Here is a 230,686-nt window from a genome sequence, read left to right on the forward strand (position 1 = left end):
TAGAGCTTCTGGCACGTTTGAGTCATGGTCTAACCCTTGCAACTTCTCCTGTGGATGCACTAAAACTAGCCTCTATTGTTAAGCGTATTGAAGATGACACTATTAGCGGCAAAGCAGCAAAAGAGGTACTTGATTATTTAATGCAAAACAGTACCAATGTCGATGATGCCATTGAAAAGCTTGGACTGAAACAAGTGAGTGATGATGGTGCAATTTTGGCGATTATTGATGCCATTATCAGTGCCAATGCGGATAAGGTAGCAGAGTATAGAAGTGGTAAAGATAAACTTTTTGGTTTCTTTGTGGGGCAAACAATGAAAGAGAGCAAAGGGACTGCAAATCCTACAAAAGTGAATGAACTTTTAAAATCTAGACTTGATGTATAAGCAGGTGTTGGCGTGAGCATAGCAGTTATTGGAGCCGGGAAATGGGGACAAGCACTTCAGTTTGCTCTCTCTCGCAATTTTACATGTAAGATTACTTCACGTCAACACAAAACTATTGAAAATTTTGTAAGCCTTGAAGAAGCACTTGCCTGTCAATATCTTATTTTTGCACTTCCTGCACAAGTAGTTCGAGGTTGGTTGGAAACGCATTTTAATTTTAATGGTCAAAAGATTTTGGTTGCAGCTAAAGGAATTGAGCAGGGAAGCGGGGCATTTTTAAATGAAATTTTTGCTAATTTTGTTCCTGAAAATCATCTCAGCTTCCTCTCAGGTCCTTCCTTCGCAAGCGAAGTGATGCAAGGGCTTCCTACCGCTCTTGTCATCAACTCTACTCATGAAATACTGGCTAAAGAGTTCGCTTCATTTTTTCCTTCATTTATCAAAACTTATACTTCGAAAGACGTTATTGGTGCAGAAGTGTGTGGTGCGTATAAAAATGTTCTTGCCATTGCCAGCGGTATTTGTGACGGATTGAAGTTGGGTAACAACGCAAGGGCTAGCTTAATCGCACGAGGACTTGTCGAAATGCGCCGTTTTGGTAAGTATTTTGGAGCACAGGATGAAACTTTTTTAGGTTTAAGTGGAGCAGGGGATTTGTTTTTAACAGCCTCCAGTACACTCTCTCGTAATTACCGTGTGGGTCTTTTTTTAGCGGAAGGTAAAAAACTTGAAGATATTTTGATCGCTCTTGGAGAAGTTGCCGAGGGTGTTTTCACATCGGAAGCCATTTTTGAGCTCTCCTCAAAACATACTATTTATACACCCATTGCACATGAAATAGCATTGATCCTCAAAGGCAAAGAACCTCGTATCAGTGTTAAAGATTTATTGGCTGATTGATGATGTTTAAGCTTCTCCTCTCCTGCTTTTTCCTTTCGACACTCATGTACGCAAAAGCACCTTCGTTAGAAGAGATGATTGCTCAGATGATTGTGATTGGTTTTGAAGGCACTAAAGAAGGCGATAAATGGGTGGATCAGATTGCAAAAGATATTAAACGCGAAAAAATTGGCGGTATTCTTTTAACCGATAAAAATATCCAAAATCCATCACAACTTAAAAAACTCAATGATTATTTGAAAGCGGAAGCACCCAAAGGGTTGCCACTGATTGTTGCTGTCGAGCAAGAGGGCGGCGAAAGCAGTGTTTTAAGTACGAAAAAAGGATTTAATGAAATTCCTTCTGCTGCTAAGCTCTTCAAAACAAAAGATATCGCAGAAGCAGAAGAACTCTATAAAAAACTGAGCAGTGATCTTTCAAAAGCGGGTATCAATGTAGACTTTGCACCGGTTTTAGATCTTCAGTCCAAACGTGATAATCTTGATAGCCCTAAGGTACAACGTAGCTACTCTAGTTATGAGGAAATTGTGACAACCTATGCAATGCTTTTAATTAATGCTCTCCATACTGATGGTGTGACGCCTGTTGTCAAGTATTTTCCTACGGCGGGTGCTAATCTTTGGAATAATTTTTCCAGCGAAGAAGATATAACGAATACATGGCGCTTCGAGCAGTTAAAACCTTATTATGATCTGATTGCTTTTGGGAAAATGGATGCTGTTTTGATGTCCCATGTGTTACAAAAAGAGATTGATCCTAAAAACCCTGTACTTTTTTCAAAATCTGCTATTCAAGGGTTACTGAGAGATAAAATGCACTTTGAGGGAGTCGTATTCGCTGATAATTTCCGCACAAGCTCTATTTCCAACAGTATTGATTTTAAACAGCGTATTATTCGCAGTATTGATGCAGGCGTTGATATTTTAGTTATTCCTAACTATTTTTCTGAAAATGCGAGTACTCCTTTGACGATTCAAAAAATTATTACAGATGCTATTAAAAGTGGTGAGTTAAGCGAAGAGCGTATAGCGCTTTCCTATGAGCGTATTAATCATTTCAAACAAAAACTATTAAAGAGAGGAAGCCATGTTAATTAAAAATGCTTTAGTACACACGAATGAGGGACTTATTCCTAAAGATGTACTGATTAAAGAAGGTAAAATTGTTTCAATAGCACAGAATCTTGCCACTTCTTTAGATGATGAAGTCATTGATGCAAATGGGCTTTACTTACTTCCAGGACTCATTGATCTTAATGTACGTTTTGCAAACAGTACTCTTAATAAAGAACATATTGATAAACTCTCTTTTAGTTGCCTTAAAGGCGGTGTTACAACCGCAGTGGTCATGTCTGATTTTACACCACGGCTTGATAGTGCCACGCTTTTAGAATTAGTTAAATTTAAAATTGACCAAGCCAAAATAAATCTTCATATGAGTGCTCCTTTGGCAGATGAAAATGAAGACCAGCTACATAATATAGCAACGCTTCTCAATAACGGTGCCGCAGCCATTTTGGCAGATTCACATCGTAATGCTAACCTTTTACGACGTGGTATGCAATATGCCATTATGAAAAAAAGACCTCTTTTTGTGCAATGCTATGAACCAAATCTTGATGATAATGGTTTAATGAATGATGGCTTTAGTGCTTCAAAAATGGGGCTTTCAGGTATTTCAAAAATCTCTGAAACTGCTGAAGTGGCTAAAGTTTCAGAAATGGCACATTCTTACGGTGCTAAAGTGGTGTTAAAATCACTTTCAACCAAACGTTCCTTAGAGATCGCCAAAGCGCATAAAGCACTTAAATCAGACCTTTATGCAGAGGTTTCAATTCATCATCTTGCCAAAAATGATACCAGTTGTGATGGCTTTAACACCTATGCTAAATTGATGCCACCCCTTCGCGAAGAAGAGGAGCGCAAAGCTTTAGTGGGCGCGTTGAAAGAGGGAATGGTTGATATTTTAACATCAGCACACTCTCCCAAATCAATTCTCTATAAAGATGTAGCGTTTGAAGATGCGGCCTTTGGTATTGGTTCCATTGAAGAGTTCTTAACACTGGTATACACCTTTCTCGTTAAAAATGAAGTAATTGATTTAGGTGAGCTCATTCGTATTTGTTGTGTGAATCCTGCTCACGTGTTAGGCTTAGAGCATAAGGGTTCGATTCAAGAGGGGTTTGACGCTGATTTAGTGCTGTTTGATCCTAAAGAGAGCTACGAGGTGACCAATAAACACTCACTCTATTTGGGTGATACGCTCTATGGAAAAGTGAAAAAAGTAATTGTCGGTGGAACATTACTGTTAAACCAGTAAATTCTATATTATGACTCAATCAGTAAAATACCTTTGAAAGATAGAGCCCACACGCTGGAATCAGTGTTGTGGACACTTTCATTTTCCGTTCTCGTTGGGCTATCACATCGTCTAATAAGAGTTCCTGCGTACACACTTTGAGTAAACTACCGCACATCATTCGTACTTGTGAACGCAAAAAAGCATCTCCTAAAAAATAGATAATAATCAAATTTTTATACCGATAAGCACCTGCTTTAAAGATCGTACGTTCGTCTTTGGTTGTACCGCCACCCAGTCTTTTAAAGTATTCGAAGTTATGAAATCCCACAAAAACTTGTGCATATTCATTGAGTTTTATCACATCAAGAGCTTTTACATGTAAAGCATAATTGGCTAAAAATGGCTGATACGTACCATCGTAAAGTACGTAACGATAGAGTCTTTTTTTCGCATTAAAGCGGGCATGAAAGGACGTGTCAACGGGAGTGATACTTTGAATAAAAATATACGGAGCTAAAAAACCATTCAGATGCGATTGAAGTTTTTCAAGATCAGTCCAAAAAGCTGGAAGGTCTATATGCAGAACTTGATGTGTTGCATGCACACCCGTATCGGTACGCCCACTTCCAACAACCGTGGCATTAATATTGACACGTCGAAGCGCACGGGTAATTGCTCCTGCAACGCTTTGGCATGCCTTGGTCTCATTCTTTTGAATTTGAAAGCCAACAAAAGCGCTTCCATCATAGCTGAGAGTGATTTTAACACGCATAAGAGTTTAAAAGATGGCACGAATGCGTTTTTGATATATGATGTAAGCAATGAAAAAAGTAAATACAAAAACAATAATCGGTGAAAATTGTGGTTGCCATGTTGAGACTAATGTTGTTAACAGAAGATATGTTGAGATTGTGACAAACATAGCAATGTAAATACCGCTTTTATTATAACGATAGGTCACAATACCAATGCTCAGTGCAATCAATGTTGAAGCAACAGGGAAGAGGGCTATGAGGAGGAAAAACGCAAGGTCATACGCACGTCTTTGGTCAACAAAAACACCACTCCAATACTCTTCAATACTCTGAATTGCTCCAACAGGTGTTTTTGGATTAGAATTAAGATGCATCTCTTCAAAATTGATTTGTTGAATGGTGTCTTTTGAAAATTCAAAAACCTTACCTTTATCAAGATTCAGTCTCAAAATGCCTTTTTCATTATCGATCGCTGCTGTGGTAGCAACGATTAGTTTTTCATTTTCATTTTCCATAGGTGCTTGGTAGAGTGTAACCCCACTGTAGAGTTTAGTGTCATCACTGTGTTCAATGTAAACGAGCCAATCAGCGAATTTTTGACCAAATTCATTGGCTTTGATATTAAATTTAGCTTCTGCTTTTTTGTATTCAATAAAATTGTTATTCAGTTGCTTTGAAATAGGAATCAGCACAAAAATATCCAGTAAAAGCACCAAGGAGAGCCCTGATGCAAGTGCTAAAAAGAGTTGCGCTATTTTTTTAGGATTGTAGCCAAGGGTAAAGAGTACAATGGTTTCATTCTCTTTTGAGAGATTAAAAAGGGTAATACACAGTGCGATAAAAAAAGTGATGGGAAGTGTGTAAACCATCGTTCTTGGTAAAAGGTAAATATAAAGCGTGCCAAGTTCCAAAAAATTCATCTTAATAATCGCAGTAAGCGCTGCAATCTTAATAAAGAAGACGACGGAAGTGATAAAAAATAGAATAAAAAATAGAGAGCTAAAGAGCTCACTGAAGTGTTTTAAAAGATAACGACTGACTCTATTCATAGATAAATTCCATTACATGTAAAATTGGTAGATCAAAAAACCACGTGATTAAAAGTCCTAAAGAAAGAAAAGGGATAAAAGGCAATTCATACCCACGTTTACGTACGATAACAAAAGCGACAAGAGCAATTACGGCAGCTAGATAAATTGCCACAAGCCCAAGCTTAATACCAAGAAGTGCTCCTATGATACCCGCGATAATACTATCTGCTTCACCCATGGCCTCTTTTTTTGTGAGGGCAGAAACGAGAAAGCGTAGAAGTGTAAATGCTCCCATCAATAAAAGTCCATTTTGAAATGATTGCAACGGTATTGCGGTACAAAAGGCAATCAAAAGTGCTGGTAAACTTAAGCTATCAGGAACGGCTTTATAGCGAAGATCAATAATACTAAGCGCAAGTAAAAGTGCAAAGACAGAACCCACCAAAAGGGTTTGTGTAAGATTTCCTAAATGAACATAACAGAGTGCATACATTAGCGCTGAACCAAGCTCAACGAGGGGATATTGCATAGAAATTGAACTTTTGCAAAAAGCACATTTTCCCCGTAGTGCGAACCATGAAGCAAGGGGGATGTTGTGATACCATTTAAGCGGATGCAAACAGTGCGGACAGTGTGATGCAGGAAGTGAAATGCTCTCCCCTTTGGGCAAACGCAAAATGGCAACGTTAAGAAACGATCCAATGCAGAGTCCAAAAAGTGTGATTAAAATAACTTCCATGCCTTACTAGCCCTTTAAATCTAATACTATATCACTCAGATCAAAAAGAGGTGAAATCTCTTCTTGCAGAGTAATGTGTGTAATCATACCCAATTTAGGGCTCTCTTTTTGCAAATAATGGAAACTTTTTTCATACATGGTAGCTATATGAAGCTCTGTTGGGCTTAAAACTCCCCGTAAGGGTCCAAGATGATCCAATGCCATGTAAAACAAAAGTGTTCCATCGCCTTGAACTTGGAATTGCAACAAGACTTTTCTACCATCATGAGACAAAGGAAGATGAATCGTAGCTTTTGAAAGGGCGAGTAGCATATAGCTTAACGTTTTAAACAGTGTTTTAGAGATGGAATCATCGCTCAGTTGCTTGAGTAAAAATGCTTTAAAATCACTGTACGAAAATGTTTTTGAGTCAAAAAAATGCTTATAATCAAGTGGTAAAAAATACTCATCCTTTTCAAACAGTTGAGGCTGTTTATAAAGCGCTGAGATGGTAAGAATACCCCCTTGTTTTTCTGAGAAGTTTGCCCAATATTTTTGTCCCTCTTTGAGGTTTTTACTGCTTTTTGTTGTCAGCTCTTTTCGTCCAAGTTTTAGACGATAACGTGTGGAATCGATCTGTTTCATCACTTCAATACTGACAGGTAAATTGGCATTAAAATTAATACTTGAACTACTGGTATGACCGATGTCTGAGCCAAGACCCGCTAATTTTTGAAGTGTAGAGATCATAGATGGCTACAGTGCTCCACAATCTGTTCAGCAATTTCAAATTTACCGGCAAGTGAAAATTTTTGGACATGAGAGGGCGTAATAAAACTGATCTCATTCTTAGTGCTTCCAAAGTTATTTTGATCTTTTAAAACATTGAGACATACAGCATCCAACCCTTTTTTCTCTAGCATTTTTCCTGCATTTTCAAGTGCTTTGCTTTCGTCTACTTCTGCTTTAAAGCCAATAACTTTAAAATCGCGTTTGGGAAGAGTAGAGAGGATATCGACATTGCGTTTAAGCTCTAGGCTGTAAATTTCACCGAGTTCCTCTTTTTTGAGCTTACCTTCATGTACGTTAATGGGAACATAATCACTGACAGCTGCCGCCATCAGCAAATAAGGTGTTTTATCGTTTTTAGTGACATATTGCATTTGGGAGAGGAGGGCACTTTGAAGCTCGGCGGTACTCTTTACATGTAAAGTATTGATAGCATTAATTTGCGGTGTTTCCCCACTGCTAATCAGTGTTACATTAGCCCCTCTGAGGTAAAAAGCAAGGGCGAGCGCTGAAGCTTGTTTTCCACTGGAAAAGTTGGTGAGGCATCTAACATCATCGATCTTTTCCATCGTGCCACCACCGGTGATAATGACTTCCCTTTCGCTCCAAAAGGCCTCTTTTAGTAGCAGCTTTGCACAGTGATAGAAAATTTGTTCAATGTCCGCTAATGCACCCACTCCTTCATCATTGCATGCCAACAGTTTGGACTGAGGCGCAACCATTTCGTATCCAAGTGAGGTGAGCTTTAGAAGGCTCTCTTGTGTGATGGGGTTGAGCATCATATTGGTGTTCGCAGAAGGGGCTAGGACGATGGTTTTGGTAAAGGCAATCGCCGTTTGTGTGAGAAGATTGTCCGCAATACCGTGTGCTAGTTTATTGATGGTATTCACGGAAGCGGGAGCTATGACAAAAAGATCGGCCCATTTGCCCGTATGAATGTGGCTCAGCCCCTCACTCCAGCTCTCTGTCTCTACATGTAAAACCTTGTTTTGACTGATAGTCTCAAAGGTAAGAGGAGCAATAAAACGTTTGGCATCTTCACTCATCAGCACCTTAACCTCAGCACCCGCTTTAATAAAGAGGCGAATCAGCTCTAAAGCTTTGTATATGGCAATGCTTCCCGTAACGCCTAAAAGGATTTTTTTCCCTGCAAGTTGGTTATTTCGCATCTTTTTTCCCGAAAAATTTGTAGAAGAATCCCTCAACAATTTTAAGGGGTTCACGGTTGATCGCAAGAGCACCTTTGGGGATGTTTTTCGTCACAGTGGTACCTGAAGCAATGAGCACATCATCTTCGATCGTCACAGGTGCCACCAGTTGGCTATCACTACCCACAAAGACGTTTTTACCGATGATCGTTTGGTATTTGCTTTTACCATCGTAATTACATGTAATGGTTCCACACCCAATGTTGGTTCCCTCACCAATGATCGCATCGCCTAGGTAGCTTAGATGTCCTGCTTTAACGCCTTTGAGCGTTGATTTCTTGACTTCAACAAAGTTTCCGATGTGTGTATTTTCGATATGTGAGTCAGGTCGAACACGCGCCATCGGTCCAATGTCAGAGTTTTTGATAACACTTTTTTCAATGACCGAATGTGCTTTGATGTGCGCATTTTCAAGCACGGTGCCTTTAAGTAAAGTCACACCGTTTTCAAGTTTGCATTCTCCGCTCATCTGCACATCTGTTTCAATGTAGATGGTGTGAGGTAAGCGCATACTCACCCCTTGCTCCATAAAACGGCGTTTAATGCGCTCTTGCATGAGCTCTTCCGCTTGGGAGAGATGGTACTTGGAGTTGACACCCATAAAGGTTGCTTCATCGACGAACAGCGCTTTAACACTTTTTTTCTCGGCATTGGCTAAAGCAATAAGGTCGGTGATGTAATACTCTTTTTGGCTGTTGTGATTGGAAAGCTTTGGAAGATTTTCGTTTAAAAAGTTGGTTTTAAAAAGATAAACGCCTGCATTGACCGCCGTTACTTTTTTCTCTTCCGCACTAGCGTCTTTCTCTTCAACGATCTTTTGCACGTTTAAAGACTCATCCATGATGACACGCCCATAACCAAAAGGTTCTTTACATGTAAACGCACTCATTACAACGTCCGCATCCAAATATGTAAAATTTTGCATATTTTGAGCTTCCAAAAGTGGCATATCGCCATTGAGTACGAGTAAATGCTCATATTTTGGTTTTACGCCACGAATTGCACCGCCCGTACCTGGGAAGTTTTGATGGTCTTGTATGCTATAGTGGATATTGGAAAAGTAACGATTCATTTTTTCTTGGACAAGGTCTGCTTGGTGGTATAAAATGACATGAATGTCGTCACTGACCTTTTGAGATTCTTTGATGATGTGATACAGCATTTCAAAACCGCTGATCTCATGAAGGACTTTAGGTAAGCTTGATTTCATCCGTGTTCCAAGCCCAGCAGCCATAATTGCAATCGAAATATTCATAAAGTGTGTTCCTAACAATCAGATGAAATCTATTTTAACGAAAAGTTGTTTAAAGATTAAAACGTTTTTAACGCAAAACCAACTAAAATCATAAATCTACTACGAGGAATCTATTTGAAGAATATGAAGAGAATTTTACTTTTACTATTGATCTGTATGACACCGATGGCTTTTGGCGCCGATACAATCCCTACAGTCAATCTCTCTTTAAGCGCACCTAATTCGCCACAACAGTTAGTTACAAGTCTTAACCTTCTTGTTGTTCTTACCATTTTAGTTCTCGCACCTTCACTTATTTTTATGATGACCAGTTTCTTACGCCTTTTGATCGTCTTTTCTTTCTTGCGTCAAGCACTGGGAACACAGCAAATGCCACCTTCTCAAGTGATGGTCTCTCTAGCGATGATTTTGACGTTTTTCATTATGGAACCGGTGATGAATGAGTCCTATGAGAACGCAATTAAGCCTTATTTGGCGGAGAAGATGAGCTATCAAGAGGCCTTTGAAAAAGGCTCTGCTCCTTTTAAAGCCTTTATGATTCGCAATACACGTGAAAAAGATTTGGCGCTTTTCTTTCGTATTCGTAACCTTGAAAATCCCAAAAATATTGAAGATGTCCCCTTAACCGTTGCCATGCCTGCGTTTATGATCAGTGAGCTTAAAACCGCTTTTGAGATCGGCTTTTTACTCTATTTGCCATTCCTCGTCATCGACATGGTTGTCAGTTCCGTTTTGATGAGTATGGGTATGATGATGTTACCGCCTGTTATGATCTCCTTACCGTTTAAATTGCTTATTTTTGTCCTCGTTGATGGTTGGAATTTGCTGGTGCAAAAACTCGTGGAGAGCTTCCATTAACACGCAATACCTGACAACCACAGCGTTGGGGTTTGAACTTCACCATCCTTTGTTTGATGCGACTATTTTAAAACAAGGTGCGCAACTGATCCATTTTCAGCCTAAAGAGGGCGAACCACTCTTTTGGTGTGCCGATCTTTCTACCTTTGAAAAAGGCAAGGCTTTTCGTGGTGGCGTTCCTCTGTGTTGGCCATGGTTTGGAAAAGCAGGTATTCCCTCTCATGGATTTGCACGTATTGTTGAATGGACATTACTCTCGTATGTCGAAAAAGAAGAGGGTATCAAGCTCGTGTTTGAACTGTGTGATACAGCGTTTACACGTACTATTTGGCCTTACGCGTTTAACACACACCTTACGATGGTATTAGGAGAAGAGGTTGAACTCTCTTTACATGTAAAGGCAGATAAAGAGAGCACCGCAGCACTTCATTCTTATTTTACATGTAAAGATATTAACGATGTCAATGTGAGGGGACTCGGTCTCACCTACATTGACGCTTTGCTCGGTGGAAAGCCGTGTGAAGAAGACAATACACCTTTACATGTAAATTATGCGATTGATCGTATCTATACCCATCCTGATGCCAAAACGACTCTCCAAGAAAAAGAGCGGACGATCACCATTACGCATAAAAATCACAGTGATGTGGTTGTGTGGAATCCATGGCTGGAAGGTAGTGCAAAACTTTCTGATATGAATGAAAATGACTATACGAAAATGCTCTGCATTGAGAGTGCTCGAATCACAAAACCTTTAATGTGCGATGATCACTTACATGTAACGATACAGGTTGAGCGTTTTTCCTAATCTCCAATGCAAATATTTTACAATACTTACCTAAAGTATTGTAAAGATAAATTAAGTATATTACGTCTATAATATTCCTCAATAAACAACAAAAAAAAGGAAATGCGATGAAAAATGTACTGATCATCAACGGTCATCAATACTATGAACATGTAGCAGAGGGAAAACTCACACAGTTTTACATCGATACGGCGACAGAATTCTTTCACAAAGAGGGCTATGCCATCAAGCACAGTGTTGTCGAGAGTGACTATAGCGTTAAAGAAGAAGTCGAAAAGTTTGCATGGGCCGATATTATCCTTTTTCAATTTCCAACGTATTGGATGGGCGTGCCTTGGATGACAAAAAAATATATCGATGAGATTTTTTCAGCAGGGCAAGGAACGGTGACGTATGAGAGTGATGGCAGAACCAGAAGTGATGCAACAAAACGTTATGGAAGTGGCGGTTTGATGCAAGGTAAAACGTATATGCTCTCCATCACCTATAACTGTCCAACGAGTGAATTTAGCAATAAAGAGGGCTTTTTTGAAGGGCTTAGCCTTGATGAAGCCAATGTTGCCACGCACAAAACCTTTCAATTTTGTGGCGCAGAACCTTTAAAAACTTTCTCAGTTCATGACATTTTCAAAGGTGATTTGGATTTAGCAAAAGAAAAAGTACGTTTTCACGCGCATTTAGAAAAAACCTTCAAATAACGCTTAGGGTGGCGTGATTTCATGCCACCATCTTCTTTACATGTAAAGATCAAACCCCTGTTGCTGCTTTAAAATACGATCAAACAATTTTTGTGCTTTTTGGAGCATTTTTTCGTTTTGATTGTGCGATTGTTCTAAAATTTTGTCCAACGATTTAAGTAGACTATCATTGAGGTAATTTTGGGTATTGAGATCTTTTGTTTTCGGTAAGATCGTGTTAATATCAAAAGCGGTATTGGTGGTGGTTGCATCTTCTGAAGAGGAAGATTGAACTGTTTTAAAGTATTCGTCCAGTTTAGGTTGAATGGTTTTCATCGCAGCATCAATCTCTTTTTGATCGTTAGCATCAATGCCATTTCCTTTGTAATGAAACTGATAGCCATAGGCATGAGAAAGTGACAGAATCGTCGTTTGCGTGGTATCACTCTGTTCTTGGGAAACACTCATTGAGCGATCATCATACAAACTAAGGTCAATGACATCACCACTGCTGGTTTGAAATGAAAAACCAAAATGGTTTGAACTGTTGTAATTATTTGCCCCTATGGTTTGCATAAGTTGCCCCCTTATTTAAACGTAATAGCAAATCGGCATAATGAAAATTTTTTAAATGGTAATAAGACAGTCGAGTTTATTCTGTACGGATTCAATTTTTTGGTGCATACCATCTTCTCGGTTGGGTCTTATGTCAAATTTCAAACAGGCATACACGCGTCCACAGGCTTCTAAGAGCGCATAAGCCTCTTCAATCAGTTTAAGCGCTTCACGCATTGTTGGTGTCTCAACCACCGTACTCATCGGTGTAAGCTTGTAACTATAACCACTTTCATGAACCATTTTGACGATGCGTGCGACATCACCACTTTTACTGCCTTCTCCCTCTAGAGGGAACATACTAAATTCCATTAAAACGGACATATTTTTTCCTTTACATGTAAACTACAATACTGCATAATAAACACCACAAAATGTACCAATCGTCAGCACGAGATAGCCCGCAACATAAGAGGCAATACTCCTCGTACCCAATAGAAAAACAATCAGACTTTTAAGCAATGAATTCGCAATGATCGCAAGTGTGATGGCGTTTAACGCGGTTGTGCCATTGAGCCCATTTTGGGACAAAGATGCAAGTGAAAGTGCTATGGCATCAGTGTCGGTTAAGCCTGAAATAAACGAGATAATATAAACGCCTAATTCGCCAAAGGAGGTATCTGCAAATTTGACAAGAGCGATGACAACACCAAACAAAAGTCCTAAAATAAGTGCTTCAGAGAGTTGAAAGGGATTTTTAAACACGGTCTCTTGAATGATGGTTTCTTTTGCAGTGATCATATAGAGAACGCCAAGATAGAGATACCCAACACCAGAAGCGATCAAAACAGGGTATAAAATCTCGTGTGCTAACACGGCATTGATGATAAAAAGCTCTATGTAAATACGAAAAAGCATAATGGAGCAGGCAAGCCCTATACCAATCGCTAGATTTTTGGAAAGGGAAGGATTCTCTTTTGAGCGTCTTGCAAGACTAAGAGCAACAGCGGTGGAAGAGACAATACCGCCTAGTAAACCTGCTAAACCAATACCATGTTTGACGCCCACAAGACGTACAGCGATATAACCTAAAAAAGAGATGCCTGCAACCAAAACAACCATCAGCCAAATTTTGTAAAGATTGAAATAACCCCAAGGATCAAGCGGTTCATCGGGGAAAAGCGGCAAAATAACAAAGCTCATCATTAAAAAAAGAATCATAGCGCTCAGATCTTGCTTCTTAATCACTTTTTCATAGGTTTGGATCTTCTCTTTAAGATTGAGGATAAAAAGGACACTCATGGCGACAAACACAGCCAGCGTTATTTTCTCATAAGCAAGCAGAACCCCTAAGAAAAAAACCACCAGTGCTGAAAATTCTGTGGTCATGCCATTTTCAGTGGGTGTTCGATTGAGCATATACGCACCCATCAACAGAGCCCCTAAAACGCAGACAGAAGCAATGAGGACATAAGGAACAGACGCATTCAGCCACGCAGAGAGATACCCTATGAGCGAGATGAGTGCAAACGTGCGTGCTCCTCCAAAATCCTTCTTGCGGTTGGCATACAAAAGATTCATTTCACGCTGTAAACCAATGAGTAGTCCAAGAACAATAGCGATAATAATGTTTTGAAAAACAAGCGTATCCATTGTTGACCTCTTTGGCGTTATTTTACCTCAATTTGGTTACATCAACTGTCAAGTCCACTGCGAAATTTATGCTCTTTTGCCACCACAATCTCTTTTTGTTTCTCTTTTTTGAGAGTATCTTTTTCGACAAAAAGCGGTTGGCGTGTTTTAAAATGAAGTCCTGTGTAATACATAAGCGTAGAGTACGTCGAAGGGGTTGGCGTAAAGACTTGCGCTTGCTCAGGATTGATTTTGAGTACGTTGCTCGCAAACTGTTTTAAGGAGTGCATATGTTTCTCTTCACAACCGGGGTGTGCGGCAATAAGATAGTAAGTCAAAAACTGTTTTTTGCCTGACTCATGTGTCAGCCTGTCAAAGAGCGTTTTAAATTCAACCAAAGCTTCTTTGCCCGGTTTGCCCATTAACCCCAAAATTTCATCATCAATATGTTCCGGTGCAATCTTCATCTGTCCACTGATATGATATTCCACAATCTCTTTAAGATACTCGTAGCCATACGCTTTATCTTCACTAATAAGATCATAGCGAATGCCTGAAGCCACAAATGCTTTTTTAATCCCTGGAAGCGCTCTTACTTTTCGCAGCAAATCCAGCTGTCTTTTATGCGTAGGTCTAAGCGCCTTACAGAGTTTAGGGAACATACAGCTTTTATCTTCACACGCACCTTTGGCAAGTTTTTTAGCACATTCATAACCGTACATATTGGCCGTTGGTCCTCCAAGGTCGGAGATAATGCCTTTGAAATCTTTATACGTCGTAAAGTGTTTTGCCTCGTTGAGAATAGAACTCTCACTACGACTTCGAATTGTTTTGCCTTGATGGACTGTAATGGCGCAGAAGTTGCACTCACCATAACAGCCTTGATGCGTAGAAATGGAAAATTTGATGGTCTCCAGTGCTTTAACCGCACCCTCTTTTTTGTGATAAGGATGGACATCGCGCATAAAAGGTAAACGACTCACTTCATCCATCTCTTCTGTGGTAAGGTAAAGTGCAGGTGGGTTTTGGATGAGGTAACGATCATCTACTTTTTGGCAGAGTCCTTTGGCTGAAATTGGATCATTATTATGGTAAAACAGGTCGAACATATCCATAAATTTAAGTTTATCAGCAACTGTTTCAGCATGGCTTGGAAGGGCGATATACTCAGCCTTTGGCTCTTTGGAAATGTACGAAAGTCCTTTTACATGTAAAGGCTGGGTACCTTCTTTAAGCGCATCGGCAAATTCAACAATGCTCTTGTCGGACATACCGTACAAAAGGTAGTCCGCCTTGGCATCAAACAAAATGGGTTTACGAAGTTTATTACTCCAAAAATCATAATGCGTGACACGTCTTAGGCTGGCTTCAATGCCACCAAGCATAATAGGCACGGTATTTTTAAAATATTGGCGGATGAGGTTGGTATAGACCAAACTGGCGCGATCAGGTCGTTTGTTGTTGATGCCACCTGGTGTATAATCATCACTATTTCGAAACTTCTTTGTCGCCGTATAGTTGGAGACCATAGAGTCCACACTTCCACCACTCACGCCCCAAAAGAGTTTGGGCTCACCCAGACGGGTAATGTCAACATCACTTTTGACATCCGGCTGACCGATAATACCCACCTTATAGCCCGCATGTTCGAGCACACGCCCTACAACCGATACACCCATATAAGGGCTATCTATATAGGCATCGGAGGTGATAAGAATGATATCGAGTTGCTTCCATCCTCTTTGGTACATCTCTTCACGTGTTGTAGGTAAAAACATAACGCTCCCATCGGCTTTTTTTAGTCTTATTACTATAACAAAATCTCCATTTTGTTTGGCTTTCTTTAAGATTCTTCGTAGTAATATCACACCAATTATCATTTGGAGGATACGTTTGAAAAATTCACTCTATTTTAACATTAAAGTAGAAGAGGGCATCTTTGAAAAAATCATAGCCGAACAAAATACTATTGGCTACTATGCACTGCCCGATCAAGAGATCAGTTATCTCGAAGACTACTTAGCAGATTTTAAATCTAAAAATGATTACGATGCGATTAAAGATATCGCAATTATCGGTATTGGTGGAAGTTCCTTGGGACCAAAAGCAATTTTTAGAGCGTTACAAGGTATTCGTGATTTTGACAAACGCTTGCATTTGTTTGAGAGTACCGATCCTGCATCCATTCGCTCTACGCTCAACAAATTAGATATCAAAAATACGCATTTTTTTGTCATTAGCAAATCCGGTACAACCATTGAAACAGTTTCTGTTTATAAGTATGTTCTTTCTTTGTTAAAAGCTAAAGACATTTCTCTCGATTATCGCTTTACATTTGTGACCGATGATGGCTCAAAACTGGAAGCACATGCCAAAACATTTAACTCGTTTGTTCTGCATATTCCTCTTAATGTCGGTGGACGTTTTTCTGTTTTAAGTGCAGCAGGACTTGCACCATTACTTTTGGTTGGTGTCGATATTCAACGATTACTCGATGGTGCTAAAGCGATTAAGAAAAGCTTTTTTGAAGATGGTTATATCAAAGAGACGATTCTCAAAAAAGCAACCTATTACGCTAAAAACTCCATGCACTACAACATCAATACCCTTTTTGCTTATTCTGAAAGTTTAGACAGTTTTACCGATTGGTATGTACAACTTTGGGGTGAGAGTTTGGGTAAAAAACAGAAACAAAGTAGTATCAACGTTGGTCTTACACCGGTTGGTTTGATTGGCCCCAAAGATCAACACTCTTTCTTACAGCTTATCGTTGAGGGACTTCGTGATAAAAGTGTTACGGTGCTTAAAATCGAAAATTTTGACGATAAAATCAAAATCCCTGCAATAACGCTTAAAGAGTTAGAGGGGTTAGATTTGATGAATGGAATTGCATTTTGTGACCTCATTAACTTGCAAGCCGATTCAACGATTGAAGCGCTTTTAGATAAAAAAGACATTCCTATTGACACGATTACCCTTCAACATATTGATGAAGAGAACATTGGTAAATTGATTTTTTATTATGAACTTTTGACCTCACTGGTAGGACAAATGATGAATGTAAATACGTATGATCAACCCGGTGTTGAGAGTGGTAAAAAGATTCTTGAGGGTAAATTAATCGAAGAGAAAAAAACCTTTCCTAAAAAAGGTAAATAAAAAAGAGGTTGGGATTTCCCCAACCTTTCTAAACGGCTGTAAAGACAAGTGCTTGTTCATACAAGGCTGAACCCATTTTCCCCCACATTGAAAAAAGATTGATTTCTTGTTCTGTAAGATTGAAATGTTGTGCAATTTTATCGATGACTCTGTTTTCATTAATACCAAATTTATCATCTACATGGACTAATACCATCAACGCGAGTAAGATAATTCTTTGACTTTGGGATGATCTAAAAATTGTTAAAGTATCCTCTAACACAAAATGCTTTAAATCAATTTCTATATTTTCAATGCCCATTTCAGTGCAGTATTCTTCAACAATCTCGCGTTCTTTAGGACCATACTCGCCATCGAGATTGGCAACATACTGAGAAAGCTGTAAAAAAGCAAATTTTTCTTCAGATTTGAGTTTCATAAGTAACAATTTGTACTCCTTTGGTAATGGATCAATGAAATTATAGTAAAACATTTTAAATAAATATTAATAAACATGATAGAATTAAAAAAATCCATTTTGAAGGATTTATCCCGTGGATAAAAAAATTCGAAAAAGTGAAAAAATTTTGGATGCAGCATTACTGCTCTTTTCAACACGAGGTTTTTACGCCACTACAATTCCTGATATTGCAAAAGCTATGGGGATGAGTGTTGGAAATCTCTACAATTATTTTTCTTCCAAAGAGATTCTTGCTAAGGAAATCATTAAATACTCTTCCGATATTTTGGGTGCTGCAATACGTACCGTCAATGAAGAAGAAGGGAGTGCGAAAGAAAAAATACGTAAAATCGTTGCGATTTATTTTGAAATGGCAACCTCTAAACCACAGCATATTAATTACTTTCTACGTGTCTATCTTGCGAATAAAGAGGTTTTTAAAGATGGTTGCGAAGGGATGCTCTGTGTCTCTTCTTTTGTGACAGAACTGATGATTTTTTTTGAAGAGGGCGTTGCCTCTGGTGAGCTTCGAAACCAAGATTTTTTCTCAGCATTTGGACTGTTTATGGGCTATCTTGGTGGATTTGTTTTTCTCAATGGTGAAGGCGTCTTGGAAAAAGATCTTAATTATTACGTCGATGATATTGCGTTGAATATTTATAACGCACTCAAAAAGAATCAATGAAACACAAATCAACCATTGTTTGGCTTCAAGGTCTTACATGTAATGGTAACAGTCACTCTTTTTTGAATTACCCTCAGATGCCAAGTTTTGCCTCTTCTTTTGAGATGATCTATCATCCATTAATCTGTGGTGCACAGAGTTTTAGTACAGTACTCGAGAGTAATGAGCACTTTGATTTTTTGATTATAGAAGGTGCTTTAAGCCATGATGAGCGTTTACTTCAACGTTTTGGTATCCCTTTTTATGAGATTCTTGATAATTTTGCGAAAAGAGCCAAGCATATTATTTGTGCAGGTAGCTGTGCGAGCTTTGGTGGTATTTTTAGGCTTCGCGATCCTGAAAAAATTACGGGAGCATTATTTAGCGGTAAAGAGAAAGGTGGTTATTGGTTAGAAAAGAGCAATGTTGTTAATATTCCAGGTTGTCCACTGCATCCAAGATGGCTTGTTGAAACACTGTTCGCGTTACGAGATAGAGACACACTCCTTTTAGATGAATTTTTGCGTCCTAAAGAGGTCTTTGCGTATCTTGCGCATCATGGTTGTTTACGTAATGAATATTTTGAATGGAAAGTGGATAGCAAACAGTTAGGCGAAAAAGAGGGGTGTTTGTTCTACGAACATGGTTGCCAAGGACCGATGAGCCATGCTAATTGCAATAAAATTCTTTGGAATGGGGTTAGTTCTAAAACGAGGGCAGGTTCACCTTGTCTTGGATGTACAGAATTTGACTTTCCTCGTCGCGCTCTGTTTGAGACACAAAAAAATATGTCATTACCTCAAACGCCTTTTGGTATCAGCAAACGTGCTTATTATACAGTAGCAGGTGTTGCTAAAAGTTTTAAGATAGAGAGACTTGAAAAGAAGCTGATAGATGAAAATCACTAAAGAGATTATCGAACGAATAGAGGGTGAAGCTACCTTAGAACTTGAATGGGACAACGAACAGGTCACCTTTGCCAAAATCAAATTTTTTAATTACCGTGGAATTGAAGAGATTTTGAAAAAGCGACCTTTGCTCGATGCATTGGCTTTGACACCACGCGTATGCGGTATCTGCTCGCATTCTCATGCTATTGCCTCTGTATTAGCGATCGAATCTATTTTTGAAAATCAAGGTGAATCTTTACATGTAAGCCAAAAAGCCAATGATATTCGTGAAATCGCACTGAATGCTGAGAAGATTCACAATCATATCAAATGGTATTTTTTCTCCATTTTGCCAGAACTTAAACGAGTTGCCGATCCAACGTATCACGGCAATGCTTATAAAGAGAAGCAGTGGTTTCAAGCGCAAAATGCCATTATGGAAAGTCTAAAAATGGGGGCACATTTTACGGGACAATGGCCGCATGGCTCTTTTGTAATGGCAGGTGGCGTGACATGCGATCCGCTCCAAAGTGATGTTGTAAGCGCGATTGGATGTTTAGATTCTGTGATTTCATTTTGTGAAGAGCATTTTTATGGCATGCCTTTAGAAGAATTTTTGAGTTTTGATTCAGCTCTTCAAATCATGTCAGTACCTTCTGCACTCTCTTATGGCATTGATGAGATGCTCAAACAGGGATTTGATCGTTTAGGCAGAAGTTATGACCGCTTTTTAGCTTTGGGAAAATCTTATATGTACGAAGGAAGCCTTAAAGCTTCCAAAACAGCTGTTCTAGGGGCAGATGTCAAATATGTACAGGAAAGTTTAGAACACACCTTCTTTGAAGACAAGCACAAAGGGTATACGTATTCAAAAAGTGCTCAATACAAAAAAAGCTATTGTGAAGTAGGACCATTGGCGCGCTTAATGGTAGCAAAAGAGCCACTCATGCGTGATTTTCATAGACGCTTTAAAGATGCAGCGCTCACGCGAGTGGTGGCTCGTGCGGTAGAATGTGCCCATTTGATTGCGCGTACCAAGCAACTTCTCTCTAAGCTTAATCTAAAAGAGCCCTCTTTTTATCCTCCCAAAAAAGATATTCATAGTTTAAGTGGAGAGGGTGTAGGGATTATTGAAGCACCAAGAGGAACGCTCATTCATCAGGTGGATGTTCGCAACGGAGTCATTGAGTTATACAATATCATCACACCAACCGTTTGGAACCTTGGAAATGGTAATCGTGAAAATCCTTCCACCGCACAAAAGGCAATTATTGGTCTAAATTCATTTACCAAAGCCGATTTTATCCTGAAAAGTTTTGATGTATGTTCGGTTTGTACGACCCAATAATCAGGTCATTATCGGTGTGACAATTTAGCCATTTTTAATATAATACACTTTTTATCTTCTTTCTTTGTTACATTTTTACTCTATTACTTTAAATTGCACTTAATATTGTTTGTTTTCTGCTGATTGTGAAACGTTTTTTGATTTAATTCTAAGTGAATAGTCATTCAGGTAAATAACTATTGTCTATTTACTGAATAATGCCTTAACTTTTTGATCTTGGAAAATTTACACAGGAGAGATTTATGGAACATGCTAAACTGTACGAAAGGCTTGCTGAGCGACTTAGCAATCTTGAGAAGTTCCCCCGAATTAAGGAGGACAAATCTATTGCGGCACTAATGGAAGAACATGGAATTAGCCGTAGAGATTTTATGAAGTGGGCAGCAGGTGTTACTGCAATGTTGTCTTTACCTTCAGAATTTACACCACTTATGGCGCAAGCTGCTGAACTTACAGATCGTTTGCCTGTTATTTGGTTGCATATGGCTGAATGTACAGGTTGTAGTGAGAGTTTGCTACGAACAGACGCTCCAACAATCGATAGTTTGATTTTTGATCATATTTCATTAGAGTATCATGAAACTTTAATGGTTGCTTGCGGTTGGCAGGCTGAGCACAATTTAGAGAGTGCTATTGAAAAATATAAAGGTAAATATATCTTAATGGTTGAAGGTGGTATTCCTGCAGGTAGCAGTGAATTCTTCTTAACCGTTGGACCACATGGACAAACAGGTCAAAAAAGTGCACAAAAAGCAGCAGATTCAGCAGCAGCTATTTTTGCTATTGGCTCTTGTTCAAGTTTTGGTGGTATTCAAGCAGCTCATCCAAATCCTACCAATGCACAACCTCTTAGTAAAGTGACAAACAAACCTGTTATTAATGTTCCAGGCTGTCCTCCTAGCGAGAAAAACATTGTCGGTAACGTACTTCACTATATTCTTTTTGGCACACTTCCAGCACTTGATGCATACAATCGTCCAAAATGGGCTTATGGTTTCAGAATTCATGACCTTTGCGAAAGACGTGGTCACTTTGATGCGGGCGAGTTCGTACAAGAATTTGGCGATGCTGGTGCAAAAAAAGGTTTCTGTCTTTATAAAGTAGGTTGTAAAGGTCCTTATACCTTTAATAACTGTTCACGTGAGAGATTTAACCAACATACTTCTTGGCCAGTTCAAGCAGGTCACGGTTGTATTGGCTGTTCAGAACCAGGTTTTTGGGACAATATGGGACCATTTGAAGAGCCATTAGGTGATAGACTTTATAAGACAGTTTATGGCGATGGTGCTGATAAAACTGCTGATAAAGTTGGTGTTGCGCTTCTCACTGCAACTGCGGTAGGTATTGCGGCTCATGCGGCAATTGCTGCGGTTAAGGGCAGTGGAAAAACTGAAGAATAAGAGAAGGATAAGTAAATGAGTAAAAGAATCGTAGTAGATCCAATCACCAGAATTGAAGGACACTTAAGAGTTGAAGTTATTGTAGATGATAACAACGTTGTTACAGAAGCATACTCTTCTTCAACCCTTTGGAGAGGTATTGAAACTATCCTTAAAGGCAGAGATCCTAGAGATGCTGGTTTTATGGTACAAAGAATTTGTGGTGTTTGTACATACTCTCACTATAAAGCAGGTATTATGGCAGTTGAGAATGCTCTAGGAATTGAGCCTCCTTTGAATGCAAAACTCACACGTACATTGATGAACAATGCGCTTTTCTTGCATGATCACGTTGTACACTTTTATCATCTTCATGGACTTGACTGGGTTGATGTTGTTTCAGCTCTTAAAGCAGATCCTCGTAAAGCTGCGGAAGAGGCATTTAAATACACAGATTCTCCTGTTGCGTGTGGTGCAGACATTCTTATGGCAACTCAAAAAAGAGTAGCGGAATTTGTTAAAAAAGGAAATCTTGGACCATTCGCAAATGCGTATTGGGGACATGCAACCTATAAATTGACACCAGAACAAAACTTGATCGCAGTTTCTCACTACCTTAAAGCACTTGAACTTCAAAGAACAGCTGCTCAAATGATGGCTATTTTTGGTGCAAAACAACCGCATCCTCAAAGTTTAACCGTCGGTGGTGTAACGTGCGTTATGGACCTTCAAGATCCAGCTCGTTTGGGTGAATATATGACGAAATTTAAAGAGATGGCAGACTTTGTAAATCATGCTTACTATCCTGATGTTGTTATGGCTGGACTTGCGTATGCAAAAGAGCCAAGTGTCACAGGTGGTTTAGGTGTTGCAAATCTCTTTACCGAAAAAGAGTTCCAAATTAACGCTAAAGACTTTTTATTCGAAAGTGGTGTTATGATGGGCGAAGACGTGGTGAATTTGATCACTGGCAAACCATTTAAAGTCCAAACATTGGATGAGAGTAAAATTACGGAAGAGGCAACGCGTTCTTGGTACAAAGATAATGCTGCATATCATCCATATGAGGGTCGCCAAGAACCTAACTATACTGGCTTTAAAGATGCGCAAACTGTCAATGATAAAGGTGAGCTTGCTGCAACAAAAGTTATTGATGAAAATGGTAAATATACATGGGTTAAAGCGCCTCGCTATGATGGTAAACCACTTCAAGTTGGACCATTAGCAAACATCGTTATTAACTATGCACTTGGCAACAAACGTGTTAAAGTCGTCGTTGATAAATTCTTAAAAGATACAGGTCTTCCTATTACTGCAGTTGCTTCTACTCTTGGACGTACAGCATGTCGTATGATTGAAGCAAAAGTTGTAGCTGACAATGGTATGGAAGCATTTACTTCATTGATTCAAAACCTTAAAGTTGATGATGCTACCTGTGCAAGTTATAAAATTGACAAAAACAAAGAGTACAAAGGTCGCTATATTGGACATGTTCCTCGTGGTGTCCTTAGTCACTGGGTTAAAATCAAAAATGGCGTAATTGAAAACTACCAAGCAGTTGTTCCAACAACTTGGAATGCAAGTCCAAAAGACGCTAAAGGTGTTAGAGGATCTTATGAAGAGTCTTTAATTGGTTTAAAGATCACTGATCTTTCTCAACCGCTTGAAATTGTAAGAATCATCCACTCTTATGATCCATGTCTTGCATGTGCTGTACATGTAATGGATACAAAAGGTAATGAGATGAGCAGTTATAAGGTCAATGTTAACGGCGCGTCTTGCTAAAAGCGAAAGGGAGTCTAACAATGAAAAGAGATATAGAATTTGAGTTCTCAGCAGGGCTTCGTTGGACGCACTGGCTAAGAGCGATTGCTATTTTTGTATTAACGGTGACAGGGTTTTATTTGGCCTATGTATTCATCGCTCCTGAATCATCAGATGAGCCTATCCTCTTCTTGAATGCAAAGTTCAGAATGTGGCATGAAATTGCAGGGTTTTTATTGATTGCAATTACACTTTACAAAACGTACCTTTTTTGCCTTGATGGTATCAGTTCAAAAGAGAGAGTATCGTTTGTAGATTTTGTAAGTCCAAAAGTATGGTTTCAACAGCTTAAATATTACCTTTTTATGGGTGAACACCCTCATTTAAAAGGTGTCTATAATCCGTTGCAATTTATCGCTTATGTAGGACTTTATGCAATGATTTTTATCATCAGCTTAACAGGTCTCATTTTGTATGTCAATTGTTATCAAGGTGGCGGTATTGGTCTATTCTTATATGACTATATGCGTCCAATCGAAGCAATGATGGGTGGACTTGCAATGGTAAGAGAAATCCACCACATTGTAATGTGGGGTATTTTGATCTTCTTACCAATTCACATCTATATGGCAATCTTTAACTCAATCATGGGTAAAGAGGGTTCACTAGATGCGATTTTCAGTGGTTATAAGTTTCTTAAACACGATCCAAAACACTAAGAGAGTTTTTACTTGAAAGTGTTGATTTTAGGCATTGGCAATGTGATGTTCTCCGACGAAGGCGTCGGAGTTCATCTTTGCCGTCTTGTTGAACAAAAATATGCGTTTTCTTCTCCCGAACATACCCTTACCTTTATTGATGGTGGTACACTAGCGGAGCGTTTAATTCCCATTATAGCTGAGTATGACTATGTCATTGTATTGGATTGTGTTGACACAAGAGATGGCGAAATTGGAGATGTTTATTTCTTCGATTTTGAAAATGTTCCCAATACGATCACATGGCAAGGAAGTGTTCATGAAGTCGAAATGCTTCAAACACTGAATATGATGGATATGGTAGGAGATCGTCCTCCTACGAAAATTATTGGTATAATTCCAGAAGTTATTGAAGATACAACGCTACAGCTTACAGATGCTATCATAAAAGGCAGTGGTATTATGGAAAATGTTTTACTAAAACATTTGAGTGAACTTGGATTTACGTATCAGCAAATCAGTGATATTGACATCCAAAGTGTGGCAAATACGTCCTGTTTGGGGGATCGATGATTTTAGCATTTGAATTTAATTATATATCACATAACGGTATTTTAGAAAATTTATTGAAAGAGATTGCAAATGATTTTGGTATCGTGCATAAAATTATTCGTAAAGAATCTATTGTAACACTCTTTGTAGAAGCAGATGAAGTTCGTTTAGGCACTTTTGCGGACACTCTTTCTTCTTCACTGCCTCTGTCTATCTTTTTTAAGTCTTCCAGTGTTGAAGTTTTGGAAAGCATGCCCGATGATGAGGAAACAGTGCCATCCATGGCGTATACCGTTGAATTTACACCTAAAATTTTAGCTTCAGTGGATACACTAAATTCTCCTCAGTATCTCTCTCCTTTTGTCATTGCACCAAAAGATACGTCCATTCATCTTTTTCATGAGGGGAAAAATCTTTTACATGTAAACACGGCAGAAGGCTATGAATCGCTTTATGAAAAAGTTTCTGAACTTATTGCCACAGGTGAAAATGTAGCCATTCAAACGAAAAATGGTCACTTTGTTTTTGGTAAAATTGAAAACATCTCTGCATGTTCTCATATTGTATTGCCTGAAGTGATTGCAACGGATTTGTCGGTTGTTGAGCGTATGGTTGTGAGTAGAGAAAATGAGATCAAAGCGCTTGCTTCTTTAGAGCGCCCTTCTATTCGTTTTAAAGTGAATGCGCTGTTTGCGCAAAAAGAGATTTTGAAAGAATCTCGCGTGATGTTAAGGCTTGCAGATGATCTTTTCTTGTATCAACTCTCTAAGCGACTTTTTGCAAAAGGTGTTCATTTCCTTTTTAAAGCTTCACTTAAAGAGTGTCAAAGCCTATACAGTGTCGATTTTGAACAACCTTTAAAAGCACTAGAGCCACTCGTGGTAAGTGTTCTGGAAAATGGTACTATTTTAATTGTTCAGGGTACAAGTTATGCTTCTGATGCACTCAAAGGAAGTTTGAAAAAATTTGATGAACCTTCTCATGCCGCATTCGCTTCTATTTTGCAAGAACATAAGCTTTTTGATACAGCATTGAGCTGTTTTTATTTTAGTCGAAGCCATAATGATCGTGTCATGCATTATTCTAAAGAAAATGGCATGCTCAATCTTGTGGAGATTTTATTGCCACGTTCATTTGCTGAACTTTTTGCCGAAATTGAGAGAAGTAGTCCTAGTGCTGAGCGTTTGGTCGCGAGTTATAAAGAGCAGTTTCCTGAGTTGTATGAAAAAGCGATTCATACGGCTATTCCAGACACATTACCTAAGAGTATTTATTCCCTTTGGAAAATTGTCGCAATCGTACTGGGAATTAGCGACGATTTTGATCGTGCTGCTGAACAACTCATTGAAAATGCCGAAGATTTTGGTGGTCAAAAAGGTCCACGTATTGACTACTATTTGGAAAAAGAGGATGCACTCAGTTCTGATTTGAATTATGTTAGATTACTTCGCAGTGGTATGAGTTACAAACTCGCTGGAACGGACACGATAACATTGAGTTTTGGTTGTATGGAAAGCCTCTCTTTTTTCCTCTCAGATATGGCTGATTCTCACAAAGATAATCTGACTTCAAATAAAATAGCCTTTTGTGGTTCCCTTTTTGGCTATAAACGTTTTACAGAAATGCTTTCTAAAAACATCAAGCCAAATCATACGATCTGCTTGAATAAAGAATTGCCGATTGATCAGTAAATCTCGTCTGATTTATCATATCGAAGGTATTGTCCAAGGGGTTGGTTTTCGCCCCTTTGTCTATACACTGGCTATACGTTTTCATTTACAAGGGTTTGTGCTCAACAATTCTAAAGGTGTCATCATTGAGGTAGAAGGATTTCAAGAGAGCCTTGAAGCGTTTGAATTGGCTTTGTTTAAAGAACTTCCTCCTCTTGCTCGCGTTGATTTTTGGCAAAAAAAGATGATTACATGTAAAGATGATACACACTTTGAAATTCGCCAAAGCGATGAAGTAAGTACGAAATCTTCTCTTGTGTTACCTGATATGTCTATTTGTGACGATTGCCTGAAAGAGCTGCATGATCCAAACAACAGACGCTACCACTATTTTTTCATTAACTGTACACATTGTGGACCTCGCTATTCCATCATTAAAACCGTTCCGTATGATCGTCCTTATACGTCAATGCAGCCTTTTCCTATGTGCGAAGCATGCCAAAGTGAATATACAAATCCCCTTGATCGTCGTTATCATGCTCAACCCATTAGCTGTTCAAAATGCGGACCAACTCTTTTTTTACGTAACATTGATGGAGAACTTTTAGCAACAAATGAAGAGGCGATTGTAAAATTAGCGAATTTGATTAATGCTGGGTACATCGTAGCACTCAAAGGTATGGGTGGTTTTCATCTCATCTGTGATGCCACAAATGACACGGTGGTAGCAAGCTTGAGAGAGCTTAAACATCGACCTTCGAAACCGTTTGCTGTTATGTTTAAAACTATAGAAGCGATCAAAGAAGAGTGTAGGATAAGTGCTCAAGAAGAAGAGGGTATTTGCTCTCTGCTTCGCCCGATTGTTCTAGTAAAGCGCAATGCAAAGGTTTCTAAAATTAGCTCACTGATAGCACCTCGTATAGATCGCCTTGGCGTTTTCTTACCTTATACACCTTTACATGTAATGCTTTTTGAATACCTTAAAAACCCTATTGTGGCAACCAGTGCCAATCGCTCGGGTGAGCCGATTATCAGTGATGCAACTGTTTTACAGCAAAAGCTCAACGATGTTGTTGAGTATTATCTGGATTACAACCGTGCAATCGTCAATTCCAGTGATGATAGTGTTTTACAGTACCTTGGCGATAAAACGCTTTTGATGCGTTCTTCGCGTGGTATTGCTCCAAAGAGCTTTCGTGTTGATTCAACGGATGAGCGAAAAATCTTAGCCGTAGGAGCACACCAAAAAAATGCCATTGCGATTTATCTCAACCATCAAATTATTATCAGTCCTTACATTGGTGATTTGGATAATATCGCCTCGAATGAACTGTTTGAAAAGATGATAGAGAGTTTTTCACGATTTTACGATTTTACGCCCGATCTTATCGTTGGCGATCTACACCCCAATTATGTTTCAACACAGTGGGCGAAAAAGCAAAACATCCCTTTTGTTCAGATACAACACCACTATGCGCATATTCTCTCTGCTATGTGCGAGCATAAACTCAATGAAAAAGTATTGGGCATCGCTTGGGATGGTACGGGGTATGGAGATGATGGAACCATCTGGGGTGGTGAGTTTTTAGTGTGTGATCAAAGTGGTTATGAACGTGTTGCTTCGTTCGAACCATTTGCTCTTTTAGGTGGAGATGCGAGCATTAAGGAAATTAAACGTATTTTAGCCTCGCTTCTATGGGATGTATTGGGTGATGAGGCTGATGCGTTGTTATTAGATTATTTTGATGAAAAGTCACTCAAACGTCTCCAACAAATTTACACCAAAAAAATTCATTCACCTTTATGTTCATCAGTGGGAAGACTCTTTGATGCTGTCGCAGTTTTATGTGGAATGGAAGGGAACGTAAGTTATGATGGAGAAAGTGGCTTGCTTATCGAAGCGCTGTATGATCCTTCAATTACGCAGAGCTATACATTTGAAATAGACGATAAAATCATTCGTTATAAACCTATGTTTGTTCAAATGCTTCAAGATCATGAACCACGCCTGATTGCTTCCAAATTTATCAATACATTGGTCGAAATGGCTCTTACGATAAGTCATCGTTACACTTATCCAATCGTACTTGGAGGAGGAGTGTTTCAAAATCGCACACTCATGGAACAAATACTTCAAAATGTCACACAACCTCTCTATTTTCCGTTACAATTAGCAATCAATGATGGCGGAATTTGTGCTGGACAGATCTACAAATCACTTCAAAAGTAATATTAATATTTTTATCTTCAAATAAATAAAGAATAGTATGATTAAAATGTAGTCGAAGTATATAAAAAGGATACACCATGGATAAAATTATTCGTTTTAGTGTTTCACTTCCAGAAAAACTTTTAGAAGAGCTTGACAAAAAAGTCGATGCTCAAGGCTATGCTTCACGTAGTGAATTTACCAGAGACTTAATTCGCGAGAAAATCGTAAAAGATGATTGGCAAGATGATAACAGCGATGTTATAGGTGTTTTGACAATGATCTATACGCATCATCAAAATGAGCTCGTGCAGAAGATTTTGGAAATTCAACATGATGCAAAAATACATATTATGTGTAATACCCACGTACATGTAAGCCATGAAAATTGCCTCGAAACCATTATGGTGACGGGAAAAGTTTCTGAAGTGAAAGACTTTGCACAAAAGATTGCAGGGCTTAAAGGGGTTAAATTCTCCAAACTTGTTGAGGCCTCAATTCCCGCTTCATAATCTTTACATGTAAAGATTTTTCTTCCATAGCGTCTCTAAAATGAGACGCTGTTCTTCTTGTGTATAATTAAATTTAAATTCCGCTTCTTTAAGATAATAGATAAAATTCTCTTTACTCACGCCTTTAAAGTGATCCAGCCAGCTCTCTAAAAATTTCCAAAAGCGTGTTAAGGCGTTGTCAAAACTCTCGTAATGTGCTACTTTATGCTGGTTAAGATAGCGCGCATAGGTCTCTTTTTCGATGGAATTTTCATCTAAATTTTTCAGGTGTGCAAATTGATCTGGCAGTAAAAGAGTGTGAATGGAGTCGCCATACACCATACCTAAAATACCGATACCATCGAAAAGATATCTATTTTTTCTTCTTTTACACGTTGGAAGGTAATAGTATTCATCGTATTGTGAAAACGTCTGTGTTTGTCCTGCATAAAGAGCTTCACTATGACTTATCAGTAAAAGGCGCAATTTTTGATATTTTTTTGCGATGGTAAGATAGTTCAATCCTAAAAGTGTAGCACATTCATACGCACTGTTATTATCGATCAAACACTCCAAAATAGCCATTTCTTGTGCATACTTTACATAGCTAAATGTTCGTTTACATGTAACGCATCGGCATTGCGTTTTAGAGACGAAGTAAAGCGCTTTGTTCCCGCAAAAAATGCACTGCTTTTGATCTGTTTTCATGAGTGTATTTTTCCTAAAAATAACTAAGAAACATCTTTTTTTATCTCTTGTTTAAAGACTTCTACTATAATAGAGAAAAAATAGAGACAAGGACTTAAAAATGTGTAAAGATTGCGGTTGTTCAATTACTCCTACTCAATGGTCAGCAGCGCATGCGCATGAACACGATCATGATGGTCACACACATAGTCATTCGCATGATCATGACGACCATACCCATCACGATCATCCTCACGCACATGATCATGATCACCATGAACACAAAAATCATGATGAAATTCATGCTAATCCACAGTTAAATGATAAAAAAACCATTGCTGTCATTACGAAGATTTTGGATGCGAACGACACGCAAGCATCGCACAATAGAGCGCATTTTGAAGAGCATGGTGTTTTGGCGATCAATCTAATGAGCAGTCCAGGAAGTGGAAAAACGACACTTTTGGAAGCGACGATCGATACCAAACAGATCAAACTAGCAGTTATTGAAGGCGATCTTGAAACCAATCAAGATGCTGATCGTATCACCGCAAAAGGGGCATTAGCGCATCAAATCACCACAGGACAAGCATGTCATTTGGATGCGTTTATGGTGCACGAAGGGCTTCATCATTTACCGATTGATGGGCTTGATGTTGTCTTTATTGAAAACGTGGGCAATCTCGTCTGCCCTGCCAGTTACGATGTGGGAAGTCACCTGAATGTCGTGCTTCTCTCCGTACCAGAAGGCGATGATAAACCGGCTAAATACCCCGTCATGTTTCGCAGTGCCGATCTATTTTTAATCACGAAGTGCGATTTGTTACCACATTTTGATTTTAGTGTTGAAAAAGCGATTCGTGAAGCACGCAAACTAAATCCAAAAGTTGATGTCATCGAGATAGACAGCAAGTCTGGCAAAGGAATTGATCAGTGGATCAACTACCTTAAAATGAAAAAAGCATTGAGGTAATTATGTGTTTATCCATACCTTCTAAAGTCATCGAAATTGACGAAAATAATTATGCAACCGTTGATACTATGGGTGTTAAGCGTAAAGTAACGCTTGATTTGATTAGTGAGCCTGTGAATATTGGCGATTATGTCCTTATTCACGTGGGATTTGCTATGAACAAGATCAGTAAAGAACATGCAGAAGATAGCATCGCCGCTTACAATGAGATTGCAGAAGCGATGCGAGAAGGCGAGATCAGTGATGAAGAAGGAAATAGCAACTATGTTTGAAGTGGATCTCATTGAAGGATTTCGTGACCCTGAACATATGAAAGCTTTGGCGGCACTGATTAAAAAAGAGTGCAAATCCAAAATCAACATTATGGAAGTGTGTGGCGGTCATACGCATACGATTATGAAGTTTGGACTTCCACAAATTTTACCAGAGCTCATCGAATTTGTTCATGGTCCTGGGTGTCCTGTATGTATTATGCCAAAAGAACGGATTGATCATGCGATTGCATTAGCCAGTATGCCCAATACGATTTTAGCAACACTAGGCGATATGATAAGGGTTCCAGGCAGTAAAACCTCTTTGCAAAAACTGCGAGCAGAGGGTAAAGACATTCGCTCGTTGTATTCGCCATTGGATGTCATTAAAATTGCGCAGGAAAATCCTGATAAAAATGTGGTCTTTTTTGCGATTGGCTTTGAAACCACCACACCGATGAGTGCGGTTTTGATGCAACAAGCTATAGCACATAAACTGACCAATGTCTTTTTTCACATCAACCATGTCACCGTGCCTGAAGCGGTAGAGGCGATTATGGGCGATGGCAATGCACTCATTGATGCGTTTCTTGGACCTTCCCATGTGAGTGTCATTACGGGCTATAAAATCTATGAACCGATTGCAGAGAAATACCATACACCGATTGTCGTTGCTGGGTTTGAACCCACCGATGTGATGGAGTCTGTTTTACGCATTGTACGTCAAATCAATGAGGGTAAAAGCGTTGTTGAAAATGAATATGCCAGAGCCGTTTCACGCGAAGGCAATCTCAAAGCGCAGGAACTTATCAATACCTATTTTGAAAAACGTGATCACTTTAGATGGCGCGGTATTGGTGATATCCCCAAAAGTGCACTGAAACTAAGAGCTGAATATGCTGCTTATGATGCCGAGATTGTGTTTGATGCCATATTGCCTAAAACAGAACTGAATGACCATAAAATGTGCATTTGCGGTGACATTCTCAAAGGACGTGCCAAACCCTTTGACTGTAAAGTATTTGGTAAGGCGTGCACCCCAACGAACCCGATGGGCTCGTGTATGGTTTCAAGCGAAGGGGCATGTTCTGCCTACTTCAAATATGGAAAACTCAATCTCAAAGGAGCTAGAGCGTGAGTAAAAAGATACTTCTCTCTCATGGAGGTGGCGGTGAAGAGACCCAAAACCTCATTAAAGAGCTATTTTTTAAACATTTTGATAATGAAATTTTACTGCGTATGGAAGATGCTGCAAGCCTTGTGATGAACGACCGTAAAATTGCTTTTACAACGGATTCGTTTGTCGTTTCACCGCTTTTTTTTAAAGGTGGAAACATTGGTAAGCTTGCCATTGCGGGAACAGTCAATGATCTTTCGATGATGGGTGCGAAGCCTCGTTATATGACCTGTTCGTTTATGATCGAAGAGGGGTTTTTATATTCTCATCTTGAAGAGATTGTTATCGCGATGCGTGATGAGATGGCTAAAAGCGGCGTTAAAATTGTTGCAGGCGATACTAAGGTTGTACCAAAAGGTGGGGTTGATGGACTTTTCATTAACACGGCGGGTATTGGTGAAATCATGTATGAAAATATTTCGGCGCATAACTTAGAAGAGGGTGATTGCATCATCGTTTCCAATGAAATTGGTAATCACGGTGCCTGTATTTTGGCAACCCGTGAAGAGATAGAGCTGGAGAGCAATCTTCAAACAGACTGTGCAAGTTTATGGAAACCTGTTGAAGCACTCATTGATGCAGGTGTAAAGATTCATGCTCTAAGAGATGCCACCAGAGGAGGACTTAGTGCGGTTTTAAATGAATGGGCTGAGACTTCAAAAGTGTGCATTGAAGTCGATGAAGCAAAAATTCCTGTGGCGCAAGAGGTCAAAGGTATTTGTGAACTTCTTGGTTTCGAGCCTTATGAATTTGCCAATGAGGGAACCATGGTCATTTGTTTGCCTCAAAGTGAAGCGCAAAAAGCACTAGAGGTGCTTCAAAATTTCCCTGAAACCACCAAATGTGCCGTGATAGGAAAGGTAAGCAATGCCTTTACATGTAAAGTAGTTTTACATACTCCTTGGGGGTCGGAGCGCTTTTTAGAACCGCCTAAAGGTGAGTTACTTCCGAGGATTTGCTAATGCATGAGTTTTCCATCGTCAATGCTCTTTTAGAGATGTGCGACAAAAATGCAAAAGAGCACAATGCAACAAAAATTACGAAAGTTGAAATTAAAATTGGAAAACTTAGTGGTGTAGAACCTCATTTATTGCAAACGGCTTTTGATACCTTTAAAGAGGAGACCATCTGTGCTGAGGCAGAATTTATTGTGCATCTGCAAGAGATTGTTATTCATTGTGAAAATTGTCACAATGAAGCAACTCTCACACACAATGAGTTTGTTTGCCCCACTTGTAGCAGTACTGATTTACGTGTCATCGATGGCGAAGAGATGTACCTCATGCATCTTGAAATGGAGTAAAGAGAGGCTAAGAGTGCATAATGTATAATCAATGATACTATATTATGTTTCTACACGAGAACTTTACTAAGGATTCCAATGCTAAATGAGTTACGACATGCAACCCTTGAAGACTTGCCTGAGATCATTAAGATCTATAATGAGGCAATCAAAGATGGTATTTCTACTGCGGATAGCAAAACGGTAAGCGTAGAAGACAAAATAGAGTGGTTTAAGGCTCATGATGCATTACACCCGATCTTAGTTAAAGAGTACCATGGTCGTATCATCGCGTGGATCAGTTTGCAACCTTTTTATGCCAACTTGTTGGCCTATGCTCACAGTGCTCGCATCAATATCTATATTGATAAAAACTTTCAAGGTAAAAAGCTTGGACAACAGTTTTTATGTGAAGCGATTGAGCAAGCAAAGAGTTATGAAATTAAAACACTTTTAGCTCTTATCTTTTCGGAAAATACGCCAAGCCTAAAGCTTTTTAAAAAATTAGGCTTTAAAGAATGGGGAAATCTCAATCGTATTGCTACGATTGAAGGAATTGATAAAGACCTTTTAATACTTGGGCATCGTATTCAAGAATAGTGACAATGAAAAAAGAAGTTTCGATTATCTTTGACATGGATGGCACATTGGTTGACTCAAGTGCTGCAATGACCAACAGTGTTAATTACGTACGCAATACGCTAGGGCTTGCTCCTATTGCCAAAGAGTTTTTGGAGTATTATATTAACCAACCTGATCAGCATCTCCCAAAGATTTTTTACAATACGGATGAGTATGATCCTGCTCATCGTGCTTTGTTTAAAGAGCATTATATGCACTTTTCACCCAGTATGATTTCTCTCTATCCTGATGTCAAAGAGCTATTGCATATTCTGAGTGAAAAAGCCTACTTGAGTATTGCCACCAATGCAAGTGATTTTTTTGCACGCCATATGTTACAAGAACTGAACATTATTGATTATTTTTCAAGTATTGTGGGTGCCAATAATGTGGCAGAACCAAAACCGAGTCCATTAATGGTATACCGCTTAATGGAGGAGTTAGGAAGTGCACCTTCTAAAACTATTCTTGTGGGAGACAGCATTAAAGACGAACTTGCTGCCTCGAATGCTGGAATTCGTTTTATTTTTGCGTTATGGGGTTATGGTACAAGCGAAACAGCAAAACTTCGTGTCCATACTATTCATGAACTTTTAGGACTTTTGAACACGTTTATTTAAAAAGCTCCAATGGCAATTCAAGTGTTCTCTGAAGGATATGCACAGGCGTTTTAATTGTATCCATGATTAAATGTGTTTCTATCTTTGGATCTGTTGTTTGTCCCGTCACATTGACATTGGTTGCGATTCTTTTATCATCCCCCAATATAATACCTCCTACTAAAGGAATCATATCAATGGCGGAGCTAAAGGATTTAAGCGTCTTGATTTGTAATTGAAGATCCAATGAGCTAGTGTTTAAATCAACCATACCTGCACCTACAATATCTGCGTTAGAGCCACGAAGTTGAAGCTCTTTAACATGTAACGCCTCTTTGGTTTGATTATATTCTATATAACCATTATCCACAAAATAGCCCTCAGAATTAAAGTTTGGATCATTAAAGACAAGCAGTGACGGAATGGCATTGATTGTCGCCATCAGATTATTAAAAAATTTAAGGTCTTTGATAAATGTTTTATGCATGATCAATGTACCTTTCATAGTGTTACTATCTTTGCCTTCAATCGTCAGTGAAAAATCACCTTGATGGAAATAAGGTCGATTTAAAAGGGCATTGGCTGCATCAGCATCCATAGCCGTCGCTTGGATGCCAAAGCTTCCTTTGTGTTCTTCATATTCAAAAGAAGATTTACCACGTTTTGAATTAAGATGAACGCGATCTTTATACAGTGTCATTGTATAGCGTTCACTCAAGACTGTTCTATTGTTATCGGTATCGATTAAGGAGGAGTTTTCCCCAAAAACGGTAGTCTTGATCGGTATATCCAGAGGATCATCACCATGGGGTAGAGAGATATTAAGATCTTTTACATGTAAGGTTAAATCTTTATCAAAATGAAGTGAGAGTTTATTGTTTGTTGTACTGGCATCAAGTGTTTTAGTATTTGTTTGTAATGCAATTTCAAAATCACGTATTGGCTCTCGGTTTTCTAAAAGAGGTGTCGAAACATTATGAAGATTGATTTTGGCATCAAAGTTTTCAAAGTCTTTTGTTTTGAGGTTTACAGATCCTTGATGCAGTGAATTATTATGCATAAAAGGCGAATAGTCTGCAAGTTTGGAAAGATCATTGACAAGAAATTGGTTATTGTCTTTTTCAAAAATAATGGTGGTATCCAGGTCGGGCAAAAGCATTTGTGTCGTATTGTTTTCAATGGCAAAAGAGGCATTTTGATTGACAAGATTTGTAAGCGATAAAAGTGTTGTACCACTAAAATCAAGGAAGAGTGAATTAATATCAATCACTCCATCATAACGGCTCTTTTTTGCATCAAAAATACCAGTTGCATTAATATCAAAAAGGTTTTTATAGCGCATATTGGTATGATCAAGTGTAATGGCAAAATTATCCAGTTTGACTTCTCCCGCTTTTGTAGACATAGGAACGCCACTTAAAATAAAGTTGCTTGGTGAGAGTTTGAAACTACCTGTTGCATTGATGTCATAAGGAAGAAATTTAATATCAAGTCTCACATGCGCATCTGTTTTGCCAGAGGTTTGTGTGATAGGGACGTCAATTTTAAAAGCATGTAAAATTTTATGTATTGGTGCATCAAGCTTCGATGTAGCCGTAAGATCAACTACGATACCCGTTCCCTTTGCGATGAGATTATAGATATAAACATCTGCTTTATCAATCACTTTTTGCTCATAGGTTGGTTCTTTAATGTCAAAAAGAAGTTTATCATTTTTAAATTCAATGCCAATCTCTTTGACATGTGCTGCTGGAACGCTTGGCTCAAAGCTAATCGTAGCATCTTTAACCGTTGCACTTCCATGCATGGATTGTGGAAAATAATCCAGTGTTTCAATATTGAATTGACCTTCAAAAAAATGAAGAATATACTCTTTTCCCACAATATTTTTATCGATCCAGTCTTTTGCAATTTGATCAAGTTCCACATGCGATACAATAAAATCCATAAGATCTTTGAGATTTTTATTGTTAAACGGTTCGCTTTGTAAATGATAGGTAAGAAGCTTGTCTTTAAGATCGAGAATTGCAGTGCCTTGAAGTCCAAATGTCTCAAAATCTCCTTCGAAAGAGTAGCGCTTCTCTTTGAGATCAATTTTGGTTTTTCCCTTTACATGTAAAGCTAAATCTTTAAGATATGCTTCTTGAATTTCAATCTCCAAGCTCCACTTTTCGACAGGGGTAATAATAAGATTGACACTCAGATGTTGGCTATCAAGAATAAACGTATTTTGTTCGTAGCGTAGTTTAATTTTTTCGTTATCGTAGATCAAATTATCGATGATAATTTGGCTAAAAAATTGATCAAGGTACGGAAAGTTTTTAATAATTTCAGCACTCTCTTCCAAGGATGTCGTATTTTGCGTTTGTTTCTTGATTTCGAGAGTTTGGATATTCACAATCAATTTTTTATCTAGTTTAATATATAATTGATCAATTTTTAACGTTGGTAATGTTAGATTATCGATCGAAATGCCATTTACTAAGGTCCCAATTAATGCTACGACAGAAAGAACTATGAATAGTAAAAGTATCCAAATATTCCTAATAGTATGTGATGTTGCTTTAATAATCATGTATTCACTTCTCTTTCACTTGTCCAGACCTATGACTTCTAGCTCAGTTGCTTTTGTGCCACAAGGCTCAATAGGGCAAATTATATCATATATGGTTGATAAAAATTTTGACCTACACGATAAAGTGGATAAATATCTTCTGTATATTATTGGTAAACCTCAATCAGGTTGGGTGAGTATCAATCCTAGTCCTCTCACTCGAGGTGATTTTCTTTACAAGCTTTCTCATGCTAAAGCGCCATTAAAGGTTGTTACGTACATTCCAGGTGAGACTAAGGAGCTTTTATTTGTGCAAATTGCCCTTGCATTTGATCTCTCCTATGAAAAATTAATGCAAGAATATGCCCTTGCAACGCCTTATGTCGAAGGATTTCTTGTACCTGATACATACTATATTCCTGTAGGTATTAATGAAAAACATCTGGTGCATTTTTTATTGGCGAATGCCAAAAAATACCATAAAGATGTTTTTGAAAAGATCTTTGGTGAGTTTAATGAAGCAAAATGGCAAAAGTTTTTAGTCATTGCTTCTATTATTCAAAAAGAGGCAGCCAATGCGGAAGAGATGCCTCTGGTTTCATCCGTTATCTACAATCGTCTTAAAAAAGATATGAAGCTTCAAATGGATGGTACGCTAAACTATGGGCAATATTCTCATACAAAGATAACACCACAGCGTATTCGTGAAGATACTTCGCCGTATAATACCTATATGTATAAAGGTTTGCCACCCAATCCTGTGTGTAGTGTGAGTAAGGAGGCTATTTTTGCCGCCATTTTTCCAAAGCAGACGAATTATCTCTATTTTGTTAAAAATAAAAATGGTACACATACCTTTTCACAGACCTATGAGACACATTTGGAAAATATAAAAAATTAATGACGTAAATTTAATAAAGCAAAATAAAGAAACTGGTAGCATTAACAAAATCTAGTTAAAAAAAAGGGGTTATTATGGTTCAACCAACAAGTAAAATCATCTATACGAAAGTCGATGAAGCTCCCGCTCTTGCAACGTACTCTTTGTTGCCGATTATTCAGGCATTTACGGCAAGTTCTAACATTGAGATGGAAATTCGAGATATCTCTTTGGCAGGTCGTATTTTGGCAAATTTTCCTGAAAATCTAACGGCAGCGCAAAAGGTTAATGACGATTTAACGTATTTAGGCAAACTTGCTAATCAGCCAGAAGCCAATATTATTAAACTTCCCAATATTAGTGCCTCTTTGCCACAACTTCAAGCAGCCATTAAAGAGCTTCAAGACAAGGGCTATAATGTTCCTAATTACCCAGAAAACCCTACAACAGAAGTTGAAAAAGAGATCAAAGCACGTTATGCTAAAGTTCTTGGAAGTGCAGTAAATCCCGTACTTCGTGAAGGAAACTCAGACAGACGCGCTCCATTATGTGTTAAAGAGTATGCCCGTAAAAATCCACATCGTATGGGAAAATGGACCAGTGATTCTGCTTCTCATGTTTCGTATATGAGCGAGGGTGACTTTTACGGTAATGAAAAATCGGTAACGGTACCAGAATCAATGAACGTCCGTATCGAACTTTTGGGAAAAGATGGTAAAACAACCGTTTTAAAAGAAAAACTAGCTCTTTTAAAAGATGAAATCATTGATGGAACCTATATGAGCAATAAAAAGCTCTCAGCATTTTTTGAAGCACAGATGGACGAGGCTAAAAAGAGCGGTATTCTTCTCTCTTTACACTTAAAAGCGACGATGATGAAAGTTAGTGATCCGATTATGTTTGGCTATGCAGTCAAAGCGTTTTTTAAAGATGTTTTTGAAAAATATGCCACACTTTTTAAAGAGATTGGTGTCAATGCCAACAATGGTCTAGGTGATCTTTATACCAAAATTGCCACGCTTCCAGATGCACAAAAAGCAGCGATTGAAGCAGATATTACAAATACATACACCAAACGTCCTAAACTTGCAATGGTTAATTCTGAGAAGGGAATTACAAATTTACATGTACCAAGCGATGTGATCATTGATGCATCCATGCCGGCATGTATTCGTGAGTCTGGCAAAATGTGGGGCGAAGATGGTGCTTTACATGATACCAAAGCATTGATTCCCGATCGTTGTTATGCGCGCATTTATGAAGAAACTATGAATTTTTGTAAGAAAAATGGTGCACTTGATCCTAAAACAATGGGTTCTGTTCCCAATGTTGGTTTGATGGCACAAAAAGCAGAAGAGTACGGTTCTCACGATAAAACGTTCCAGTGTGAAGCAGATGGTGTTGTGCGCATCGTCGATATTGCAACGGGAAAAGTTTTAATGGAACATAGCGTTGAAAAAGGTGATATTTACCGTGCATGTCAAGCGAAAGATGCACCGATCCGTGATTGGGTAAAACTGGCTATTAATCGTTCACGACTCAGTAAAACACCTGCTATTTTCTGGCTTGATCCCGTTCGTGCCCATGATAGAGAGATGATTAAAAAAGTTGAAAAATACCTCAAAGAATACGATCTTAAAGATCTTGATATTAAAATTATGACACCAGAAGAAGCCATTAATGTTTCCCTCTCACGTATTGTTAAAGGACTCGATACGATAGCCGTCACAGGTAATGTTTTACGTGATTATCTTACCGATCTTTTCCCTATCTTAGAAGTTGGAACATCGGCAAAAATGCTTTCTATCGTTCCTCTGATGAGTGGTGGTGGTTTATTTGAAACAGGTGCGGGTGGTTCTGCTCCAAAACACGTGCAACAATTTATCGAAGAAGATCACTTACGTTGGGACTCTTTAGGTGAATTTATGGCACTAACAGCGTCACTTGAACATCTCGATAATGTTGTAGGCAATAAAAAAGCTTCTATTTTGGCAAAAACACTTGATGCTGCCACTGGTAAGTTTTTGGATAACAACAAATCACCATCGTCAAAAGTAGGTGAGTTAGACAATCGTGGTAGCCATTTTTATTTAGCAATGTATTGGGCAGAAGCGTTGGCTGCACAAAATGATGATAAGGAACTTGCGGCACAGTTTAAACCACTCGCTGAGACACTCAAAGCCAATGAGCAAAAAATTATTCATGAGCTCAATGCTGTTCAAGGAAAGCCAGTTGATATGGGTGGATACTATATCCCGAATTTTGAAAAAACGAGCCAAGCAATGCGTCCTAGTGCTACGTTAAATAAAGCTTTGGATGAACTCAAAGCATAATTTTTGATTTACATGTAAAGAAGGAGTCTCATTGTCACAAGGGAAAAAAGTCTCTATTATTGGAGCAGGAAATGTTGGAGCCACGATTTGCTATTGGCTTGCAATGCGTAAAAGTTGTCGTGAGATTGTGATGATAGACCTTGTTGAGGGCGTTGCCATTGGTAAAGCCCTTGACATTTCCCAAGCGACGAGTCCTGAGGGCAGTCATACGCTTATTAGTGCCTCAAGCGATTATCAGCATATTTCAAACAGTGATATTGTGGTTATTACGGCAGGAAGTCCTAGAAAACCTGGTATGAGCAGAGATGATCTATTGATGATTAACGCGAAGATTACTAAAAGTATCATTGAACAAGTAAAAATTTATTCACCAGATGCCATCGTTATTACTGTTTCTAATCCATTGGATGCTATTACCTATGTTGCTATTAAAGCAGGCAATTACCCACGTGGGCGCGTTATCGGTATGGCAGGTATTTTAGATAGTTCTCGTATGGAAACATTTATTTCACGAAAACTTGGATTTGGTTACGGTCAAGTAACGGCAAGTGTTATGGGAGGCCATGGCGATGATATGGTTCCTTTACCTCGTTACTCTTCCGTCAATGGTGTAGCCCTGACAGATTTACTCAGTGATCTTGAAATTGATGAGATTATTGATAAAACACGTCATGGTGGAGCAGAAATTGTGGGTTATATGGGAACATCAGCTTATTATGCTCCCGCTAATTCAACGGTGAAGATGATTGAAGCTATTTTGAGTGACTCACGTGCTGTTTTCCCTTGTGCTGTATTACTGGATGGTGAGTACGGCTATCATGATACCGTTAACGGTGTACCCGTTGTTTTGGGCTCAAATGGTGTCGAAGAAATTGTTGAATTACCTCTAAATTTAAATGAGCAACATCAATTTGCAAAAAGTGTGAATTCCGTTAATGTTTTATTAGAAACATTGCGTAAAAATGAGTTTTTTCCCGACAAATAGAATTTCGTAACTTAAACGAGAGACAAAAAAAAGATATAGTTGAGTTTTTTATTGATTATGATGTTCAGATAACTATAGAGTCTTGGAATCGAAAGTTTAATTTAAGTCAAGCAGGGAGGTTTTATGAATATTCATGAGTATCAGGCAAAAGAGATCTTTAAGAGATACAATGTTCCCACACCCAACGGCTATGTCGCCTTTAACGTTGAAGAGGCTGTAGAAAACGCAAAGAAACTTGGTGGTTCTATTTGGGTGGTAAAAGCTCAAATTCACGCAGGTGGACGTGGTCTTGGTGGTGGTGTAAAACTCGCCCGAAGCCTGAATGAAGTGAAAACACTCACAAATGAAATTCTTGGTATGACTTTGGTCACACATCAGACTGGACCTGCGGGCAAACTGGTTCAAAAAGTCTATATTGAAGAAGGTGCTGATATTGCTGATGAGCTTTATCTTGGCGTTGTCTTGGATCGTGCACGTGAAATGCCTGTCATTATGGCATCACGCGAAGGTGGTATGGAGATTGAAAAAGTAGCAGCAGCGACTCCCGAAAAAATTATTAAAGTAGCCGTTGATCCCTTTATTGGTTTTCAAGCCTTTCATGGCAGGGAACTTGCTTATGGTTTAGGCCTTGCAAAAGAAGAGATCAGCAATTTTATTAAGTTTGCAGCAGCACTCTATAAAGTGTATATGGAAAATGATGCAGAGATGATCGAAATTAACCCTTTAGTGAAAACAAAAAGTGGTGCATTTATCGCATTGGATGGAAAAATGGGCTTTGATGACAACTCACTCTTCCGTCATCCAGACATTGAAGCAATGCGTGATCCAAGTGAAGAAAATCCAATTGAACGTGAAGCTGCTGGTTATGGACTAAGTTACGTTAAACTCGATGGCAATGTTGGCTGTATGGTCAATGGTGCAGGTCTTGCGATGGGTACGATGGATACCATTAACTACGTAGGTGGAAATCCTGCCAACTTCTTAGACGTGGGCGGTGGAGCCAATGCTCAAACCGTTGCAAAAGGCTTTGAGATTATTCTTAAAGACCCCAATGTTAAATCAATTTTTGTTAATATTTTTGGTGGAATTGTACGCTGTGATCGTATTGCCAATGGTATTTTGGAAGCAACAAAATTGGTGGATGTTCATGTTCCTGTCATTGTTCGTCTGGATGGCACCAATGCGAAAGAAGCCGCTCTAATTTTAAAAAATGCCAACATTAAAAATATTATTACTGCAAGTGATCTCAACGATGGTGCTGTTAAAGCCGTCGCTGCTGCTAAAGGAAACTAATTATGAGCATATTGATTGATAAAAATACAAAAGTAATTGTTCAAGGTTTTACGGGCAAAGAGGGAAGTTTTCATGCGGAGCAATGCCTCGCATACGGTACGAAAATCGTTGGTGGTGTTACTCCAGGAAAAGGTGGCACAGAACATTTAGGTCAACCTGTATTTAATACGGTTCGTGAAGCAGTTGTGGCAACAGGCGCAACAGTCAGTATGGTTTTTGTTCCACCTGCCTTTGTGGGGGACGCTGTTTTAGAAGCAGCAGATGCAGGCATTGAACTGGCTGTTATCATTACAGAAGGCTCACCCGTACGCGATATGCAAAGAGCTAAAGCGTATGCTGTTAAAAAAGGGATGAAAACGATTGGACCAAATTGTCCAGGGATTATTACCGCAGAAGAGTGCAAAATCGGCATTATGCCAGGCTCCATCTTCAAAAAAGGCAACATTGGCTTGATCAGTAAATCAGGTACATTAACCTATGAAGGCGCAAACCAAGTGTGTAATGAAGGCTTTGGTATTACCACAGCTGTGGGTATCGGAGGCGATCCTATTATAGGACTTTCCTATATTCAATTACTCCCTATGTTTGAAGCAGACCCTGAAACGGAAGCGATTGTGATGATCGGTGAAATTGGTGGAGATCTTGAAATTCAAGCAGCAAAATACATTAAAGAACACATTAAAAAACCTGTAGTTGCCTTTATCGCTGGACAAAGTGCCCCTAAGGGTAAACGTATGGGACATGCAGGTGCAATTGTAAGCGGTAGTGCTGGAACAGCAGCTGAAAAAATGGAAGCGCTTACAAAAGCTGGAGTACATGTTGTCAAATCACCTGCTGAGATAGGAAAAAAGATCGCAGAGGTTTTGAAAAAATAATATATTAAGTCTGCTAGATGTTACACTATTGTACAATCTAGTAAAGCCTTTTACGAAGCATTTGATATTTAGAGTTAAGATAAAGGAGAATGAAGAATGGGTTTAATTACTGCACCCAGTAATACACCAGTATGGGTTAATGTCTCTAGGTGTAAAGCGTGTGATATTTGTGTCAGCATGTGTCCTGCAGGTGTTTTGGGAATGATTCAAGCACCAAACTCGACACTGGGATCGATGATAGAGGTTGTAGCTCCAGATTCCTGTATTGGATGTAAAGATTGTGAATTACATTGTCCAGATTTTGCTATCTATGTAGCAGATAAAAGTGAATTTAAGTTTGCAAAACTTTCAGAGGCTTCTAAAGAGAGAGCTGAAAAAGTGAAACAAAATAAATTTAGAAAACTTAGCGCATAAGGATCATTGATGGCAAGAGAAGTAATATCAAGCGGCAATGCCTTAGTAGCAAAAGCTGCAGTAGAATGTGGATGTAAATTTTTTGGAGGCTATCCAATTACGCCTTCGAGTGAAATTGCTGAGGATTTGAGTAAACTGCTTCCAAAATTTGGTGGAAAATTTATCCAAATGGAAGATGAGATAGCTGGTATCTGTGTAGCACTTGGTGCTTCAATGAGTGGAACCAAGTCAATGACTGCTTCATCAGGCCCAGGAATTTCCCTCAAATCAGAGCAAATTGGTTACAGTTTTATCACGGAAGTTCCTTTGGTAATCGTTAATGTTATGCGTGGTGGTCCTTCAACGGGTCTTCCAACGCGTGTTTCTCAAGCGGATATTGGTCAAGCAAAATACCCAACACATGGTGATTTTGCTTCTATTTCACTTTGCCCTGGTAGTTTAGAGGAAGCCTATACTGAAACGATTAGAGCATTTAACATTGCTGAAAAATACATGACACCTGTTTTTGTTCTTTTGGATGAAACGCTCGGACATATGCATGGAAAAGCAATTCTTCCTGATCTTGCAGAAATTGAGAAAAGTGTGGTTAAACGTGCCGAATTTACAGGTGATCCAAAAGATTATAAACCTTATGCAGCTGCTCCAACAGAGCCTGCGGTTTTAAATCCTTTCTTTAAAGGGTACCATTACCATGTTACAGGTTTACATCATGGGGAAATGGGTTTTCCAACGGAAGATGGTACGATTTGTGAGTATAATATTGAGCGTTTAGTCAATAAAATCAAGACTAAAACAGATGATCTTGTTCATTATGAAGAGTTTATGCTTGAAGATGCGGATGTCTGTATTATTGCGTATGGTAGTATCTCTCGAGGGGCAAAAGAAGCGGTGATGAAACTTCGTCAAGATGGCATCAAAGCAGGTCTTTTTAGACCGATTACACTTTGGCCAAGCCCGGTTGCAAAACTACAAGAAATTGGTAAAAAATTCAAAAAAATTATGGTAACCGAACTCAACATGGGACAATATTTAGAAGAGATTGAGCGTGTTATGAAACGAGATGATTTTGCGACATTGCATAAAGCAAACGGTCGTCCAATCGCTCCCCTTGAAATGGTTGCTAAAGTTAAGGAGATGATGTAATGGCATTTAATTACGATAAATATCTACGTGTAGATAAAATGCCAACCTTATGGTGTTGGGGTTGTGGTGATGGTGTTATTCTAAAATCTGTTATTCGTGCAATCGATACAATGGGTTGGGATATGAATGATGTCTGTATTGTTTCAGGTATTGGTTGTAGTGGACGTTTTAGTTCTTACATTGATTGTAATACCGTTCATACAACGCATGGTCGTGCCATTGCGTATGCAACGGGTATTAAACTTGCCAATCCTGAAAAACATGTCATTGTTGTTACGGGTGACGGCGATGGTCTCGCCATTGGTGGTAACCATACGATTCATGGCTGTCGAAGAAATATTGATCTTAACCATGTTTTAATTAACAACTTTATTTACGGTTTGACCAATTCTCAAACGAGTCCAACCACACCACAAGGTATGTGGACAGCCACAGCAAACTATGGTAATGTTGACCCAACGTTTGATGCAGCACGCCTTGCCGATGCAGCAGGCGCTACATTTGTTGCTCGTGAATCCGTTCTTGATCCACAAAAATTGGAAAAAGTTTTGGTCGCAGGTTTTTCTCATAAAGGTTACTCTTTCTTTGATATATTCTCTAACTGTCACATCAACCTTGGACGTAAAAACAAAATGGGTGAAGCAGTCCAAAATCTTAAATGGATTGAAGGTCGCATTGTGGGTAAGAAAAAGTTTGACCTTTTAAGCGATGAAGAGCGTGTGGATAAATTCCCAACAGGTATCCTCAAACAAGAAGAGGGCAAACTCGAATACTGTGCTGCATATGACAAAGTCATTTATGCAGCACAAAATAAAACCACAGTACAGCTATAAGGAGCCCCTGATGAGAAGACAATTACGTTTCGTTGGCGTTGGTGGTCAGGGTGTTATCTTGGCGGGTGAGATTTTAGCAGTTGCAAAGATTAAAGAGGGCGGTTATGGTGTCAAAGCATCAACGTATACCTCTCAAGTGCGTGGCGGACCAACAAAAGTTGATATCTTGCTTGACGAGAGTGAAATCCTTTTTCCGTATGCCAATGAGGGTGAGATTGAGTTTATGATCGCTACAGCGCAAGTCAGCTTCAATCACTTTAAAAGTGGTGTAAAACCAGGTGCTATTATCGTTGTAGAACCAAACTTGGTGACTGTCAATGAGGAAGATCGTAAAAAATGGAAGATCGTTGAAATTCCTATTATTACGATTGCAAAAGAAGAGGTTGGCAATGTTATCACCCAATCGGTTGTGGCACTTTCCATTACCGTTGAAATGACAAAAGTGTTAGCCCATGATTTAGTCCGTGATGTAATGCTTTCTAAAGTACCAGAAAAAGTACATGCAGACAATATTAAAGCCTATGAACTTGGTATTAAATACGCTAAAGAAGCACTCGCTAAACTCTAAAATTTAAGCTCTTCGGGATAAATCCTGAAGAGCGAACTGCTTTACATGTAAAGATTTTTTTACAAAAACAACCACACCAGTAAGACCACTCCAAAGCCAAGATTAAACCAACTGATGCCATCTTCAAAGAGGTAGATAAGCATTTTATAGTTGTAGCTCTCAAGTGTAGTAGGGTGCATCGCCAAACCATTCTGGGCAAAAAGAACAATGTCCGTTGCATAAAAATAAGCGATGATTTCAGGAGCGATAAAAAAGAAAATAATCCCTAAAGCACTCCAAAGAGTCTTTTTAGGTTTCATATCGTTAAGGGCTTTTTGTGTGGCAGGATGACGCGCTATTTTTTGAAGTTTTTCTCTCACAAAAGACCTTTGGGAAGTTTTGAATGTGGAGCGGGTGACGGGAATCGGACCCGCTACTTTCAGCTTGGGAAGCTAACACTCTACCAATGAGTTACACCCGCATTTTAGAGGTGACATTATAGCATATCAAACTGATGTATACTTTTACATGTAAAAATTTTAGTTTGAAAGTGGAGTATAATGTTTGAGTATAAAATGGCAAAGGAGCTAAAATGACACACGGTATCAACGTCAAAAAGGCATTGAAACAGCAACAAAATGAACTTGATGATTTTACAATTTACAGTATGCTTTCCACGTCTGATAAGAATGGAGCCAATCAAATTATTTTTCGAAAAATTGCCGATGAAGAGAAAAGACATTACCTCTACCTTAAAATGTATACGCAAAAAGAACTGCAACCTCGCCCTCATGTTGTTTTTTTCTATCTTTTTTTATCTAAAATCGTAGGTATCTCTTTTACCCTCAAATTTTTAGAAAAACGTGAGGAGGGTGCTAAAGCATTTTACCAAGAGCTTATCGCCATTGATCCGAAAGCACAAGGTATTTTTGAGCAAGAGATGCACCATGAAATAGAGCTCATTGACATGTTACATGACAAGAAGCTCCTCTATGCGGGTGCCATCGTTTTAGGAATGAACGATGCCTTAGTTGAGTTAACAGGGACACTCAGTGGTATTGCTTTGGCATTTGATCGAAGTATCGTTGTGGGCGTTACGGGGCTTATTATGGGTATTGCAGCAGCACTGTCGATGGCAGGTTCTGCCTATTTGGAATCCAAAGAAAATATAGGGGATGAAGTCAAACCCTTGACGTATGCTCTTTATACAGGCATTTCGTATATTTTGACAACAGCACTGCTTGTTGCGCCTTTTTTTATCATAAATCAGATATCTGTAGCGATTATTTGGATGTTTATTGGAGCAATATTAACCATTTTTTTATACAATTTTTATATTTCGGTCGCAAAAGACTTGTCGTTTTGGCTACGTGTGCGTGAAATGTCTTATATTACCTTTGGTGTTGCGCTGATCTCATTTGGTATTGGTTATGTGGTTAAACACTATTTTGGCATTGAAATATAAGATGAATGATAGAATTTTGATGTAATTTTAAAAGAGAGATTTTTTTAAAACTTGCCTGTGCCATAATGACTCATATGAGATAAAGGAGTTACTATGGATTATAGAATTGAAAAAGATACTATGGGTGAGATCAAAGTTCCTAATGAGCGTTACTGGGGAGCTCAAACTGAGAGAAGTTTGGAAAATTTTAAAATAGGTACAGAAAAGATGCCAAAAGAGCTTATCCGAGCCTTTGCTCTTTTAAAACGCTCTTTAGCAACGGTTAATCAAAAACTGAAAAAACTGGATGGCACAAAAGCAGAGGCGATCGTTCAAGCGTGTGATGAAATTCTTGCTGGCAAATTTGATGGTGAATTTCCTCTTGCCATCTGGCAAACAGGTAGTGGTACACAGACCAATATGAACCTAAACGAAGTTATCGCTAACCGTGCAACTGAGATTTTAGGAGGAGATTTCCGAAAAGAAAAACTCATCCATCCTAATGATCATGTCAATATGTCTCAAAGCTCAAACGATACGTTTCCAACAGCCATGCACATTGCCAGTGTTATTGAAATAGAAGAGCAACTGCTTCCTTCACTTGAAAAGCTCAAGGAAGCACTACAGGCGAAAGAAAATGAGTTTGCTGGCATCATTAAGATTGGTCGAACACATTTACAAGATGCAACACCCCTGACGCTTGGACAAGAGTTTAGCGGGTATCGAAGTATGTTAGAACACTCTTCTTCGCACATTTTACAAGCACTGGAATCTTTACGTGAACTTGCGATTGGAGGCACAGCTGTAGGAACAGGTATTAATGCGCACCCCAAACTCAGCGAATTTGTCAGTGAAGAGCTGAGCAAACTGACAGGGAAACATTTTGTCTCAGCTCCCAATAAATTTCATGCTTTAACATCCCATGATGCCCTTGTCTTTGCAAGTGGTGCCAATAAAGGCTTAGCAGCAAACTTGATGAAAATTGCCAATGACATTAGGTGGTTGGCTTCAGGTCCAAGATGTGGCATCGGTGAACTCTCTATTCCTGAAAATGAACCAGGAAGTTCCATTATGCCCGGTAAAGTCAATCCGACTCAAGCCGAAGCGGTAACGATGGTCGCCTGTCAAGTATTTGGTGCTGACACTGCTATTGCCTTTGGTGCAAGTCAAGGAAACTTTGAACTCAATGTCTTTAAACCAGTTATTATCCTCAATTTTTTGCAACAAGTCAGGCTTTTGAGCGATGTGATGGAGTCATTTAGAATACATTGTGTGGAAGGTATTGAAGCCAATAGCGAAAAGATTGCGTTCAATCTTCACAATTCATTAATGCTCGTCACGGCACTTAATCCCTATATCGGCTACGAAAATGCAGCAAAAGTCGCCAAATTAGCGCATAAAGAGCATTCAAGTCTTAAAGAGGCATGTGTGAAACTTTCACTTTTGACACCAGAAGAGTTTGATCGTTATGTCATTCCTTCTGAAATGATCCATCCTAAAGCGTAAAAAATGTAGAGCGTAGTAACTTCTTTTTGCTACTACGCTTTACATGTAATAGTTTTGTGACTACGGTATGCCTTTTGCATAAACTCCTTTAAATTTTTAAGGAGTGATTATGGAAACAATCATCAAAGGTGTCAGCAAACCATTATTGAAAAATGAGCGGAAAATAGGCTCAGAGGCTCCTGCAATCATTTTAGAAATGCTCAATGGTGAGATGAAAGTCATCGGTATGATGGCAACCAAAGTGCAAGTGATGATCACCTTACCTTTTCAAAATTCATTGAGTAAAGAGCTTTTAAATATCATTGAGAAATACCAAGAACAAGCATTTATTTATCTTATCTGTAGTACCAAATTAGAAGAAGAGGTCAATATAGAAAATTCATCTGTTGATTTTGTAGAATTTTCAAAGAAATTTGGGGTTTATATTGATGAAACACTCTGTGCAAAATCTCTTTTTATCATCAACAAAGATGGTCAATTTGTCTATAAAGAGATCACCAAGGATGTTGAAGATGCATTTGATCTTGAGATGTTTGAGACAAAGCTTGATGAAGCGATTCATTTCAAGAAAAAAGGGCACGTACATGAGACTTGGATGGGCGCATGAGTGAGCAAACTTTACTTTGGCTTTCAGCTAATGGCTATGATGCCAATAATCTAAATTTCGTTGGTAAGTATGGTAACTCTGCGCTGATGAAAGCGGTACGGGAAGCCAATAGTTACGTTACCAAAGAGCTCATCGAGGCGGGAGTAGATTTGGAGCTTAAAAACATAGATGGCAATACCGCCATTTGGAATGCCTGTTTCGGTGGGGATTTTGCTTGTGTGAAGCTTTTAGTCAAAGCGGGCATCCAACTGGATAGTCAAAATGACAATGGCGTGACGGCGTTGATGTATTGTGCAAGTTCAGGGAAAGAGGAGATGACGAGGCTTTTATTGGCGTTTCATGCCGATACGTCCATCTCTAATTTAGATGGTTTTCAAGCGATTGATCTTGCCAGTACGCCAACGATTTACAAGATGCTTAAAGCGAGTATTCGCTAAAAACTATCTTTACATGTAAAGATAGTTGGCTCACTTTTGAGAGAGGACTTTTTTCTCAAAAACGTTCCAGCCACACTCAAGCCAGAGGCGTGCACTTTGGTTAAATAGCTCACTTTGAAGGGTTGCTACTTTAGCTTTGGTTGTAGCCAAATTAGCAATCGCACGGCTGAGTTCATCGGCACTAATGAGTTGGTTATCAAAGCGTCCTTGCGTAAGGTTGGTATAGGATTCACTTGCTTTTTCTTCGAGTTTGGCGCTTTGAAGCTCGGCATCAAGTGTTTTAATCTCAAGCTCTGTATTTTCTACCTCAAGAGTGACTTGTTGTTTGTATTCTTCTAAGTTGAAAAAAGCAGACATCTTAGAAGCGCGTGCTGCATCAATCGTGTGCGCATCACTAAATCCATTAAAAAGATTCCATGAAGCACTCAGTCCCACATAGCTTTTATCGGCATTAGTATATCCATCACCATTGAGCTCAAGTGAGTCACCTTGCCCTTTTAAAACACCTACCATCGCAATCGTGGGGTAATTTTTACTTTTTGCAAGTTCAACACTACTTTGCGCGACATCAATCGCTTTTGCCATTACATGTAAATCTTCACGTTCATTTAATGCGATCTCTTTTGCTCCATTGCCACTTGGTATTTCAAGGATTTGAAGGGAGTTGGCTTGGAGTGTCTCTATTTTGGTATTAACGATCAGTGAGAGCTGGTTGAGAAGCTGTCTTTTTTGATTTTGATGGTGAAGGAGTTGTGCTTCAATGTCATATTTTTTGGCTTCGATTGCGTAAAGTTCGCTTTGAGCTAAAAGTCCATTGGTGTAAAATCCTTTGGCTTTTTGATACGCTTGATTGATGGCAAACTCTGAGCTTTTTAACGCATCAATGACCTTCTCTTCGGTAATGATAGCACTAAAGAGTTGGGTAACGTGCATGGCAAGATTGCGTTTAAGGTTGGTCAGTTTAAGCGTAGCTTGCTCATTTTCAAAGCGGGCTTTATCAATGCTTGCAGAGATAGCAAACCCCGTAAAAAGGGGATAGCTTAAAATCAGTGCACCCTCAAGATGTCTACGTGTACCCACATCGGCTTTGGTTACAGGAAAAGAGGGCAGATGGAGCGTCATGTTGGGAATTTCATTAAACTCAATAGCGCTTAGTGTGGCATCCAAGGTTGGAAGGTTTTTGCCTAGTGCTGCTTGGTAAAGTGATTCGGAGGCACCTTCAAGCTCTTTAGCACTTTTATAGCTATTACTTTTCTCCAACAAATTTAAAAGTTCCGTGTATGTTTGTGCCCAAAGACACAAAGGAAATAAAAGTAGCAGTAAACGTCGCATGAACCGTCCTTGCGAAACATCATGATTATAGTGTTAATAGTATTGCTAATAGCGTTAAATTGCTCTTAATTTAGGTAAAAATATACCAAAGAAGTTATATAATAGTTTACTCTTCAACCAAGGAGCGTGAATGTTAGAAAAAATCAAACAGTATCGTCTAGGTGTGGCTATTTTAGCTTTGGTCTTAATCGCGTTAGGGCTGATTATTAATAAGCTCATTGCTCCAACGCTTGCAGCCAATTTAGTTCAAGGTTCTGGACGTATGGATGGTGATTTGATTAATTTAAATGCCAAGTATGCAGGGCGAATTACCACTTTAAACATTCAAGAGGGACAAAAAATAGCACTCAATCAAACAGTTGCCGTGCTTTCAAGCGAAGAGTATGAAGCGCAAAAAGCACAAATTGAGGCGCAAATTGGTGCTAGGGTACAAGAGCTAAATGCCAAAGTTACAGAGCTTGAAATTGCTTCTAAAACCATTCCTGAAACACTTTCAAAAGCCAAAGACAATCTTGCTATTAAACAACATCAACGCGCGGAACTTGATAAAAATATTGCTTCACAAACCAGTATTTTAGCGCAAGATAAGCATGATTTTGAGCGTATGAAAAACTTGTTTGAACAAAATCTTATCGAAAAACGTCAAGTAGAAACCGCAGCGCTAAAATTTCAAACCAGTGGGGATTTACTCGCAGGATTGCATCAAAAAAGAGAGCAACTCAGCCTTGCAATCAATGTTGCTAATAGCGAACTCATTGAGGCAACAGCACATCAGAAAACATTGCAGGCAATGCAACAAGGTATCGAAGCGCTCAAATCATCCTTAAAAGCGTTAGAAGCGTCCAAAACGCAAATCGAAGCAGTCTTAAATGAGATGACATTGCGTTCTTCAGTGGATGGCGTTGTCGTGGAAAAAATTGCCAATCAAGGTGAAGTCGTTGGGGCTGGAAGCGTTGTTGCTACCTTGCTTGATCCAAACTCCCTTTATCTAAAAATCTTTGTCGATACCAAACAAAATGGAAACCTTCAAGTTGGCAATGATGCCGTCATCTTTCTAGATGGAAAACCCAATGAGCCCATTCCTGCAAAAGTCGTGCGCATCGAGCAAAAAGCAGAATTTACCCCCAAAGAGGTCAGCGTTCCGAGTGACCGAATTCAGAGGGTTTTTGCTTTACATGTAAAGCCACTTTCACCACAGCCGACCCTGAAACTGGGTATTCCTGCCGTTGGTGTTGTTTCCATGGATGGTAAGAATTTACCAAAAAGTTTAAACAACGTTCCTGAATGAGTCTAATATGGAATTGAACGTTGATAATGTCAGTGTCCATCATAAAAAAAGTTTAGGCATTGCTGGAGCAAATTTATCGGCACACGAGGGTGAAATCATCGGTTTTATCGGTGCGGATGGTGCGGGTAAAAGCTCCCTCATTCATGCGATAGCGGGGGTTATTCCGTTTAAGGGAAATGTCACCTTTAATGGAGTGACATACCATTCACCTAAAGAGGCTGAACCGCTTAAAGCCTCCATTGGACTGATGCCACAGGGGATTGGGTTAGTATTGTATGAACTCTTAACCATTGATGAGCATCTTCGTTTTTTTGCCAATATCCATAACATTCATCAAGACAGTGTCTTTGAATCATACAAGCTTCGCCTTTTAAAAATGGCAGGGCTGGATGCCTTTCAAGATCGCCAAGCAGGAAAACTAAGTGGTGGTATGATGCAAAAGCTCTCTCTTATCTGTACTCTTTTGCACCGTCCTAAACTATTGCTTTTGGATGAACCGACCACGGGTGTCGATCCGCTCAGTCGTATTGAGTTATGGGAAATTTTGGATGAAATACGTAAAAGCGAAGGAACCATTTCCATCATTAGTACGGCATACATGCAAGAAGCTGCCAAGATGGACAGAATCTTACTTTTCGATGAGCAAGAAATCATCGCGCAAGGTACTTCAAGCGAACTGATAGACTCTGTTCGCTCTATGAGTTATGTTGAGGGTATCCAAACAGAAGAACCTTGCATTCACACCTTGCATGTAACGTATTGTCTTGGCGCGTTAGAGGAAAAACATATCGAACCAACCCTTGAAGCACTTTTTTTTGTCAATGCCCTTCAAAGAGGCAGAAAAATGCCCATCATTGAGATTACCAATAAAGAACAAACCATTGATTTACCGGATATTGTTATGGAAGCCAAAGGATTAACCAAAGTTTTTGGCAATTTTATTGCCAATGAAGATGTCGATATGACACTCCATAAAGGTGAAATTTTAGGGCTTTTGGGTGCCAATGGTGCAGGAAAAACGACATTTATTAAAATGCTTTTAGGACTTTACCCGATTGATGGAGGCGAGTTAACACTTCTTGGAAAGTCTATTCAAACCCAAGTTGATCGCCAAGCACTCAAAGCGAGCATTGGCTATGTAAGTCAGCATTTTGCGCTTTATAATGACATGAGTGTGGAAGAAAATCTGCTCTATGCCGCTTCGATGCGGGGTATTGCAAACGATGTTGCTAAAAGTCGTATTGCACGTTATGCGTTAGAACTTGGGTTTGACGAATTTCTAAGCTCAATGCCACAAGAGCTGCCACTGGGCATTAATCAGCGTTTTTCAATTGCCTCTGCACTGTTGCATGAACCAGTGATTTTGTTTTTAGATGAGCCGACTTCGGGGGTTGATTCTATTGCGAGAGCGAAGTTTTGGGAGCTGTTAAAACTTCTCAAAGAGCGCTGGGAAATCGCCATTTTGATTACCACGCATTACATGAGTGAAGCGGAATTTTGTGATCGTGTGGTGTTGTTGCGTCAAGGTAAAAAGATTGCCGATCATACGATTGCAGAGTTTTATGCCAAGCACCCTAAAGCACAAAGTTTTGAAGAGATTTTCTTGGAGTATTACCGATGAAACTGGGCGTCATCAAAGCGTATGTGCTTAAAGAACTCACGGAGATTGTACGATCACGCTTGATTATTATGGTCTATTTGATGCCAACGATGGTATTGGTACTTTTTGGGTATGGTATTCGCATGGAAGTTACAGGAGCACGCACACTCATTATTGATAACGATCAGAGCCATTATTCTCAGCTTCTTGTGAGTAAGTTTGAACACTCAAAATACTTTGATGCAACCATTGAAAAACGAGGTGAAGCCAAGGCACTGGATGAAATTCATAAAGCTAAAAGCGACATTTTGATCATCATTCCTGAGAGCTTTGAGAAGCGACTTTTACATGGTCAATCTACACAAATTGGTGTCTTTGTCGATGCCGCGTTTCCGATGCGAGGTTCAACAATGGAGAGTTATGTCAAAGGTGTTGTCCTCGATGCTGCCAGTCAGATGCTGGAGCGCTTAGGTGGCAATGCTCCAACGATTAACATCAACCAACGCACCCTTTTTAACCAAGCGATGCGTGATGAAGATGCCATCGTTCCTGGTCTGATTGGGCTTGTTTTGCTCATTGCTCCTGCTATTTTAGCTGCCCTTTTGATCGTTAAAGAGAAGGAGCGGGGGACAATTTTTAACTTTTATGCATCGCCACTGTCTAAAGGTGAGTTTATTGCCGCCAAACTTATTCCTGTTTTTTTACTGCACTCCATCAATATTTTCATTCTTTTTCTTTGGGCAACCTATCTGTTTGAAGTGCCATTTCGGGGCAGCTTCTTGCTCTATTGGCTCACGTCTGAGCTCTATTTGATGATTAGTCTCTCTATTGGAATGCTAATCTCTATTGTGACAAGCACTCAAATTGTCGCGGTGGTTTTGACGGTCATTGTGACCATTATACCTGGGTTTTTATATTCAGGGATTTTGATGCCGATCTCTTCAATGATCGGTGTTTCACGCTATGAAGCGCACATTTTTCCGGTAATGTACTATAACCATATTCTCTACGATGTCTTTTTAGTGGGGGAAGGGCTTGCTTCGTCCAAAACGGTAATGTACATTGTTATTTTGGCTTTTTATGCTTTTTTTATGCTGACTCTTGGAAGTTTCTTACTGAAAAAGGAACTCAAATGAAAATATTTTGGGCTGTTGTGGGCAAAGAGTTACTCAGTTTCATACGTTCATGGCAGTTGGTTTTTGTTGTCCTTTATGCCTTTAGTTTTGAAGTCTATATTGCAGGCAGTGGTATTGAGCTTAAACCCCGCAATATTGCCGTTGGGTATGTAGATAGTAGTGGAGGAGGGCTGAGTCAGAAGTTCTTGAGTTACTTCCATGCACCAGAATTTTTAAAACCCATTTTCTTTGAGTCACAAGAAAAACTCTCCCAAGCGGTGTTTGATAAAGAGATCATGGTAGGCTTAGTATTTGATGATACCTTTGAGCAAAATTTTCGTAAAAATCATGCGACTACTTTGCATGTTTTACTCGATGCCACGGCAGCATCACAAGCCTTTACGGCTCTAAGTTATTTGCAAAATATTGCGATTAATTTCACAGCACGTTCTTTTCCTGTGGAACTCGTGACACACAAACTCTTTAATGAAAACGCAGACAATCACACCTTTATGGCATTGACGGAATTGCTCTCGATCACAACCCTTTTATCGGTCATTTTAACCGCGGTCGTGTTTGTGAAAGAGAAAGAGGAGGGGACATGGGACATTATGCTTTTGATGCCAGTGAATGCAAAGGTTATCATTTTAGCGAAGTCTTTTTCGCAGGTAATTATCGTCATGGTTGGTATTGTTATCTCGGTGGGCTTTGTGATTTTTGGAGTGTTCAATACACCCATTAATGGCTCATTTTTTGCCTTTTTACTGCTAAGTTTTCTCTATGCTTTCACAGGAGCGGGCATTGGACTTTTCATTGCAGCGATTGCGAAAGATGTGATGCAAGTCGCCCAACTTTCCATCGTCATCATGTTACCCCTTATTTTTCTCAGCGGCGCATGGACACCCATATATGCAATGCACCCACTGTTACAGAAGTTTTCATTGATCTCTCCACTGCGTTATTACATCGAAGGAACAGAGAGTATTTTCTTTAGAGGAACACCATTTTTAGAACTTTATCCGTATTTTTTAGGGGTAACTATCGTGGGAAGTGTACTTTATGTTATTGGTTTTAGAAGAATTGGGCGGTTATTTTAATTTGATAACGCCAAACAAGCAAAGGTTTGCTTGTTTGGCTACGTTACACTCGGTTCTGAAGCTTTCCGACTATCGTTAGCAGAATGATGTGATATGTTTTACATGTAAAGATTAATGTAAGAAGTTTTTGATACCTGTGAAAATAAGTTGAGCTGAAAGTGCAGAAAGAACCAGTCCTGTGACTTTACTAAAGACAACAAGCCCCGTACGTCCAATGAGCTTTTCAATATGCCCTGAGAGATACAATAACAATCCAATGCTGAAGATTGCCACTAAAAGTGCACTTGAACCTAAAATAAGGTCTTCAAAGCCATCCATATCGGCTCCCATGACCATTAAAGCACCCACGGTTCCAGGTCCAACGGTAACAGGAATTGCCAAAGGTACAACGGCATGTTTTAAGATATCAGCTTTACAGGTAGGTTCAGCGTTGATGTCTTTTTGTACTAGGTCAACAGCGGTTAAAAAGAGTAATGCACCTGCACCAATACGAAATGCATCAAGAGTAATGCCAAAAAGTTCAAAAATATATTTTCCGAAAAAAAGAATAATAAGACAGGTGATGGAAATAGCCAAAGTCACTTTAATTGCAAGACGCTTTTTATCGCTCTCATCAATCCCTTTGGTCATCGACAAAAAGATAGTCGTGACAAAAAATGGTGTCATAATGAAAAAGAATTTGACATAAATCGCAAAAAAAGTAGAGAGGTGAATCATGCATGCTCCTTAAAAAGAGTTGGCATTATAGCACTTTTTCAGTTCCTCTTTGGCAGAATAGGGTCATGAAAAAAGAGATCCTTTACCTAACCGAATACTTAGCCAAAAGTGAAAATGAGCAAGAGCGAACTTTTTATGCACTCTTGATTCAAACCCTTGCCGACTTAGAGGTGTACTCGCCTACTAAATTTACACAAGCGCAGATTGGCTCTTTGATGTCACGACAGGGATTAAACATTCCTTCTAGTTGTAAAGAGGGCATTCAAGCACTTGATTCTCTGTTTGAATCCATCATACCAAAGCCACTTCAAGAGGCGAAAAAAACTCTTTTTATGACCCTTCTCAATGTTAACTTTCCTAAAAAGAAAGGCTTTTTGAGTGTCTCTTTAGACCTTTTTCTCTCGCAACTTGAACCCGTTGAAAAAAGCATCTATGAGAATTTTTTAGCCTATGTTTCTGGACTCAACCGTGCTCTTGCACTCTTTTTTATCTTAGGTAAAGAAGATACTCAAAACTTTACGCCTGAGCGTTTAGTCGCTTTTGGAGAGTCTTTACATGGTAAACTTTTAGAGTTTTTATTTAACGAAGAAGAGACGGCACTTTTAAGTCAAGGTCTTAAAGAATTACTGGGTGTTTACCTCAGTTTATATGGCAAATACCTTTACATGTAAAGCAAAACGGTCAATTTTAGTCTTTCGTTTACGTTATAATTGTCATTATAAATTATAAAGGTATAGAAAATGAATGAAGAAAAAAAAGAGCTCAGTTGCGCTGAATGTGGAACATTGAATTGCCATAAACATGATAGCCGATATCCAAAGTTTTGTTTAACGACCAATGTTGATGAGCAGATGCTGGAAGAATCTCTTGCCTGTTATAAAGAAGAAGAGGGAATGGATCGCAAAATTGCATTGGCGGCAGCAGATATTGAAGGCAAATACTATGGGCAATTGACGCGTGTTGAAGAAATATTAGCTTTTGCAAGGCGTATTGATGCAAAGAAAATTGGTATTGCATCCTGTGTTGGCTTGGCAGCCGAGTCTAAAATCTTTGCTGAGATTCTTAAGGTGAATGGATTTGATGTTTTTATGGCAATTTGTAAAGTAGGTTCCCGCGATAAATGTGATATTGGACTTACTGAAGAACAAAAAATTCGCCCCAATACGTTTGAGCCGATGTGCAATCCTGTTCTACAAGCCAAATATCTTAATAAAGCAAAGACAGATATTAATGTTATCATGGGGCTATGTGTAGGGCATGATTCATTGTTTATAAAATATGCAAAAGCTACCACAACGTATCTTGTAGTCAAAGATCGAGTTTTAGGGCACAACCCTATCGCTGCACTGCATTTAACGCAGACGTATTATAAAAAACTTTTAACACCTAAAGTGTATTAATTGGTTATACACTATTCATAGTGAGAGCATTGAAAGGCGGAAAATACAAAATGTATTTTTGGATAATGATGATATTTTTCGTACCATTTTCTCTTTTAGGTGTTGAACTATCGTTGGATGAAAATAACTATCTTAAAAATTTAGGTACTGTTAATGTCTGTGTCGATCCCGATTGGGAACCCTTTGAGATGATAGATCAAAAAGGGAATTATACAGGTATTGGAGCTGATCTTTTGCATTTAGTTGCGCAACGTGTTGGGCTTAAGATCACTATCGTACATACAAAAGATTGGGACGAGAGTATTGCTTATTCAAAAGCAGGTAAATGTCAAATGATTAGTTTTCTCAATCAAACGCCTTATCGAGATAGATGGCTTTTGTTTACAAAACCACATTTTAGTGATCCTAACGTGTTTATTACACGTGAAGAGCACGCTTTTATTGGTGATCCGCATGATTTGATCAATGAAAGTATTGTGTTCCCAACAGGCACAGCAATGGAAGAGCTTGTACGCACAGAGTATCCAAATCTCAACATTATCACCACACACTCTGAGATGGAAGCTTTTCAACTGGTCTCCAACAAAAAAGCAGATATTGCAATGCGCTCACTCATTGTTGCGGCATATACACTGAAAAAAGAAGGAATGTTTAATCTGAAAATTGCAGGGCAATTACCTGATTATATCAATAAAATGCGTATGGGAGTCATACAAAGTGAACCGATGCTTCGGGACATTTTAGATAAAGGTATTGCAACAATTAGTGCTGAAGATCGAGCGAATATCGTCAATAAGTATGTTGCAATTCAAGCTCAAACCGTTTACGATTATAGTTTACTTTTCAAAATTATTTTTGGGTTTATGGTATTAGGTCTATTGTTTTTATGGCGCTACTATGAGCTCAAAAAATATACTAAAGAGTTAGTGTACCTTTCAGAAACAGATATTCTTACCAAAATGTATAATCGTATGAAGATCGAAAAAGAGTTAGTTATGCATGTTGAACGTGCTAAAGCCATGAAGTATCCTTTTTCTATATTATTGATTGATTTTGATTTTTTTAAGAGTATCAATGACACTTTTGGTCATCCTATTGGTGACAAGGTTTTGATCGAAATGGCAGACCTTATTAAGAAAAGTATTCGCTCTGATGATAAGATTGGACGCTGGGGCGGAGAAGAGTTTTTAGTGCTTTGTCCACAAAGTAACGAAGATGAAGCTTTAAATATTGCTAGACGTATTCAAATGGCAATTCATACAGGTATTTTTTCGACCCATGAACATCATACGGTCAGCGTCGGTATACGAACATTAACAGATAAAGATACGCCTTATTCGCTAATATCACATGCTGATGATGCATTGTATGAAGCAAAAAATACAGGTCGTGATACGATTTGCTGTTCTTCTTCACCGTCTATTTAAATAAAATACTTCCTAAACGAATCATGTTAGAACCGCAAGCAATCGCTAATTCAAAATCTCCACTCATACCCATTGAACAATATTTTGCACCATGATTTTGTAAAGATTCAAAGATTTTATGTGTGGTTTCAAAGCTCTTTTGAACAATAGAAGACTCTTCAGTATGTGCTCCAATACTCATGACACCTTTAAGCTGAAGGTGTTTACATGTAAGGCTTATTTGTTCATACACTTCGATTGCCTGTTCAGGTAGAACGCCCGCTTTTTGTTCTTCATACGCACTATTAATCTGAAGCAGAACGTTCATAGTTTTATTCTTTACATGTAAACGTTTGTCGATCTCTTGAGCAAGTTCTAAAGAGCTTAACGAGTGCATTAATGAAGGCTCTAAATCGATGAGCTGATTGATCTTATTGGTTTGCAAACGCCCGATAAAATGCCATTCAAGTGGGAGGTGTGCAAGTGCATGAACTTTGTCACTCATATCTTGAATTTTATTTTCACCAAAACAACGTTGACCTGCATGGTACATCGCTTCAATCATGGAAGGATCAGCGCTTTTACTTGCTGCAACGATTTTGACAATCAGGTGTTGATCGACACTCAAACGCGCTTTTTCAACGCGTGTGAGAATATCATCCAAAGTATTTACAAAATTTTTAGTTTCCATTGGTTAGCCTGTAAATATCATTAAAAATACTGAGAGCCATAAGACTAAGTAAAAAGACCCATCCCATGGATGTCATTGCGGTTAACACACGTTCGCTCGGTGCTTTTTTGGTCAGCATTTCGTAGGCATTAAACATAATATGTCCACCATCAAGAGCAGGAATCGGTAAGAGGTTAAGAACACCAAGGTTCACAGAAATAAGTGCTGTTAAAGCAAAAAGTGCCACAAGACCAGCAGCGCTCGCTTCGGAGGTAACTTGAACAATAGAAATAATCCCACCTAATTCTTTAGGCGAAACAACTCCTTCCACAAGTTTTTGAAGACTGGTTAAAATGAGTGTGGTTGCCTTCATAGTTTGTTCATAAGCAAATCCTGGAAGTTCACTGGCACTATAAACCATTTCAATGGTCTTGCCACTTGGAAGAACACCAATCATTTTCTTCTGTTTTGTCTCACCAAACATATTTTTATATTCACTAATTTTAGGCGTCAAAATAATTGTTTGTACACTGCCTGCTCGCTCAACTTTCATGTGCATAGAACCACTATTTTTCTGAATGAGCATACTCACTTCATCCCATGTTTCAATAAGTTCATTATTAATCATGACAATGCGGTCATTTTCTTGGAGACCTGCCTCTAAAGCAGGGGAGTTTGGGCTAATCTTACCAATAATCGGGGCAAATTTTGTCACTCCCATCGTACCTACTGCAATAAAAAGTAAAAAAGCAAGTAAGAAGTTCGCAAATGGACCTGCAAAAAGGATAATAATGCGTTTCCATGGTGATTTGGTCGTATAACTATCGGTATCATAACTGACTTTTGTTGGATCACGATCGTCTTGCCCCTTCATCTGTACATAGCCACCCAGAGGAATAAGGCTCAGACAATACTCAGTATTACCGACAATTTTTGAAAAGATTTTTTTCCCAAAACCGATGCTAAAAACTTCAACGTGAACACCAAAAAAACGTGCAGCAAGAAAATGCCCTAATTCATGAAAAAAAATAAGAAATGAGAGAACCAATATGGAGGTTAGTGTACCCATCAATGACTCTCTTTTTTAGTATAACCGATGATATATTCATATCCAGAGTACAACGTAAGTCCAACAGCAACCCACAAAAGTAACTCTGCGTAAGGCCAATTCATCATTAAAAAACCGATAGCAATCATCTGAAAAACAGTTTTGACTTTACCAGCCATACTCGCAGCAATATTTTTACCTTCACCCATTGCCGCAACACGAAGTCCTGTAATAAAAAATTCACGTGTTAGGATGAGAAAAATTGCCCAAGGATTAGCACGGTCAATCATCATAAGCCCTAAAAATGCCGCTAATGTAAGCATTTTATCGGCGAGGGGATCCAGAATAGCACCCAGTTGAGTTTTTTGATTCCAGTTGCGTGCAATGTAGCCATCAAAAAAATCCGTTGCACTTGCAATAACGAAAATAAGTGCGGCAAAATAATCCAACCAACTTACATGTAAACCTCTAAACAAGGGTAAATCACGATTGACTAAAAGGATAAACATCAGTGGTGCTAAGCCAATACGCATAGAGGCTAGAAGGTTTGGAAGATTCATCATTTAAACGTTGTACCACCATCAATCAGCATTGTATGCCCTGTAATCCACGATGCTTTATCTGAACAAAGAAATAAACATGCTCCAGCTAAGTCTTGTGGTTGCCCCATACGACCTAAAGGTGAAAGTTTAGCGGTGATATCACGAACCTCTTCATAGTTTGTAAAAGCTCTTAGGGCATCGGTTTCAATAGGCCCACCACTCACGGCATTGACGCGAATACCTTTACAACCAAGTTCTGCTGCGGCATAACGAACCATCGTTTCAACAGCCGCTTTTGCCGTGCCATGACCTGCATAGTTTTCAATATAAACCAAGTTACCCGTAGAAGAAAGAGAAATAATACTTCCTCCTCCTACTTTTTCCATACGTTTAGCTGATTCTTGAGCACCCACGACAAAAGCATTGACGGTTGCCGTAAAGATATTGTTGATACCACGAGGTTTAAGTTTCATAAACTTGGTGTATCCACCAACCACTGGACGGCCAGAGATGATCGCGTTAGAGATAAAAAAATCTACACGATCAAAATCTTTGTCGATCTCTAAAAAAAGATCTTTGTAGGTCTCTGGTTCTAAAATATTGAGAGGATATGCTTTGGCTTTAATACCAAATTTTTCTTCTAAGTCTTTCACTTGTTCTTGTGCTAACGCTTCATTTGAATTGTACGTAAATGCAATATTCACACCTGCTTGGGCAAATTCATGAACAATGGCTTGACCGATACCTCTGGTACCGCCGCTAATGACAAGTGTTTTTCCCTTCATTAAAATCCTTTAATCGTATATTTTTTAAGTGTATTTTCAATGCGTTTCATATTGTCATTACTTGGGGCACACAGTGGTAAACGATATTCCAGTGTTTCAAGTAAACCAGCAATATACATTGCCGCTTTGATAGGAATTGGATTACTTTCACAGAAAAGTGTTTTATTAATTTCATACAGTGAGTCATTAATGGCTTTAGCCCCATGAAAATCACCTTTGAGTGCTAAGTGTGTAAGCTCTGCAATTTGGTCAGGTAAAATATTTGATGTGACGGAAATGACACCTGAACCTCCATTGGAAAGGATAGGGTAGTTAATAGCATCTTCACCACTAAAGACAGAGAGTTTTGGCTGATGTGCAAGCAAATCTACACAGCGATCAATCGAACCGGTTGCTTCTTTAACGCCAAAGATATTTGGGCATGCTTCGAAGAGTCTAAAGATAGTATCGGGGAGCAAGTCACAGCCTGTACGTCCTGGAACATTATACAAAAGCACAGGAATATCAACAGAACCTGCAATTGCTTTATAGTGTTGAAAAAGACCCTCTTGCGTTGGTTTGTTATAGTAGGGAGTAACAGAAAGAATGGCATGCGCTCCATGTGCTTGTGCAAATTTCGCTAAACCAATCGCTTCATGGGTTGCATTACTTCCAGCACCTGCAAGGACTTTAACATCGCTATTTGCACAGACGTCAACGGCAATTTCAATACAACGTCGGTGTTCATCATGATCCAGTGTTGCACTTTCACCTGTTGTTCCAACCGGTACAACAACATCTATACCATTTTTAATCTGTCTTTCTATCAGTTTTGCATATTGAACTTCATCGAGTTTTCCATTTTTAAAGGGTGTGATAAGAGCGGTCATCGCTCCTTGTAACGCCTGTTGCATTTTAATAATCCTTTCTTAATATAACTGTGGTAGATGATTGTGGAACTAAATATTTATTGACAACTTTAATTATATCTTCTTTTTTGAGCTTGTTAATCCCCTCTTCATAGTTCAAAAGAGGTGTAATGTCACCTTTTGCAAAATAGGAACCAAAAAGGGTTGCAAGATCGCTAGAACTTTCTAAATTATGAATAAAATCAGCTTTTGTATTGATCTTAATCTTTTCAATATCTTTATCACTGACATCGTCTTTTTTAAGGCTATCAATAATTTTGAGTATTTCAGTTTCAACACTTTCTGCTTTTACACCTGGATTACAGACCGCTAAAAATAAAAAGACAGAGGGATCTTTTGCTTCCATTGCATAGCCATAGATTTGATTGACCAGTTTCTTTTCATCTACTAAAATACGGTGTAGCTTGCTACTTTTTCCACTGCTTAAAAGCTCACTTAAAGCAGAAAGTGCCACTTGGTCTTCGTGTAGAAAATTTGGAATTTTATAGGCAATAGCCACCATTTCAACTTCACTCTCTTTTTTAATAAAAAGACGTTTTGCACCATCTTGTTGTGGTTCAACTTGATGATGTACCTTTGGAAGAGGCGTAGAATTTTTAATGTCACCAAAATATTTTGTAACATTTTTGAAAACATCTTCGGGTTCAATGTCACCCGCAACCACAACAATGGCATTTGAAGGTTGATAGTATTTTGAGTGAAAACTACGAATATCTTCAATGCTCCAATTTTTTATATCATCTATAAAACCAATGGGTGTCCAATGGTATGGATGGTAGGTAAAGGCATTATTGAAAAGTCTAAAGTAGAGATAACCAATGGGTGAATTATCCGTTCTCCATAGCCTCTCTTCTAGAACAACATTACGTTCTGGTTGAAATTCTTCATCAGTGAGTTTAAGATTTTGCATCAGTTCTGCAAAAAGCTCCAATGATTTTGGTAAATTTTTGGATGAACTTTTGATGAAGTAATGCGTGTAATCAAAACCTGTTGATGCGTTATTCACGCCACCAAAGCCTTTAACAATTTCATCAAATTCACCGGTCTTAAGGTTCTTAGTCGATTTAAAATTAAGGTGTTCAAGCATGTGGGCTATACCACTTTTACCCATAATCTCATTGCCGCTACCGACTTTATAAAAAATATCTGTCGTAATAACATCGCTTTTATTATGCATGGGAATGACAACAATTTGAAGTCCATTCTCCAATGTTTTAGTAAAGTGCTCAGGTAGAGAGTTAGCCATTAATGCTCCTAAAAATAGTAAAAATAGTAGTATCTGTTTCATTGTTTATCATCTCCTATCGCTTCCTATAACTTCACTAATATGATTAAATCCATCTTTTTCCATGCGCTCCAAAATACCAAGATTGATTGCACGGTTAAGAGAAGGTCCTTTAAAAATGAATGCCGAATAAATTTGAATCAAACTTGCTCCCGCTTTCAGTCTTCGGTAGGCTTCATCCGCTGAATCAATACCCCCAACTGAAATGAGTGTCGTTTTGCCAAAAAACTCTTTCGCGAGAGCTTCAAACATGACAAAACTTTTTTCTGTTAGCACTTTGCCGCTCAGACCACCAAAGTCTCTTGCATTGGGAATCAAAGAATAGTCAACGGTTGTGTTGGTTGCTACGATTCCCGCAGCTCCATTTTCAAGGGCCGTTGAGCTTACATGTAAAGCATCATTGATCTCAAGATCGGGTGCAATTTTAAGAAGTACCGGTTTTAAGGTTAACTCTTTTGCCATCACAAAAAGATCTTTAATAAATTGCTCATTCTGCAAATCTCGAAGACCTGGAGTATTCGGAGAAGAGATATTGATGACCAAATAATCGCTTAAATCTTTAAAGCGTTTAATTAACTTTTCGTAGTCTTTGAGTGCATTTTCAACCGTAGTCGTTTTGTTTTTTCCTATATTGGCACCTAAAGGTGTTGCAAAGGGGTAAAGTGACTCTAAGCGCGTGCCGACTTTATACATACCTTCATTATTAAAACCCATTGCATTTTGAATAGATTCTTGTTCTACATAGCGAAAAAGTCTTGGTTTGGCATTACCACTTTGAGGCTCAGGTGTAATCGTACCATACTCAATATGACCAAATCCAAGGGCTGTGAGCATTTGAATCATCGTTGCATTTTTATCAAAACCTGCACCAAGACCCAAAGGATTTAAAAATGTTTTACCAAAAATAGTTTGTTCCAAACGTTTATCATGAATAAAAAAATGCTCAGCCAATGGTGAAAGAATAAAAGGAGCATAGTTAGCACCATTCTTAAAGAAAAATTCTGCAATGTGGTGAGCATTCTCTGGAGAGAAGTTAAACATGAATTTTTTCATCAGACCATAATAATCAAACATCTTTTATTTCCTTCAATATAAAGTACGCGATTATACTCCACTAAAGATAAAAGATGGTTGATTTTAGCCCTTTTTTAGTGCTGCAAACCTTTGAGTTTAAGATACTCTTTGGAGTTAGCCAACAGCTCTTCATCGCTTCCAATGGCGCAAATTTTACCATGTTTAAGAAGCGCAATCTTATCTGCTTTTTTGATGGTACTGAGGCGATGGGCAATGACAAAAGTGATTTTATCTTTGATAAGATTTTCAATCGCCTCAGTAATTTTTTGCTCACTTTGAGAATCAAGTGCCGAGGTTGCTTCATCTAAAATAAGCACTTGTGGATTGGTATAAATCGCACGCGCAATGGCAATACGTTGTCTCTGTCCTCCTGAAAGGTTCGTTCCAAACTCATCTAAATGGGTATGAATACCTTCTGGAAGATTTTGAATAAATTCGTAGGCATTTGCTTTTTTCAACGCGTCAATAACATTATTTTCATTGATTTCTTTACCATAAGCAACATTGGCAGCAACACTATCATGAAAAATATAAACACGCTGTGTTACCATCGCAATATTGTGACGTAAATCGTGAAGATCAAAAGATTTCAGATTAGTACCATTGATACAAACATCACCCGTTGTAGGATCATAAAAACGCATCAGTATATTCATTAAAGAGCTTTTTCCTCCACCACTATCGCCAATGAGGGCTATCATTTCACCTGCTTTTGCTTCAAGACTCACATCTTGTAAAGCTTCTTTTTCGCCATAAAAGAGAGAAACGTGATTAAAAGAAATCGTATCAATTTTAGAAGGTAACATTTCTGTTCCAACGGGGATAGATGAACGTTGATCCAGCAAAAAGAAAATGCGCTCACTGGCAACCAATGCGTCTTGCATTTTATTATAAAGTCCTGAAATTCTTTTAATAGGCGTATAAAGCATAAAAAGAGCTGTTAAAAAAGAGAAAAATGCACCAACACTCATACCCCCTTCAATCACCTCTTTACCACCGACTAAAATCACTACGGCAACACCAATAGAACCTAATGTTTCCATAACAGGACTGACAAGTTCATTGACTTTAACCGATTTCATTGTCAGTTTGAAGTAACGCTCATTATCTTTTTTGAAAAGTTCGTGCTCGTATGTTTGTGCATTATTGGCTTGAATAATCTCAATATTGTTGAAAATTTCACTGAGTTTTGCCGTAATATCCGAAACTTTTTCTTGCGATTGTCGTGAGACTTTTTTCATTTTTTTGGAAAGTACACTCAAAGGATAGATCGCTAAAGGCATAATAATGAGCGAATAAAAAGCAAGTTCAGGGCTTTGATAGATGACAACCCCCACTAAGCCAAAAATAGTCAGTGTTTGGCTTAGAAATTCAGGAATGAGATTGGAGACAACGGTTCTAACGCGCTCTACATCATTCGTATTACGGCTGATAAGTTCACCCGTTCGGTACTCATGAAAAAAAGAGAGGTCGAGTTTTAAAAGATTTTCCAAAATTATGTCACGAAAGCGTTTGATAATATCTTGCCCAATATAGGCGGTGTAGTATGCTTGTGTATAACGTCCTGCTTCTTTAAGTGCGTAAACAGCAATAATCGCATAGGGTAAAAGTTCAAGCATCTCTTTATCTTTGGCGATAAAAATTTCATCCAAAAGAGGCTTGACAAGATACGCTGAATAGGCAGTCCCCCACTTGAGAGAAGCATTCCAAAAATCGCTAAGAGAAAATAGGGAATATAGTCCTTAAAAAAAGGAGAAAAACGGGCTAATACGCCTTTAATACCGAGCATCTAGTTCACCTTTTCCCACTGTGTACCCGTTGTGGTATCCATAAGTTGTATCTGCTTGGTTTCGAGGAGGGTGCGAATTTCATCGGCTCTCATAAAATCTTTGGCTTTTTTGGCAACGGTGCGCTCTTCAATCAATGTTTCAATTTCCGCTTTTTCAGCATCACCGACACCAATTTGAAAGTATGTATAAGGATTATAAAGCCCAATACCTAATAGTAATTCAATCCATTGTAAATTGGCATGCGTTGTGGCTTTGAGTGCTTTATCTTTCGGGTTAAGATCGAGCATTTCATTGGCTGAAGTGATCATCTCATCCAAACTTGCAAGGGCTTTAGAGATATTGAGATCATCACTTAGTGCTTCCAGCATAGCCTCTTTAAACGGAACGGAGACTTCACTGACTGTATTTTCAAAAACTCTTTTTTTCAAACGATAAAGTTTATCAAGACGTTTTTTAGTGGTTACAAGGTCTTCTTCTGAAAAATTGAAATTTGCACGATAATGCGTTGCTAAAAGGTAAAAACGAAGTACTTCTCCACTATAAATCGCAAGCGCATCTTTTAAGAAAAAGCTATTTCCGAGTGACTTACTCATTTTCTCACCGCTAATAGTGACAAAACCATTGTGCATCCAGTATTTAGCAAGCTCTTGATCGCTTTTGCATCTGGTTTGCGCCGCTTCATTTTCATGGTGTGGAAAAAGAAGATCTGCACCTCCCGCATGAATGTCGATCTGAAAATCGCCACTGCTCGCAAGATGTTTTTCAATCATTGCCGAACACTCAATGTGCCAACCCGGTCGCCCCACACCAAAAGGGGCCGGATAGCTTGGCTCATTGGCTTTTGAGAATTTCCATAATGCAAAATCTTTTTGATCTTTTTTCTCTTCTTTTTGCTCAACGCGTGATTGACTCGCATCTTCTTCAATGATACGGTGACTTAAAGAGAGGTATTTGCTATCTTTAGCCGTATCAAAATAGATACCGTCGCTGGTCGCATAAGCGACTTTTTTGCGAAGCATCTCATCCACAAACGAAATGATTTCCGACACCGTCTCTGTCGCCTTTGGTTCAATGTCAGCATCGTTTACATGTAAAGCGTGCATTTCATTTTTGTAGCGTTCAATGTAAAACGAAGTGATCTGCTCAAGTGACTTTCCACTTTCTCTCATTTTATTAATAATTTTATCATCAATATCTGTAAAATTTTTCACAAAGGTGACATGATAACCAAGGGCAATAAATACGCGACGTAAAAGATCAAAAGCAATGGCACTTCTGGCGTGTCCTAAATGAGCATCATCGTATACGGTTGGACCGCAAACATAAATTTTAACTTCATTCTTTTGAATAGGAATAAACGGTACTTTTTTCTTCTGTACCGAATCATAAATAAACATGCATAAGTTCCTTTACATAGTGTAATACACCCCATTCCACAATAAGGAGTATGACTAAAATGATTGATTTTTTACTATATAGTATAGCAAAAAACTTTCCTAGCCCAAATGAGCGAAGGGTAAAAAAGAGCAAAACAAACGCCGAAAGGGATCCTGCAAGGGCAAGGCCTGCTGCGCCCATAGGTTTGATAAGACTAAAGGAGAAGATAAGGTTAGCAATGAGCGAATACATAGCAATAATGGCAGCTTCTTTTTGTCTCATCCCTGCATAAAGCCAAAGGGAGAAAAGTTTTGCTAAACCAAAAGGGATCAGACCTATCATATACATTGCTAAGACAAAACCTGTGTTGGCTGTATCTTGAGTCGAAAAAGAACCATGTTGAAACAGCAATTTGACAATTTCTTCACTAAGGATAAAACCACCCAGTGTTGATGTTGTGAGTAAAAATGCTAAAATCCAAAAGCCTTGAGAGAGTAAATTCGAAGCTTCTTCTTCTTTATTGGCTTTGATGAGTCGACTAATTTTTGGAAAAATTCCTGTGGTAAGTGCTATGGCAAAAAGAGCCAGTGGAAGTTGAAAAATACGGTTTCCATAGTAGAGATAACTAATACTACCCGTCACTAAAAAGCTTGCCAGTGTTGTATCAACAAAAGAGACGATTTGCGGTGTTGAATTTCCAATAACAGAGTGCCAAAAAGAGCGATTAAAGTTTTTATTGCTCTCTTCAAGCGCCGCATCTCTCTTGTGACGATACTTAAAACCCAGTGCTAAAAATTTAAAAAAACGCTCTTTCTTAAGCGCAAAAAGATGGGCAATCACTTGCAATACTCCACCGACCAAAACACCATAGCTTAAAGCATAAACAATCGTTTTACGATCATAGCCTTGAAATAAAAGCAGAGCCCCTATCATACCAATATTCAAAAGTGCTGTTGAAAAAGCGGAAACAGCAAAATGGTGTTTGTACTGGAGAAGGGAGCCAAAAAGGGTGACACAAAAGATGAGAGGTAAATAGTAAAAATTAATAGCAACAAAAGGCGCAGAGAGTGCCACCGTTTCATCATCAAAGCCAAAAGCAATTATTTTGGCAAAAGATTCGCTAAAAAGCGTAACAATCAATGAAAAAATAATAAGAAAAAGTAAAAAGCGTGAGAAAATGGTATAGGTAAAAAGTGCCTTACGCGATGTTTTAATGAAACTTGGAATAAAGCTCTGTGTAAAAGCGCCCTCCGCAAAAATACGGCGGAAAAGATTAGGAAATTTAAACGCCACGAAGAAGATATCGCTATAGATATTTGCGCCTAAAATTGAAGCACTCAGTATATCGCGAATAAAGCCAAATATACGTGAGACAAGGGTTCCAATACTGTTTGTAAAAAATGATTTAATAAGCATTGCGTATCTTATCAAAAAATGGTTTAAACAATATTTTTATCTATTTTTCGCTAAGATTTCCTAATATTATATGCAACATTTGTCGATATTAAAGCAAAATTGAGAGTTTATTCAAAAAACAGAGGTGCACATTGGGGCTATTTGATAAGATTAAAGGTCATAATACAGATGCGGGTACGCAAAGTGATGGTGATGTATCTGAATTTAAATCTATCGTTATAGACACTATCAATGTCATCAAAGAACTTAAAAATGTTGCTATTGCAAGTCATGTGAAGCCTACTGAGCTCTCTTTTAAACTTCTACGTACAACAACGTATTACAGCGATGAAAAGAGTGAAAATAATGAGATGAATGAAGAAGAGTTAAAACTTTTATTGGATGATAGCTTTTTACTCAACCCCAATCTCAAATTGACACAACATTATCGTGTTGAAATATATAAAATTGCCGATCAAGAAGAAGATCATACGATTCTTCCTGATATAACACTCAGTGGTAATAAAACTTTAACTAAGATTATTGCAATGGTTGCGAAAAGCCATGATGTCAAATATACCTCAAAACTTGAAGAGAAAATAATTGAAGATATTCAAATCAAAAAGATTAAAGCAGGCATCTTGGTAGGTATTCGTGATCAAAATATGTATAAAGAAGTTAAAAAAATTGTAGCTAATATTCGCGTGAATGGAATTATCGATCAAAATCAGACCTTTGTTGTCTGTCAAGGTGTGGATGAAGTACCTTCCATCAATGATGATCTTATCTATCACTATAAGAAAAAAATCAATGCTAAAAGCACCGATGGCAAAATTGATTATTCTAAACGAGGATACGTACTCGCTGTTGATAAAGATGAATGTATTATTGAATATATTAAACCGCAACTTGGAACTCCTGGACGTAACTGTAGAGGAGCATTTTTACCTGTAAAAGAACCTCGTAAGTCGAATGATACACCTATTGCTATTACGGCCAATCTCGCTAAAAAAGAGAGCGATACGAGTATCAAATATATTGCAAATCGCGGTGGCTATGTAAACTTTGACAAAGGCACTTATGATATCCAAGATCAGATGGAAATTAACGAAATAAGCTTCAGATCGACAGGTTCTATTGATGCAAGTTTGGGTTCAAACATTAAAATTAATATCAAAGAAAGTGATATTTTAAAAGATGCCATAGGCGCTGGTATGAGTGTTGAGACTTCCGAAGTACATGTTCAAGGTAACATTGGAAGTGGTGCTAAAATTAAAGCAAAGATTGCTGAAATTGGCGGACAAACACATCAGAGTGCTTATATTGAGGCAGATAAAATCATTATTTCAGTCCATCGTGGTGAAGCGAATGGTCAAGACATTGAAATTGATCGTCTGGAAGGTGGAAAAGTCATTGGGAATACCGTCCATGTTAAACAGATGATTGGTGGCGAAATTATTGCCAATAGCGTTAAAATAGACAATCTTCTTTCCAATGCAAAAATAACAGCGTGCGATCTTATCGAAATAACCGAACTTAAAGGCAACAACAATAAACTTATTATTGATCCAAGTGTCACAAAAGAGTTCAATGAAATGATTGATACAATTAATATTAAGATCGAAAAGCTTGAAGAAGAGCTCAAAGCATATCCTAGACAACTCAGTTCAAAAAAAGAGTTTATCGATAAAAATAAACCCATGGCTGAGATGGTTAAAGATAAGATTATGGAGCTTAAGCGTAATGGTGTCGAACCGCCTATGACACTTTTTGCAAAGATTAAAGATTTTCAAGAAAAAGTGATTGATTATAATACGTTTTTGCAGACCTTTAAAGATAAAAAAGAGGAGTTGCAAGAATATCGTAAAGAGCTCAATCAAGTCCAAAATAAAGTGTTCTCAGCAAAAATTATTAACCATTCTGCTTGGAAAGAGTTTAATGAAATACGATTTAGACTTATTTCTCCACCTAAAGATATAACCTACAATCCAAAAGAGCATGAAATTGTACGTGAAATTACGCTCAAAGATATGGGCAATGGCGAACATAGAGTAATGCGTTCCGCGGAGTATAGCAGCAAATGATAGTTGGTATTGAAGGAAAAGTTGTTAAAAAAGAGGTGACGTTTGTCCATATTAAAACAACTGCTGGTCTGACGTATAAAGTGTTTGTTTCATTATCGTGTCTTGGAAAAATTAGCAGTGAAATAATCTCTTTACATGTAAGCCAAATTATCAGAGAAGATCAGCACAGTTTGTATGGTTTTATCGACGAAAATGAGAAAAAAGTATTTGACACGCTTATTAAACTCAATGGCATTGGTCCTTCAACGGCTTTAGCGGTTTGTTCAACGCTCAGTCCCGATGATTTTGCACAAGCTTTAGTGAGTCAAAATGTTCAAGCTTTTCAAAAAGTTCCTGGTATTGGACCCAAGAGTGCCAAACGTATTTTAGTGGAACTGAGTGATTTTTCATTGCAACTTAGTGCTGATGAGCATAGCTCTAACAGTATGATAGAAGCCTCTTTGGCCCTTGAAAGTCTTGGATTTAAAAAAGAAATGATTAAAAAAGTATTGAGTACCTGTCAAGGCGTAGATACTCAAACACTCATTAAAGAAGCTCTTAGAAAGCTTAGTTAAATAAAGGATGAAAATGACTGTAGCCGTTTTGTTTGGCGCCCAAAGTTTTGAACATGAGATTAGCGTGGTGAGTGCCATTGCTCTTAAAAAAGTGCTGAAAAGTGACATTGTTTATATTTTTTGTGATTATTACCGTAATTTTTACTTGATTCCTACCGATAAAATTACGTCAAAACGTTTTAGCAGTGGAGAATATAAAAAAGATAAACCACTCTATCTTAAGCAAGGTGGTTTTTACGCTAAAAAAATGTTGGGTGAAGAAAAAGTGACGTTTGATGTCATGATTAACCTTGTGCATGGTATGGATGGGGAAGATGGAAAGCTCAGTTCTATGCTTGATTTTTTTAGTGTACCTTACATTGGACCACGGATTGAAGGTAGTTGCATCAGCTATAACAAACTTTTTACAAAGCTTTACGCCAAGGAAGTGGGCGTTAATGTTTTAGACTACCAAGTGCTTCGTAAAGGAAGTAACGAACCGATTAAAATTGCTTATCCCTTTATCGTAAAGCCTTTACGCCTAGGAAGTTCCATTGGCATAGGGATTGTTAAAGAAGAAAAAGAGCTTGCATACGCACTTGATGTTGCTTTTGAATTTGATGATAGTATCCTCATAGAGCCATTCATCAGTGGTGTAAAAGAATACAATCTTGCAGGTTGTAAGACTGATATGTTTCACTTTTCTATTATCGAAGAACCACAAAAAGAAGAGTTTTTAGATTTCGATAAAAAATATTTAGATTTTTCGCGTACAAAGAGAGTGAATGAGGCTACGCTAGATATCAAAGCAGAAGAGGGAATTCGTGACGCATTTATGAAACTTTACGATCCACTTTTCCTAGGGGCACTCATTCGTTGTGATTTTTTTGTAATTGATGGCATAACATATCTTAATGAAATCAACCCCATCCCTGGTAGCATGGCAAATTATCTTTTTGATGATTTTGATAAAATGATTAAGAATCTCTCAAAATGGTTGCCAAAAAGTATCACGATTCCAAAAGAGTACCGCTATATCAACTCCATTCAAGCAGCTAAAGGTAAGTAAAAGTCTTGTTTATGTAGGATATTACATAAAATTTTGCACAAAGGCTCTAATGGATGACCTATGCTAAAAACGAGATAATGACTGCAACAGACATGGTGCGCAACTTTAGTTCTGTGTTGGGTAGTATTACCAAAGGTAAAAGTAAACGTGTTGTCATCGTGAAAAATAACCGCTTTGAAGCGGTTATGATCACGGTAGATGAATACGAAAAAATGAGTGAAGCCGTTAATATTTTAGAAAAAATCTACGCCAACACGAAAAAGAAGAGTGATGGCTAAGAAAGAGATCGTATTTCAAAATACTTCTTACGAATTATCGTATGAGTTGCTCAATCAAAACCAACCTCAAACTATTCTCTTTTTGCATGGTTGGGGCAGTAATAAAGAGATTATGAAGCAAGCGTTTGGAAAGACGTTTCCTCAGTACCAGCATCTTTATCTTGATCTTCCTGGTTTTGGACACTCTTCAATTAATGATGTTATTGATACGGGAGCTTATTCCGACATTGTGCATGTCTTTTTGAAAGCTTTACATGTAAAGCCTCTCATCATCTTTGGGCACTCCTATGGCGGTAAAGTGGCAACCTTGCTGCACCCAGAAGTTTTGGTTTTACTCTCAAGTGCCGGCATTGTTATACCAAAATCGTTAAAGGTAAAGATAAAAATAGCCCTTTTTAAAATGCTTAAACCCTTTGCTCCACACTCTTTTTACCGTTTTTTTGCAACCAAAGATGTGGAAGGTATGAGCCCAACCATGTATGAAATTTTGAAAAAGGTCGTTAATGAAGATTTTAGTGAGCAGTTTCTTACATGTAAAGCAAAAGCATTTCTATTTTGGGGCAAAACGGATAGCGCAACACCGATTGCAAGTGGAGAAAAAATGCACGCTTTAATTCAAGGAAGTCACTTTTATCCACTTGAAGGAGACCATTTCTTTTTTTTAAAACAGTCAAAAATAATTGAAAAAACGCTTTTGGAGTTTGGATTTTGAGTACTTATAGATTGATTGTAACAGGACGCGTACAAGGTGTTAATTTTCGCCGATTTGTTGTTGATATAGCACAAGCATTGAATTATGTAGGATATGTCAAAAATAGTGCCGATGGTAGTGTTGAAGTTGTGATTAACTCTACTTATGAGGAAGATTTGGAATTTTTTATTAGTAAACTCTATGATGGTTCAATGTTTTCAGATGTTCAAGATGTTACCTGCCAAAAGATCGAAAATATGATCTTTGATGATTTTGAAAAGAGATAATGAGCATGGAAACAATGGTTACAAGCATCACTCACCTCTGTTTTATATTAGGGCTTAGCTACTATTTTATAACGGCAATGCAGTGGTACAGTTATAGATTAGAGCGCATTTTATTTCACTACAATCGTTATGATTGGCACGTGTTCTATTTTTTGGTTCCTTTAGCAGGGTACTACCTTCTAGATGGTTTTGTTCTTTCTTTTTTTGTTGCACTTTTTTTACTCTCTCTTTTTATATGGCAGAAGAAAATGGACAAAAAACTTGTTTGGACAGCACGAGTCAAGCGATTTTTCCTCTTTTTAGTCTTAGCCACTCTTTTTCAAGATCTTCTATGTATGGTATTGGTGACATCATGCTTGAAGCTAGGTGTCATTATTCTTTTAATGGCGGCTCAAATAGCAAGTATGTTGTATGAAAAGATGCTTTTTCTTAGCTTTAAAAAAGAGGCTCAGAAAAAATTGATGGCAAACAGTGCATTAAAAGTAGTTGCTATTACAGCGAGTTATGGTAAAACCAGTATTAAAAACTTTTTAGCGCAAATTCTCTCTACAAAACTCAATGTCTACAAAACCCCCAGAAGTGTCAATACCATAGGTGGTATTATCAAAGATATTAATGAATCGTTACCTGAACAATGTGATGTTTATATTGTTGAAGCGGGTGCTCGAGCTCGTGGAGATATTGATGAAATCGCACAACTTGTCAATCCCCACATTGCGGTGGTTGGTTGTATTGGCGAGCAACATATTGAGTACTTTAAAACATTGGAAAATATCCGCAATACCAAAATGGAACTGCTTCACTCTTTGCGACTTGAAAAAGCTTTTGTTCATGAAAGTGCTACGATTAAAGGAACAGAAACAATCATCTCTTTTGGAAGTGAACTGAGTGATATTGAAGCAAATTTAAATGGACTCTCTTTTTCTATGATGCTAGATGGAGTCAAAGAACATTTTACATGTAAACTTTTGGGTGCTTTTAATGCCATCAATATTGCAGCGGCGATTCATGTTGCACGTACACTGGGGCTCTCTATTGAAGAGATTAGGTCAGCCGTATCTCATTTAGAAGGGGTTGAACATCGTCTTCAAAAAATTGAAGCGGGTGGAAAGCTCATTATTGATGATAGTTTTAATGGTAATTTAGAAGGCATGCTAAGTTCCTATGATTTGGTTGCACAGCATCAGGGGCGTAAAGTGATTATTACTCCAGGTATTGTGGAAAGTACCGAAGAAGCCAATAAGACACTTGCCAAAAAAATTGATGATATATTTGATCTTGTCATCATTACAGGTAAAATAAACGTTACTATTTTACACGATAACATTCAGAAAGCTCAAAAAATTATCATTTCCGATAAAACGAAACTTCAAGAAACATTATCAGAACAAACATTTGCAGGAGATGTGATACTTTTCTCCAATGATGCACCAACTTTTCTCTAATAATCGTATCCTTTTTATATTCCTATTATCTGTTGTAAAGTATGATGGGCAATCAATTTAAAAGGAGTGAGATGAAAAGTAAGAGTTTGTATATCTCATCGCTTGCACCTGCTGCAGGCAGCTTGATCGTAGCGATGGGCATTATGGAACTATTAAAAGGGCGTCTTGGTAAGGTTGCTTTTTTTAGACCGGTTATTTTAGATGCGAATGAAGTTGATAAAGACATTGATTTCATGCTGGAATATTATGCCCTTAAAATGGACTATAACGCTACTTATGGTTACACTGTTCATGAAGTTGAAAGTTTAATTGCTGAAAATAAATACAATGAAGTTTTGGAAAATCTTATTGATAAATTCAAAATTTTAGAGAGCCAGTATGACTTTGTACTCATTGAAGGACTTAACCAAGCGAATTTTTCACAAACTCTTGATTTTGATATTAATCTTTCAATCGCTAAAAACTTGAGTAGCCCTTTTATCAGTGTTCTTAAAGGGAAGCAAAAAAGTGTTAAAGAGGTGTTAGATGAAATATCTATTGAGGCAGAAGCTATTAAAGGTGCTGGATGTCAGCATTTTGCGACCTTTGTCAATCGTTTAGGTGAACAAGAGGTTCAAGAGCTTAAAGAGCTCAATCGTGCCAAACCAATTCAAAATGTTCCTGTCTATTTTTTACCTGAGGTGCCAGAGCTTGACACTCCGACTGTTGCTGAGATAAAAAATAAGCTAGGTTGTTCCCATATCTATGGTGAAGAAAAAGATTTACGTAGAGTTGTCAAGCAGAGTAAAATCGCTGCAATGAAACTTGATAATTTTTTAGAATATATTGAAGATGGTGACTTGGTCATAACTTCAGGCGATAGATCCGATATTATCGTAGGATGTCTTAGTACCGTATCTTCTAATAATTATCCAAACATATCTGGCATTTTGCTGACTGCAGGGATGATGCCTCATAAATCCATTAACAAGCTTATCGCTGGATTTAAAGACCTTTCCATTCCTATTTTAAGTGTCGACAATGGTACCTTTGATACGGCTGTCAATGTCTCCAATGTTCCAGCGACCATTACACCACAAAGTGTACGAAAAATTGCATTGGCAATGGGACTTTTCTCTTCAAATGTCAATATTGAAGAAATCGAAAAAAGTATTGATACTGAATCTGCTACGAGTTCTATTACTCCGATTATGTTTGAATACGCTCTTTTTGAACGCGCAAGGAGAAATCGCAAAAAAATTCTTCTTCCTGAGAGCAATGATGAACGTATTCTTCGTGCAACGGAGATTTTACTTCGTCGTGATGTAGCTGATATTATTCTTTTAGGCGTTGAAGAAGAAGTACGTCGTAAGAGCGCAACGCTTGGACTTGATATTAGCAAAGCGACGATCATCGATCCTTTAACATCACCTCTAATGGAAGAGTTTGTCACTTCTTTCTATGAAATGCGCAAAGCAAAAGGCTTGAGCTTAGATGTTGCTCGCGATAGTATGATGATGAAAAATTATTTTGGAACGATGATGGTTTACCTAGGTTATGCTGATGGTATGGTTTCTGGTGCAATTCATACAACCCAAGAGACAATTCGTCCAGCACTGCAAATCATTAAAACCAAACCAGGCATTTCGATTGTTTCGAGTCTTTTCTTTATGTGCTTAGATACAAGAGTCTTAGTTTACGGTGATTGTGCCGTCAATCAAGATCCAAATGCTGAAGAGTTGGCACAAATTGCCATTTCTTCTGCCGATACGGCTAAGATATTTGGCATATCTCCAAAAATTGCAATGCTCTCGTATTCTACAGGTGATTCAGGTAAAGGTGAAGAGGTCGAAAAAGTGCGTTTAGCCACTAAAATTGTTAAAGAAACACGACCTGATCTTTTGGTAGAAGGGCCAATTCAATATGACGCTGCAATTGATCCTATTGTTGCTAAAACAAAATTACCAAATAGTAAAGTCGCTGGTGAAGCCACCATCTTTATTTTTCCAGACCTAAATACAGGTAACAACACCTATAAAGCCGTTCAAAGAAGTTCAGGTGCCGTTGCCATTGGTCCTGTGCTACAAGGACTTCGAAAGCCCGTTAATGATCTCAGTCGAGGTTGTTTAGTTCCCGATATTGTCAATACCGTTGCCATTACAGCTATTCAAGCACAAACCAATGATGGAGCCAATAAGTGAAAATTTTAGTCTTAAATGCGGGTAGTTCTTCTGTTAAATATCAACTTTTCAATATGGCCAATAATGAGGTTTTGGCCAGTGGCGTGATTGAACAAATTGGTGAAAAAGAGTCAATGGCTAAAATAAAATATAAAAAATCAGCCGGAGATGAGCAAAAAAGAGAAGAAAAATGCTCTATCCATGACCATGATGCAGCCTTAACATGGATGAGTGAGGCATTGATTCAATCAGGCGTTATTCACAACCTTAATGACCTTGATGGCATTGGTCATCGCGTTGTTCAAGGTGGCTCTTCATTTCAAGAGCCAGCGATGGTTGATGACTATGTGATGTCAGAAATTGAGCGTTTAATTCCACTTGGGCCATTGCATAATCCTGGGCATCTTGCGGGTATGAAGGTTTCGGTACATCAAAGCCCTAATGTTCCTCAAGTGGCTGTTTTTGACACGGCATTTCATTCAACATTACCTAATTATGCTTACATGTATGCTATTCCTTACAAATACTATGAGGAGTTACGCATTAGACGTTATGGTTTCCATGGAACTTCACACTATTACGTTACTAAAGTAGCTGCGAAGTATTTGAAACAAGATATTAATACGCTTAACGCTATTACGCTTCATCTTGGTAATGGTGCAAGTGTTGCTGCGATTGAAAACGGTCAAAGTGTTGATACATCGATGGGCTTAACACCATTAGAAGGTCTCATTATGGGAACACGAAGTGGTGACCTTGATCCGGCTATTCTTTTCTATTTAGCGCGTAAACGTGGACTTACTCTCGATGAACTGGATAAGATGCTCAACAAAGAGAGTGGATTAAAAGGTATTTGTGGGAGCAACGATATGCGTGAGATTACGCGTATGGCAGAGGAGGGTGATGAAAGAGCACAGCTTGCCTGTGACATGTTCAATTATCGCCTTAAAAAATACATTGGTTCTTATTCCGCTGTTCTTGGACGGGTAGACTGTATTATTTTTACAGGAGGTATTGGCGAAAATGCAAATGATGTTCGCCTCAAGTCTTGTGAAAAATTAGAGAATTTTGGTATTAAAATCGATCCAATCCTCAATAGCGTTCGATCAAGTGAAATTAGAACGATTAGTGCAGATGATAGCAAAGTAAAAGTTTTGGTTATCCCAACCAATGAAGAGCTTGAAATTGCAATAGAAACTTTGGAAATGATCCAAAAGCATCACTCGTAGAATATGTGTTTACATGTAAAGATTTTCTTTACATGTAAACCTCTTTTTTAGCTCAAAAGTTCTTTCGCAATTGTATTAATACGTTTACCATCAGCGACACCTTCGCATTCAGCAAGAACTCCAGACATAATCTTACCAATTTCTTTTAAACTCGTTGCCCCCGTTGCAAGAATATGCTTTTGAATGATAGCTTTAAGATTCTCATCACTGAGTTGTTGTGGTAAATAACTTTTTAAAATGGTTGCTTCTGCCAACTCTTTTTCATAAAGATCAACTCTTCCTGCATCTTTAAAAGCAGATAAGGCATCTTCACGTTGCTTGAGTGATTTTTGGATAATCTTTACAATATCAGAATCACTCAGTTCTTTACGTTCATCGACTTCAATTTGTTTAAGCGCACTCATCAAAAAACGGATGACATCACGTTTAAAAGTATCTTTGGTTTTCATCGCATCTTTTAGATCATCTTGAAGTTTTGATTTGAGTTCTGACATCTTTTTTCCTTAGAATATAATTTACTTTAGAGGCGAGTATTTTATAGTATAATAGTAAAAAATAGAATAAAATGGAGCCGTATGAGAGTTTTTACATGTAGCTTTGTAGCCGCTCTTTTTTTGGCAGGCTGCTCTGTACATCCAGCTGATCCAAAAATTAGTATGAAAGCACCTGTATACGTTGATGAAACGCCTTCCAAAGTGAACGAAGCAATGCCTTCTAATCAAGGTAGCCTTTTTGGACAAGGTGACAACCCTTTATTTGCCGATCTTAAAGCAATGCATGTGAATGATGTTGTCACTGTTACTATTACAGAAAAAACAGCACAAACATCTACTGGGAAAAAGGCTTTAACAAAACAGAGCAGTGATTCTCTTGGAGCGGGCATTACCACTGCTGCAGGTGGTGGTGTTTTAGGTACGGTATCCAAAAATTTAAATGATGTTGGTAATATTGGCTTTACAACAGGATCCAATAACTCTTTTACAGGCAATGGAAGTAATACGCGTAATGAAACCTTTAGCACGACTATTTCGGCCCGTGTCATTAAGATTTTAAATAATGGACATTACTTTATTGAGGGTAGTCGCGAATTATTGATTAATGGTGAAAAGCAAATTATTCAAGTGAGTGGTGTCATTCGACCTTATGATATTGATAAAAACAACAACATTGATTCAAAATATATTGCAGATGCAAAAATTCTTTACAAAACAGAAGGTGATATAGATCAAACAACGACCAAGCCATGGGGTGCTAAATTTATGGAAACCATTTGGCCATTTTAATGCAATTATACTAAAGGATATTTTTTGGAAAACAGTAACCCACCTAAGTTTATTGAAAGAGACAAAATTTTTAAGGCAAAAGATATTATTGTTGCGCTTAAATATTTTGGTGTCAGTTTTGATAAGCTTAAAACAAATACACCTAATCGTGCTCGTGCTATCGTTTTAGGGTATAAAGCATGGCGATTAGGATTGAATGAAACACAATTACGTTCTGTTATTGAACGTAAAATTGATGATAAAGAAATTATTGACATTCTTGAATATAAAGAAAAAAAGAGTATTCGTAGTTGGAGTATTTTTACAAAAATTAAAGAAGATGACTATAAAATTAAAGTTGAACGTTTGTGGTGTAAAAAGCTAGGGGCACTTTGTTTAATTGCAAAATTGGGGCAAAAAGAGCTCATTGCCTTAGCATCTGAAAAATTCCAAGATCAATTAGATTGCACCATTCCTAAAGAATTTTAATCATACTTTGCCTTTACATGTAAAGGCAAAGTTATATTTTTTATGATTTCACGGCTTTTGCCATATCCCACATAGGCATAAAAATACCTAGAGCCATCAAAAGTACCATTGCAGCAATAAAGCCTAGGAGAATAGGCTCAATATAACTAGCGATATTATCAATAATTTGACTAAAACGTGATTTAAAATAGAGCGTTACTTTTTCAAGCATTTTATCGAGCGTTCCACTTTGTTCGCCTGCTTGAATCATTTGGATAAGCATCCCTTCAAAAAGCCCTGTATCACGGAATGATTCCGTTAATGAAATACCTCTTTGTACGGAAATTTTAACACTGGAAAGTTTCTTTTTTAGATGGGTGTTTTCTAGCGTTAATAAAGCTGTATCGAGTGCATCAGCAATAGGAATACCCGCACGAATAAGTTCTGTAAAAACTAGACAAAAACGGCTCAGTGTTGCATAAAAAATAATATCACCGATGAGATAAACTTTAAGAATATAGATATCAAATTTCTTTTTGAACTCTTCATTATTTTTAAGCAGATATTGAAATAATATTATAGTACCTACAATACCTATTAAAAGGTAAAGACCATAATGATTGATAAGGTTTTCCATAAAAAGAAGGATTTTTGTTGGTAAAGGGAGTTCCGCTTTAAGTTGGGCAAAAATTTCTTTAAATTTTGGAACAACGTAAATCATGAGTATTGAAAAAGCAATCGCAATCGCAATAACCACAGTAATAGGATAACGCATCGCTTTTTTAAACTTTTGTCTATTTTCTTCAATTTCTTCAAGGATTTCTGAAAGTTTTTCTAAAGATTCTGCCATATTTCCTGTGCTCTCTCCCAACTCAACCATAGCAAGAGTCACATCGCCTACTTCATTGCGATATGTCATCAATGATTGAGTAAGGCTAAGTCCAGAGTTTAGATCATCATTGACGCTGTTAAATATTTCCTTCAGTGTCTTGTCCACGGTTGCATTAGCAACTTCTTTAACACTATCATGAATAGAAATACCTGCATTGGTCATAACACTCAATTGTCTCATCGCTGCAATAAGGTTTGGCATTTTGATTTTTTTACGAAAAAGAGCATTCACCATTTGATTTTTGAGTTCGCCTAACTGGTCTTCAAGGGGTGCAGAAGTTTCTTTAATATTTAAGATGACTCCTGGAATTTTTAATTTTGCAATGGCTATTGCATCATTTCGTGTGGGTGATTTGACAACAGTTTTAGTCTTTTGCCCTTTAAATAGGTAGTTTACTTCAAAGTATTTCATTCTTTTGCCACCCTTATGATTTCATCTAGCGTTGTAATGCCATGTGCAGCTCTCGTAATACCATCTTGGAACATATCAACAAAACCTTCTTTGATTGCTTGCTCTTTAATATCACTTTTACTTCCACCTTGGGCAATGATACTTGAAATTTTTTCACTGATTGGAAGGATTTCTGAGATCATTTCACGACCTAAATAGCCTGTTTGTGAACATTTTTCACAACCATTGTTTTTATAAAACTGAAAATTTTCAGGAAGCATATTTTGGATTTCATCGTGGGCAGTTTTGGGTAATGTATATTTTGTTTTACAATAAGGACATAATTTACGGACTAATCTTTGTGCTTCAATCGCAATTAATGACCCACTAATAAGATAAGGTTCAATTCCCATGTCTACAACTCTTGTTACGGCACTTATAGAATCATTTGTATGGAGTGTTGAAAAGACTAAGTGACCTGTGAGTGCTGCTTGTACAGCAATACGGAGAGTTTCAGTGTCACGAATCTCACCAATCATAATAATATCTGGATCTTGTCTTAAGATAGATCGCAATGCTGTAGCAAATGTAAGATTGGCCTTTTCATTCACTTGTACCTGTTGCGTTAAATTGAGTTGGTACTCTACTGGGTCTTCAACAGTAATAATTTTACTTTGTACACTTTTAATAGCATTTAAAGCAGCATAAAGCGTTGTTGTTTTACCACTTCCTGTAGGCCCTGTCACTAAGATAATACCATAAGGAGATTTCATTGATTGAGCAAACTTACTATAGTTATTTGGATGCATACCAAGGTCTTCAATTTTAATCATGACTTTTGATTTATCTAAAATACGAATCACAATGGATTCACCATTGATTGTAGGTAGCGCAGAAATCCTAAAGTCATACTCACGACCTAAAATAGTAGCTGAAAAACGGCCATCTTGGGGTTTTCTTTTTTCAGCAATATCCATGTTGGAAAGTAACTTCATTCGTGAACCTAGAGGAGGGTATATATCTTTGTCAAAAATAAATGTTTCAGTAAGCATGCCATCAATACGGCTTCGAACAATACAATTATTTTCTGTTGGTTCAATGTGAATATCACTTGCCCGCGCAAGAATAGACGTTTTAAGAATAATCTCAATAAGTTTTAAAATTCCAGAAGATTCTTGCGGATTTTCAGCAGCACTAGAAGTAATCTCTTTGCGAATTTCGCCAATGAGTCCTTTAATACTTTCACCTAACTCCATTTTAATTAGGTATTTATCAATTTGTGTAGGCTCTGCAATAATAACTTTGAGTAGTTTTCGTGGAAAAATTCTTTGAACGCCCTCTTGAGCATTGATGTCTAATGGATCTTGTAATGCAACAAAAATATTAATCTCATCTTCCTTAATAGGAAGCGCTTTAAATTTTTTAAGTTGAGCAAAAGGAAGTTTTGATGCAAGGCGATAATCAATGTCTATTGAATCAAGATCAAGGTACTCATAATTAAGATTTTTAGCCAAAGATTGTAAAAATTTTTCACTGTCAATTGCAAAATTAGCGTTAACATCTTCTAAGTTTAAGTACCCTTTTTTGAAAAATTCAATGACTAAAATAAGAAGGTCTTCTTTTGTAAAAAAATTATTTTCTAAGAGAATTTCGCCTAATACTTTATGATTATTTTGTTGTGTTTCTTCTCTTATTTTAGCAGCACTATGTTCATCAATTATACGATTGTGAATAAGATATGTTAAAAGTGTTGTTGTAATATCATTCATTTTTTACCACTATTTATAAATTTTTCTATTGTACCATTTATTAAAAGAAGAAAACAAATTCATTTAGTCAATGACTTCACCTACACTAATTTGATTTAGTAGGCTTTGGGCTGCTTTGGATTTATTACTTTTTAAGTAGGCTTGAAGTGCAAGGACTGCATCTTCTTTATGACCAAGTTTAACTTTAGATTTAGCAAACCAGATCCAACTTTTTTCACTATCTGGATCTACATTGTTAGCCATAAGAGCCCATTTATTACATTCAGTATAGTTTTTCATTGCATAATATTCTTCTGCGAGCATTAATGCAAAAGTAATGTTGTGTGTTTTCTCAAATTTATCTTTAAGATATTGTACAGAATTTACCTCATGCGTCTCAATTTTTATAAGACCCTTTGGTTTTGGTTCATCTAGTAGAGGAGGGGGCAAAAGAGCTGTGTCAACTTTGTCCTCTTTATTGCGATAAAAATTTTCATCATCAATAGTTGGCATTTTACGCATTAAAACTTTATTGTCAAGTTCTTCTTCTTGAATACCAAAATTTGTTTTTTTCTCAGGAGTTTCTGGTATATAAGAGGACTTTTTTTCTGCTTTATTTCTATTAATAGTTGGAAGTTGGAGAAAAAGTGTTTGATTTTCTTGTTCATTCATCACAATAGGTGGAGTATATTTCTTCACACCAATATTCACATCAGGAACATTTAAGGGCTGTTCTTGAATACTAGTACTGTTAGTATCAAGAGGTTTTATTGTTTCTGCTGTTGTTTGAACATCAGATAATGACGTATTGGTATCTGTCCCATGAATAATCGTAGGATAAGAGTAAATGGCAATAGCCCCTATTAGTAAAATAATGACACTAATAATGATGTAATGTATTCTTTGTTTAAGTCTATATTTGAAGACTCTTTTTTCGAGCTCCATAATTTCTACAGCACTAAGCATGGATCATTCCTAGACTTATACCTGCCATTTCAATATATTTTACATGTAAAGCATTTGTTTTGATAAGGGAGGGTTGATGCATATCGTAATATTCCAAAATTTCAAAAAGTTTGTACATTAGTTTATTAATAGTTCTCAAATTTCCATCCGTAACTTTTAAAATAAGTTTATAGTGCTTATCTCTAAAAAGGTTGAGATATTCAAAGCGATTATGGAAGAGGAGTTTTTTTTCAATATATGTTTTAATTTCATTCTTTGAAGCATTGTCAATTTCAATTGTTTCCCAAATACGTGTCTGAAAATAGTCTTTAGCTAAAACATCTTCTTTTTCTGTTTTATGAACCGTAAATAAAAATTTAAATAAACGCGAATCTGCCATCAGACGAATTTTTTCAATCAAATCTGTTGGATAAAGCTGTGCTTCATCAATTAATACGGTAATAGATTGATCTGTAGATGTAATATGCTTGCTTAAGAGTGCTAAAAATTCATTGTAATTTGAAAATCCAGGAGATTTCTTTGCAAAAATATGCTCAAACAATGCATCAATAAAAACTTTTTCTTCAAAAAAAGGTCTTGGAAAAAAAATAATCCGTTTTTTTGTTCTTAAATCATTAAAAATTTTTTGGAGTAAAAAAGTTTTACCCGTTCCTGGCTTGCCATAAAAAAGGATTAACTTTAGAGGTTTATCTAAAGTCTGTACCAACTTATCATACGTTGTTGCAGACTTATCAAGATTGACATAATCAAAAACTTCACCATCAACAAAGATAGTTTTAAGATCACTGTAATGGCTATTCATTTATCTTTTGACTGTACCCAAGATCTTTAAGTGTTGCTTTATCTGTGCCTTTTGCTCCGATAATACGTGGTGTGATTACAAAAACAAGTTCATTGCTAGACAATGTATCAGCCGAATGTTTAAAGGCTTCTCCCAGCAGAGGAATACTACTGAGTAGCGGTACACTCGTATCTTGTTTAGATTTATTATTTGTTATAAGACCACCTAAAATAATCGTTGAGCCATCTTTAACTTTTACAACTGTTGAGAGTTTTTTCTCAGAAGTATCTGGTGCAATAACTCTAGGGTCAGTCGTTTTAACATCATCTGCTGTGTATTTAAACGTACTAACAGATGGATTTATCCTAAGAATAATTTCATTGTCTTCAGAAATTTCAGGAGTAATATTCAAAAGAACACCAATAAAAATAGAATAATTAGTATAGGTTGTTGCCAATGTAGCGGTTCCAGTTGTGCTAGCTGCATTGGTTGTTTCAGGAACACGGTAATTAACATTATCACCAATAGTAATGAGTGCTTGTTGATTATTCATTGTTAAGACTTTTGGACTAGATACAACTTTTGTTTCACCACTTGAACCTAGAAAATCAATCAGTCCTGCAATAGAAAAAGATACGTCATTGACAACTGTTAAATTATTGAGATTGCTTGATGCATTTGCAGTACCAGTACTGGCTGAATTATATAAAGTATTTGGATTGCTAGCAGATAATGTTCCTTGATTGCTGTTGTTAAAAATAGAGTTACTACCAATATTTAAAGAAAATTTACTCCAATCAACACCTGATGTATTACTATTATTTAATAATACTGAGACAATTGAAACATCAATTAACACTTGCCTATGAAGTCTCTCTTTAAGTACATCTATATATTCACTGACACGGTCTAATTGCCTTTTTGTAGCTGTAACAGTAATCATACCTGCATTGATATTGATAATAGGTGATTGTGCTTTATACGTTTCACCTCCCGTATTTAAAACGGAGGTAAGTTCTGTTGCAATAGTTTTCCAAAAATCAAAAGATTCATTTGAAGAAATTGTATTTTGACCTTGTGTTGCTGTATTTTTTGTGCCACTGGTACTTGTTTCAGTCGGTGTAGCATCGACTGAAGCATTGATAACCGCTTTACCTTCTCGAATTGATGAAATGTAATCTACTTTAAAAGATTTTGTTGATAAAGCTGAAATCTTTAAATAGTTCTTATCATAAGTATAAAAAAGATCATTATCTTGAATAATTATTTGAAAAACTTCATCCAAAGAGAGATTTTTGATATTAACCCCATTAAGATTTTTAGCAAGCACCTTTTCTGCTTCAGTATCTTTGACAACAATACTAAAATCACAAACTTCTGCAAGCTCGCCTAAAAGTTCTAACCCTGTTGCTTTGTTATTTGTTTTAATGTTAAATGTACGATACTCACATGATGAACGATTATTTTTTTCTGCTGCATGTAAAGGCAAAAGAGCAATCGTGAAAACTGCAACCAATGCAATAATTTTACTTGGAAAATATTTTAATATTGCTATCATCTTTTGTCCTTATTACAAGTTCTTTTTTTTCAATTTCATTCTGAAGAATAACACTATTGCGTGTAATTTTTATTAGCATATAAGATCCTATAAGATCATTTTTTTTGTACCAATTACCATTTATTTTTGCTTTTTGATCAAAAGTAGCTTCTAAAACATAAGTAGATGCTTGTGCGGTTGCATTGTTTTCACTCTCATTTTGTTCTGAAGAAAGAATAATAAAAGGATTTTCGAGCTTATCAATCATAATCGAATCAGCACCTGATCTTCTTTCCGCAATTTTTTCAAAAATTTTATCATACTCTTTGACTTCACTGCTCGCAGGCAATTTATCTTGTGCTTCTATAACAGTAAACATAAGCAATAATCCTAAAATAGGCTTCATTAAAGTTTTCAATATTTCATCCCCCAAACAGCAATATTGAATTGACCCTCAATATCTTTTTGACCTGTACAGTTGAGCTCATAAATATCAACAACCAATTCACTTTCTTCGATAGCATTCATATACTTCATTGTATTGGCGAAAGAACCATTAAAAGAAACTTTTAGAGTTAAAATTTGCTCTATTTTTTGAATACTTGGCTCGTTGATTTTATTTTCAATAACTTTAATACGAACAGAATATTTTTGTGCCAATTGGCTAATTGTATTAAGAAATTTTGCCCAATTTTCATCATTGAATAACAGATAGGAGAGATCTTTGAGTTTATTATCTACGTAATCATTCATATAAATTGTTTTTTCTAAAAGGAGTTTAGAATTTTCAATATCTGACTTAACTTTTTTAATTAAAAAAGTTGCATCTCCATCTCTCGATACAGAAGTCAAGTAAGCTTGTTCATCATGAAGCTTCTTTTCAATGTCTTTTGCACTTCGCATTGACTGATTCAATATTTTTTCTGTTACAGGATAAAGATAGCTGTAGAAAATAAATCCAATGACGACAAAGGCCATCGCAAAAATTAAGTAAATTTCGTTATTTTTTTTATCTTTAAAAAAAAGATCAATTTTATCTAAAAGTGAATCAATACTATTCATTGCTCAATCCTATAGAGATTTTACTGGTATAGAGTTTAATCTTGTCATCCTGTATAATCTTTTCCGTATTGACTTTATATTTTTTTAGAGCTGTTAAATCTTTAATAAATTCTGTAATCTTTTTTTCATTTTTATTTCGAACAAAAAAATCAAGTTGCTGGTTTTTGAACTCAATTGCCTCGACTTTACAACCATTTTGATTTGAAAGCTGAAATATTTCTAGTAGCATTAGTGCTTTCATAGGATATGATATTTTTTTATTATAAATTTCACTTAAAAGCTTTTTTCTAAATTCAAACTTCGTTGTTTCATTCTTAACCAAACCATCAACTTTTTCTTTCTCAGTTTTTAAAAGAGATAGTTGTTGCCTGATATCAGATGTCTGTTTGTATAACTCATTATACTCACTTGTCTGTTTTACAATTATCAAACTTAAAAAAGTATGGTATGCAAATTGATAAGCAGGATATGCGAGACTAATAATAACACTTGCTGCCATAATGCCAAGAAATTTTCCTGAAGCTCTGTATTTAAGAGGAGGGGGTCTTTTATAAATGGAAAAATTAAGATTATCATCTGGATTTTCAATATAAAGTTGTGCACTAAGCATCATCAAAATATGAATTTGATCAATATACCACTCTTTGGAATTAATCGCTATACTAAAATTAAATTCATATGACTCTAATCCGAGATAGCTTTTCCCATATTCTTCAATACCCGAAAAAGTACCAATCTCTGATCCTAAATAGATTTTATCAATAAAATCTATATTGTAAGAACGTTTTGTAAAAACTAATACATCATTAATATAAAGGAATATCTCACCAAAAAGCTGCATTAAGCTTTGTTGATATTGGCTATTGGTAGCTCTTAATCCCTCATTAGTAAGAAGTTTATAGAAATCTTCTTCATCAATACGCTCGCCGATCAGTTCACAAAATTTTTCATTAATCTCTTTTAATGAATAATGAAGTGATTTAGAATAAACATATTCCCCATTTTTGTAAATTGCTAAAAAAGCATCTGTCTTTTGGAAATAAACAAAACAGTGTGTTCCATCTGCTTCAATAAAATTTTTGCGATATAAAGCTTTAATGAGAAAAGGTGCAGAGGTTACATAATCAATATAACGTGTTTTCTCTTTAATGGGTGTCAGTTTTGTATAAATAAGTGTTGCATCAATAATAAAAACATTAAAAGAGCGATTTTTAGAATCTTTTGATTCTGTTTCAATATAACTTATAGAGTATTCGATGGCAGAATCAAGGGCTAATTCATCATATACTTTTATTTCAATAGCATCTTTAAGATCGCTATCAGGAATATTCCGACTTACATCAATAGTAGCACTAATAACATCACGTGTTTGAAGATATGAGGTATAAAACGCATTCTTATCACTTTTTTCTAGTTTGTTAAGTTTGATTTCATTTTTTGAATAGGTATAAGAGACAAGTGATAAAGGGTCTATTGATACAATTTCTGAGCTAAAACGTCTATCCTCAGTTACGGCCATTTTAAAAACCCCTTTTTAAATAATTATATCTCTAGATAACGATGATATTACAGTAACTTTATTCTACTATATAACCAATTTTCTTCAACATTTCTTTATCTTGACTCCAACCCTGCTTCACGACAACAACAAGTTTCAGAAAGACACGTTTTTGTGACAAGGATTCAATGAGCAAACGAGCGCTAGAACCGATTCTTTTAATCGTTTGACCTTCTTTGCCAATCACAATACCTTTTTGACTTTTTTTATCAACAATAATAGTAGCATAAATATTATCGATTGTCTCTTTTTCATCTACCTTATCAATGATTACATCCGCAAAATAGGGGATTTCATCACTCGTATTTTCAAAAATAGCCTCTCGAATCAACTCTTTATAAATATCACGTGAACGCTCTGTTGTAAGAATTTCAGGGTCATAAAGATAAGGATGTTCTGGCATGTATTTAGAGATTGCTTCTAAAAGATAGGATTGTGAGATTCCTTTTTTAACTGAAACAGGAATGAGTGCTACAAATTTATCTTGATAGGCTTGATATTCTGTAATCTTATCAAAAAGTGCTGTTTGAGAAACACTGTCTGTTTTTGTAAGGAGAACCATGTGTGGAATATTGTTTTTATTGAGGGATAAAAAATCTACATAGTGCTGAAGCGCATCGCTTGCTGGAGCTAAAAAGAGAATAAGATCACAATCACCCATCGCTTTCATTGCTTCTTCAAGCATAAATTGGTTTAACAAACGTTCTTGTTCATGAATACCTGGCGTGTCAATAAAAATAATTTGTGTATTTTCATGCATTGCAATGATGTTTAAACGTTTTCGTGTTGCATTGGCTTTGTGTGAAACCATCGCCAGTTTTTCACCTACAAGCCAGTTTAATAGGGAACTTTTCCCTGCATTAGGTCTGCCAATAACGGCAACGTACCCTGCTTTTGTTTTTTCGCTCATTTCTCTTCTTTGGTTATTTATAAAATATAGCGACTACTATCTTCGCTTTCTACGATGGCATCAAGTTTTGCATGGACAAGTTCTTTGGTTACATGTAATGTCTCACCTTCGTGCTCATCGGCTGTATAACTGATATCTTCTAATACTTTTTCTATAATGGTATGCAATCTTCTTGCTCCAATATCTTCTGTTTTTTCATTGGTAATTTGTGCAATTTTTGCAATGGAAGCAATAGCATCATCATCAAAAACAAGGTCAACACCTTCAGTTTTTAGAAGGGCTTGGTATTGGCGCAAAAGCGAGTTTTTGGGTTGTGTTAAAATTTGGTAGAGAACTTCTTCTGTCAATGAACTGAGCTCAACGCGCAGTGGAAAACGTCCTTGAAGCTCAGGAATGAGATCACTGGGTTTACTCAAATGAAAAGCACCTGCTGAAATAAAGAGAATATGGTCGGTTTTAATGCTACCGTATTTGGTATTGACATCACTGCCTTCAACAATAGGCAAAAGATCGCGTTGAACACCCTCTTTGCTTGGATCGCTTCGGTGAGATTGTGAAGAGCTTACCGCGATTTTATCAATCTCATCAATAAAAATAATACCACCATTTTGAGCACGCTCTCTGGCTTCACTTTTGACAGCTTCCATGTCCAGAAGTTTTTCGCTTGCTTCAATTTTAAGTGCCTCTTTGGCATCTTTGACTTTCATCTCTTTTTTAATATTACCCTGACCCGCACCCAAGATTTTAATAAAAGACTCTTGCACTTTAATCATTTCAGGTGGTAAGGATGAATCCCCTAAATCATTATTGTTTTGAGAAATCTCCACTTCAATTTTCAGATCATCGAGTTCGCCATCACGAAGTCTTTGTCGCATCTTTTCATAACTTTTTTCATAGTCAGCTTTTTTTTCTTCACTTACGCCTTTTGGAAGTGGTGGAAGCAGTTTTTCAATGATAGCTTTTTCTACATGTAAAGCAATATCATCTTGATTTTTCTCTTTGTGCTCTGCTTTGACAAGGTTAATGGACGCCATCATAAGATCACGTACCATTGACTCAACATCACGTCCCACAAAACCTACTTCGGTGTATTTGCTGGCTTCTACTTTGACAAAAGGAAGCGAGAGCATTTTTGCCATACGACGTGCTATTTCTGTTTTTCCTACACCTGTTGAGCCAATCATTAAAATATTTTTTGGCATTACTTCTTCTGCCATTTCACCTTCAAGCTTCAATCTACGATATCGATTTCGAAGGGCAATAGCAATAGATTTTTTTGCATTAAATTGTCCGATGATATACTCATCTAAGTAAGCAACGGTTTGTTTGGGTGTTAAATTCATGCTTCTTTACTCTCTAAAACATATGTTTTGATGTTGTCATTAGTATAAATACAAAGTTCACTGGCAATTTTCAAACTTTCTTTCACGATCGTTTCTTCATCAAGATTGGTATGGCGATCCAGTGCACGTGCAGCTGATATGGCGTAGTTTCCACCACTGCCAATCGCTGCAATTTTACCATCTTCTGGTTCAACCACATCTCCGTTACCACTTAAAATAAAAATATGCTCACAATCTAAAACAATCATCATCGCTTCTAAACGACGCAACATTTTATCTTTACGCCACTCTTTTGAAAACTCAATCACTGATTTGTACAAATCACCTTTTTTTTGTTCCAAAATACCTTCGAACATATCAAAAAGGTTAAACGCATCCGCTGTGCTTCCTGCAAATCCTGCTAGGATTTTGCCACTATAGAGTTTACGAATTTTTGTGGCATTGTTTTTAAGCACGGTATTGCCAAAAGTGACCTGCCCATCACCGCCAATAACTGCTTTCTTATCACCGCGACACGCAAGGATAGTAGTTGCTTCAAACATAGAATTTATTCTCCAAGAATAATAAGTGTTAAGGTAGCGTGAATACCGTGCCCTAACTTAATACTCACATTAAAATTGCCCGTTGTTTTGATCGCTTGCTCAAGTTCAACAGTTTTTTTATCAATTTCAATTTTATACTGCTCTTTAAGTTCGTGCGCAATTTCATCTTTGGTAACGGCGCCAAAAAGACTTCCGTTTGCACCCAATTTACGTTTAACCGTAAGTTTAAGTTCACTAAGTTTTTTTTCAATGGATTTAAGATTTGCAATTTCTTCAGCTTCTGCCGCTGCTTTTTTACGTTGATCTGATTCATATTTTCGCATGACTTCGTTGGTCGCTAAAAGCGCAAACCCTTTACCAATGAGGAAGTTTTGGCCATAACCGTCTTTTACCTCTTTGATTTCGCCTTTTTTACCTAAATCTTTGACATCTTTAATCAATAATACTTTCATTTTTTTCCTTTTATCATGATCGAATATTTTTGGGAAATGGGGCATTTTTCAGTTTTTCACCGTGAAAGGCATCAATGCCGCCACTGAGATGGGCAATATTTGAAAAGCCCATTCTTCGTAAAATAAATATCATTTGTGCTGTGCGCCCACCGGTATGGCAGTAAAAAATCAAAAGCTTACTCGCAAGTTTTTTAAGTTCATCCATGTGTTGATGAATGGTTGAAGTCGGTAATAGCATGTCTGTACCTTTGATACAAGACAATGAGAACTCATACATCTCTCGAATATCGACCAGCACAAAATCAAGTTTTTTTTGTGCTCTTAAATTCAGCATTACATGTAACTCTTCACCACTGACTTCACAGCTTCTCGTTACTGTTTTAACTAAATTTATCATGGCTTCTTCACTCCATTCATCATTGTTTGGCTTATCCACTTTGGTTTAAGCTTTGCCTTGATTTCTTCTGTTTTTACCACTAATGATAAAGCGTAGCGCGTTTAGCTTAATAAAGCCTGCAGCGTCTTTTTGGTTATACACTTCATCCTCTTCAAAGGTGCAGAATGCTTCACTGAAGAGATTATTGGTTTTAGAATCTCTACCGATGACTGAAACATTTCCTTTGTAGAGTTTAAGTTTAACCGTGCCATTGACGGTCTCTTGCGATTTATCAATCGCTGCTTGCATCATCTCTCGCTCTGGTGAAAACCAAAATCCGTTGTAAATGGTTTTGGCATACGTTGGCATAATCTCATCTTTAAAGTGAGCCGCTTCACGATCTAGTGTAATGCTTTCAATGGCACGGTGTGCACGAAGCATAATTGTACCACCCGGTGTTTCGTAACACCCTCTACTTTTCATACCGACAAAACGGTTTTCAACGATGTCAATACGACCAATGCCGTGTTTGCAACCCAGTTCATTCAGTTTTGCCAGCATCGTTGCGGGACTGAGTTTAACACCATTGAGTGCGACTGGATCACCTTTTTCATAGGTAATTTCAATGACTTCAGATTGATCAGGTGCTTTTTCAGGGCTTACTGTCCAGCGCCACATATCTTCTTCTGGCTCTGCCGCTGGATTTTCCAATACAAGTCCCTCATAAGAAATGTGAAGAAGGTTCGCATCCATAGAGTAGGGAGATTTACCTGGTTTTTTCTCAATCACGATGCCGTTTTTCTCTGCATAGGCAAGGAGTTTTTCACGAGAGTTCAAATCCCATTCTCTCCACGGTGCAATAATAACAAGGTCTGAGTTCATACTCAAATATCCCATCTCAAAACGGACTTGATCATTTCCTTTACCCGTAGCACCATGACTGACACCATCAGCTCCCACCATCGCAGCAATCTCTGCTTGACGTTTAGCAATTAAAGGTCTCGCAATAGAGGTGCCTAAAAGGTATTCGCCCTCGTAAATGGCATTCGCTCTAAACATAGGGAATACATAATCTTTTACAAACTCCTCTTTTAAATCTTCAATAAAAATATTTTCTGGTTTAATGCCCAAAGAGATAGCTTTCTTACGCGCTGGCTCTAACTCTTCGCCTTGACCGATGTCGGCTGTAAAAGTGACAACTTCACATTTATACTCATCTTGGAGCCATTTTAAAATAATACTGGTATCCAGTCCACCTGAATAGGCTAAAACTACTTTTTTGACACTTTTTTTCATAATACGAATCCTCACAGAATTTATAGAATTGCGTGATGGTAGCGCAACTTTGTAAAAACTTTGCTTATGCTTTAGGGGAGACTTTACATGTAAAGATAAAAAAGCAAGTTTAAATATTCTTTTGATAGAATGGGGATTAAATCCTAAGGATGGGGTATGCGAGTCGATAAATTTTTAAACAGTGTCAATATTACGAAACGTCGCGCAATATCGGAAGATATGTGCAAAAATGGCGTTGTCTGCATCAACGGTGTGGTTGTCAAGCCTGCAAAAGATGTCAAAGTCGGTGATATTATTACGATTAATTATCTTGAAAAAACAGTCAAATACGAGGTTTTGCAAATTCCTGAAGCCAAAACCATTCCAAAAACGAAACAAAACGAATACGTAAGGGAAGTGTGATGAATTACCAAGAGGCCTATCAACAGTTTAATGCGCTTTTTGAAAATGAGCTGAGCCCAGAAGCAGCAGCACAATTTTTAGTGGAGCTTTACGAGCGAGGTGAGAGTTTTGAGGAGATCGCCGCAGCTGCAAATGTTATGCGCGAGCACAGTGTTAAACTGGACATTCCAGAGCATTTGAAAAGAGAACTCATCGATATTGTTGGAACGGGTGGCGATAAAAGTGGTACGTTTAACATCTCCACAACAACGTCCATTGTTTTAGCCGCTCTTGGTTGTAAAGTTGCCAAACACGGCAGTGGTTCTGCCACTTCACTTTCTGGCAGTGCCGATGTCCTTAAAGCCTTAGGACTCAACCTTAGTTTAGCACCCGAAAAACAGATTAAAATGCTCGAAGAGTGTGGTTTTGTCTTTATGTTTGCGATGAATCACCATCCATGCATGAAGCATATTATGCCCATTCGTAGAAGTCTCTCACATCGAACCATTTTCAATATGTTAGGGCCCCTTGCCAATCCTGCAAGTGCTCAAAAACAGATGGTGGGAGTGTTCCATGTGGATTACATTGATCGTTTTAGTCAAGCATTAAGGGAGCTAGGTACAACAAAGAGCATGGTGGTAAGTTCTCTGGATGGTTTGGATGAAGTGAGTATTACGGCACCAACACGTTACACGATGATTGAAAACAAAATCATCACAGAAGGTGAAATCAATCCAGAAGCGTTTGGTTTTACCTTTGCTCCACTTGAGGCAATTAAAGGTGGTGATAGCATTCAAAATGCTGAAATTACGCGTGCCATTTTACGAGGCGATGAAAAGGGTGCAAAACTCGATGTTGTCCTTTTAAATGGGGCATGCGCTTTGATGATCGATGGAAAAGCCAGAGATATGCAAGAAGGCATAGCGCTCATGAACGAAGCCATTGAAAGCAAAAAAGCATGGGATAAACTGGGCGAAATTATTAAGCTCTCTTATCTTCTATGAGTCAATGTTATGAAAAAGTGTGCGATTTAGCACACTTAACTGCTTTTGCCGACGAGATAAAAAGTAAACTTGGAGATTCAGGCGTACTCTTATTACGAGGGAATCTCGCTAGTGGAAAGACCGCTTTTGTTAAAGCGTTTGCTAAAATATTAGGTATAGAAGAAGCGATCTCATCGCCAACCTTTTCGATTTTACATGAGTATGATGAAAAACTATTTCACTACGATATTTACCAATGCGGAAGCAATGGTTTTTTACAAAGTGGATTGATCGAAAAATTAGATGCTGAAGGTTACCATCTCATTGAATGGGGTGATGCTGAATTTGAAAAATTACTACACCATTTTGGTGTTGAGTATAGTACAATAGATATTGAGACAATGGATTTAAAACGCAATTATAAGGTTCACATTAATGCATACGCTTAAAGTTCAAGAATTACAAAAAGTGATTAAAAAAACGGAAATTATTAAAGGAGTTTCCCTTGATGTTCAAAGTGGTGAAGTTGTAGGTCTTTTAGGACCCAATGGTGCAGGTAAAACAACAATGTTTTATATGATTTGTGGTCTTATTCCTCCAAGCTCTGGTGTTGTTTTTTTAGATAATCAAGATGTCACTCAAATACCTTTACATGTAAGAGCAAAACTCGGTATTGGTTACCTTCCTCAAGAATCAAGTATTTTTAAAGATTTGAGTGTGGAAGAAAACATTATGCTTGCTGCTGAAATTGTTTATCCCAATAAAGAAAATGCAATGAAGCGCGTGGAAGAGCTTTTAAATTTGCTCAATATTGAACCGATTCGTAAACGTAATGGCGTCAGTCTGAGCGGTGGTGAAAGACGTCGTTGTGAAATTGCACGTTCCTTGGTCTTAAAACCCAAATTTCTTCTTCTTGATGAACCTTTTGCAGGTGTCGATCCTATCGCTGTGTCAGACATTCAAGGTATTGTACAAGAGCTTGCAAAATTGGATATTGGTGTTTTGATTACGGACCATAATGTACGCGAGACCCTCGCCATTTGTGATAGGGCTTATGTACTTAAAGATGGAGCTCTTTTGGCGAGCGGTAGCAGTGAAGAAGTTGCTCAAAACAAACTGGTGAAGACCTATTATCTTGGTGAAGATTTCAGGTTTTAACCCACAAGGAGATTGGTTTTGAAACTTAGGGTTTCTAGCACACAAACAACCAAACAAAAGTTCTCCTCAACTCTTAGAGGTTGGCTTCCTATACTTCAAGCCAATTTAGATAGTTTGGTGGAAACACTGGAACCCTTTGTGCAAGAAAATCCTTTCATCAGTGTTAAATCAGGTTCAGAAACACCCGATAAACGTTTTGAAAAGAAAAGCTTTTTCTCCGAAGTTGCAAAAACATCGGTTTCTGATACCATTGAAGCACTGACTTTAGATAAAAAATCGCTCTATCAAGTCCTTAATGAGCAGGTAAATCCACCCCTTTTCCCTACTGAAAAATCACAACGAATTGCGTATGAAATTATTGAAAATATTAATTCAGAAGGATATTTTGAAGTTCAAGCATTGAGTGAGATTGCAAAAAAGTTGGATGTTAAAATCGAAGACGTGGAAAAGATAAGACAACGCTTTGCCTACCTTGAGCCTTTGGGCATTGGGGCACTTGATTTAAAAGAGACCTTTTTATTTCAACTCCAAGACCTTTCTTTAGAGAATGAACTCTATGACATGGTTGAAATGCTGATTATCAACTTTGATACTATCGAATCGTTCGGCAAAGAACCCCTGTTTCATGATGCCCTCGCTATTATTAAGCGGTTTCACAATCCACCCGCAATCGATTTTATGGAAGATGAGAAAGAGGTTATCCCTGATATTTTTATCTATAATCTTGAAGGTGCGATTGAAGTGAGACTCAATGATGCTTATTATCCTGAAGTGATACTTGATACGGAAGGGCTGGATGTTGATCATAGTTTTGTTTCTCAAAAAATTAAAGATGCTAAAGATCTTATTGATGCTCTTGAGATGCGTAAAGCAACGCTTTATAAAATCGGATTGATGATCGTAGAATATCAGTATGATTTTTTCTTTGGCAAAGCGATAAAACCGATGAAACTTAAAGACTTAGCCGATGATCTAGGGCGAAATCCTTCGACTATTTCACGTGCCATTGCGGGAAAATACCTTTCCTGTAGCCGTGGTGTGATTCCTTTAAAACAGTTTTTCGCAACGGCATTGGAAGAAGATATTTCCAATAGCGCTATTAAAGAATATATGATTGAACTTGTTAAAAATGAGAGTAAAATAAAACCTCTGAGTGATATTAAACTTTTAGAACTGATAGAAGGAAAATTTAACATCAAAATGGTGCGAAGAACCATTACCAAATACCGACAACAGTTTAATATCGCAAGCTCATCCGAGCGTAAAAAACTCTACACTCTTCAATTTTAAGCACTTTTTGCATCGGCATGTCTGAAGTGCATTTTAAGCATTTCATAGGCATTTTGAACCTCTTGAAACTTCGCAACATACTTTACATGTAAATCGCCATCGTAAAGCCCACAACTATCCGGATGATATTTTTTAACCAGTGTAAGATAATTGCTACGAATCATATCAAAGGAGTCTTCCATCTTACATCCAAGAACACCAAAATACTCTTCAAGTAAAGAGAAGAGGGCATTATGTCGGCTTCGTTTAGCACGTTTGGATACAAAACTCTTTTTATAGGCTAAAAAATCGTCCATAGAATAAGAAAACTCTACAAAACACCCAAAAAGCTCCTTTTGTGCCAAGAGTTTCTCTAAAAGACATACCGTAATCTCTGAGTTTGGATAGAGCGTAATGGTGCCATTCTTGGGGCGAATTCTGACTAAATGGTCTTTAAAATAGCTTTTCAGGTAGGACGCAAAAAGCGTGTTATGTGAACCCATATAAAAGACAACTGCATAATTGTCTTCAATGCAGAGTTGAATGTTCATTTTTTGAAGGACTTGATTGGATTTTAGAAGCGAAATCTTGATACTTTTATCGATTGTATTTTCGATGATACGTGCTTGTTCCACATTACCCGTTTTTCGTAGATAAATTTTACTGATCAATTTTAAAAAGTAACGGCGTTGCACTAACTCATCTTGCTCTTTAAAAATAATCATCTTATCTTTGCGTCCAATCTTCTTTTGAAAGTTTTTATCGGCAATATTTTGTAAAAAATAAAAGGTTTTTGAATCTTCTTCTATCGTAAGAGCTAGCATATCATGAGAGAGAGAAAGGTGCATCTATCCATCCTTTTGTATCAAGTTATTTACCTTGAAGCAAAAAGAATTCCAAGTTTTAAAACGTTATATCCAAATGGCATCTTCATCTAAATTTGGATTGCCTTGAAGCGTCTGATAAGGGGCATAGGATGCTTTATATTTAAGGCTTTGACACTCTTTGACGTAATAACCAAGATAGATCCATTCAAGATCATACTCTTTTGCCAAAATAATCTGCTCGTAGATGGAAAGTCGGCCTAAAGAGAGTTTTTCAAAATCGGGATCGTAGTAAAAATAGATTGAAGAGATACCATCATCTAAGAAGTCAATGAGATCAACACCAATAAGCTTTTCACCCTGAAAATAAAGCACCTCTTTGCCAAAATTATGTGCGCCACTTACATAGAGTTCGTGGTAACTTTGTGGCTTCAGGTTGTAGTATTGCCAGCCTCGTTTTTGTTCCATATGCCGATGATATTTGTCATAAAGTTCAAGATGTTCCGTGCTAATTGTTGGTGCTTGAATGACATAACGAATACCTTCTGCTTTTTTGAAAACACGCTTAGCCGAACGTGAAAAATTGTAATTTTTAACATCAATACGAAGGCTTAAACATAATTTACACTTTTGACATTGTGGTCTTGAGTAGTAGTTTCCAAAACGTCTCCAACCGCGTTCAATCAGTTCTTGATTGAGCTCCATTGTTGCATTTTCAATGTACTTATATTCCATACGTGTTTTACAGTCATCAAGGTATGAACATTTCGTTTCTAATGTTGAAAATTCAATAATGCGTGAAAATGATCTCATTGATTAGTCTAGTTTTCTAACTCCAGAGTTTTGCATAAACTTTTCAAATTGGTCATGAAGTTTTTTTTCTTTTTCTTGCTTTTGTTCTATAATAAGTTTTTCTTGAACATTTTTTTCTTCTTGACTTATTTTCTCTTTGAGTAATTTAAGATCATCAAATAAAATTCCTTGCATTGCATATGCCTTTACATGTAAAAATAAACAAGGTTAGATTATAGCAAAATTTCGTGTGAAGAAGTTGCAATACATCTTAACAATGTTTAATTGATTGACAAGCGAAGCACAGAGATCGCTAGTTATTACATTGAGACGTATCGTTGATGTCTTTAGTGAAGAAAAGCGCAAATTGCTTATTGAACATTCAAGTGGGCAACTTCATAACCTGATTCAGTTTGTTTTTTACAGCGGACTGAGAGCAGGGGAGATAATAGGCCTTAAGTGGGACAATATAGACTTTGACAAAAACAAGATTGATGTCTATATGAGAGTCCGAAAAGGTACTGTTGATCTGCCAAAAGGCGATAAAATCCGTTTGATTGATCTGTTACCGCAAGCGAAGCAAGCGCTTCTTGTACAAAGACAGCTAACAGGTCTTTCGACCTTTGTGTTTCATTCAAGAGAAGGTAAACCCTATTTTAGTGAAACAAGTATTACGCAATCTATTCAAGAGTTGTGTAAAAAGCTAGGGATTGAAAGTGGTGGTGGATTACAAAAGATGAGGCGAACGCATAACACAATGCTTAAGCAATGTGGTTTACCTCTTGATTGGATTCTTCATCAAATGGGTCATGAAACGGATGAAGTTAATCGAAATCATTATACGGGAACTATTACGGTAGATGTAAGTAAAATTATTGCGTAACTGACATTTACTGACACTCGTACTGACACCGTGTATATTGTAGGTTGGGAATATCGTATTTTAGGGATTTAGGGTGGTACTGAGGCCGGACTAAAATATATGCTTCAACTACAGTAATATCAGTCTTTAATTATTTTAATGTGGACAAGTACTGTCAAAAGTACTGTTATTTTAAAGTGTTTCAACTATCAGCTTATGCGTGATCTAGTTTTTAGGATGGGAACATAATTGTTATATTATTTTAATAGTAAAATACAAAAATCACTTCATTCAGTTAAAACAATATAATCTGCGATTCGTTTTATAACCCCAAATTAAATACTTTTTCTGAACCAATACTCATTTAACTATAAAATATTTTAATTAATAAAAAAAATTGAAGTATTTAAAACTTATCTACAATTTCCCTACAACTTAAATGTATATTTACCATGAAAATATATAAATTTAGATTAATAATGATGAAAAATAGTTAGAAGGAGGATTATATAAGTTCGGTTAGTTATTGTTTTGTTGACTTACTGTTTGTAGTTTGCTCTCTTTAATTTTAGTGTTTTACTATTGATTAAGAGTATTGGTGACGTCTTTTTGTTTTGCTGTATGTTACCAATTGTTAAAAAACGAACAAGTAACTTTTTTTATGGATCTGTGGTAGTTACAATTATCATAGGTCTTCATGTTAGCGTTAATAAATAGACATCTTGCAAAACTCATTTGTATTCCACAGCAAAACCACGGTCAAAGTTGATTAATCCACATATCAAATTAAAGCGTAGATTGAATCGTTTTCTTCTGTTTCTGTATTTTTGGGTGAGTATCTGAAATGTTTTGATTTTAGCATTCACATGTTCAACACATATTCTAGCACTTGCTTTTTGTCTGTTTTCCTCTTTTTGCTCCTCACTCAAAGGATGAAGTTTGGAGGCTTTATGGGGAATTTGACAATGGCTATGTTCTTTGGCAATACCCAGATATCCCAAATCAACATAAACACAGGTCTTGGGCATCAAGGGGAGATTAGATTCTTGAAACAGTCTAAAATCATGTGTCGTACCTTTAGCGGTATGCACACACATAATCCTCTCCTCTTTATCAATCACAATCTGTCCTTTAAGGGTATGACGCTTTTGCTTACCTGAGTAGTACTCTCTTTGCTTTTTTTGGGTCTTTGACAAGGCGTTTCTGTCGCATCAATGACAACAAAAGAGAGGGCAACATCACTTTTATAGAGTTCTCTCTTGCTTGGCAATGAAAATCTACCAGACTTAATCAACACTTCTTCTACTTCACATACAATCCTTGAAGCCGTTGATTCACTCACACCATAATCAAATCCAATATGTTCAAGGGTGCGATACTCACGATAATAGCCAAGCATCAAAAGTACTTTATTTTCTGGTGAAAGAGATCTCCTCCCTCCTACACCTAATCCTTTTTTACGATTCTCATCGTATTGCCTAAACACCTCTATCATTGCGTTAAATGTCTCTTCATTAACGCCAATATGGCGCTTAAAATCTTTGGGTTTATGCTTTTGCATTTGTTCATATTTTTTCATGCCTCTTGCCAAGCATTTTTAGTGCCTTTTATTTGAGTTTTGCAAGATGTCTAATATTTATTAGCAAATAAATACAAAAATCAAGGTGCTAGCCCTATTACTTTCAGATATATATCAAAGTAAAGGTTAATTTAAGATTCAAATGAGATTTTAATTAGAATATGTTTTTATACTAGTTGAAACAAAACTATTTTTAGGAGGAGTTTATATGAAATTAGCAAAGTTAAGTTTGGCGACATTGATCGCTATGAGTTCAGTTGTGTATGGCGCGGATACACTGGAAGATGCATTTAAAAATGGTAAGGTTAACGGGGAAATTAGAGCATTTTATTTTGGTCGTGATTATGATGCTGCTGCACATGGTGGTCCTGGAGCAACAGATTCTTCGTTAATGGCTTTTGGTCTAAGACTAAGCTATGAGGACGGCTGAATTAAAAGGATTTAGAGTAGGATTAGGTTTTCAAGGACAAAGTACTCCATGGGCTGATACTGATACGAAGCTGGACCATATGTTACCATGGGATTTAGGTGCATCAGGTGCTATTTTATCTGAAGCATACCTTTCTTACACTATGAATAAAACAGTCGTTAAAGTTGGTCGTCAGTACTTTGATAAGCCACTTATGAGCAGCGATAATCATGACGTAATAAAACAAGCAATTGAAGGTGTTACAATTGTTAGCAATGACATTCCTGATACAACACTTTATGCAGCGTATGCATGGAGAATGTCTTGGATGAAGGATAATGGGGTTAATAATGATTTTGCAAATTTTGGCAAGTTTGGCCTTTTGTATAATGTTATTCCTGGTGCTGAAGGTGGCGACTATGCTTATGTGGTGGGTGCGATCAATAAATCACTTCCAGATACAACATTGACATTGGCTTATGGTGAGGAAGATAAATCTCATTCTCTTTTTTTAGCACAAGCTGATTATATGCCAAAGATTAATGATAGCGTAACGTTAGTCACAGGTCTTCAGTTCTGGAATACAGAATTAGATGAAAGAAGTGTGGCTTGGGCAGATTCAACGGTTTACTCAGCCAAACTTGGTCTTAATGTTGGACCTGTTGGGGCTTATGTAGCGTATGCTAAGATTAATGATGGACGTGGCGCTTGGGGCGTTGGTATGACAGATGATCGCCCAAGACTGTATACTTCAACACTTACAGATGCTGGACAATTTGAAGCGTCAACTCAGTATGCTGTTGATGTACATGCATTTGTTCCTCAAATCGCAACCGTTCTTGGCGTGCGTTATGTCAATATTGATTTAGATGAAAAAGGTGCAGCATCATCACAGGTTGGTATTGGAAAGATTGATCAAACAGGTTTCTATGCTATACACAACTTCAGCGGTTCACTCAAAGGTCTCTACTGTATGGGCTTTTATGAAATTGCAAATAATAGTAATGATGCATATAGCAGAGATGAAATCCGTTTTAGAGTTGGTTACGAATTTTAATAGCAATATATTTTTTCTAACGAAACAAGTATAGATCTCCTTGTAATAAAATGGGTTTTGCATGTAAGTATGCAACGCCCATTTTTTATTTACATGTAAAGCTTTAAATGTATGGCTTTACATGTAACTAAAAATACATGCTCAAGGATTACAGATATGAAATTGCAACAGAAGATTACACTTTCTATTGTGTTAGGATTGGTCACTGGATTTGTTGTTTTTTTAGTCATTAACCATTCGATGATGAAAGAAACGACAAGTTCAGAAATTTATGAAAAGCTTAAAGATAAGTCATTTGGGTTGACTCAAAACATACAAAATTGGTTTGAATCAAAGCAACAAATCGCAAGTGCGTTAGCAGATGTTGCGCAAAAGATTGAAGATAGATCCCCTGAAAATTTACGAAGCTATTTGAATCTTGTCAATAAATCTGCGAAGATAGATGCTTCTATGGTTTACTATAAAGGTATGCCACTTCGTCATACCGATCCTAACTGGGCACCTTCTCCTGAGCAAGAAGAAGCCAATATGCCATATCAAATGATGCTCTCCAAAAAATTTAAAGAACAAGCGATCAGTCCTATTATTAAAAGTCCTATCGATAAAGTGACTGATTTGTTGGTTATTGTCTCTCCTTTTAATGGTGACAGTGAAGTGACCTTGGTTGTTGAGATTAAAGATATTAATGAAAAAGTACGTGAGAGTAAGTTTGAAGGTGGTTATGCTGCGTTGATAGGGGCTGATCACAAAATTATTGTTGATCCAAATGTAAAGATGCAAGGGAAGTCACTTTCTGAAAATGCTCCTGAATTAAAGTGGCTGGAAGAGGAAATTTTTTCTAAAAAATCAGGTTTAGCTGACTATAAAATGGCGGGGAAAGAATGGATAGCAGTATTTGATACCGTTGAAGCTACCGGCTGGAAAGTTGTCGTGACCGTAGACAAAGAAATTGCTTTTTCTAATCTAAATGCGCAAACTCAAAAATTACTCTTTATTAGTTTTGGCTTTTTCTTGTTAGGTTTGATTGGAATTTATGCTCTTTTAAAATGGCAGTTTAAACCACTGCACGCATTGCAGACGATGGTGAAAGATTTGTCATCAGGAGAAGGGGATCTCACTCAGCGTTTGAAAGTGCAAAGCAAGGATGAGTTAGCGGATATTGCTACTTCAGTAAACCTTTTTATTGAAAAGATTCAAATTTTACTTACCAACTCAAAAGAAAGTAGCAGTGAAAATGCATCGATTGCGCATGAACTTTCTACCACCTCTTTATCGGTAGGGAAACGCTCAGAAGAAGAGAGTTTAATCGTTTCCGCTTCCGTTACAGAGGGGCGCAATGTTTTGCAAGAAGTACAAAACGCTGTGAGTATTATCAAACATAACAGTGAACAATTAGATTTGGCAAATGTAAATTTTAAAACTATTCAAAAAGAGATGGATACAGTCAATTCAATACTACAAGTGGGTTCGAAAAAAGAAATAGAATTAGCAAAAAAACTTCAAGTTACTTCTGAGAATACAGAAGAAATAAAATATGTCCTAACCGTTATCGCTGATATTGCGGATCAAACCAACTTGCTTGCACTTAATGCCGCCATTGAAGCTGCACGAGCTGGAGAGCACGGACGAGGTTTTGCTGTGGTCGCTGATGAAGTTAGAAAATTAGCAGAACGCACTCAAAAAAGTTTGAGTGAAATTAATACCACCATTAATGTTGTTGTTCAATCAATTGCTGATGCAAGTGGAGAGATGGATTTTAACTCTAAAGAGATATTTAAACTTGCAGAGTTATCCTCAGAGCTCAAAACTATTGTAGGTGATAATGCAAAAATACTTGAATCTACAATTGCGAACAATCGTCAAAGTGTTCAAGACTTTGTACACGTCAATGAATCAGTCGATACTATGATTAAAAAAATACAAGAAGTAGATACTATTGCAAGTGCTAATGCTAGAAGTATTGAAGAGGTAGCAAGTGCTAGTGATCACCTCTCTTCGATGACTAATAAACTCGATAATGAACTTAAAAAGTTTAAAGTTTAAGCATGTCAGATATGTCTTCATTTTTGTGTCAAGACTGTATTGTTGATTTTAAGCAAGATGTGATGAATATGCTAATTCACACCATAGAACTAAAAGATATCTATACATCAGGCCATTCAGAGCAAGTGGCTCGTTATTGTTGTTCAATTGGTAATGCTCTTAACTTAGGGTTAAAGGATACAATTCTTTTATACCAATCTGCTTTTATGCATGACATAGGAAAAATTCTTATTGATCCTAAAATTTTGCAAAAAAATGATTATTTGACGAAAGAAGAATATGAGAGTGTTAAAAAACATTCTACTTTTGGAGCTCAAATGCTTCAAAATATCAATTTATTTCAAGAGCATGCTCAAATCGTTAAACATCATCATGAAAGATGGGATGGAACAGGCTATCCAGATGGTCTTACAAATAAAAAGATACCATTTTTTTCCAGAATCATTGCGATAGTTGATGCTTTTGATGCTATGACATCTATGCGAAATTATAAAAATAAATGCACATTTGATGAAGCTCTTAATGAGTTGGATCGTTGCAGTGGAACGCAGTTTGATCCGGAACTTGTTTCAATTTCCGTGAAAGTCCTCAGTGCATTTATTAACAACAACGCATTCAATAAAAAAATATGTTAAAGTTTAATAATGACATATAATAAAGTTTGATGAATAAAGGAAGACTATGTTAGATGAAATAAGAACAATTACCATCAAAGAATTAAAAGAAGAGATCAAAGAAAATCTAGAATATGCTCATCCCGAAAAAAATGAAAGTGTAGCTGCTGCCAATGCCTTTGGTGTACACTATGGATTTAAACCCTATGTAAATGATATTTTTTTTGCAACAGAAGATGAAGCGGTTGCCTATACGTTTAACACAGAAACAATCTATCAAAACATTAAAGAGCTTAATGATAGTGCAAAAGTTATTGAAAGTTATGATGATACAGAAGATACCTTGTGCTATGCTATTTTTAATGATATTGATAAAATTGCTCTTAAACAAGTCTTTTTTAGCCCCAAATCACAAAATGAAATTACAATCAAATTTCTCTTTGAAGAAGAGCAACTTTGTGTCTCTGATGAGAGTTCTCTAATGTTTACATGTAAACTAATGGATAGCGGTGAGACTGTATGGAACGAGGAAGAAAGTATTGAATTAATGTTCGAAAAAGAAGGGATTTTATACCCTGAGAATATTCGTAAGTTAGTAGAGGGCTTGTGGCTTTCTTGGAGAAACTATGAAAGAACTCTTGAAGAACTTGAAAAAGATCTAAATGCTTTAGTAGCATGGATTAATGCAATGACAAAAACAAAGCCCAATTTTATAGAATAAGTTGAAAGTTTTTATAATTCATGAGAAAGGAAAGCTAAATGAAGTTGGAAAAAAAGATTATCCTTTCTATTATGGGAGGTATGCTCTTAGGATTTACGGCATTTCTTAGTATCAACTATTCTATGATGTATGAAACAACCAGTACAGAAATCTATGATAAACTTAAAGGTAAATCTGCTGATTTAACACGAGATATTGAAGAATGGTTGGGAGATAAGCAGCGAACAGCTCTTGCTTTGGCTCGGCGTGCACAGAATCTTCAAGATAGATCACCTGCTAATGTACGAAACTATCTCTACCTCGTCAATCAATCTGCCAATATTGATGCTTCTATGGTTTACTACAAAGGTCAAACCCTCATTCATACAGAACCTGACTGGGCACTTACTCCACAAGAGGAAGAAGCCAATATGCCTTATCAAACGATGTTGGCTAATGGTTTTAATCCTACAATCAGTAAAGTTTTTAAAAGCCCTATTAATAAAATTGATAATATGGTTGCGGCGATTGCTCCTTTTAATGGAGATAGTGTGGCAACGTTGGTTGTTGAGATTAAAGATGTGGAAGAAAAAGTTTCTTCGAGTAACTTGGATGGAGGTTTTGCAGCACTTATCGATGTAGACCGAAGACTTCTTGTTGATCCAAATCCTAATTTTATCGGTAAGAAAATTTCTGAATTTAATCCAGAACTTGGCTGGATGGAAGAAAAAATATTTGCACTAAAGTCAGGATATATTGAATACCTTGTAAAGGGGAAAGTTTATTTGGCTTTTTTTGATACGATTGAATCTACAGGATGGAAAGTGGTACTCACGTTAAAAAAAGAAACTGCTTTTGCAAATTTGACGGTGCAAACAAAGAAGTTGATCTTGATTAGTGTAATCTTTTTTATTCTAGGTGCTATATTTATTGTTATCATTAATATTTTACATGAATATTGGAGACGCGAAATTGAGCTGAAACGAGATGAATATGAGTTTATTTTAGCACATCGTTCTCGCATCAGTGAGATAGGTGAACTCATCTCTGGGATTAATCATCAATTGCATCAACCTTTGAATTCTTTAAGTCTTTTATCCTCTTCAATGCTTTCCAAATCAAAAAATAAAACACTGACTTCTGAAGTTTTAGAAGAGAACCTTATCATGTCTCAAAAAGCTATTGCGCTTATGTCTACGACTATTGGGATGTTTCGAAACTTTTATAGGTTTGATGGAAATGCCACTACTTTTTGCTTAAAACAGTGTATAGACGGGGTTTTACAAGTTCTTTATATTGATTTTTCTCGTCACAATATCAGTGTTGAGATTGACTGTGATAGATGTGACATGTTAAACATTACTTCTGTAGATAACTTCATTCAACAAGTATTACTGGTTCTGCTTCAAAATGCAAAAGAAGCATTACTGATGACGAATGACAGAATAGATAATAAAATACAAATCCATGTTTCTCTTGATGGTGAATTAGTCAACGTTGATATTGCAGATTGGGGAGAGGGAATTAGTAAAGCGATTGAAGAAAAACTTTTTGACAATATTAAAAGTTCTAAAAAAACTTTAGGCAGTGGTATTGGGCTTTATTTTGCAAGAAAATTAGCCAGAGAAAAACTCAAAGGTGATCTTGTATTGGTGCAATCTTCAATGCCAACAATATTTAGATTTTCTTTTAAAAATTATTTATCTCCAAAGGAGCAAAACGATGCATCTGCAAACGCTTAATTTACTTAATGATATCTGTGTACTTATAGTCGAAGATGATGAGATTGCAAGAACGACGATTAAACAAGATATTAAGCCCTATTGCAAAGCTTGCTATGAAGCGGCAGATGGACTAAGTGGATTGCAAAGTTTTAAAGAACATCATATTGATGTTATTATCACGGATATTCATATGCCTGGTATTAATGGACTGGATATGATTAAAGAGATATTAAAACTCAAATCCGAACAATTGTTTATCGTTATGACTTCTTATGATAATGATAAAAACTTGATTGAGAGTATGAAAGAGGGAGCGTGTAGTTTTTTGCGTAAGCCTTTAGATATAGAAGAGTTACAAACAGCTCTTATAATGAGTTTAGGAAGAATCAAATATACGACAAAAATTCTTAGTGAAAGTGTTTATATTGATTACCAAAAAGAGATTATATATATAGATAATCAACCTGTTTTTCTCTCACATACAAGCAATAAAATATTTTGGTTATTGTCTTACAATATAGGTCGTTTGGTTTCTTATAATATGATAGAAGATTACATTTACGATGGCGAATCTGTTAATAAAAATATCTTACACAATGCTATCCTGAGAATTAAAAAACAACTTCACTCTATTGATATTGAAAACATCCCAAGTGAAGGATATATTTTAAAAGTTAAAACATTGTAATTAGTTTTAGCGAGTCAAATTAACTATCAAAAAATTTATTTCTGAAGCAAATGATTAAATGTACAGGACAGAATAGTGTTTTTGTTTGTGTACAAGGATATTTTATAAAGTAAAACTACTTCATTACATGGTTTACATGTAAGCATTTTCTATCTTCAACACCTCCTTTAATTTTAAGTTTTTTTTAATTTTCAGATGAGTTCTCTGATAGTGTATTGCTTTATACTTAAACTTAGAAATTAAAAAGAAAGGTTGTAACGTGAAAAGAGTTTTTCCAATACTTGGCATCTTTCTTTTTTCCATTGTGTTACTGTGTATCTCTGTACAGGCTGTTGACAATGCTATGTCACCTACTACTACAGCCAAAGAGGCTACACCTGTGATAGAAGTAAGCAAGGAATTAAGAGACCAATACCCAATCAAATCGCACCATGCGAAGTTATCCATAGATTGTATTCACTGTCATGATGACCAAGGACGTGTTCCTGCTAAATTTGAATACATTGGGGATAAAGGGTGTCTTAGCTGTCATGGAAGTAAAGAAAAAATGGCCAAACGAACAGGATTTATGGATATGTTCCATACCAATCCTCATAATTCCTATCATGATGGCCCAACATTATCATGTGATGAGTGTCATAAAGAACATGAACCTTCACAAAATAGATGTATGGAGTGTCACGAAAAAGAGGTTCCTAATTGGATGAAGAAGGTAATGCCATGATAAAAAATATTTTTACGTCTATTAAAAAGAAAATTCCACTTCTTTTAGTTGTAGGAATTGTTGTAGGCTTTATCGTTTCTTATACATCCTATGAAGCAATATCAAGAACAGGAACGCCTCAGTTTTGTGTTGTTTGTCATGAAATGGCGCCGATGAGAGCATCATATGATAACGATGTTCATGGTGGCAACGGTAAAACAGGCATAAGAGTCAATTGTGTTGATTGCCATCTTCCTCATAATAATCTTGTCAATTATGTTTTTACAAAAGCAAAAAATGGAATGTCTGAAGTAGGTACTCATTTTTTTGGAAATCCAGATGCTATAGACTGGCAACAAAAGAGAGAAGAGCGAGCTAAATTTGTTTATGATGATGGATGTATTAAGTGTCATAGCAATTATGCAACAAATGAAAAAATAAGTCCAAAAGCTCGACAAATGCATGAGCATTATAATGGACTTCTTGGTACAAATAAAGAATTGGGTTGTGCAAGTTGTCATGCAGAGATAGGACATAACGGACTTAATAATATGTTAAATATTTATAAGCCAGAACACGCTCTTTATGAAAAAGGCTCTGCAAAAGAAAAAATTAAAATAAATGAAAAATTATACGGAAAAGGAAGTTCTAATTAACAAAGTATCCCCTAAAACAAAAATAAAAAACAGAACAGAATAAGGTGCTCGCAAGAGTCAATACATACGAAAAATCAAAAAAGGAAAAAAGATGACAAATCAATCAAGACGAAATTTTTTTAAGACCAGTGCAATTGGTACAGGAGTTGTGGCATTAGGTGCAACAGGAATTGGTTCAAGTTTGAGTGCTGCAGAAAAAGGTCCAGATTTAGATAAAGCAGCTGCGCAACCTTTTATCACTGAAAGAGGAATTGCTCCTTCAAAAAATCCTGCATATCCAAATACTTTACCAAAAGTTGATGCAAGCCAAGTTAAAGAGACTGTTGAAGCTGATATTATCGTCATTGGAGCTGGTTTTGCAGGTATGTGTGCAGCTATTTCTGCTGTAGAAGTTGGTGCAAAAGTAATTGTGTTGGAAAAATATAAAAGACCAGGTGCCCGTGGTGGCCATATTACTGCATTTGGTTCAGATTTTCAAGATAAACACGGAATCACTAAAGATATTCATCCAAGACAAATCGCGAAAGAACTTGAACGATGGGGACAAGGACGTGTTGATGAAGACTTACTAAGACTCTTTATTGAAAAAAGTGGCGCATGTATGGATTGGCTCGATAACACATTGAAAACAAAAGGCTTTCAAAATGGTCAATGGTTTGAAGGTTGTAAAGATCCATTCTATTATGAACACCCAGTAACACATATGTTTAGAGATAAAAATGGCGTACCTGGTAACGCACCTGTGGTTGATGCTCTTGTTGAAATTGCAAAAGAGAAAGGCGTAGATGTAGTTTTTGAAGCGAGAGCACTTAAACTTGTTAAAGATGGTAATAAAGTTACAGCAGTTATTGCTAAAACCAAAAAAGGTTATGTTCAATATGCAGCTAAAAAAGCTGTTATTATAGCATCAGGCGATTATGCTTCAAATCATGATATGGTTTCTTACTACTCTCAAACATCATCACTTGCAGATGCTCAAATTTATTTTCCAAGTAAATCCAATACCGGTGATGGTCATATGATTGCTATGGATATTGGTGGTGCTATGCAAAGAGATGCAAACCATGCTGCAGTTATTCACTTAGAAGCAGGTGCAAAAAGTTATAACTTTTTACATGTAAACGCATATGGTAAACGTTTTAAAAATGAAGATATCAATACACAATCAATGAGTTGTGGTAAATTGTATCAAAAAGATGGCATTGCTTGGTCTGTTTATGATGCAAACGGTCTTAGCTATGCAGAAGAGATGATGAAGAAAAAAATTGGTGGTGGTTTATTCTTTGGCCAACAAGATAAAATTGTAGGCGTTAAAGAATGGAGCATGGACGATGAAAAACATATGCTTGAAAAACATATTTCTGAGGGAAAAGTTGTTGTTGCTAACACTCTCGAAGAACTTGCAGATAAAATGGGTGTTCCAAGAGCAGAATTTGTTAAAACTGTTAAAAGATACAATGAAATTGTCAAGGTTAAGAATGATACAGATTTTGGTAAAAGATCTGAATGTCTTTATCCTGTTGAAAAGGCACCTTTTTATGCTGGTAAGCTTTTGGCAACATTACTTACAATGTGTGGCGGTCTTAGTACGGATGATAGAATGCTTGTTCTTGATAAAGATGATAAAGCATTTGATAACCTCTATGTTGCTGGTGCTGCACAAGGTAACTTCTTTGCAGGCGATTACCCAACAATCTGTCCAGGTATTGGTCATGGACGTTGTATGACATTCGGACGCCTTACTGGTCTAGTTGCTGCAGGTAAGAGTGTTAATGATGTTAAAACAAAAATGACACTATAAGTTACATTTTTGAGATAGGTCTGCTTGTAATAAGCAGACCTTGTATGTACCCTTGCGAGGTTATATACAAGGTCTTTTATCTTATATCTCTACATAGCAATAGATAAAACGTTATTAAAGGATATGGAATGAACATTAAAATCTCAAATATTGCTAATCTTCCATCCAAATTTGGAAATTTAAAAATCCAATCTTTTCAAGAAGGTATTAAAGAGCATTTAGTGATTTTCAAAGAACCTCTTGGGCAGATTCCATTGGTTAGAATTCATAGTGAATGTTTAACAGGGGATGCACTTGGCTCTTTAAAATGCGATTGTGGTGAACAGCTTGAGTTTGCATTGCAGAATATCTCATCACTTGGTGGAATGATCATTTACTTACGTCAAGAAGGACGCAATATTGGTTTGTTTAATAAAGTAAATGCCTATGCGCTACAAGATCAAGGGTTCGATACTATTGAAGCAAATCATCAGTTGGGTTTTAAAAGTGATGAACGTAGTTATGAAGTGGTAGAAACTATTTTAGAGCATTTTAAAATTGATAAAATTCGTTTGCTTACGAATAACCCTAAAAAAATGAGTTGTTTAAAAAACATTATGATTATTGAAAGATGGCCAATTATTATACCTTCAAATAATCATAACGTTGATTATTTGAAAACTAAAAAAGAAATGATGGGTCATTTACTTTAAAGGAAAAACATGAATGCAATATTAAGCGATCAAAAAACATTCCAGGCTATTATCCGCGTTAATCAAGCGATTGAGGATATTAGACAAGGCAAGATGGTTGTTATGGTAGATGATGAAGATAGAGAAAATGAAGGTGATTTAGTTTATGCTGCTTCTTTTTCTACACCACAAAAAGTTAATTTTATGGCAAGTCATGCAAAAGGGCTTATCTGTGTTGCTATTTCAAAAAAGATAGCAAATAGATTGCAATTAGAGCCTATGGTCAAAAAAAATGATTCATCATATGAAACCGCTTTTACAATTACAGTCGATGCAAGAACAGCAGCAACGGGTATATCTGCAGGTGAGCGTGATATGACCATAAAAATTTTAGCAGATGGTGGATCGCATGAATCAGAACTCGTTCGTCCCGGCCATATTTTTCCATTGATTGCTAAAGAGGGTGGTGCATTAGTAAGAATAGGTCATACTGAGGGTTCTGTAGATTTATGTCGTTTAGCAGGACAGGGTGACTCTGCCGTTATTTGTGAAATCATGAAAGAAGATGGAACAATGGCTAGACGTCCTGATCTGGATATCTTTTGTGCGAAGCATGAATTAAATATTGTCTATATTTCTGATATTGTAGAGTATCGCATGATGAATGAATCACTTATTCGTGTTATTGCCGAATCAACAACGCAATTTTTAGGCAAAGATGCCAGACGTTATGACTTTGTGGATCATAATGATAACCATCATATAGCCTATGCGTTTGGAAATATTAAAAATAGATCAGCAGTAAAATTTCATAGTATTATGCCTGATAATGAACTTTTAGCTGATACAAAAAAATATAATAGCTTAATTCAAGCCATACACTATCTGCAAAAAAGTGGTGGAGTATTGATTTTTATGGATAATGGAACACAAGATATGTCTAAAATTCGTGAATACGGTATAGGTGCGCAAATAATTAAACATCTAGGTATAGAAAATATAGAACTTTTAAGTGATAGTAAGAATAAAGAGTTTGTTGGCATTAGTGGGTTTGGCCTTAGCGTCATTAAAAGTACGAATGTTAATGAAACTGTTGCTTAAAATAACAAGTATTTATTGTCAATGAAAATAAAGAGTAAAAAAGGTATCAGTGTAATGGGTTTCTATCTTGTAGCGTATGGTTTAAGTTGTGTTGTGTTGGGAATGATGATTGGCACATGCATTCAATTCTCTAAAATTAATAAATGAGTCTGCAATGGATTATATCAGTATATCCATTTTGTTAAAATGTATGATATGAAGGATAATAATGAATATTGTAGAAGGTAAATTGTCCCTAAATGGTGACGAAAAAGTTGCTATTATTAATGCACGCTTTAACCATATCATCACAGATCGTTTGGTAGAAGGAGCGCGGGATGCCTATTTGAGACATGGTGGCAAAGATGAAAATTTAGATCTTGTTTTGGTACCGGGTGCATTTGAAATTCCAATGGCACTTAATCGTCTTTTGGCTTGTAGTAAATACGATGCAGTATGTTGTTTAGGTGCAGTAATACGTGGTTCAACGCCACATTTTGACTATGTGTCTGCAGAAGTGACCAAAGGTGTGGCCAATGTAGCACTTCAATTTGCTAAACCAGTCGCTTTTGGTGTCCTGACAGTGGATAGCATTGAACAAGCAATTGAACGAGCAGGTAGTAAAGCAGGTAATAAAGGTTTTGAAGCAATGGTTACTGTCATTGAACTATTAAGTCTATACTCTGCATTAAAGAATTAAGAAAAAGTTATAGATGTAGATATTGATAGAATTGATGGTGTTTTTTTGAGCATCGAGATAGATAGAAATACTACTGAATATTATTTAATGATTAAAGAATTAGTAGAAAAATTATTATTATCTACAAACAACCTATAATTATTTTCTATACTTACATTTATAATAATTAAATATTTTAAAAATAAGGATAGAATATGGCACACATAGCACTTTGCGTCTATGAAAATATGAGTGATTCTGTTAAAAAACATGCGGATAAGAAATTGGAAAAAACGGGTAGCTTGGGTGAGATATTTCAGCTACTTGCATTAAATGAAGACGTTTATTTTGCTACAGATACTATGGTTTCCAAGTTTCTCTTGAAAGAAACATTACTCCCTTATGTCACCAAACAAAGAATTGCAATATTAGTATCATTGGATAATGGGTGTAAAATGTGTGCAGGTGTACACAAGCAACTTGCACGGGCTTTAGGTGTGAGTGAGGTTGAAATTGAAGAAATAGCATTAGGTATTGATGCCCTAAGTTGTAGTGAAGCTGAAAAAAGGTTACTTCATTTTTGTATTCGTGCCTCAAAAAAAGATAACTATAAAATCATGAAAGAAGATATAGAAGTTATCAAGGCGTTTGGATACAGTGAAAAAGAGATCTTTGAAGCGGTTTGTATTGTTGGATATTTTAATTATATCAATACCTTATCTAATACATTTGGTCTTGGAAGCGAATAAAACATAAAATATTAGGGACGACTTTTTATCTTACTTTTTTTTTAAAAGCGTTCCTTTAACACAAATTATTGTCTGATATATTGACAAAATCTTTATAAAATCTCCAAAAATATAAAAAAAGAAAAGTATTTACTTATTACTTCGTAAATATTATTAACTTTCATTATTTTAAAATTAAAATCTATATCTTTCCTATAACAAAGCTATAACTTTTGTATATCATTCTTAAAATGTGAAATTAATTCATAAACACATTAAAAAATAAATAACTGTACTTGGGGTTATTTATAAAAGGTTACAAGAAGGTTTGAATACCACTGTGTAAGTTGTTACTCTTGGTATTTTTTAAGGAGGAAGTATGGAAAAGAAAAAAAAGCCTGAACTCTCAAGAAGAGATTTTGGTAAGTTGATTATCGGAGCTGGAGCTGCAGCAACGATAGCTCCATTTGGTGTACCAGGTGCAAATGCAGCTGAAAAAGAGAAAAATGCAGCTGAAATTCGTCAACAATTTGCAATGACTGCAGGTTCTCCCATCATAGTTAACGACAAATTGGAAAGATATGCTGAAGTACGAACAGCGTTTACTCATCCAACCTCAAAGTTTAAACCAAACTACAAAGGTGAAGTGAAACCTTGGTTTTTATCAGCATATGATGAGAAAGTACGTCAGATTGAAAATGGTGAAAATGGTCCTAAGATGAAAGCTAAAAATGTAGGAGAAGCTAGAGCAGGTCGTGCACTTGAAGCTGCTGGATGGACCTTAGATATTAACTTTGGAAACATTTATCCAAATAGATTTTTTATGTTATGGTCTGGTGAGACTATGTATAACACCCAATTGTGGGCACCAGCAGGGTTAGATAGAAGACCTCCAGATACAACTGATCCTGTGGAACTTACAAATTATGTAAAATTTGCTGCACGTATGGCAGGTGCTGATTTGGTAGGTGTTGCAAGATTAAATCGTAACTGGGTTTTTTCTGAGGCAGTAACTATACCAGCTGACGTACTTTATGAACAATCTTTGCAGAAAGAGATTGAAAAGCCAATCGTTTTCAAAGATGTTCCACTACCAATAGAAACTGATGATGAATTAATTATCCCTAATACTTGTGAAAATGTTATCGTTGCAGGTATCGCTATGAACCGCGAAATGGCGCAAACAGCTCCTAGCAATATGGCATGTGCAGCAGTATCATTTTGTTATTCACGTATGTGTATGTTCGATATGTGGTTATGCCAGTTTATTCGTTATATGGGTTACTATGCAATACCAAGCTGTAATGGTGTTGGACAATCAGTTGCCTTTGCTGTTGAAGCAGGTTTAGGACAAGCTAGTCGTATGGGTGTTTGTATTACTCCTGAATTTGGACCAAACGTAAGACTTACAAAAGTCTTTACAAATATGCCTTTAGTTCCAGATAAGCCTATCGACTTTGGAGTAACAGAATTTTGTGAAACATGTAAAAAATGTGCACGTGAGTGTCCTTCAAAAGCAATTACTGAAGGTCCAAGAACTTTTGAAGGACGAAGTATTCATAATCAATCAGGTAAATTACAGTGGCAAAATGACTATAATAAATGCTTAGATTATTGGCCGAAATCTGGTGGATATTGTGGCGTATGTGTAGCTGTTTGCCCCTTTACAAAAGGCAATATTTGGATTCATGATGGCGTTGAATGGCTTATTGATAACACAAGATTCTTAGACCCATTAATGCTTGGTATGGATGATGCACTGGGTTATGGTAAAACACGAAATGTAGAAGAAGTATGGAAAGGTAAAATCAATACCTATGGTTTAGATACATCTCACTTTAAAGATACGGAGACAACAGGAAAGGATAGGGTAAAAAAATCATGAAATTATTAAATATTTTAAATTATAAAGCGCTTGGTTTGAGTTTACTTTATTTGGCATTGATTTTGGTTACTTTCCAAATTTCAATGGGAAGTTATGGAGAGGATGAGCCACAAGCTGGTAGTATATTAATGGTTGCTGGATTGATTTTTTCGATCATCGGCGTTTTTCTTTTAATGAAGTTCAAGCCAACATATATTTTATGGGAAAAGCTTAAGCGTTAATTTCTAAATCTATGCATAAAGTAGGGTTTACATCATTACATGTAAACCCTACTTTTCTCTTTTTCTAAGTCATAAATATGCTTAAATATACAGCACGTTTAGCTTGACATTCCCATTATTTTGGAGTGACTCCAAAGCGCTGATGAAGTGGCTGACTTGATTATGACATTTATGCAGGGATTACGAGTTCAATCACGAAATCAATACTCTGGTGATGCAATCAAGCGAGCCATAAAAACATTTTTGGCTTTGATAAAGTCAATGGAAAAGAAAAAAAGTATATTTTTAGGTTTGTAATTGATATAAGAAAACGTTATAACTTTTTTTTCAGTTTTAAGAGAGATGACTTGGTAAATAACTCTCTTTTGAGCTAGATCGCCAATTATCTCTCTTGTTTTAAAAAGTTAGAGTCGTAATGCGCTCTTCTTTCTCTTTTTCATAATAAGCTTCTACGCACTCTTTATACGCTGTTAAAAATAACATGCTGCATCGTGATTCTTTAGAATCGTCATCTTTGATTTGTTTCAAAATATTACCAGCTAAAATGTAAGTCTCTGAAAGCGTAGCATTAAAAGCAGAATCTAAATAAAGCGAAGCTTGTGCAAGCAGTGATGGGCAACCTTTGATTTCAAAACCACATCTGACAGTCTTATCATCTTCAATTTGCATAGTAAGGACAACTTTACCTTTTCCATCGGGGTGAAGGCATGTCGCTTTGGCATTGTAATTATCTAATAGTCCATAAAAACGAGGGTTTTTCATATGGTCTTCTAATTGGCTTATGAGCCCTGTGTAGTCAAAATCATCACGCATAGTGTTTATTCCTTTAGTTATAATTTTAATTATGGCAAAAAAGTATAGGACGTTTATAGGTAAAATATAAGTTAATTAGACGAAAAAACCTATTATCTCATACTGCGCATTCCTAATGTCTAGAAGTATTTTCATACAAATATAGCATATTAATTAACATGGCTAAGATCAATGATAAATTTTGCGCCTTTTTTAGAATTCTTTACATGTAAAGAACCACCGATGTTTTTTTCTATGATAATTTTTGCCATATAAAGCCCCAAACCAGTGCCATTTTTTTCTTTTTTAGTGCTAAAGTATGGGTCAAATATCTTCTCAATGATCTCAAGATCAATTCCTTCTGCATTATCTTCTATGAATATTTCTTTGTTTTTGATAGTAATCCATATCTGTTTGTCTTCTTTGGTTTTCAAGGCATCTTTGGCGTTGCTCATGAGAATGGTTAAGACTTGAATGAGTTCATTTTTACATCCAATGATAGTACTTTCATCGCTCTTTACATGTAAAGAAATTTGTTCTTGTTTAAAAGGTGTTCGGAGTAATACCATGGCACTCTCAACGGCGCTTTTAAGGAGAAAAACACGCTCCTCTTTTTTTGTAGAAAAGAAATTTAAAAAATCATTGATAGTATTTGACATGTATTTTATCTGTGTATTGGCTTCATGGACCTTTGTTTTCAATTTTTCATGTGAAAGCATTTGAAGTTCACTGGTCATTTCAATGTTGGCCAAAGTTGTTGAGACATTGTTAAGAGGTTGTCGCCATTGGTGAGCGATACTTGCAATCATCTCGCCCATTGCAGCAAGGCGTGATTTGGCTAAAAGCTCTTTTTGAAAAGAGAGTTTTTCATAAAAGAGTTTACTCAACCTGATATAAATAGAAAAGCACAGTAAAATTGCAGCAATAGTATTGGTGACCTGCATATTGTTGATGTAGGTGCCCTTGTTTAAGTAGGTATCAAAGAATTTGATATCAAATGAAGAAAAATAGAAGATAAATGGGTAGTAGATAAAGGCTGAGCTGATGATGTATAAAACGGAGACTGTGAAATCTTTTTTGAGGTTGACAATACCAACCATGAAAAAAAAGGGTAGAATTAATGCTGCTATAATGTAGCTGTAGTGGTCAAAGATAAAATTGTAGATATTTAATATTAAAGAGAAGAGAAGGCTTATATTGATAAATTTATCAACCCAAAGATAATTATTTTCTGTTTCAAAAAAGTATTTAGTAAAGAGTAGAAAAGTGATAATGTGAAGGGCAGGGAAGAAGATATTAAAAAGGACAATGATATTTTTATTGGAAAAGTTTAACCACTCTAATAAGACGACAATATCAGGAGAACAGTAGAGTGTTGGGGGTAAAAGTACCAAGCAATAGTATCCCAAACTTTTTTCTTTGATAGAAAAAAATACGATTAAGTTAAAGAAAAATATACTAATTAAAATTCCGAAAAAGAATCCATTGTCAAAATAAGACTTATCTGTTGAAATAACACTAAAGGTTTTTTCTTGATTAACTATTTTTATGGATTTAAAGACATCATACCCTTTTTTTTCATTAGATTTTACATATAGGGTTAAAGTTTCATTGGGGCTAATGATAAAATTATCAAATACAAACCCAGTGCGATCTTGGTCATAAAGTGAAGAATGTTTTAGTATTTGATTATGTTTAACATAATAAAGATCCAATTTGGCGTTGTACCAAAAGAAGATAATGCTTTTTTCAAGTTGTTGAACATTATTATTGGACATAGGTATTTTTATCCAAAAATTTCTGTTATCTAAATTTCGCATATCAGAGTATTGTAGATTTACTTTCGAAAAACTAGGATTATTAATAGCTTCATCAATAGATATATCTTTTTTAAGGAGATACGTTGATGGATTTTCTAAATTAATATAAGGCAAAGCACAAGCAGGAGAAAGTATTAATAAATAAACAATCAAAAAAGAGCGTAGTAGTTTCATTTATAGAGTTTCAATTTATAACCAAGTCTTGCTACATTAATAATAGTCTCTGGAGGCAAATGTTTTCGGATATCTCGTACTAACGAACGAATAGCGGCACTACTCATACCTTCTTCCCAGATATTATTTTCAAACTCTTGATAACTAACAATTTCATTAACACGTTTTAGTAAATATTCTAAAAAAGTGATTTCACTTCTTCTCAAAATTACATCTTTCTCATTGACAAAAAGAGCACGTTTAATAGTGTCATAATAAACTATATCAGAAAAATAAATTTTTTCATTTTTATTGTTTTTAAGATTAGCAACACATTTTTTAAGAGCATTTTTGAGATCAATCGCGGTGACAGGTTTTAGGATATAAGCTGCTAGATTAAGTTCAACGGCTTTTAAAAAATACTCAGTGTCTGTATAAGCAGTAGCAATGACAAGAGGTATTTTTTGGTTAAATTCACGAATTTGTTCACACACTTCAAGTCCATTAAAGTAGGGCATTTCGATGTCAAAAATAGCAATATCAATAGTATTGTTTTGAAAGATTTGAAGAGCTTCTTTCCCATCTTTGGCTAAATATACTTTTTTGCAAAAAAGAGAAAGTATTTCTCCTATGTTTTCACGAGTTTGTTCTTCATCATCTGCATAGAGTATTGTATAAGAAGCGAGCATGTTAAATCCCTGAAATTTTATGAATAATGTACGTATTATAAAAAAAGAAATATAGAACTTGTAGATAAAAAATATTTTCCTTCTATTTTAGTTATACAACGGTTGCATAAGTTTTAAATACAATTTTCATAATAAGTCAGATGTTAAATGGTTGTACTTGGGATCATTTAATTAAAGGTTACAAGAAGGTTTAAAATCATTATCATGATTGTATGGTAGATGATTTTTTAAGGAGTAAATATGGAAAAGAAAAAACCTGAACTTTCACGTAGAGATTTTGGAAAGATAGTTGCTGGCGTTGGTGTTGCGGTTACTATTGCACCATTTGGGGGCACAGATGCTCATGCAAAAGAAAAAGCATCGCAAGAGATTCGTCATCAATTCGCGATGCCAGATGGGGTATCTCCTATCAAAATCAATGAAAAGTATGAAAGATTTAATGAGGGGCATGTGGCATTTTATCATCCCTCTTCAGTGATGATTCCAAACTTCAAAGGAGAAACTAAGTTTTGGGTGTTTTCTATGATGGACCAAAAGCAAAATTTGATTAATACAGCACAACATGCACCTGGCGTTAAAGCTCCAAGTGTTGCTGAGGCAAGATCTGCTAGAGCATGGGAATCAGCTGCGTGGACACTGAATGAAATGCTAGGATATGGAAAGCCAAATAGAAAGATGCATTTATGGGATAATTTTAAAGCAGCAAAGGATTGGCCACATATCTATAACAAAGCACCAGATGAAAAAGATCCTGCCATATTAACAAATCAGATTAAATACGTTACAAGATTAGCAGGGGCTGACTTAGTGGGTATTGCAAGATTGAACCGAAATTGGATCTTTAAAGAGGCTTTTACTACAGTATCAGATAAGCCTGAGGATGATAATAACTTTATCACAAAGCCAATTAACTTTAAAGATATTGAAAAACCAACGGAAACAGAAGATGAATACATTATTCCAAATAGCTTTGCCAATGTTATCGTTTCTGCTTTTGCGATGAACCGTGATATGATGCAGTGTTTGGCTACTTCTATGGCACATGCAGCTGCGGCACTTTGTTACTCTCGTATGGTGGCGCATGATATGTGGATTTGTCAGTTTATTCGTAACCAAGGCTACTATGCAATACCAAGCTGTAATGGTGTTGGACAATCAGTTGCCTTTGCTGTTGAAGCAGGTTTAGGACAAGCTAGTCGTATGGGAACTATCATCACCCCTGAGTATGGACCAATGGTTCGTCTTTCTAAGATCTTTACCAATATGCCTCTTATTCCCGATAAACCAATTGATTTTGGTGTTACAGAGTTTTGTGAAACATGTAAAAAATGTGCAAGAGACTGTCCTTCCAAGGCAATCTCAGAAGGGCCACAATCCTATGAAGCACGAGATATTCATAATGCAAATGGCCGCTACCAATGGCACAATGACCATAAAAAATGTTTACAGTATTGGGTTGAATCGGGCGGAGACTGTGGCATATGTGTAGCTGTTTGCCCCTTTACAAAAGGCAATATTTGGATTCATGATGGCGTTGAATGGTTGATTGATAAAACAAGATTCCTTGATCCTGTAATGCTAGGTATGGATGATGCACTGGGTTATGGTAAAACACGAAATGTAGAAGAAGTATGGAAAGGTAAAATCAATACCTATGGTTTAGATACATCTCACTTTAAAGATACGGAGACAACAGGAAAGGATAGGGTAAAAAAATCATGAAATTATTAAATATTTTAAATTATAAAGCAATTGGTTTGAGTTTACTTTATTTGGCATTGATTTTGGTTACTTTCCAAATTTCAATGGGAAGTTATGGAGAAGATGAGCCACAAGCTGGTAGTATATTAATGGTTGCTGGATTGATTTTTTCGATCATCGGTGTTTTTCTTGCAATGAAGTTTAAGCCAAACTATATTTTATGGGATAAACTTGAGCGTTAATCTTTGAATTGATTATTAAATAAAAGGTACAAAGTCTACCATTTTTTGGAAGTAATGTACCTTTTTTGTTTTGTATTTCTGTTAAAGCGATATTTTTGGGAGTAATGGCGATAGTACTATTTTAAAAAACAAGAGACTATGGAAGTTTTAAGATAAACTCGGCTCCTCTTTTATTGTTTGCAACTTGAATACTCCCTTTTATATTATTTTCCATAATGATTTTTGCTGTGTAGAGTCCAAGTCCTGTTCCATTCTTTTCAAGTTTTGTTGAAAAATAAGGCTCAAAAATTCGATGAATAATTTTGCTATCAATTCCCCCTGCATTATCGCTAATGGATATCTCATTTTTACTTGTTTTAAAATAAATCTTTCGATCTTCTTCAGGATTATCTTTGAGTGCATCTTTTGCATTCGTTAAGATGGTGATAATGACTTGTATAAGTTCATTTTTATATGTATTGATTTCAAACATTGCATCGCACTGTGTGTAAATTTGAATATGATTGCTTTCAAAGGATGTGCGCATAAAAGAGAGTGAATCATCAATGATTTCTTTACATGAAAAAGTAGATTTTTGCTTTTTCTGAGAAAAAAAGTTCATGAAATCTTCTATGGTATTGGTCATATGACGAATCTGCAAATGCATCTCATTGAGTTTGTCTTGTAAGGTTTTTGGTGAGAGTTTATCAAGCTGGCTGTGCATGTCTATATTGACAACGATAGAGGAAAGATGACTCAGTGGTTGCCTCCATTGATGGGCAATATTGGCAATCATTTCTCCCATCGCACTAAAGCGTGAGCGTACAAGTATCTCTTTTTCAAATTGCCTTTTTTCTTCTAAGATCGAGAGTAGCTTTATATAGGTTACAATGCTTAGGCATAAAGAGCATAGTGTGCTGGTGACTTGAAGGTAATTGTTCATATTTTGTACACCATCAAAATTGAATATTCTAATAAAGGACTCCATAAATAGAGGGTAGATTAATAAAATCATCGCGATAGAATAAAGGGAAGCTTGCAGTTTGTCTTGTTTTAACATAATGAGACCAATTAAAATAAAACCTGGTAATAATATACCTGGATAAAAAATAATCAAAGATCCATTTGAAAAGATGAACTGTATAATTACCATTAGTATACAAGAGAGCATGTAAAAATTTAAAATGCTATTAATCGTGGCATGCTTATATTTGAGATCAAAAAACTCTTTGGTGAAAAGGGTAAGTGTCATCAAAATACTAAAAGGATTAGCCACTTTCATAATGTTATAGAGTATTGACTTTTCAAGGTATGGACTCAGTGCTGAGTAAAAGCTCCAGTGTAAGTTTGAGGTAATGAAGATAATGGACATTACAAACAAGACATAATAAAAGTAGCTTTTTAAGGATGTCATAAAGTACATAAATAAACTTGCAAAAAGAATGGTAAGTAAAATACCAAATAAAAGACCATGTTTATAAACGCTCTCATAGTTACTAATTTCTGATATAAGTTGTTCAGTATTGATGATATAAGCAGCAGAAAAATCATCCACTAATGGGTGATCATTGACTTTGATATAGATGGTACTTTCTTCATTAGGTCCTATAATGAAAGAGTAGTAAGAAATACCATTGTTTATGCCATCACTTACAGACTTAGTTTCGATGATTTTATTGTCTTTGCTATAGTAAACTTGGAGGTTGATATTCTTCCAGTAAAAAAGAAGTGTTTTATCTAGCTCTTTATTGAGTGTGTTTTTGAGAGGTATTTTTAACCAATAGTTCTTTGTAAATTGCTTTCTTAAAAAAACGGAAAGGTTATTGTTTTTGATGAAATCGCTATGCTTGAGAGCATCTTCTATAAAGATATTTTCATTTAAAAGATACGTATTTCGATGTAATAAGAGTTTCTCTTCATTTAAAGTAATTACGCCACTAAATAAAGAGAGTGTCAAAAGAAAAAAAAGAAAGAAGAACTTCATTTTTGAAGAACCAGCTTGTATCCAACTTTTGGAATATTTTGAATGCTCTCTTTGGTTAGGTGCTTTCTTAGATCTTTGACAAGGGTTCGAATAGCTGGACCACTCATCCCTTCTTCCCAAATATTATACTCAAATTCACTATAGTTGATAACTCTATTAGGATTTTTCAACATATATTCAAGAAATTGCATTTCAATATTAGACATCTTGCAAAACTCATTTGTATTCCACAGCAAAACCACGGTCAAAGTTGATTAATCCACATATCAAATTAAAGCGTAGATTGAATCGTTTTCTTCTGTTTCTGTATTTTTGGGTGAGTATCTGAAATGTTTTGATTTTAGCATTCACATGTTCAACACATATTCTAGCACTTGCTTTTTGTCTGTTTTCCTCTTTTTGCTCCTCACTCAAAGGATGAAGTTTGGAGGCTTTATGGGGAATTTGACAATGGCTATGTTCTTTGGCAATACCCAGATATCCCAAATCAACATAAACACAGGTCTTGGGCATCAAGGGGAGATTAGATTCTTGAAACAGTCTAAAATCATGTGTCGTACCTTTAGCGGTATGCACACACATAATCCTCTCCTCTTTATCAATCACAATCTGTCCTTTAAGGGTATGACGCTTTTGCTTACCTGAGTAGTACTCTCTTTGCTTTTTTTGGGTCTTTGACAAGGCGTTTCTGTCGCATCAATGACAACAAAAGAGAGGGCAACATCACTTTTATAGAGTTCTCTCTTGCTTGGCAATGAAAATCTACCAGACTTAATCAACACTTCTTCTACTTCACATACAATCCTTGAAGCCGTTGATTCACTCACACCATAATCAAATCCAATATGTTCAAGGGTGCGATACTCACGATAATAGCCAAGCATCAAAAGTACTTTATTTTCTGGTGAAAGAGATCTCCTCCCTCCTACACCTAATCCTTTTTTACGATTCTCATCGTATTGCCTAAACACCTCTATCATTGCGTTAAATGTCTCTTCATTAACGCCAATATGGCGCTTAAAATCTTTGGGTTTATGCTTTTGCATTTGTTCATATTTTTTCATGCCTCTTGCCAAGCATTTTTAGTGCCTTTTATTTGAGTTTTGCAAGATGTCTATTCGTTAATCTGACTTCACTATTATTGATATACAGTGTTCGTTCACCTACATTATAATATGCGCTCTGATTGATGTGAATTTCGCTATTTTTAGAATAACTTAATTGCTCTTCACATTTTTTAAGTGCTTTTTTCAAATCAGAAGTTTCTATTGGTTTTAAAATATAAGAGGTTAGATTTAATTCAACTGCTTTTAAAAAATATGCCGTGTCTGTATAAGCTGTAGCCATGACAATCGGGATATTTTTATTGCTTTTTCTGATTTTTTCGGCCACTTCTAAGCCATTAAGATAGGGCATCTCAATATCGAGTACCATGATATCTGGAGACTCATTTTGATACAATTCATATGCCTTTTCCCCATCTTGTGCTAGAAGTACATCATCAAAAAGAAGAGAAAGAATTTCTCCAATATTTTTACGAATTCCTGCATCATCTTCTGCATAAAGTACTTTATAGTTTTTAAACATGTGTGAACCTATCCTATAGTTTATAACTATGATTCTATCAGATATTTTGTTAAAAATTAACTTAAAAGAGTAAAAATTATCTATTTAATAGTTACCCTATATTTCACCTATAAGTTACCTATAAATATTCATAAAATTCAAGGTTCTCTCTTTATTGCACACAAAGTTACTACAAGTTTTATGTACTATGGAGTTTTAGTGTTGAATGTTGATTGTATTAATACAAAAATAAAGGAACGACATGTTTAGACAAGTAGTATCGTTGACGTTATTGGTTTCATTGCTGGCAGTTGGGAGCTCTGGTATTTTGATGATTATACTGAATAGTTTTGAGTTTCAGTTTCAGATGCATCCTGTTCATAAGATTTTTGGAGTCTTGATGGTTTTATCCGGTAGTCTACACCTGTATCTTAACTTCGGTTCAGTAAAAAAATACTTGAATATAAAAAAGATGGCACTTTTTACAGGAGTATTGAGCATAATAATGGTTTTACTTTATGGTGTAGGTATTAATAAACCATTAAACATAGAAAAAATAAAGCAGATGGAAAATATTGCAAAAACATTAGAAGAGTAAACAAAATTTCCTCAGAACTGGGTTAAAACTTCTCTGAATATCTACACATAATGAAGGACTTTATGATAAAAGTCCTTCTTCTATCTTATTTGATTTTATGACTACAAAGAGATAAAACTTTATGTTGTATTAAAAAAAAGGTAAAATTTTTTATTCATCTATTTTCTCCGCACAACTTATCTATTTTTTTTTCTTATCATTACATAGCAATAAAAATAAGTAATGATAAGAGAGTCTTAGTGCTAGGACAATCTTTAAGAGAGAAAAAGATGAATTTTAATCGAAGAAAATTTTTAATTTACAGCGCAGAAGCAGGAGCGATGTTCGGTCTTGTTGGAGCTGTTCCGTTAATGTCAGGAGAACATCACTACTTACGACCTCCAGGCGCCATTAAAGACGATACTTTTTATAAAGCATGTATTAAATGTGGTGCTTGTGTTTCAGCATGCCCCACTAAAGCGGTGACACTTATTGATCTTTGTTGGGATGTTAAAAATATCGGCACACCTATAATTGATATCAAAAATGGTGGCTGTATTGCTTGGGGAAAAGAGTGTCTTTTATGTGTTAAAGCTTGTCCAACAGATGTTTTGAGTGTAGTTAAAGATTTAAAAGAAGAAAAGCTTGGTCTTGCCATTATAAAAGAAGAAGAGTGTGTGAATTGTATGGTTTGTTTTTTACATTGCCCCATTGAGGGAGTAGTACTCTTTCCAAATCCAGAAGTTCCTGATAAACCTTATACTAAAGAACGTGATATACCTACAAAAATAAAACTCAAAGATTCCCCGTTAAAGCCTTATATTGTTAAAGATAAATGCATTGGGTGTGGATTGTGTGCTCATTATTGTCCTCCACGGTGCATTGATATGATTCCTATAGCAGACGTAAAAAAGGTAGCAAAAAATGAATCAAATTAATAAAGTTATTAATGTAAAAAAATTACAAATCATTAGAAAAAGTGTACATAACTTTTCTATGCTAAGCATTATACTAGGTGCATTTGGCATCATAACTGTTGCCGGAACATGTTATGTAAGTATTGGTTATTTTAGGCTTATTTGTCCAGTTGGTTTTATAGAGCTCTCTCTAGCAACACACACTATTAATACAAAACTTATCGTACCTTTTTTAACAATTTCAGTTCTTCTTTTTTTAGCGGGAAGATCGTTTTGTTCTTGGGGTTGTCCTACGTCTTATATGGGCGGAATTATACGTAAAATGACATCTAATGAGACCTATAAAAAATACACTAAAGTAAAAAATAAAGTGCAAAAGTATGTACCGCAACCTGGTATGGATGATATCTTTGTCATGATGATAGGTACATTAATAGGAATATTTGTATTTCAGTATCCACTACCTTGCACAATTTGTCCATTAGGAATCATTTCACGGGCTCTTATTGAAACAGTCAATCATTCTACAATTACGCATTTTCACATTGCACTACGTTATGACACTTTATTGTTAATAATTCCTATCGTATCTATGTTTTTATTTGTAAGAGGTTGGTCACAAGTTTGCCCTGTCGGTTCATTGAAAGGGCTTATGTCAACGTATAACAAGACAATCGTTCCTTCAACAACAGAAGCATGTGTCAACTGTAAGTTATGTGAACAAGTATGTCCTGTTAATATTGGACATCATAGAGGGCTTCCTGATATGAGTATTTGTATCAAATGTATGCTATGTGCAGAATATTGTCCGCAACATGCCATAGACATTGTTGCTTTATACGAGCATAAAAAAACAAAATTTAAAGAAGTAAAAGATGTGAATGTACTGAATACATCCATTGAAACAATGAATAAAACAGCTTAATTAACTTTACAAAAGGGATTATAAAATGGGCGTAACCAATGGTTACAAGAAAAAGTATATAAGTTTGGCGGCTATTCTCACTTGTGCCGTTAGAACAATATTTTTTTCTGAAGAGGTTAAAGTGAATAATATTGAAACTATATCGGTTCTTTCCTTTTTGAGAAGAGATGATTATGTGTGTTATTGAAGATACTTTTAATATCACAAGCGCTCTATCTCACGTTGCATTAATACAATGTCTTAAATTGTTTAACTAAAGAGGTTATCTCTTTGATTAAACTCAAGAAAAAAGGATAAAGAATGAATACCGCATTAATAGCTTTTTTTGCGTATATCGTCGATAAATTTGTTGGTGAATTTACAGTTATAACGCATCCAGTCATTTTTATTGGGCGTTATATAAGTTGGTTTGAAAAAAAATTTTATAAAAATACTTTTCAACGAGGCTTAGTGCTTGCTGTGAGTACATTAGGACTTACATACGTAGCTATTTGGCTGTTAGAAACTCTTTTATCTTCTCTTCCACATGGTATTTCAATATTTATTTCAATCGTGATTGCTTCGATGTTTTTGGCGCATCATATGCTCTATCATTCTGTTTTGGACGTCATCAATTCTTCTGTTCCAAAAGAAAAAATAAAGTATTTAGTCAGTCGTGACACTGAAGATATGGATGACCACGAAATCTACAAGGCATGTATAGAAACGTATACTGAAAATATTAATGATGGGGTTATAGCACCTTTATTTTATCTTCTTCTTTTTGGACTAAAGGGGCTTATTATTTTTAAAGCGATTAGCACATTAGACTCCATGGTGGGTTATAAAAATGAACGTTACTCTCATTTTGGAACTGCAGGAGCAAGGTTGGATGATATTGTAGGATGGATTCCTGCTCGTATTAGTGCATTACTTATTTATTTAGCTGCTAAAGGATCGTACAGCTTTAATACGTTAAAAAAGTATGCTTCAGGGCATGAAAGTCCTAATTCAGGCTGGCCCATTGCAGCAGCTGGATTGGCATTTCATTTAAAACTTGGTGGTCCTACACGCTATTTTGGTGCAATCAAAAATAAGCCTTATCTTGGGGATGGTTCCCTTCCCTTAACACAGCAAGACGTATGTAATGTACTCACGCTGCATTCAAAGATTGACTATATTGTATTGGGAAGTATGGCAGCAATGATTACATTTCTATGGTTGATACAATGAATGCACGTAACACTCAATTTACGAAAGCGTTTCATGCGTTAAAACAGAATGCGGGAAGTCATAGTCCAAGTATGGAAGACTTGAAAAAAATGTTCCCAACATTGGAAATCAAGATCGATGCATGCTATTTGTCAAATCCTTATGCTTCTGAGCTAGTACTTGATTATATTGACCGTGAATTAATTCAAACCAATGCCTATAAAAAGGTACTGACACACTACCCATCACAGCAACGTTCTTTGCAAAAAGTTATGGCGGAGTCTTTACATGTAAAGCCTGAAAATATATTTATCGGGAATGGTGCCACTGAAATTATTCAGATGCTTCTACAACAAGAAGAGGTTCAAAAAGTTGCCTTAATGATTCCTACTTTTTCATCGTATTATGAGTTTGTGGGCAAAGGGTGTGAAGTTGTTTATTTTCCATTGAATGAACGTGATGATTATAGCTTTGATGCGGATAAATACTGCCAATTTATTGAAAATGAACAACCCGATACCGTTGTGTTGATTAATCCAAATAATCCAAATGGTGCCTATCTTTCTTTAGAAAAGATGCACATTTTATTGAAACGCTTAGCCTTTGTGCCGCGCATTATTATTGATGAAAGTTTTATTCATTTTGCCTATGAAGACGAGGCATTGACATGTCTTAGCTCAACTGTTTTATTTGATATGTATCCTAATGTCATCATTGTTAAAAGTCTCTCTAAAGATTTTGGCATAGCAGGGGTTCGCCTTGGGTATGCCTTGATGGATTCACGTAAGATTGATGCACTTTTAGAGCATGGATTTTTATGGAATATCAATGGTATTGGTGAGTATTGTCTTCGACTTTTTGTAAGGGAAGATTTTTTAAAGCGCTATGAAGAAGCTAGAAAGCAGTATATCAAAGAGATGTGCAGATTTAAAGAAGCGCTTTTAGGGATAGAAAATGTGTATGTCTATCCTTCGATGGCTAACTTTGTGATGCTCAAACTTCCGTCTAGAATAAAAGCAAGTTTTGTGATTAGTGCACTCCTTGTTGAGTATGGAATTTATGTTCGCACCATGGCAGATAAAATTGGTGTTGAGGGCGAATGTATTCGTATTGCAGGAAGAACGCGTGAAGAGAATAACTGCATCGTTATGGCGCTCAAAAGCATACTAAAGGATAGTAAGTGATTACATTTATCACCGGTGGTGGACGTAGCGGGAAAAGTCTGTTTGCAGAAGATAGGGCTAAACGCTATAAAAATAAATGCTACGTAGCAACCGCCATTGCTTTTGATGACGAAATGAAATACCGCGTTAAAAAACATTTAGAGCAGCGTGGAAGTGATTGGGTTACTATTGAACAATACGAAGGTATCGCAAAAGCTTTACATGTAAAGGCAAAAGATGCACAGGTTGTCTTGGTAGATTGTTTAACAAATTTGGTCAGCAATATGATGATTATGAACCGCGATGTGGATTGGGAAACGCTCAGTGATGAAGCAGTTTATGAAATTGAACAAGAGATATTAGAAGAAGTGAATGCATTGGTGCTGTTTGGGCATGAGTTTGCTGGTGAAATGATTATCGTGTCCAATGAAGTAGGTATGGGACTCATTCCTGAATATCCCTTAGGACGTCGCTTTAGAGATATTGCAGGACGAATGAATCAGCACGTAGCACGTGCAAGTGATGAAGCATACTTGGTAGTCGCAGGATTACCGATGAAATTAAAATAGAGACACTAATGAAACATAAAAATTTAATGGTTTACGGTACAGGTTCGGATGTTGGTAAGAGCGTTATTGTGGCAGGATTATGCCGTATTCTTAAGCAAGATGGTGTGCGAGTTTGCCCTTTTAAATCTCAAAATATGGCCTTAAATTCTTATATCACCAAAGATGGAAAAGAGATGGGACGTGCCCAAGTGGTGCAAGCAGAAGCCGCAGGGCTGGAGCCTGATGTGATGATGAATCCTATATTGCTGAAACCTTCAACAGACCGCAAGGCACAAGTCATCTTGCATGGAAAAGCTTTACGCAATATGGATGCTCGAGAGTATTTCACCAATCGTGGTGCTATGAAAATAGAGGTTATGAAGGCTTATAACAAGATACGCGAAAACTATGATGTATCTATTATCGAAGGAGCTGGAAGTCCTGCTGAGATTAATTTGAAAGTAGATGACTTGGTCAATACCGGTATGGCAGAAATGGCTGATGCGCCAGCTGTTTTGGTTGCAGACATTGATAAAGGAGGCGTTTTTGCCTCAATATATGGAACGATAAAACTTTTGGAAAAACATGAAAGTGCTCGTATCAAAGGGGTTATTATCAATAAGTTTCGTGGTGATGTAACCTTACTTGAACCAGGGCTTCGTATGATTGAAGAAAAAATCAATATTCCTGTTCTTGGCGTTATCCCTTATATACAACTGGGTATTGAAGAAGAAGATGGTTTTGGTGATAGGCATTTAGAAAAAAAAGCACGTGGGGCAATTGATATCGCCGTTATTGTACCTAAGCGCATTTCAAATTTTACCGACATGGATGCCCTTTTGAGACACAGTGATGTAACCGTGCGTTATGTTCGAAAAGTACATGAGATTGAAAATCCAGATGTTATTATCTTGCCAGGGTCAAAAAACACTATCGAGGATATGCTGGATCTTCAACAAAGAGGCATGGCCGAAGCGGTGATTAAACATGCAAAAAATGGGGTGATTATCTTTGGTATTTGTGGTGGATTTCAGATGTTAGGTCAAAAAATTCAAGATGAATTTGGAATTGAATCTTCCATTCAAGAAATAACCGGACTGGGTCTTTTAGATATCGAAACAACGATGTTAAAAGAAAAGACAACGACGCAATTTGAAGGCTTACTCAGTTGTAATACAGGTTTTCTTCAAGGAATGACTAAATGCCGTATCAAAGGATATGAAATCCATCAAGGCATCACGTATGGCAATGAAGCCAATTTATTTGAAGGTACTGAGGCATTACTCGGGGCAATACGGGACAATGTTATAGGAACCTATATCCATGGGGTGTTTGATAATTCTGACTTTACCACTGAATTTTTAAATCGTATTCGTGAGAAAAAAGGCATTACAAAAGTCGATGAAGTCTTTGACTATGACGCTTATAAACAAGGTGAGTACGACAAGTTGGCTTTATTGTTACGTGAAAATCTAGATATGAGAGCTATTTACAACATTATAGGAGTTGAATGATGCATCTATTAGAAGAGACTTTACTTGCTATAACCGGAGTAAATGAAGAAAACCAAAAAAACCAAAAAGAATATATTGCGACATTATTGAAGACGCCTGATGGGCTTGGTAAATTAGAAAAGATGAATATTCAACTGAGTGGAATAGAAAAAGAGTACCGCGTTAAGAAAAAAGCAGTCGTCGTGATGGCTGCAGATAATGGTGTTGAAGAAGAGGGCGTGAGTGCTTCTAAGCGTGTGATAACACAATATGTCGTTGAAGCGATGGTTGCGGGGGAAGCGTCTATTAGTTCACTGTGCAAATCATTGGGCAGTGAACTTTTTGTGATTGATCTTGGCATTGATTCGACACGTGTTTTCAAAGGGGCAATTACGCATAAAATTATGCCTACAGGGACATATAACATTCGAAAAGGCCCAGCAATGAGCCGTGAACAGGCCATTGAAGCTATTGAAGTTGGTATTGATATCGTTCGTGAACTCGTAGAAAAAGATTACAACCTTTTTGCTGTGGGTGAAATGGGTATTGGCAATACAACAACTAGTAGTGCCTGCTTAAAAGCCTTAACGAATCTTCCGTTAGTTGAACTTGTGGGATATGGCAGTGGTATTGATGAGCGAACATTAGGATTGAAAATAGCCGTTGTAGAGGATGCCGTTCGTATCAATAAGCCTGATGTGAATGACCCTATCGACATCATCCAAAAATTGGGTGGTCTTGATATCGCCGCCATGACGGGGGTCTATTTGGGTGCGGCTAGGTATAAAGTACCTATTGTTTTAGATGGCCTTATCTCAGGCGTTTCTGCCTTGCTTGCATACCGCATGAACGCGCATGCAAGAGATTACATGATTCCTTCTCACATCAGTGAAGAGCCTGGTGCAAAGTGGATAATGGAAGCACTTTGCTTTAATCCGATGCTTCATATGAACATGAAACTTGGTGAAGGTAGTGGTGCGGTACTCGTGTTTCCTTTGGTTGAAGCGGCTAGTAATCTAACACGCGATATTCGTGTCTACCCAGAGGTATAAGATGAGCTATAAATTTGTACAAAATAAAGCGTGTGAGTATTTTCCTTGTCATAAGATAGAAGAGGACACTACCTTTAATTGTCTTTTTTGCTATTGCCCTTTGTATGCTTTGGGTGAGCAGTGTGGCGGAAAATTTACCTATACAAAAAATGGAATCAAAAGTTGTGTGGAATGTGATGTTGTTCATCATAAAGATACGGGCTATGAATACGTCCAAGCGAAAATGCATTACATCATAAAACTGGCAGTACAGAAATGAACGGGATACTGTTATTAATTCAATTTATGACACGCCTTCCTGTATTTAGTAAAACAACCTATGACCCTATTGCGATTGGGCGTGCTATAAAGTTTTTTCCCTTCGTTGGTTTGCTTATCGGTTTAATTTTATGTGCGGTGTTTATGGTCATCAATCCTTTGATTGACAATAAATTAATTGTTGCCTTAATCATTGTTGTAGTTGAGATTTTACTCACGGGAGGGCTTCATCTTGATGGTTTATCGGACAGTTTTGATGGCTTGTTTAGTTACAGAGATAAAGAGCGCATCTTAGAGATTATGAAAGACTCTTGTATCGGGGTCAATGGGGCGTTAGCGCTTATTGTCTATGTGGTTGCCAAAATTTTATTTCTGAGTGAACTTGGCTGGGAATATATCGTTTTTATACCTGTCGTGGCACGTTTAAATACTGTTCTTCATGCAGGCTTAGGAAGGTATGCAAGAGAAGAAGGCATGGGAAAAAGTATTGTGGATGAAACGAGTATCCAAGGCGTATTTTTTGCCATTTTGAGTGTCTTAGTCATAGGCTTTATCCTCCTAGGTTTAGATGCGCTTTGGCTTGTTGTGGGTGCTTTGAGTTTTGGTTTTATGAGCCTTTATTATATTCAAAAGCGCATTGATGGCATCACAGGTGACACGATGGGAGCAGTATTAGAATTAACATCTTTAGTTGTGTTATTTATAGGAGTACTTTTATGAAAACAGAAATTTACCTTCTTCGCCATGGAGAGACAGGATTAAATAGGCAAAAAGTTTATTTTGGCCATTTAGATGCTGCTATGAATGAGTTAGGCAAAGAATGTATTGCGCATGTGGCAAATAACTTTTTTGGGCCATTAGATGTGATTATTTCTAGTGATTTGGAGCGTTGTGCCGAGTCAGCAAGAATATTTAGTCGCTCAAAAAAGATTAAGGTCACCTATGATCAGCGTTTACGTGAATTGGACTTTGGTGTCTTTGAAGGACGAACCTATGCGTCATTAATGGAAGAGTTTCCCAAAGAAGCTGAGCAGTTTTTTAGTGGCGATTATGATTTTGTGATACCCAAAGGTGAAAGTGTCAAAATGCTTTTTGAACGCACATATGAAGCGTTTGAAGAAATCATAGCAAACCATGCTGGTAAGCATATTCTTATCTCAACACATGGTGGCGCGATAAGGGCAATTCTTTCTCGCTACCTTGCAGGCAATAAAAAAGCTTACTGGAAGTTTGCCGTTGAACATGCTTCTTTGACAAAGCTCGTCCATGAAGATGGCTTTGTGTACCTGGAATACCTAGGAAGAGGAGAGAAAATTCAACAATTAGCCGTGAGTACAAAGATGAAAAAAGGAGCATGAAATGAAAAAAACTATAATGCTGATCTCTATGATGATGATAGTGTTTATATTTAATGGGTTTACGCTGTTTCAAAACAAAGACAAAAAAGCGATTCTTTTTGTTAATTTTGGAACGACATATAATGATACAAGAGTCGCTACAATTGATACGTTGCAGAAAAAAATAGCAGATACCTATAAAGACTATGATGTTAGATTGGCGTATACATCAAGACAAATCATTCGAAAACTCAGTGAGCGTGATGGTATTCGAATCGATACGCCCGAAGAGGCTCTTAAAAAGTTAAAAGCTGATGGATACGGTACGGTTATCGTTCAAGCAACGCATATCATTAATGGTGAGGAAGCGGATTATCTTAAACGCGAAGTTGCCTCCCTAAAAGATGATTTCTATGTCATTAAATTAGGTCATCCACTTTTGACGCATATTAAAGATTATGAGTTGACAATGAAGGCGCTTCAGTTGCAATATTCTGAATTAAAGGCAGATGAGGCTGTTGTGCTTATTGGACATGGTACACATCATCCTTCTACCTCTGCGTATGCCATGATTGATTATTTCTTCCAAGACGCATCTCAAAATGTCTATTTTGGAACCGTGGAAGGGTTTCCCTCTTATGACAATGTTCTCACAAGACTTAAGAAAAATGGTATTAGAACAGTAACTTTGATGCCGTTTCTATTTGTAGCAGGCGATCATGCAAACAATGATATTGCCGGTGACGAAGAAGATTCTTGGAAAAGTATGCTTTTAAAAGAGGGTTTTAACGTCAATGTTTATCTTCATGGCTTAGGTGAAAACGAAGCGATTCAACAGATTTTTATTGAGCATATTGAACATGCAATTACGAATAAAGAAATAGATATGAAACGAAAGAAAGCAGGTTATGCACTTGGCAAGTAAAACACATTTTCTATCATCCGACACCAAATTTTTAGTTTGGACGCTTGGTGGAATTTTATTAACGCTTAGTGGCGTGATTGCATTTGCCGGAATGGGATATATCGATATCCCCTTCTTTGATGTCTGTAAAATCATGATAGGCAGTAAAGAAAATGTAATAGGTTCTACGGAGTGGTTTGTCGTGCATGATATACGATTGCCACGTATTTTAACAGCGATTTTAACCGGCGTTGCATTAAGTTTAAGTGGGCTTGTCTTTCAAGGGGTTCTCCTTAACCCTTTGGCAGACCCTTATACTTTAGGTATCTCCTCAGGTGCATCATTTGGTGCCGCATTAGCGTTGTTATTAGGATTGAGTGGCGTGATGATTCAAGGAAGTGCTTTTTTCTTTGCGATAATCAGCCTTGGAATTGTGTTGCGTTTGGCAACGTTTGAAGGGCGCATCATTCCTGTATCGTTGATTCTATCCGGTGTTATCATTGGAGCTTTTTTCTCCGCAGGGCTTAGTTTTTCAAAATACCTAGCAGGGGATGAAATAGCGTCTATTTTCTTTTGGTTATTAGGTAGTTTTCAAGGTAAAACATGGATGGAAGTGATGATTCTTTTGGCTGTTGTTTCCTTTGGCTCTATGGTGATTTACTTTTATGCCGAGGAAATCAATATTTTGTCATTGGGAGAGAAAAATGCTAGCTCAATGGGCGTAGATACACACCGTGTACGTCTTATTTTACTCGTTGTTGCCTCATTGATGTCCTCAGTGACCGTATCTATTTGTGGGATTATCGGTTTTGTGGGATTGATAATCCCTCATATGATGCGATTTTTAGTGGGAACGGACAACAAAAAACTCATCATTGTTTGTTCTTTGTGGGGCGGAATTCTTCTCTCAATGGCTGATAATGTTTCTCGTGCGTTACTTCCACATGAAGTCCCTATTGGGATACTCACAGCGCTTTTAGGTGCACCATTCTTTGCCATAGTTTTTAGAAATAAGATGCGAGGGAAAAAGAGATGAGTGCTTTACATGTAAAGAATCTTGGCTATAAAAGTGGGTCTACTTCTATCTTAGAAAACATCAACTTGAGCCTTGAGGTGGGAAAATTCTATGGAATTTTGGGGCCTAATGGCAGTGGTAAAACAACACTATTGGATTGTTTGGCTGGTTTAGTACCAAAATCACATGGTGAGATTGAAATATTTAATGTGCCTTGTCATACCTATTCTCGTAAAGAGTTCGCCCAACAAATAGCACTTGTTCCTCAAAATTTTGATATTTCCTTTCCCTATAAGGTTCAGGAAATCTTAGAAATGGGACGTTATCCCTTTAAAAAAAGAATGCATGGGCTTTCAGCAAAAGAGTATGCCTTAATTGATCAGATTAAGGATGTTTTTGAATTGAACTTTTTGGTAGATAAAGAGGTTACAAACCTCAGTGGTGGAGAAAAGCAACGCGTGGCTTTCGCTAAAGCATTAATTCAAGATACGCCTATTTTATTTCTGGATGAATCAACATCAAACATGGATCCTTATTTTGCACATTTTGTTTTAAAAGAGGTGCAAAAACGAACGAAGAATGAACAAAAAACAGTTCTTGCGGTCTTTCACGATATGAATCTTGCCTCACGTTATTGTGACGAGATCATCATGCTTAAAGATGGAGGACTTTTAGAAATGGGTACTACAAAAAAAGTATTAACACCGATCAATATCAAAAGACTTTTTGGTATCGAAAGTATTGCCGTTCATGATAACGACAAGAGCTATATTATTCCAGTTTAAGGAGCGAAAATGAAAATATTATGGTTAGTGGCTTTGCTGATATCAAGCCATCTTTATGCGCTAGAAATTGAAGATCAGAATGGAAACAAAATTATTTTTGACAAACCTTTTAAACGTGTTATCTCTTTATATCCTGCACATACAGATCTTATCGATGATTTAGGAGCAGGAGCATTATTAATAGGTGTTTCTATTGATTTAGATAATCCTGATAAATTCAAAGATATACCTACGTACTCCTATTATGATAATGCAGAAAAGTTCATTAGTGCAAAGCCTGATCTTATCTTGATTCGACCAATGATTGCCAATAAATTCAAAGGTATGATAGACCTTTTAAAATCACGAGGAATTGAAGTTGTTTCACTCCAACCTTCAACCTACCAAGAGTTACCAACGTATTGGAATAAGATTGGAAAATTAGTAGGAAAAGAAGAAGCTTCCACTCGATATGTAGAATCTTTTGAGAATGAAGTTGCAAAGATTAAAGCTAAGGTAGCTTCCATTCCTAGTGAAAATAAAAAAGGACTTTTCTTTGAAACGCGTCATAAAGATTTTTTGACAACCAGTCCTGGAAGTATGCCTTATACAATCATTGAGATTTTAGGTGTAAAAAATATTGCGAAAGATGCTAAATCAATCAGAAATGGTTCCACTGTTGCGCCCTATGAGATTGAAAAAATTCTTTCTCATGCGCAGGATATTGATGTTTATATCGCACAGAATGGAGCGATGAACCGTGTTAGTGAAGAAGATATTTATAATACACCTGGTTTTAAAGCAATTAATGCCATCAAAAATAAACACGTCTATTTAATTCCTGAAGAGATCGTTTCAAGGCCCACAAAAAAATTGCTTGACGGAATGTGGGCACTCGGTCAGATTATCTATCCCAATTATTTTAAAGAAAGGATTTAACCATGTCGTATGAAAGACGGCCAATGAGTATTGAACAAAAGAGTTTTGAGATTATTACCCAAGAGATGGGAAGTGCTATTGATGCCTTTGATGCTACGTTGCAACCTGTTGTTAAACGTGTCATTCATACCACGGCTGATTTTGAGTATACCGATCTTTTAGATTTTTCTGATGATGCAGTCCAGAGTACGTTTGATGCCCTCAAAAGTGGATGTAAAATCTATTGTGATACCAATATGATTGTTAATGGCCTCAGTAAAGTTGCCTTAGGGAAATTTTCTTGCAAACCGTACTGCCTTGTGAGTGATGAAGATGTCAGTAAAGAAGCTAAAGAACGTGGTGTTACAAGATCAATTGTAGGCATGGAACATGCGGCAAAAGATCCAGAAACTAAAATATTTTTAATCGGCAATGCCCCAACAGCACTTTATACTCTATTGGAGATGATTAAATCAGGTGATTGTGCAAAACCTTCCCTTATCGTCGCTGTACCTGTTGGATTTGTGGGAGCGGCTGAATCTAAAGAAGAAGTTCTAAAATATGATGTTCCTTATATTCGAGTAAGAGGTAGAAAAGGTGGAAGTACGGTTGCCGTTGCTATTTTACACGGTCTTATCTACCAAATTTTTCAAAGAGAAGGCATCTAAAAAATGCAAAAGTATGTGATTCATGAGGGAAAGAAGCTTCGATACGGTTTTACGACTGGCTCATCCGCTGCAGCTGCTACAAAAGCGGCATGTATGTTATTAATGAATGCGCCTTTAAAAAAAACCGTTGCAATCACTTTACCAACAAATGAAATATTACACATACCTATTTATACGGCAAAGAAAGAAAAAGAGTTGGCAATTGTTACTGTTATTAAAGATGGTGGTGATGATGCAGATGTGACGAGTGGACTAGAAATAGGAGCACGCGTCTCTTTTTCTGAGGAGAGAGGCATTCATATCAAAGGAGGCGAGGGTGTTGGTGTGGCAACTAAAAAAGGCTTACCTATTGGTGTAGGCGAACCCGCTATCAATCCAGTCCCTCAAGTGATGATTAAACAAAGCGTGATTGAGGTGATAGATATTTTAAAGCAAGGGATTGAAGTAGAAATTTTTGTTCCAAAAGGTGAAGAGATTGCCAAGCGAACGCTTAATTATAAATTAGGAATTCACGGGGGTATTTCCATATTGGGATCAACTGGTATCGTTAAACCTATGTCTGAAGAAGCATATAAAGACTCTTTGTCTATTGAGTTAAAAGCAATGTACCAACAGCAAGATACCGATACCTTTGTCTTTACCTTTGGTAATTATGGACGCAAATTTGCCACAAACAATCTTGGATTAGTGGATGAAAATATCATCATTATCAGTAATTTTGTAGGATTTATGTTGGAGAAGGCCTGTGAGTTTGGTATCAAAAAAATACTGTTTGTTGGCAATATCGGAAAGATTGTCAAAGTAGCTGGAGGTATATTTCATACCCATAGTCGCGTATCGGATGCAAGGCTTGAAATTATGGCGGCAAATGCAATAAAAGCAGGAGAAAAACTTGATGTTATTCAAAAAATACTCAAAGCCAATACCACAGAAGAAGCAGTGGAAATGTTAAACAGAAAAGATACGTTTGACATAATGGCACAAGAAATACGAGAAAAGTGCGAAACTCATGTGAGACGTAGTGGATATGAGTTAGAGGTGGCTGCATTGATTTATTCAAGTGAACAGGGAGAATTAGCGCGAACGGATAATTTTTATGTTGGAAATCATACCAATGCTTAAGATTCATATACTTGGAATGGGTCCTGGAAGTATAGATTTTATTGCACCTTATGTGCTGACATGTATAAAGGACGCAGACATACTTATTGGTGGAAAAAGACATTTTCAAGAGATAGAAGTGGAAGCATCAGGAAAAGTCTGTCAATACATAAGTAGTGATTTATTAGGACTTGTGGATTACATCAAAACAAACAGAAATAAAAAAATTGCGGTATTGGTCTCTGGTGACCCAGGATTTTATAGTTTTTTAGTGTATTTAAAAAAGCATTTTAGCAATGAGGAGTTAGTGGTAATACCAGGACTTTCTTCTATGCAGTATATGTTTTGCAAGATTGGGTTACCTTGGCAAGACGCTGTGATTAAAAGTCTTCATGGTAAAACGTTTGATTTTATTGAAGCTTTAAATGATTCTGGACTTGTAGGGGTGCTAACGGATAGTGCTTTTACACCTCAATTGATCGCAAAAGAGTTAGTAACTCACGGACTAGGAAACGTATTAGTATATGTAGGAGAAGAACTTTCTTATGCGGAAGAAAAAATAACAACGATGATAGCAACGCAAATGGCTAATAATGAACGAAATTTTGGCATGAATGTTGTGGTTATTGAAAGGACTGAAAATGTTTCATATAAAAGATAGTGAATTTATTAGGGGCAATGTGCCTATGACAAAAGATGAAGCACGTGTTGTTTGTATATCAAAACTTGAACTTGATAGCAATAGTGTCTTGATTGATGTGGGTGCAGGAACAGGTAGTGTCGGTATAGAGGCTAGTAGGTATTTAAGCTCTGGTAAAGTCATTGGTATAGAAGTTAATGAAGAAGCCAATGCTTTGATAGAAGCAAATCTAAAAAAATTTGACATAACGAATTACGAGTTATACAAAGGTTATGCTCCACAAGAACTACCAACTATTGCCTTCGATGCCATGTTTATTGGTGGCTCTAAAGGGAAACTTGGTGATATATTTCAGTATTTTGATGATCATGCCAAAGTAGGCGCTAGGTTGGTTATTAATGCCATTGTCCTTGAAACTTTTACTAAAACACTTAGTTTGATGAAAGAGTATGGCTTTCATGACATTGAGGTTGTTTCATTAAATATCTCAAAAAATAGATTACTTGGTCAATATAACATGATGATGGCTGAGAATCCTATATTTATTTTAAGTGCGAAAAAAGGAGAAAAAAATGTCTAAATTAATAGGAATTGGTGTAGGAGTTGGCGATCCTGAAATGTTAACCATCAAAGCAGTGAATGCTTTAAGAGAAGCAGATGCGGTCATCTTACCAAGGGCTAATACGAAAACGTATAGTACGGCTTTTGAAATTGCAAAGCAGTATATGAAAGATGATATTGAAAAAATCTATGCAGATTTTACAACGGTTGATGATGATAAGCTTAGAGAAGAAGATAGATTACTGTATGCCAAGGTAGTCAATGATTGTATTAAAGCTGGAAAAACAGTAGCGTTTATCACCATTGGTGATCCTATGACGTTTAGTACTTTTGTTTATGTCATGGAACTTTTAGAAAAAGATGTAGAAGTCCAAACTATACCAGGGATAACATCATTTGCTTCCATTGCTGCACGTCTGAATACTCCACTTGTTATGGGTGATGAAACACTCAAAATAGTACCTATTTCAAAAGATACAGATATTGTAAAAGAGATTAATAGCTCTGATAACGTTGTTTTTATGAAAGTTACACGTAACCTTGAACGACTCAAAGATGCTTTTAAAAAAACAGGCAACATGGATAATGTCGTACTTGTTTCTAATTGTGGAAAAGCGGATGAAAAAGTAATTTATGATCTTGAAAATATAACGCGTGAGGATATCTCTTACTTCTCAACCATTCTCCTTAAAAAAGGAGGGCTGAGTTATGTCTAAAGTTTATTTTATAGGAGCAGGGCCGGGTGATCCTGAACTTATTACTATCAAAGGTCAGCGCCTTGTAAGGGAAGCAGATATCATCATATATGCGGGCTCGCTTGTTCCTATAGAAGTTATTGCATGTCATAAGGAGGGAGCAGAAATTTATAACAGTGCCAGTATGGATTTGGATGAAGTGATGGATATTACTATTGCAGGTGTTAAAGAAGGAAAAAGTGTTGCAAGAGTTCATACAGGAGATCCTTCTATCTATGGGGCTCATCGTGAACAAATGGACATTTTGGAGAGTCATGGTATAGATTTTGATGTCATACCAGGTGTTAGCTCATTTTTAGCATCAGCAGCAGCCCTTAAAAAAGAGTTCACGCTTCCAGATGTATCGCAAACGGTTATTTGCACACGATTAGAAGGTCGCACTCCCGTTCCAGAAGCAGAATCCTTAGATAAATTAGCCTCTCATCAAGCTTCTATGGCTATCTTTTTATCCGTTCAAATGATTGATAAAGTAGTGGAAAAACTTGTGCTTCATTACCCGCCTAATACTCCAGTAGCAATTATTCAGCGTGCTAGTTGGCCGGATCAAAAAATTGTTGAGGGAACGCTTGAGACTATTGAAGAAAAAGTCAAAGAAGCCAATATCACTAAAACAGCGCAAATTCTTGTGGGATGGTTTATGGGAAATGAGTACTCTAAATCTAGGCTATATGACAAGTATTTTACCCATGAATACCGAGAAGGTATGGCACGCTCATGAAAAAAGAACTTGCCATTATTAGCGTAAGTAAGCAAGGATTAGAGAAAGCAAATTCTTTACATGTAAAGAACGCAGACATTTATGCCTTGCCAAAATACAGTGATGGCAAGTGCATAGAGATGATAGAGGGTTTTACACTTACAGTAGAGCGAATTTTTTCTCAATACAAAACGCTTTTGTTTATCATGGCTAGCGGGATTGTGGTTCGTACCATTGCGCCACTTCTTAAAGGTAAAGATATAGACCCCGCTATTTTGGTGATGGACGAACAAGGTATCTTTGTAAACTCTTTGCTTAGTGGCCATTTAGGTGGAGCAAACGAGATGGCAGAAATCATTGCCAAAGCATGTGATGCAATTCCTGTGATATCAACAGCCTCTGATGTCAGTCATAAAATAGCCGTTGATACGATTGCTATGAAATTAAATGCAAAAATAGATTCTTTGAAAAAAGCAAAGAATGTGACTGCTTTGATACTTAATGGGCAGAGAGTAGCGCTATGTTTACCTGAGAATATAGTCGTTGAGAATAAAAATATATCAGGGGTTATTGTGGTGTCAAATAAGTTACATGTAGAGATGAGTCAAATTATTCCACAAAATATCATAGTGGGTATTGGGTGCAAAAAAGATATCCCAAAAGAGGCGATTATTGAAGCTGTCAAAAAAGAGTTTAAAAAATTAAACCTTAGAGAAGATTCGATTAAACATTTTGCGACAGGATGGGTAAAAGCAGAAGAAAAAGGTCTGCTTGAAGCCGTTAACTATTTTGAGCGAGAGCTAAAAATAATAGAAAAAGAAGAAATAAGAGCAGTACAAGATAAATTTTGTGGATCAGATTTTGTAGAAAAAACCATTGGTGTACGCTCCATCTCAGCACCTAGTGCCTATGTAAGTTCTAGTAAAAAAGGAGTGTTTTTGTTAGAAAAAAATAAAAATTGCGGAATTACCATTTCGATTTATGAAGAGGAAGTTGGAAATGAAAAATAATATTTATGTTGTAGGTATCGGGCCAGGCTCATTGGAACATTTGAGTTTTAGAGCATATCATGTTTTAAAAGAGGTAAATGTCATCATTGGGCATAAAACCTATGTCAATTTAGTAAAAGAGTATTTTCCTGAGAAAGTGTTCATTAAATCAGGAATGAAAAGAGAAGTGGAGCGTTGCCTCGAGACTTTGGAAATAGCCAAGAGTGGTAAAAGTGTCGCCCTTATCTCTAGTGGTGATGCCGGAGTTTACGGCATGGCGGGCATTATGCTAGAAATTGCTCTTGATAATGGCTTTAATGTAGAAATTATCCCAGGGATTACCTCTGCCAATGCCTCCGCTTCAGTCGTAGGTGCACCCATTATGCATGATCATGCGACGATTAGTTTGAGTGATTTATTGACGGATTGGGAGCTCATCAAAAAGCGTGTTGATTTGGCATCACAAGGAGATTTTGTGATCTCTTTTTACAATCCTAAAAGTAAAAGTCGTCTAACTCAAATTGCTGAAGCAAGAGAAATTATGCTGAAGCATAAAAATAAAGATACGGTTGTTGCCATTGTGCGAAACACGGGACGAGAGGGCGAAAATCACGTTCTTACATCATTGGAAAATATGTTAGAGCATGAAATTGACATGTTTACGACGGTAATCGTTGGAAACTCAAAGACGTTTATCAAAGAAAACAAAATGATCACTCCTCGTGGGTATCACTACTAAAACAGGAAAAAAGATGAAAACAGGAAAAGTATATATCGCAGGTGCAGGTTGTGGAGATTTTGAATTGATGACATTAAAACTCAAGATGTTGATTGAAGAAGCAGAGTGTATTATTTATGATCGTCTTGTTAATAAGGAAATTCTTGCGTTAGCACCCAAAAGTGCCGAACTTATTTATTATGGTAAAGATAATTGCGAAGGCGGCCTTATCCAAGAAAAAATTAATGCAACATTAATCGAAAAAGCCAAAGAGGGCAAGAATGTTTTACGCCTTAAAGGAGGACACCCTTTTGTCTTTGGACGAGGTGGGGAAGAGGCCTTGGACTTAGTAGATGCAGGCATAGAATTTGAAATTATTCCAGGTGTTACTTCTGCTATTTCAGTACCCGCTTATGCAGGCATTCCTATAAGCCATAGAGGTATCAATACATCATTTCATGTTTTTACAGGACATAGTAAAGATGATGGAGAAAAAATTGACTTTGAAACAGTATCCAAGCTGAGTGGCACTTTAGTTTTTTTAATGGGTATTAAAAATATAGAGATGATCACTTCAAATCTTGTAAATTTTGGAAAAATATCATCCACACCTGTTGCAGTAATTGAAAATGGATCGACATGTCATCAACGAACGGTTGTCGGAAACCTAGAAACTATTTCAAAGATTGTTGAAGAAAATCATATTCAGTCACCTTCTATCATTATTATAGGTGATGTAGTAAATTTACGCGAAAAACTTGCTTGGTTTGAGCATAAAGCATTGCACGGGCATAAGGTTCTGGTAACATCAGAAAAAACCCAAGCAAAAGTGACTTCACGGTTGGTCCGAAGTTTAGGTGGAGAGAGTGTAGAATGTCCTTTTTTTACATTAGATAAAAAATCGTTTACTATTCCAAGACTTATTAATTTTGATACTGTGCTCTTTACAAGCCCTCAAAGTTTACATGCTTTTTTTGAAAAAATAGAAGATATACGCCAGTTACTTCATTTGCGTATTGGTGTGGCCGGCGAAAAAACTAAAGAAGCATTAAACACGTATAAATTACAAGCCAATATTTATTCGAACAGCTATCGCACACAAGAGTTGCTTAATCTCTTAACTGAAAAAGAAGAGAAAGTACTTTTAGTCAGATCTACCTCAATTTCAGCAGAACTTGCTGTATATTCTCAATCTATTACTGAACTTGAGACCTATTATGTTGATAAAGTTTTGCGAAGTGATGAAGAAGTAATTGCTTATATCAATGATGTCGATATTATCGCTTTTCCTAATGCATGTACGGTTAAAACATTAATAGATAGTGTAGGGCGTGAAATATTAGCCACCAAATTAATTATTGCTTCAAATGAAAATACAGCATTAAAAATCAAGTCTTATGGTTTACATGTAAACGCTTTTGGCAATGGTGAAATCACAGAAGAAACATTTAAAACATGCATGGAAACAGAGCATTGTATCAAAGGGAAAAAAGATGGTGTGGTTAATCGGAGGAACAAAGGATTCACGCATTCTGCTCGAGCAGCTAGTTGAATATCACGACCAGTTTATCGTGAGCATTACTACGAGTTATGGAAAAAAACTTTTAGAAAATTATAACGTTAAAATTATTGATAAACGTCTCAGTAAAGAAGAAAAAAAAGTATTGATAGAAAATGAATGTATAACTTTAATTCTTGATACGAGCCATCCTTATGCGGAAGGAATTTCGCATAGTGCTATGGAAATAGCAAAAGAGTGTGGTGTTGAGTATTTACGCTTTGAGCGCAAAAATCTTGAATATGAGGGTGCTAAACATTTTGAGGATATTACGTCATTGGTAGACTATATTAATCTTACATGTAAAGGTGAAAAAGTGCTGAGTACGTTAGGCATAAAAAACTTGGAAGACCTTCAAAAAATCAAGGATCAAGAAAACCTTTTTATTCGTCTTTTACCCGTCGTTATATCAATACAAAAAGCAGAAACTTTGGGTTTTTTAGCCAAAAATATTATCGCGATACAAGGACCTTTTAGTAAAGAGTTTAATACTGCAATAATTAAAAACTATGGGATACAATATCTTATAACAAAAGAGAGTGGTGATGAAGGAGGAGAGATGGAAAAAGTTTTAGCGTGCAAGGAAGAGGGAGTTCAACTTTTAGTACTAAAACGTCCTTTTATCAATTATCTAAAGACATGGGACTCTCTTCAAGAGATTGTTGACGAATTAAAGTGTAGATTGAGTTTATGATGCGCTATATTTGGAGCTATTATCAAAATCACTTATCATTGTTTTATACAACGGTGGCCAGTACTTTTCTTTTAGCTTTTTTGGATATTTTATTTCCTTATATTGTACAATTAATGATATCTGAGGATTTCATTGCTTCCAATGGAATGAAGATGACATTGATGTTTTTACTTTTGGGTGGGATTATTATTTTACGCTCACTTGCCGTATGGGTACGGAACTATTGGGGAAGCTTGCTTGGGATAAATGTTGAATTCGATATGCGCAATGATTTGTTTAAGCATATCAATACGCTTTCCTTTTCGTATTTTGATAACACCAAGACGGGTTCATTAATGTCTCGAGTGGTGAGTGATATCGCTGAAGTTTCCAAAGTTGTTACGGAGATTCCTAGAGATTTATTGCTTATTCCTATTACGTTAATTGGGGCCATTGGTGTGATGCTTAGCCTTAATTTAAAACTGGGAATGGTTGTACTGTTATTGATGCCTGTTTTGATTTTCTTTACATACTATAAAAACACCAAGTTACGACATGCGTATATGTCCTCAAAGCGTAAAATTGCACATCTAAACGCTCAGTTAACAGATAGCTTTGAAGGCATTCGTGTCGTTCAAGCGTTTAGCAACGAAGCCCATGAGATGCATAAGTTTAAGCAGAGCAATCAAGCCTATAAAGAGATGACAGCCAAAGCGTTTAAGGCATTGGCAGACTTGCGAAGTATCAGTAACTTTTTCTCGGGAGCCTTGCAAGTTATCATTATCGCTTATGGTATTTACCTTGTGCAGTACGAACACATGTCTATAGGTGTACTATTTGCCTTTGTCCTTTATATCGATCGTTTTATGCGCCCCATTCGAAATTTTATCTCATTGACAGAGGTTTATCAAAAAGGTTTAGTTGGCATGGATAGGTTTCAAGAGTTGATGCAAATAAAGAGCACTGTGCGAGATGATGCAAAAGAAGAGATGGAATCCGTTAAAGGGCATATCGCCTTTAATAATGTAAATTTTACATATGAAGAACAAGGGGAAGGTATTTTAAAAGATATCAATTTTACTATCACTCCTCAAGAGCATATTGCATTAGTGGGAGGTACGGGTAGTGGTAAAAGCACCTTGTGTGCGTTGATTATGCGTTTTTATGAGCCTCAAATTGGCTCCATAAAGATTGATGGTAAGGATATCAAAGAGGTGTCTGTTAAGTCATTAAGAAGGCAAATCGGCATTGTACAACAAGATGTTTTTTTATTTAATGGAACTATCAAAGAAAATATTTTATACGGACGTTTAGAAGCAAGCGAAGAAGAGGTCATAGCAGCCGCTAAAAAAGCAAATATTCATGAATTTGTGATGGGATTAGCAGAGGGGTATGAGAGTGTTGTTGGGGAGCGTGGGATAAAACTTTCAGGTGGTCAAAAACAGCAACTTTCTATTGCCCGTATCTTTTTAAAAGATCCGGCTATTTTGATTTTAGATGAAGCAACCTCTGCCCTTGATAATATCACAGAACATTATGTGCAAAAATCACTTGATGCCTTGGCTCAAAATAGAACGGTTATTACCATCGCTCATCGATTAAGTTCAGTGAAAAATGCATCAAAGATTTTGGTCATGAAGAATGGAAGGATTGCAGAAGAGGGGACACATAAAGAATTACTTTCTTTTAATGGGGTATATCAAACACTGCATGACTTACAGTTTCGGGAAGGAAAAGAGCGTTAATGAAAAAAGCAATTTGTATTGGTGCAACGAAATCTAATGATGGTAAAACACTTCTAACAACGGCACTCTTGCACCATTTCAAGAAAGATGTATCAGCGTTTAAATGTGGACCAGATTATATCGATCCACAGTTTCATGATGCCATTACAGGAGGCCATAGCGTCAATCTTGATGGTTATTTGATGAATGAAGAACAACTTCGATGGACATTTGAGCATTATCATCACAACTCTTTCGCAGTTATCGAAGGTGTCATGGGTTTTTACGATGGCATGGATAAGGGTGCTAGTGCGTACGATGTGGCAAAATCTTTACACGTTCCAAGTGTCATTGTCGTGGATGCCAGTGGAAGCTATATCACTATTGCCGCGGTCATCAAAGGATTGTTAACCTTTAGAGACGATCATACCATCAAAGGAGTGATTTTAAATAAAGTTAGTTCATCCATGCATTTTTCACTTTTAGAAAAAGTAATAGAAGAAGAATTGCCTCACATCGCCGTTCTTGGTTGGATAAAAAAAGACCTCATTACTTTAGAATCAACGCATCTAGGGCTTGATCTCGAACATTTGGATAGGGAGCTTTTAGCACTCGTTTCAAAAGAAGTTTTAGAACATATCGATTTGGAGCTTCTGATGAGTTTAGCTACGTTTGAGCCTTTACATGTAAAGATTTATCCATTTGAAAAAATACCAAAAATACCACAAAAATTAGCCATCGTTCATGATGCAAATTTCTCTTTTTTATACCATGATAATGTAAATTTTTTAAAAGAGGTCTTTGATGAGGTTGTGATGGTATCTGCTGTGAATGACGAAAAATGTGAAGCAGATGTTTTATATATCCCTGGAGGGTATGTCGAAACCAAAGAAGCGTATAAACGCATCGAAAATTCTCACACCTTTAAACACAGTGTGCTAGAGCATGCAAAAAACAAGCCAATTTATGGTGAGTGTGCAGGACTTATTTTTCTTGGAAAAAAGATTGATGAAAAACCAATGCTTGGGCTTTTAGATGTTGAGTTTAGTTTGCAAAAACGTTTTAAACGCATGGGGTATTATGATGCTGATTTTGATGGCATAAACACCAAAGGTCATGCTTTTCATTATAGTAGCCCCCATGATTTAGCAAACGGATATTTTCCTCTAGTTAAAAGAGATAACGGAGAGAATGGCGTATGGAAAAAAGATAAAGTATTTGGAACTTATTTACATACTTTTTTTAGAACGAATCCCCATTTGATCAAACAATATTTTAGTTAATATTTTTTAAAGTAAAGTGGCATTATGAATAATAAAGATGAAAAAATTTGTCCATTGTGTGGAGAACGTAATGCTTGTCAGGTTGGAACTTCAAATCAATGCTGGTGCCATACTATTAAAGTGCCACAGGATTTATTAGACAAAATACCGCAAGAGAAAAAAGGTAAAGCTTGTATTTGTTATTTGTGTATTAAAGAATATTTACAACATCAAAAAATAAAATAGTAGACTAGGACTAAAAATGACATACATGCCTCTTTTATTTTCTCTGGAAGGAAAAAAAGTTTTGTTGATAGGTGCTGGTGCTATTGGACAACGAAAATTGGAAAAACTTTTGAATTATACTAGCTCAATTACTATTATGACAAAAGAGTGTTCTCACTCAATGAAAAAAATCATACATGAAAACAAGCTAATATTAATTACTAAAAGTTATGAACCAAATGATGTAAAAGACTATGATATTATCATAGCCACTATCGATAATCTTGATCTTCAAAAAAGCATCTATCAAGAGGCTAAGAAGTACTCAAAGCTCTATAACTGTGTTGATTTCCCAGAATATTGTGATTTCATGTTTCCTTCTATTGTACAAAAAGGAGATTTACAAATAGCGTTTTCAACAGGAGGGTATTCTCCTGGATTAGCAAAAGCGTTACGTGCGTTATTTGAGAGGATTATTCCTGATGCTGTAATTCCATTTTTAGAGGAAATGAAAGTGTTACGAAAAATGCATCCGAAAGGAGAAAATAGGCAAAAAATTTTTCATGATAAAGTTAATGTATTTGTAAAACAGCACTTTATAATGCCTACTAATGGAGAAGATTTAAATGGCAAGACCCGTTAAATACGATTTAATAAAAATACTTGATGATGCAATGGAACTTTTTTGGGAAAAAGGGTTTGAAAATGTATCAATTGTAGACTTGATTCTACATACAGGTATCAATCGAAGTACAATGTACTCTTTATTTTCAGATAAAGAGGCGTTATTTAAAGAAGCACTCCATCACTATTATGCAAAAAGAGCTTCAATGATGATAGGAATATTGCAAACGAATACCGGTAAAAAAGGTGTAGAACTATTTTTAGGTAAGTTCATTTTTCGTGAAGAATTTAGAGCTTGTCTTTTTAGCATCTGTATGGGAAAAGGCGACTTTATGCGAGAAGAAGTATTTGATGTTCCAAAGAAGTTTTTTTTAGATTTAAGACAGCAACTTGAAAAAAATTTAATGGATGCCTCTGCAAATGGTGAATTTAATGGTAATGCAAAAGCAATAGCACTTACCATCGTAACTATATAGTTCATGGCTTTAGCATTCATGGTAAATATAACCACCAAAAAGAAGATGGCGAATTAATTATACAAACCATACTAGCACTGCTCAAATAATCACACAACTCCTAACTAAGTTTAAATTATCTTAAATAGTATTTTGGAACAAATATTCCAGAATACGTGATTATCTACTTTTACTCCACAAGTTACCTATATATTTTCATTATAATCTTCAAATATAACAAAGAAGGAAGAACAAATGAAAGTTTTAGGAGTATCCGGCTCACCGATTAAAAATAGTAATAGTGATCGTGCTTTGCAAGCTGTGCTCGACGCAATTGGATTGGAATCAGAATTTATTAAATTATCAGACTATACCGTTGGACCATGCAACGCCTGTTTGGGATGCGTGACAACGAATCGTTGCGTTATAAAGGATGATGGAAATACATTGTGCGATAAAGTTAAAGAAGCGGATGTTCTAGTGGTATCAGGATTTACTCCCTATTCAACATTAGATTCAAGAACAAAAGCCTTTATGGAGCGGCTCTACCCTTTGCGCCACAACAATGGATATTTGGCCGGTAAACTCGGTGCTGCTGTTATTACTTCGTGCGTAACTGCACCAAGTGAAATGTTGCCTCCTGCTGCACAATTGGGTGCAAATGCTATTCATTATTTTATGATGGAAGAAGGAATGAACTTTGTAGGATCACTTCTAGTCCACGGTAATGTCCCTTGTGTTAAGTGTGGGAATGGCGATGTATGTCAAATGTCTGGATTTAAAATGCTCTATGGTGCTGAGGCTACGGTTGATTCTGTGGGTATTCATGCGTTTGAAAATCAACTAGAAATCATACAACAAGCAAAAGATTTGGGAAAAAAACTACGAGAATCATTAGTATTTTAAAGGATTATATATGGATAACATTACATTTTTAAAGAGAGGATTTTTTGAAAGAGTTTCAGGAAAACCTGCAACACATGAGCCTAAAGATAGTAGTTGTTGGGGATATTTAGATGGGAAAATTTGTATTGACCTAAATAAGGCTGATGAATTAAAAATACGTGGTGGTGCAGTTCGTCTTGAAGGGAAAAGCCTTCCTTTAAGAGTGTTGGTAATACAGAGTAAAAGTGGAGAATACAAAGCATATCAAAATAAATGTACACATATGGGAAGGCGGTTAGATTTAGTGCCTGGTACGGATACAGTGCAATGCTGTAGCTTGAATAAAGCGACCTTTGATCTTTATGGAAATAAACTTTATGGTCCTGTTTCAAAATCTATCAAGTGTTATACTGTGATAAAGGAGGATGACAATCTTATAATTTCAATTTAAAATCATTACTTTAGGCGTAGGTGGACGGTGTATAAAACTTGTCTCAAAATGATAAAAAAATTAAAAAAGGAAAATAGTATGATCACAATACCAGATAATGTAGCAACTTTGCTCAATGACGACGGAGCATCAAAAGTTTTAACAACAGTAGCTGAAGACGGTGTACCACACTCTATTGTTGTAGGCAGCATCATGGCGCCAGATAGTCAAACAATTTGTGCAGCTGAAATATTGATGAAAAAAACTGCTAAAAATCTAGAGACCAATAAAAACATCGCAGTTTTATGTCTTAAAGGAACAGAGTCTTATCTTGTAAACGCTACTGTCGTTGAAAGACAAACTGAGGGCGAGTTATTTGAGAGCGTAGCTGCGCAAATGAAAAAAGCAGGATTACCAATGAGTGCTTTATGGATATTTAAACCAACAGCTATATTTGATCAAAGTGCCGGAGAAAATGCTGGTACACAAATCGCATAATCAATACAATAAATTTTAGAGGATGTATACTATGAGTTCATTTCAAATTGATTTTTTAGGTATGTCAATTATGAATAATACACCTGTTCACTTTTTTCTTTCAGGGATAATGATAGGTTTATTCGTTTGGGCAACATTTTTTGCAAATGAAGAGCAAAAAGTAAAAGCAGTAAAAATAATGAAAGTTTGGTTTGCTTTGGTCTTGTTATCTGGATGTTACGTGTGGACGCTTGTTCCTTTTAGCATTCCATTACTCATCAAAAGCGTTGGTGGAATATTCTTGTTTTGGTTTATGCTACAAATTGTTAAAGATCCAACAAGTAAACCATTTTGGGGTCTTGCTGTGCTTACAACAATTGTCGGTCTAGGGTTAGCATTCACTGTTATTTAAAGCACAGAAAATTTATAATAAAAGAGTTTCCCTATAATTTTATATTGAAGCTATAAACCTTTCATCTTTTCATAAACGAAGAGTGAGACTATCGATTTAAAATAGATAGTCTCTTTAAATAATCTTAAGGTATTGTCTTTTGTCATACGAATAGCAATATTAAACGTATTATTAAAAACATATGCTTAATTTAGGATTTAGTGTAAATTTATCATTTATAAAATTGAACTTCGTCTGCTATTTGGTTCTTTTTTTACGTGTTTGTCGTGAGTTTTAGCCCTTTTTTCATTTAAAATTTTCATCATTTCCTCATGAAAAATAAAGTGATCTTTGTTGGCTTTATTTTTGAGGCGCTCTTCAATCAAAGGGGGCAAGCTCTTTAGCCTCTTCTTTGTCATAACACTCTTGTAATATCTTATACTCCGCATAAGGCAGTAAAACACATTGAGGAATTTCTTTTTCATCGGTGATAATCACACTTTGAATTTTATACGAAGCCACTTTGTCTAAGATTGTCCATAGATGTCGTTCAAACTTGACACGGGTGGTGGTGAGAAACATAACATAATCCAGTAATGCCTTTTCTTCCTGACGGCGTTGTGCACGCTGTTTGGATTCCTCTTTTTCAATCTTGTATAACCAGTAGGCTACAGCCATCATAAATAGGCATATAATCGCTTTCCCTAGTGTTGTTTCACCCATTATTTCTTCTCCTTTATTTGCCTTAAATAATAGACCCATAGAGCCAACGCGGTTACGAATATCATTGTTGGTGTTATTTCCATTATATTTCTCCTATTTTCTCCATGCCGAAAAAAGCCATCGAGTGCTTTTACGTATCGTTTGTATCAGCTGCATCTGTTGAAGGATGCGTTTTGCGGTGAAATAATCCCATAAGAGCCAAGCAAGTACCATGACCACCAAAGCAGCATAGATTGAAACAAAGCAGAGCATGTATAAGGCAACTGCATAGATTCCTGCTACAAGAGTGGCAAAAGGGTATTTAAACACCTTCACATCCCAAATCCTAACAGCCCAATACCATCCTAACCAATAAGCAGGTATCAGGATTATCATTACAAGTATGAGTCCTAGAATAAGTGCGATACCACCTCCTGCTTCTTCATTGTTAATACACCACTGTGGTCCATAATTATCGGACATAGCTTTTTCTCCTTCTTAAAATAAACGATCCAGCCATTTCTTCACCCAAGGATGATGACCAAATAGCACAAGCCCTAAAGCAACTATGCCTAAGAACACACAATAGAGTAAAAAGACAACCATCTCTGTTTTCATCCCTGGTTCATAGAGCACGTAAGAGCCCAAAAACAAGAACAGTGCTAGTGCACTGTTGTTAAACATTAAGACTCCTCTTTTAGTGCTTGAATGGGATGGCTATCAGCAGCCACTAAACGCCTAAACTCTTTAAGCGCACTCTGTAGCATTAAGTCCTCTTTAGCTTCTCTTTGTTCATGATAGTTAGAGGAGATAAAAAGTATCCAGAAAATAAAGAGAGCTGGCCACACTAGCGCAAGGGTAGGGAAATCAAAGCAGCTCATATCTTTTTCTCCTCTTTAAGACTTTCATAAAGTTTTCGGGCTATGGTTTTAGCCAATAGAACATCTTCAATATGTGCTTGCCTTCTCTCTAAGCGGTGTAATATCCCGTATACAATAGCGCCAATACTGATTCCCACGATAATGGTGATTAGAAACGGTGTGTTAACACAGATGAGATGGTTTAAATCCATCATGCTTTCTCCTTTTTTTAGGCATAGTTTTATCCTTGTTTTTTTTCTAAAAACCTGTTTTTTTAGACAGAACTAGGGTAGGGTGGTTTTTACATAATGCTCAAATGGTTAGGAAATATTCCCTTAAAGAATAAGGGCTAAGAAGGCAGTGATCCACGAGGGAGATGCGAAAAGAAAAAAGCTTGGTATCTAAAAAGCACCATGGTTTTACAAATGAACTTGATGGTTAAACACATGGTCTTTTACTCCTTTTTTCTTTTTTTACACATCATATTATAATCCTAAAATAATGCAAAGTCAAGCGGGTAAATGCCGATAGAATAGGGCTTAGATGCATTGTTGAGCGCTTTGATTTTTGAATAATTTTAGCTATAATGGCGCACGCACGCACTCCTGCTAAGAGAAATTTAAGCTCTTTTTTCATTTTTTCAAAAGGGTATCATTTAAATTCTCTTGTTTTTTATCACCTAAATCGTAAGAGGGTGTTATAACACTATGATAAAGCCCATGGCTTTTTACCCAATCGTATAAACACTTTTCACAAATATCCATGTTGAGTCTACTTATATCTTCCAATAAGGCACCGTCATACCCAAAGGTATGCTCACTGTGTATCAACTCTTTATGCAAGCTATTACTTTCATAATGTTCACCACAGACATCACACCGTATTTGGTTTAAGACATCCACTTCTTGTAACTCTTTTTTAAAATAATGCATGAGCTCTTCTTGCTACAGAGCATGCACAAGATGCACAATAAACTCAACACTAATGACAAACAGTGCATAATGATGCTCTCTAGTAATCAGTTTTCGCTCGTTTATTTTTTGTTTCATGTTCGTATTCTCCTTGTGTTTTAGTACAGTAATTATAAAATAAATTCGAAAAAAATACAAGAGCCTAAATATTTAAATAAATACAAAGAATAATTATAATATAATTATATAAGCATAAAAAGCACTAAAAGTCAAGCAAGGAAAACCATGGAGCGAGAAAAACTCAATACACTTTTTAAACACGCAGGCCTCAGTAAAAAAGAGTTTGCTCAAAAGCTATCAATGAATTACCAAAGTGTTAACCAATGGGAATCTACCCAAAACGCTCCTTTATGGGTATGGTCTTGGTTAGAGAACTATGCTAAAGCGAGAAAGTTTGATGAAATGATGGCATTAGGGAAAAGTATGGAGGAGGGTAAGCGATAGATTTCTTTATTGCTCGTCGTCTGTCAATAATACTATTAAAGCTTTTTATAGAACACAAAATCCCATATTAATGCAAAATGCTTTGATGCTTTAAAAGCTGAAGCGAATAGTTATAAAGAATATTCATTTATAGTAAAAACATTATTGAAAAACAAAGAAATTCTATAACAAAACCTAGCAGTGAACGCATGGCGTCACTGAAGTAAAACATTAAATGATAAAACTACTATCACATCATAAAAAATCATAACTCTCCTTATGTTGTATTAACTACACTCTGCGGTTGTAGTGACCGAAAACTCAGTTGAATATAGTCTGCACTTTTATAGCATTGCATCGTGCTTGATAGAAGCTTTCTATCCCCTTTGAGAGCGAAGGTTGGCGCGTTATGTAACGTAATGTACATAAATGATACGCGTGTAGGCTATGCGCGTAACACCTAATAGCTAATTTGTAGCTATATAACAAGAATAGTAAAATAATAAGATAGTGAAAGTATAGCATGTAAATAAGTCTCTCTTTGCCTTTTTACCGTTTTGGTATAGAAATAAAAATGCGTTTATAAAGATAATAAATGCTTATTGGCGGGCTTTAAAACAAAAAAAATACAATCACAATTTATAATTATTCAATACTAAAATTCAATTATTTTTTCAACGTTTTATATCGATTGAACATGCTATTACAAAAATATTATTAAATATATCAGTAAGAAGACTAAGTACTATATCTTAAAACAAACAATGCAAAAGTAAAATAAAAATTACAAAATTCAATTTGGAGTATTTTAAATTTGCAAGTAAAAAAAGTTTTTTGACTTTATAATAACTATCAATATGACATTGAGTATCTTAATAATACAATGTAAGTAAATATATTTATCAGGAATAGGTACAGTGAACTTTGTACGAGTGCCGATGAACTTCAAGGCAGAATGGATGCAAGTGAGTATAAAAATTATATATTTACTTTACTATTTTAAAATATTCACAGATAAAAAAAGATGATGCAAGCAGTTTAATAGAAGTGCCAGAAAGTGCAAGTTTTATGATATGGAAAAGCTTGTAGTTGACAAGATCAACAAAATCATCTCAGCTCTTGCAGAAGCAAATAACTTAAAATGTGTCATCGATAAAGCTGATTTTAATGACAAAACTAAGCTTGGCGATTGCAAGAACTCTATCAAAATATTTAACAATCTTGAGCTTGATGGCAACACCGCAGAAGGCAATGATATACTTGGTAATACGCTACTTTGCAACAGAATGTGGCAAAAGTAAAAGACAGTTTTATAGACCATCTGAAGTCTCCAATATTATATCGCAAATTATCGTCATAAAGAAAAATACCACTCAAAATCAAACGATTTATAAAACAAAACATGTGGAAGTGTGTCGCTCTTTTTAAAAGCCTTTTCTAATTCTTTTAAATTTAAGTTTATTTTAACATTCCTATGAGACATTGGTTAGTTCTTTTATCTAAAATACTATTGATAAAATTTATTTAAAGGAACTTACCATGAAAAAGACGCTTAGTCTGCTTGTTAGTAGTGTTGCGCTATTGGCTGTAACAGGAGGTGCATTAAACGCATCTGAACAAATTGCAAAATATGACAATTTAAATCATGTTGTCAACCCGGATGGCAAAAAGGCATATGTCTTAAACTATGTTGAAACAGCGGATGGAAAGCCTGATAAAAAACTAACAATTAATATTCCAGAACTTCCCTACAAAGCCAGCTTCAATTTATGTCCAAATGTTGAAGAAGCAGATAAATGCAAAGGGTCTGTCTTTGTTAGAAAAAATGACGCTGAATTTTTAGTAGACTACAATGTAGTATTTTTAGACAGCATGAAAGACAAAAAACCAGCTATAACACAAATTGAGAGTACAGAGGTCCCAATGGCTCTAAATGTCAAAAGCGATGAAGAGGAATTGTTTCTTTACCAAACATTGAGCGTTCACAACCGTTATTGGATGTTAAAAAACAAATAAAACCTTGTGAAGAAGTGGGTTTTAACAAGAAAGAGCCTGCTTCTTTTTAAAACATTGCTCTTACCTTTCTATTTTTCTATTTTAACATCGTTTTTAAGCCATAAAACTTAATCAAAAGTGCCGTCCCTCTTTTTGAAGACTTAATATATCAATACATTCAGATTATGATTGTGTACTTGAAGATGAAATACTCACGCTTGAGAGTTACAGATTTATTATGCGTTTAAACTTTAAAGCTTGAAATTTTGAATCAATGGATAAACAACTCATCAGAAACTATTTCATCATTAGCGGCAAAAGAGCGATTGATTAGCAAAAAGTGTATTAAAAAGAAAAAAATACTCTTAAATTTTGAGCTTGCAAAACAGCCTATTGAGTGTATAAAATATATCATCGTTCATGAGATGATTCATCTACTTGAGCGATACCACAATGATAATTTTAAATCTTTGATGGATAAATATATGCCAAATTGGATTGAGAGAAAAAAACTCCTTGAATATTATCCTCTTTGTTGCTGTTGATTGAAATAATTATACTGGAGTTTTTACCCTAAATAATGCTCTGAGATATTAGCTCTTTCATGTTTCATGGCCCAAGAAACCTCCTGAAGAGCTTGTACGTAAGAAAGCCCACCAATAACTTGAATTTTAAAAAATCGCTCTTGTGCGTAATTCCATCGTAATCCATGAGTCGCATCATATTTTTGCCCTGTCTGATTTGCTGCTTTTTTAAGAGCTAATCGATACTTATTTTTATTAATAATGAATTTTGAGTGTTGTATAAGATAAGCTTTTAGCTCTTGATAAGTTTCAACTTTAACCGATAAGTTCCCTGGCTTTCCTCCTTTCTCAACATCAAATATTCTTCCTTTTTGCATAGCCTCATATGTGTCGTATTCGTAGCCTTGCAGTTGAGGCACGCTAGAGTATGTATCATCTACTCTTGCATACTCAATAGTGTCACTTAGCGTATTATCTTTTAACTTATGCGTTTGCACTCTCATATATTCATCAATACGTAAGACCCCTTCTAATCTAGCCCCTGATTCATATTGAATTTTTGCAGCAAGTTTGTACAAAGGATCTTCAATAGCATTAATAAGTGCTTTGGGGTTTTCATAAATGCGTGAAAAGTTAGGATCAGCACTGGTCTCTATCACGAGTTTGTGTTTTCTTGCATCATTAAGGATGGTTTGGCGAATGCTAAAATCGTATACATAGTGCGTATTCGTTGCATATCTTTGTTGTTCTTCAATAAATTTCTCATGAAGCATTGTTAATGCATGTTCAAGCTTACCAATTGCGCAACTAATGGTTTCAAGATATTGTTCACTTACTCCTTGAAATACCTTTTTCATCATAAAGCCCATGATATACTCTGGGGTAAGCTTTTGAAGATCTTTAATGCCATAGTTGTCTTTTACATAATTACCTAATTGATTCCATATCTCTCTATATGTTTGAATCGTCCTAGTATTGGCTAGCTCTCCAGTTTGTTTTTGAAGAGCCTTGGATAGTCCTGGATGAAAAATGACTTCTGAGAGTAGTCCTGTTTGGTATTCAATTTTACTTCTCATTCGTACACCTTAGGTGTTTTGAGTTTAAATGATTTTTCACTGTAAAAACATTCGACACTTTCATTGAGTGCTTCTTCAACGATTGTCCCACTATGTAAATAGTAATGCAATTGTCTTACCAAAATACGACATTCAACTTTACATAATGTTTCAGCTAAGATAAAATTCTTTGCTTTCCTATCAAACACTTCGATACAAATATTGGTTGGCTTTTTAGGGTGCAAATAGAGCTTGATTCCATTCGCTCTTTCATAATTAAATATGGCATAGTTCTTTTGACTCATAAGCTGGGAATGGATAAATGCCAGTAGAATCTCTTGAAAATGAATAATGAAGATACGATTCACCAAAGGTGTTGTTCTCCAATAAAGTGTATCTATTTCGTAATAGGGATGACTTTTTTGTAACACATACCCACTCTCAATTTTTCCATTTTTCCCAGCACTGGTTGGGATAATCTTATTTTCTGGGATTTCTATTCTATCTGTAGCAAGATAAAACTCTTGAATCAATGGTATTACATGTAAACTCATACGAACTCCTTATATAGTTTTTTTGTAAAGATAAAACCCTATAGATACTATTCGTTTTAAAAAGCATAATTTTTAAAAATCACTCTTTACTTGCCTTACAGCATATTTAAGATCTTCAACTTTTTGTTTTATGTTGGGATAAAGTCTGGCTATAAGAGTATGATCTACTTTGAAAGAATGGTGTTTTGCTAAAAAGGCCTTTACTTTTGGAAAACTAAAATGTTCTTCTTTAACTAAGCGATAGACCAAAGGGGCATAGTGTCCTAATAGCTTAGACGACTTGGTAACCTTTTTCTTTTTGTGGGCTGCTAATGTCACTTTTATTTGCATGTTAAATTTCTCCTCTAGGGTAGTTAATTCCTTTGAATGCTTTTTTGCAGAACCAAGGTGTAAGGTATGGTAATGTGCTTCAAGGGAGAATAGAAGCGCACTATGTAAAAGATGAGAGCGATTTAGCTTAGAATCATTTCGTGATTTAAGAGCGTAGTAACGCTCTAAACTATTTTCCAAAATTTCACATTGCGTTACATCTGGTATTTTTGAAAATTTCCGTAAAAGCTGCTCTTGGGTATATGTTTTCAAGAAATATTATTTAGATTTATTTTGTAGATTTATTTCATAAGCTATAGGATCTTTTAAATATTCCATTAATTCACTTTCCCTCCACCGTGGGCTCCTAGAGCCTAAATAGATGGGAGAAGGCGCTTTTTTTAATTTCATTAGATTGCGCCAGCTACCTTCTTTTTTATTAACTATTTGAAGTACATTTGCAAGACGATATAATTTATCCATTTTTTATTCCTAGTATGATATATTTTTTTACAAAATAAATCTGCATTTATTGCGGTATAATATTGTATATTTTATTAATATTAGCTTATAAATGCAGTTATTTGCATATTTTACGGTTTATTTATACTACTTTAACTATTTAATTATATGATATTGTCTAATACTTCACTTAGATGATAAAACTTTTTTATCATTCCTTGCCTTTTTTGTGATATAATGATGTAATTAAGAATTTAATGCGCTTTATTCGCGGTATATTATTGTATTTAAATTTAATAAGCTTTAAAAGGGGATATATGCAGTTTAATGCAAATTATTTTATCGACCGATTACTTGATTACTATAAAGTTGCAACCATTGTTGCACTATCTTCTAAAATGCAAATATCGCAACAAACTATAACGTCATGGCGGACACGTAATTCTGTTTCAGCAATTCGTAAAAAGTGCCGAGAATTAGGTATTTATCACGATATTTTTAATAATTTAATATCTTCAAACAATAATTTTCAAAATGCAAATTTAAGTGGCGGTGCTACTGGAGTTGAAATTGGCTCCATAAACAAATCAATTCATTCTATTGCGAATAATGATTTTGGTTGTGATGATCTTGTCAAATCTCTTGTTAAAGAGCTTTGCAAGAAATATAAAGACGATATGGACACTCTTAAAACTTTATTGTTTCAACTAACTCTCCAGAAGTAAAAAAATGGATAATTCAGATATTACTACTTCTATTGATACGATAAAGAATGATTTTAGAGATGCAAATTTCCAAGATGAATCAGCAGGGGTTAAATTAAATAATTGCAAAATCAACTTATTGACTAATCAATTTAATTTCCCAAAACTTCATTGCATCTTTGATAAACCAAAATTTGATTCTCAAAAATTTATACAAACTGGGGCACATACTCTTGTCTATTTTTTAATTATTATTGTTAGTGCTTTTTTGATTTTAGTAACTGTATTCGATTCGCAATTTAAAAATTTAAAAGATTTAGAACCTTATCTTGTAAAAATTCTAATTGATTTAATTATGTTGGTTTTGGTACTTGTGGCTTTTTTTGAGGTTTTCTATCGAAAATATAAAATAAATTTTTCAAATAAGCTATGCTCTATTATTAGAAAAAGTTTTCTTTTCTACATTTTACTTTTTACTTTTTTAACATTATTATATATTTATTTTGGTTTGTACAAGTTTGCATTGCTATTTTTTATGGCCGCCACATACACTTTAGTTATTTTATTTCTGGTAAAAAAATAACTATAGTAGTTTTAAATTAATTTGTTTAAATACTTAACTTCAACTGGTCTAAATAATCACTCCACCATTGCATTAATATCTTTCTTTCTTTTAAATATTCAGCATGATTGTATGCGGCTTTTACACCAGAGCGTTCAGCGTGAGCCAATTGCCTTTCTATAGCATCACTATGAATTCCATGCTCACTGATTTGTTCATGTAAGATTGTTGAAGCCATTGCGCGAAATCCATGATAGACAATTTCTTCTTTTGAATATCCTAACCGTCTCAGAGCATAGTTAAGCGTGTTTTCACTCATTATTTTTATATTAGAGATTGAAGAAGGGAAAACATATAGACTACAATGTGCATTAATTGAATATGCGTGTTTCAAAATTTCTATTGTTCGATCTGTAAGTGGAACAATATGAGGAGCTTTCATTTTCATTTTAGCTGCTGGAATTCTAATTTCTCTTTTTTCAAAATCTATTTCTTTCCACTCTAATGATCTTATATTAGAAGACCGTAAAAAAATATAAGGTGAAATCATCAAAGCTAGTTTAGTGTTAATATCACCTTTGTAGCCATCAATAGCGCGGAGGAGGGCACCAACTTCTTGTGAATCTGTTATTGTTGGGAAATGCCTACGCTCTTGCGCTTGAATAACCATACTTTTTTCAATATCGGCAATAATATTATGCTCAACAATTTGCATAGTAACAGCATAACGCCAAATATTATTGAGCATGTTTAAAACTCGATCAGCTACTTCAAAAGCACCTTTATTTTGGATTTCTTTTAATATAGCTATTACTTCTAAACGACTAATTGTTTTGATATCCTTTTGCCCAATACTAATATATACATGATTAACTAAAAAGCTTTTTTTCTTTTGAATAGTTGTTTGAGCAAGTTTTCCAGCTTTTATATTAAACCATTCTTCTGATATATTTTGTAGAGTTGTACAATGTGCCAATTCTTTTTTATTATCTTTACGCTCTTGAGACGGATCAATGCTCTTGAATATTTTTTCTTTTGATTCCTGTCTTAACTTTCTAGCTTGTGCAAGTGTTATTTCTGGATATGTTCCAAAAGAGATTGTTTTTCGTGTACCTTGAAATCTGTAATCAAAACCCCATCTTTTATTTCGTTCTTTTTTAGACCAAATAATAATATATAGTCCATCACCATCATAAAGTTTATAGTCTTTTTCTTTTCGCTTAGCATTTTTTATCTGCATCTCAGATAGCGGTATAATCGACTTAGCCATGATAAATGACAGTACCTCACTTTATTTTTTTTGTAATTGTAGCATGTACTGTCAAAAATACTGTCATATATTTTGAATGTCAGTAAATTTATCTGATGTTATTTGAAGGTAAATAGAGCACATAAAGCGCTATTTAAAAGGGTTTTATGAGGTTAAATGAACTTTTATGATTGTGTTTAAAAGAAGAGATGGTACCTGAGGCCGGACTCGAACCGGCATATGTCTCCATACTAGATTTTGAGTCTAGCGCGTCTACCAATTTCACCACTCAGGCACTGTAAATAAGAGTTGGAATTATACAAAAAAAAGCTTAAACATCAGTAAAACTGAATGTCTAAGCTTTTTGAGGTGAAGAATTAAGCTTTTGCTACAACGTCTTTAAGTTTTTTACCAACTTTAAATTTGACAGCTGTTGTTTTTGCAACATCAACGACTCTGTTTGTACCAGGAACTCTAGCTTTTCTAGCTGCTCTTGTTGCAGTACTAAATGTACCAAAACCGATAAAGCTTACGTCTTTGCCAGCAACTAGTGCTTCGCTGATGGCTTCTAAAGCTGCATCAATAGCTTTTTGACTATCTTTTTTAGAAAGACCCGCTTTCTCAGAGACCGCTTGGATAAATTCCGCTTTTTTCATTGCTCATTCCTTAATATAAAGTGTTTGTGTGAGGATTGTACAATTTTTTTTAAAAAAAGACAATAATTTTTTTTAAAAAGTTAAAGAATATGCCCAAAAAGTCGATATTTTATACAAGGAATTAAAATTGCTTAGGTGATTAAAGAAAATCTTTGGAGTAAATCATGAGAATCACAAATTCACTTTTATTTAACACATCCATTCGTAACTATCGTAATGCTACAGAGAAATTGTACAATATTAACCAACAAATTGATAGCAAACTAAAGATACAAAACAGCTATGAAAACACAAGTGTATATGTAGATGCTATGCGTCTTAGTAATGAGGTCGATACATTGGACCAATCTAAACAAAGTAGCTCTAAAGCCAAAACATTTGCAGATAATACGGATTCAGCTTTAAGTAGCTTCACTTCAGCCTTGGATCAATTCAAATCAAAATTGGTTCAAGCTTCAAGTACTTCCAACTCAACAACAAGCTTACAAGCACTTGCAAATGACTTACAAGGTATAAAAGATAATTTAGTGAGTTTAGCAAATACTTCGGTTAATGGTCAATTTTTATTTTCAGGTTCAGCATTATCTCAAAAACCAATTGCAACTGATGGAACCTATCAAGGAAACTCCGAAAATTTAACTGCAGTGATAGGTTCTGGCGTTCAATTACCATACAACATTACAGGACAATCTCTCTTTTTAGGAAAAGATTCAGACTACAATAGGGTTGTTTCAACGAATGTATCAATGTATAATCAATCAAAATTACATCCTGATATTATGACTACAAACACTCAAAATACAACCTCTTCTCAAGTCTATTTACAAGAGTCGGACACCATTAGAGATCTTGTTGGCGATACTAACAGTAGTGCAACCGATGATGGTAAAGCGGTTTTCTATCTTTCTGGTAGAAAAAGCGATGGTACAACTTTTTCAAACGTGCTCTCTCTTGATACAAGTTCAAAAGTTTCTGATTTACTTCAAAATATTGGCAATGCTTACGGTAATACAGCATCCAATAAAGTTGTAGATGTTAGTTTAAATGCTCGAGGGCAAATTGAAGTAAAAGACCTCAAATCTGGAAGTCAACTTTTAGATATGAATATCTTTGGCGCCATTGATCGGAATGCTCTTCCTGGTGAAACAGGAAATGCTAAACAAATCATGAATGTAGATAATTTATTGACGCAACCGAATGTGGACATCATCACATTCAATAAAAGTAATTACGAGACAACTGCATCAAGTCCTGATTTGACGATGCGTTCTGTTTCCGTAACAGCAGGTACATTTGCCATAGATTTTCCAATGCAAAACAAAACTGATTCCAGTATGACATCGACAACACTTCTTAGTAGTGTTTTTCCTTCCGATGTTGATCATTTAGATTTTGGTGCGACATCCTTTTCAACAAGTGGAAAAACCGTACAAGATTTGATGACAGCAATTGAAACAGAGTATGGATTGGGTGCTGGTTCTGTTACTGTCTCCAATGGCCGTATGTTAGTCAATGACCCTACCAATACATTTAGTACCATTATTCAACCTAAAAATGCGGTCAACACATTAGCTCATGGTGATGCAATTCCTGATGCAATGAATTACGCACGAAGAGGTTTTGAAAAAGACGGTAGTACACTTTCAAGTAATATTTCACAAGTAGTCAAAAGTACAAGCGATTATGCGACATCAAGTACAAAACTTGTTGATGTTGCAGGTGTGAGTAGCCTTAACGGTAAACAAATGGTTCTAAACTATACTGATAAAAATGGTATACCAAGAACAGGTACTTTGAATCTAGATATTTCGAATACAACATTTTCAGTAGATTTAAATGGCGATGGGAATACGACAGGTCAAAATGAGACTTTCTCTATCTATAATGGTAGTGGTGATCCTTTAAATTTAAATACAATGGCTGATAATATGACGTATCAACAGCTTAATGACCTCATTAGTATGGCAACTTCAGGTAATCTACCTAAACAAGGTGTTTCAACAACCGCACAAACAGCGATTAATAATGCCATAGCTTTTGGTGTTGCAGGCGATGCTGCAAACCTTGCAGCACAAACAACCATTGCAAAAACGGGTATTTCTACCGAAACTGCTAGTTACATTCAAAAAGCTATTGATGCTGGTATTATAAGAGATAATCCAACATCAACACCCGCTGAAGTAACCAAAGCAACAAGTGATTATAACAATGCTATCGGTAATGCAAATCTTGCTGAATATAACTTTGCTTTAAGCACTGCAAAAAATAGTGTTGATGTAAATCTCGATTCACAAGGTAAAATTATTATCAAAGATAAAACAGCATCTACATCAAAGATTGATTTTACAATGTATGATGCAAGTGCTACTGACTTTACAGGTGTTGGAAGTTCTGCATTGACCTTTATGGCAAACAATTCGGTAACAATTTCCAATCCATCCATCGATATGTTTAAGCAGCTTGATGAGATGATAGCAGCGGTGCGTTCAGGCACATTTCGTATGGACTCAACATCGGATGATCCACGCAATATTGGTATTCAAAACGCATTAACACAACTTGATCATATTGCGGATCATGTCACAAAAGCTCAAACAAAAATTGGTGCGTTAACCAATGCGTTAACGGATGCAAATACACGCTCTGAAATGCTTAGCGTTAATGTAAAAGCTGTCCAAGACAGTGTTATTGGGGTTGATACAGCAGAAGCATACTTAGAATTTCAGTCAATCAATACCGCTTATCAAGCAATGTTATCGACTATGTCGAAGATAAATTCAATGTCACTGTTAGATTACATGTAATAATTTGTTATAATATCAATACTATTATTACATGTAAAGGATCTATTATCTTAAAAGAGACTTTTTTTATTATTTTTATTGCTATTGTCCTTTTCTTAGGAGTAGCAACTATTTTACCTGATGCTTCTGTTGTTGGAAAATTTGGTGCATATCTTGGGAAATTAAATCAAAATACATTTGGTTATATTGCTTTTCTCTATCCATTCTTGTTGATTTTACCTTCTTTTACACTTTACAAAGAGAGTAAACTTACAGAACGTCGTATTGGAGTATTTCTTGCTTCAACGATTCTTCTATTTGCTTTTTTAATGGCTCAATCTATTATTATCAAAAACGAATTACATGGTACTTTTGGTCGATCAATCGTTGATATGTTAATGGCTTCTATTGGTATTATGGGAGTCTGGCTTTTTATTGTTGCCATTTTTTTACTTTCAATGACACTGCTTGTTGAATCAAGCATTAGTGATTTTCTAACCTTTATGAAACCAGCATTTACCAAAACAAAAATTAAAGAGTACAAGGGTGAAGAGGAAGAAAAATCTATCTTTGAAGAGAAAAAAACAAAAAGCAGTAGTAAAAAACAGACATCTTTTAGCGAACCTAAAATCATTTTAAATGATGATACTCCTGATGAAAATCCAGCTATTATCACGCCCCTTTATCCTGAAAATGAAGAGCCTCACAAGCCACTTGTTCGCCTTAAAAGCGCTAAAAAAGTCGAGATTCTCAGTGAAGTTGCGGAAAACACTAAGTTACTTTCAGAAATTGATCAAGGTGAATGTGATAAACCAAAAGATTTTAAACTACCACCACTCTCTTTTTTGGCCAATCCTCCTGCAAAAGCTATACATGTTAATGAAAGCGAAATTGACCAAAAGATTCAAGATCTTTTAGAAAAACTTAGACGCTTTAAAATCGAAGGCGATGTGGTACGAACTTACTCAGGACCCGTGGTTACAACCTTTGAGTTTAAGCCGGCACCTCATGTGAAAGTTTCGCGTATTTTAACGCTTCAAGATGACCTTGCTATGGCATTAAAAGCGAAAACAATTCGTATTCAAGCGCCCATTCCAGGAAAAGACGTTGTGGGAATTGAAGTACCAAATCAAAAGATAGAAACGATTTATCTTAAAGAAATTTTAGAGAGTGAAATTTTTAAAAAATCTTCATCACCACTAACAATCGCTCTTGGTAAAGATATTGTCGGCAATGCTTTTGTTACTGATTTGAAAAAGTTGCCACATTTATTGATTGCAGGAACAACCGGCAGCGGTAAAAGTGTGGGCATTAATGCAATGTTACTTTCTCTTTTATACCGCAATTCACCGGATACGTTACGTTTTTTGATGATCGACCCAAAAATGTTAGAATTTTCAATTTATAATGACATTCCTCATCTTTTAACACCTGTTATCACAAAACCTAAACAAGCCATTATTGCACTTGCCAATATGGTCAGTGAGATGGAGCGACGTTATCAAATTATGAGTCGTTCTAAAACTAAAAATATTGAAAATTATAATGAAAAAGCCAAGAGTATTGGCGTCGAACCACTTCCTTATATTGTCATTATTATTGATGAATTAGCAGACCTTATGATGACCAGTGGCAAAGATGTTGAATTTTATATCGCACGTTTGGCACAAATGGCACGCGCAAGTGGAATTCACATTATTGTTGCGACACAAAGACCTTCCGTTGACGTTGTAACAGGTCTTATTAAAGCAAACTTACCTTCTAGAATTAGTTTTAAAGTAGGGCAAAAAATCGACTCAAAAGTCATTTTGGATGCCATGGGAGCAGATTCACTGCTTGGAAATGGCGATATGCTTTTCACCCCTCCAGGCACTTCTGGACTCATTCGTTTACATGCTCCATATACCAGTGAAGATGAGATTGACCGAGTGGTTGAATACCTCAAGAAACAGCGCCCCGTCGTATACGACGAGAGTTTTCTTAAAGAGAGTGAAGAGGGATTTTCATCTGCCTCTGGTAGTAAAGATAGTGGTGAGTTGGATGAGCTTTTTGATGATGCAAAAGCCATTGTCCTTAATGAAAGAAAGAGCTCAATTTCTTATATTCAAAGAAGATTAAATATTGGCTATAATAGAGCTGCAACGATTGTAGAGCAACTGGAAGCCATGGGGATCCTTTCATCTCAAAATGCTAAAGGTCAGCGCGAAATCATTGTTTAACGAATCAATCACATACAAGGAGTCAGTCACAATGAGTTTTTTCCAAGCGTATGAAGCAGAAGTGAATGAAAGAGCAAAGTTAGGTGTTCCTCCTTTGCCTCTAGATGCTAAAAAAACAGCAGAGGTAGTCGAGCTTTTAAAAAAAGAAGAGGGTGATCAAGCCTTCTTAAGTGATCTTCTCGCGAACAGAGTTCCACCAGGAGTTGATGAAGCTGCGTATGTTAAGGCTGCTTTTCTAAATGATGTTGCACAAAAAAAAGTTACATGTAAAGCAATTTCACCTGTTTACGCCATTGAACTTTTGGGAACCATGTTTGGTGGATATAACGTTCAACCTCTTGTTGATGCTCTTAGTTCAAAAGACGATACCGTAGCACGTGCAGCTTGCAATGCTCTTAAACATACTGTGCTTGTTTATAGCTCATTTAATGATATTGAAACTTTAGCAAAAACAAATGTCTATGCCCAAGAAGTGATGACTTCTTGGGCAAATGCAGAGTGGTTTACCACAAAACCAACTATCTCAGAAAAAATTACCGTAGCCGTTTTAAAAGTATCAGGTGAAACCAATACCGATGATCTTAGTCCTGCAAGTGAAGCGTTTACAAGAAGTGATATTCCTCTTCATGCCAATGCAATGCTGGTTAAAAGACTTCCTGGTTCCAATGAAAAAATTAAAGAGTTGATTGCCAAAGGGCATGAAGTTGCCTATGTCGGTGATGTTGTAGGAACGGGAAGTAGTCGAAAATCAGGTATTAACTCTATCCAATGGTGGATGGGACGTGAAATCCCCAATGTCCCCAATAAAAAAACAGGGGGGTTGATTTTAGGATCTACCATTGCGCCTATTTTCTTTAATACAGCAGAAGACAGTGGAGCTCTTCCTATAGAAGTTAATGTTGAAGGCTTAGAAACAGGCGATCTTATTGATGTCTATCCTTTAGCCGGTAAAATTGAAAAAAATGGTAAAGTCATTGCAACATTTAAACTTTCACCCAATACCTTGGCAGACGAATACCGTGCTGGTGGTAGAATTCCTCTTATCATCGGTCGAGGCTTAACCACGAAAGCAAGAGCAAGTCTTGGAATGGGTGCAGAAAATATTTTTGCAAAACCAGAACAACCAAGTGAACAAAAAGGGGTAGGATATACACTTGCACAAAAAATGGTCGGACGTGCCTGTGGCGTTGAAGGTGTTCGTGCTGGTATGTATGTTGAACCCCATACACTTACTGTTGGAAGTCAAGACACCACCGGACCAATGACGAGAGATGAGATCAAAGAGCTTGCTGCTCTTGGTTTTAGTGCGGATCTTGTGATGCAAAGTTTCTGTCATACTGCCGCTTATCCAAAACCAAGTGATGTTAAACTTCACCATACATTACCTGCGTTTATCACGTCTCGTTCAGGTGTTAGCCTTAAAGCAGGAGATGGTGTTATTCATTCCTGGCTTAACCGTATGGTCCTCCCTGACACGGTAGGAACAGGTGGAGATAGCCATACGCGTTTTCCTATTGGTATTTCGTTTCCAGCGGGTTCTGGTCTTGTTGCCTTTGCTGCCGTTACAGGGAGTATGCCTCTTAATATGCCTGAATCAGTCTTGGTGCGTTTTAAAGGTGAAATGCAACCTGGAATTACGCTTCGTGACCTTGTTAATGCTATTCCTTACTATGCAATTAAAAAAGGGTTGCTCACTGTTCCAAAGAAAAACAAAAAAAATATCTTTGCAGGACGTATTTTAGAGATCGAAGGGCTTCCAAAACTCAAGGTTGAACAAGCATTTGAGCTTAGTGATGCTTCGGCGGAGAGAAGCGCAGCGGCATGTGCTGTAGCATTAGATGTTGAACCAATCGTTGAATACCTTAAATCGAACATTACACTACTTGAAGCAATGATTAAAGCAGGCTATCAAGATGCTAAAACGTTGCAAAGACGCGCCGATAAAATGAAAGCGTGGATCAAAGATCCTAAACTTCTTAAAGCAGATGCCAATGCACAGTATGCTGAAGTCATTGAAATCAATCTTAATGAAATCAAAGAGCCAATTCTCGCTTGTCCAAATGACCCCGATGATGTTGCCACACTCAGTGAAATCCTTTCCGATGACAATCGCCCTAAAAAAATCGATGAAGTCTTTGTCGGAAGCTGTATGACCAACATTGGTCACTACAGAGCCCTTGGTGAGGTTCTTCAAGGTGAAGGAAAAGTGCCAACAACCCTTTGGGTCGCACCACCTACTAAAATGGATAAAGAGCAACTCACTGCTGAGGGTTATTATTCTATTTTTGGTACTTCGGGTGCTCGTATTGAAATCCCAGGTTGTTCACTCTGCATGGGTAACCAAGCCAATGTTAAAGAAGGTGCTGTTGTCTTCTCAACATCCACCAGAAACTTCGATAACCGTATGGGACCAAACTCTAAAGTTTATCTTGGTAGCGCAGAATTAGCAGCCCTTTGTGCACTTCTAGGCAGACTGCCAAGTGTTGAAGAGTATATGAGTTTAGTGCCTAAAAAATTGGCGGGTAAGACAGATAAAGTCTACAAATATCTCAATTTTAATCTCATAGAAAATTACGAACTCGCAAATTAATATCCCACAAGCCACTCAAATTGAGTGGCTTTTACTTTTTACATGTAAGGACTCTTTTGACTATACAAAAAAATTGTATTGTAACACTCGACTACACTGTTTTTGACACTGAGAACAACCTTTTAGACAGTGGTGCACAATCACTTGTGTATCTTCATGGTGGATACGGTGATATATTTGAAAAAATTGAAAAAGCCTTGGAAGGCAAAAGTGTAGGAGAAAGTATTCATATGCAATTGTCTCCTAAAGAGGCATTTGGTGAGTATAAACAAGAACTTGTATTGATTGAAGAGCGAAGTATGTTTGAAGATGATCTTGAAGTAGGGCAAAATGTTGAAATGGTTTTTAGTGAAGATGCCGATGATGAGATAATGCTTTCATATACGGTCATTGAAATTTTAGAAGATCGCGTTATTTTGGATGCAAATCATCCTCTTGCTGGTGTAACAATTCTCTTTGATGGAACAGTCATTGGTGTGCGCGAAGCCACAAATGATGAAATTGAGAAGAGACTCTTCAGTCATGAAGAGTCTCTATCTGTCATGCAAAATTAACGCAATTTTTCTTCCAAATTTTCAACCACTTGATGCATTTTATACAGTGAGTCCGGATTTAGAGAGATTGAATCTATCCCATTTTGAACTAAAAACTCCGTAATTTCAGGATAATCAGAAGGTGCTTGCCCACAAATACCGATGTATTTTCCTCTTGCTTTACACGCATCAATCGCCATTTTTAGCATTGTAGTCACAGCAGGGTTCCGCTCGTTAAAAATATGAGCAATCATACCACTCTCTCTATCTACGCCTAAAACAAGTTGGGTAAGATCGTTTGATCCAATCGAATAGCCATCAAAGATATTTAAAAAGTCATCCGCTATGATGACATTGGCGGGTATCTCGCACATCGCATAAATTTTCAACCCATTAATACCTTGCACTAATCCTTGAGCGTTCATAATACCGATAACCTTTTGTCCTTCTTGAGGCGTACGCACAAAAGGAAGCATGATAATAATATTGGTAAGTCCCATATCCTCTCGCGCACGCTTGAGTGCTTCACACTCCCACGCATACGCCTCCTTGTAACTTTCATCATAGTATCTACTTGCTCCACGAAAGCCTATCATCGGATTTTCTTCGACCGCTTCGTAAGCAAGACCTCCTAGCATATTGCGGTACTCATTACTTTTAAAATCACTGGTGCGAATGATGACAGGTTTTGGAAAAAACGCCGCAGCTATCATCCCTACGCCTTCACTAATCTTTTGGAGAAAAAACTCTTTAGCATCTGTATAAGGAGACATGAAAGCTCTGATTGCATCCTCATCTTGCACAGGATTTCCTTTGTGCATATTCACCAGTGCCATCGGGTGGGCATTAATGGAATGGGTCATAATGAACTCCATGCGAGCCAGTCCTACGCCATCATTGGGCATTTTGGCAAAGTTAAACGCTTCGGCTGGATTGCCCACATTCATCATCAGTTTGGTCTTCGTCTGCTTTAAAGAACTGAGGTCTATCGTTTTACATGTAAAGGCAATTTCACCTTCATATATATGTCCTTCATCGCCCCCAGCGCAACTAACAGTCACTTTTTGAGTATTGCTTAACACTTCGGTTGCATTACCACAACCGACTACTGCTGGAACGCCAATCTCACGCGCAACAATAGCAGCATGACACGTTCTGCTGCCTCGATTGGTCACAACGGCTGAAGCTTTTTTCATGATAGGTTCCCAGTCAGGATTGGTCGTATCGGCAACCAAAATATTGCCTTCTTTGAAAAGGGCAAATTCGGAGGTGTTATGAATGACTTTGACTTCGCCACTGCCGATTTTATCGCCAACAGCTCGACCAGAGGTAATAAGCTTCAAATCTTTGGTACTACTCAAGGCATATTTTTCGATGGAGATGTTATTCTGGAGTTTACTTTGAACCGTCTCAGGGCGTGCTTGAACGATGTAGAGTTTGCCATCTAAGCCATCTTTCGCCCACTCAATGTCCATAGAACGTTTATAATACTCTTCAATAATCAGTGCTTGATGCGCTAAAATCATCACTTCTGTATCCGTGATGGAAAAATGATTTTGCTCTTCTTCTGTAGTGGGAACATTGATGGTATGGGTTTCATCACTGTAAAGCATTTTCTCTTTTTTACTGCCTAAAGAGCGTTTTAAAATGGTATTGAGCCCTTTTTTAAGGGTTGGTTTAAAAACAAAAAATTCATCAGCATTGACTTTTCCGCTCACCACATTTTCACCTAGCCCCCAGATGGCATTAATTAAAATGAGATTTTCTGAACCGCTTTCTGTGTCGATGGTGAACATAATGCCACTACTGGCAAGATCACTTCGTACCATTTTTTGAATACCCACAGAAAGAGCCACTTTAAAATGGTCAAATCCTCTGCTGGTTCGATAACTAATGGCTCGATCAGTAAATAAAGAAGCATAACACTGTTTGACACTTTGTATGAGTTTTTCAGGGGAATTAATGTTGAGAAAGGTCTCTTGTTGACCTGCAAAACTAGCATCGGGTAGATCTTCAGCCGTTCCTGATGAGCGCACTGCAACATCAATATGTTCTGAACCATACTCTTGCGAGAGCATGTGATAAGCGCTTTGTAACTCTTTGATAAGTTCAGCTGGAAGCGTTGAAGCCAAGATAAGCTCTCTGATGGCAAGACCACGTTTTTGAAGCGAAAAAGTATCGGAAATATCCAACCCTTCTAAAAGTTTTTCGATTTTTTCTTTAATACCGTTTTCTTTAAGTAACAAATGATACGCCTCGCTAGTTGTTGCAAAACCATTGGGAACTTTGATGCCTTTGGTAGATAGCTTTTGGTACATTTCACCGAGACTAGCATTTTTCCCACCTACAAGGGGAATATCGCCGATATGAAGTTCATTGAAGAAACGAATGTAGTGCATAATAACCTCCCATAAGAAAAGTTATATCTATGGTAGCACAAAATAGAATCAGGAGTGCTATAAAAAAGAGATTACATGTAAAGTGAAAATGAAGAGTATTTCAAAAGCCCAGAGGGCTTTTGAAACGGATAGGAGCAAATAACAACACTTTAGAAGCTATACATAATGGATAAATACCCAGCAATTTGATAATGGTCATCTACAATAGGACTTTTATAAATCGTACTGTCAAAGTGCTTGTATTCAACATTTGCAATGATTGACCATGTCTCGCTAAAGGCAAATATTTGTGTTAATCCAATGAAGGGATTGAGAGCACCATCTGCATGATAGCTTGGGCGCAGAAGTGTTGCTTCTTTGGCTTTGACACCATAGTAATAATCGCTTTTCTTATCACTGAGGTATTCTAAGCCAGCATAGAGGGATAAAGCTGAATTTTTTGTCTCTAAAAGTGTGTAATTATACGCTGCGTTGAGAGTATATCCATCCGATGTATTGGTGACATCTTGCGATAGGGTAGTGCTTAAAAAGCTGTTTTCAAAATTGTATTTCATTCTGAGCCCACTCTCCAAGGACATATTGCGATTATCCATTCCTGCTAAATCGTGACTGTCTTTACTTTTATAGCCTGCAAGTACAGGAAGCACAATAACTCCAATTTGCAGTGTTTTGGTATCGTAAAAATTATACCCCATATTGATACCTTCAATAAAAGCACTTTTATACGTGAGTTCAATATCAGGTAAAGGCATCGTAACATTTGAAATACCTTTATAAGGGCTGGTGCTTGTAGTCACACCAATACCTACTTGCAATGATGTATCATCTGCCGCGCAAACGCTCGTTAACACCATACAGGATACTAACATCAATTTTCTTTTCATCAATCAAATCTCCATGGTTTATTTGTGCGGTATTGTATAAAAGAGTGATATATTTTTTATAGTAAAAAAGCGAACAAAGCATGTGGCTATTTAGTATATAATTCGATGATTATTTTAAGCTTTTTGAAGGAATACAATGTTTGTAGATACGGGAATGCCGCCTCAAGGCGATTATGCAAAAGCATTTCCAAAAAATCCATCTCTGTTACCCTATATTCATTCGTATGTTTCTATTATCAGCGAAGTAAAAGATACTCGTGAGCAGTATATTACACGCTTCTTTCCATCCTTTATGACGCAGTTTGTCTTTGATTTTTATGGAAGTTTGAATGAAGTAGTTGAAGAAGGAAGCGTTCAGCTCGATATTGACAAAGGGACGTATGTTAAAAGCGGCATTGGTACATGGATGGACTTTTTTCAAAAAGAGAGTGCCTCGTCCAAGCGATTAGTCAAAAGCTTTAAAGTAACGCTTTATCCGCAAGTTCTCTATGAAGTATTTGGTATTTCCCCTTTTGACATTCGAAATGAAGATTTGAGTATTAATGATATATGGGGAGAACACGAAGGAGAGTTGCTTTTTGAAGAGCTAGAATCTATGCCAACAGGAGATGGCATGATTGAGGTTTTTGAACGTTATTTTATGAAACAATTATCAAAAAAACATTTTTCTCAAAAAAATATTTCAAATTATCTTAAGAATGGACATGATTATACTTCGTTAAAACTCTTATCGCAAGAGTGCGGTTACAGTGAAAGGTGGATCCAGAAACAATATCTTGAAGTCTTTGGAGAATCCTTTAAGCACATTTATAATAATGCACGATTTATCAAAACGTTAAGGATGATGAATAGTGCCGTTTTACGAGGTGAAAATCATCTCAAATTTGTCTCCATAGCGTATGAGTGTGGCTATTTTGATCAGACACATTTTATTAAAGAGTTCAAAAAATTTACAGGGCTCACACCCTCTTATTATTTTCATACGTTTAGAGAAAAAATCCCACTTTCATGGCTTTGGTAACTATTTAAAATGATCGTTTTTGCTTATACCAACTATTTGCGCATACCAATGTCGTTCCTAGTAAAATAAGCGATGCAAACCAAAAAGAGGCATAAGGGTGTAAAAATTGGTTCATTCCATACGCAAGCATTGGACCAAGTGCCGCACCAAAGTCAATGAGTAACGAATACGTTGTCATAATTTTAATTCTTGCTCCGTTGTTTGATGCCGTATCAGCAGCTAAGGCATCCGCAATAGTTGTAAGGGAAGTTGCCGTTGCTTGGAGTAAAAGAAGTATCCCAATCCATAGCCAAAAAGGCAGATCAAAAGAGACCAGTGCAAATAAAATACTCGCTAATAATGTTGAGATGAGAAGAAGAGGGTATCGACCCGCTTTTCCATCCGTCAAACTACCAAATAAGGGAGCTAAAAACGGCTCAAATCCCCAACGAATGGCTTGAAGTATGCCAGCAAGTGAAGAAGCTCCCATGAGACATCCAAAGATCAAGACAACAGAGCCATTATGAATTTCAATCAAGTATGAGAGCGTGGATGTTACAATTCCTTGATAAATCAGGGCAAAAAACATCCCGATGCCTAGTACCGATAACACATTACGATTGCTCCACAGAGAAAAGTGTCTCTCATCTTCGACATGCCCAGCGACCATACCTTGCGCTGTTGGTTTAATGACGATAAAGACGATAGGTAAACAAGAGAGCGTTACGAGACTAAAGATAATTGATGTAGTGGTCAATCCATAAAAATCAGCTAAAAATCCTCCAACCAACATCCCCACTAAACTTCCAAGGCGATACAAGCCATTGTAAAGCCCCATACTTTTGCCTCTGGTCGCATCGGTTGCATATTCTAAAATCGTAAAATAAGCGCCCAATCTTAAAAATCCCCATGCAACGCCCCAAAGCGAACGTACGATCAAAAGCCCAACAAATCCTTGAATTAATCCATACGATAGCGTCGTACTAAATGCCAATAAAACTGCGATCAAAACACCGGTTCTCGCACTGATTTTTGTGTAAAGCCAGCCGATAAGAGGATTGAGTGGGAGTCTCACTAGACGGTTGATCGATAAAAGAATGCCAACTTGCCATAAAGACGTAAGACCTGCTTCCTCCCAGTGTGTCGGTAAAACAACGTAAAGCATTGAATCACCCACCAAACAAATAGCCGTAAGCAGGGCAATGATAACAATGGGTTTCTTTTGAAAAGTTTGAAGCATTTTGGGTTGCATAAAAACCAGCTGTAGGAATGAATTTTAAGCGTATTAAAAAAAGAAGCACAAAATCAAATGGTCGGAGTGACAGGACTCGAACCTGCGACCTCTACCACCCCAAGGTAGCGCGCTAGCCAGGCTGCGCTACACCCCGACACATTTAAGAATTTTGATTTTAACCAAGATAACCAAAAAGTTTTATTATAATAATAGATCTATACTAAGCGGATATACAACCGTTTTTATAAAAAACCAACAATGGCACTTCATGAAAGAAATTCTTTTAACGACCTTTAATGCGCGCTATACACATACATCTATTGCTCAACGCTATCTTTTTGCTAACCTTGAAGAGCTTCAAGAAAAAGCGAAAATTTTAGAGTTTGTCATCAACTCACAAGTCGCCGATGCCGCAGAAGAAATCCTTAGTTATAACCCAAAAATTGTAGGCATTGGTGCGTATATTTGGAACGCTTTGGAAGTACAAGAGCTTATAAGTATCCTCAAAAAAGTAGCACCTCATATTTTCATCGTTTTAGGAGGTCCTGAAGCGAGCCATTTCCCCCATCGTGTTGATTTTAGTGGGGCAGATTACATTATTCAAGGAGAGGGTGACATCGCTTTTTATGAGCTGTGTCAAACGCTTCTTGAGGGTCATAAACCAAATGAGCACGTCATCAAAGCGCCGATGGTTCATTTGAATGCCATAAAACTGCCATATGACTACTACACAGATCACGACATCAAAAACCGTTACTGCTACGTTGAGGCAAGTCGTGGATGCCCGTTTACCTGTGAATTTTGTCTTTCATCTGCTGATAAAAAAGTGCGGGACATCGAAATAGAGCGTTTCATAGGCGAGCTTGAAAAACTCTGGCAACGAGGTGTGCGTAATTTCAAGTTTATTGACCGTACATTTAACCTTAGCATTGAAAACGCAACGAAACTTTTGGATTTTTTTCTTGCCAAAACAGAAGCATGTTTTGTCCATTTTGAAGTTATCCCAGACCATTTTCCAAGCGCTCTAAGGGAAAAAATAGCACAGTTTCCTCCTGCAGCGTTGCAACTCGAAGTGGGTATTCAAACGCTTGATCCTGAAATCTCTAAAAATATTCATAGACGCCTCAACATTGCTAAAATCGAAGACAACCTTGCCTTTCTACAACAGCAAACGCATGCGCATTTGCATGTGGACCTCATTATCGGTTTACCAGGAGAAAGTTTAGAAGGTTTTGGTCGCAATTTAGACAAGCTTTATTCGCTGACACAGTGTGAGATTCAAATCGGCATCCTCAAAAAACTCTCAGGTACAACTATTTCGCGTCACGATGAGATCCACGGTATGAAGTATTGCGATAAGCCACCCTATGATATCTTGCAAAACAACCTTATCCCTTTTAAAGAGATGCAAAAGATGAAGCGTTTTGCTCGCTTTTGGGATATGGTGTATAACAGTGGTAATTTTAAGAAGAGTGCAATACACTTATGGCATGATGGCAAAGTGTATGATGGCTTTTATGCTTTTAGTGAATGGCTTTATACGCAAACAAAGTCTACATGGCAGATTTCATTGGATCGCTTAGCTGAACTCATCTTTCGCTATCTTTGTGAAGTTATGAAATATGAGCAAGAGTGTATTAAAGCGATGCTTATAGAAGATATTATGACGATTCGTGGGCGTAAAATGCCTTCTTTTTTACGCGAAAATTACGTTCAAGAGGAAGTGCATAAAGAGGGTACTTCAAAACTGAATAAACGCCAGTTAAAACATGCCACAGTATAATGGCAATTTTTTTAAGGAGGAATAATGAAAATTGATAAAAGTTGGTGGACGGATATTATAAGTGTCAGTTTGATTGGAGTTTCATTTTTGATACCAGCGCCTTATGCGCATTGGTCACTCTTAACAGGACTTTTTGCCTTTTCAGGCGCAGTAACCAATCAAATAGCGATTCATATGTTATTTGAAAAAGTACCTTTTTTATATGGAAGTGGCGTTATACAGTTGCAATTTGAAGCCTTTAAAGCTTCGATCAAAAATTTGATGATGGATCAGTTTTTTACTAAAGAACAGTTGGATGCTTTTTTTGCAAAAGAAGAAAAAACGCTTGATTTAAGCCCAGTGATTGCAGAAGTGGACTTTTCTCCTGCCTTTGATGCACTGACTAAAACGGTGATGGAGTCCTCATTTGGCGGAATGCTTGGGATGTTTGGAGGTGCTGGCGCATTAGAAGGACTTCGAGCGCCTTTTAGTGAGAAACTCAAAGATTCTATCATTGAAATTAGCGAAAGTAATGTATTTCAACAAAAAATAGCACAAACTATACAAAATTCATCACTTACTGATGATATGCTTATTACCATAGAGCAGATGATTGATGCTAGGCTAAATGAGCTGACACCACAGATGGTAAAAGAGATCGTACAAAATTTCATTAAAGAACATTTAGGTTGGCTAGTAGTTTGGGGTGGTTTTTTTGGTGCATTGATTGGTCTGCTTTCAACATTGGTTATTTAAGTATCGCTATGCAGATTTACAAAGTTTAAAATACATATAATTATATATAAAATAATACAAATAAAGGAGTTTTATGGAGTGTTCTTATTTTGGGGAATGTGGTAGTTGTACACTTTATACATTGGACTATAACGCGCAGTGTGCGCATAAACAAGCACATATGCGTATGTTATTTGAACCTTTACATGTAAAAGCATTTGACTTCTTTGTTTCTCCTTCTGAACACTACCGTGGACGCTCTGAATTTCGCATTTGGAAAGAGGGCAATACCATTCAATATGCCATGGGAACTATGGATAAAAAAGGTGCTATTTGTATTGATGTCTGTCCTAAAGTTGAGATGAAAATCTACACGTTGATGCCCAAGCTTCTAAAACAGATCGAAGCCTCTACGCTACTTCGTGAAAAACTTTTTGCTGTTGAGTTTTTAGCTTCTTCAGAGCATCTTTTGGTCACACTCATTTACCACAAACCTTTACATGTAGAGTGGGACGATGAAGCCAAAATGTTGGAGAAAGAGTTTAAAATTTTTGTCATTGGCAGAAGTAGGGGTATTAAGCGTGTCCTTACGCAAGATTTTGTAGAAGATCGTTTTGATATTGCAGGTAAAACTTACCGTTATCACATCATTGAAGGTGGCTTTTCACAACCCAATCGTTTGATGAATCAAAAGATGATTGGTTGGGTATTAGGTCATCTTGAAAACTGTGAGGATTTGTTGGAGCTTTACTGCGGTTATGGCAATTTTACCATTCCAATGGCGGGGAAATTTCATAAAGTTTTAGCCACCGAGATTTCAAAAACTTCCATCAAATCAGCGCTTCAAAACTGTGAACTCAATGATGTTAACAATATAGCATTCTTACGCATGAGTGCAGAAGAGCTGACATCTGCACTGAAAAAAGAGCGCGAATACAACCGCTTAGCGGGTATCAACCTTGAAGACTACAGCTTTAGTCATGTCTTTGTTGATCCACCCCGTTCTGGTATGGATGAAGCCAGCCTAGCGTTTATCTCTCAGTTTGAGAACATCATTTACATTTCGTGCAATCCAGAAACACTTAAGCGTGATTTGGAAGTTTTAACGTCTCAGTACGCCATTCTCCATTTTGCCCTGTTCGATCAATTTCCGAACACTGAGCATTTGGAGTCTGGCGTCATTTTAAAACGACTTTAGCCTTTTACATGTAAAAGGTTAAATCTTAAAGAGCGCAAGTTTAGAAGCAAGTGTATTAGAAAGATTCAAAAGCTCATCTGATGAAGTGTTAAGGTTTTCAACATCACTACTGTTTTGTAAAGATGATTCATAAATCTGACCAATATTTTTAATGATCGTTGCTGTATTTTGAGAAAGACGTTGAGAAACTTCCGAAGCAATTTGTGAAGCATCAGACGCCTCTTTGATGATCGTTTCCGTGTCGCTAATCTTAAGCTCAACCTCTTCAGAATTAATCGCCATTTGCTCAATAAACTTATAATTCTCACTCATCTGACCACTGGCATCCATAATGTTTTGCACAATCACATTAATCGTTGCATTAATTTCCGTCAGACTTCGTTGCGTACGTTCTGCCAGATTTCTAACTTCATCGGCAACAACGGCAAATCCACGACCATGTTCACCTGCTCGTGCCGCTTCAATAGCAGCATTAAGGGCTAGAAGATTGGTCTGATCGGCAATGTCAGCGATCACAGTGAGTACACTTTTAACTTGATTGGCATCCTGACTGAGTTGTTGAAGCCGATCTGACGTGTGCGATTCAACTTCAGAAGCTTGCTGAATATTGGCGACTAAATTTTTAATCTCTTGTGTTGTTGTATAGAGTGTTTGAGACGCATTAAAGATATTTTCACTAGTTTGCGTTGCGTTGAGTGTATTTTGTTCCAAGGTTATTTTCATAGCATCACCCAAATCTTTCGTCTGTTTGACAAAATCACGTTCTGCCACCATTCGTTTATCCACTTCGTGCGAAATGGCTGAAAATTGATTTGCCATAGTTGCACTCTCTGTAGACGTTTTTGTTGAAGCAACAATGGTACTATGAATCTTTTCAATAAAGTGATTGATATTTTCAGATAAATCTGCTATCTCATCTTTAGAATTAATTTGAATACGTTTGGTAAGATCGCCACTTCCTTTGGCAAGATCAAGTGTAATGATGGAGAGTGCATCAATAGAATTGGTCATACTGACAACCATAACACGGGTAAAAATGAAGAAAAACACCATTCCACCAACAGATCCAGCAATTAAAATCAATCGCTCTGTCCCTGTAATTAAAAATGAGACTAATATAATATTTGCCATAAAACCACATAAGGTTCCAATTGCTAAAAACCAGCCCTTCGTTTTAATCTTAATCTGATTCAAAAACATTAACTCTCCTTCTAAATATAAACCAATTGATTATAACAAATTCATACAATTAAAGCCATGGATAATCGCGCCAAAAGATTGTGTGTGCTATACTCACGACTTAAATTTTTTTAAAGGAGCAATAATGGAATGCGACATTTCAAATATTAGCATGCCTGGTGATGCAGGCATTAAAGACATTTTTTCGATGTGTAAGAGTATTGCCATTATTGGTTTATCTCCAGATCCAACCAAAGATAGCCATAAAGTAGCACGCTACTTACAAGAACGTGGGTTTAAAATTTATCCGATCTATCCTAAAGAAGAGATGATTTTAGGTGAAAAAGTTTACCGAACTCTTTTAGATATTCCTGAGAGTGTGGATATGGTAGACATGTTCCGCAAGCCTGAAATTGCGGATGGTTTGATCGAAGAAGTTTTAAAAAAAGGTGATGTAAAAGTCTTTTGGTTACAACTGGGCATCGTCAACAATCAAGCGTGTACAAAAGCACATGAAAATGGCTTGATTGCAGTACAAAATCGATGTACCAAAGTAGAATATGAAAGGTTAATGAAATAAAATGATAGCTCTTAGTGAAATAGTCAAAGCAAAACGACAACTTAACAATGTTATTACCCAAACGCCGTGTTCTTTAGCGCCTCATTTAAGTGAGGAAGTAGGAGCGCAAGTCTATCTTAAAAAAGAGAATCTCCAAATTACAGGGGCTTATAAACTCAGAGGTGCTTACAATAAAATAGCCTCTTTAACCAAAGAAGAGCGCAAAAAAGGTGTTATTGCGGCAAGTGCAGGCAATCATGCGCAAGGTGTTGCCTACTCTGCGCGTAGCTTTGGCATTAAAGCAACCATTGTTATGCCTGAAGCGACTCCTCTTTTAAAAGTCACGGGAACTAAAGATTTGGGTGCAGAAGTGATACTCAGTGGTGATAATTACGATGAAGCGTACGCATATGCGCTAACATATGCCAATGAGCATAGCTTAACGTTTATTCATCCTTTTGAAGATGACAAAGTCATAGCAGGTCAAGGCACTGTTGCATTAGAAATGATGGATGAAGTGAATGACCTTGACATTATTGTTATTCCAATAGGCGGAGGAGGACTCATCAGCGGCATGGCTTCGGCTATCAAGCAAATTGATCCTAAAATCAAAGTCATTGGCGTCAATGCTTCGGGCGCTCCTGCGATGTTTGAGTCCTACTGTGCTAAAAAAGCGATTAATTCTAAAAGTGTACGTACCATTGCTGATGGTATCGCAGTACGGGATGTGAGTGAATCCAATTTAGCCCATATTTTAGAGTGTGTGGATGAAGTAGTCACGGTGGATGACGAAGAGATAGCTGCAGCCATTTTATTCTTGCTTGAACGCCAAAAATTAGTCGTTGAAGGCGGAGGTGCTGCGAGTGTCGCCGCCATTATGCATCAAAAATTCGCCTACACGAAAGATATGAAAATAGGCGCGGTTTTAAGTGGTGGAAATATTGATGTACAGATGCTTTCAATCATCATTGAAAAAGGTCTCATCAAATCACACCGCAAAATGAAATTGGTGATTACGCTGATTGATAAACCGGGCTCACTGATGCGCCTGACAGACCTATTTAAAAATGCCAATGCCAATATTATCCAGATTGATTATGACCGATTCTCAACAACACTGTCGTATGGTGATGCACAAATAACCATTATGCTAGAAACAAAAGGGCTGGAACATCAAAAGATGATTCGTACGCTTTTAGAAGAGGCTGGGTATCTCTTTAAGGAAGAGGTTTAAAAGAAGAGAGTGAGGCTATAAAACCTCACTCTTTAGTTCAGTTGTTCGTACGCTTTTAAAAGTCTTTCTCTGAGTTGATCAGAAAGAGCTTCTCCTTCTACACAATACTCTTTGAGAAAATCATCTAAATGACTTAAAAGATCAAAAAGGTCAGCTTCGATCTCTTTTGAGCTCTTTTTCTTGGCCATCATGGTTTCAAAAAAGACCAATTTACGAATAAAATTAGAGAGCAATTCAAGTGCTTCTTCTTCATTTTTTCCCTCTATCAGTTTAAAGGGACGTTCAATGGGTGATTTGGAACTATCAAGGCTCTGTTTAATTTCACGCACATGTTCTTGAATAATAGCTGAAAATTTTGCATAACGATCATAGGCACTCTCATCCGCAAAAGAATCAAATTTATTGGTTAACTTGCCTATCTGTTTTATCAAAATAAACGCCACCATCGCAACAACCATCACAACAGGAATTAATTGCTCCATCATTTCTTATCCTTACATGTAAAACAAAATCAATGTGATAAGATTTGCTCCAAAAAGAGTTTAAGACGATCGGACTCAGGATTTTGGAAAAACTCTTCAGGTGTGTTCTCTTCAACGATTTGACCGGCATCCATAAAAATGATTCTATCAGCCACTTTTTTTGCAAAGCCCATTTCATGAGTAACACACACCATTGTTTTATCTTCACGTGCTAATTCTATCATAACATCCAAAACTTCAGCTACCATTTCAGGATCAAGTGCGGAAGTTGGCTCATCAAAGAGCATTATCTTAGGGTTTTTACACAAACTACGTGCTATTGCCACACGTTGTTGTTGTCCTCCTGAGAGTTGATTGGGGAATTTATGGGCTTGGTTAGCAATGCCAACACGCTCTAGGTATTTCATTGCCATGGCTTCTGCTTCTTTACGTGGCATTTTTCTAACCCAAAGAGGTGCTAATGTCAGGTTGTCTAAAATCGTTAAATGAGGGAAGAGGTTGAAGTGTTGAAATACCATAGCCACTTCTTCACGAATCGCTTTGATCTTTTTAACATCGTTAACAAGCTCAATGCCATCAACCAAAATACTACCTTCTTGGAATTGTTCAAGGTAATTAATACAACGAATGAGGGTTGATTTACCTGACCCTGAAGGTCCACAGACAACGATGATTTCACCTTTATTGATGGTAAGGTTAATATCTTTTAAAACGTGAAAATCCCCGTACCATTTGTTTAAGTTTTTAATTTCTATGATTTCTTTTCTATCTTTCATCTTCTATCCTATCTCAAATTGGTATTAAATCGTTTTTCAAGCTTTTGGCTAAAGTTAGACATTGAGTAACAAAAGAACCAAAAGATAAAGGTAACAAACACATAGCCTTCAGTCTCATAACCCAACCAGTATGAATCTGCAGCACTTAAACGTACCATAGCAAGGAGATCAAAGAGTCCAATAATCAAAACCAATGTTGTATCTTGGAAAAGAGCAATGGAAACGCCTACAAGGTTAGGAATGGCAACTTTAAGTGCTTGAGGCAATATGACTAAAAACATCTTTTGCCAGTAAGAAAGTCCTATTGCATCTGCTGCTTCATATTGCCCTTTCGGAATAGATTGAAGCCCTCCACGAATATTTTCAGCAATATAGGCTGATTCAAACAGTGCAATACCAATGAGTGCACGTAGAAGTTTGTCAAAAGAGATACCCTCAGGAAAGAAGAGTGGCAAAATAATCGATGACATAAAAAGAATCGTAATCAATGGAACACCGCGAATAAATTCAATGTAAGTCACACTGATACTTTTTATAATCGGCAAATGAGATGCTCGACCTAGAGCCAAAATAACACCAATGGGGAATGCTGCGACAATACCTACCGCGGCAACCACAATGGTCAGCATTAGTCCACCCCATTTATCGGTTGGGACAACTTGCATGCCAAAAAAGCCACCGTGGACCAAGAAAAAACCGATGATAAAATAGACATGTGCCAACACAATTTTTGCTACTGAGTTTTTAAGGTACTTAAAAGATGCAAGCAAGACGAAAAAAAGTATATAAATACTATTGACTCTCCATCTAAGTTCTGAAGGGTAGAAGCCATACATAAACATATCGATCTTCATGCGTATAAAGACCCAACATGCACCGCCACTGACACAATCTTCACGTGTCGTCCCAGCAAAGTTTGCATTGACGTACGCCCATTTAATAAAAGGAGGAATGATCCAAAAAAGAATCATCACACCTAAAAGCGTCAAGGCGACATTCATTGGTGAAGAGAAAAGGTTTTCTCGAATCCAAAAGGTAGCTCCTTTGGTATTGATAGGAGCTTTACGTTCTTGTTTTTTTTCATAAATTGCCATATTAACGCTCCTGAATCTTCATTTTGTGGTTAAACCAGTTGAGTATTGCTGAGACAATTAAACTGATGATGAGATAAACGAGCATGGTCATCGAAATGATCTCAATCGCTTGCCCCACCTGATTCAGAGATGTGCCTGCAAAAACAGTCACAATTTCAGGATAACCAACGGCTGTTGCCAAAGAGGAGTTCTTAATAAGGTTAAGATACTGATTGATAATTGGAGGAATTGCAATACGGATCGCTTGGGGAAGAATAACCAATTTTAAAGATTGGTATGGACTAAAACCCATCGAAGCTGCTGCTTCTTTTTGACCATGTCCTACGGCCTCAATACCTGAACGAACTGCCTCAGCAATAAATGTTGCCGTATAGATCGTTAATGCAAATGTGAGTGCCAAAAACTCAGGTGAGAGTGTTTTGCCACCTTTGAAGTTAAAGCCTACGAGTTCTGGAAAATTAAAATTAAGATGAGTTCCACCAATAAAATATGCAAGGATAGGGAAAACAATAAACATTCCTATTGCAAAAGGGTAGACCATAAAATCTTGCCCTGTTAGAACTTTACGTTTATTTGCCCATGCGTTAAGTGCAAAAGAGGCACAAAGTGCCAGAAAAAGACTTGCAAGCATGACAAAAAAGGTAGTATTGTACTCAGGTTGGGGGAAATAGAGACCTCTGTTATTAATAAAAATTGTATCAAAAAAGTTGAAACTCTGTTTAGGATTTGGCATAGAGCGAAGAACAACGTTATACCAAAAGAGTATTTGAAGAAGAAGAGGTATATTTCTAAAAAAATCGACATACGATTTTGCAAGTTTTGCAATCAACCAGTTGCGCGATAGTCTCAATATGCCTATAATGAGTCCTACAATGGTTGCACAAAGGATACCAACAAAAGCTATGATAAGTGTATTTAAAAGTCCTACAACAAAAACACGTCCATGGGTACTCTCTTCTGAGTACGCAATAGGAGATTGATCGATACCAAATCCAGCTGTGCCATTCAAAAAGCCAAAGCCTGTTTGAATGCCTCTTTGTTCTATATTGGCGACAGTGTTGGTGCCAATATACCACAAAAAAGCAACCAAGCCAATAACGGTTAATAATTGGAAAAGAATTCCTCGAATCTTTTGATTTCTCAAAAGTGCTAGCATACGTGTCCTTTATACGTTAAGATTAAGGGCAGAATGATCTGCCCTCAGTGTTTGACTGTTTTTTAATCTACTATCTAAAAGGAGGAGCGTATTGTAAGCCGCCTTGATTCCAAAGAGCGTTATAACCTCTTTTAATTTTCAGTGGAGAGCCTTCGCCTACAGTACTTTCAAATGACTCACCGTAGTTACCGACTTGCTTGACGATGTTATAAGCAAAATCTTTTTTAAGACCTAAATTCTCACCCATTTGACCTTCAACACCTAAAAGACGTTTAATGTCTGGATTGTCAGATTTAAGCATTGCATCAACATTTTTGCTCGTTACGCCAGATTCTTCTGCCGTCACCATCGCATAAAATGACCATCTCACGATATCAAACCATTTACCATCACCTTTACGAACAACAGGTCCTAAAGGCTCTTTAGAGATAACTTCAGGAAGTACGATTGAATCTTCAGGTTTTAAAAGTTTGATTCTCAAGCCGTAAAGTTGTGATTGATCAGAAGTTAAAACGTCACATCTACCACTTTCATACGCTTTAACAACTTGATCATTAGTGTCATAAGATACGATTTTATATTTTAATTTATGACTTCTAAAGTAGTCAGCAACATTTAGCTCTGTTGTGGTTCCTGTTTGAAGGCAGATAGAAGCGCCATCAAGCTCTTTAGCACTTTTGACACCCAATTTTTTAGTGACCATAAAGCCTTGACCATCATAGTAGTTAACACCAGCAAAGTTTAAACCCAAAGAAGTATCTCTGGTTTCTGTCCATGTTGTGTTACGTGAAAGCATATCGATCTCGCCTGATTGAAGAGCTGTCAAACGCTCTTTAGCATTAAGAGCAATGTATTTAACTTTTTTAGCATCGCCAAAAACTGCAGCTGCAACAGCACGACAAACGTCAACATCAATACCCTTATAGATACCATCACTTCCTACTTCAGAAAAACCTGGTAATCCACCATCAACACCACACTTAACAAAACCTTGTTTTTGTACTTCGCCGAGAGTATCCGCACTGAGTGTTGTTGCGCCAAAGCCCAACACAGTAATTGTTGCTAAAGAGATTTTAGCGAGTTTAGATCGTAACATCATTATCTTCCTTTCAAAGTTGATGCAAGAATTCTAACACTAAATTTTATTTTTTGGCGAAAAAACTGCCTATTTATTAATCAGTCACTAAAGGTGAGTAGAATCTACATTCTTAAAAGAAATATTTTATTTTTGCATATTTTTGTAGAATGAAATCACCTTATATCCTTATAGATTTACACGTCTTGTCTGAACCATTCAATTCTCTTTAAAGCCAATCACATTATAATAAGTAAAAATTCAATTAAGGGTCTTTTATGAGTTCTTGGACACGCGCATCATGGAGAGAAAAACCAATTAAGCAACAACCAACGTATACCAACCAAGAGTTGTTGAAAACTATTGAACAAGAACTGAGCAAATATCCTCCCCTTGTTTTTGCAGGTGAGGTAAGACAACTCAAATCTTCTTTAGCCGATGTTGTCGCTGGAAAAGCTTTTTTACTTCAAGGTGGAGATTGTGCCGAGAGCTTTAGCGAATTTAACGCGGTCAATATTCGCGATATGTTTAAAGTTATGCTTCAAATGGCGGTTGTTTTAACTTTCGCGGGTGGCTGTCCCATTGTTAAAGTAGGGCGACTAGCGGGTCAATTTGCCAAACCAAGATCAAGCGATTTTGAAGAGATGGATGGTGTAAAGCTTCCAAGTTACCGCGGTGACATTATTAATGACATCGAGTTTACCGAAGATGCACGAATTCCTAATCCCAAACGTATGCTCAAAGCCTACAACCAATCGGCGGCAACGATGAACCTTTTACGTGCCTTTTCACGCGGTGGTTTGGCAGACCTGCATCAAGTCCATAAATGGACGTTAGGCTTTGTCTCTGCGAGTCCTTTAGGCAAACGTTACCAACATCTTTGTGATCGCATTTCTGAGACATTAGCCTTTATGGAAGCGTGTGGTATCACTTCAGCCAATACGCCGAACATCAATGAAACTGTTGTTTACACTTCGCATGAAGCACTGCTTCTGAACTATGAAGAGGCATTGACACGTCAAGACAGTTTGACAGGTGACTGGTATGACTGTTCTGCGCATATGCTCTGGATAGGCGATCGTACCCGTGACGTGGATGATGCGCATGTGGAATTTCTCACAGGGGTTAAAAATCCTATCGGTATCAAAGCAGGACCAAGTATGACCGCGGAAGGATTGATGAAACTTATTAATAAACTTAACCCTGAAAATGAACCAGGACGTCTTAATATCATCGTTCGTATGGGTGCAGACAAAATCGAAAAAGAGTTCCCAAAATTGGTTCAAGCGGTTAAAGCAGCTGGGGCGAACGTATTGTGGAGTATCGATCCAATGCATGGCAACACCATCAAAGCATCCAATAACTACAAAACACGCTCATTTGATGAAGTGTTGCGTGAGGTCAAGGGCTTCTTTAAAGTCCACGAAGAAGAGGGTACATTTCCTGGTGGTGTTCACTTAGAAATGACGGGGCAAGATGTCACCGAATGTATCGGTGGGGCACAAGATATCACCGAAGAGAACCTTGCATGTCGCTACCAAACACAATGCGACCCACGCCTCAATGCCAACCAAGCGTTAGAGCTTGCATTTCTGATCGCAGACTCCCTCAAAGACGCTCGTCAACGATTTTTAGCGCAATAAAATTGCTTTACATGTAAAGGTGAAAATCTTTACATGTAAAATCTATCTTCCGCTCAGCCAATCACTTTTCGAAAATGGATACTGCTTTTTAAACTCAGCTTCATCAAAATCAAACCGATAATTTTCCATATACTCTTTGATTAAGCGGTATGCGTCGTTGATCTCTTGAAATTTGGCAGTATCACCATTTGGGGCATCGGGATGAAACTCTTTAGAGAGGGATAGATAGAGTTTATGAAGGGTCTTTTTATCAGTTTTAGCAACAACACCCAAGGTAGAAAGTGCTTTATCAAAGTCGCTGTATTCTAACCCTTGGATCATGGTTGTTCCTTTTAGATTTTTTTGGCTCGACGCTTACGCTCTTTTGTTTTATGAAACCAAATATAAATAGCAGCAAAAATAACGATGAAAATAATCAAAGCAATCGATATAGTATGTAAATGTTCATTGAGCAGTGCCTCATTTTGACCGAAAAAATAGCCCAAAAATGTCAAAATACTGACCCAAATGCCTGCACCAAAGCCTGTATAAAAACAAAAAAGTCCTAAATTCATACGCGCCAAACCAGCAGGCAAAGAAATGTAATGGCGAATCACGGGGATCAGTCTTGCGGTAAAGGTTGAAAATGAACCGTGTGTTTTGAAAAACACTTCCACTTTTTTCAACGTTTCTGGCTTAATAAAAACGTAATGTCCATACTTCAAAATCAACTTTCGTCCTAACTTAACGGCCAAATAGTAGTTCAAAAGTGCACCTGAAATGCTTCCTAGCGTTCCAAGGGCAATCACAACAACTAAATTCATCTCGCCTTTGGCACACAAATACCCAGCGGGTATCATCACCACTTCACTGGGAAGCGGGAAAATACTGCTTTCAATCAACATCATGATAAAAATACCAAGGTATCCTAAAACTCCAACGGTTTGAACAATCCAATCAATAATCGCGTGCATAAAACTCCTATTTTGTTTCTTTTAACTCAATCATACGATCACTACACCATGATGCTAAATTTTTGTCGTGTGTGATAAGCAAAATGCCTATTCGGTCTAAAAACTGCATCAACAGTTGCATGACATGTAACCCTGTAATATTATCGAGTGCTGAAGTGGGCTCATCGGCTAAAATGAGAGCAGGTTTCATCAACAGTGCTCTTAAAATAGAGCATCTTTGAAGCTGCCCACCGCTGAGTTGATGCGGTTTTTGAGCCAATACCTCCGTGTCGAGATCAAGCGCATCGCATAACTGATGCAAATCGTGCAAAGGGGCAACATCACTGATCTGATTGACAATGGTATAGGTCGGATGAAATGATGTGTAAGGGTCTTGAAAAATCTGCGAAAGTTTCATCGTATGAATCGTGCCACTGTTGGCTTTTAGATTTCCTGCAATCAGCTCAAAAAGTGTACTTTTCCCACTGCCACTTGCCCCCAAAATAGCAACGACTTCTCCCACCTTTACATGTAAAGAAAAATTGTCATACAAAAGCTTGGAATTTGGGTAGGCAAAGCTTAAATTTTCAATGCGTAAAACCTCTTGGCTCATGCGCGAATTTGCCCTTTGCCATATACTTTGAATTTGTAAGTGGTCAGGTCATTAATGCCCATAGGTCCACGTGCGTGAAGTTTGTTGGTACTGATGCCCACTTCCGCGCCAAAACCAAACTCACCACCGTCTGTAAAACGGGTAGAAGCATTGGCGTAAACCGTTGCCGCGTCAACTTCATTTAAAAAGCGCTCAACTGTGCTGTAATTTTCACTCAAAATGGCTTCGGAATGCGAAGAGCCAAACTCCGCAATATGCGCTATTGCTTCATCTACGCTTTCAACGATCTTGATATTGAGGGCATTGCAAAGGTGTTCGGTATGGTAATCTTCTTCGCTGGCAAGCTTTACATGTAAAAGATTTTGAGTCTTATCGCACCCTTTGATTTCTGCCCCCGTAAGGTCAAGCGCCTCTTTCATACGGGGTAAAAAACTCTCTGCCACAGATTCATGAACTAAAAGCGTTTCCAGTGAATTACAGGCACTTGGGCGCTGGCATTTGGCATTTATTACAATCTCAATGGCGTTATCTAAATTCGCCTCTTTATCGACATAGGTATGGCAGACACCTTTGTCATGTTTAACAACAGGAACCGTCGCATTTTCACTCACAAAACGAATCAGTGCCTCACCGCCACGAGGGATGATAAGATCGACGTATTTGTCCATTTTAATCAACTTAGCAACGCCTTCACGACTGGAATCGGGTAAAAGCGAGATAATTTCTACAGGAAGGTTAAATTTTTCAAGCACCTCTTGTAAAATGGAAGCAATCACAGCATTGCTGTAAAAAGCCTCTTTCCCGCCTTTAAGGACACACGCATTGCCACTTTTAAAACAGAGTGCTGCTGTGTCACTGGTCACATTGGGACGACTTTCATAGATGATACCTACCACACCAATAGGAATGCTCACTTTTTCAATTCTAAGACCACTAGGAACAACCCAACCTTCCAAAATACGTCCTACTGGCTCTTTGAGCGCTGCAATTTCACGAATTGCCTTTGCCATATCCGCTATGCGTTGCGTGTTGAGTAAGAGTCGATCAACAAGTGCTGAACTTAAATTGTTTTTCTTGGCTTCCTCTAAATCTTTTTGATTTTCGGTTATGATAAGCGCACTGTGTCTCTCTAAAGCCTCTGCCATATGCGCTAAAACATCCATTTTCGTTTTAGGATCAAGGGTGGCAATAATTCGACTGGCAGATTTGGCATGTTCTAGAAAAGTTTGCACGTTGATAGTTCCTTACAATGGCATTTGATGGGATTTTACACTTTTTATATTTAATGTGTCATAAGTAAGTTCGGGATATAATAGTTAGCATCAGTAGATAATCATAACAAGGACACAAGAATGCAACAAATTTACGATTTAGTCATTATTGGTGGTGGACCTGGCGGTATTGGTGCAGCGGTTGAAGCGAAGGTGCTTGGACTAAAGCATATTATGATGATTGAGAAAGGTGATAACCATTCCCAAACGATCCGCAAATTTTACAAAGATAATAAACGTGTTGATAAAAACTATAAAGGTCAAGAGATCGAACTTAAAGGCTCTATTGACTTCCGTGATGGTACCAAAGAGAGCACACTGAACTACTTTGACTCACTTTTAGATACGGGAGAGATTGACTCGGCATTTAACAGCGAAGTTGAGAGTATCATCAAAGAAAACAATGAATTTCGTATCGTGACAACCAAAGCAGGATACAGAGCCAAAAATGTTATTGTCGCTATTGGAACAATGGGAAAACCCAATAAACCCGATTACACGCTGCCTCTTTCACTCAAAGAGCGCATCAATTTTAACTTAGACAAATGTTCACAAAATGAAAAATTACTGATTGTCGGTGGTGGAAACTCAGCCATTGAGTATGCCATAGAACTTTCAAAAACCAATAACGTCACGGTTAATTATCGTCGTGATACCTTTAGCCGCCTTAATGACATTAACCTTAAAATGATTCAAGAGTACAATGGACAAGAGAAACTCCGACTTCGCCTTGGTATGGATATTGTATCGGTTGAAAATGAAAATGGTCTCGTCAAAGTTAACTTTACCGATGGCTATTACACCATTTATGACCGTGTCATTTATGCGATTGGCGGCACAACGCCTGTTGATTTTCTACGCAAATGTGGTATTACGTTTGATGCTGATAACAAGCCTGAATTTGATGAAAATTTTGAAACCAAAAGTAAAGGGCTTTATTTAGCAGGAGACATTGCCGTTAAAAGTGGTGGAAGTATCGCTATTGCGCTCAATCATGCGTATTCTATTGTGTCACATATTTTAAATTCAAAATAATTAAGGCTTTTCATTAATGGCAAAAATTGCTCTCTCTTCTTCGCAGATTTTAAATATAGCACTGGGTGTTGTTATCGTAGTCGGAAGTTTGGCTTCTGTCAAATATGGTAATTTTGGTGGAGTCTCTTTTGATGAGCTCGGTGAAAAATACATCAGTAAAAGCGATGTTAAATTTAGTGATCTACCTCAGGATATGCAAAAGCATTATATAGACAAAGATGCGACGATTGAGCAGGGAAAAGATGGTAATCTCTATGAAGATGAATACTTTGATGAACAAGGCAAACCTATTCCTGATTCTGAGTTAACACCTCAGGACTTTAAACGTATGGTCAATAAACTGCAAAAAACACTCCTGTTTGTACAGCATGACAACCTTTTAATGGCCAACGAGAAAAATGAACTTTCTAAAAAACTTGAAGAACAAGACAATGAACTTGAAGAGCAACGCAATCAATTAACCAATAAAAACACCGAACGCCTGAATGAAGCAGAGCAGCAACACTATCGTAACATCAGTGATTTAACGATGAAAATCAATGAACTACAAAAGGAAAATGTTGTCATCGCTCAAAAAGCGAACATTGAAGCCAATACCTTAAGAGGTCAGATAGAAGAGCTTAAAGCTAAGGCGCTCGAAGATGAAGATAAAAAACGTGTTGCCATTCAAAAAGCACGCGAAGAAGAGCAAGCAAAGCTAACGGATTATAAAGAAAAAATCAAATTTTTAAACGATCAGATTGCGCTTTTAAACGAGCAAATCAATACCAACAACGATACTGCTAAAAACGCTTTTACACGTAAACAAGATGAGATTAACAAACTTAAAGAAGAGATCGTACAAGCGGCAAAAGAGAAAAATGAACTCTTAAATAAACAAACACAAACCTTGCTCGTTTCCGATCAAAAGCATAAAGAAGAGATTGGTAAATACAACGCTACCATAGAACAACTCAAAGCAGATACTGAAAAATTGATCGCAAAAAATCGTCAAGATATGGCGCTTCAAGATGATGATCATCTCAAAAAAATGGCACTTGAAGAAGAAAAAATCAAAGGTCTTAATAATGAGATTGCTAGTTCTAAAAAACACATTGATGCGTTAATACTTGAAAACGAGAAGGATTTTAATAAATTTAAAACCTATCTTGAAGATGAGAAAAAACTCAATAAAGAGCTCTCCGCAGCCAATAAAAAACTTGAAGAAAATGCACAAAACAGTGAAAAAAATCTTAACGCATCCATTTTGAAACTTAATGAGGAAATTGCCAAAAGAGAGTCTAAGATCAAAGAGTTAGGCGATAAAATAGTAACAATGAACACAGAAAAGCTTAACGTTGAAGAAGAGGTCAAAAAACGAGTCGATGAAAACGACAAGATTCACAATAAAAACTATAAAGTATTTAATGAAAAAATTGCCAGTTTCGATAATGTTAAAAAAGAGTTAATGGCAAAATTTGACAAACAGTTAAGTGATTACAAAGCAACCGTACAAGAAAACAGTGATCGTATGCAATTTCATACCGATGAACTCACCGCGTCCCATAATGATTTAAAACTCAAATACGACGAAAAAGAGAAAGAGCTACAGGCTCTTAAAACACAACTCATTGCCTATAAAACAGAGACACAAAAAGGCAAAGAGAGCGATGACGGAAAGATCAAAGAACTTCGCACGGCTTTAGATGAACTCAAAGCAAGTAGCAAGGCTCAAGAAAACGACTACATCGCTAAAATACAGTTACTTCAAACAGATATTAAAGAAAAAGAGACAGCGATTGTTTCCAACCGAAAAGATGAAGTTCTTAAAACTTCTGCTTTAGAAAAAGAGATTAAAAGTAAAGCACAGGAACTCCAAAAAATTCAGACAGAGAATGCACGCAATGAAGGAATGGTTCAAACATTACATGTAAAGCTCAAAGATGCTGAAGATAACGCAACGAAGGCAACCAACAAAAAAGTCGAAGAGCTTAAAGCGCAACTTGCAACGATTGAAAAAAATCGTGTGAGTGAAGATTCAAAAATGGTTGGACTTAAAGACGAACTTCGCCGTAAAGAGATTGAGTATTTAGATGCGCTCAAAGAGAAAGATAAAGAGATTAAAGCTAAAGAAGCAACAATTCTTGCAACCAAAGAGGGAATGAAAAAAATCGAAGGCCTCAAAGCCTCAACAGATGAAAATCTAACGAAATTTAAAGAAGAGTCTAAACAAAAAGAGCTTCAACATTTAGAAGCCACCAAAGCACTTCAAAACGAGATCAAAGCTAAAGAGTCACAATTAGCAGCTTCCTCTAAAGAAGAAACCCTTAAAAGCATTGCTTTGGACAAAGAACTCAAAGCCAAAGAGGCACAACTCTTAGCCTCTAAAGATGAGATGAAAAAACTAGAAGCGCAAAGAGTTGCAACAGAAGACAAACTCGCAAAACTCAAAGAAGAGTCAAAACAACAACAGCTTCAAAACTTAGAAGCAACCAAAGCATTGCAAGCAGATCTCAAAGCCAAAGAGAGCCAAATTGCCTCATTCAATAAAGAAGAGACACTTAAAAGTATTGCTTTAGAAAAAGAGCTCAAAGCCAAAGAAGCCACGATTGTTGCCAATAAAGAAAACTACAAAAAAACAGAAACACTTAAAGCTTCACTGGAAGAGAATATAACGAAACTCAAGGAAGAGTTCAAGCAAAAAGAGCTTCAATATTTAGAGGCAGCGAAAGCACTCCAAGCCGATATCAAAGCCAAAGAGACACAATTAGGAGCTAGTAAAAAAGATGAAACTCTTAAAATCATCGCACTCGAAAAAGAGCTCAAACAAAAAGAGGGTGTTTTAGCGCAACAACAAGATGACTTTACAAAACGTATTGCCTCTAATGAGCAGACGATCAAAACGCTCAATGAAAAGATTAAATTGTTAGAAACAGCAACGCCGAAGACAGCGGTAGCTACAAAAACTTCTGCACCTACCTCTTCCAAGGGACATAAACCTATTATGGTTGACAAAGTAACTTGTACCGATATGGGAACAGGTGTCAATGCTATCTCAGAAACGTGTAAAAAAGAGGTGCAGACGTTCCTTGCCAAGTATGACAGTTCCTATTTCTTTGAAGTTGCGCCGATTGTTGATAATGGTGGTTTCGCCTCACTCAAACTGATTAAAAATAAAAAAGTGGGTGTTGAAGACACTGAAATTGATCGTATTAGTGGACTTGCCAACATTGGACTTGGAAAAGCCAGAGCAAAAGCGGGTGGAGAGCTTGTTGAAACTTATGTTGGGGAAGGGGCAAAAATTAGCTATGCACTGTCTAACATAGAGCAAGACAAAGCACGAGGCTTCCAGATAAGGGTGTATCAATAACGATGACCTTATTTCAGCCAGAACAGGGGTATCGCTACAACAGTGATACCCTTTTGCTTTATGATTTTATCGCCTCGTTCACACCAAAAGGTGAATTACTGGATGTTGGTTGCGGTTGCGGTATTTTGGGGCTTTTACTCAAACGAGATTTTCCAGCTTTACATGTAAATCTTTTAGACATTCAAGCTCAAAATTGTGAAATTTCCAAAGCCAATGCACACGCGAATAACATAGAGATCGCCAGCTTTACATGTAAAGATTTTTTAGAGGCGAAATTCGAGCATAAATTTGATATGATTGTATCTAATCCACCTTTTTACCATAAAGGCGGTGTTAAAAGTGAAAACGATGCACTCTGTCTTAGTCGTCACAGTAGTGCGCTTCCATTTACTGCATTTGCCACTAAAGTTACCAAAAGCCTTTCCAATCGTGGTTATTTTTTCTTCTGCTATGATGCCAAACAACTGGATAGTTTGATGGCAACACTGCTTGCCAATGGATTGAATGTGGAAGATATTTGTTTTGTACACCCAAAAGAAGAGAAAGAAGCTTCTTTGGTACTAATTCGTGCACGTAAAAACTCAAAAACATTGTGTAAAATTCATCCACCACTTTTTATCTATAGTGGTGAAACATTTAGTCCTCATGTACAAACTATTTTTGATCGATCTCAAACAAAGAGTGTACCATGGAAAGCATGATGAAACATGAAGGCTATCCATACGCTTTTGATCCCAAAGCGTGTCAAAGTTGCTCTGGTAAATGCTGTATTGGAGAAAGTGGATACATTTGGGTTACGCAAGAGGAGATACGTGCTATTGCTTTGAAACTTTCTTTATCAAAAGAGGAATTTATCAATAACTATTTACTAAAAATTCGCTATCGTTTCACGATTAAAGAAATCGCATACGAAGGCGGCTATGGTTGCGTCTTTTTTGATATGGAAAAAAAGATGTGTCGTATCTATGACGTACGTCCACAACAGTGTCGTACATTCCCATTTTGGGAATATTTTAAAGAAAATATTGACGAGGTAGTCACAGAATGTCCCGGTATTATTCGTTTATAATCGTCCTTTTTTTATTGGCTGGTTGCGCCACCAAAGAGGTTGTTGTTACCAAAGAGACAACAAAAAAAGTTTTTGAAGAAGAAGACAACCTTATTTTACAAGCATTAGATTATCAACAAAATGGCGATTATGTCAATGCACGCAAAATTTATCATACACTTTATGAACAGAGCCAAAAGAAAGTTTATCTTACGGAAGATGCAGGTCTTGCCTTTGTCTTAGGTGATCCTGATGCACGTGATCTTATTATGCAAGGGATTCAAAAATATCCTGAGGAAAAAAACTTTAACCGTCTGCTTGTAGGACAGCTTGTTAAAGAGAAACGCTATGAAGAAGCTGAAAAAGAGATTCTTAAACTCATTGAGTACGATAAAACAGTACAACATCTCAGTATCGCTGGCAATCTTTATTTGCAAATGAAAGAGTATGACTTAGCCCTTAAATATTTTGAAAGTGCCTACAAACAAGAGCAGTCAGAAGATCTTTTACTCAATATTGTTGAACTTCTGTACCGTTTTTTGGGGCGTAAAGATGACGCAGTCGCTTATTTGGAAACGTATGCAAATGTAGAAGGCTGCGGAGAACATACATGTTTTAAACTGATTGAGATTTATGGACGTGATCGCAATGTTCAAGGACTTATTGCTACGTATAAAAAACTGTATAAAGAACAACCAACAGATGAGATCGCCAAAAAAATCGTTGAATTAATGCTGTACACGAAAGATATCAAAGGGGCAACGCACTTCTTGGAAAAAACAGGTTTAAACCAAGACATGTTGATTCAAATTTATGCAACACAGAAAAAATTTACAGAAGCCTACGCTCTTGCTGAAAAGCTTTACGAAGAGAGCAAGAACCTTGATTATCTCGGTAAAATGGCTATTTATGAATATGAGCTCAATAAGACAAAACTGACACCTGAAATATTGCAATCCATTTCCAAAAAATTTGAAGAAGTCACAGGATTGCTCAAAGATTCTGTGTATATGAATTACTATGGCTATTTGTTAATTGACCATGATATTGATGTACAAAAAGGGATTCGTTTAGTGCAAGATGCCCTTGCGTTAGAGCCAAACTCACCTTATTATTTGGATTCTCTTGCTTGGGGACTCTTTAAGCAAGGTAAATGCGAAGAAGCGTATGCCATCATGAAATACTTTGGTGACAATGTCATCGAAGAAGAGGTAAATGCCCATATAGAAGCCATTAAAAAATGTTTGAAAGAGAAGAAGCCACAATGATTTTAGATGAAATCATCAAACGAACCCGTGAAGATTTAGAAAAAAAGAAAAAAGAGTATACGATGGATTGGTTAGGCAGAAGTCTTGCCTTCAACCCTTTTATGCCTCGCGATGTCAAGCCTTATCTCAAGTCTACGCCAGAAAATCCTTACCGTATTATTGCGGAAGTCAAAAAAGCGAGTCCAAGCAAAGGCATTATCAAAGCTGATTTTGATCCTCTTACCATTGCAAAGGCGTATGAACTCGGGGGAGCTGATGCTATCTCCGTTTTGACAGAACCTCACTATTTTCAAGGCAATTTAGAATATTTAACCCAAATTCGCCGTTATGTGCCAACGCCTCTTTTACGTAAAGACTTTATTGTTGATGAATACCAAATCTTAGAAGCCCTTGTTTACGGTGCTGACTTTATATTATTGATTGCAAAAGCACTGACGAAAGCTGAATTAAAACATCTTTTAGAGTATGCATTACGACTTGGACTTGAAGTTTTAGTCGAAATTCATGACAAAGAAGACCTGATAAAAGCCATTTTTGCAGGAGCTAATATTATTGGTATTAACCATCGTAATCTTGAAACATTTGAGATGGATATGAGTTTAACCGAAAAATTGATGCCACTGATTCCTCAAGGTAAAATTATCGTAGCAGAGAGTGGTCTTAATGATAAAGAGATCATTAAGCATTTAAGCAAGATGGGTGCAGATGCTTTTCTAATTGGCGAATATTTTATGCGTGAACCTGATATTCAAGCCTCACTTGAAGCGATTAAAAAGGTCGATTAATGAATTATCTCTATGCTCCATGGCGTGACACTTATTTTAGTGATAAGCCCGAAGGATGCGTCTTTTGCAATATTAGTGCACATTCTGAAAAAGATGAAGAGTATCATGTCCTCTACCGCGATAAACTCTGTTTTATTGTCATGAATCGTTACCCATACTCACCAGGACACTTTATGGTAATTCCTCATCATCATACTGACGCCATTGAAGAGCTTGAACCAGAAGTATGGTTACATATCTCTTTGATCGTTCAGCGATGTGTGCAGATGCTTAAACAAGGTCTTGGAGCACACGGTGTCAACTTAGGTATGAATCTTGGCAAAAGTGGCGGAGCAGGTATTGCTGAGCATATACACTACCATGTGATACCACGTTGGACGGGTGATACTAATTTTATTACGACGATTGCAGACACGAGAGTTTATGGAACCGATTTTGAAAAGATATACCAACATCTTAAAGGGCTTATTCCTGAGTATATTGCATGTTAAATGAGATAGAAATTGATGCGTTTATAGCCCAAAAATCCTCTTTTGATCTTTTAATTGATGCACGTAGTCCCAAAGAATTTAATGAATCTCATATCCAAAATGCTCAAAATTTCTATGCGTTAAATGATGCTGAGCATCAAGAAGTGGGTACTATCTATAAACAAGTTTCTCGTAATGATGCAAAAATACTAGGAGCTCGTTATATTTGCCAAAATGTTGCACGCCACCTTCAAGAGATTTCCAAACATTACAAGATTGGTGCAAAAATTGGTATTTATTGCGCAAGAGGAGGGCTAAGATCTAGCTCTATTGCGATTATCCTCTCCCATATTGGCTATCAAGTCTATAGACTAAAAGGTGGCTACAAAAGCTATCGTTTACATGTTTTAACGTATCTTGAAACGATGCCACATCACCATTTTATTTTGCTAGGTGGTAATACAGGCTGTGGTAAAAGTGAACTTTTACACATTCTACAACCGTCCATCGATCTTGAGAAACTTGCCAATCATCTAGGTTCGAGCTTTGGTGGCATTAAAGGAGCTCAGCCGAGTCAAAAAGCCTTTGAAAATAGTTTATGCGAAATTTTATGTAAAATTGATCCTAATTCCTATATATTCATCGAAGCTGAGAGTAAGCGTATGGGAAAATGTACCATACCAGCCCTGTTACATGAACGCATGCAACAAGGTTTTCGAGTGGAAATTACGGCACCTCTTGAACAACGCGTTGCACGAATTCTCAAAGATTATGAGAGCATCACATCTAATTTTTTTAATCAAGCCATGCAAATGATTTCACCTTATATTAAAAAGAGCGTGAAAGAAGCCGCTCAAATGGCATATGAAAGCAATGATCTCACAGAGGTTGCAAAGATACTTTTAGTAGAGTATTACGATGTGGTCTATAAAAAACCTCGTAAGGTTGATTTGGTCATAGATAATGCCGACCAACGCCAGAGTATTCAAGCACTTCAAGCTTTACATGTAAAGCTTAGTAACGCCTAGAAATGGTGCATATGATAGTGTGAGTGCTGAAAATCTTTGTGTTTATGCGCATGAAGATGTAGTAAATTTCCCTCAATTAATATCTTTTTATCACGCATGAGCGCTTCAATCTCGCCATTATAAATCAGTTGATGTTTATCATTTAAAACAAGCGCTCTATCTCCAAGCTCATAGGCCAAAGAGATATTATGAGTTGAAATAAGCGTTGTAATATTCATCTCGGAGAGTAGATCGACAAACCATCCTGTCGTTTTTGGGTCCATATTAGCGGTGGGTTCATCTAAAAGTAAAAATTGTGGCTCAAGAGCCAAAATAGCACATAACATGACTTTTTGTTTTTCGCCACCACTCAGTTTAAGAGGAGAGTTTTGAAGATGGTGCGTCAATCGAAATTTCTCGGCTATCGCACGGACACGTTCATCGACATTTTCCACATCAAACTCTCTCAGCCCAAAAGCAATCTCATCATACACCGTTGGATTGAACATCATCGTTTCTGGATTTTGAAATAAAATACCTATCTCTTTACGAAAGGTTTTGCCAACGCTCTTTTTTGTTATCAATTGATCTTTATAAACGTAGCTTCCTTCACCAAAATAAAGTCCTGCAAGAATGCGAAGGAGGGTGCTTTTACCACTTCCATTATTGCCGAGCAAAACAACTTTTTCACCGGCTTTAATTTCAAATGAGAGCTTATCTAAAACGCATTGTGTCTCATACTGATACGTCAAATTTTCAATTTTTATCAAAAAATCCCCTTGCTTTAAGCGCCAAACTTTTTTCTTCACTATCATACAATGCCTTGGTGAAAAAATAACCAAAGACAGAGGTAATAAACTCTTTTTGAGCACGTTCACCCATTTTTTTAATCAATCTACTTTTAAGGGCTAACATGAAATTTTCATAACTTTTTTGATAGCTGTAAATTTGTGAAAGTGAAATGCTCAGGAGAAAACTCAATGTTTTGGAGAAGGAGAGAGCAAGTGCGATATTGACATAATGGGAAAAAAGCATTGTCGTCAGTGTTAAGTCAAAAACACGTAAGTTAAACAGTAGTAAATAGTCCAGCCAAGGTTTTTGCTGAATAAGAGCAATCATCAAATATCCAAGTGTAATTGCTATGTTAAAAAAAACAATCGCTTTAAAGGATTTTTTGAGCATTTTAAGCCACTGAGAACGGGCCAATAGTAACAAGATAAAAGCGAAAAAGAGTAATAAATAAGAAGAGTGGCTAGACAGAATAACTGCTAGCCCTAAAAGATAAAGTCCAAAAAGAGTTCTATCGCGCAAATTTTTTCCCAAGAAAGTAAAAAATTCCAAAAATCAAAGCAACTCCCAGCATTCCTGAAAGATAGTAAGCGATTACATCGTTTAGCCCATCTATCGTATAATCAGGTGCTAGTGCTCTTAAATGAAAAGCATTTTCAATCCCTTTGGGGATAAACCCTAATGCCTCTTGATAGTATTCATTGTCCCACTCAGCCCAAGCAGGATTTTCACTCAGTAATCCAAGGGGAACCAATACAAATAAAATGAGTATAGGATAAAGTATCTTTTTCATGCATTGACTCCTTTATAAATACGATTTTTAACAATGTATCGATAGGCAATCGCCGTAAAGATGCCTTCCACAACACCAAAGAAAAGTGCATGAGAACCCACAACAGCAGGAAAGGTCAAAGCAAAATCAAACGGGAAATAAAGAGGCTGACCATCTGCGCTTGCGATTAAAGGTTGCACACCAAGGAAAAGTGACAGAACGATGGATGCACAAACGACACCAACCCAACCACTTAAGAAAGAGGCAAATGACTTCTGTTTGAAGAGATTAAAAATATAATAAGAAGAAAAAGAAGCTGCAAAAGCCATTACAAGGGTATTCGCTCCAAATGTTGTGATGCCACCATCGCCAAAGACGAGTGCTTGAATCAATAAAACAAGACTGATACAGACAGATGCAACCCATGGGCCAAATAAGATCGCGATCAGCGATGCACCCACAGCATGCCCACTGGTTCCACCCGGAATGGGGATGTTAAACATCATAATAATAAAACTGAGTGCACTCAAAGAAGCTATAAGGGGGAGGGTTGTTTCGTTCAATTCTTCTTTGAGTTTTTTAAATGCAATGACCCACAGCGGTAAAGCTGCTGCATACGTTGCAATACAGGTAATAGGTGAGAGATAGCCATCTGGGATATGCATAATACGTAACCTCCAAAGATGTAATATTAAAATAATAATTAGGCAATATTTAAATATTACTTAATTAAATCTAGTATTATTATTACATCTTTAGTCTTAGTATTACTTGAATTAAAATGTCAATAACGTTTTCCCCGTGGCAAGTTTAACGGCCTCTTTGACGGCATTAATATAACTAAGCGTAGAAGGATTTTCATTTTTATAAGCGATGTCAAAAGCCGTACCGTGGTCTACAGATGTGCGAACAATACCTGCATTAAGACTTACATTGATACTCTCATCAAAGTAAAGTGCTTTCAGAGGAATTAACCCTTGATCGTGGTACATACAGACAAAATAACGAAATTTGGCGCGATTGACTTTTGAAAATGCCATGTCAGGGACAAAAGGTCCAACAAAGACTTCACGCTCCAAAAAATTATTTGCTTTTTCAATAGCCCGTTTAATCTCCTCATCTTCATCGCCAATCACCCCGTGATCACCCGCATGAGGATTGAGTCCTAAAACGGCAATACGATCTTCACCAATCTCTTCATAGACTTTTAGCAAAAAGGGTTTGATTTTTTTCGCTTTAATTTCATGGGGAACATCACGCAAGGGAATATGATGGGTGTAAAGTATGGTAAACATCTCTTCACATCCTAACATCATAATGGCTTCACACCCCAAAAGATCGCTCAGTGCATCGGTATGCCCCTTATATTCAAGCCCTGCTAATGCCCAAGACTCTTTATTGATAGGCAGTGTTACGATGCCACTGACTTCATTGCTTTTAGCCAGTGCGACTGCGGTAATAAACGAATCGTATGAGCTCTCGCCCGCTTCTGCACTACAAACGCCCGCTTCGATCTCAAAAACTTTTCCACAATCGCGTATTTCAAAATCACTGGGGACATCTAAACCTAAAAGTGCCGCGCCCCAGCCAAGCATATTTTCATTGATACAGTAAATTGGATCGCAAAGCTTTAACACCTCTGCATGTGCTCGTAGGGCAATTTCTAAACCAATACCGTTTAAATCTCCAATGCTAATCGCTATTTTTTTCATTGTACCAATCCTAACATCTCTTTAATCGCTGTCTCAAAACCTACAAAAACAGAACGTGCAATAATACTCTGCCCAATATTGAGTTCACAAATCTCTTTGATGTCTAAAATTCGCTTAACATTTTGGTAGTTAAGTCCATGTCCAGCAGCCACTTTAAGCCCTAACTGCTGTGCTTGCTTTGCAGATTTTTCAATCTCATGCGTTGCTTCAAGAAGCTTTACATGTAAAGATCCGCGATCAAGCTCAAGCTCTTTGATACTATGACGTGAGCGAGAAAGATTGGAGTAAAGCATCGCATAAATATTGGCATACGCTCCGGTATGAAGTTCAATCCATTCCGCATTGATCTCCTTCGCTGCTTCGATCATAGCGCTATTGGGGTCAATAAACAATGAAAGCTCAATATGCTCTTTTTTAAGTCTTTTGGCAATTTCTTTCATGATCTCTTTATTTTTAACCACATCAAGACCACCTTCTGTTGTGACTTCTTCGCGTTTTTCAGGAACAAGCGTGGCGCGATGAGGATGAAGAAGAAGCACTTTATCAATAATTTCGGCATTAATAGAGCACTCTAAATTGATAGGAAGTTGAGAAATTTCAATAATCTTTTTAGCATCATCATCATTAATATGTCGTCTGTCTTCTCGCAAATGGATGGTAATCTGATCAGCTCCAGCACGTTTAACTAAAGAAACCGCATCAAGAGGATCAGGATCATTAATCTTTCGTGCCTCTCTAAGCACTGCAATATGATCGATATTTACGCCTAGAAGCATTATGACATCCTTCGTTTTTAGAAATTATTATAGCTAAAATATGATTTCGAAAAAGTTTCATCATTATTGAGGTATATGTATACGTCTATTTTCCAATATGCCATATTCAAAATCTTCATGGCAGGCAAAACAATTGGAAGCATTTTTTACATGTAAAGATTGATAGACTTTTTTGTCAATACTTTTGTGTGCTTCTCGCCAATAAGGAACTTTACTCATGGAAATAGGGCGCATCTCCCCCAATGATTCTAAGGTTTTAAAAGCAAGTTTATGAGATGAACTCTCTGCACTATGGCTTAAAAGGTACTCTTTAATGTTCATTTGTTCACTTTGAGTAATGTTATTCTCTCTAATCTGTTCACCAAAATGGTTTTCAAGACCATCCATAAGACGTATCCATGAGTCACGTGGTAACATAAAGGGTGGATAGATTTTATGACATTGACTGCATTTTTCATAAAAAGTGCTATTTTCAGCTTTAAAATCTCGCCTCTCGAATAAGCTCTTTGTTAAAAAAGTATCCTGAGGTCGCGCAACAAAAAAGAGCGTCATCATCGATAGGATAATTGCCGAATACGCAAAAAGATGTCGCACTATCGAAACAGCCGCATCTTGACCTTCCGCTTTTTTATACCCTGTAATCATCGCAAAAAGCATATGGGTTTTATGGTAAAACTGTTCAATTAAAACACCCACAATATGAATCATTGCCCAAGTAAAAAGAAGATAAGAAAGTATTTCATGAAACAATAGTAATGCCGAAGAAAAGTGAAAATAATGCGCATTTAAACGTGAGAAAAGACCGCTCGCTTCTTGTGTTCCTTGCAGTAAAAGTCCGCTCAAAACAATCCAACTCCCCAAACCTAAAACAATCAGTGTAAACCAACTCGATGCGGCATTATGTCCCGCATGAATTTTTCGCCATCTGTTTTGTACTTTTTCAATAAAATAGCCTTGAAGCTCACTGTATTTTAATTTGAACGTTTTAAACGTTGCATAATTAGGACCAAAAAATCCCCAAATAATTCTAAAAAGCAACATAATCCCAAAAATAAAACCAAAAGCAAGATGCCATTCAAAGAGGGTACGATCAAAAGATGTCACAAAAGCAAGGAGAAAAGAAGTAGCAATAATCCAATGAATAATACGGGTGCACAACGGCCAAACAAAAACTTCATCAGATCTTTTATTCATAAGTAACTTTCAGATGTTTTTGGTGCGTTATACACCAAAAACATCATATTCAAATTTTATTTAGCAACATAAAACGCATTGTGAAGGTAGTTTGCCATCATTTTAATATCGTAGTCGTAGCCTTTTTCAGCCAACTTCTTCATATTATGTTCCATAATATCATGCTCACTGGCTGTGGATTGTCCAAGACCGCCATTTTTAATATCAAAAAGTGACATTTCAAGTTCTTGTATACTTTGTTTGGTAAGGGCAGGAGCTTTCTTCTCAGCGATACCTTCGCCTTTTGGACCATGACAATGGACACAAGTCTCAGCATAAACTTGTGCTGGAGTATATTTATAAGTAGCAACATCCGATTTTGGTTTATCACCACATCCGCTTAGAACAACTAAGGCAACTGCTGCTAGAGAAAGTGCTAAATTCATTTTTTTCATAAGTTTTTCCTTTTTATGTATCATCAACAAAATTAGGCTCTGCCAGAGAGCATGCCATAAACTGTCATAGGTTTAAGTGCATAGACTTTAAGCAACCACCAAATCCAACGCTCTTGTGTTGGATCAAGAGGGAAAGAAGGGGTAGGTTTTGCTGTCCAATTAAACTCAGCAAGCATAACCGTTCCAATACTCGTAATCAAAGGACAAACCGTATAACCATCATAGGCAGCTGGAAGTTTCTCTTGTTTTTCCATAACAGCAATGAGATTCTCTGCAACGACAGGATATTGTTTACGCGCACTACCACCTGTTTTTCCCATAGGAACCGCAGCAATGTCACCAAGAGCAAAGACGTTTTTGTAGGTGACATGTTGAAGGGTTTCTTTTACAACAGGAACCCAGCCTTTGCTTGAACCAATAGGCGATTTACCAACAATATCGGATGCTTTTTGAGGAGGCGTAATATGAATAAAATCGTAGTTTTTATCCACTTTTTTACTCATAGAAACCATGGTGTATTCTTTAAGGTCTTCGTCATACTCACCTTTTTCAAGCCATTTTTTCTCAAATGTCGCTACTTTTTTCTCCGTATCAATCGCAACTAAATTGGTTTTAAATTCCCATTTGAAGTCTCTTGCTTTAAATTGCTCTAAAATAGCAGCGCTATATTCAGGCACGCCGAACATTTTATCACCCGATGGACAGAAGGTTAACTCTACTTTATCGCGAACACCTGCTTTTTTGAGTAAATCATGGGTAATGTACATAATTTTTTTAGGAGCACCACCACATTTAATTGCAGTATCAGGATCGGTAAAAATTGCTTGGAGTTTTTCTGATCCTTTATGCGCTTTTGCTTTGGCAATCAGTTCTTCAATACCCTTTTGTGTATCAACAGCACCATCGGCAAAATAGATAGAGTAAACACCGTCTTTTCCTACTTTATTGCGAACAACGTCATTATTAGCACCAGAAGAAGTAATTTCGCCTTCTAACCCTTTTATAGCACCAAAATTAAGCATTAGCCCTGTTGCGACAACAAGATAATCGTAGCTAATTTCAGTACCATCGGATGTTTTGACTTTATTGTTTTGTGGATCAAACGTTACAACAGAGTCTTTGATCCATTTCACACCTTTAGGAATAAAATTTTCTGTTTCATAGGTTATGTCACTTTTTTTCCACACACCAGCAGCGATCAGTGTTTGCCCAGGCTGATACGAAACTGATTTTGGATTTGGTTCGATAATTGTAATATCAGGATTAGAAAGTCTGTGTGTCAATTTTGCAGCCGTTGCAACACCTGCAAGACCACCACCCACAATGACTATCTTGCCAGTAGCATTGGAACTGGAAGCATGTGCTTCTGTTGCCGTTGCAGCGCCCGCTAAGACACTCGCAGCAATTGGCGATGCTGCTAAAAGTTTCATTGCATTACGGCGAGACATTCCACCTTCATGCTTCTCAATCTCAATGAGTATTTCCTCAATGATTTTGTCTGATTTCATAGTTTGCCCATCCTTTTTGTTTGTATGTTCTCCCCATTCTACTTCCAACATTCTGAGGCTTCCCTTGGTTAAAAAAATTATACCTCATTATTTTAGTTATTTATAATATTCTAAAATTGTCGTTATAATGTCATATTATGCAACCTATTATTAAGTTTTGTTTTCATAAAATCATTTATTCATTATATTGCGAAGGTCTCTATTGAAAAAAGAATTTTTTATATTTATCCTGATTTTTCTTATTTTGTCATTGGGAATGCATATGAATCAATGGCTGACACACCCAATAGACCATTTCATGCACCTTAGTACGCAAAAGATGCCCTATCATCCACTTCTATATACGACGATTGTTTATCTCTTTTTAGGTCTTGTTCGCCTTATTATCAGCGCTTTTATGAAGCTCTTTAGAAGAAAATAGGCTGAAGATGATTGGCTGTGATTTAGGTTCCAATACCCTGCGTATTGTACAGATGGATTGTCAAACGAAAGAGCGTATTCATGTTTATGAAAAAATTGTACGCACAGGAAAAGATTTACATGTAACGGGATATATCTGTGAAGCTTCCAAGCAAAATATCTTAAATGCCTTATATGAAGCCTCACAAATATTTGATTTTAAAAATGAACGCTGTTTCTGTGTGACCACTGAAGCGATGCGTATCGCTTCCAATGCTAGGGAAATTTTAAAAGAAATTGAGTCAACTTTTGGACTTACGTTTCAAATAATTACAGGCGAAAAAGAGGCCTATTTAACATCACTTGCTGTAGAAAATGCCCTCAAACGTGAAGGATTTAAACACCAAACTTATGCCTTATTTGACCTAGGTGGAGGTTCAACAGAATTTACCTTTTGCAAAAATGGCACAAAACAGTCACAAAGCTTTCCTTTTGGAATTATCAACGTAGCAGAGAGGTATTCACATGATCGTGAATTACATGTAACGCGTATTGTTAATTCTATTGATGATTTTATAACTCAACACAATCCAATTTCTTCCAATTTTTTACAATTAGTAACAACTGCTGGAACACCGACAACCGTTGCTGCATTTCTAAAAGGGCTTGATTATGCTCATTATGACGCTAATGTTGTCAATGGAACTGTTTTACATGTAAAAGATTTTGAAGAAGCATATGAGCGTTTATCTTTGATGAATGAAGAAGATGCTGAGCGTAATACAGGCACGAATCGTAGAGATTTAGTGGTTGTTGGTATCTTACTTGTCAAAGCCATTATGAAAAAACTTGGCTTTGAAAGCTGTATCGTTATTGATGATGGTCTTAGAGAAGGTGTAGCACTTGAGCAGTGTTACAATTTGAACAAATCATAAGATACGCCCCAAAAATGAGCCTTCTTTAATCTTTATTTGCTATAATAACCCACTTTTTTTACAAGAAGTATCATCAAAAATATGAAAGGAGAGGTCATGGAGTTAAGCGGTTCCCAAATGGTCATAGAAGCACTACGTAAGGAGAATGTCAGCGTCGTCTTTGGCTATCCTGGTGGTGCTATCATGAATGTTTATGATGAAGTTTACAAACAAAACTATTTTAAACATATTTTAACACGACACGAACAAGCAGCTCTGCATGCAGCAGATGGTTATGCACGCGCAACGGGTGATGTAGGCGTTGCCTTTGTTACCAGTGGTCCTGGTTTTACCAATGCTGTCACAGGTCTTGCAACAGCGTATATGGATTCTATTCCCATGGTTGTGATTAGTGGTCAAGTTCCTATTAGTATGATAGGCACAGATGCTTTTCAAGAGATCGATGCTGTGGGTATTAGTCGTCCTTGTGTCAAACATAACTATTTAGTTAAAGATGTCAAAGATTTGCCACGTATTTTAAAAGAGGCATTTTATATCGCACGAAGTGGACGTCCAGGTCCTGTTCATGTGGATATTCCAAAAGATGTCACGGCACAAATTGGTCATTTTGCCTACCCAAGTGAAATTAAAATGCAAACCTATAAGCCAACCTACAAAGGCAATCCAAGACAGATTAAAAAAGCAATTGAAGCCATTGCTTTAGCAAAACGTCCTGTTCTTTATATTGGCGGTGGTGCGATTAACTCAAATGCAAGCGATGAAGTACGTGAATTTGCAAAAATCTGTGGTATTCCTGCGGTTGAGACGTTAATGGCACGTGGTGTTATGGGCGACGAAAACCCACTGCTTCTTGGAATGCTAGGAATGCACGGCTGCTACAGCGCCAATATGGCGATGAGCGAAGCAGACCTTATGATTGCATTTGGACCACGTTTTGATGACAGAGTTACAGGAAAACTAAGCGAATTCGCAAAACATGCCAAAATCATTCATGTCGATATAGATCCTAGTAGCATCGGCAAAATTGTTCCGATTGACTACCCAATTGTTGGCGATCTTAAAAACGTTGTAGAAGCAATGATTCCTCTCGCCAAAGAACAAATTGATGAGAACAAATATAAGCCTTGGCGTGACCTACTAAAACGTTATGGAGAGATCCATCCATTGAAATACGAAGATTCAAATGAGATTCTTAAGCCGCAATGGGCGATAGAGCGCGTAGGTGAGATACTTGGTGATAAAGCCATCATCTGTACGGATGTTGGGCAACACCAAATGTGGGCGGCACAGTTTTATCCTTTCGCTTACCCTCGCCAATGGATCACAAGTGGCGGACTTGGAACCATGGGATATGGTCTACCTGCAGCCATTGGAGCAAAAGTTGCGATACCATCAAAAACTGTTATTAACTTTACGGGCGATGGTTCTATTTTGATGAATATTCAAGAGCTAATGACTGCAGTTGAAAACAAAGTCGCTGTGGTAAATATCATCTTAAATAACCAATTTTTAGGAATGGTTCGTCAATGGCAAACATTCTTTTACAATAAACGCTACTCTTCAACCGATCTTTCAGTCCAACCTGATTTTGTCAAACTGGTTGAGAGTTTTGGAGGACGTGGTTTTAGAGTTAAAACCAAAGAGGAGTTTGATAAAGCTCTTAAAGAGGCCGTTGAAAGTAATACGGTTTGTATGATTGACGTTCAAGTTGATCGCTTAGAGAATGTTTTACCAATGGTTCCAGCAGGTGGAACGCTTTACAATATGATGCTTGAGTATAAGGAGTAAGCGATGGAACATATCAGAAGAGTTTTATCGGTTATCGTTTTAAATGAAGATGGCGTTTTATCGCGAATATCAGGCCTTTTTGCAGGACGTGGTTACAATATTGACTCACTGACTGTTGCGCCAATACCTAAAACCAATCTATCACGTTTAACCATTGTCACCTCAGGCAGTGCACCTGTTTTAGAGCAAATTGTGAAGCAGTTGCATAAATTGATTCCTACGTACAAAGTTATAGAATCAGGTCAGTTTGTTGAAAAAGAGATGGCGCTGGTCAAAATTCCACTCAATGAAGACTTTAATGGACTTGATGCCATGCTTAAAGCGTATAATGGAACAATCGCCAGTAGCGGTGAGGATTTTATTGTTGTCATGGTTGCAGATGATTACGATCGTATTGATAACTTTTTAAAAGCGGTTAAAAAATACAACCCAACGGACATCGTAAGAAGCGGCTCTGTCGCAATGGATATCTAATGAAACTTAGCCTTCTTGCTCAAGCAATTTCGCTTGAATTTTCAGGTATTGATAAGGAAGTTACCTCTTTTGCAACGTTAAAGGAGGCAACTTCCTCTCAAATTACTTTTTTTGAAAATCCAAAACTCTTAACTGATTTGCAAAATACAAAAGCAGGCGTTGTAATCCTCTCCTCAGTGTATCAAGAACATCTACCCAAAACATCTCAAGCCCTTATCAGTGATAATCCCCATTTAAGCATGGCGTATGCAAGTGTGTATTTTGCTAAAAAAGCCTTTGACACTTCACTGCCTGCAATCATTTCAGAAAAATGTTTGATAGGTCCGCATGTGGTTATTGGTAGCGGTAGTGTGATTGAAGAAGGTACAGAGATTATGCCCAATGTAACGATTGGTGCCAATGTTAAAATTGGTAAAAATGTTAAAATCTTCCCTAATGTTGTTGTTTATGATGATTCGATTATCCAAGACAACTGTATTATTCAAGCAGGGGCGATTATAGGAAGCGATGGTTTTGGCTATGCTCATACAAAAATGGGTGAGCATATTAAAATCTATCATAGTGGTAATGTTATCCTTGAAGAAAATGTTGAAGTGGGATCAAATACAACGATTGATCGCGCTGTTTTTGGATCAACTATTATTCAAAAAGGGACAAAAATAGACAATCTGGTTCAGATTGGACATAATTGCGAAATAGGGCAAGCGTGTATTTTAGTGGCTCAAACAGGTATTTCAGGCTCAACAAAGCTTGGACGTAATGTCATTATGGGTGGACAAAGTGCCACAGCTGGACATTTGGAGATTGGTGATTTTGCAACCATCGCAGCACGTGGTGGCGTTTCAAAATCGATTGAAGGCGGTAAAATTTACGGAGGTTTTCCACTCACATTGCAAAATGAGTGGTTGAAAACGCAAGCAAAACTCGCAAAATTTTTTAAAAAGAATTAAAAGGATCACGTCATGGGCGGAAAAAACACAATACTTACTAAATTTCCCTTAGCAGGAACAAAAAATGGGATGATCTCAGTTTCTCATTTGGAAGAACCTTATGGAAATGGATCATTCCCCGTCGTAAGCATTGGCATAGCACTTAAAAAAAGTGGGGAAGAGCCTGATTGGAAAGCACATATTCCTTATGAAAATCTTGATGAGCTTATCAGTGCTCTCCAAGATGCAAAAGCACGTTTTGGAACAGAGACAAAATAATTTTTAAGAGTTTTACATGTAAAAGCTTTACATGTAAAACTCATTTTCATCTAAAGTGAATCGATATACTCTTCAATAGCCACAGCAACGCGTTTTGAAAAAGCAACTGCTTCAACAACCGTTCTAGCTCCTGTCACCACATCACCTGAAGCAAAAACACCTTCCATAGTGGTACGTCCGCACTCATCTGTTACCACTAAGCCTTTGCCATCGACTTCAATCTGTTTTGCCGTTTGAACAATATTGTCCTTAGGGTTTTGACTAATAGCCACTAAAATAGAATCTGCTTCCAGTAAACCTTCTTCACCACTCCCATCTGTACTGCTGTAAATAACACCTTTTTCAGTAATTTCTATCGGCTGTTTATAGAGATCAAACTTAACACCATCAATTTTGGCACATTCAACTTCATGATGGGATGCTGGAATATCTTCCATACCTTTGCGGTACATAATGATGACTTCACGTGCACCATGTCTGACTGCCGTTCTAGCAACATCCATAGCAACATTGCCTGCACCTAAAACCACAACGGTTTCTCCTAAACGATAGACCGAAGGATTTTTGAGATAGTCAATGGCAAAATGGACATGACCTAAGCTTTCACCTTTAATGCCGAGTTTCTTAGGGGACCAAACCCCTGTACCTATAAAAACAGCTTTGAATTCGTCTCTAAAAAGATCACCAATGGTAATGTTTTTACCCACAGTTATATTAGGGCGAATCGTAACATCCAATTGACGTAGTTTTGTTTCAATCGTGTCTAAGATGTCTTTATTGAGCCTAAAATCAGGAATACCATAGCGTAATACTCCACCAATTTTATCGTGAGCATCGTACATCGTAATTTCGTAGCCTTTAGCACCTAAAATAACCGCTAAAGAAATACCAGCAGGACCACTGCCAATAATCGCCACTTTTTTGCCGTTTTTAACTGGTTTTTCAAACTGAAGATCATTCATGTAAAGGTCAGAAATATAATTTTCAATACTTCCAACACTGACTGCCGTTCCTTTTTTATTGAGAATGCAGTGACCTTCACAATGTTTTTCATGTGGACAGACCATAGAACAGATAACCGAAAGAGGATTGTTGTCAAAAAGCATTTTCCCTGCTTTTTTAATTTCTCCTGCTAAAAAAAGACGAATCATTTCTGGGATGGGTGTTCCTACAGGACATCCTGTGCGACATGATGGTTTCTTACAGCCCAAGCATGTTTTTGCAAGTGTGATGACATATTTATTCATGTCTAACCTTTATATGAGTGTGTATGTAAAAATAATGTCGGAATTGTACCAAAACCATATTAATATTGAAGAATATTTTTAAAAGAAGAGGGCACTTTTTAAAAAGTGCCCTTCAATAAGAGTTATTTGTAGTTTTCAACAAACGCTTTAATACGACCAATACCATCTTTAATTGTAGCATCATCGGTTGCAAAAGAGAGTCTAAAATAACCATCTGATCCAAAACCAAGACCTGGAACCACCGCAACACCTTTTTCTTCTAAGAGTTTTGCACAAAACTTCATTGAATCATTTTCAACAGCTTTGGTATTTACATAAAGATAAAAAGCACCTTCAGGTTTTAAAACAGAAATTCCTTTAATATCATTTAGCAAATCATAAGCCATGTTTCTTCGTCTCTCAAAAGCTGCGCGCATATTTTCAATATCATCATCTACAAGACCATTAAGTGCTGGAATGGCTGCTTTTTGTGTAATAGAATTGATATTAGAAGTACTTTGACCTTGAAGATCAACAATCGCATCTACGATCTCTTTAATAGGACAGGCTAAATAGCCAAAACGCCATCCTGTCATCGAAACAGATTTACTCAAACCATTAACGGTGATGGTTCGATTGAACATATCTTCACTAATGGATGCAACAGAAGTAAATTTCAAATGATCAAATAAAATTTTCTCATACATCTCATCAGAAACCACTAAAACATTGGTACCTTTAAGGACTTCGGCTAAACCTTCAAGTTCTGCTTTTGAATAAACTGCTCCCGTTGGATTTGAAGGAGTATTAAAAAGAAGCACTTTTGTTTTAGGCGTAATGGCAGATTTAAGTTGTGCTGGTGTTATTTTAAAACCAGTTGCTTCATCTGTCTCTATAAACACAGGTGTACCGCCAGAGTATTTAACGATTTCAGGATACGTTACCCAATAAGGTGAAGGAATAATAACTTCATCACCCTCATTCAGAATCGCTTGAAAAAGGTTAAACAACGAGTGTTTTGCACCAACGTTGACTACAATTTGAGAAGGCTTGTAATCGAGGTTATTTTCACGCTTAAGTTTGCCAGCAATTGCTTTAAGCACTTCGGGCGTACCTGCTACGGCAGTATATTTTGAAAAACCATTTTGAATGGCTTCAATCGCGGCATCTTTGACACGTTGTGGTATGTCAAAATCTGGTTCACCAGCCGAAAAGCTAAGAATATCTCTTCCTTGAGCTTTAAGATCTCTTGCTAAAGCCGTAATGGCTAAAGTTAAAGAGGGTGATAAGACTTGGATTCTTTTTGATAGCATGAAACATTCCTCTATAAAAATATCGTGCAGATTATAGCGAAAATTCAACTGTTTTCTGAAGTTTTCTTTTAATTTTCCAAATAAATTTATTCTAACCAAGGAGCTTCACGGTAAACGATTTTAAAGAGAGGATTTTTCAAGGTATTTTCAAGAATGTGAGCAAATTCTAAAATACCACGGTAGCCCACATAATGCTTTTCTTTTTCTCTTTCTATATTGAGAAAGGGGATTTTTGTTTGAACTGCAGCATAAACATTCTCACTGTTAGTAATTAAAAGATCGATCTTCTCTTCTTTAATCATATCCATTTGCTCATTTTCTGGCTCATACATAAACATTCCTTTGCCAAAAAGAAGGCGAATCGCTTGTTCTTTATCATCCTCCGTTATATTTTCAATAGAGGTTGCCACAACATGCATATCTAAATCTCGCAAAAGAGGAATATACGCCCACGATAGCATTCCTTGCAGATTGATAAGAACTTTTTTTCCATACAAACTCTCTTTAAAAATCTCTAATTGCTCTGCCAATTTTTTTTCTTCACAGGCAATGACATTTTGTGTATGGCGACTCAGTTTTCCATCATTAAAGACTTCAGCAATGGTACGTAACGCATCGGATGTGGCATATTTTCCAAAGAAAGAGACCTGAACCCAAGGAATGTCACATATTTCTTCCATTTTTCGTGCCATGGTTGCGAGTGGTTTGGCAGAAATCACAATATTGAGTTTGGCTTTATGCGCAGACAAGATAGGTTCAATAGACTTGCCACTACCAAAGGTAGATATAACCCGTAAACCTATACTCTCAATCAAAGCACAATAGGTTTTCATCTCTTCAGAACTGGCATCACAGCTGAGTAAATTTACATCATACGCTGTTTCTTTTGCAAGCTCTTCAAGCCCTATAAGATGTTCGCAAAGTGTCATACTTGCAATGCGCGCACCAAAATTACTCGCACCTAAAAAACCAGCCGCTAAAATAGGAACCATTATGACACCAAGTTCATGCTGCTTCTGTTGTGCAATGACATCTATATCTTCACCAATGAGCGAAGTAACACACGTTATATAGATAAAAACAACTTTAGGTTGGCAAAGAGTGACAATATGATCCAGTTGTAGCTTCAGTTTTGAAGCGCCACCAAAGATAATATCATTGAGGTCTAGGTTACTGCAAAAATAGTTTGAATGTTTTGGGTGGGAAGATTTTTCAATGGATGTAGTCGTAAAGCACGTTGAAGATGAATAGATCAGATGCGCACAATCTTCATAGGAACTTAAAAACTTAAAGGCTCCCTCTAAAGCACAATCACTGATGGATGATCCAGGATGAAGTCTTTCACAAATATTTTTTTTCTCTTTATCGCCGCTATGCGAACATGAAGACTCATTATAAAGCTCCTTAATTGAAAAAAAACGTGACATCAGATTTCCTTTAATCGTTCATTACTCCAGATATTCTTGCATGCAAATTTCATATTTTTGAATTTTATAGCCTATTTGGCGATTGGTTATACCCAATTTTTTGGCTGCTTTTAGTTTAATGCCACCCGATTCTCGTAACACTCTGATAATGGCTTGTCGCTCCAACTCTTCCAAATCTGCCTTAGTTTCAACTTCTTTAGTCGAAATTTTAGTCTTTGCGGGAAGCACAGAGAGAATGACCTGAGCATTTACATGTAAAGAGGGGGCAAGGAGAACAATACGTTCCATACTGTTTTCAAGCTCTCTAATATTACCCGGCCATGTGTACTCTTTAAGCATCATTTGGGCATCAGGTAACAAAGTACGCTCTTTGCCATGGCGCCTGCAAAAACGCTCCAAAAAATAGCACGCAAGTAAGATGATGTCATCCCCTCGATCACGCAAAGGAGGGGAGTGAATGGGAATGACATTGAGTCTGTAAAAAAGATCTTCTCTAAAACTTCCTTGGCGTACCATCTCTTTAATATCACGGTTCGTTGCCGCTACGATGCGCACATCGACTTTAATCGTCTTAGTGCCACCAAGCCTTTCAAACTCTTGCTCTTGTAAGACTCTGAGCAGTTTTGCTTGAAGGCTCAGACTGAGATCTCCGACCTCATCCAAAAAAAGAGTTCCTTCATTTGCCAGTTCAAAACGACCTTTACGCATCTCTTTGGCATCGGTAAAAGCTCCTCTCTCATGCCCAAAAAGCTCTGTTTCCAAAAGATTTTCAGGAATGGCGGCACAGTTGAGCTTGATGTAAGGCTTTTCTTTACGATGACTGTAATTATGAATAGCTTTTGCAATAAGCTCTTTGCCCGTTCCCGTCTCGCCACTGATAAAAATCGTTGAATTGGTGCAAGCAACCTTACCGATAATCTCTAAGACATGTTGAATAACCGTGCTATGACCGATGATTTCATTTTGTTTTAAAATTTCCTCTTTGTAGTAGAGTTTTTCTTCTTTCAGACGCTTTTTTTCATCATTGATCGTCTGATAGATTTGCTGCGATTGCGCCATCAGTGAAGCCGTAATCGTTAAAATAGTCACCATCTCCTCAATATTACAGAGTGACTGTTGCGTTAAACTCACGCCCAAAACACCAAAAAGTTTATTTTGCGAAAGGGCGGGTATAGCGAGGTAAGAAATTTCACTCTTTTTTAAACTACAACTTTTATTGAGAAAGAGAATATTTTGATGGATATTTTCAATCACAACAGGCTCTAAAAATTGAGCACATAGCCCCGTTGCACCTTCACCCACTTTGTATGTCGCTAAAACTTCTTGTCGTTTACTCAAGCCCACAGAGCTTAACACTTCAAGTTCATTGTTTTCATCATTCAGTGCATAATAGATGCTTTTATCCATATAAAAATGTCTTTTAAGAAGGCTAAGTGTCTTTTCAAACGCTATTTCGATGCCAAGTTCACTCCCTTTGAGGGCGAGTGCAATTTCGTATAAAACTCTGAGCTCTTGATAGCGTGGGCAATCCTGAATGGGGCTGATGCAAATCGTATCCACTGTATATCTCCTCAGATGGGATGAATATCACTCAAACATAGTATAGTTATTTATACTACGTTATTTTACTGCTAAGTTCTAGCCTCATTCGTGCAAAAATGCCTCATTATTAAACAATTCACTCTCTTGCGCTATATTTTCTTTAGCGGTAAGCGCTGTTGGTACAATTTTATAAACAGAGACCGCTTTACCATCATGGGTAGAGCGATACTTTTCAATCAAACTTCCTGCTAATTGGTGTTTATAATAGTGCGGTGTGTATTTATCGAGTAATTTTTGAAGCACTAAGGCTGATTCTTCCGTATCCGTTAATTTTTGAGCTTTTCCAAAGATCATCACACTGCGATACGCAGTATCGGCATGGCAAGGAACGGGATCGACTACAGTGCCGTATTCATGAAAGAGAGTAAAACAGACCGAAGGCTTTTGAAGTAAAAGCCTCTCTTTTTTACCACTTCCCATACCATGAAAGTAAATTGAGCCCTTATACCATACGAAATTGACAGGTACGGCATACGGTATATTTTGATCATCCACCATTGACACAACACCCACACGTGTCTCATTTAAAAATGCTTCTATGATTGATTCATCAGTACAGACTCTTTTGGTATAACGTATTGTATGCATAGTTTTTCCTTGAAAAAAGAGAGGATTTCACATTTACATGTAAAGGTGAAATCCTCTTGATTGATTACCAAACGTTGAGCAACCACTCTTTATTTCGTTTGTATTCCATATCACGAAAGAGGGTATTGGCAATCTCTTCCGCAAGCCAAATTGCACCCGCATAGCCTACAACGGGATGACGGTAAAGACCCGCTCGATCAAACGTTGGGAAGCCCACACGTACCATGGGGACATTATTGTCAATGGAGGTAAATCTGCCTTTGGAGTGTCCCATGATAAGATCAAGCTTTAAGCCTTTGTTCTTGATGCGATCTTCAAGCTCCCAAAGGTCTGCATTGGTGATGATTTCCATATCAAAATCCACTTTGGATTGAAGATTTTTGATGCGTGCATCTTTTTTGTACCCTGAGTTATCATCGCCCAAAAGTAGCAGTACAGGTTTCATCTCCATATCAATGCAAAACTCTGCCAAACCAATGACAAGGTCAGCATTACCGTAAATCGCCACACGTTTGTCCGCTAAGAACATATGCGCCAGATCGGTGATCGCATCTATGGCAATACCACGCTCTTTGACCAACGCTTCAGGAATTGGCTTACCCGTCAGCTCTTTGAGATTTTGCAAGAAGGTATCAGTGTTGCGAATGCCAATGGGAGTGGGGCCTACAATAGAAGGAATTTGGAATGTTTTTTCCAAATATTTCGCCGCTTTCCCCCCTTCGTAGCGATTAAGTGCAATCGTACCAATGGCATCACCGGTACTGATCATATCTTCCACCGTCGTATCGCCATGAGAGACTTCACATTGGCCACTTGGCATAAGGGGTGAGTCAAAACTCTCGATCTCAAACAGAACCGTCGCATCAATCTCCATCATTTTTAAAAGGTGTTTAAGCGCAGTGACATCGCCAGGGTTCACCCAACCCGTGATCAGATTGATCTTGCCATTGGGTGTATCCGTTTTCTTTGCAAACGCTTTGAGCATCGACTCAACGGCAACATCATACCCACTGACCATACTGCCTTTAAAGCTGGGCGTATGAACAGGTACAAGATGCACTTCACGCCCTTCGTATTTGTCTTTTAAAAGTCCGTTATTGAGCTTGGTGATGACACCTTCAATATCATCGCCTATGATCTCCGTCGAACAGGTCGTAATGATCGGGATGACTTTAATATCAGGGTAACGCATCAAAAGGACATCGACGGCGGTTTCAACCCTTCCTGTTGCTCCAAAAACGGCACTGTCTTCATGCAACGAAGACGAGGCAATGTCAAAGTTATCTTTGAAATGTTGCGCAAACAGCATCCGCACAAACATAACGCACCCTTGTCCACCATGAACGATGGCAATACAATCTTTGATGCCAATACTGACGTATTGTGCGCCACACGGCTGACATGTAAAGATCGGGTTGATAATACCCGTACGATCTTTTGCTCTGAGTTCACATGACATGTTTTATCCTTTGTTAGTATCGAGCAACTGTCAGCTCTTTGTTGAGCGAACCGCTAATCGTGACGTAGTCAATACGTTCTTTAAGCTTCTCCATCAGCACCTTGATACTCTCTTTATCCATCTGCGCAAACCAAGCAAAACGTGCTCTAAAGGCTTCGGCTAAAGAAAGTGCATCGACCCAGTAACAACGATCTTCTGGTGTCTCTTTTGCCACTTCTTCATCACAAAGGAGCTGTTTTGCTTTGCTTAAAACGCCTTCATTTTGCCTCTCTCGATCCCACGATCTTGAGTGAAACTGCCAAAGACAATGTTTCATAATGTAATCTTCCATTTGTGCAATCCTGACATTTTGCATCGATTTGGCTTGCATATTCACTTTTTCATCACTCATCTTCTCTCCTTTAAACAGCTGCTGGCTCGTGATTACGAGACAATTCAGGATCATAAACTTTGTTCCTAAGCTTCGTAACACAATCAAAATCACCGGTGTAAGGTCGCTCACCCTCCACATTAGCCTCTTCGGAAGTGAGTTTAACATCTGAGATCATTTGACGTGTCATAAAACCTTTATCGGTTGCAATCAAATCTTTGCTGATATCAATGCCAGAGAGTTGATGAATAGGCGAGTAAACGGCGTTGTAAATGTCTCTTGCAAAACGTACCCACCCCTCATACCCCTTGTAGGGTCCATTATGATAGGCATGCGCATTGAGGTATTGCACGCGGCGTTTTTTAGCGACTTCACCCGGACGCATACCGGTAAAGATGACATCAGGTTTAAGTGTATCCATTGCCTCAATACCTTCAAGTTCATTAGGATCATCAATGGCAAGCGTTTCTGGTTGGCATCTTGCGATGCCTTTTTCCATATCACCTTGGTGTCCAAATTTGGTGTACAACGAGACCACTTCAACGCCCATCTCTTCATGAATGACATTTGCCCAATGCCACAGTTTTGAACCTCCCGGCCACAAGCAGACTTTCACGCCCGTCAAACGTTTTTTATACCAATCAAGCTCAGGTTTCCACCGTGCCGTCTCTTCATCAATAATCGCTTGTGCACGATCTTCCAGACCGAAGAAACGTGCCACTTTCATCAATGAATCCGAAAGCGGCTCAAACCCAAATCCATCAATATCGAGGCGTGGAATGCCATATTTCACACGCAGTTCATTACAAATATACTCAGCCGACCTCGCACATTCAAGCACATTTAAATGCGCCCCATGCATGCTACGAAGTTCATCGTACGAACCATTACCTGTAAAGCTTGAGAGCACTTGAATGCCCATGCGCTTAAAGTAATCACACATCACTTCACAATCGCCTTGAATGTTATAATCGCCCACATAGTTGATCACATAATCACTCGTGATCTTTGGCTCAACGGTGCCTACTTTATCATTAATCCACGCAATGTTAATTTTATGGTGACCTCCCGATTGACTAGGTCCTGCAAAGCCTGGAGAGTTACAGACAAAGATGTCTTTATCGGGCATCTCTTTAATCACTTCTCTAGCAATCGCTTCCATATCATCCCCAATCAATGCTGATGCACAGGTTTGATACACCGTCATTCGGTTAATTTCAGGATGCGCCTTAAACGCTTCAATGATGTTTTTTTTGAGCAAATCACCGCCACCGAAAACAACATGGGACTCTTTCATGTCAGTGGCATAAGTGTATTTGAGTTGGAAGTTGTCATTGTCGCTGATGTAGCGTTTGGTATGCCAAGTGTCATACGTACACCCCACAGGGCCATGACTCATGTGAATCGCGTCTTTCATCGGAGTACCAATAACATGCTTGGCTCCACAATACGCACACCCTCGCTCCGAAATGGTTCCAGGGATGGTAAGAAGATGTCCTTCAGGAAGGCAAGAGGTTAAATCCTCTCCTTCACCTTTGATCACAACATGTGCTTTTCGCTCAGGAATGCACTTACTACTTTCAAATTCATGATGTGGCATAGCGGGGTTCTCCTTTTAGTGTAGTCAATCATCCTTGCACTCACTGCACAGAATATTCCCAAGATTTAAGAAGTGAGAAAATGGCTATTTAAGGACTTTTTGAGCATATGGAGAAGAAATAATTATGGATGTTTATACAAAATTGTAAAGTAACATGTTTACAAAACAGTAAAATGTAAAGCTTACATGTAAAAAAGATGAGGAGCAATAAAACGTTTAGAGAAGGGGAACGAGAAGAGTAAACAAACGGGAAAGTTTACTCTTTAACAGATTCCAAATAGCATTTATAAATGGCTTCGAGTTCGTCATCTTTAATTTTAAGATCTTTATTGGTGGTGAGCACCGCCTCTTCTAAAATCTTAATACGTTTAAACATATAGATGAAAAGCTCTTTGTTAATATCGGGAATTTTATTGTGTGCCATGGGGTTTTTATCACGCCCTTTGTCGATAATCCGTGCAGGAACGCCTACTGCTGTGGAATCATTGGGAATACTTTTGACCACAACGGAGTTGGAACCAATACGGCAATTCTCACCGATGATAATATCACCCAAGATTTTAGCACCCGAACCAATAACCGTATGATTGCCAATCGTAGGGTGGCGTTTCACACCACGATCCAAACTGACACCACCGAGTGTAACCCCTTGGTAAATCAAAACATCATCTCCCACAATCGCTGTCTCACCGATGACTACCCCAAAGGCATGATCTAAAAAGACACGGCGACCAATCGTGCTAGCAGGGTGAATGTCAATGTTGGTAATAATCTGTGAAATGCCCATAATAGCGCGAGCAAGGGTACGAAACTCTTTTACATGTAAAGCATGTGCGATGCGATAATTTGCTAAAGCCCATACACCTGGGTAATTAAAAAAAAGCTCTATTTTAGAGTTTATGGCTGGGTCATGCAGAATCGGTTGGGAAAAATCTTCTTTAATTTTTTCCCACAAGGAGACAGAGTTCATTGCGCATTATCCTCATTGTTGATCGTCTTAAGATAGCCGTTGTCATTTAAGAAAAGATAGATCTCACCTAAGATGTGTTTTTTCTCTTTTTCACTGATGTTGTCTGAAGCCTCAATACGATCATTGAGATTTTCTTGAACCTCTTTGATATCATAATCAAGATCTTCTAAAATATCACTAATACTTTGGGATTCAAGCATATTTTCAATTTTATAGCTATCATCGTCAATGACAATAGTAGCTTCTGTTGGATGAGTAAAAAGGTTGTGTTTCATACCCAATACTTCTTGATAAGCGCCCACTAAGAAAAAGCCTAGGAAATAGTCACGATTTTTAATGTCTACATCGTGTAAAAAGAGGGGGGTTTCCGTATTAAACCCTATCTCGCCATCGCTATCACACGTAATATCCCACAAAGAAGCGGAACGTGTCGGTACTTCATCCAAACGATCGAGTGGCATAACAGGAAAAGTCTGACCAATACCCCAAAAATCGGGTAAACTCTGAAAGAGTGAAAAGTTGACTAAGTAACGCTCTTGCACACGATCTTGAATGTCTAAAATCTCACTGAGTTTTTTATCAGCTACTAAACCAACCGCTTTTTTGATGATAAGATTGACCAAAATCTCCGTATTGGAACGATCTTGAAGGTCAATGTAACCCAAATCAAAGAGTGTCAATAAAGATTCCATATGGTCGATGCTATCGTGTAAAAATTCGAGTGCATTCTTACGGTTCATTGTGCCTAAAAGGTCGTACAGCTCTTGAACAAGGGGAGGGTTAACCTCTTTTGGTCGAAGCTTTAGATCGGTGTATTCTTGGGAGAAAAGCTCTAAAACTGGGGCAACCAATACGGCATGATGCGCCGCTACAAAACGACCGGATTCGATGAAGATGTCCGGTTCATGAACCCCTTTTTGCGTCGCAATATCTTTGAGCAGATACACAACGTCGTTAGCATATTCGCTTAAGGTATAGTTTTTATGAAGCGTTGTTTTGTGTTGGGAGTACTCAACCGCCAAACCACCACCCAAATTGATCGCACGAAGATGGGTTGCACCCATACGACAGAGTTCCGCGTAAATATTTCCCGCCTCGCGAAGTGCTTTTTTCAAAGGAGCAATGTCGGTGATTTGAGAGCCTATATGAAAGTGAATCATCGTAAACTTATCGAGCAGATCAGCATCACGAATCATATTAACCGCTTCAAGAAGCTCTGTGGAAGTCAAGCCAAATTTGGAATTAATACCACCACTCTTTGCCCAAATACCAATGCCTGAGCTATGAAGACGAATACGAAGACCAATGTTAGGTACACACCCAAAACGATCTTTGGCAATAGAAATGATACTCTCAAGCTCATTCAAGCCTTCAATCGTTAATGTAATGTCATGACCCATCTCTTCAGCAATAAAGCCCAAAGAGATCATCTCATTGTCTTTAAACCCATTGACCGTAATAGGCGAGTCTGGATTGTTGTAGGCCATCGCTAAAATAAGTTCCGCTTTACTACCAGCCTCGAGCCCATAGTGATACTTTTGTCCTAGTGAGACAAGATTTTTAACAAAATTAGGAAACTGATTGACCTTAAGAGGATAGACCGCGCTAAATTTTCCCTCATAATTAAACTCTCTTTTCGCATCAGCAAAACTTTTGTAAATCATACGGATCTGCTTCTGAATCAGATGAGGAAATCTTAAAAGAATAGGAC

Annotated in this window: 242 protein-coding genes, 3 tRNA genes and 1 pseudogene (2 of these 246 running past the window's edge); 145 read left to right on the plus strand and 101 right to left on the minus strand. The window is 37.0% G+C overall.

The genetic code is table 11. From position 1 onward, the window contains the following. The 4 genes in view from gatB to SJPD1_RS06860 are tightly spaced (at most 12 nt apart) and all read left to right on the plus strand, a layout consistent with a single transcriptional unit that may run on beyond the window. A protein-coding gene (gene gatB, locus SJPD1_RS06845; protein ID WP_096046555.1) for an Asp-tRNA(Asn)/Glu-tRNA(Gln) amidotransferase subunit GatB crosses the window boundary here: on the plus strand, positions 1-386 show its 3' portion. It extends 1,045 nt beyond the left edge of the window; 386 of the gene's 1,431 nt are visible here — the last part of the coding sequence; the start codon falls outside the window, past its left edge; its stop codon occupies positions 384-386. 12 nt (positions 387-398) lie between these two features. Then, on the plus strand, positions 399-1,286 hold the full coding sequence (locus SJPD1_RS06850; protein ID WP_096046556.1) for an NAD(P)H-dependent glycerol-3-phosphate dehydrogenase: 888 nt from the start codon (positions 399-401) through the stop codon (positions 1,284-1,286). Continuing rightward, positions 1,286-2,383: a glycoside hydrolase family 3 N-terminal domain-containing protein gene (locus SJPD1_RS06855; protein ID WP_226372266.1), complete on the plus strand. Its 1,098-nt coding sequence runs from the start codon at positions 1,286-1,288 to the stop codon at positions 2,381-2,383. Before SJPD1_RS06850 ends, SJPD1_RS06855 begins: the two co-directional genes overlap by 1 nt. Continuing rightward, positions 2,373-3,605, plus strand: a complete 1,233-nt coding sequence (locus SJPD1_RS06860) for an amidohydrolase family protein (RefSeq protein ID WP_096046558.1) — start codon at positions 2,373-2,375, stop codon at positions 3,603-3,605. The genes SJPD1_RS06855 and SJPD1_RS06860 overlap by 11 nt, the downstream gene beginning before the upstream one ends. Positions 3,606-3,624: 19 nt before the next feature. Here the strand turns inward: SJPD1_RS06860 and truA are convergent, their stop codons facing one another. Genes truA through glmU form a run of 6 tightly spaced genes read right to left on the minus strand, consistent with a single transcriptional unit; the run spans position 3,625 to position 9,343 of the window. After that, a complete protein-coding gene (truA, locus tag SJPD1_RS06865) occupies positions 3,625-4,359 on the minus strand; it encodes a tRNA pseudouridine(38-40) synthase TruA (RefSeq protein WP_096046559.1) in 735 nt (244 codons plus the stop codon). 6 nt (positions 4,360-4,365) lie between these two features. Next, complete coding sequence (locus tag SJPD1_RS06870; RefSeq protein ID WP_096046560.1) at positions 4,366-5,391, minus strand: LptF/LptG family permease; 1,026 nt, start codon at positions 5,389-5,391, stop codon at positions 4,366-4,368. Continuing rightward, on the minus strand, positions 5,384-6,112 hold the full coding sequence (locus tag SJPD1_RS06875) for a prepilin peptidase (RefSeq protein WP_096046561.1): 729 nt from the start codon (positions 6,110-6,112) through the stop codon (positions 5,384-5,386). The genes SJPD1_RS06870 and SJPD1_RS06875 overlap by 8 nt, the downstream gene beginning before the upstream one ends. Before the next feature lie 6 nt (positions 6,113-6,118). After that, positions 6,119-6,841, minus strand: coding sequence for a hypothetical protein (locus SJPD1_RS06880; RefSeq protein ID WP_096046562.1), 723 nt, complete (start codon positions 6,839-6,841; stop codon positions 6,119-6,121). After that, on the minus strand, positions 6,838-8,049 hold the full coding sequence (coaBC, locus tag SJPD1_RS06885; protein ID WP_096046563.1) for a bifunctional phosphopantothenoylcysteine decarboxylase/phosphopantothenate--cysteine ligase CoaBC: 1,212 nt from the start codon (positions 8,047-8,049) through the stop codon (positions 6,838-6,840). Before coaBC ends, SJPD1_RS06880 begins: the two co-directional genes overlap by 4 nt. Then, on the minus strand, positions 8,039-9,343 hold the full coding sequence (gene glmU, locus SJPD1_RS06890; RefSeq protein WP_096046564.1) for a bifunctional UDP-N-acetylglucosamine diphosphorylase/glucosamine-1-phosphate N-acetyltransferase GlmU: 1,305 nt from the start codon (positions 9,341-9,343) through the stop codon (positions 8,039-8,041). The genes coaBC and glmU overlap by 11 nt, the downstream gene beginning before the upstream one ends. 123 nt (positions 9,344-9,466) lie before the next feature. Between glmU and fliP the strand changes: the two genes are divergently transcribed. The 3 genes from fliP (at position 9,467) to SJPD1_RS06905 (ending at position 11,707) form a co-directional block, all read left to right on the plus strand. Continuing rightward, complete coding sequence (fliP, locus tag SJPD1_RS06895; protein ID WP_096047813.1) at positions 9,467-10,201, plus strand: flagellar type III secretion system pore protein FliP; 735 nt, start codon at positions 9,467-9,469, stop codon at positions 10,199-10,201. Beyond that, positions 10,155-11,009 (plus strand): D-hexose-6-phosphate mutarotase, encoded by an 855-nt coding sequence (locus SJPD1_RS06900; RefSeq protein ID WP_096046565.1) that lies wholly within the window; start codon positions 10,155-10,157, stop codon positions 11,007-11,009. Before fliP ends, SJPD1_RS06900 begins: the two co-directional genes overlap by 47 nt. A gap of 107 nt (positions 11,010-11,116) precedes the next feature. Further along, positions 11,117-11,707, plus strand: a complete 591-nt coding sequence (locus SJPD1_RS06905; protein WP_096046566.1) for an NAD(P)H-dependent oxidoreductase — start codon at positions 11,117-11,119, stop codon at positions 11,705-11,707. 36 nt (positions 11,708-11,743) lie between these two features. Here the strand turns inward: SJPD1_RS06905 and SJPD1_RS06910 are convergent, their stop codons facing one another. The 4 genes from SJPD1_RS06910 to SJPD1_RS06925 are packed head-to-tail and all read right to left on the minus strand — an operon-like array spanning position 11,744 to position 15,651. Beyond that, positions 11,744-12,262, minus strand: coding sequence for a diacylglycerol kinase (locus tag SJPD1_RS06910; RefSeq protein WP_096046567.1), 519 nt, complete (start codon positions 12,260-12,262; stop codon positions 11,744-11,746). Between the two features lie 51 nt (positions 12,263-12,313). After that, positions 12,314-12,625 carry a thiamine-binding protein gene (locus SJPD1_RS06915; RefSeq protein WP_096046568.1) on the minus strand — a complete coding sequence of 104 codons (312 nt, stop codon included), beginning with the start codon at positions 12,623-12,625 and terminating at the stop codon, positions 12,314-12,316. Positions 12,626-12,646: 21 nt separating this feature from the next. Continuing rightward, positions 12,647-13,894 (minus strand): MgtC/SapB family protein, encoded by a 1,248-nt coding sequence (locus SJPD1_RS06920; RefSeq protein WP_096046569.1) that lies wholly within the window; start codon positions 13,892-13,894, stop codon positions 12,647-12,649. A 41-nt stretch (positions 13,895-13,935) separates the two neighbouring features. After that, entirely contained in the window at positions 13,936-15,651 is a 1,716-nt protein-coding gene (locus SJPD1_RS06925; RefSeq protein ID WP_096046570.1) for a YgiQ family radical SAM protein, read from the minus strand. A 115-nt stretch (positions 15,652-15,766) separates the two neighbouring features. On the opposite strand from SJPD1_RS06925, the gene SJPD1_RS06930 reads away from it, so the two are divergent. Next, on the plus strand, positions 15,767-17,032 hold the full coding sequence (locus tag SJPD1_RS06930) for a glucose-6-phosphate isomerase (protein ID WP_096046571.1): 1,266 nt from the start codon (positions 15,767-15,769) through the stop codon (positions 17,030-17,032). Between the two features lie 28 nt (positions 17,033-17,060). Here the strand turns inward: SJPD1_RS06930 and SJPD1_RS06935 are convergent, their stop codons facing one another. Beyond that, on the minus strand, positions 17,061-17,450 hold the full coding sequence (locus SJPD1_RS06935) for a tellurite resistance TerB family protein (protein ID WP_226372290.1): 390 nt from the start codon (positions 17,448-17,450) through the stop codon (positions 17,061-17,063). Between the two features lie 115 nt (positions 17,451-17,565). Here SJPD1_RS06935 and SJPD1_RS06940 point away from each other — a divergent pair, with 115 nt between their 5' ends. The 10 genes from SJPD1_RS06940 to nikR all read left to right on the plus strand — a co-directional run bounded on the left by SJPD1_RS06940 (position 17,566) and on the right by nikR (position 29,157). After that, positions 17,566-18,156, plus strand: a complete 591-nt coding sequence (locus tag SJPD1_RS06940) for a TetR/AcrR family transcriptional regulator (RefSeq protein ID WP_338055413.1) — start codon at positions 17,566-17,568, stop codon at positions 18,154-18,156. Next, the gene (locus SJPD1_RS06945; protein ID WP_096046574.1) at positions 18,153-19,043 is read left to right on the plus strand and encodes an NADH-quinone oxidoreductase subunit B family protein; all 891 of its coding nucleotides are present in this window, start codon (positions 18,153-18,155) and stop codon (positions 19,041-19,043) included. The genes SJPD1_RS06940 and SJPD1_RS06945 overlap by 4 nt, the downstream gene beginning before the upstream one ends. Next, a complete protein-coding gene (locus SJPD1_RS06950) occupies positions 19,030-20,373 on the plus strand; it encodes a nickel-dependent hydrogenase large subunit (protein ID WP_096046575.1) in 1,344 nt (447 codons plus the stop codon). Before SJPD1_RS06945 ends, SJPD1_RS06950 begins: the two co-directional genes overlap by 14 nt. A gap of 242 nt (positions 20,374-20,615) precedes the next feature. Next, on the plus strand, positions 20,616-21,773 hold the full coding sequence (locus SJPD1_RS06955; protein WP_087438565.1) for a hydrogenase small subunit: 1,158 nt from the start codon (positions 20,616-20,618) through the stop codon (positions 21,771-21,773). A 15-nt stretch (positions 21,774-21,788) separates the two neighbouring features. Then, a complete protein-coding gene (locus tag SJPD1_RS06960; protein WP_096046576.1) occupies positions 21,789-23,537 on the plus strand; it encodes a nickel-dependent hydrogenase large subunit in 1,749 nt (582 codons plus the stop codon). Positions 23,538-23,557: 20 nt separating this feature from the next. Further along, entirely contained in the window at positions 23,558-24,235 is a 678-nt protein-coding gene (cybH, locus tag SJPD1_RS06965) for a Ni/Fe-hydrogenase, b-type cytochrome subunit (protein WP_096046577.1), read from the plus strand. 12 nt (positions 24,236-24,247) lie between these two features. Further along, positions 24,248-24,787, plus strand: a complete 540-nt coding sequence (locus SJPD1_RS06970) for a HyaD/HybD family hydrogenase maturation endopeptidase (RefSeq protein ID WP_096046578.1) — start codon at positions 24,248-24,250, stop codon at positions 24,785-24,787. Then, positions 24,784-26,457, plus strand: a complete 1,674-nt coding sequence (locus SJPD1_RS06975; RefSeq protein WP_096046579.1) for a hypothetical protein — start codon at positions 24,784-24,786, stop codon at positions 26,455-26,457. Before SJPD1_RS06970 ends, SJPD1_RS06975 begins: the two co-directional genes overlap by 4 nt. Continuing rightward, entirely contained in the window at positions 26,447-28,666 is a 2,220-nt protein-coding gene (gene hypF / locus SJPD1_RS06980) for a carbamoyltransferase HypF (RefSeq protein ID WP_096046580.1), read from the plus strand. The genes SJPD1_RS06975 and hypF overlap by 11 nt, the downstream gene beginning before the upstream one ends. Positions 28,667-28,743: 77 nt before the next feature. Next, entirely contained in the window at positions 28,744-29,157 is a 414-nt protein-coding gene (gene nikR / locus SJPD1_RS06985; protein ID WP_087438571.1) for a nickel-responsive transcriptional regulator NikR, read from the plus strand. A 3-nt stretch (positions 29,158-29,160) separates the two neighbouring features. On the opposite strand, the gene SJPD1_RS06990 is transcribed toward nikR, so the two are convergent. Next, positions 29,161-29,844 (minus strand): hypothetical protein, encoded by a 684-nt coding sequence (locus SJPD1_RS06990; RefSeq protein ID WP_096046581.1) that lies wholly within the window; start codon positions 29,842-29,844, stop codon positions 29,161-29,163. Between the two features lie 100 nt (positions 29,845-29,944). Here SJPD1_RS06990 and hypB point away from each other — a divergent pair, with 100 nt between their 5' ends. The 7 genes from hypB (at position 29,945) to SJPD1_RS07025 (ending at position 34,747) form a co-directional block, all read left to right on the plus strand. Beyond that, a complete protein-coding gene (hypB, locus tag SJPD1_RS06995; protein ID WP_096046582.1) occupies positions 29,945-30,796 on the plus strand; it encodes a hydrogenase nickel incorporation protein HypB in 852 nt (283 codons plus the stop codon). Between the two features lie 2 nt (positions 30,797-30,798). After that, the gene (locus SJPD1_RS07000) at positions 30,799-31,068 is read left to right on the plus strand and encodes a HypC/HybG/HupF family hydrogenase formation chaperone (RefSeq protein ID WP_096046583.1); all 270 of its coding nucleotides are present in this window, start codon (positions 30,799-30,801) and stop codon (positions 31,066-31,068) included. A gap of 1 nt (position 31,069) precedes the next feature. Next, the gene (gene hypD, locus SJPD1_RS07005; RefSeq protein WP_168171380.1) at positions 31,070-32,185 is read left to right on the plus strand and encodes a hydrogenase formation protein HypD; all 1,116 of its coding nucleotides are present in this window, start codon (positions 31,070-31,072) and stop codon (positions 32,183-32,185) included. Beyond that, positions 32,182-33,186, plus strand: coding sequence for a hydrogenase expression/formation protein HypE (gene hypE / locus SJPD1_RS07010; protein WP_096046585.1), 1,005 nt, complete (start codon positions 32,182-32,184; stop codon positions 33,184-33,186). The genes hypD and hypE overlap by 4 nt, the downstream gene beginning before the upstream one ends. Continuing rightward, positions 33,186-33,527: a hydrogenase maturation nickel metallochaperone HypA gene (gene hypA, locus SJPD1_RS07015; protein ID WP_096046586.1), complete on the plus strand. Its 342-nt coding sequence runs from the start codon at positions 33,186-33,188 to the stop codon at positions 33,525-33,527. Before hypE ends, hypA begins: the two co-directional genes overlap by 1 nt. A gap of 78 nt (positions 33,528-33,605) precedes the next feature. Then, positions 33,606-34,106, plus strand: a complete 501-nt coding sequence (locus SJPD1_RS07020; protein ID WP_096046587.1) for a GNAT family N-acetyltransferase — start codon at positions 33,606-33,608, stop codon at positions 34,104-34,106. Positions 34,107-34,111: 5 nt separating this feature from the next. Further along, positions 34,112-34,747: an HAD family hydrolase gene (locus SJPD1_RS07025; RefSeq protein WP_096046588.1), complete on the plus strand. Its 636-nt coding sequence runs from the start codon at positions 34,112-34,114 to the stop codon at positions 34,745-34,747. On the opposite strand, the gene SJPD1_RS07030 is transcribed toward SJPD1_RS07025, so the two are convergent. After that, positions 34,740-37,124 carry a YhdP family protein gene (locus SJPD1_RS07030; RefSeq protein WP_226372267.1) on the minus strand — a complete coding sequence of 795 codons (2,385 nt, stop codon included), beginning with the start codon at positions 37,122-37,124 and terminating at the stop codon, positions 34,740-34,742. The genes SJPD1_RS07025 and SJPD1_RS07030 overlap by 8 nt on opposite strands. A gap of 268 nt (positions 37,125-37,392) precedes the next feature. Between SJPD1_RS07030 and mltG the strand changes: the two genes are divergently transcribed. The 9 genes from mltG (at position 37,393) to SJPD1_RS07075 (ending at position 46,604) form a co-directional block, all read left to right on the plus strand. Continuing rightward, entirely contained in the window at positions 37,393-38,181 is a 789-nt protein-coding gene (gene mltG / locus SJPD1_RS07035; protein ID WP_420855358.1) for an endolytic transglycosylase MltG, read from the plus strand. Positions 38,182-38,255: 74 nt separating this feature from the next. Further along, entirely contained in the window at positions 38,256-40,493 is a 2,238-nt protein-coding gene (locus SJPD1_RS07040) for an NADP-dependent isocitrate dehydrogenase (protein ID WP_096046590.1), read from the plus strand. A gap of 31 nt (positions 40,494-40,524) precedes the next feature. Then, positions 40,525-41,478 carry a malate dehydrogenase gene (gene mdh / locus SJPD1_RS07045; RefSeq protein ID WP_096046591.1) on the plus strand — a complete coding sequence of 318 codons (954 nt, stop codon included), beginning with the start codon at positions 40,525-40,527 and terminating at the stop codon, positions 41,476-41,478. Positions 41,479-41,601: 123 nt separating this feature from the next. Then, positions 41,602-42,771 carry an ADP-forming succinate--CoA ligase subunit beta gene (gene sucC / locus SJPD1_RS07050; protein WP_096046592.1) on the plus strand — a complete coding sequence of 390 codons (1,170 nt, stop codon included), beginning with the start codon at positions 41,602-41,604 and terminating at the stop codon, positions 42,769-42,771. Positions 42,772-42,773: 2 nt separating this feature from the next. Continuing rightward, positions 42,774-43,646, plus strand: coding sequence for a succinate--CoA ligase subunit alpha (gene sucD / locus SJPD1_RS07055; RefSeq protein ID WP_096046593.1), 873 nt, complete (start codon positions 42,774-42,776; stop codon positions 43,644-43,646). Positions 43,647-43,742: 96 nt separating this feature from the next. Continuing rightward, complete coding sequence (locus SJPD1_RS07060) at positions 43,743-44,060, plus strand: 4Fe-4S dicluster domain-containing protein (protein ID WP_088437339.1); 318 nt, start codon at positions 43,743-43,745, stop codon at positions 44,058-44,060. A 9-nt stretch (positions 44,061-44,069) separates the two neighbouring features. Beyond that, positions 44,070-45,203, plus strand: a complete 1,134-nt coding sequence (locus SJPD1_RS07065; RefSeq protein ID WP_096046594.1) for a 2-oxoglutarate synthase subunit alpha — start codon at positions 44,070-44,072, stop codon at positions 45,201-45,203. Beyond that, positions 45,203-46,036, plus strand: a complete 834-nt coding sequence (locus SJPD1_RS07070; RefSeq protein WP_096046595.1) for a 2-oxoglutarate ferredoxin oxidoreductase subunit beta — start codon at positions 45,203-45,205, stop codon at positions 46,034-46,036. The genes SJPD1_RS07065 and SJPD1_RS07070 overlap by 1 nt, the downstream gene beginning before the upstream one ends. 10 nt (positions 46,037-46,046) lie before the next feature. Beyond that, the gene (locus SJPD1_RS07075) at positions 46,047-46,604 is read left to right on the plus strand and encodes a 2-oxoacid:acceptor oxidoreductase family protein (RefSeq protein WP_096046596.1); all 558 of its coding nucleotides are present in this window, start codon (positions 46,047-46,049) and stop codon (positions 46,602-46,604) included. Positions 46,605-46,663: 59 nt separating this feature from the next. Here the strand turns inward: SJPD1_RS07075 and SJPD1_RS07080 are convergent, their stop codons facing one another. Then, positions 46,664-46,963 carry a hypothetical protein gene (locus SJPD1_RS07080; RefSeq protein ID WP_096046597.1) on the minus strand — a complete coding sequence of 100 codons (300 nt, stop codon included), beginning with the start codon at positions 46,961-46,963 and terminating at the stop codon, positions 46,664-46,666. A gap of 26 nt (positions 46,964-46,989) precedes the next feature. Then, positions 46,990-47,064, minus strand: a tRNA-Gly gene (locus SJPD1_RS07085). A gap of 111 nt (positions 47,065-47,175) precedes the next feature. Here SJPD1_RS07085 and SJPD1_RS07090 point away from each other — a divergent pair. From SJPD1_RS07090 to SJPD1_RS07105, 4 genes are all read left to right on the plus strand, one after another. Then, on the plus strand, positions 47,176-48,048 hold the full coding sequence (locus SJPD1_RS07090; RefSeq protein ID WP_096046598.1) for a VIT1/CCC1 transporter family protein: 873 nt from the start codon (positions 47,176-47,178) through the stop codon (positions 48,046-48,048). Positions 48,049-48,141: 93 nt separating this feature from the next. Continuing rightward, positions 48,142-49,533: a class II fumarate hydratase gene (fumC, locus tag SJPD1_RS07095; protein ID WP_096046599.1), complete on the plus strand. Its 1,392-nt coding sequence runs from the start codon at positions 48,142-48,144 to the stop codon at positions 49,531-49,533. A gap of 109 nt (positions 49,534-49,642) precedes the next feature. Further along, positions 49,643-50,140 (plus strand): thioredoxin domain-containing protein, encoded by a 498-nt coding sequence (locus SJPD1_RS07100; protein ID WP_087438593.1) that lies wholly within the window; start codon positions 49,643-49,645, stop codon positions 50,138-50,140. Further along, on the plus strand, positions 50,137-50,577 hold the full coding sequence (locus tag SJPD1_RS07105; protein ID WP_096046600.1) for an ankyrin repeat domain-containing protein: 441 nt from the start codon (positions 50,137-50,139) through the stop codon (positions 50,575-50,577). The genes SJPD1_RS07100 and SJPD1_RS07105 overlap by 4 nt, the downstream gene beginning before the upstream one ends. 30 nt (positions 50,578-50,607) lie before the next feature. Here SJPD1_RS07105 and SJPD1_RS07110 read toward each other — a convergent pair whose 3' ends face one another. Then, on the minus strand, positions 50,608-51,909 hold the full coding sequence (locus SJPD1_RS07110) for a TolC family protein (protein WP_096046601.1): 1,302 nt from the start codon (positions 51,907-51,909) through the stop codon (positions 50,608-50,610). A 130-nt stretch (positions 51,910-52,039) separates the two neighbouring features. On the opposite strand from SJPD1_RS07110, the gene SJPD1_RS07115 reads away from it, so the two are divergent. From SJPD1_RS07115 to SJPD1_RS07130, 4 genes are read left to right on the plus strand one after another with little or no spacing between them, the layout of a single operon-like run. Beyond that, entirely contained in the window at positions 52,040-53,197 is a 1,158-nt protein-coding gene (locus SJPD1_RS07115) for an HlyD family secretion protein (RefSeq protein WP_096046602.1), read from the plus strand. Between the two features lie 7 nt (positions 53,198-53,204). Beyond that, the gene (locus SJPD1_RS07120) at positions 53,205-54,818 is read left to right on the plus strand and encodes an ATP-binding cassette domain-containing protein (protein ID WP_096046603.1); all 1,614 of its coding nucleotides are present in this window, start codon (positions 53,205-53,207) and stop codon (positions 54,816-54,818) included. Then, on the plus strand, positions 54,815-55,933 hold the full coding sequence (locus SJPD1_RS07125; RefSeq protein WP_096046604.1) for an ABC transporter permease: 1,119 nt from the start codon (positions 54,815-54,817) through the stop codon (positions 55,931-55,933). The genes SJPD1_RS07120 and SJPD1_RS07125 overlap by 4 nt, the downstream gene beginning before the upstream one ends. Further along, positions 55,930-57,009, plus strand: a complete 1,080-nt coding sequence (locus SJPD1_RS07130) for an ABC transporter permease (RefSeq protein ID WP_096046605.1) — start codon at positions 55,930-55,932, stop codon at positions 57,007-57,009. The genes SJPD1_RS07125 and SJPD1_RS07130 overlap by 4 nt, the downstream gene beginning before the upstream one ends. Positions 57,010-57,120: 111 nt before the next feature. On the opposite strand, the gene SJPD1_RS07135 is transcribed toward SJPD1_RS07130, so the two are convergent. Continuing rightward, positions 57,121-57,726 carry a MarC family protein gene (locus tag SJPD1_RS07135; protein WP_096046606.1) on the minus strand — a complete coding sequence of 202 codons (606 nt, stop codon included), beginning with the start codon at positions 57,724-57,726 and terminating at the stop codon, positions 57,121-57,123. Between the two features lie 65 nt (positions 57,727-57,791). Here SJPD1_RS07135 and SJPD1_RS07140 point away from each other — a divergent pair, with 65 nt between their 5' ends. The 3 genes from SJPD1_RS07140 to SJPD1_RS07150 all read left to right on the plus strand — a co-directional run bounded on the left by SJPD1_RS07140 (position 57,792) and on the right by SJPD1_RS07150 (position 60,553). After that, the gene (locus SJPD1_RS07140; protein ID WP_096047815.1) at positions 57,792-58,397 is read left to right on the plus strand and encodes a hypothetical protein; all 606 of its coding nucleotides are present in this window, start codon (positions 57,792-57,794) and stop codon (positions 58,395-58,397) included. Positions 58,398-58,466: 69 nt separating this feature from the next. After that, on the plus strand, positions 58,467-59,126 hold the full coding sequence (locus SJPD1_RS07145; protein ID WP_096046607.1) for a DUF1847 domain-containing protein: 660 nt from the start codon (positions 58,467-58,469) through the stop codon (positions 59,124-59,126). A gap of 50 nt (positions 59,127-59,176) precedes the next feature. Next, positions 59,177-60,553 carry a diguanylate cyclase gene (locus tag SJPD1_RS07150; RefSeq protein WP_096046608.1) on the plus strand — a complete coding sequence of 459 codons (1,377 nt, stop codon included), beginning with the start codon at positions 59,177-59,179 and terminating at the stop codon, positions 60,551-60,553. On the opposite strand, the gene SJPD1_RS07155 is transcribed toward SJPD1_RS07150, so the two are convergent. The 10 genes and pseudogenes from SJPD1_RS07155 to murJ form a co-directional block, all read right to left on the minus strand. After that, complete coding sequence (locus SJPD1_RS07155) at positions 60,546-61,223, minus strand: YggS family pyridoxal phosphate-dependent enzyme (RefSeq protein WP_096046609.1); 678 nt, start codon at positions 61,221-61,223, stop codon at positions 60,546-60,548. The two genes, SJPD1_RS07150 and SJPD1_RS07155, sit on opposite strands and share 8 nt — an antisense overlap. Beyond that, positions 61,213-62,271 carry an RIP metalloprotease RseP gene (gene rseP / locus SJPD1_RS07160; RefSeq protein WP_096046610.1) on the minus strand — a complete coding sequence of 353 codons (1,059 nt, stop codon included), beginning with the start codon at positions 62,269-62,271 and terminating at the stop codon, positions 61,213-61,215. Before rseP ends, SJPD1_RS07155 begins: the two co-directional genes overlap by 11 nt. Beyond that, entirely contained in the window at positions 62,271-62,813 is a 543-nt protein-coding gene (gene pgsA, locus SJPD1_RS07165) for a CDP-diacylglycerol--glycerol-3-phosphate 3-phosphatidyltransferase (RefSeq protein ID WP_096046611.1), read from the minus strand. Before pgsA ends, rseP begins: the two co-directional genes overlap by 1 nt. Continuing rightward, the gene (locus tag SJPD1_RS07170; protein WP_096046612.1) at positions 62,810-63,577 is read right to left on the minus strand and encodes an enoyl-ACP reductase; all 768 of its coding nucleotides are present in this window, start codon (positions 63,575-63,577) and stop codon (positions 62,810-62,812) included. Before SJPD1_RS07170 ends, pgsA begins: the two co-directional genes overlap by 4 nt. Beyond that, positions 63,577-64,470 (minus strand): 4-hydroxy-tetrahydrodipicolinate synthase, encoded by an 894-nt coding sequence (gene dapA, locus SJPD1_RS07175; RefSeq protein ID WP_096046613.1) that lies wholly within the window; start codon positions 64,468-64,470, stop codon positions 63,577-63,579. The genes SJPD1_RS07170 and dapA overlap by 1 nt, the downstream gene beginning before the upstream one ends. Position 64,471: 1 nt before the next feature. Next, positions 64,472-65,731, minus strand: a complete 1,260-nt coding sequence (locus SJPD1_RS07180; RefSeq protein ID WP_226372268.1) for a M16 family metallopeptidase — start codon at positions 65,729-65,731, stop codon at positions 64,472-64,474. 48 nt (positions 65,732-65,779) lie between these two features. Then, positions 65,780-66,844: a quinone-dependent dihydroorotate dehydrogenase gene (locus tag SJPD1_RS07185; RefSeq protein ID WP_096046615.1), complete on the minus strand. Its 1,065-nt coding sequence runs from the start codon at positions 66,842-66,844 to the stop codon at positions 65,780-65,782. Positions 66,845-66,918: 74 nt separating this feature from the next. Further along, positions 66,919-68,633 (minus strand): annotated as a pseudogene (locus SJPD1_RS07190) (ABC transporter ATP-binding protein). Next, complete coding sequence (gene cysS / locus SJPD1_RS07195; protein WP_096046616.1) at positions 68,634-70,031, minus strand: cysteine--tRNA ligase; 1,398 nt, start codon at positions 70,029-70,031, stop codon at positions 68,634-68,636. Beyond that, entirely contained in the window at positions 70,018-71,427 is a 1,410-nt protein-coding gene (gene murJ / locus SJPD1_RS07200) for a murein biosynthesis integral membrane protein MurJ (protein ID WP_096046617.1), read from the minus strand. Before murJ ends, cysS begins: the two co-directional genes overlap by 14 nt. 131 nt (positions 71,428-71,558) lie before the next feature. On the opposite strand from murJ, the gene SJPD1_RS07205 reads away from it, so the two are divergent. The 9 genes from SJPD1_RS07205 to SJPD1_RS07245 all read left to right on the plus strand — a co-directional run bounded on the left by SJPD1_RS07205 (position 71,559) and on the right by SJPD1_RS07245 (position 81,181). After that, entirely contained in the window at positions 71,559-73,490 is a 1,932-nt protein-coding gene (locus SJPD1_RS07205) for a flagellar assembly protein A (RefSeq protein WP_096046618.1), read from the plus strand. Further along, a complete protein-coding gene (gene ruvA / locus SJPD1_RS07210) occupies positions 73,487-74,044 on the plus strand; it encodes a Holliday junction branch migration protein RuvA (RefSeq protein ID WP_096046619.1) in 558 nt (185 codons plus the stop codon). Before SJPD1_RS07205 ends, ruvA begins: the two co-directional genes overlap by 4 nt. Positions 74,045-74,057: 13 nt before the next feature. Then, the gene (locus SJPD1_RS07215) at positions 74,058-75,092 is read left to right on the plus strand and encodes a D-alanine--D-alanine ligase (RefSeq protein WP_096046620.1); all 1,035 of its coding nucleotides are present in this window, start codon (positions 74,058-74,060) and stop codon (positions 75,090-75,092) included. 53 nt (positions 75,093-75,145) lie between these two features. After that, positions 75,146-75,370 (plus strand): type II toxin-antitoxin system Phd/YefM family antitoxin, encoded by a 225-nt coding sequence (locus SJPD1_RS07220; protein ID WP_087438612.1) that lies wholly within the window; start codon positions 75,146-75,148, stop codon positions 75,368-75,370. Beyond that, positions 75,363-76,082 carry an alpha/beta fold hydrolase gene (locus SJPD1_RS07225; RefSeq protein WP_096046621.1) on the plus strand — a complete coding sequence of 240 codons (720 nt, stop codon included), beginning with the start codon at positions 75,363-75,365 and terminating at the stop codon, positions 76,080-76,082. The genes SJPD1_RS07220 and SJPD1_RS07225 overlap by 8 nt, the downstream gene beginning before the upstream one ends. Then, positions 76,079-76,348: an acylphosphatase gene (locus SJPD1_RS07230; RefSeq protein ID WP_096046622.1), complete on the plus strand. Its 270-nt coding sequence runs from the start codon at positions 76,079-76,081 to the stop codon at positions 76,346-76,348. Before SJPD1_RS07225 ends, SJPD1_RS07230 begins: the two co-directional genes overlap by 4 nt. A 5-nt stretch (positions 76,349-76,353) precedes the next feature. Then, on the plus strand, positions 76,354-77,793 hold the full coding sequence (locus tag SJPD1_RS07235) for a Mur ligase family protein (protein ID WP_096047816.1): 1,440 nt from the start codon (positions 76,354-76,356) through the stop codon (positions 77,791-77,793). Between the two features lie 71 nt (positions 77,794-77,864). After that, on the plus strand, positions 77,865-79,973 hold the full coding sequence (gene pta / locus SJPD1_RS07240) for a phosphate acetyltransferase (protein ID WP_096046623.1): 2,109 nt from the start codon (positions 77,865-77,867) through the stop codon (positions 79,971-79,973). Continuing rightward, positions 79,970-81,181, plus strand: coding sequence for an acetate/propionate family kinase (locus SJPD1_RS07245; protein WP_096046624.1), 1,212 nt, complete (start codon positions 79,970-79,972; stop codon positions 81,179-81,181). The genes pta and SJPD1_RS07245 overlap by 4 nt, the downstream gene beginning before the upstream one ends. A 47-nt stretch (positions 81,182-81,228) precedes the next feature. Here the strand turns inward: SJPD1_RS07245 and SJPD1_RS07250 are convergent, their stop codons facing one another. Continuing rightward, positions 81,229-81,675, minus strand: coding sequence for a GatB/YqeY domain-containing protein (locus SJPD1_RS07250; protein WP_096046625.1), 447 nt, complete (start codon positions 81,673-81,675; stop codon positions 81,229-81,231). A gap of 81 nt (positions 81,676-81,756) precedes the next feature. Here SJPD1_RS07250 and flgH point away from each other — a divergent pair, with 81 nt between their 5' ends. Continuing rightward, positions 81,757-82,464 (plus strand): flagellar basal body L-ring protein FlgH, encoded by a 708-nt coding sequence (gene flgH / locus SJPD1_RS07255; protein WP_096046626.1) that lies wholly within the window; start codon positions 81,757-81,759, stop codon positions 82,462-82,464. 24 nt (positions 82,465-82,488) lie between these two features. After that, positions 82,489-82,932, plus strand: coding sequence for a hypothetical protein (locus tag SJPD1_RS07260; RefSeq protein WP_096046627.1), 444 nt, complete (start codon positions 82,489-82,491; stop codon positions 82,930-82,932). Between the two features lie 40 nt (positions 82,933-82,972). Here the strand turns inward: SJPD1_RS07260 and SJPD1_RS07265 are convergent, their stop codons facing one another. From SJPD1_RS07265 to SJPD1_RS07330, 14 genes are all read right to left on the minus strand, one after another. Further along, positions 82,973-84,214 carry a type II secretion system F family protein gene (locus SJPD1_RS07265; RefSeq protein ID WP_096046628.1) on the minus strand — a complete coding sequence of 414 codons (1,242 nt, stop codon included), beginning with the start codon at positions 84,212-84,214 and terminating at the stop codon, positions 82,973-82,975. Further along, positions 84,211-85,962: a GspE/PulE family protein gene (locus SJPD1_RS07270; RefSeq protein ID WP_096046629.1), complete on the minus strand. Its 1,752-nt coding sequence runs from the start codon at positions 85,960-85,962 to the stop codon at positions 84,211-84,213. Before SJPD1_RS07270 ends, SJPD1_RS07265 begins: the two co-directional genes overlap by 4 nt. A gap of 63 nt (positions 85,963-86,025) precedes the next feature. After that, complete coding sequence (locus SJPD1_RS07275; RefSeq protein WP_096046630.1) at positions 86,026-86,907, minus strand: CDC27 family protein; 882 nt, start codon at positions 86,905-86,907, stop codon at positions 86,026-86,028. Continuing rightward, complete coding sequence (locus tag SJPD1_RS07280) at positions 86,900-87,709, minus strand: ATP-binding protein (RefSeq protein ID WP_096046631.1); 810 nt, start codon at positions 87,707-87,709, stop codon at positions 86,900-86,902. The genes SJPD1_RS07275 and SJPD1_RS07280 overlap by 8 nt, the downstream gene beginning before the upstream one ends. Then, positions 87,702-89,246 carry a pilus (MSHA type) biogenesis protein MshL gene (gene mshL / locus SJPD1_RS07285; RefSeq protein ID WP_096046632.1) on the minus strand — a complete coding sequence of 515 codons (1,545 nt, stop codon included), beginning with the start codon at positions 89,244-89,246 and terminating at the stop codon, positions 87,702-87,704. Before mshL ends, SJPD1_RS07280 begins: the two co-directional genes overlap by 8 nt. After that, positions 89,215-89,643: a hypothetical protein gene (locus SJPD1_RS07290; protein WP_096046633.1), complete on the minus strand. Its 429-nt coding sequence runs from the start codon at positions 89,641-89,643 to the stop codon at positions 89,215-89,217. The genes mshL and SJPD1_RS07290 overlap by 32 nt, the downstream gene beginning before the upstream one ends. Beyond that, positions 89,640-90,287, minus strand: coding sequence for a hypothetical protein (locus SJPD1_RS07295; protein WP_096046634.1), 648 nt, complete (start codon positions 90,285-90,287; stop codon positions 89,640-89,642). Before SJPD1_RS07295 ends, SJPD1_RS07290 begins: the two co-directional genes overlap by 4 nt. Next, complete coding sequence (locus SJPD1_RS07300) at positions 90,280-91,806, minus strand: hypothetical protein (protein WP_096046635.1); 1,527 nt, start codon at positions 91,804-91,806, stop codon at positions 90,280-90,282. Before SJPD1_RS07300 ends, SJPD1_RS07295 begins: the two co-directional genes overlap by 8 nt. 58 nt (positions 91,807-91,864) lie before the next feature. Beyond that, the gene (gene era, locus SJPD1_RS07305) at positions 91,865-92,755 is read right to left on the minus strand and encodes a GTPase Era (protein ID WP_096046636.1); all 891 of its coding nucleotides are present in this window, start codon (positions 92,753-92,755) and stop codon (positions 91,865-91,867) included. A 17-nt stretch (positions 92,756-92,772) separates the two neighbouring features. Further along, positions 92,773-94,098: an HslU--HslV peptidase ATPase subunit gene (hslU, locus tag SJPD1_RS07310; protein ID WP_096046637.1), complete on the minus strand. Its 1,326-nt coding sequence runs from the start codon at positions 94,096-94,098 to the stop codon at positions 92,773-92,775. Continuing rightward, positions 94,095-94,640 carry an ATP-dependent protease subunit HslV gene (gene hslV, locus SJPD1_RS07315; RefSeq protein WP_096046638.1) on the minus strand — a complete coding sequence of 182 codons (546 nt, stop codon included), beginning with the start codon at positions 94,638-94,640 and terminating at the stop codon, positions 94,095-94,097. Before hslV ends, hslU begins: the two co-directional genes overlap by 4 nt. A gap of 5 nt (positions 94,641-94,645) precedes the next feature. Further along, the gene (gene rplI / locus SJPD1_RS07320; protein ID WP_096046639.1) at positions 94,646-95,092 is read right to left on the minus strand and encodes a 50S ribosomal protein L9; all 447 of its coding nucleotides are present in this window, start codon (positions 95,090-95,092) and stop codon (positions 94,646-94,648) included. Between the two features lie 13 nt (positions 95,093-95,105). Continuing rightward, positions 95,106-95,489, minus strand: a complete 384-nt coding sequence (locus SJPD1_RS07325) for a rhodanese-like domain-containing protein (protein ID WP_226372172.1) — start codon at positions 95,487-95,489, stop codon at positions 95,106-95,108. A 45-nt stretch (positions 95,490-95,534) separates the two neighbouring features. Next, positions 95,535-96,764, minus strand: a complete 1,230-nt coding sequence (locus SJPD1_RS07330; RefSeq protein WP_096046641.1) for an argininosuccinate synthase — start codon at positions 96,762-96,764, stop codon at positions 95,535-95,537. Between the two features lie 156 nt (positions 96,765-96,920). Here SJPD1_RS07330 and SJPD1_RS07335 point away from each other — a divergent pair, with 156 nt between their 5' ends. The 5 genes from SJPD1_RS07335 to SJPD1_RS07355 are packed head-to-tail and all read left to right on the plus strand — an operon-like array spanning position 96,921 to position 100,576. Then, the gene (locus SJPD1_RS07335; RefSeq protein WP_096046642.1) at positions 96,921-97,166 is read left to right on the plus strand and encodes an RNA-binding S4 domain-containing protein; all 246 of its coding nucleotides are present in this window, start codon (positions 96,921-96,923) and stop codon (positions 97,164-97,166) included. After that, positions 97,166-98,149 carry an anthranilate phosphoribosyltransferase gene (gene trpD / locus SJPD1_RS07340; protein WP_096046643.1) on the plus strand — a complete coding sequence of 328 codons (984 nt, stop codon included), beginning with the start codon at positions 97,166-97,168 and terminating at the stop codon, positions 98,147-98,149. The genes SJPD1_RS07335 and trpD overlap by 1 nt, the downstream gene beginning before the upstream one ends. Further along, positions 98,146-98,577: a tRNA (adenosine(37)-N6)-threonylcarbamoyltransferase complex ATPase subunit type 1 TsaE gene (tsaE, locus tag SJPD1_RS07345; protein ID WP_096046644.1), complete on the plus strand. Its 432-nt coding sequence runs from the start codon at positions 98,146-98,148 to the stop codon at positions 98,575-98,577. The genes trpD and tsaE overlap by 4 nt, the downstream gene beginning before the upstream one ends. After that, on the plus strand, positions 98,564-99,286 hold the full coding sequence (gene lptB, locus SJPD1_RS07350; protein WP_096046645.1) for an LPS export ABC transporter ATP-binding protein: 723 nt from the start codon (positions 98,564-98,566) through the stop codon (positions 99,284-99,286). Before tsaE ends, lptB begins: the two co-directional genes overlap by 14 nt. An 18-nt stretch (positions 99,287-99,304) precedes the next feature. Then, positions 99,305-100,576 (plus strand): RNA polymerase factor sigma-54, encoded by a 1,272-nt coding sequence (locus SJPD1_RS07355; protein ID WP_096046646.1) that lies wholly within the window; start codon positions 99,305-99,307, stop codon positions 100,574-100,576. Here SJPD1_RS07355 and SJPD1_RS07360 read toward each other — a convergent pair. The 3 genes from SJPD1_RS07360 to SJPD1_RS14525 form a co-directional block, all read right to left on the minus strand. Next, positions 100,573-101,403, minus strand: a complete 831-nt coding sequence (locus SJPD1_RS07360) for an adenylosuccinate lyase (protein WP_096046647.1) — start codon at positions 101,401-101,403, stop codon at positions 100,573-100,575. The two genes, SJPD1_RS07355 and SJPD1_RS07360, sit on opposite strands and share 4 nt — an antisense overlap. A gap of 63 nt (positions 101,404-101,466) precedes the next feature. Next, a complete protein-coding gene (locus SJPD1_RS07365) occupies positions 101,467-102,192 on the minus strand; it encodes an arginyltransferase (protein WP_096046648.1) in 726 nt (241 codons plus the stop codon). Between the two features lie 3 nt (positions 102,193-102,195). Further along, positions 102,196-102,366, minus strand: a complete 171-nt coding sequence (locus tag SJPD1_RS14525) for a hypothetical protein (RefSeq protein ID WP_167750597.1) — start codon at positions 102,364-102,366, stop codon at positions 102,196-102,198. Positions 102,367-102,496: 130 nt separating this feature from the next. Here SJPD1_RS14525 and SJPD1_RS07370 point away from each other — a divergent pair, with 130 nt between their 5' ends. Beyond that, positions 102,497-103,054, plus strand: a complete 558-nt coding sequence (locus SJPD1_RS07370; protein ID WP_168171342.1) for a tyrosine-type recombinase/integrase — start codon at positions 102,497-102,499, stop codon at positions 103,052-103,054. A 710-nt stretch (positions 103,055-103,764) separates the two neighbouring features. Here the strand turns inward: SJPD1_RS07370 and SJPD1_RS07375 are convergent. After that, positions 103,765-104,229: a transposase family protein gene (locus SJPD1_RS07375; protein ID WP_084613060.1), complete on the minus strand. Its 465-nt coding sequence runs from the start codon at positions 104,227-104,229 to the stop codon at positions 103,765-103,767. After that, positions 104,151-104,612, minus strand: coding sequence for a transposase family protein (locus SJPD1_RS07380; protein WP_025343414.1), 462 nt, complete (start codon positions 104,610-104,612; stop codon positions 104,151-104,153). Before SJPD1_RS07380 ends, SJPD1_RS07375 begins: the two co-directional genes overlap by 79 nt. A gap of 208 nt (positions 104,613-104,820) precedes the next feature. Between SJPD1_RS07380 and SJPD1_RS07385 the strand changes: the two genes are divergently transcribed. The 16 genes from SJPD1_RS07385 (at position 104,821) to SJPD1_RS07460 (ending at position 120,271) form a co-directional block, all read left to right on the plus strand. Continuing rightward, complete coding sequence (locus tag SJPD1_RS07385) at positions 104,821-105,042, plus strand: hypothetical protein (RefSeq protein ID WP_025344651.1); 222 nt, start codon at positions 104,821-104,823, stop codon at positions 105,040-105,042. 193 nt (positions 105,043-105,235) lie between these two features. Further along, positions 105,236-106,078, plus strand: coding sequence for an OprD family outer membrane porin (locus SJPD1_RS07390; protein WP_238098878.1), 843 nt, complete (start codon positions 105,236-105,238; stop codon positions 106,076-106,078). A gap of 156 nt (positions 106,079-106,234) precedes the next feature. Continuing rightward, positions 106,235-108,121, plus strand: a complete 1,887-nt coding sequence (locus tag SJPD1_RS07395) for a methyl-accepting chemotaxis protein (RefSeq protein WP_025344653.1) — start codon at positions 106,235-106,237, stop codon at positions 108,119-108,121. Positions 108,122-108,123: 2 nt separating this feature from the next. Continuing rightward, complete coding sequence (locus tag SJPD1_RS07400; RefSeq protein ID WP_025344654.1) at positions 108,124-108,756, plus strand: HD-GYP domain-containing protein; 633 nt, start codon at positions 108,124-108,126, stop codon at positions 108,754-108,756. A 46-nt stretch (positions 108,757-108,802) separates the two neighbouring features. Then, on the plus strand, positions 108,803-109,456 hold the full coding sequence (locus SJPD1_RS07405; RefSeq protein WP_025344655.1) for a hypothetical protein: 654 nt from the start codon (positions 108,803-108,805) through the stop codon (positions 109,454-109,456). A gap of 38 nt (positions 109,457-109,494) precedes the next feature. Further along, the gene (locus SJPD1_RS07410) at positions 109,495-111,177 is read left to right on the plus strand and encodes an ATP-binding protein (RefSeq protein WP_025344656.1); all 1,683 of its coding nucleotides are present in this window, start codon (positions 109,495-109,497) and stop codon (positions 111,175-111,177) included. Continuing rightward, on the plus strand, positions 111,158-111,847 hold the full coding sequence (locus tag SJPD1_RS07415) for a response regulator transcription factor (RefSeq protein ID WP_025344657.1): 690 nt from the start codon (positions 111,158-111,160) through the stop codon (positions 111,845-111,847). The genes SJPD1_RS07410 and SJPD1_RS07415 overlap by 20 nt, the downstream gene beginning before the upstream one ends. Before the next feature lie 259 nt (positions 111,848-112,106). Continuing rightward, entirely contained in the window at positions 112,107-112,571 is a 465-nt protein-coding gene (locus tag SJPD1_RS07420) for a cytochrome c3 family protein (RefSeq protein ID WP_025344658.1), read from the plus strand. Then, complete coding sequence (locus SJPD1_RS07425; RefSeq protein ID WP_223809794.1) at positions 112,547-113,206, plus strand: cytochrome c3 family protein; 660 nt, start codon at positions 112,547-112,549, stop codon at positions 113,204-113,206. Before SJPD1_RS07420 ends, SJPD1_RS07425 begins: the two co-directional genes overlap by 25 nt. 91 nt (positions 113,207-113,297) lie before the next feature. Then, positions 113,298-115,007, plus strand: coding sequence for an FAD-dependent oxidoreductase (locus tag SJPD1_RS07430; RefSeq protein WP_025344660.1), 1,710 nt, complete (start codon positions 113,298-113,300; stop codon positions 115,005-115,007). 128 nt (positions 115,008-115,135) lie between these two features. Continuing rightward, positions 115,136-115,699, plus strand: coding sequence for a GTP cyclohydrolase II (ribA, locus tag SJPD1_RS07435; protein ID WP_025344661.1), 564 nt, complete (start codon positions 115,136-115,138; stop codon positions 115,697-115,699). A gap of 9 nt (positions 115,700-115,708) precedes the next feature. Beyond that, the gene (locus SJPD1_RS07440; RefSeq protein WP_025344662.1) at positions 115,709-116,779 is read left to right on the plus strand and encodes a bifunctional 3,4-dihydroxy-2-butanone 4-phosphate synthase/GTP cyclohydrolase II; all 1,071 of its coding nucleotides are present in this window, start codon (positions 115,709-115,711) and stop codon (positions 116,777-116,779) included. A gap of 208 nt (positions 116,780-116,987) precedes the next feature. Beyond that, positions 116,988-117,458, plus strand: coding sequence for a 6,7-dimethyl-8-ribityllumazine synthase (gene ribH, locus SJPD1_RS07445; protein WP_025344663.1), 471 nt, complete (start codon positions 116,988-116,990; stop codon positions 117,456-117,458). A 194-nt stretch (positions 117,459-117,652) separates the two neighbouring features. Further along, positions 117,653-118,186: a carboxymuconolactone decarboxylase family protein gene (locus tag SJPD1_RS07450; RefSeq protein ID WP_025344664.1), complete on the plus strand. Its 534-nt coding sequence runs from the start codon at positions 117,653-117,655 to the stop codon at positions 118,184-118,186. A 358-nt stretch (positions 118,187-118,544) separates the two neighbouring features. Beyond that, a complete protein-coding gene (locus SJPD1_RS07455; RefSeq protein WP_096046650.1) occupies positions 118,545-120,050 on the plus strand; it encodes a reductive dehalogenase in 1,506 nt (501 codons plus the stop codon). Continuing rightward, entirely contained in the window at positions 120,047-120,271 is a 225-nt protein-coding gene (locus tag SJPD1_RS07460) for a hypothetical protein (protein WP_025344666.1), read from the plus strand. Before SJPD1_RS07455 ends, SJPD1_RS07460 begins: the two co-directional genes overlap by 4 nt. 396 nt (positions 120,272-120,667) lie before the next feature. On the opposite strand, the gene SJPD1_RS07465 is transcribed toward SJPD1_RS07460, so the two are convergent. The 3 genes from SJPD1_RS07465 to SJPD1_RS07475 form a co-directional block, all read right to left on the minus strand. Beyond that, on the minus strand, positions 120,668-121,084 hold the full coding sequence (locus SJPD1_RS07465; protein WP_025344667.1) for an iron-sulfur cluster assembly scaffold protein: 417 nt from the start codon (positions 121,082-121,084) through the stop codon (positions 120,668-120,670). Between the two features lie 149 nt (positions 121,085-121,233). Beyond that, a complete protein-coding gene (locus SJPD1_RS07470; RefSeq protein ID WP_069478035.1) occupies positions 121,234-122,841 on the minus strand; it encodes a sensor histidine kinase in 1,608 nt (535 codons plus the stop codon). A 212-nt stretch (positions 122,842-123,053) separates the two neighbouring features. Beyond that, a complete protein-coding gene (locus tag SJPD1_RS07475) occupies positions 123,054-123,725 on the minus strand; it encodes a response regulator transcription factor (RefSeq protein ID WP_025344669.1) in 672 nt (223 codons plus the stop codon). A 240-nt stretch (positions 123,726-123,965) separates the two neighbouring features. Here SJPD1_RS07475 and SJPD1_RS07480 point away from each other — a divergent pair, with 240 nt between their 5' ends. Together SJPD1_RS07480 and SJPD1_RS07485 are read left to right on the plus strand one after the other, a co-directional pair. Further along, a complete protein-coding gene (locus tag SJPD1_RS07480) occupies positions 123,966-125,447 on the plus strand; it encodes a reductive dehalogenase (protein ID WP_025344670.1) in 1,482 nt (493 codons plus the stop codon). Continuing rightward, entirely contained in the window at positions 125,444-125,668 is a 225-nt protein-coding gene (locus SJPD1_RS07485) for a hypothetical protein (RefSeq protein WP_025344671.1), read from the plus strand. Before SJPD1_RS07480 ends, SJPD1_RS07485 begins: the two co-directional genes overlap by 4 nt. A 136-nt stretch (positions 125,669-125,804) precedes the next feature. On the opposite strand, the gene SJPD1_RS07490 is transcribed toward SJPD1_RS07485, so the two are convergent. Genes SJPD1_RS07490 through SJPD1_RS07510 form a run of 5 tightly spaced genes read right to left on the minus strand, consistent with a single transcriptional unit; the run spans position 125,805 to position 129,218 of the window. Continuing rightward, a complete protein-coding gene (locus SJPD1_RS07490; RefSeq protein WP_069478036.1) occupies positions 125,805-127,631 on the minus strand; it encodes a sensor histidine kinase in 1,827 nt (608 codons plus the stop codon). Continuing rightward, entirely contained in the window at positions 127,628-127,837 is a 210-nt protein-coding gene (locus tag SJPD1_RS07495) for a helix-turn-helix domain-containing protein (RefSeq protein WP_096046651.1), read from the minus strand. Before SJPD1_RS07495 ends, SJPD1_RS07490 begins: the two co-directional genes overlap by 4 nt. Before the next feature lie 10 nt (positions 127,838-127,847). After that, entirely contained in the window at positions 127,848-128,312 is a 465-nt protein-coding gene (locus SJPD1_RS07500) for a transposase family protein (RefSeq protein WP_084613060.1), read from the minus strand. Beyond that, complete coding sequence (locus tag SJPD1_RS07505) at positions 128,234-128,695, minus strand: transposase family protein (RefSeq protein ID WP_025343414.1); 462 nt, start codon at positions 128,693-128,695, stop codon at positions 128,234-128,236. The genes SJPD1_RS07500 and SJPD1_RS07505 overlap by 79 nt, the downstream gene beginning before the upstream one ends. A gap of 28 nt (positions 128,696-128,723) precedes the next feature. Continuing rightward, entirely contained in the window at positions 128,724-129,218 is a 495-nt protein-coding gene (locus SJPD1_RS07510) for a response regulator transcription factor (protein WP_096046652.1), read from the minus strand. Positions 129,219-129,459: 241 nt separating this feature from the next. Between SJPD1_RS07510 and SJPD1_RS07515 the strand changes: the two genes are divergently transcribed. The 34 genes from SJPD1_RS07515 to SJPD1_RS07680 all read left to right on the plus strand — a co-directional run bounded on the left by SJPD1_RS07515 (position 129,460) and on the right by SJPD1_RS07680 (position 157,113). Continuing rightward, positions 129,460-129,795 carry a DUF4405 domain-containing protein gene (locus SJPD1_RS07515; RefSeq protein ID WP_025344674.1) on the plus strand — a complete coding sequence of 112 codons (336 nt, stop codon included), beginning with the start codon at positions 129,460-129,462 and terminating at the stop codon, positions 129,793-129,795. A 269-nt stretch (positions 129,796-130,064) separates the two neighbouring features. Beyond that, positions 130,065-130,712 carry a 4Fe-4S dicluster domain-containing protein gene (locus SJPD1_RS07520; protein ID WP_025344675.1) on the plus strand — a complete coding sequence of 216 codons (648 nt, stop codon included), beginning with the start codon at positions 130,065-130,067 and terminating at the stop codon, positions 130,710-130,712. Next, positions 130,699-131,616, plus strand: a complete 918-nt coding sequence (locus SJPD1_RS07525; RefSeq protein ID WP_025344676.1) for a 4Fe-4S binding protein — start codon at positions 130,699-130,701, stop codon at positions 131,614-131,616. Before SJPD1_RS07520 ends, SJPD1_RS07525 begins: the two co-directional genes overlap by 14 nt. 300 nt (positions 131,617-131,916) lie before the next feature. Then, positions 131,917-132,828, plus strand: coding sequence for an adenosylcobinamide-phosphate synthase CbiB (cbiB, locus tag SJPD1_RS07530; protein ID WP_025344677.1), 912 nt, complete (start codon positions 131,917-131,919; stop codon positions 132,826-132,828). After that, entirely contained in the window at positions 132,813-133,991 is a 1,179-nt protein-coding gene (locus SJPD1_RS07535) for a norcobamide biosynthesis serine-O-phosphate decarboxylase (RefSeq protein WP_025344678.1), read from the plus strand. Before cbiB ends, SJPD1_RS07535 begins: the two co-directional genes overlap by 16 nt. Next, the gene (cobU, locus tag SJPD1_RS07540) at positions 133,988-134,539 is read left to right on the plus strand and encodes a bifunctional adenosylcobinamide kinase/adenosylcobinamide-phosphate guanylyltransferase (protein ID WP_038533193.1); all 552 of its coding nucleotides are present in this window, start codon (positions 133,988-133,990) and stop codon (positions 134,537-134,539) included. The genes SJPD1_RS07535 and cobU overlap by 4 nt, the downstream gene beginning before the upstream one ends. Before the next feature lie 8 nt (positions 134,540-134,547). Beyond that, positions 134,548-136,032, plus strand: a complete 1,485-nt coding sequence (locus SJPD1_RS07545; RefSeq protein ID WP_025344680.1) for a cobyric acid synthase — start codon at positions 134,548-134,550, stop codon at positions 136,030-136,032. Next, entirely contained in the window at positions 136,029-137,063 is a 1,035-nt protein-coding gene (gene cobT / locus SJPD1_RS07550) for a nicotinate-nucleotide--dimethylbenzimidazole phosphoribosyltransferase (RefSeq protein ID WP_167748976.1), read from the plus strand. Before SJPD1_RS07545 ends, cobT begins: the two co-directional genes overlap by 4 nt. Before the next feature lies 1 nt (position 137,064). After that, a complete protein-coding gene (locus tag SJPD1_RS07555; RefSeq protein ID WP_025344682.1) occupies positions 137,065-137,322 on the plus strand; it encodes a cysteine-rich small domain-containing protein in 258 nt (85 codons plus the stop codon). Beyond that, positions 137,319-138,041, plus strand: coding sequence for an adenosylcobinamide-GDP ribazoletransferase (cobS, locus tag SJPD1_RS07560; RefSeq protein WP_025344683.1), 723 nt, complete (start codon positions 137,319-137,321; stop codon positions 138,039-138,041). Before SJPD1_RS07555 ends, cobS begins: the two co-directional genes overlap by 4 nt. Beyond that, on the plus strand, positions 138,038-138,679 hold the full coding sequence (locus SJPD1_RS07565) for a histidine phosphatase family protein (protein ID WP_025344684.1): 642 nt from the start codon (positions 138,038-138,040) through the stop codon (positions 138,677-138,679). The genes cobS and SJPD1_RS07565 overlap by 4 nt, the downstream gene beginning before the upstream one ends. 1 nt (position 138,680) lies before the next feature. Beyond that, positions 138,681-139,583: a sirohydrochlorin cobaltochelatase gene (locus tag SJPD1_RS07570; RefSeq protein WP_025344685.1), complete on the plus strand. Its 903-nt coding sequence runs from the start codon at positions 138,681-138,683 to the stop codon at positions 139,581-139,583. Then, positions 139,573-140,598: a FecCD family ABC transporter permease gene (locus SJPD1_RS07575; RefSeq protein ID WP_202819543.1), complete on the plus strand. Its 1,026-nt coding sequence runs from the start codon at positions 139,573-139,575 to the stop codon at positions 140,596-140,598. The genes SJPD1_RS07570 and SJPD1_RS07575 overlap by 11 nt, the downstream gene beginning before the upstream one ends. After that, positions 140,595-141,362: an ABC transporter ATP-binding protein gene (locus SJPD1_RS07580; RefSeq protein ID WP_025344687.1), complete on the plus strand. Its 768-nt coding sequence runs from the start codon at positions 140,595-140,597 to the stop codon at positions 141,360-141,362. Before SJPD1_RS07575 ends, SJPD1_RS07580 begins: the two co-directional genes overlap by 4 nt. A gap of 9 nt (positions 141,363-141,371) precedes the next feature. Continuing rightward, positions 141,372-142,280, plus strand: coding sequence for an ABC transporter substrate-binding protein (locus SJPD1_RS07585; RefSeq protein ID WP_025344688.1), 909 nt, complete (start codon positions 141,372-141,374; stop codon positions 142,278-142,280). Between the two features lie 2 nt (positions 142,281-142,282). Continuing rightward, positions 142,283-142,927 carry a precorrin-8X methylmutase gene (locus tag SJPD1_RS07590; protein ID WP_025344689.1) on the plus strand — a complete coding sequence of 215 codons (645 nt, stop codon included), beginning with the start codon at positions 142,283-142,285 and terminating at the stop codon, positions 142,925-142,927. A gap of 3 nt (positions 142,928-142,930) precedes the next feature. Beyond that, positions 142,931-144,049, plus strand: coding sequence for a cobalt-precorrin-5B (C(1))-methyltransferase CbiD (gene cbiD, locus SJPD1_RS07595; protein WP_025344690.1), 1,119 nt, complete (start codon positions 142,931-142,933; stop codon positions 144,047-144,049). Then, on the plus strand, positions 144,024-144,689 hold the full coding sequence (gene cbiE / locus SJPD1_RS07600) for a precorrin-6y C5,15-methyltransferase (decarboxylating) subunit CbiE (RefSeq protein WP_202819544.1): 666 nt from the start codon (positions 144,024-144,026) through the stop codon (positions 144,687-144,689). Before cbiD ends, cbiE begins: the two co-directional genes overlap by 26 nt. Next, positions 144,670-145,248: a precorrin-6Y C5,15-methyltransferase (decarboxylating) subunit CbiT gene (gene cbiT, locus SJPD1_RS07605; RefSeq protein WP_025344692.1), complete on the plus strand. Its 579-nt coding sequence runs from the start codon at positions 144,670-144,672 to the stop codon at positions 145,246-145,248. Before cbiE ends, cbiT begins: the two co-directional genes overlap by 20 nt. Next, positions 145,241-145,945: a precorrin-2 C(20)-methyltransferase gene (gene cobI / locus SJPD1_RS07610; protein WP_025344693.1), complete on the plus strand. Its 705-nt coding sequence runs from the start codon at positions 145,241-145,243 to the stop codon at positions 145,943-145,945. Before cbiT ends, cobI begins: the two co-directional genes overlap by 8 nt. Further along, positions 145,938-146,702, plus strand: coding sequence for a precorrin-4 C(11)-methyltransferase (cobM, locus tag SJPD1_RS07615; protein ID WP_025344694.1), 765 nt, complete (start codon positions 145,938-145,940; stop codon positions 146,700-146,702). The genes cobI and cobM overlap by 8 nt, the downstream gene beginning before the upstream one ends. Then, complete coding sequence (gene cbiG, locus SJPD1_RS07620) at positions 146,699-147,691, plus strand: cobalt-precorrin 5A hydrolase (protein WP_025344695.1); 993 nt, start codon at positions 146,699-146,701, stop codon at positions 147,689-147,691. Before cobM ends, cbiG begins: the two co-directional genes overlap by 4 nt. Then, positions 147,681-148,409 (plus strand): precorrin-3B C(17)-methyltransferase, encoded by a 729-nt coding sequence (gene cobJ / locus SJPD1_RS07625; protein WP_025344696.1) that lies wholly within the window; start codon positions 147,681-147,683, stop codon positions 148,407-148,409. The genes cbiG and cobJ overlap by 11 nt, the downstream gene beginning before the upstream one ends. A 13-nt stretch (positions 148,410-148,422) precedes the next feature. After that, positions 148,423-149,940 (plus strand): uroporphyrinogen-III C-methyltransferase, encoded by a 1,518-nt coding sequence (cobA, locus tag SJPD1_RS14930; protein ID WP_025344697.1) that lies wholly within the window; start codon positions 148,423-148,425, stop codon positions 149,938-149,940. Beyond that, positions 149,882-150,640, plus strand: a complete 759-nt coding sequence (cobK, locus tag SJPD1_RS07635) for a precorrin-6A reductase (protein ID WP_025344698.1) — start codon at positions 149,882-149,884, stop codon at positions 150,638-150,640. Before cobA ends, cobK begins: the two co-directional genes overlap by 59 nt. 113 nt (positions 150,641-150,753) lie before the next feature. Further along, on the plus strand, positions 150,754-152,364 hold the full coding sequence (locus SJPD1_RS07640; RefSeq protein WP_238098880.1) for an ABC transporter ATP-binding protein: 1,611 nt from the start codon (positions 150,754-150,756) through the stop codon (positions 152,362-152,364). Next, on the plus strand, positions 152,364-153,626 hold the full coding sequence (locus SJPD1_RS07645) for a cobyrinic acid a,c-diamide synthase CobB (protein WP_025344700.1): 1,263 nt from the start codon (positions 152,364-152,366) through the stop codon (positions 153,624-153,626). Before SJPD1_RS07640 ends, SJPD1_RS07645 begins: the two co-directional genes overlap by 1 nt. Before the next feature lie 24 nt (positions 153,627-153,650). Further along, positions 153,651-153,851, plus strand: a complete 201-nt coding sequence (locus SJPD1_RS07650; RefSeq protein WP_025344701.1) for a cysteine-rich CWC family protein — start codon at positions 153,651-153,653, stop codon at positions 153,849-153,851. Between the two features lie 16 nt (positions 153,852-153,867). Then, positions 153,868-154,473, plus strand: coding sequence for a precorrin-2 dehydrogenase/sirohydrochlorin ferrochelatase family protein (locus SJPD1_RS07655; RefSeq protein ID WP_025344702.1), 606 nt, complete (start codon positions 153,868-153,870; stop codon positions 154,471-154,473). Beyond that, positions 154,457-154,930 carry a TetR/AcrR family transcriptional regulator gene (locus tag SJPD1_RS07660; RefSeq protein ID WP_096046653.1) on the plus strand — a complete coding sequence of 158 codons (474 nt, stop codon included), beginning with the start codon at positions 154,457-154,459 and terminating at the stop codon, positions 154,928-154,930. Before SJPD1_RS07655 ends, SJPD1_RS07660 begins: the two co-directional genes overlap by 17 nt. A gap of 234 nt (positions 154,931-155,164) precedes the next feature. Then, positions 155,165-155,815 carry a flavodoxin family protein gene (locus SJPD1_RS07665; RefSeq protein ID WP_025344707.1) on the plus strand — a complete coding sequence of 217 codons (651 nt, stop codon included), beginning with the start codon at positions 155,165-155,167 and terminating at the stop codon, positions 155,813-155,815. A 10-nt stretch (positions 155,816-155,825) separates the two neighbouring features. Then, positions 155,826-156,245 carry a Rieske (2Fe-2S) protein gene (locus tag SJPD1_RS07670; protein ID WP_025344708.1) on the plus strand — a complete coding sequence of 140 codons (420 nt, stop codon included), beginning with the start codon at positions 155,826-155,828 and terminating at the stop codon, positions 156,243-156,245. A gap of 78 nt (positions 156,246-156,323) precedes the next feature. Continuing rightward, positions 156,324-156,722, plus strand: a complete 399-nt coding sequence (locus SJPD1_RS07675; protein WP_069478041.1) for a pyridoxamine 5'-phosphate oxidase family protein — start codon at positions 156,324-156,326, stop codon at positions 156,720-156,722. Positions 156,723-156,753: 31 nt separating this feature from the next. Next, a complete protein-coding gene (locus tag SJPD1_RS07680; RefSeq protein WP_210394346.1) occupies positions 156,754-157,113 on the plus strand; it encodes a hypothetical protein in 360 nt (119 codons plus the stop codon). Positions 157,114-157,470: 357 nt separating this feature from the next. Here the strand turns inward: SJPD1_RS07680 and SJPD1_RS07685 are convergent, their stop codons facing one another. From SJPD1_RS07685 to SJPD1_RS07710, 6 genes are all read right to left on the minus strand, one after another. Then, positions 157,471-157,815, minus strand: a complete 345-nt coding sequence (locus SJPD1_RS07685; RefSeq protein WP_025344711.1) for a hypothetical protein — start codon at positions 157,813-157,815, stop codon at positions 157,471-157,473. 93 nt (positions 157,816-157,908) lie between these two features. Beyond that, positions 157,909-158,277, minus strand: a complete 369-nt coding sequence (locus SJPD1_RS07690) for a hypothetical protein (RefSeq protein ID WP_025344712.1) — start codon at positions 158,275-158,277, stop codon at positions 157,909-157,911. 15 nt (positions 158,278-158,292) lie between these two features. Next, positions 158,293-158,478 (minus strand): hypothetical protein, encoded by a 186-nt coding sequence (locus SJPD1_RS07695; RefSeq protein ID WP_025344713.1) that lies wholly within the window; start codon positions 158,476-158,478, stop codon positions 158,293-158,295. After that, positions 158,478-158,675 (minus strand): hypothetical protein, encoded by a 198-nt coding sequence (locus SJPD1_RS07700; protein WP_025344714.1) that lies wholly within the window; start codon positions 158,673-158,675, stop codon positions 158,478-158,480. The genes SJPD1_RS07695 and SJPD1_RS07700 overlap by 1 nt, the downstream gene beginning before the upstream one ends. Then, positions 158,672-158,869, minus strand: coding sequence for a hypothetical protein (locus SJPD1_RS07705; protein ID WP_025344715.1), 198 nt, complete (start codon positions 158,867-158,869; stop codon positions 158,672-158,674). Before SJPD1_RS07705 ends, SJPD1_RS07700 begins: the two co-directional genes overlap by 4 nt. A gap of 417 nt (positions 158,870-159,286) precedes the next feature. After that, positions 159,287-159,586: a hypothetical protein gene (locus tag SJPD1_RS07710; protein ID WP_025344716.1), complete on the minus strand. Its 300-nt coding sequence runs from the start codon at positions 159,584-159,586 to the stop codon at positions 159,287-159,289. Between the two features lie 264 nt (positions 159,587-159,850). On the opposite strand from SJPD1_RS07710, the gene SJPD1_RS07715 reads away from it, so the two are divergent. The 4 genes from SJPD1_RS07715 (at position 159,851) to SJPD1_RS07730 (ending at position 162,588) form a co-directional block, all read left to right on the plus strand. Continuing rightward, positions 159,851-160,069: a helix-turn-helix domain-containing protein gene (locus SJPD1_RS07715; protein ID WP_025344717.1), complete on the plus strand. Its 219-nt coding sequence runs from the start codon at positions 159,851-159,853 to the stop codon at positions 160,067-160,069. A 1,052-nt stretch (positions 160,070-161,121) separates the two neighbouring features. Then, positions 161,122-161,349 carry a hypothetical protein gene (locus tag SJPD1_RS14530; protein ID WP_025344718.1) on the plus strand — a complete coding sequence of 76 codons (228 nt, stop codon included), beginning with the start codon at positions 161,122-161,124 and terminating at the stop codon, positions 161,347-161,349. A 238-nt stretch (positions 161,350-161,587) separates the two neighbouring features. After that, positions 161,588-162,064 (plus strand): hypothetical protein, encoded by a 477-nt coding sequence (locus tag SJPD1_RS07725; protein ID WP_025344719.1) that lies wholly within the window; start codon positions 161,588-161,590, stop codon positions 162,062-162,064. 245 nt (positions 162,065-162,309) lie between these two features. After that, on the plus strand, positions 162,310-162,588 hold the full coding sequence (locus SJPD1_RS07730) for a M48 metallopeptidase family protein (protein WP_202819545.1): 279 nt from the start codon (positions 162,310-162,312) through the stop codon (positions 162,586-162,588). Between the two features lie 23 nt (positions 162,589-162,611). On the opposite strand, the gene SJPD1_RS07735 is transcribed toward SJPD1_RS07730, so the two are convergent. From SJPD1_RS07735 to SJPD1_RS07750, 4 genes are all read right to left on the minus strand, one after another. Further along, complete coding sequence (locus tag SJPD1_RS07735; protein ID WP_025344720.1) at positions 162,612-163,643, minus strand: hypothetical protein; 1,032 nt, start codon at positions 163,641-163,643, stop codon at positions 162,612-162,614. Continuing rightward, positions 163,640-164,176, minus strand: a complete 537-nt coding sequence (locus SJPD1_RS07740) for a hypothetical protein (RefSeq protein ID WP_069478043.1) — start codon at positions 164,174-164,176, stop codon at positions 163,640-163,642. The genes SJPD1_RS07735 and SJPD1_RS07740 overlap by 4 nt, the downstream gene beginning before the upstream one ends. Before the next feature lie 72 nt (positions 164,177-164,248). Beyond that, entirely contained in the window at positions 164,249-164,758 is a 510-nt protein-coding gene (locus SJPD1_RS14445) for a hypothetical protein (RefSeq protein ID WP_138070107.1), read from the minus strand. Between the two features lie 6 nt (positions 164,759-164,764). Continuing rightward, the gene (locus tag SJPD1_RS07750; protein WP_025344723.1) at positions 164,765-164,968 is read right to left on the minus strand and encodes a helix-turn-helix transcriptional regulator; all 204 of its coding nucleotides are present in this window, start codon (positions 164,966-164,968) and stop codon (positions 164,765-164,767) included. Between the two features lie 296 nt (positions 164,969-165,264). Here SJPD1_RS07750 and SJPD1_RS07755 point away from each other — a divergent pair, with 296 nt between their 5' ends. Both SJPD1_RS07755 and SJPD1_RS07760 read left to right on the plus strand, forming a co-directional pair. After that, positions 165,265-165,672: a helix-turn-helix domain-containing protein gene (locus SJPD1_RS07755; protein ID WP_025344724.1), complete on the plus strand. Its 408-nt coding sequence runs from the start codon at positions 165,265-165,267 to the stop codon at positions 165,670-165,672. 4 nt (positions 165,673-165,676) lie between these two features. After that, complete coding sequence (locus tag SJPD1_RS07760) at positions 165,677-166,234, plus strand: hypothetical protein (protein WP_025344725.1); 558 nt, start codon at positions 165,677-165,679, stop codon at positions 166,232-166,234. Between the two features lie 25 nt (positions 166,235-166,259). On the opposite strand, the gene SJPD1_RS07765 is transcribed toward SJPD1_RS07760, so the two are convergent. The 3 genes from SJPD1_RS07765 to SJPD1_RS07775 form a co-directional block, all read right to left on the minus strand. Then, a complete protein-coding gene (locus tag SJPD1_RS07765; protein ID WP_025344726.1) occupies positions 166,260-167,483 on the minus strand; it encodes a tyrosine-type recombinase/integrase in 1,224 nt (407 codons plus the stop codon). A gap of 189 nt (positions 167,484-167,672) precedes the next feature. Then, a tRNA-Leu gene (locus tag SJPD1_RS07770) sits at positions 167,673-167,757 on the minus strand. Positions 167,758-167,839: 82 nt separating this feature from the next. Beyond that, positions 167,840-168,118, minus strand: coding sequence for an HU family DNA-binding protein (locus SJPD1_RS07775; protein WP_087438656.1), 279 nt, complete (start codon positions 168,116-168,118; stop codon positions 167,840-167,842). Between the two features lie 164 nt (positions 168,119-168,282). Here SJPD1_RS07775 and SJPD1_RS07780 point away from each other — a divergent pair, with 164 nt between their 5' ends. The 4 genes from SJPD1_RS07780 (at position 168,283) to SJPD1_RS07795 (ending at position 176,264) form a co-directional block, all read left to right on the plus strand. Beyond that, positions 168,283-170,922: a flagellin N-terminal helical domain-containing protein gene (locus SJPD1_RS07780; RefSeq protein WP_096046654.1), complete on the plus strand. Its 2,640-nt coding sequence runs from the start codon at positions 168,283-168,285 to the stop codon at positions 170,920-170,922. An 83-nt stretch (positions 170,923-171,005) separates the two neighbouring features. Beyond that, positions 171,006-173,120, plus strand: a complete 2,115-nt coding sequence (locus SJPD1_RS07785; protein ID WP_096046655.1) for an FtsK/SpoIIIE family DNA translocase — start codon at positions 171,006-171,008, stop codon at positions 173,118-173,120. Positions 173,121-173,151: 31 nt separating this feature from the next. Continuing rightward, positions 173,152-175,710: a bifunctional aconitate hydratase 2/2-methylisocitrate dehydratase gene (gene acnB / locus SJPD1_RS07790; protein WP_096046656.1), complete on the plus strand. Its 2,559-nt coding sequence runs from the start codon at positions 173,152-173,154 to the stop codon at positions 175,708-175,710. A gap of 56 nt (positions 175,711-175,766) precedes the next feature. After that, positions 175,767-176,264: an FKBP-type peptidyl-prolyl cis-trans isomerase gene (locus SJPD1_RS07795; RefSeq protein ID WP_096046657.1), complete on the plus strand. Its 498-nt coding sequence runs from the start codon at positions 175,767-175,769 to the stop codon at positions 176,262-176,264. On the opposite strand, the gene ppsA is transcribed toward SJPD1_RS07795, so the two are convergent. Both ppsA and SJPD1_RS07805 read right to left on the minus strand, forming a co-directional pair. Further along, a complete protein-coding gene (ppsA, locus tag SJPD1_RS07800) occupies positions 176,261-178,642 on the minus strand; it encodes a phosphoenolpyruvate synthase (RefSeq protein ID WP_096046658.1) in 2,382 nt (793 codons plus the stop codon). The two genes, SJPD1_RS07795 and ppsA, sit on opposite strands and share 4 nt — an antisense overlap. A gap of 149 nt (positions 178,643-178,791) precedes the next feature. Then, the gene (locus SJPD1_RS07805; RefSeq protein ID WP_096046659.1) at positions 178,792-179,526 is read right to left on the minus strand and encodes a MipA/OmpV family protein; all 735 of its coding nucleotides are present in this window, start codon (positions 179,524-179,526) and stop codon (positions 178,792-178,794) included. 136 nt (positions 179,527-179,662) lie between these two features. On the opposite strand from SJPD1_RS07805, the gene SJPD1_RS07810 reads away from it, so the two are divergent. Then, positions 179,663-180,547, plus strand: a complete 885-nt coding sequence (locus SJPD1_RS07810) for a helix-turn-helix domain-containing protein (protein ID WP_096046660.1) — start codon at positions 179,663-179,665, stop codon at positions 180,545-180,547. 4 nt (positions 180,548-180,551) lie between these two features. Here the strand turns inward: SJPD1_RS07810 and SJPD1_RS07815 are convergent, their stop codons facing one another. Then, positions 180,552-181,778, minus strand: coding sequence for an MFS transporter (locus tag SJPD1_RS07815; protein ID WP_096046661.1), 1,227 nt, complete (start codon positions 181,776-181,778; stop codon positions 180,552-180,554). 58 nt (positions 181,779-181,836) lie between these two features. After that, positions 181,837-181,914, minus strand: a tRNA-Pro gene (locus tag SJPD1_RS07820). A 114-nt stretch (positions 181,915-182,028) separates the two neighbouring features. Here SJPD1_RS07820 and SJPD1_RS07825 point away from each other — a divergent pair. From SJPD1_RS07825 to trmA, 3 genes are all read left to right on the plus strand, one after another. Then, the gene (locus SJPD1_RS07825) at positions 182,029-183,543 is read left to right on the plus strand and encodes a B12-binding domain-containing radical SAM protein (protein WP_096046662.1); all 1,515 of its coding nucleotides are present in this window, start codon (positions 182,029-182,031) and stop codon (positions 183,541-183,543) included. Between the two features lie 24 nt (positions 183,544-183,567). Next, a complete protein-coding gene (locus SJPD1_RS07830; protein ID WP_087438666.1) occupies positions 183,568-184,278 on the plus strand; it encodes a DUF445 domain-containing protein in 711 nt (236 codons plus the stop codon). A 73-nt stretch (positions 184,279-184,351) separates the two neighbouring features. Next, positions 184,352-185,455, plus strand: a complete 1,104-nt coding sequence (gene trmA, locus SJPD1_RS07835) for a tRNA (uridine(54)-C5)-methyltransferase TrmA (protein WP_096046663.1) — start codon at positions 184,352-184,354, stop codon at positions 185,453-185,455. 18 nt (positions 185,456-185,473) lie between these two features. Here the strand turns inward: trmA and SJPD1_RS07840 are convergent, their stop codons facing one another. Next, a complete protein-coding gene (locus SJPD1_RS07840; protein WP_087438668.1) occupies positions 185,474-186,655 on the minus strand; it encodes a methyl-accepting chemotaxis protein in 1,182 nt (393 codons plus the stop codon). A 124-nt stretch (positions 186,656-186,779) separates the two neighbouring features. On the opposite strand from SJPD1_RS07840, the gene SJPD1_RS07845 reads away from it, so the two are divergent. Then, positions 186,780-187,214 (plus strand): CoA-binding protein, encoded by a 435-nt coding sequence (locus SJPD1_RS07845; RefSeq protein ID WP_096046664.1) that lies wholly within the window; start codon positions 186,780-186,782, stop codon positions 187,212-187,214. A gap of 1 nt (position 187,215) precedes the next feature. Next, a complete protein-coding gene (ilvA, locus tag SJPD1_RS07850) occupies positions 187,216-188,427 on the plus strand; it encodes a threonine ammonia-lyase (RefSeq protein WP_087438670.1) in 1,212 nt (403 codons plus the stop codon). Positions 188,428-188,459: 32 nt separating this feature from the next. On the opposite strand, the gene SJPD1_RS07855 is transcribed toward ilvA, so the two are convergent. From SJPD1_RS07855 to SJPD1_RS07875, 5 genes are all read right to left on the minus strand, one after another. Further along, on the minus strand, positions 188,460-188,912 hold the full coding sequence (locus SJPD1_RS07855; protein WP_226372173.1) for a hypothetical protein: 453 nt from the start codon (positions 188,910-188,912) through the stop codon (positions 188,460-188,462). A 26-nt stretch (positions 188,913-188,938) separates the two neighbouring features. Next, a complete protein-coding gene (locus SJPD1_RS07860) occupies positions 188,939-189,685 on the minus strand; it encodes an amino acid ABC transporter ATP-binding protein (protein ID WP_087438671.1) in 747 nt (248 codons plus the stop codon). Positions 189,686-189,693: 8 nt separating this feature from the next. Further along, positions 189,694-190,779: an amino acid ABC transporter permease gene (locus SJPD1_RS07865; RefSeq protein WP_096046665.1), complete on the minus strand. Its 1,086-nt coding sequence runs from the start codon at positions 190,777-190,779 to the stop codon at positions 189,694-189,696. A 1-nt stretch (position 190,780) separates the two neighbouring features. After that, complete coding sequence (locus tag SJPD1_RS07870; RefSeq protein WP_096046666.1) at positions 190,781-191,935, minus strand: amino acid ABC transporter permease; 1,155 nt, start codon at positions 191,933-191,935, stop codon at positions 190,781-190,783. A 70-nt stretch (positions 191,936-192,005) separates the two neighbouring features. After that, positions 192,006-193,034: an amino acid ABC transporter substrate-binding protein gene (locus SJPD1_RS07875; protein ID WP_192866730.1), complete on the minus strand. Its 1,029-nt coding sequence runs from the start codon at positions 193,032-193,034 to the stop codon at positions 192,006-192,008. 254 nt (positions 193,035-193,288) lie between these two features. Here SJPD1_RS07875 and SJPD1_RS07880 point away from each other — a divergent pair, with 254 nt between their 5' ends. After that, positions 193,289-194,653, plus strand: a complete 1,365-nt coding sequence (locus SJPD1_RS07880; protein ID WP_096046667.1) for a class II 3-deoxy-7-phosphoheptulonate synthase — start codon at positions 193,289-193,291, stop codon at positions 194,651-194,653. A gap of 42 nt (positions 194,654-194,695) precedes the next feature. Here the strand turns inward: SJPD1_RS07880 and SJPD1_RS07885 are convergent, their stop codons facing one another. Genes SJPD1_RS07885 through SJPD1_RS07900 form a run of 4 tightly spaced genes read right to left on the minus strand, consistent with a single transcriptional unit; the run spans position 194,696 to position 197,430 of the window. After that, complete coding sequence (locus SJPD1_RS07885; protein ID WP_096046668.1) at positions 194,696-194,974, minus strand: DnaJ domain-containing protein; 279 nt, start codon at positions 194,972-194,974, stop codon at positions 194,696-194,698. A gap of 11 nt (positions 194,975-194,985) precedes the next feature. Continuing rightward, the gene (locus SJPD1_RS07890; RefSeq protein WP_096046669.1) at positions 194,986-195,606 is read right to left on the minus strand and encodes a DedA family protein; all 621 of its coding nucleotides are present in this window, start codon (positions 195,604-195,606) and stop codon (positions 194,986-194,988) included. Between the two features lie 7 nt (positions 195,607-195,613). Continuing rightward, complete coding sequence (locus SJPD1_RS07895; RefSeq protein ID WP_096046670.1) at positions 195,614-196,198, minus strand: ATP-binding cassette domain-containing protein; 585 nt, start codon at positions 196,196-196,198, stop codon at positions 195,614-195,616. Beyond that, positions 196,195-197,430, minus strand: coding sequence for a glutamate-5-semialdehyde dehydrogenase (locus tag SJPD1_RS07900; RefSeq protein ID WP_096046671.1), 1,236 nt, complete (start codon positions 197,428-197,430; stop codon positions 196,195-196,197). The genes SJPD1_RS07895 and SJPD1_RS07900 overlap by 4 nt, the downstream gene beginning before the upstream one ends. Positions 197,431-197,550: 120 nt before the next feature. Here SJPD1_RS07900 and SJPD1_RS07905 point away from each other — a divergent pair, with 120 nt between their 5' ends. The 8 genes from SJPD1_RS07905 to mnmH are packed head-to-tail and all read left to right on the plus strand — an operon-like array spanning position 197,551 to position 206,452. Continuing rightward, positions 197,551-198,504 (plus strand): NAD(P)-binding domain-containing protein, encoded by a 954-nt coding sequence (locus tag SJPD1_RS07905; RefSeq protein WP_096046672.1) that lies wholly within the window; start codon positions 197,551-197,553, stop codon positions 198,502-198,504. A gap of 16 nt (positions 198,505-198,520) precedes the next feature. After that, complete coding sequence (locus tag SJPD1_RS07910; protein ID WP_096046673.1) at positions 198,521-201,853, plus strand: coiled-coil domain-containing protein; 3,333 nt, start codon at positions 198,521-198,523, stop codon at positions 201,851-201,853. Between the two features lie 2 nt (positions 201,854-201,855). Further along, entirely contained in the window at positions 201,856-202,554 is a 699-nt protein-coding gene (locus SJPD1_RS07915) for a tRNA1(Val) (adenine(37)-N6)-methyltransferase (protein WP_096046674.1), read from the plus strand. Then, positions 202,542-202,922, plus strand: a complete 381-nt coding sequence (locus SJPD1_RS07920) for a YkgJ family cysteine cluster protein (RefSeq protein WP_096046675.1) — start codon at positions 202,542-202,544, stop codon at positions 202,920-202,922. The genes SJPD1_RS07915 and SJPD1_RS07920 overlap by 13 nt, the downstream gene beginning before the upstream one ends. Next, positions 202,898-204,169, plus strand: a complete 1,272-nt coding sequence (locus SJPD1_RS07925) for a tetratricopeptide repeat protein (protein ID WP_096046676.1) — start codon at positions 202,898-202,900, stop codon at positions 204,167-204,169. Before SJPD1_RS07920 ends, SJPD1_RS07925 begins: the two co-directional genes overlap by 25 nt. Next, the gene (gene trpC / locus SJPD1_RS07930; protein ID WP_096047818.1) at positions 204,166-204,954 is read left to right on the plus strand and encodes an indole-3-glycerol phosphate synthase TrpC; all 789 of its coding nucleotides are present in this window, start codon (positions 204,166-204,168) and stop codon (positions 204,952-204,954) included. Before SJPD1_RS07925 ends, trpC begins: the two co-directional genes overlap by 4 nt. Next, entirely contained in the window at positions 204,954-205,445 is a 492-nt protein-coding gene (locus tag SJPD1_RS07935) for an HIT family protein (protein ID WP_096046677.1), read from the plus strand. Before trpC ends, SJPD1_RS07935 begins: the two co-directional genes overlap by 1 nt. Further along, a complete protein-coding gene (gene mnmH, locus SJPD1_RS07940; protein WP_096046678.1) occupies positions 205,439-206,452 on the plus strand; it encodes a tRNA 2-selenouridine(34) synthase MnmH in 1,014 nt (337 codons plus the stop codon). Before SJPD1_RS07935 ends, mnmH begins: the two co-directional genes overlap by 7 nt. On the opposite strand, the gene SJPD1_RS07945 is transcribed toward mnmH, so the two are convergent. The 9 genes from SJPD1_RS07945 to SJPD1_RS07985 form a co-directional block, all read right to left on the minus strand. Further along, positions 206,449-207,201: an energy-coupling factor ABC transporter ATP-binding protein gene (locus SJPD1_RS07945; protein WP_096046679.1), complete on the minus strand. Its 753-nt coding sequence runs from the start codon at positions 207,199-207,201 to the stop codon at positions 206,449-206,451. The two genes, mnmH and SJPD1_RS07945, sit on opposite strands and share 4 nt — an antisense overlap. Beyond that, positions 207,188-207,742, minus strand: coding sequence for a hypothetical protein (locus tag SJPD1_RS07950; protein WP_096046680.1), 555 nt, complete (start codon positions 207,740-207,742; stop codon positions 207,188-207,190). The genes SJPD1_RS07945 and SJPD1_RS07950 overlap by 14 nt, the downstream gene beginning before the upstream one ends. After that, a complete protein-coding gene (locus SJPD1_RS07955) occupies positions 207,732-208,013 on the minus strand; it encodes a PDGLE domain-containing protein (RefSeq protein WP_096046681.1) in 282 nt (93 codons plus the stop codon). Before SJPD1_RS07955 ends, SJPD1_RS07950 begins: the two co-directional genes overlap by 11 nt. Beyond that, on the minus strand, positions 208,010-208,657 hold the full coding sequence (gene cbiM, locus SJPD1_RS07960; protein WP_096046682.1) for a cobalt transporter CbiM: 648 nt from the start codon (positions 208,655-208,657) through the stop codon (positions 208,010-208,012). The genes SJPD1_RS07955 and cbiM overlap by 4 nt, the downstream gene beginning before the upstream one ends. Before the next feature lie 111 nt (positions 208,658-208,768). Then, positions 208,769-209,704 (minus strand): 4-hydroxythreonine-4-phosphate dehydrogenase, encoded by a 936-nt coding sequence (gene pdxA, locus SJPD1_RS07965; RefSeq protein ID WP_096046683.1) that lies wholly within the window; start codon positions 209,702-209,704, stop codon positions 208,769-208,771. Continuing rightward, positions 209,701-210,480, minus strand: coding sequence for a pyridoxine 5'-phosphate synthase (locus SJPD1_RS07970; RefSeq protein ID WP_096046684.1), 780 nt, complete (start codon positions 210,478-210,480; stop codon positions 209,701-209,703). Before SJPD1_RS07970 ends, pdxA begins: the two co-directional genes overlap by 4 nt. A 63-nt stretch (positions 210,481-210,543) precedes the next feature. Beyond that, entirely contained in the window at positions 210,544-211,674 is a 1,131-nt protein-coding gene (locus tag SJPD1_RS07975; protein ID WP_096046685.1) for a cytochrome b/b6 domain-containing protein, read from the minus strand. Positions 211,675-211,730: 56 nt separating this feature from the next. Next, positions 211,731-212,108, minus strand: coding sequence for a c-type cytochrome (locus tag SJPD1_RS07980; RefSeq protein ID WP_161492017.1), 378 nt, complete (start codon positions 212,106-212,108; stop codon positions 211,731-211,733). 32 nt (positions 212,109-212,140) lie between these two features. Then, entirely contained in the window at positions 212,141-213,616 is a 1,476-nt protein-coding gene (locus tag SJPD1_RS07985) for an NAD(P)/FAD-dependent oxidoreductase (protein ID WP_096047819.1), read from the minus strand. A 262-nt stretch (positions 213,617-213,878) separates the two neighbouring features. On the opposite strand from SJPD1_RS07985, the gene SJPD1_RS07990 reads away from it, so the two are divergent. From SJPD1_RS07990 to SJPD1_RS08015, 6 genes are all read left to right on the plus strand, one after another. Further along, complete coding sequence (locus SJPD1_RS07990) at positions 213,879-214,037, plus strand: hypothetical protein (RefSeq protein WP_168171343.1); 159 nt, start codon at positions 213,879-213,881, stop codon at positions 214,035-214,037. Between the two features lie 7 nt (positions 214,038-214,044). Then, a complete protein-coding gene (locus SJPD1_RS07995; protein ID WP_096046687.1) occupies positions 214,045-214,950 on the plus strand; it encodes a Ppx/GppA phosphatase family protein in 906 nt (301 codons plus the stop codon). 96 nt (positions 214,951-215,046) lie between these two features. Then, the gene (locus SJPD1_RS08000; RefSeq protein ID WP_096046688.1) at positions 215,047-216,738 is read left to right on the plus strand and encodes an acetolactate synthase large subunit; all 1,692 of its coding nucleotides are present in this window, start codon (positions 215,047-215,049) and stop codon (positions 216,736-216,738) included. A gap of 12 nt (positions 216,739-216,750) precedes the next feature. After that, positions 216,751-217,212: an acetolactate synthase small subunit gene (ilvN, locus tag SJPD1_RS08005; protein ID WP_087439863.1), complete on the plus strand. Its 462-nt coding sequence runs from the start codon at positions 216,751-216,753 to the stop codon at positions 217,210-217,212. Then, positions 217,212-218,162 (plus strand): UDP-3-O-(3-hydroxymyristoyl)glucosamine N-acyltransferase, encoded by a 951-nt coding sequence (gene lpxD / locus SJPD1_RS08010; RefSeq protein ID WP_096046689.1) that lies wholly within the window; start codon positions 217,212-217,214, stop codon positions 218,160-218,162. Before ilvN ends, lpxD begins: the two co-directional genes overlap by 1 nt. A 12-nt stretch (positions 218,163-218,174) precedes the next feature. Beyond that, positions 218,175-218,420 carry a hypothetical protein gene (locus SJPD1_RS08015; protein ID WP_087438699.1) on the plus strand — a complete coding sequence of 82 codons (246 nt, stop codon included), beginning with the start codon at positions 218,175-218,177 and terminating at the stop codon, positions 218,418-218,420. Between the two features lie 50 nt (positions 218,421-218,470). Here the strand turns inward: SJPD1_RS08015 and SJPD1_RS08020 are convergent, their stop codons facing one another. The 10 genes from SJPD1_RS08020 to speA form a co-directional block, all read right to left on the minus strand. Continuing rightward, positions 218,471-219,667 carry an NAD(P)-dependent oxidoreductase gene (locus SJPD1_RS08020; protein WP_096046690.1) on the minus strand — a complete coding sequence of 399 codons (1,197 nt, stop codon included), beginning with the start codon at positions 219,665-219,667 and terminating at the stop codon, positions 218,471-218,473. 122 nt (positions 219,668-219,789) lie between these two features. Further along, the gene (locus SJPD1_RS08025) at positions 219,790-220,959 is read right to left on the minus strand and encodes a pyridoxal phosphate-dependent aminotransferase (protein ID WP_096046691.1); all 1,170 of its coding nucleotides are present in this window, start codon (positions 220,957-220,959) and stop codon (positions 219,790-219,792) included. Positions 220,960-221,045: 86 nt separating this feature from the next. After that, on the minus strand, positions 221,046-222,386 hold the full coding sequence (locus tag SJPD1_RS08030) for a nitrogenase component 1 (RefSeq protein WP_096046692.1): 1,341 nt from the start codon (positions 222,384-222,386) through the stop codon (positions 221,046-221,048). A 21-nt stretch (positions 222,387-222,407) separates the two neighbouring features. Next, positions 222,408-223,946, minus strand: a complete 1,539-nt coding sequence (locus SJPD1_RS08035; RefSeq protein ID WP_096046693.1) for a sigma-54-dependent Fis family transcriptional regulator — start codon at positions 223,944-223,946, stop codon at positions 222,408-222,410. Between the two features lie 84 nt (positions 223,947-224,030). Then, a complete protein-coding gene (locus SJPD1_RS08040; protein ID WP_096046694.1) occupies positions 224,031-224,576 on the minus strand; it encodes a pyridoxamine 5'-phosphate oxidase family protein in 546 nt (181 codons plus the stop codon). Positions 224,577-224,640: 64 nt separating this feature from the next. Beyond that, entirely contained in the window at positions 224,641-226,035 is a 1,395-nt protein-coding gene (anfK, locus tag SJPD1_RS08045) for a Fe-only nitrogenase subunit beta (RefSeq protein WP_096046695.1), read from the minus strand. A 13-nt stretch (positions 226,036-226,048) separates the two neighbouring features. After that, positions 226,049-226,426: a Fe-only nitrogenase subunit delta gene (gene anfG, locus SJPD1_RS08050; RefSeq protein ID WP_210394347.1), complete on the minus strand. Its 378-nt coding sequence runs from the start codon at positions 226,424-226,426 to the stop codon at positions 226,049-226,051. Between the two features lie 10 nt (positions 226,427-226,436). Further along, a complete protein-coding gene (anfD, locus tag SJPD1_RS08055) occupies positions 226,437-228,005 on the minus strand; it encodes a nitrogenase iron-iron protein, alpha chain (protein WP_096046696.1) in 1,569 nt (522 codons plus the stop codon). Positions 228,006-228,261: 256 nt separating this feature from the next. Further along, positions 228,262-228,975, minus strand: coding sequence for a serine O-acetyltransferase (cysE, locus tag SJPD1_RS08060; protein ID WP_096046697.1), 714 nt, complete (start codon positions 228,973-228,975; stop codon positions 228,262-228,264). Next, on the minus strand, positions 228,972-230,686 hold the 3' portion of the coding sequence (gene speA / locus SJPD1_RS08065) for a biosynthetic arginine decarboxylase (RefSeq protein ID WP_096046698.1). It continues 130 nt past the right edge of the window; 1,715 of the gene's 1,845 nt are visible here — the last part of the coding sequence; its start codon lies beyond the right edge, outside the window — the gene reads right to left on this strand; it ends in the stop codon at positions 228,972-228,974. The genes cysE and speA overlap by 4 nt, the downstream gene beginning before the upstream one ends.

The organism is Sulfurospirillum diekertiae (assembly GCF_002309535.1).
Taxonomy (GTDB): domain Bacteria; phylum Campylobacterota; class Campylobacteria; order Campylobacterales; family Sulfurospirillaceae; genus Sulfurospirillum; species Sulfurospirillum diekertiae.

Bases quoted from the DNA above. Each gene is read 5' to 3' on its own strand.
- SJPD1_RS06855 (WP_226372266.1), top strand. From the start codon at position 1,286: ATGATGTTTAAGCTTCTCCTCTCCTGCTTTTTCCTTTCGACACTCATG.
- SJPD1_RS06860 (WP_096046558.1), top strand. From the start codon at position 2,373: ATGTTAATTAAAAATGCTTTAGTACACACGAATGAGGGACTTATTCCT.
- truA (WP_096046559.1), bottom strand. From the start codon at position 4,359: ATGCGTGTTAAAATCACTCTCAGCTATGATGGAAGCGCTTTTGTTGGC.
- SJPD1_RS06870 (WP_096046560.1), bottom strand. From the start codon at position 5,391: ATGAATAGAGTCAGTCGTTATCTTTTAAAACACTTCAGTGAGCTCTTT.
- SJPD1_RS06875 (WP_096046561.1), bottom strand. From the start codon at position 6,112: ATGGAAGTTATTTTAATCACACTTTTTGGACTCTGCATTGGATCGTTT.
- SJPD1_RS06880 (WP_096046562.1), bottom strand. From the start codon at position 6,841: ATGATCTCTACACTTCAAAAATTAGCGGGTCTTGGCTCAGACATCGGT.
- coaBC (WP_096046563.1), bottom strand. From the start codon at position 8,049: ATGCGAAATAACCAACTTGCAGGGAAAAAAATCCTTTTAGGCGTTACG.
- glmU (WP_096046564.1), bottom strand. From the start codon at position 9,343: ATGAATATTTCGATTGCAATTATGGCTGCTGGGCTTGGAACACGGATG.
- fliP (WP_096047813.1), top strand. From the start codon at position 9,467: ATGAAGAGAATTTTACTTTTACTATTGATCTGTATGACACCGATGGCT.
- SJPD1_RS06900 (WP_096046565.1), top strand. From the start codon at position 10,155: ATGGTTGGAATTTGCTGGTGCAAAAACTCGTGGAGAGCTTCCATTAAC.
- SJPD1_RS06905 (WP_096046566.1), top strand. From the start codon at position 11,117: ATGAAAAATGTACTGATCATCAACGGTCATCAATACTATGAACATGTA.
- SJPD1_RS06910 (WP_096046567.1), bottom strand. From the start codon at position 12,262: ATGCAAACCATAGGGGCAAATAATTACAACAGTTCAAACCATTTTGGT.
- SJPD1_RS06915 (WP_096046568.1), bottom strand. From the start codon at position 12,625: ATGTCCGTTTTAATGGAATTTAGTATGTTCCCTCTAGAGGGAGAAGGC.
- SJPD1_RS06920 (WP_096046569.1), bottom strand. From the start codon at position 13,894: ATGGATACGCTTGTTTTTCAAAACATTATTATCGCTATTGTTCTTGGA.
- SJPD1_RS06925 (WP_096046570.1), bottom strand. From the start codon at position 15,651: ATGTTTTTACCTACAACACGTGAAGAGATGTACCAAAGAGGATGGAAG.
- SJPD1_RS06935 (WP_226372290.1), bottom strand. From the start codon at position 17,450: ATGAAACTCAAATCTGAAGAAAAATTTGCTTTTTTACAGCTTTCTCAG.
- SJPD1_RS06945 (WP_096046574.1), top strand. From the start codon at position 18,153: ATGAAACACAAATCAACCATTGTTTGGCTTCAAGGTCTTACATGTAAT.
- SJPD1_RS06950 (WP_096046575.1), top strand. From the start codon at position 19,030: ATGAAAATCACTAAAGAGATTATCGAACGAATAGAGGGTGAAGCTACC.
- SJPD1_RS06955 (WP_087438565.1), top strand. From the start codon at position 20,616: ATGGAACATGCTAAACTGTACGAAAGGCTTGCTGAGCGACTTAGCAAT.
- SJPD1_RS06960 (WP_096046576.1), top strand. From the start codon at position 21,789: ATGAGTAAAAGAATCGTAGTAGATCCAATCACCAGAATTGAAGGACAC.
- cybH (WP_096046577.1), top strand. From the start codon at position 23,558: ATGAAAAGAGATATAGAATTTGAGTTCTCAGCAGGGCTTCGTTGGACG.
- SJPD1_RS06975 (WP_096046579.1), top strand. From the start codon at position 24,784: ATGATTTTAGCATTTGAATTTAATTATATATCACATAACGGTATTTTA.
- nikR (WP_087438571.1), top strand. From the start codon at position 28,744: ATGGATAAAATTATTCGTTTTAGTGTTTCACTTCCAGAAAAACTTTTA.
- SJPD1_RS06990 (WP_096046581.1), bottom strand. From the start codon at position 29,844: ATGAAAACAGATCAAAAGCAGTGCATTTTTTGCGGGAACAAAGCGCTT.
- hypB (WP_096046582.1), top strand. From the start codon at position 29,945: ATGTGTAAAGATTGCGGTTGTTCAATTACTCCTACTCAATGGTCAGCA.
- SJPD1_RS07000 (WP_096046583.1), top strand. From the start codon at position 30,799: ATGTGTTTATCCATACCTTCTAAAGTCATCGAAATTGACGAAAATAAT.
- hypA (WP_096046586.1), top strand. From the start codon at position 33,186: ATGCATGAGTTTTCCATCGTCAATGCTCTTTTAGAGATGTGCGACAAA.
- SJPD1_RS07020 (WP_096046587.1), top strand. From the start codon at position 33,606: ATGCTAAATGAGTTACGACATGCAACCCTTGAAGACTTGCCTGAGATC.
- SJPD1_RS07025 (WP_096046588.1), top strand. From the start codon at position 34,112: ATGAAAAAAGAAGTTTCGATTATCTTTGACATGGATGGCACATTGGTT.
- mltG (WP_420855358.1), top strand. From the start codon at position 37,393: ATGGTTGATAAAAATTTTGACCTACACGATAAAGTGGATAAATATCTT.
- SJPD1_RS07040 (WP_096046590.1), top strand. From the start codon at position 38,256: ATGGTTCAACCAACAAGTAAAATCATCTATACGAAAGTCGATGAAGCT.
- sucC (WP_096046592.1), top strand. From the start codon at position 41,602: ATGAATATTCATGAGTATCAGGCAAAAGAGATCTTTAAGAGATACAAT.
- sucD (WP_096046593.1), top strand. From the start codon at position 42,774: ATGAGCATATTGATTGATAAAAATACAAAAGTAATTGTTCAAGGTTTT.
- SJPD1_RS07060 (WP_088437339.1), top strand. From the start codon at position 43,743: ATGGGTTTAATTACTGCACCCAGTAATACACCAGTATGGGTTAATGTC.
- SJPD1_RS07065 (WP_096046594.1), top strand. From the start codon at position 44,070: ATGGCAAGAGAAGTAATATCAAGCGGCAATGCCTTAGTAGCAAAAGCT.
- SJPD1_RS07070 (WP_096046595.1), top strand. From the start codon at position 45,203: ATGGCATTTAATTACGATAAATATCTACGTGTAGATAAAATGCCAACC.
- SJPD1_RS07075 (WP_096046596.1), top strand. From the start codon at position 46,047: ATGAGAAGACAATTACGTTTCGTTGGCGTTGGTGGTCAGGGTGTTATC.
- SJPD1_RS07090 (WP_096046598.1), top strand. From the start codon at position 47,176: ATGACACACGGTATCAACGTCAAAAAGGCATTGAAACAGCAACAAAAT.
- fumC (WP_096046599.1), top strand. From the start codon at position 48,142: ATGGATTATAGAATTGAAAAAGATACTATGGGTGAGATCAAAGTTCCT.
- SJPD1_RS07100 (WP_087438593.1), top strand. From the start codon at position 49,643: ATGGAAACAATCATCAAAGGTGTCAGCAAACCATTATTGAAAAATGAG.
- SJPD1_RS07105 (WP_096046600.1), top strand. From the start codon at position 50,137: ATGAGTGAGCAAACTTTACTTTGGCTTTCAGCTAATGGCTATGATGCC.
- SJPD1_RS07110 (WP_096046601.1), bottom strand. From the start codon at position 51,909: ATGCGACGTTTACTGCTACTTTTATTTCCTTTGTGTCTTTGGGCACAA.
- SJPD1_RS07115 (WP_096046602.1), top strand. From the start codon at position 52,040: ATGTTAGAAAAAATCAAACAGTATCGTCTAGGTGTGGCTATTTTAGCT.
- SJPD1_RS07120 (WP_096046603.1), top strand. From the start codon at position 53,205: ATGGAATTGAACGTTGATAATGTCAGTGTCCATCATAAAAAAAGTTTA.
- SJPD1_RS07125 (WP_096046604.1), top strand. From the start codon at position 54,815: ATGAAACTGGGCGTCATCAAAGCGTATGTGCTTAAAGAACTCACGGAG.
- SJPD1_RS07130 (WP_096046605.1), top strand. From the start codon at position 55,930: ATGAAAATATTTTGGGCTGTTGTGGGCAAAGAGTTACTCAGTTTCATA.
- SJPD1_RS07135 (WP_096046606.1), bottom strand. From the start codon at position 57,726: ATGATTCACCTCTCTACTTTTTTTGCGATTTATGTCAAATTCTTTTTC.
- SJPD1_RS07140 (WP_096047815.1), top strand. From the start codon at position 57,792: ATGAAAAAAGAGATCCTTTACCTAACCGAATACTTAGCCAAAAGTGAA.
- SJPD1_RS07145 (WP_096046607.1), top strand. From the start codon at position 58,467: ATGAATGAAGAAAAAAAAGAGCTCAGTTGCGCTGAATGTGGAACATTG.
- SJPD1_RS07150 (WP_096046608.1), top strand. From the start codon at position 59,177: ATGTATTTTTGGATAATGATGATATTTTTCGTACCATTTTCTCTTTTA.
- SJPD1_RS07155 (WP_096046609.1), bottom strand. From the start codon at position 61,223: ATGGAAACTAAAAATTTTGTAAATACTTTGGATGATATTCTCACACGC.
- rseP (WP_096046610.1), bottom strand. From the start codon at position 62,271: ATGGGTACACTAACCTCCATATTGGTTCTCTCATTTCTTATTTTTTTT.
- pgsA (WP_096046611.1), bottom strand. From the start codon at position 62,813: ATGATGAATCTTCCAAACCTTCTAGCCTCTATGCGTATTGGCTTAGCA.
- SJPD1_RS07170 (WP_096046612.1), bottom strand. From the start codon at position 63,577: ATGAAGGGAAAAACACTTGTCATTAGCGGCGGTACCAGAGGTATCGGT.
- dapA (WP_096046613.1), bottom strand. From the start codon at position 64,470: ATGCAACAGGCGTTACAAGGAGCGATGACCGCTCTTATCACACCCTTT.
- SJPD1_RS07180 (WP_226372268.1), bottom strand. From the start codon at position 65,731: ATGGCTAACTCTCTACCTGAGCACTTTACTAAAACATTGGAGAATGGA.
- SJPD1_RS07185 (WP_096046615.1), bottom strand. From the start codon at position 66,844: ATGTTTGATTATTATGGTCTGATGAAAAAATTCATGTTTAACTTCTCT.
- cysS (WP_096046616.1), bottom strand. From the start codon at position 70,031: ATGTTTATTTATGATTCGGTACAGAAGAAAAAAGTACCGTTTATTCCT.
- murJ (WP_096046617.1), bottom strand. From the start codon at position 71,427: ATGCTTATTAAATCATTTTTTACAAACAGTATTGGAACCCTTGTCTCA.
- ruvA (WP_096046619.1), top strand. From the start codon at position 73,487: ATGATAGTTGGTATTGAAGGAAAAGTTGTTAAAAAAGAGGTGACGTTT.
- SJPD1_RS07215 (WP_096046620.1), top strand. From the start codon at position 74,058: ATGACTGTAGCCGTTTTGTTTGGCGCCCAAAGTTTTGAACATGAGATT.
- SJPD1_RS07220 (WP_087438612.1), top strand. From the start codon at position 75,146: ATGACCTATGCTAAAAACGAGATAATGACTGCAACAGACATGGTGCGC.
- SJPD1_RS07225 (WP_096046621.1), top strand. From the start codon at position 75,363: ATGGCTAAGAAAGAGATCGTATTTCAAAATACTTCTTACGAATTATCG.
- SJPD1_RS07235 (WP_096047816.1), top strand. From the start codon at position 76,354: ATGGAAACAATGGTTACAAGCATCACTCACCTCTGTTTTATATTAGGG.
- pta (WP_096046623.1), top strand. From the start codon at position 77,865: ATGAAAAGTAAGAGTTTGTATATCTCATCGCTTGCACCTGCTGCAGGC.
- SJPD1_RS07250 (WP_096046625.1), bottom strand. From the start codon at position 81,675: ATGTCAGAACTCAAATCAAAACTTCAAGATGATCTAAAAGATGCGATG.
- flgH (WP_096046626.1), top strand. From the start codon at position 81,757: ATGAGAGTTTTTACATGTAGCTTTGTAGCCGCTCTTTTTTTGGCAGGC.
- SJPD1_RS07265 (WP_096046628.1), bottom strand. From the start codon at position 84,214: ATGAAATACTTTGAAGTAAACTACCTATTTAAAGGGCAAAAGACTAAA.
- SJPD1_RS07270 (WP_096046629.1), bottom strand. From the start codon at position 85,962: ATGAATGATATTACAACAACACTTTTAACATATCTTATTCACAATCGT.
- SJPD1_RS07275 (WP_096046630.1), bottom strand. From the start codon at position 86,907: ATGCTTAGTGCTGTAGAAATTATGGAGCTCGAAAAAAGAGTCTTCAAA.
- SJPD1_RS07280 (WP_096046631.1), bottom strand. From the start codon at position 87,709: ATGAATAGCCATTACAGTGATCTTAAAACTATCTTTGTTGATGGTGAA.
- mshL (WP_096046632.1), bottom strand. From the start codon at position 89,246: ATGATAGCAATATTAAAATATTTTCCAAGTAAAATTATTGCATTGGTT.
- SJPD1_RS07295 (WP_096046634.1), bottom strand. From the start codon at position 90,287: ATGAATAGTATTGATTCACTTTTAGATAAAATTGATCTTTTTTTTAAA.
- SJPD1_RS07300 (WP_096046635.1), bottom strand. From the start codon at position 91,806: ATGGCCGTAACTGAGGATAGACGTTTTAGCTCAGAAATTGTATCAATA.
- era (WP_096046636.1), bottom strand. From the start codon at position 92,755: ATGAGCGAAAAAACAAAAGCAGGGTACGTTGCCGTTATTGGCAGACCT.
- hslU (WP_096046637.1), bottom strand. From the start codon at position 94,098: ATGAATTTAACACCCAAACAAACCGTTGCTTACTTAGATGAGTATATC.
- hslV (WP_096046638.1), bottom strand. From the start codon at position 94,640: ATGTTTGAAGCAACTACTATCCTTGCGTGTCGCGGTGATAAGAAAGCA.
- rplI (WP_096046639.1), bottom strand. From the start codon at position 95,092: ATGAAAGTATTATTGATTAAAGATGTCAAAGATTTAGGTAAAAAAGGC.
- SJPD1_RS07325 (WP_226372172.1), bottom strand. From the start codon at position 95,489: ATGATAAATTTAGTTAAAACAGTAACGAGAAGCTGTGAAGTCAGTGGT.
- SJPD1_RS07330 (WP_096046641.1), bottom strand. From the start codon at position 96,764: ATGAAAAAAAGTGTCAAAAAAGTAGTTTTAGCCTATTCAGGTGGACTG.
- SJPD1_RS07335 (WP_096046642.1), top strand. From the start codon at position 96,921: ATGCGAGTCGATAAATTTTTAAACAGTGTCAATATTACGAAACGTCGC.
- trpD (WP_096046643.1), top strand. From the start codon at position 97,166: ATGAATTACCAAGAGGCCTATCAACAGTTTAATGCGCTTTTTGAAAAT.
- tsaE (WP_096046644.1), top strand. From the start codon at position 98,146: ATGAGTCAATGTTATGAAAAAGTGTGCGATTTAGCACACTTAACTGCT.
- lptB (WP_096046645.1), top strand. From the start codon at position 98,564: ATGCATACGCTTAAAGTTCAAGAATTACAAAAAGTGATTAAAAAAACG.
- SJPD1_RS07360 (WP_096046647.1), bottom strand. From the start codon at position 101,403: ATGCACCTTTCTCTCTCTCATGATATGCTAGCTCTTACGATAGAAGAA.
- SJPD1_RS07365 (WP_096046648.1), bottom strand. From the start codon at position 102,192: ATGAGATCATTTTCACGCATTATTGAATTTTCAACATTAGAAACGAAA.
- SJPD1_RS14525 (WP_167750597.1), bottom strand. From the start codon at position 102,366: ATGCAAGGAATTTTATTTGATGATCTTAAATTACTCAAAGAGAAAATA.
- SJPD1_RS07380 (WP_025343414.1), bottom strand. From the start codon at position 104,612: ATGAAAAAATATGAACAAATGCAAAAGCATAAACCCAAAGATTTTAAG.
- SJPD1_RS07385 (WP_025344651.1), top strand. From the start codon at position 104,821: ATGAAATTAGCAAAGTTAAGTTTGGCGACATTGATCGCTATGAGTTCA.
- SJPD1_RS07390 (WP_238098878.1), top strand. From the start codon at position 105,236: ATGAGCAGCGATAATCATGACGTAATAAAACAAGCAATTGAAGGTGTT.
- SJPD1_RS07395 (WP_025344653.1), top strand. From the start codon at position 106,235: ATGAAATTGCAACAGAAGATTACACTTTCTATTGTGTTAGGATTGGTC.
- SJPD1_RS07400 (WP_025344654.1), top strand. From the start codon at position 108,124: ATGTCAGATATGTCTTCATTTTTGTGTCAAGACTGTATTGTTGATTTT.
- SJPD1_RS07405 (WP_025344655.1), top strand. From the start codon at position 108,803: ATGTTAGATGAAATAAGAACAATTACCATCAAAGAATTAAAAGAAGAG.
- SJPD1_RS07410 (WP_025344656.1), top strand. From the start codon at position 109,495: ATGAAGTTGGAAAAAAAGATTATCCTTTCTATTATGGGAGGTATGCTC.
- SJPD1_RS07415 (WP_025344657.1), top strand. From the start codon at position 111,158: ATGCATCTGCAAACGCTTAATTTACTTAATGATATCTGTGTACTTATA.
- SJPD1_RS07430 (WP_025344660.1), top strand. From the start codon at position 113,298: ATGACAAATCAATCAAGACGAAATTTTTTTAAGACCAGTGCAATTGGT.
- ribA (WP_025344661.1), top strand. From the start codon at position 115,136: ATGAACATTAAAATCTCAAATATTGCTAATCTTCCATCCAAATTTGGA.
- SJPD1_RS07440 (WP_025344662.1), top strand. From the start codon at position 115,709: ATGAATGCAATATTAAGCGATCAAAAAACATTCCAGGCTATTATCCGC.
- ribH (WP_025344663.1), top strand. From the start codon at position 116,988: ATGAATATTGTAGAAGGTAAATTGTCCCTAAATGGTGACGAAAAAGTT.
- SJPD1_RS07450 (WP_025344664.1), top strand. From the start codon at position 117,653: ATGGCACACATAGCACTTTGCGTCTATGAAAATATGAGTGATTCTGTT.
- SJPD1_RS07455 (WP_096046650.1), top strand. From the start codon at position 118,545: ATGGAAAAGAAAAAAAAGCCTGAACTCTCAAGAAGAGATTTTGGTAAG.
- SJPD1_RS07460 (WP_025344666.1), top strand. From the start codon at position 120,047: ATGAAATTATTAAATATTTTAAATTATAAAGCGCTTGGTTTGAGTTTA.
- SJPD1_RS07465 (WP_025344667.1), bottom strand. From the start codon at position 121,084: ATGCGTGATGATTTTGACTACACAGGGCTCATAAGCCAATTAGAAGAC.
- SJPD1_RS07470 (WP_069478035.1), bottom strand. From the start codon at position 122,841: ATGTCCAATAATAATGTTCAACAACTTGAAAAAAGCATTATCTTCTTT.
- SJPD1_RS07475 (WP_025344669.1), bottom strand. From the start codon at position 123,725: ATGCTCGCTTCTTATACAATACTCTATGCAGATGATGAAGAACAAACT.
- SJPD1_RS07480 (WP_025344670.1), top strand. From the start codon at position 123,966: ATGGAAAAGAAAAAACCTGAACTTTCACGTAGAGATTTTGGAAAGATA.
- SJPD1_RS07485 (WP_025344671.1), top strand. From the start codon at position 125,444: ATGAAATTATTAAATATTTTAAATTATAAAGCAATTGGTTTGAGTTTA.
- SJPD1_RS07490 (WP_069478036.1), bottom strand. From the start codon at position 127,631: ATGAAGTTCTTCTTTCTTTTTTTTCTTTTGACACTCTCTTTATTTAGT.
- SJPD1_RS07495 (WP_096046651.1), bottom strand. From the start codon at position 127,837: ATGTCTAATATTGAAATGCAATTTCTTGAATATATGTTGAAAAATCCT.
- SJPD1_RS07505 (WP_025343414.1), bottom strand. From the start codon at position 128,695: ATGAAAAAATATGAACAAATGCAAAAGCATAAACCCAAAGATTTTAAG.
- SJPD1_RS07510 (WP_096046652.1), bottom strand. From the start codon at position 129,218: ATGTTTAAAAACTATAAAGTACTTTATGCAGAAGATGATGCAGGAATT.
- SJPD1_RS07515 (WP_025344674.1), top strand. From the start codon at position 129,460: ATGTTTAGACAAGTAGTATCGTTGACGTTATTGGTTTCATTGCTGGCA.
- SJPD1_RS07520 (WP_025344675.1), top strand. From the start codon at position 130,065: ATGAATTTTAATCGAAGAAAATTTTTAATTTACAGCGCAGAAGCAGGA.
- SJPD1_RS07525 (WP_025344676.1), top strand. From the start codon at position 130,699: ATGAATCAAATTAATAAAGTTATTAATGTAAAAAAATTACAAATCATT.
- cbiB (WP_025344677.1), top strand. From the start codon at position 131,917: ATGAATACCGCATTAATAGCTTTTTTTGCGTATATCGTCGATAAATTT.
- SJPD1_RS07535 (WP_025344678.1), top strand. From the start codon at position 132,813: ATGGTTGATACAATGAATGCACGTAACACTCAATTTACGAAAGCGTTT.
- SJPD1_RS07545 (WP_025344680.1), top strand. From the start codon at position 134,548: ATGAAACATAAAAATTTAATGGTTTACGGTACAGGTTCGGATGTTGGT.
- cobT (WP_167748976.1), top strand. From the start codon at position 136,029: ATGATGCATCTATTAGAAGAGACTTTACTTGCTATAACCGGAGTAAAT.
- SJPD1_RS07555 (WP_025344682.1), top strand. From the start codon at position 137,065: ATGAGCTATAAATTTGTACAAAATAAAGCGTGTGAGTATTTTCCTTGT.
- cobS (WP_025344683.1), top strand. From the start codon at position 137,319: ATGAACGGGATACTGTTATTAATTCAATTTATGACACGCCTTCCTGTA.
- SJPD1_RS07565 (WP_025344684.1), top strand. From the start codon at position 138,038: ATGAAAACAGAAATTTACCTTCTTCGCCATGGAGAGACAGGATTAAAT.
- SJPD1_RS07570 (WP_025344685.1), top strand. From the start codon at position 138,681: ATGAAAAAAACTATAATGCTGATCTCTATGATGATGATAGTGTTTATA.
- SJPD1_RS07580 (WP_025344687.1), top strand. From the start codon at position 140,595: ATGAGTGCTTTACATGTAAAGAATCTTGGCTATAAAAGTGGGTCTACT.
- SJPD1_RS07585 (WP_025344688.1), top strand. From the start codon at position 141,372: ATGAAAATATTATGGTTAGTGGCTTTGCTGATATCAAGCCATCTTTAT.
- SJPD1_RS07590 (WP_025344689.1), top strand. From the start codon at position 142,283: ATGTCGTATGAAAGACGGCCAATGAGTATTGAACAAAAGAGTTTTGAG.
- cbiD (WP_025344690.1), top strand. From the start codon at position 142,931: ATGCAAAAGTATGTGATTCATGAGGGAAAGAAGCTTCGATACGGTTTT.
- cbiE (WP_202819544.1), top strand. From the start codon at position 144,024: ATGTTGGAAATCATACCAATGCTTAAGATTCATATACTTGGAATGGGT.
- cbiT (WP_025344692.1), top strand. From the start codon at position 144,670: ATGTTTCATATAAAAGATAGTGAATTTATTAGGGGCAATGTGCCTATG.
- cobI (WP_025344693.1), top strand. From the start codon at position 145,241: ATGTCTAAATTAATAGGAATTGGTGTAGGAGTTGGCGATCCTGAAATG.
- cobM (WP_025344694.1), top strand. From the start codon at position 145,938: ATGTCTAAAGTTTATTTTATAGGAGCAGGGCCGGGTGATCCTGAACTT.
- cbiG (WP_025344695.1), top strand. From the start codon at position 146,699: ATGAAAAAAGAACTTGCCATTATTAGCGTAAGTAAGCAAGGATTAGAG.
- cobJ (WP_025344696.1), top strand. From the start codon at position 147,681: ATGAAAAATAATATTTATGTTGTAGGTATCGGGCCAGGCTCATTGGAA.
- cobA (WP_025344697.1), top strand. From the start codon at position 148,423: ATGAAAACAGGAAAAGTATATATCGCAGGTGCAGGTTGTGGAGATTTT.
- cobK (WP_025344698.1), top strand. From the start codon at position 149,882: ATGGTGTGGTTAATCGGAGGAACAAAGGATTCACGCATTCTGCTCGAG.
- SJPD1_RS07640 (WP_238098880.1), top strand. From the start codon at position 150,754: ATGATATCTGAGGATTTCATTGCTTCCAATGGAATGAAGATGACATTG.
- SJPD1_RS07645 (WP_025344700.1), top strand. From the start codon at position 152,364: ATGAAAAAAGCAATTTGTATTGGTGCAACGAAATCTAATGATGGTAAA.
- SJPD1_RS07650 (WP_025344701.1), top strand. From the start codon at position 153,651: ATGAATAATAAAGATGAAAAAATTTGTCCATTGTGTGGAGAACGTAAT.
- SJPD1_RS07655 (WP_025344702.1), top strand. From the start codon at position 153,868: ATGACATACATGCCTCTTTTATTTTCTCTGGAAGGAAAAAAAGTTTTG.
- SJPD1_RS07660 (WP_096046653.1), top strand. From the start codon at position 154,457: ATGGCAAGACCCGTTAAATACGATTTAATAAAAATACTTGATGATGCA.
- SJPD1_RS07665 (WP_025344707.1), top strand. From the start codon at position 155,165: ATGAAAGTTTTAGGAGTATCCGGCTCACCGATTAAAAATAGTAATAGT.
- SJPD1_RS07670 (WP_025344708.1), top strand. From the start codon at position 155,826: ATGGATAACATTACATTTTTAAAGAGAGGATTTTTTGAAAGAGTTTCA.
- SJPD1_RS07675 (WP_069478041.1), top strand. From the start codon at position 156,324: ATGATCACAATACCAGATAATGTAGCAACTTTGCTCAATGACGACGGA.
- SJPD1_RS07680 (WP_210394346.1), top strand. From the start codon at position 156,754: ATGAGTTCATTTCAAATTGATTTTTTAGGTATGTCAATTATGAATAAT.
- SJPD1_RS07685 (WP_025344711.1), bottom strand. From the start codon at position 157,815: ATGGGTGAAACAACACTAGGGAAAGCGATTATATGCCTATTTATGATG.
- SJPD1_RS07690 (WP_025344712.1), bottom strand. From the start codon at position 158,277: ATGTCCGATAATTATGGACCACAGTGGTGTATTAACAATGAAGAAGCA.
- SJPD1_RS07695 (WP_025344713.1), bottom strand. From the start codon at position 158,478: ATGTTTAACAACAGTGCACTAGCACTGTTCTTGTTTTTGGGCTCTTAC.
- SJPD1_RS07700 (WP_025344714.1), bottom strand. From the start codon at position 158,675: ATGAGCTGCTTTGATTTCCCTACCCTTGCGCTAGTGTGGCCAGCTCTC.
- SJPD1_RS07705 (WP_025344715.1), bottom strand. From the start codon at position 158,869: ATGATGGATTTAAACCATCTCATCTGTGTTAACACACCGTTTCTAATC.
- SJPD1_RS07710 (WP_025344716.1), bottom strand. From the start codon at position 159,586: ATGCATTATTTTAAAAAAGAGTTACAAGAAGTGGATGTCTTAAACCAA.
- SJPD1_RS07715 (WP_025344717.1), top strand. From the start codon at position 159,851: ATGGAGCGAGAAAAACTCAATACACTTTTTAAACACGCAGGCCTCAGT.
- SJPD1_RS14530 (WP_025344718.1), top strand. From the start codon at position 161,122: ATGGAAAAGCTTGTAGTTGACAAGATCAACAAAATCATCTCAGCTCTT.
- SJPD1_RS07725 (WP_025344719.1), top strand. From the start codon at position 161,588: ATGAAAAAGACGCTTAGTCTGCTTGTTAGTAGTGTTGCGCTATTGGCT.
- SJPD1_RS07735 (WP_025344720.1), bottom strand. From the start codon at position 163,643: ATGAGAAGTAAAATTGAATACCAAACAGGACTACTCTCAGAAGTCATT.
- SJPD1_RS07740 (WP_069478043.1), bottom strand. From the start codon at position 164,176: ATGAGTTTACATGTAATACCATTGATTCAAGAGTTTTATCTTGCTACA.
- SJPD1_RS07750 (WP_025344723.1), bottom strand. From the start codon at position 164,968: ATGGATAAATTATATCGTCTTGCAAATGTACTTCAAATAGTTAATAAA.
- SJPD1_RS07755 (WP_025344724.1), top strand. From the start codon at position 165,265: ATGCAGTTTAATGCAAATTATTTTATCGACCGATTACTTGATTACTAT.
- SJPD1_RS07760 (WP_025344725.1), top strand. From the start codon at position 165,677: ATGGATAATTCAGATATTACTACTTCTATTGATACGATAAAGAATGAT.
- SJPD1_RS07765 (WP_025344726.1), bottom strand. From the start codon at position 167,483: ATGGCTAAGTCGATTATACCGCTATCTGAGATGCAGATAAAAAATGCT.
- SJPD1_RS07775 (WP_087438656.1), bottom strand. From the start codon at position 168,118: ATGAAAAAAGCGGAATTTATCCAAGCGGTCTCTGAGAAAGCGGGTCTT.
- SJPD1_RS07780 (WP_096046654.1), top strand. From the start codon at position 168,283: ATGAGAATCACAAATTCACTTTTATTTAACACATCCATTCGTAACTAT.
- acnB (WP_096046656.1), top strand. From the start codon at position 173,152: ATGAGTTTTTTCCAAGCGTATGAAGCAGAAGTGAATGAAAGAGCAAAG.
- ppsA (WP_096046658.1), bottom strand. From the start codon at position 178,642: ATGCACTACATTCGTTTCTTCAATGAACTTCATATCGGCGATATTCCC.
- SJPD1_RS07805 (WP_096046659.1), bottom strand. From the start codon at position 179,526: ATGAAAAGAAAATTGATGTTAGTATCCTGTATGGTGTTAACGAGCGTT.
- SJPD1_RS07810 (WP_096046660.1), top strand. From the start codon at position 179,663: ATGTTTGTAGATACGGGAATGCCGCCTCAAGGCGATTATGCAAAAGCA.
- SJPD1_RS07815 (WP_096046661.1), bottom strand. From the start codon at position 181,778: ATGCAACCCAAAATGCTTCAAACTTTTCAAAAGAAACCCATTGTTATC.
- SJPD1_RS07825 (WP_096046662.1), top strand. From the start codon at position 182,029: ATGAAAGAAATTCTTTTAACGACCTTTAATGCGCGCTATACACATACA.
- SJPD1_RS07830 (WP_087438666.1), top strand. From the start codon at position 183,568: ATGAAAATTGATAAAAGTTGGTGGACGGATATTATAAGTGTCAGTTTG.
- trmA (WP_096046663.1), top strand. From the start codon at position 184,352: ATGGAGTGTTCTTATTTTGGGGAATGTGGTAGTTGTACACTTTATACA.
- SJPD1_RS07840 (WP_087438668.1), bottom strand. From the start codon at position 186,655: ATGTTTTTGAATCAGATTAAGATTAAAACGAAGGGCTGGTTTTTAGCA.
- SJPD1_RS07845 (WP_096046664.1), top strand. From the start codon at position 186,780: ATGGAATGCGACATTTCAAATATTAGCATGCCTGGTGATGCAGGCATT.
- ilvA (WP_087438670.1), top strand. From the start codon at position 187,216: ATGATAGCTCTTAGTGAAATAGTCAAAGCAAAACGACAACTTAACAAT.
- SJPD1_RS07855 (WP_226372173.1), bottom strand. From the start codon at position 188,912: ATGATGGAGCAATTAATTCCTGTTGTGATGGTTGTTGCGATGGTGGCG.
- SJPD1_RS07860 (WP_087438671.1), bottom strand. From the start codon at position 189,685: ATGAAAGATAGAAAAGAAATCATAGAAATTAAAAACTTAAACAAATGG.
- SJPD1_RS07865 (WP_096046665.1), bottom strand. From the start codon at position 190,779: ATGGCAATTTATGAAAAAAAACAAGAACGTAAAGCTCCTATCAATACC.
- SJPD1_RS07870 (WP_096046666.1), bottom strand. From the start codon at position 191,935: ATGCTAGCACTTTTGAGAAATCAAAAGATTCGAGGAATTCTTTTCCAA.
- SJPD1_RS07875 (WP_192866730.1), bottom strand. From the start codon at position 193,034: ATGATGTTACGATCTAAACTCGCTAAAATCTCTTTAGCAACAATTACT.
- SJPD1_RS07880 (WP_096046667.1), top strand. From the start codon at position 193,289: ATGAGTTCTTGGACACGCGCATCATGGAGAGAAAAACCAATTAAGCAA.
- SJPD1_RS07885 (WP_096046668.1), bottom strand. From the start codon at position 194,974: ATGATCCAAGGGTTAGAATACAGCGACTTTGATAAAGCACTTTCTACC.
- SJPD1_RS07890 (WP_096046669.1), bottom strand. From the start codon at position 195,606: ATGCACGCGATTATTGATTGGATTGTTCAAACCGTTGGAGTTTTAGGA.
- SJPD1_RS07895 (WP_096046670.1), bottom strand. From the start codon at position 196,198: ATGAGCCAAGAGGTTTTACGCATTGAAAATTTAAGCTTTGCCTACCCA.
- SJPD1_RS07905 (WP_096046672.1), top strand. From the start codon at position 197,551: ATGCAACAAATTTACGATTTAGTCATTATTGGTGGTGGACCTGGCGGT.
- SJPD1_RS07910 (WP_096046673.1), top strand. From the start codon at position 198,521: ATGGCAAAAATTGCTCTCTCTTCTTCGCAGATTTTAAATATAGCACTG.
- SJPD1_RS07915 (WP_096046674.1), top strand. From the start codon at position 201,856: ATGACCTTATTTCAGCCAGAACAGGGGTATCGCTACAACAGTGATACC.
- SJPD1_RS07920 (WP_096046675.1), top strand. From the start codon at position 202,542: ATGGAAAGCATGATGAAACATGAAGGCTATCCATACGCTTTTGATCCC.
- SJPD1_RS07925 (WP_096046676.1), top strand. From the start codon at position 202,898: ATGTCCCGGTATTATTCGTTTATAATCGTCCTTTTTTTATTGGCTGGT.
- trpC (WP_096047818.1), top strand. From the start codon at position 204,166: ATGATTTTAGATGAAATCATCAAACGAACCCGTGAAGATTTAGAAAAA.
- SJPD1_RS07935 (WP_096046677.1), top strand. From the start codon at position 204,954: ATGAATTATCTCTATGCTCCATGGCGTGACACTTATTTTAGTGATAAG.
- mnmH (WP_096046678.1), top strand. From the start codon at position 205,439: ATGTTAAATGAGATAGAAATTGATGCGTTTATAGCCCAAAAATCCTCT.
- SJPD1_RS07955 (WP_096046681.1), bottom strand. From the start codon at position 208,013: ATGAAAAAGATACTTTATCCTATACTCATTTTATTTGTATTGGTTCCC.
- cbiM (WP_096046682.1), bottom strand. From the start codon at position 208,657: ATGCATATCCCAGATGGCTATCTCTCACCTATTACCTGTATTGCAACG.
- pdxA (WP_096046683.1), bottom strand. From the start codon at position 209,704: ATGAAAAAAATAGCGATTAGCATTGGAGATTTAAACGGTATTGGTTTA.
- SJPD1_RS07970 (WP_096046684.1), bottom strand. From the start codon at position 210,480: ATGCTTCTAGGCGTAAATATCGATCATATTGCAGTGCTTAGAGAGGCA.
- SJPD1_RS07975 (WP_096046685.1), bottom strand. From the start codon at position 211,674: ATGAATAAAAGATCTGATGAAGTTTTTGTTTGGCCGTTGTGCACCCGT.
- SJPD1_RS07980 (WP_161492017.1), bottom strand. From the start codon at position 212,108: ATGAAAAAAATGAATTTAGCACTTTCTCTAGCAGCAGTTGCCTTAGTT.
- SJPD1_RS07985 (WP_096047819.1), bottom strand. From the start codon at position 213,616: ATGAAATCAGACAAAATCATTGAGGAAATACTCATTGAGATTGAGAAG.
- SJPD1_RS07990 (WP_168171343.1), top strand. From the start codon at position 213,879: ATGAATCAATGGCTGACACACCCAATAGACCATTTCATGCACCTTAGT.
- SJPD1_RS07995 (WP_096046687.1), top strand. From the start codon at position 214,045: ATGATTGGCTGTGATTTAGGTTCCAATACCCTGCGTATTGTACAGATG.
- SJPD1_RS08000 (WP_096046688.1), top strand. From the start codon at position 215,047: ATGGAGTTAAGCGGTTCCCAAATGGTCATAGAAGCACTACGTAAGGAG.
- lpxD (WP_096046689.1), top strand. From the start codon at position 217,212: ATGAAACTTAGCCTTCTTGCTCAAGCAATTTCGCTTGAATTTTCAGGT.
- SJPD1_RS08015 (WP_087438699.1), top strand. From the start codon at position 218,175: ATGGGCGGAAAAAACACAATACTTACTAAATTTCCCTTAGCAGGAACA.
- SJPD1_RS08020 (WP_096046690.1), bottom strand. From the start codon at position 219,667: ATGAATAAATATGTCATCACACTTGCAAAAACATGCTTGGGCTGTAAG.
- SJPD1_RS08025 (WP_096046691.1), bottom strand. From the start codon at position 220,959: ATGCTATCAAAAAGAATCCAAGTCTTATCACCCTCTTTAACTTTAGCC.
- SJPD1_RS08030 (WP_096046692.1), bottom strand. From the start codon at position 222,386: ATGTCACGTTTTTTTTCAATTAAGGAGCTTTATAATGAGTCTTCATGT.
- SJPD1_RS08040 (WP_096046694.1), bottom strand. From the start codon at position 224,576: ATGCATACAATACGTTATACCAAAAGAGTCTGTACTGATGAATCAATC.
- anfK (WP_096046695.1), bottom strand. From the start codon at position 226,035: ATGTCATGTGAACTCAGAGCAAAAGATCGTACGGGTATTATCAACCCG.
- anfG (WP_210394347.1), bottom strand. From the start codon at position 226,426: ATGAGTGATGAAAAAGTGAATATGCAAGCCAAATCGATGCAAAATGTC.
- anfD (WP_096046696.1), bottom strand. From the start codon at position 228,005: ATGCCACATCATGAATTTGAAAGTAGTAAGTGCATTCCTGAGCGAAAA.
- cysE (WP_096046697.1), bottom strand. From the start codon at position 228,975: ATGAACTCTGTCTCCTTGTGGGAAAAAATTAAAGAAGATTTTTCCCAA.